This window comes from Streptomyces sp. 35G-GA-8, assembly GCF_023534745.1.
Taxonomy (GTDB): Bacteria; Actinomycetota; Actinomycetes; order Streptomycetales; family Streptomycetaceae; genus Streptomyces.
Genome location: NZ_JAMHJQ010000008.1, coordinates 1 through 229,720 on the forward strand (window position 1 = coordinate 1; position 229,720 = coordinate 229,720).

205 protein-coding genes, 7 tRNA genes, 1 rRNA gene and 1 riboswitch (1 of these 214 cut by a window edge) are annotated in these 229,720 nt (G+C 71.2%); of the genes, 64 read left to right on the top strand and 149 right to left on the bottom strand.

Features of this window, described 5'->3' with window-relative positions:
- Positions 1-60, bottom strand: a 16S ribosomal RNA gene (locus M1203_RS18975); the annotation flags it as partial.
- 716 nt (positions 61-776) lie between these two features.
- On the opposite strand from M1203_RS18975, the gene M1203_RS18980 reads away from it, so the two are divergent.
- Positions 777-1,226, top strand: coding sequence for a PTS glucose transporter subunit IIA (locus tag M1203_RS18980; protein WP_249950944.1), 450 nt, complete (start codon positions 777-779; stop codon positions 1,224-1,226).
- A gap of 90 nt (positions 1,227-1,316) precedes the next feature.
- On the top strand, positions 1,317-2,987 hold the full coding sequence (ptsP, locus tag M1203_RS18985; RefSeq protein ID WP_249950945.1) for a phosphoenolpyruvate--protein phosphotransferase: 1,671 nt from the start codon (positions 1,317-1,319) through the stop codon (positions 2,985-2,987).
- An 84-nt stretch (positions 2,988-3,071) separates the two neighbouring features.
- Here ptsP and M1203_RS18990 read toward each other — a convergent pair whose 3' ends face one another.
- Entirely contained in the window at positions 3,072-4,019 is a 948-nt protein-coding gene (locus M1203_RS18990; RefSeq protein ID WP_249950946.1) for a hypothetical protein, read from the bottom strand.
- Positions 4,020-4,082: 63 nt separating this feature from the next.
- Entirely contained in the window at positions 4,083-6,074 is a 1,992-nt protein-coding gene (locus tag M1203_RS18995; protein ID WP_249950947.1) for an acetoacetate--CoA ligase, read from the bottom strand.
- A gap of 264 nt (positions 6,075-6,338) precedes the next feature.
- On the opposite strand from M1203_RS18995, the gene M1203_RS19000 reads away from it, so the two are divergent.
- A complete protein-coding gene (locus tag M1203_RS19000; RefSeq protein WP_249950948.1) occupies positions 6,339-8,702 on the top strand; it encodes a glycoside hydrolase family 31 protein in 2,364 nt (787 codons plus the stop codon).
- A 151-nt stretch (positions 8,703-8,853) separates the two neighbouring features.
- Here the strand turns inward: M1203_RS19000 and M1203_RS19005 are convergent, their stop codons facing one another.
- Positions 8,854-9,414 carry an NUDIX domain-containing protein gene (locus tag M1203_RS19005; RefSeq protein ID WP_249950949.1) on the bottom strand — a complete coding sequence of 187 codons (561 nt, stop codon included), beginning with the start codon at positions 9,412-9,414 and terminating at the stop codon, positions 8,854-8,856.
- A gap of 81 nt (positions 9,415-9,495) precedes the next feature.
- On the opposite strand from M1203_RS19005, the gene M1203_RS19010 reads away from it, so the two are divergent.
- Both M1203_RS19010 and M1203_RS19015 read left to right on the top strand, forming a co-directional pair.
- On the top strand, positions 9,496-10,302 hold the full coding sequence (locus M1203_RS19010; RefSeq protein WP_249950950.1) for a M15 family metallopeptidase: 807 nt from the start codon (positions 9,496-9,498) through the stop codon (positions 10,300-10,302).
- Positions 10,303-10,427: 125 nt separating this feature from the next.
- A complete protein-coding gene (locus M1203_RS19015; RefSeq protein ID WP_249950951.1) occupies positions 10,428-10,838 on the top strand; it encodes a DUF962 domain-containing protein in 411 nt (136 codons plus the stop codon).
- A 10-nt stretch (positions 10,839-10,848) separates the two neighbouring features.
- Here M1203_RS19015 and M1203_RS19020 read toward each other — a convergent pair whose 3' ends face one another.
- The 4 genes from M1203_RS19020 to M1203_RS19035 are packed head-to-tail and all read right to left on the bottom strand — an operon-like array spanning position 10,849 to position 15,136.
- Positions 10,849-11,457: an ATP/GTP-binding protein gene (locus M1203_RS19020; protein WP_249950952.1), complete on the bottom strand. Its 609-nt coding sequence runs from the start codon at positions 11,455-11,457 to the stop codon at positions 10,849-10,851.
- A complete protein-coding gene (locus M1203_RS19025; RefSeq protein ID WP_249950953.1) occupies positions 11,438-11,833 on the bottom strand; it encodes a DUF742 domain-containing protein in 396 nt (131 codons plus the stop codon). The genes M1203_RS19020 and M1203_RS19025 overlap by 20 nt, the downstream gene beginning before the upstream one ends.
- Before the next feature lie 10 nt (positions 11,834-11,843).
- The gene (locus M1203_RS19030; protein ID WP_249950954.1) at positions 11,844-12,287 is read right to left on the bottom strand and encodes a roadblock/LC7 domain-containing protein; all 444 of its coding nucleotides are present in this window, start codon (positions 12,285-12,287) and stop codon (positions 11,844-11,846) included.
- The gene (locus M1203_RS19035; RefSeq protein ID WP_249950955.1) at positions 12,284-15,136 is read right to left on the bottom strand and encodes a nitrate- and nitrite sensing domain-containing protein; all 2,853 of its coding nucleotides are present in this window, start codon (positions 15,134-15,136) and stop codon (positions 12,284-12,286) included. The genes M1203_RS19030 and M1203_RS19035 overlap by 4 nt, the downstream gene beginning before the upstream one ends.
- Positions 15,137-15,552: 416 nt before the next feature.
- Here M1203_RS19035 and M1203_RS19040 point away from each other — a divergent pair, with 416 nt between their 5' ends.
- On the top strand, positions 15,553-16,203 hold the full coding sequence (locus M1203_RS19040) for a hypothetical protein (RefSeq protein WP_249950956.1): 651 nt from the start codon (positions 15,553-15,555) through the stop codon (positions 16,201-16,203).
- On the opposite strand, the gene M1203_RS19045 is transcribed toward M1203_RS19040, so the two are convergent.
- From M1203_RS19045 to M1203_RS19060, 4 genes are all read right to left on the bottom strand, one after another.
- Positions 16,172-20,869 (bottom strand): hypothetical protein, encoded by a 4,698-nt coding sequence (locus tag M1203_RS19045; protein WP_249950957.1) that lies wholly within the window; start codon positions 20,867-20,869, stop codon positions 16,172-16,174. The two genes, M1203_RS19040 and M1203_RS19045, sit on opposite strands and share 32 nt — an antisense overlap.
- Positions 20,870-20,905: 36 nt before the next feature.
- Positions 20,906-21,835: a hypothetical protein gene (locus M1203_RS19050; RefSeq protein WP_249950958.1), complete on the bottom strand. Its 930-nt coding sequence runs from the start codon at positions 21,833-21,835 to the stop codon at positions 20,906-20,908.
- Positions 21,836-22,319: 484 nt separating this feature from the next.
- A complete protein-coding gene (locus M1203_RS19055; RefSeq protein ID WP_249950959.1) occupies positions 22,320-23,864 on the bottom strand; it encodes a hypothetical protein in 1,545 nt (514 codons plus the stop codon).
- A gap of 60 nt (positions 23,865-23,924) precedes the next feature.
- Positions 23,925-24,635: a GntR family transcriptional regulator gene (locus M1203_RS19060; RefSeq protein ID WP_249950960.1), complete on the bottom strand. Its 711-nt coding sequence runs from the start codon at positions 24,633-24,635 to the stop codon at positions 23,925-23,927.
- A gap of 144 nt (positions 24,636-24,779) precedes the next feature.
- Here M1203_RS19060 and M1203_RS19065 point away from each other — a divergent pair, with 144 nt between their 5' ends.
- The 6 genes from M1203_RS19065 to M1203_RS19090 all read left to right on the top strand — a co-directional run bounded on the left by M1203_RS19065 (position 24,780) and on the right by M1203_RS19090 (position 32,080).
- Positions 24,780-26,078, top strand: a complete 1,299-nt coding sequence (locus tag M1203_RS19065) for an MFS transporter (RefSeq protein ID WP_249950961.1) — start codon at positions 24,780-24,782, stop codon at positions 26,076-26,078.
- Positions 26,079-26,082: 4 nt separating this feature from the next.
- Positions 26,083-26,847, top strand: coding sequence for a LamB/YcsF family protein (locus M1203_RS19070; RefSeq protein WP_249950962.1), 765 nt, complete (start codon positions 26,083-26,085; stop codon positions 26,845-26,847).
- Positions 26,844-27,539: an allophanate hydrolase subunit 1 gene (locus tag M1203_RS19075; RefSeq protein WP_249950963.1), complete on the top strand. Its 696-nt coding sequence runs from the start codon at positions 26,844-26,846 to the stop codon at positions 27,537-27,539. Before M1203_RS19070 ends, M1203_RS19075 begins: the two co-directional genes overlap by 4 nt.
- Positions 27,536-28,441: a biotin-dependent carboxyltransferase family protein gene (locus M1203_RS19080; protein WP_249951298.1), complete on the top strand. Its 906-nt coding sequence runs from the start codon at positions 27,536-27,538 to the stop codon at positions 28,439-28,441. Before M1203_RS19075 ends, M1203_RS19080 begins: the two co-directional genes overlap by 4 nt.
- Positions 28,442-28,596: 155 nt before the next feature.
- A complete protein-coding gene (locus tag M1203_RS19085) occupies positions 28,597-30,585 on the top strand; it encodes a hypothetical protein (RefSeq protein WP_249950964.1) in 1,989 nt (662 codons plus the stop codon).
- Positions 30,586-30,592: 7 nt separating this feature from the next.
- On the top strand, positions 30,593-32,080 hold the full coding sequence (locus tag M1203_RS19090; RefSeq protein ID WP_249950965.1) for an ABC transporter substrate-binding protein: 1,488 nt from the start codon (positions 30,593-30,595) through the stop codon (positions 32,078-32,080).
- A gap of 7 nt (positions 32,081-32,087) precedes the next feature.
- Here the strand turns inward: M1203_RS19090 and M1203_RS19095 are convergent, their stop codons facing one another.
- From M1203_RS19095 to M1203_RS19120, 6 genes are all read right to left on the bottom strand, one after another.
- Positions 32,088-35,690, bottom strand: coding sequence for a hydantoinase B/oxoprolinase family protein (locus tag M1203_RS19095; RefSeq protein ID WP_249950966.1), 3,603 nt, complete (start codon positions 35,688-35,690; stop codon positions 32,088-32,090).
- Positions 35,687-36,670, bottom strand: a complete 984-nt coding sequence (locus M1203_RS19100; RefSeq protein WP_249950967.1) for an SGNH/GDSL hydrolase family protein — start codon at positions 36,668-36,670, stop codon at positions 35,687-35,689. The genes M1203_RS19095 and M1203_RS19100 overlap by 4 nt, the downstream gene beginning before the upstream one ends.
- Positions 36,667-37,860, bottom strand: a complete 1,194-nt coding sequence (locus M1203_RS19105; RefSeq protein WP_249950968.1) for a glycosyltransferase — start codon at positions 37,858-37,860, stop codon at positions 36,667-36,669. Before M1203_RS19105 ends, M1203_RS19100 begins: the two co-directional genes overlap by 4 nt.
- Positions 37,857-38,975 (bottom strand): glycosyltransferase family 1 protein, encoded by a 1,119-nt coding sequence (locus tag M1203_RS19110; RefSeq protein WP_249950969.1) that lies wholly within the window; start codon positions 38,973-38,975, stop codon positions 37,857-37,859. Before M1203_RS19110 ends, M1203_RS19105 begins: the two co-directional genes overlap by 4 nt.
- Positions 38,976-39,161: 186 nt before the next feature.
- Positions 39,162-40,580, bottom strand: coding sequence for a HEAT repeat domain-containing protein (locus M1203_RS19115; RefSeq protein ID WP_249950970.1), 1,419 nt, complete (start codon positions 40,578-40,580; stop codon positions 39,162-39,164).
- 231 nt (positions 40,581-40,811) lie between these two features.
- Positions 40,812-41,204, bottom strand: a complete 393-nt coding sequence (locus tag M1203_RS19120; protein ID WP_249950971.1) for an ankyrin repeat domain-containing protein — start codon at positions 41,202-41,204, stop codon at positions 40,812-40,814.
- A gap of 252 nt (positions 41,205-41,456) precedes the next feature.
- Between M1203_RS19120 and M1203_RS19125 the strand changes: the two genes are divergently transcribed.
- Both M1203_RS19125 and M1203_RS19130 read left to right on the top strand, forming a co-directional pair.
- Positions 41,457-41,651, top strand: coding sequence for a hypothetical protein (locus M1203_RS19125; RefSeq protein WP_030355560.1), 195 nt, complete (start codon positions 41,457-41,459; stop codon positions 41,649-41,651).
- A gap of 38 nt (positions 41,652-41,689) precedes the next feature.
- Positions 41,690-43,417, top strand: coding sequence for a hypothetical protein (locus M1203_RS19130; protein ID WP_249950972.1), 1,728 nt, complete (start codon positions 41,690-41,692; stop codon positions 43,415-43,417).
- A gap of 61 nt (positions 43,418-43,478) precedes the next feature.
- On the opposite strand, the gene M1203_RS19135 is transcribed toward M1203_RS19130, so the two are convergent.
- Positions 43,479-44,975: a PLP-dependent aminotransferase family protein gene (locus M1203_RS19135; protein ID WP_249950973.1), complete on the bottom strand. Its 1,497-nt coding sequence runs from the start codon at positions 44,973-44,975 to the stop codon at positions 43,479-43,481.
- Positions 44,976-45,075: 100 nt separating this feature from the next.
- On the opposite strand from M1203_RS19135, the gene M1203_RS19140 reads away from it, so the two are divergent.
- From M1203_RS19140 to M1203_RS19155, 4 genes are all read left to right on the top strand, one after another.
- Positions 45,076-45,744 carry a YitT family protein gene (locus M1203_RS19140; RefSeq protein ID WP_249950974.1) on the top strand — a complete coding sequence of 223 codons (669 nt, stop codon included), beginning with the start codon at positions 45,076-45,078 and terminating at the stop codon, positions 45,742-45,744.
- Entirely contained in the window at positions 45,741-46,505 is a 765-nt protein-coding gene (locus M1203_RS19145) for a glycerophosphodiester phosphodiesterase (protein WP_249950975.1), read from the top strand. The genes M1203_RS19140 and M1203_RS19145 overlap by 4 nt, the downstream gene beginning before the upstream one ends.
- 72 nt (positions 46,506-46,577) lie before the next feature.
- On the top strand, positions 46,578-47,936 hold the full coding sequence (locus M1203_RS19150) for an MFS transporter (RefSeq protein ID WP_249950976.1): 1,359 nt from the start codon (positions 46,578-46,580) through the stop codon (positions 47,934-47,936).
- 265 nt (positions 47,937-48,201) lie between these two features.
- Positions 48,202-48,576, top strand: a complete 375-nt coding sequence (locus M1203_RS19155; protein ID WP_003959706.1) for an RNA polymerase-binding protein RbpA — start codon at positions 48,202-48,204, stop codon at positions 48,574-48,576.
- Between the two features lie 103 nt (positions 48,577-48,679).
- On the opposite strand, the gene fxsA is transcribed toward M1203_RS19155, so the two are convergent.
- From fxsA to M1203_RS19175, 4 genes are all read right to left on the bottom strand, one after another.
- Positions 48,680-49,279 carry an FxsA family membrane protein gene (gene fxsA / locus M1203_RS19160; RefSeq protein WP_249950977.1) on the bottom strand — a complete coding sequence of 200 codons (600 nt, stop codon included), beginning with the start codon at positions 49,277-49,279 and terminating at the stop codon, positions 48,680-48,682.
- Between the two features lie 56 nt (positions 49,280-49,335).
- Positions 49,336-50,166 (bottom strand): polyprenol monophosphomannose synthase, encoded by an 831-nt coding sequence (locus M1203_RS19165; protein ID WP_249950978.1) that lies wholly within the window; start codon positions 50,164-50,166, stop codon positions 49,336-49,338.
- A 616-nt stretch (positions 50,167-50,782) separates the two neighbouring features.
- A complete protein-coding gene (locus M1203_RS19170) occupies positions 50,783-52,438 on the bottom strand; it encodes an amidohydrolase (RefSeq protein ID WP_249950979.1) in 1,656 nt (551 codons plus the stop codon).
- Positions 52,439-52,516: 78 nt separating this feature from the next.
- A complete protein-coding gene (locus M1203_RS19175) occupies positions 52,517-52,957 on the bottom strand; it encodes an Lrp/AsnC family transcriptional regulator (protein ID WP_249950980.1) in 441 nt (146 codons plus the stop codon).
- A 203-nt stretch (positions 52,958-53,160) separates the two neighbouring features.
- Between M1203_RS19175 and M1203_RS19180 the strand changes: the two genes are divergently transcribed.
- Positions 53,161-53,559, top strand: a complete 399-nt coding sequence (locus tag M1203_RS19180) for a hypothetical protein (protein ID WP_249950981.1) — start codon at positions 53,161-53,163, stop codon at positions 53,557-53,559.
- Positions 53,560-53,606: 47 nt separating this feature from the next.
- Here M1203_RS19180 and M1203_RS19185 read toward each other — a convergent pair whose 3' ends face one another.
- Complete coding sequence (locus tag M1203_RS19185; RefSeq protein WP_249950982.1) at positions 53,607-54,779, bottom strand: acyl-CoA dehydrogenase family protein; 1,173 nt, start codon at positions 54,777-54,779, stop codon at positions 53,607-53,609.
- 354 nt (positions 54,780-55,133) lie between these two features.
- On the opposite strand from M1203_RS19185, the gene M1203_RS19190 reads away from it, so the two are divergent.
- Positions 55,134-56,366: a glycoside hydrolase family 18 protein gene (locus tag M1203_RS19190; RefSeq protein WP_249950983.1), complete on the top strand. Its 1,233-nt coding sequence runs from the start codon at positions 55,134-55,136 to the stop codon at positions 56,364-56,366.
- An 86-nt stretch (positions 56,367-56,452) separates the two neighbouring features.
- Here M1203_RS19190 and M1203_RS19195 read toward each other — a convergent pair whose 3' ends face one another.
- Both M1203_RS19195 and M1203_RS19200 read right to left on the bottom strand, forming a co-directional pair.
- A complete protein-coding gene (locus M1203_RS19195) occupies positions 56,453-57,163 on the bottom strand; it encodes a TetR/AcrR family transcriptional regulator (RefSeq protein WP_249950984.1) in 711 nt (236 codons plus the stop codon).
- Positions 57,164-57,267: 104 nt separating this feature from the next.
- Entirely contained in the window at positions 57,268-58,662 is a 1,395-nt protein-coding gene (locus M1203_RS19200) for a peptidase C39 family protein (protein WP_249950985.1), read from the bottom strand.
- 225 nt (positions 58,663-58,887) lie between these two features.
- On the opposite strand from M1203_RS19200, the gene M1203_RS19205 reads away from it, so the two are divergent.
- Entirely contained in the window at positions 58,888-59,517 is a 630-nt protein-coding gene (locus M1203_RS19205) for a hypothetical protein (protein WP_249950986.1), read from the top strand.
- Between the two features lie 371 nt (positions 59,518-59,888).
- Positions 59,889-61,802 carry an AAA family ATPase gene (locus M1203_RS19210; protein WP_249950987.1) on the top strand — a complete coding sequence of 638 codons (1,914 nt, stop codon included), beginning with the start codon at positions 59,889-59,891 and terminating at the stop codon, positions 61,800-61,802.
- Positions 61,803-61,852: 50 nt separating this feature from the next.
- On the opposite strand, the gene M1203_RS19215 is transcribed toward M1203_RS19210, so the two are convergent.
- The 11 genes from M1203_RS19215 to M1203_RS19265 form a co-directional block, all read right to left on the bottom strand.
- Positions 61,853-62,959 (bottom strand): hemolysin family protein, encoded by a 1,107-nt coding sequence (locus tag M1203_RS19215; protein WP_249950988.1) that lies wholly within the window; start codon positions 62,957-62,959, stop codon positions 61,853-61,855.
- Complete coding sequence (locus tag M1203_RS19220) at positions 62,956-64,332, bottom strand: hemolysin family protein (protein ID WP_249950989.1); 1,377 nt, start codon at positions 64,330-64,332, stop codon at positions 62,956-62,958. Before M1203_RS19220 ends, M1203_RS19215 begins: the two co-directional genes overlap by 4 nt.
- A 210-nt stretch (positions 64,333-64,542) precedes the next feature.
- Positions 64,543-65,025: a PH domain-containing protein gene (locus tag M1203_RS19225; protein WP_249950990.1), complete on the bottom strand. Its 483-nt coding sequence runs from the start codon at positions 65,023-65,025 to the stop codon at positions 64,543-64,545.
- Between the two features lie 51 nt (positions 65,026-65,076).
- A complete protein-coding gene (hisG, locus tag M1203_RS19230) occupies positions 65,077-65,925 on the bottom strand; it encodes an ATP phosphoribosyltransferase (protein ID WP_249950991.1) in 849 nt (282 codons plus the stop codon).
- 113 nt (positions 65,926-66,038) lie between these two features.
- On the bottom strand, positions 66,039-66,311 hold the full coding sequence (locus tag M1203_RS19235) for a phosphoribosyl-ATP diphosphatase (RefSeq protein WP_030355539.1): 273 nt from the start codon (positions 66,309-66,311) through the stop codon (positions 66,039-66,041).
- Positions 66,312-66,319: 8 nt separating this feature from the next.
- A complete protein-coding gene (ribH, locus tag M1203_RS19240) occupies positions 66,320-66,832 on the bottom strand; it encodes a 6,7-dimethyl-8-ribityllumazine synthase (RefSeq protein WP_249950992.1) in 513 nt (170 codons plus the stop codon).
- A gap of 46 nt (positions 66,833-66,878) precedes the next feature.
- Complete coding sequence (locus tag M1203_RS19245; RefSeq protein WP_374403542.1) at positions 66,879-68,171, bottom strand: bifunctional 3,4-dihydroxy-2-butanone-4-phosphate synthase/GTP cyclohydrolase II; 1,293 nt, start codon at positions 68,169-68,171, stop codon at positions 66,879-66,881.
- Between the two features lie 5 nt (positions 68,172-68,176).
- Positions 68,177-68,758: a nicotinamide mononucleotide transporter family protein gene (locus M1203_RS19250; RefSeq protein ID WP_283958813.1), complete on the bottom strand. Its 582-nt coding sequence runs from the start codon at positions 68,756-68,758 to the stop codon at positions 68,177-68,179.
- A 65-nt stretch (positions 68,759-68,823) separates the two neighbouring features.
- A complete protein-coding gene (locus M1203_RS19255; RefSeq protein WP_249950995.1) occupies positions 68,824-69,495 on the bottom strand; it encodes a riboflavin synthase in 672 nt (223 codons plus the stop codon).
- A complete protein-coding gene (gene ribD / locus M1203_RS19260; protein WP_249951299.1) occupies positions 69,496-70,674 on the bottom strand; it encodes a bifunctional diaminohydroxyphosphoribosylaminopyrimidine deaminase/5-amino-6-(5-phosphoribosylamino)uracil reductase RibD in 1,179 nt (392 codons plus the stop codon).
- A gap of 182 nt (positions 70,675-70,856) precedes the next feature.
- Positions 70,857-70,987, bottom strand: a riboswitch (FMN riboswitch).
- A 66-nt stretch (positions 70,988-71,053) separates the two neighbouring features.
- Positions 71,054-72,310, bottom strand: coding sequence for an ROK family transcriptional regulator (locus M1203_RS19265; RefSeq protein ID WP_249950996.1), 1,257 nt, complete (start codon positions 72,308-72,310; stop codon positions 71,054-71,056).
- Between the two features lie 158 nt (positions 72,311-72,468).
- Between M1203_RS19265 and M1203_RS19270 the strand changes: the two genes are divergently transcribed.
- On the top strand, positions 72,469-73,695 hold the full coding sequence (locus tag M1203_RS19270) for an MFS transporter (protein ID WP_249950997.1): 1,227 nt from the start codon (positions 72,469-72,471) through the stop codon (positions 73,693-73,695).
- A 15-nt stretch (positions 73,696-73,710) separates the two neighbouring features.
- Here M1203_RS19270 and M1203_RS19275 read toward each other — a convergent pair whose 3' ends face one another.
- Positions 73,711-75,033: an alginate lyase family protein gene (locus tag M1203_RS19275; RefSeq protein WP_374403402.1), complete on the bottom strand. Its 1,323-nt coding sequence runs from the start codon at positions 75,031-75,033 to the stop codon at positions 73,711-73,713.
- 270 nt (positions 75,034-75,303) lie between these two features.
- Here M1203_RS19275 and M1203_RS19280 point away from each other — a divergent pair, with 270 nt between their 5' ends.
- Entirely contained in the window at positions 75,304-76,233 is a 930-nt protein-coding gene (locus M1203_RS19280; protein WP_249950998.1) for a TIGR03619 family F420-dependent LLM class oxidoreductase, read from the top strand.
- Positions 76,234-76,335: 102 nt separating this feature from the next.
- Here the strand turns inward: M1203_RS19280 and M1203_RS19285 are convergent, their stop codons facing one another.
- From M1203_RS19285 to M1203_RS19295, 3 genes are all read right to left on the bottom strand, one after another.
- Positions 76,336-78,057 (bottom strand): NAD(P)/FAD-dependent oxidoreductase, encoded by a 1,722-nt coding sequence (locus M1203_RS19285; RefSeq protein ID WP_249950999.1) that lies wholly within the window; start codon positions 78,055-78,057, stop codon positions 76,336-76,338.
- Between the two features lie 115 nt (positions 78,058-78,172).
- Entirely contained in the window at positions 78,173-78,985 is an 813-nt protein-coding gene (locus tag M1203_RS19290; protein ID WP_249951000.1) for a carbon-nitrogen hydrolase family protein, read from the bottom strand.
- A gap of 161 nt (positions 78,986-79,146) precedes the next feature.
- Positions 79,147-79,671, bottom strand: coding sequence for an Lrp/AsnC family transcriptional regulator (locus M1203_RS19295; RefSeq protein WP_374403406.1), 525 nt, complete (start codon positions 79,669-79,671; stop codon positions 79,147-79,149).
- A gap of 177 nt (positions 79,672-79,848) precedes the next feature.
- Here M1203_RS19295 and M1203_RS19300 point away from each other — a divergent pair, with 177 nt between their 5' ends.
- The gene (locus M1203_RS19300) at positions 79,849-80,244 is read left to right on the top strand and encodes an ATP-binding protein (protein WP_249951001.1); all 396 of its coding nucleotides are present in this window, start codon (positions 79,849-79,851) and stop codon (positions 80,242-80,244) included.
- Between the two features lie 156 nt (positions 80,245-80,400).
- Here the strand turns inward: M1203_RS19300 and M1203_RS19305 are convergent, their stop codons facing one another.
- The 7 genes from M1203_RS19305 to fmt form a co-directional block, all read right to left on the bottom strand.
- A complete protein-coding gene (locus M1203_RS19305; protein ID WP_374403408.1) occupies positions 80,401-81,276 on the bottom strand; it encodes an RNA polymerase sigma factor SigF in 876 nt (291 codons plus the stop codon).
- Positions 81,277-81,436: 160 nt separating this feature from the next.
- On the bottom strand, positions 81,437-82,885 hold the full coding sequence (locus tag M1203_RS19310) for a GuaB1 family IMP dehydrogenase-related protein (protein ID WP_283958814.1): 1,449 nt from the start codon (positions 82,883-82,885) through the stop codon (positions 81,437-81,439).
- 204 nt (positions 82,886-83,089) lie between these two features.
- Positions 83,090-84,139, bottom strand: coding sequence for a sugar-binding domain-containing protein (locus M1203_RS19315; RefSeq protein WP_249951002.1), 1,050 nt, complete (start codon positions 84,137-84,139; stop codon positions 83,090-83,092).
- Between the two features lie 115 nt (positions 84,140-84,254).
- Positions 84,255-84,938, bottom strand: a complete 684-nt coding sequence (gene rpe, locus M1203_RS19320) for a ribulose-phosphate 3-epimerase (RefSeq protein WP_249951003.1) — start codon at positions 84,936-84,938, stop codon at positions 84,255-84,257.
- Between the two features lie 203 nt (positions 84,939-85,141).
- Positions 85,142-85,558 carry a VOC family protein gene (locus M1203_RS19325; RefSeq protein WP_249951004.1) on the bottom strand — a complete coding sequence of 139 codons (417 nt, stop codon included), beginning with the start codon at positions 85,556-85,558 and terminating at the stop codon, positions 85,142-85,144.
- Positions 85,559-85,621: 63 nt separating this feature from the next.
- Positions 85,622-87,055, bottom strand: a complete 1,434-nt coding sequence (locus tag M1203_RS19330) for an RsmB/NOP family class I SAM-dependent RNA methyltransferase (RefSeq protein ID WP_249951005.1) — start codon at positions 87,053-87,055, stop codon at positions 85,622-85,624.
- A gap of 66 nt (positions 87,056-87,121) precedes the next feature.
- Positions 87,122-88,051: a methionyl-tRNA formyltransferase gene (gene fmt / locus M1203_RS19335; RefSeq protein WP_249951006.1), complete on the bottom strand. Its 930-nt coding sequence runs from the start codon at positions 88,049-88,051 to the stop codon at positions 87,122-87,124.
- 228 nt (positions 88,052-88,279) lie between these two features.
- Between fmt and M1203_RS19340 the strand changes: the two genes are divergently transcribed.
- The gene (locus M1203_RS19340) at positions 88,280-88,804 is read left to right on the top strand and encodes a hypothetical protein (protein ID WP_249951007.1); all 525 of its coding nucleotides are present in this window, start codon (positions 88,280-88,282) and stop codon (positions 88,802-88,804) included.
- Positions 88,805-89,141: 337 nt separating this feature from the next.
- Here the strand turns inward: M1203_RS19340 and M1203_RS19345 are convergent, their stop codons facing one another.
- The 14 genes from M1203_RS19345 to pyrR all read right to left on the bottom strand — a co-directional run bounded on the left by M1203_RS19345 (position 89,142) and on the right by pyrR (position 106,202).
- Positions 89,142-91,286 carry a primosomal protein N' gene (locus M1203_RS19345; RefSeq protein WP_249951008.1) on the bottom strand — a complete coding sequence of 715 codons (2,145 nt, stop codon included), beginning with the start codon at positions 91,284-91,286 and terminating at the stop codon, positions 89,142-89,144.
- A gap of 161 nt (positions 91,287-91,447) precedes the next feature.
- The gene (metK, locus tag M1203_RS19350) at positions 91,448-92,656 is read right to left on the bottom strand and encodes a methionine adenosyltransferase (RefSeq protein ID WP_249951009.1); all 1,209 of its coding nucleotides are present in this window, start codon (positions 92,654-92,656) and stop codon (positions 91,448-91,450) included.
- A 387-nt stretch (positions 92,657-93,043) separates the two neighbouring features.
- Positions 93,044-94,261, bottom strand: a complete 1,218-nt coding sequence (gene coaBC, locus M1203_RS19355; protein WP_249951010.1) for a bifunctional phosphopantothenoylcysteine decarboxylase/phosphopantothenate--cysteine ligase CoaBC — start codon at positions 94,259-94,261, stop codon at positions 93,044-93,046.
- A gap of 174 nt (positions 94,262-94,435) precedes the next feature.
- The gene (rpoZ, locus tag M1203_RS19360) at positions 94,436-94,708 is read right to left on the bottom strand and encodes a DNA-directed RNA polymerase subunit omega (protein ID WP_030355514.1); all 273 of its coding nucleotides are present in this window, start codon (positions 94,706-94,708) and stop codon (positions 94,436-94,438) included.
- Between the two features lie 77 nt (positions 94,709-94,785).
- Complete coding sequence (gmk, locus tag M1203_RS19365; protein WP_249951011.1) at positions 94,786-95,349, bottom strand: guanylate kinase; 564 nt, start codon at positions 95,347-95,349, stop codon at positions 94,786-94,788.
- Positions 95,350-95,387: 38 nt separating this feature from the next.
- A complete protein-coding gene (locus M1203_RS19370; protein ID WP_030355512.1) occupies positions 95,388-95,711 on the bottom strand; it encodes an integration host factor in 324 nt (107 codons plus the stop codon).
- Positions 95,712-96,101: 390 nt separating this feature from the next.
- Positions 96,102-96,965, bottom strand: coding sequence for an orotidine-5'-phosphate decarboxylase (gene pyrF / locus M1203_RS19375; protein WP_249951012.1), 864 nt, complete (start codon positions 96,963-96,965; stop codon positions 96,102-96,104).
- Positions 96,962-98,071 (bottom strand): quinone-dependent dihydroorotate dehydrogenase, encoded by a 1,110-nt coding sequence (locus M1203_RS19380; RefSeq protein WP_249951013.1) that lies wholly within the window; start codon positions 98,069-98,071, stop codon positions 96,962-96,964. The genes pyrF and M1203_RS19380 overlap by 4 nt, the downstream gene beginning before the upstream one ends.
- Positions 98,072-98,144: 73 nt before the next feature.
- Positions 98,145-101,480, bottom strand: coding sequence for a carbamoyl-phosphate synthase large subunit (carB, locus tag M1203_RS19385; RefSeq protein ID WP_249951014.1), 3,336 nt, complete (start codon positions 101,478-101,480; stop codon positions 98,145-98,147).
- Positions 101,473-102,618, bottom strand: a complete 1,146-nt coding sequence (gene carA / locus M1203_RS19390) for a glutamine-hydrolyzing carbamoyl-phosphate synthase small subunit (RefSeq protein ID WP_249951015.1) — start codon at positions 102,616-102,618, stop codon at positions 101,473-101,475. The genes carB and carA overlap by 8 nt, the downstream gene beginning before the upstream one ends.
- Complete coding sequence (locus tag M1203_RS19395) at positions 102,615-103,193, bottom strand: hypothetical protein (protein WP_249951016.1); 579 nt, start codon at positions 103,191-103,193, stop codon at positions 102,615-102,617. The genes carA and M1203_RS19395 overlap by 4 nt, the downstream gene beginning before the upstream one ends.
- Positions 103,190-104,479: a dihydroorotase gene (locus tag M1203_RS19400; RefSeq protein WP_249951017.1), complete on the bottom strand. Its 1,290-nt coding sequence runs from the start codon at positions 104,477-104,479 to the stop codon at positions 103,190-103,192. Before M1203_RS19400 ends, M1203_RS19395 begins: the two co-directional genes overlap by 4 nt.
- Before the next feature lie 2 nt (positions 104,480-104,481).
- Positions 104,482-105,498, bottom strand: a complete 1,017-nt coding sequence (locus tag M1203_RS19405) for an aspartate carbamoyltransferase catalytic subunit (RefSeq protein ID WP_249951018.1) — start codon at positions 105,496-105,498, stop codon at positions 104,482-104,484.
- Positions 105,499-105,578: 80 nt separating this feature from the next.
- Positions 105,579-106,202 (bottom strand): bifunctional pyr operon transcriptional regulator/uracil phosphoribosyltransferase PyrR, encoded by a 624-nt coding sequence (gene pyrR, locus M1203_RS19410; protein ID WP_249951019.1) that lies wholly within the window; start codon positions 106,200-106,202, stop codon positions 105,579-105,581.
- Between the two features lie 222 nt (positions 106,203-106,424).
- On the opposite strand from pyrR, the gene bldD reads away from it, so the two are divergent.
- Positions 106,425-106,925: a transcriptional regulator BldD gene (gene bldD, locus M1203_RS19415; RefSeq protein WP_005319862.1), complete on the top strand. Its 501-nt coding sequence runs from the start codon at positions 106,425-106,427 to the stop codon at positions 106,923-106,925.
- Between the two features lie 285 nt (positions 106,926-107,210).
- On the opposite strand, the gene nusB is transcribed toward bldD, so the two are convergent.
- From nusB to M1203_RS19485, 14 genes are all read right to left on the bottom strand, one after another.
- Positions 107,211-107,639, bottom strand: a complete 429-nt coding sequence (nusB, locus tag M1203_RS19420) for a transcription antitermination factor NusB (protein ID WP_249951020.1) — start codon at positions 107,637-107,639, stop codon at positions 107,211-107,213.
- 2 nt (positions 107,640-107,641) lie between these two features.
- A complete protein-coding gene (gene efp / locus M1203_RS19425) occupies positions 107,642-108,208 on the bottom strand; it encodes an elongation factor P (protein WP_249951021.1) in 567 nt (188 codons plus the stop codon).
- A 49-nt stretch (positions 108,209-108,257) separates the two neighbouring features.
- A complete protein-coding gene (locus M1203_RS19430) occupies positions 108,258-109,373 on the bottom strand; it encodes an aminopeptidase P family protein (protein WP_249951022.1) in 1,116 nt (371 codons plus the stop codon).
- A gap of 103 nt (positions 109,374-109,476) precedes the next feature.
- The gene (locus M1203_RS19435) at positions 109,477-110,394 is read right to left on the bottom strand and encodes an AAA family ATPase (protein ID WP_249951023.1); all 918 of its coding nucleotides are present in this window, start codon (positions 110,392-110,394) and stop codon (positions 109,477-109,479) included.
- Between the two features lie 129 nt (positions 110,395-110,523).
- A complete protein-coding gene (gene aroQ, locus M1203_RS19440) occupies positions 110,524-110,964 on the bottom strand; it encodes a type II 3-dehydroquinate dehydratase (protein WP_249951024.1) in 441 nt (146 codons plus the stop codon).
- On the bottom strand, positions 110,961-112,055 hold the full coding sequence (gene aroB, locus M1203_RS19445; RefSeq protein ID WP_249951025.1) for a 3-dehydroquinate synthase: 1,095 nt from the start codon (positions 112,053-112,055) through the stop codon (positions 110,961-110,963). The genes aroQ and aroB overlap by 4 nt, the downstream gene beginning before the upstream one ends.
- Entirely contained in the window at positions 112,052-112,609 is a 558-nt protein-coding gene (locus M1203_RS19450) for a shikimate kinase (protein ID WP_249951026.1), read from the bottom strand. Before M1203_RS19450 ends, aroB begins: the two co-directional genes overlap by 4 nt.
- Positions 112,610-112,659: 50 nt before the next feature.
- Complete coding sequence (gene aroC, locus M1203_RS19455) at positions 112,660-113,844, bottom strand: chorismate synthase (protein ID WP_249951027.1); 1,185 nt, start codon at positions 113,842-113,844, stop codon at positions 112,660-112,662.
- Positions 113,845-114,021: 177 nt separating this feature from the next.
- Positions 114,022-114,900 (bottom strand): shikimate dehydrogenase, encoded by an 879-nt coding sequence (locus tag M1203_RS19460; protein ID WP_249951028.1) that lies wholly within the window; start codon positions 114,898-114,900, stop codon positions 114,022-114,024.
- Positions 114,897-116,762, bottom strand: coding sequence for an endolytic transglycosylase MltG (gene mltG / locus M1203_RS19465; protein WP_249951029.1), 1,866 nt, complete (start codon positions 116,760-116,762; stop codon positions 114,897-114,899). The genes M1203_RS19460 and mltG overlap by 4 nt, the downstream gene beginning before the upstream one ends.
- A 123-nt stretch (positions 116,763-116,885) precedes the next feature.
- Complete coding sequence (gene ruvX, locus M1203_RS19470) at positions 116,886-117,350, bottom strand: Holliday junction resolvase RuvX (RefSeq protein ID WP_249951030.1); 465 nt, start codon at positions 117,348-117,350, stop codon at positions 116,886-116,888.
- Between the two features lie 6 nt (positions 117,351-117,356).
- Positions 117,357-120,026, bottom strand: coding sequence for an alanine--tRNA ligase (gene alaS / locus M1203_RS19475; RefSeq protein ID WP_249951031.1), 2,670 nt, complete (start codon positions 120,024-120,026; stop codon positions 117,357-117,359).
- Positions 120,026-120,349, bottom strand: coding sequence for a DUF6167 family protein (locus M1203_RS19480; protein ID WP_249951032.1), 324 nt, complete (start codon positions 120,347-120,349; stop codon positions 120,026-120,028). The genes alaS and M1203_RS19480 overlap by 1 nt, the downstream gene beginning before the upstream one ends.
- A 7-nt stretch (positions 120,350-120,356) precedes the next feature.
- The gene (locus tag M1203_RS19485) at positions 120,357-120,800 is read right to left on the bottom strand and encodes a DUF948 domain-containing protein (protein WP_249951033.1); all 444 of its coding nucleotides are present in this window, start codon (positions 120,798-120,800) and stop codon (positions 120,357-120,359) included.
- A 169-nt stretch (positions 120,801-120,969) separates the two neighbouring features.
- On the opposite strand from M1203_RS19485, the gene M1203_RS19490 reads away from it, so the two are divergent.
- Entirely contained in the window at positions 120,970-123,168 is a 2,199-nt protein-coding gene (locus M1203_RS19490; protein ID WP_249951034.1) for an AAA family ATPase, read from the top strand.
- 18 nt (positions 123,169-123,186) lie between these two features.
- Here the strand turns inward: M1203_RS19490 and rpsD are convergent, their stop codons facing one another.
- Positions 123,187-123,801: a 30S ribosomal protein S4 gene (gene rpsD / locus M1203_RS19495; RefSeq protein WP_249951035.1), complete on the bottom strand. Its 615-nt coding sequence runs from the start codon at positions 123,799-123,801 to the stop codon at positions 123,187-123,189.
- A 176-nt stretch (positions 123,802-123,977) separates the two neighbouring features.
- Between rpsD and M1203_RS19500 the strand changes: the two genes are divergently transcribed.
- Positions 123,978-124,694 carry a DUF2470 domain-containing protein gene (locus tag M1203_RS19500; RefSeq protein WP_249951036.1) on the top strand — a complete coding sequence of 239 codons (717 nt, stop codon included), beginning with the start codon at positions 123,978-123,980 and terminating at the stop codon, positions 124,692-124,694.
- 5 nt (positions 124,695-124,699) lie between these two features.
- Here M1203_RS19500 and M1203_RS19505 read toward each other — a convergent pair whose 3' ends face one another.
- From M1203_RS19505 to M1203_RS19520, 4 genes are all read right to left on the bottom strand, one after another.
- Positions 124,700-126,055, bottom strand: a complete 1,356-nt coding sequence (locus tag M1203_RS19505; protein ID WP_249951037.1) for a replication-associated recombination protein A — start codon at positions 126,053-126,055, stop codon at positions 124,700-124,702.
- 70 nt (positions 126,056-126,125) lie between these two features.
- Positions 126,126-126,764: a vitamin K epoxide reductase family protein gene (locus tag M1203_RS19510; protein WP_249951038.1), complete on the bottom strand. Its 639-nt coding sequence runs from the start codon at positions 126,762-126,764 to the stop codon at positions 126,126-126,128.
- A 152-nt stretch (positions 126,765-126,916) separates the two neighbouring features.
- Positions 126,917-128,179, bottom strand: a complete 1,263-nt coding sequence (hisS, locus tag M1203_RS19515; RefSeq protein WP_249951039.1) for a histidine--tRNA ligase — start codon at positions 128,177-128,179, stop codon at positions 126,917-126,919.
- A 13-nt stretch (positions 128,180-128,192) separates the two neighbouring features.
- Positions 128,193-128,915 carry an MBL fold metallo-hydrolase gene (locus M1203_RS19520; protein WP_249951040.1) on the bottom strand — a complete coding sequence of 241 codons (723 nt, stop codon included), beginning with the start codon at positions 128,913-128,915 and terminating at the stop codon, positions 128,193-128,195.
- 178 nt (positions 128,916-129,093) lie between these two features.
- Here M1203_RS19520 and M1203_RS19525 point away from each other — a divergent pair, with 178 nt between their 5' ends.
- Complete coding sequence (locus M1203_RS19525) at positions 129,094-129,891, top strand: peptidylprolyl isomerase (RefSeq protein ID WP_249951041.1); 798 nt, start codon at positions 129,094-129,096, stop codon at positions 129,889-129,891.
- A 150-nt stretch (positions 129,892-130,041) separates the two neighbouring features.
- A complete protein-coding gene (locus M1203_RS19530) occupies positions 130,042-131,271 on the top strand; it encodes a DUF349 domain-containing protein (protein ID WP_249951042.1) in 1,230 nt (409 codons plus the stop codon).
- A gap of 134 nt (positions 131,272-131,405) precedes the next feature.
- On the opposite strand, the gene M1203_RS19535 is transcribed toward M1203_RS19530, so the two are convergent.
- The 15 genes from M1203_RS19535 to pgsA form a co-directional block, all read right to left on the bottom strand.
- A complete protein-coding gene (locus M1203_RS19535; RefSeq protein WP_249951043.1) occupies positions 131,406-133,961 on the bottom strand; it encodes a bifunctional (p)ppGpp synthetase/guanosine-3',5'-bis(diphosphate) 3'-pyrophosphohydrolase in 2,556 nt (851 codons plus the stop codon).
- Positions 133,962-134,120: 159 nt separating this feature from the next.
- A complete protein-coding gene (locus tag M1203_RS19540) occupies positions 134,121-134,666 on the bottom strand; it encodes an adenine phosphoribosyltransferase (RefSeq protein WP_249951044.1) in 546 nt (181 codons plus the stop codon).
- Entirely contained in the window at positions 134,663-135,811 is a 1,149-nt protein-coding gene (gene secF, locus M1203_RS19545) for a protein translocase subunit SecF (protein ID WP_249951045.1), read from the bottom strand. The genes M1203_RS19540 and secF overlap by 4 nt, the downstream gene beginning before the upstream one ends.
- A 1-nt stretch (position 135,812) precedes the next feature.
- On the bottom strand, positions 135,813-137,597 hold the full coding sequence (gene secD / locus M1203_RS19550; protein WP_249951046.1) for a protein translocase subunit SecD: 1,785 nt from the start codon (positions 137,595-137,597) through the stop codon (positions 135,813-135,815).
- Between the two features lie 144 nt (positions 137,598-137,741).
- A complete protein-coding gene (yajC, locus tag M1203_RS19555) occupies positions 137,742-138,188 on the bottom strand; it encodes a preprotein translocase subunit YajC (RefSeq protein WP_249951047.1) in 447 nt (148 codons plus the stop codon).
- Between the two features lie 165 nt (positions 138,189-138,353).
- A complete protein-coding gene (ruvB, locus tag M1203_RS19560; protein WP_249951048.1) occupies positions 138,354-139,436 on the bottom strand; it encodes a Holliday junction branch migration DNA helicase RuvB in 1,083 nt (360 codons plus the stop codon).
- A gap of 76 nt (positions 139,437-139,512) precedes the next feature.
- Positions 139,513-140,136: a Holliday junction branch migration protein RuvA gene (gene ruvA / locus M1203_RS19565; RefSeq protein WP_249951049.1), complete on the bottom strand. Its 624-nt coding sequence runs from the start codon at positions 140,134-140,136 to the stop codon at positions 139,513-139,515.
- Positions 140,133-140,690, bottom strand: coding sequence for a crossover junction endodeoxyribonuclease RuvC (ruvC, locus tag M1203_RS19570; RefSeq protein WP_249951050.1), 558 nt, complete (start codon positions 140,688-140,690; stop codon positions 140,133-140,135). Before ruvC ends, ruvA begins: the two co-directional genes overlap by 4 nt.
- Before the next feature lie 115 nt (positions 140,691-140,805).
- Positions 140,806-141,558, bottom strand: coding sequence for a YebC/PmpR family DNA-binding transcriptional regulator (locus tag M1203_RS19575; RefSeq protein WP_249951051.1), 753 nt, complete (start codon positions 141,556-141,558; stop codon positions 140,806-140,808).
- A gap of 62 nt (positions 141,559-141,620) precedes the next feature.
- Complete coding sequence (gene pdxT, locus M1203_RS19580) at positions 141,621-142,211, bottom strand: pyridoxal 5'-phosphate synthase glutaminase subunit PdxT (RefSeq protein WP_249951052.1); 591 nt, start codon at positions 142,209-142,211, stop codon at positions 141,621-141,623.
- Positions 142,212-142,217: 6 nt separating this feature from the next.
- Positions 142,218-143,132: a pyridoxal 5'-phosphate synthase lyase subunit PdxS gene (gene pdxS, locus M1203_RS19585; RefSeq protein ID WP_030355468.1), complete on the bottom strand. Its 915-nt coding sequence runs from the start codon at positions 143,130-143,132 to the stop codon at positions 142,218-142,220.
- Positions 143,133-143,240: 108 nt separating this feature from the next.
- A complete protein-coding gene (locus tag M1203_RS19590) occupies positions 143,241-143,783 on the bottom strand; it encodes a hypothetical protein (protein WP_249951053.1) in 543 nt (180 codons plus the stop codon).
- A gap of 454 nt (positions 143,784-144,237) precedes the next feature.
- Positions 144,238-145,437 (bottom strand): glycosyltransferase family 4 protein, encoded by a 1,200-nt coding sequence (locus M1203_RS19595; RefSeq protein ID WP_249951054.1) that lies wholly within the window; start codon positions 145,435-145,437, stop codon positions 144,238-144,240.
- A complete protein-coding gene (locus M1203_RS19600) occupies positions 145,434-146,339 on the bottom strand; it encodes a phosphatidylinositol mannoside acyltransferase (protein ID WP_249951055.1) in 906 nt (301 codons plus the stop codon). Before M1203_RS19600 ends, M1203_RS19595 begins: the two co-directional genes overlap by 4 nt.
- On the bottom strand, positions 146,336-146,995 hold the full coding sequence (pgsA, locus tag M1203_RS19605) for a phosphatidylinositol phosphate synthase (RefSeq protein ID WP_249951056.1): 660 nt from the start codon (positions 146,993-146,995) through the stop codon (positions 146,336-146,338). Before pgsA ends, M1203_RS19600 begins: the two co-directional genes overlap by 4 nt.
- A gap of 295 nt (positions 146,996-147,290) precedes the next feature.
- Here pgsA and M1203_RS19610 point away from each other — a divergent pair, with 295 nt between their 5' ends.
- Together M1203_RS19610 and M1203_RS19615 are read left to right on the top strand one after the other, a co-directional pair.
- Entirely contained in the window at positions 147,291-149,498 is a 2,208-nt protein-coding gene (locus M1203_RS19610) for an elongation factor G-like protein EF-G2 (protein ID WP_249951057.1), read from the top strand.
- Positions 149,499-149,689: 191 nt separating this feature from the next.
- A complete protein-coding gene (locus tag M1203_RS19615; protein WP_249951058.1) occupies positions 149,690-151,345 on the top strand; it encodes a hypothetical protein in 1,656 nt (551 codons plus the stop codon).
- Positions 151,346-151,370: 25 nt separating this feature from the next.
- Here M1203_RS19615 and M1203_RS19620 read toward each other — a convergent pair whose 3' ends face one another.
- Positions 151,371-151,934: an HIT domain-containing protein gene (locus tag M1203_RS19620; protein WP_249951059.1), complete on the bottom strand. Its 564-nt coding sequence runs from the start codon at positions 151,932-151,934 to the stop codon at positions 151,371-151,373.
- A 66-nt stretch (positions 151,935-152,000) separates the two neighbouring features.
- Between M1203_RS19620 and M1203_RS19625 the strand changes: the two genes are divergently transcribed.
- Positions 152,001-152,684 carry a potassium channel family protein gene (locus tag M1203_RS19625; protein WP_249951060.1) on the top strand — a complete coding sequence of 228 codons (684 nt, stop codon included), beginning with the start codon at positions 152,001-152,003 and terminating at the stop codon, positions 152,682-152,684.
- Positions 152,685-152,728: 44 nt separating this feature from the next.
- On the opposite strand, the gene thrS is transcribed toward M1203_RS19625, so the two are convergent.
- Complete coding sequence (gene thrS, locus M1203_RS19630) at positions 152,729-154,705, bottom strand: threonine--tRNA ligase (RefSeq protein WP_249951061.1); 1,977 nt, start codon at positions 154,703-154,705, stop codon at positions 152,729-152,731.
- A gap of 243 nt (positions 154,706-154,948) precedes the next feature.
- Here thrS and M1203_RS19635 point away from each other — a divergent pair, with 243 nt between their 5' ends.
- Entirely contained in the window at positions 154,949-155,680 is a 732-nt protein-coding gene (locus tag M1203_RS19635; protein WP_249951062.1) for an exonuclease domain-containing protein, read from the top strand.
- Positions 155,681-155,754: 74 nt separating this feature from the next.
- On the opposite strand, the gene M1203_RS19640 is transcribed toward M1203_RS19635, so the two are convergent.
- A tRNA-Val gene (locus M1203_RS19640) sits at positions 155,755-155,826 on the bottom strand.
- A 1,873-nt stretch (positions 155,827-157,699) separates the two neighbouring features.
- On the opposite strand from M1203_RS19640, the gene M1203_RS39230 reads away from it, so the two are divergent.
- Positions 157,700-158,443 (top strand): SCO7613 C-terminal domain-containing membrane protein, encoded by a 744-nt coding sequence (locus M1203_RS39230; protein WP_374403545.1) that lies wholly within the window; start codon positions 157,700-157,702, stop codon positions 158,441-158,443.
- Between the two features lie 59 nt (positions 158,444-158,502).
- On the opposite strand, the gene M1203_RS19650 is transcribed toward M1203_RS39230, so the two are convergent.
- Together M1203_RS19650 and M1203_RS19655 are read right to left on the bottom strand one after the other, a co-directional pair.
- A tRNA-Val gene (locus tag M1203_RS19650) sits at positions 158,503-158,574 on the bottom strand.
- Between the two features lie 54 nt (positions 158,575-158,628).
- A complete protein-coding gene (locus M1203_RS19655; RefSeq protein ID WP_374403547.1) occupies positions 158,629-159,030 on the bottom strand; it encodes a TIGR02611 family protein in 402 nt (133 codons plus the stop codon).
- 271 nt (positions 159,031-159,301) lie between these two features.
- On the opposite strand from M1203_RS19655, the gene M1203_RS19660 reads away from it, so the two are divergent.
- Positions 159,302-159,715: an SsgA family sporulation/cell division regulator gene (locus M1203_RS19660; RefSeq protein WP_003959770.1), complete on the top strand. Its 414-nt coding sequence runs from the start codon at positions 159,302-159,304 to the stop codon at positions 159,713-159,715.
- A gap of 228 nt (positions 159,716-159,943) precedes the next feature.
- The gene (locus M1203_RS19665; protein WP_249951065.1) at positions 159,944-160,522 is read left to right on the top strand and encodes a CGNR zinc finger domain-containing protein; all 579 of its coding nucleotides are present in this window, start codon (positions 159,944-159,946) and stop codon (positions 160,520-160,522) included.
- 6 nt (positions 160,523-160,528) lie between these two features.
- On the opposite strand, the gene M1203_RS19670 is transcribed toward M1203_RS19665, so the two are convergent.
- A complete protein-coding gene (locus tag M1203_RS19670; protein ID WP_249951066.1) occupies positions 160,529-160,681 on the bottom strand; it encodes a hypothetical protein in 153 nt (50 codons plus the stop codon).
- 205 nt (positions 160,682-160,886) lie between these two features.
- Positions 160,887-161,336 (bottom strand): hypothetical protein, encoded by a 450-nt coding sequence (locus M1203_RS19675; RefSeq protein ID WP_249951303.1) that lies wholly within the window; start codon positions 161,334-161,336, stop codon positions 160,887-160,889.
- Positions 161,337-161,521: 185 nt separating this feature from the next.
- Between M1203_RS19675 and M1203_RS19680 the strand changes: the two genes are divergently transcribed.
- The gene (locus M1203_RS19680) at positions 161,522-162,034 is read left to right on the top strand and encodes a DsbA family protein (RefSeq protein WP_249951067.1); all 513 of its coding nucleotides are present in this window, start codon (positions 161,522-161,524) and stop codon (positions 162,032-162,034) included.
- Between the two features lie 198 nt (positions 162,035-162,232).
- On the opposite strand, the gene M1203_RS19685 is transcribed toward M1203_RS19680, so the two are convergent.
- The 3 genes from M1203_RS19685 to M1203_RS19695 form a co-directional block, all read right to left on the bottom strand.
- Entirely contained in the window at positions 162,233-163,072 is an 840-nt protein-coding gene (locus M1203_RS19685) for a GNAT family N-acetyltransferase (protein ID WP_249951068.1), read from the bottom strand.
- A gap of 71 nt (positions 163,073-163,143) precedes the next feature.
- A complete protein-coding gene (locus tag M1203_RS19690; RefSeq protein ID WP_249951069.1) occupies positions 163,144-163,965 on the bottom strand; it encodes an aminotransferase class IV in 822 nt (273 codons plus the stop codon).
- A complete protein-coding gene (locus M1203_RS19695) occupies positions 163,966-165,003 on the bottom strand; it encodes a chorismate-binding protein (RefSeq protein ID WP_249951304.1) in 1,038 nt (345 codons plus the stop codon).
- Positions 165,004-165,177: 174 nt separating this feature from the next.
- On the opposite strand from M1203_RS19695, the gene M1203_RS19700 reads away from it, so the two are divergent.
- From M1203_RS19700 to M1203_RS19720, 5 genes are all read left to right on the top strand, one after another.
- A tRNA-Gly gene (locus tag M1203_RS19700) sits at positions 165,178-165,250 on the top strand.
- A gap of 37 nt (positions 165,251-165,287) precedes the next feature.
- Positions 165,288-165,361, top strand: a tRNA-Cys gene (locus M1203_RS19705).
- 1 nt (position 165,362) lies between these two features.
- Positions 165,363-165,434: transfer RNA gene (locus M1203_RS19710), tRNA-Val, on the top strand.
- A gap of 21 nt (positions 165,435-165,455) precedes the next feature.
- Positions 165,456-165,527: transfer RNA gene (locus M1203_RS19715), tRNA-Val, on the top strand.
- Positions 165,528-165,555: 28 nt separating this feature from the next.
- A tRNA-Val gene (locus M1203_RS19720) sits at positions 165,556-165,627 on the top strand.
- An 80-nt stretch (positions 165,628-165,707) separates the two neighbouring features.
- On the opposite strand, the gene M1203_RS19725 is transcribed toward M1203_RS19720, so the two are convergent.
- The 4 genes from M1203_RS19725 to M1203_RS19740 form a co-directional block, all read right to left on the bottom strand.
- On the bottom strand, positions 165,708-166,016 hold the full coding sequence (locus M1203_RS19725) for a zf-TFIIB domain-containing protein (protein ID WP_249951070.1): 309 nt from the start codon (positions 166,014-166,016) through the stop codon (positions 165,708-165,710).
- A gap of 79 nt (positions 166,017-166,095) precedes the next feature.
- Positions 166,096-167,181, bottom strand: a complete 1,086-nt coding sequence (locus M1203_RS19730) for a phosphotransferase family protein (RefSeq protein ID WP_374403439.1) — start codon at positions 167,179-167,181, stop codon at positions 166,096-166,098.
- Between the two features lie 188 nt (positions 167,182-167,369).
- On the bottom strand, positions 167,370-167,576 hold the full coding sequence (locus M1203_RS19735; RefSeq protein WP_249951071.1) for a hypothetical protein: 207 nt from the start codon (positions 167,574-167,576) through the stop codon (positions 167,370-167,372).
- 222 nt (positions 167,577-167,798) lie between these two features.
- Positions 167,799-168,035 (bottom strand): hypothetical protein, encoded by a 237-nt coding sequence (locus tag M1203_RS19740; RefSeq protein WP_249951306.1) that lies wholly within the window; start codon positions 168,033-168,035, stop codon positions 167,799-167,801.
- 205 nt (positions 168,036-168,240) lie between these two features.
- Between M1203_RS19740 and M1203_RS19745 the strand changes: the two genes are divergently transcribed.
- Complete coding sequence (locus M1203_RS19745) at positions 168,241-169,461, top strand: serine/threonine-protein kinase (protein ID WP_249951307.1); 1,221 nt, start codon at positions 168,241-168,243, stop codon at positions 169,459-169,461.
- Positions 169,462-169,474: 13 nt separating this feature from the next.
- On the opposite strand, the gene M1203_RS19750 is transcribed toward M1203_RS19745, so the two are convergent.
- The 8 genes from M1203_RS19750 to M1203_RS19785 all read right to left on the bottom strand — a co-directional run bounded on the left by M1203_RS19750 (position 169,475) and on the right by M1203_RS19785 (position 180,608).
- The gene (locus M1203_RS19750) at positions 169,475-170,293 is read right to left on the bottom strand and encodes an RNA methyltransferase (protein ID WP_249951072.1); all 819 of its coding nucleotides are present in this window, start codon (positions 170,291-170,293) and stop codon (positions 169,475-169,477) included.
- A gap of 45 nt (positions 170,294-170,338) precedes the next feature.
- On the bottom strand, positions 170,339-171,568 hold the full coding sequence (cobA, locus tag M1203_RS19755) for a uroporphyrinogen-III C-methyltransferase (RefSeq protein WP_249951073.1): 1,230 nt from the start codon (positions 171,566-171,568) through the stop codon (positions 170,339-170,341).
- 523 nt (positions 171,569-172,091) lie between these two features.
- On the bottom strand, positions 172,092-175,394 hold the full coding sequence (cobT, locus tag M1203_RS19760) for a nicotinate-nucleotide--dimethylbenzimidazole phosphoribosyltransferase (RefSeq protein WP_249951074.1): 3,303 nt from the start codon (positions 175,392-175,394) through the stop codon (positions 172,092-172,094).
- A 345-nt stretch (positions 175,395-175,739) separates the two neighbouring features.
- Positions 175,740-176,960, bottom strand: a complete 1,221-nt coding sequence (gene cbiE / locus M1203_RS19765) for a precorrin-6y C5,15-methyltransferase (decarboxylating) subunit CbiE (protein ID WP_249951075.1) — start codon at positions 176,958-176,960, stop codon at positions 175,740-175,742.
- A 168-nt stretch (positions 176,961-177,128) separates the two neighbouring features.
- Complete coding sequence (locus tag M1203_RS19770; RefSeq protein WP_249951076.1) at positions 177,129-177,767, bottom strand: GNAT family N-acetyltransferase; 639 nt, start codon at positions 177,765-177,767, stop codon at positions 177,129-177,131.
- Between the two features lie 147 nt (positions 177,768-177,914).
- Complete coding sequence (locus M1203_RS19775) at positions 177,915-178,775, bottom strand: MetQ/NlpA family ABC transporter substrate-binding protein (protein WP_249951077.1); 861 nt, start codon at positions 178,773-178,775, stop codon at positions 177,915-177,917.
- A 73-nt stretch (positions 178,776-178,848) separates the two neighbouring features.
- Complete coding sequence (locus M1203_RS19780; protein ID WP_249951078.1) at positions 178,849-179,520, bottom strand: methionine ABC transporter permease; 672 nt, start codon at positions 179,518-179,520, stop codon at positions 178,849-178,851.
- Positions 179,517-180,608, bottom strand: a complete 1,092-nt coding sequence (locus M1203_RS19785; protein ID WP_249951079.1) for a methionine ABC transporter ATP-binding protein — start codon at positions 180,606-180,608, stop codon at positions 179,517-179,519. Before M1203_RS19785 ends, M1203_RS19780 begins: the two co-directional genes overlap by 4 nt.
- A gap of 585 nt (positions 180,609-181,193) precedes the next feature.
- Here M1203_RS19785 and M1203_RS19790 point away from each other — a divergent pair.
- Together M1203_RS19790 and M1203_RS19795 are read left to right on the top strand one after the other, a co-directional pair.
- Positions 181,194-181,553 carry a hypothetical protein gene (locus M1203_RS19790; RefSeq protein WP_249951080.1) on the top strand — a complete coding sequence of 120 codons (360 nt, stop codon included), beginning with the start codon at positions 181,194-181,196 and terminating at the stop codon, positions 181,551-181,553.
- 4 nt (positions 181,554-181,557) lie between these two features.
- On the top strand, positions 181,558-181,971 hold the full coding sequence (locus tag M1203_RS19795) for a hypothetical protein (protein WP_249951081.1): 414 nt from the start codon (positions 181,558-181,560) through the stop codon (positions 181,969-181,971).
- 120 nt (positions 181,972-182,091) lie between these two features.
- Here the strand turns inward: M1203_RS19795 and M1203_RS19800 are convergent, their stop codons facing one another.
- The 3 genes from M1203_RS19800 to M1203_RS19810 form a co-directional block, all read right to left on the bottom strand.
- Complete coding sequence (locus M1203_RS19800; protein ID WP_249951082.1) at positions 182,092-182,610, bottom strand: GNAT family N-acetyltransferase; 519 nt, start codon at positions 182,608-182,610, stop codon at positions 182,092-182,094.
- A 37-nt stretch (positions 182,611-182,647) separates the two neighbouring features.
- A complete protein-coding gene (locus M1203_RS19805) occupies positions 182,648-183,262 on the bottom strand; it encodes a sigma-70 family RNA polymerase sigma factor (RefSeq protein ID WP_249951083.1) in 615 nt (204 codons plus the stop codon).
- A 74-nt stretch (positions 183,263-183,336) separates the two neighbouring features.
- Complete coding sequence (locus M1203_RS19810; protein WP_249951084.1) at positions 183,337-184,500, bottom strand: glycerophosphodiester phosphodiesterase; 1,164 nt, start codon at positions 184,498-184,500, stop codon at positions 183,337-183,339.
- A 294-nt stretch (positions 184,501-184,794) separates the two neighbouring features.
- Here M1203_RS19810 and M1203_RS19815 point away from each other — a divergent pair, with 294 nt between their 5' ends.
- Positions 184,795-185,424, top strand: a complete 630-nt coding sequence (locus tag M1203_RS19815; RefSeq protein ID WP_249951308.1) for a 1-acyl-sn-glycerol-3-phosphate acyltransferase — start codon at positions 184,795-184,797, stop codon at positions 185,422-185,424.
- A gap of 120 nt (positions 185,425-185,544) precedes the next feature.
- On the opposite strand, the gene M1203_RS19820 is transcribed toward M1203_RS19815, so the two are convergent.
- Together M1203_RS19820 and M1203_RS19825 are read right to left on the bottom strand one after the other, a co-directional pair.
- A complete protein-coding gene (locus tag M1203_RS19820) occupies positions 185,545-187,086 on the bottom strand; it encodes an MFS transporter (protein ID WP_249951085.1) in 1,542 nt (513 codons plus the stop codon).
- Positions 187,083-187,631, bottom strand: coding sequence for a TetR/AcrR family transcriptional regulator (locus M1203_RS19825; RefSeq protein WP_249951086.1), 549 nt, complete (start codon positions 187,629-187,631; stop codon positions 187,083-187,085). Before M1203_RS19825 ends, M1203_RS19820 begins: the two co-directional genes overlap by 4 nt.
- Positions 187,632-187,737: 106 nt before the next feature.
- On the opposite strand from M1203_RS19825, the gene M1203_RS19830 reads away from it, so the two are divergent.
- Positions 187,738-188,271: a hypothetical protein gene (locus M1203_RS19830; protein WP_249951087.1), complete on the top strand. Its 534-nt coding sequence runs from the start codon at positions 187,738-187,740 to the stop codon at positions 188,269-188,271.
- A gap of 65 nt (positions 188,272-188,336) precedes the next feature.
- Here the strand turns inward: M1203_RS19830 and argH are convergent, their stop codons facing one another.
- The 3 genes from argH to M1203_RS19845 all read right to left on the bottom strand — a co-directional run bounded on the left by argH (position 188,337) and on the right by M1203_RS19845 (position 191,502).
- Positions 188,337-189,764 (bottom strand): argininosuccinate lyase, encoded by a 1,428-nt coding sequence (gene argH / locus M1203_RS19835; protein WP_249951088.1) that lies wholly within the window; start codon positions 189,762-189,764, stop codon positions 188,337-188,339.
- 83 nt (positions 189,765-189,847) lie between these two features.
- A complete protein-coding gene (locus M1203_RS19840) occupies positions 189,848-191,041 on the bottom strand; it encodes an argininosuccinate synthase (protein WP_249951089.1) in 1,194 nt (397 codons plus the stop codon).
- Positions 191,042-191,103: 62 nt separating this feature from the next.
- The gene (locus tag M1203_RS19845) at positions 191,104-191,502 is read right to left on the bottom strand and encodes a DUF488 domain-containing protein (protein ID WP_249951090.1); all 399 of its coding nucleotides are present in this window, start codon (positions 191,500-191,502) and stop codon (positions 191,104-191,106) included.
- A gap of 83 nt (positions 191,503-191,585) precedes the next feature.
- Between M1203_RS19845 and M1203_RS19850 the strand changes: the two genes are divergently transcribed.
- Both M1203_RS19850 and M1203_RS19855 read left to right on the top strand, forming a co-directional pair.
- Positions 191,586-192,167, top strand: a complete 582-nt coding sequence (locus tag M1203_RS19850; RefSeq protein ID WP_249951091.1) for a pyridoxamine 5'-phosphate oxidase family protein — start codon at positions 191,586-191,588, stop codon at positions 192,165-192,167.
- 99 nt (positions 192,168-192,266) lie between these two features.
- The gene (locus tag M1203_RS19855) at positions 192,267-192,998 is read left to right on the top strand and encodes a L,D-transpeptidase (protein ID WP_249951092.1); all 732 of its coding nucleotides are present in this window, start codon (positions 192,267-192,269) and stop codon (positions 192,996-192,998) included.
- A 63-nt stretch (positions 192,999-193,061) separates the two neighbouring features.
- Here M1203_RS19855 and M1203_RS19860 read toward each other — a convergent pair whose 3' ends face one another.
- The 6 genes from M1203_RS19860 to rox form a co-directional block, all read right to left on the bottom strand.
- Entirely contained in the window at positions 193,062-193,598 is a 537-nt protein-coding gene (locus M1203_RS19860) for an arginine repressor (RefSeq protein WP_249951093.1), read from the bottom strand.
- A gap of 14 nt (positions 193,599-193,612) precedes the next feature.
- Entirely contained in the window at positions 193,613-194,764 is a 1,152-nt protein-coding gene (locus tag M1203_RS19865; protein ID WP_249951309.1) for an acetylornithine transaminase, read from the bottom strand.
- Positions 194,765-194,802: 38 nt separating this feature from the next.
- Entirely contained in the window at positions 194,803-195,708 is a 906-nt protein-coding gene (gene argB, locus M1203_RS19870; RefSeq protein ID WP_249951094.1) for an acetylglutamate kinase, read from the bottom strand.
- A complete protein-coding gene (argJ, locus tag M1203_RS19875; protein ID WP_249951095.1) occupies positions 195,705-196,919 on the bottom strand; it encodes a bifunctional glutamate N-acetyltransferase/amino-acid acetyltransferase ArgJ in 1,215 nt (404 codons plus the stop codon). Before argJ ends, argB begins: the two co-directional genes overlap by 4 nt.
- Complete coding sequence (gene argC, locus M1203_RS19880) at positions 196,916-197,953, bottom strand: N-acetyl-gamma-glutamyl-phosphate reductase (protein WP_249951096.1); 1,038 nt, start codon at positions 197,951-197,953, stop codon at positions 196,916-196,918. The genes argJ and argC overlap by 4 nt, the downstream gene beginning before the upstream one ends.
- A 154-nt stretch (positions 197,954-198,107) precedes the next feature.
- Positions 198,108-199,532, bottom strand: a complete 1,425-nt coding sequence (gene rox / locus M1203_RS19885; RefSeq protein ID WP_249951097.1) for a rifampin monooxygenase — start codon at positions 199,530-199,532, stop codon at positions 198,108-198,110.
- A 242-nt stretch (positions 199,533-199,774) separates the two neighbouring features.
- On the opposite strand from rox, the gene M1203_RS19890 reads away from it, so the two are divergent.
- The gene (locus tag M1203_RS19890; RefSeq protein ID WP_249951098.1) at positions 199,775-200,698 is read left to right on the top strand and encodes an LLM class F420-dependent oxidoreductase; all 924 of its coding nucleotides are present in this window, start codon (positions 199,775-199,777) and stop codon (positions 200,696-200,698) included.
- Between the two features lie 115 nt (positions 200,699-200,813).
- Positions 200,814-201,176, top strand: a complete 363-nt coding sequence (locus M1203_RS19895; protein WP_249951099.1) for a hypothetical protein — start codon at positions 200,814-200,816, stop codon at positions 201,174-201,176.
- 17 nt (positions 201,177-201,193) lie between these two features.
- Here M1203_RS19895 and M1203_RS19900 read toward each other — a convergent pair whose 3' ends face one another.
- Positions 201,194-202,042, bottom strand: a complete 849-nt coding sequence (locus M1203_RS19900) for an ABC transporter permease (protein ID WP_308404886.1) — start codon at positions 202,040-202,042, stop codon at positions 201,194-201,196.
- Between the two features lie 59 nt (positions 202,043-202,101).
- On the bottom strand, positions 202,102-203,016 hold the full coding sequence (locus M1203_RS19905) for an ABC transporter ATP-binding protein (RefSeq protein ID WP_249951101.1): 915 nt from the start codon (positions 203,014-203,016) through the stop codon (positions 202,102-202,104).
- A 262-nt stretch (positions 203,017-203,278) separates the two neighbouring features.
- Here M1203_RS19905 and M1203_RS19910 point away from each other — a divergent pair, with 262 nt between their 5' ends.
- From M1203_RS19910 to M1203_RS19925, 4 genes are all read left to right on the top strand, one after another.
- Complete coding sequence (locus M1203_RS19910; RefSeq protein ID WP_249951102.1) at positions 203,279-204,235, top strand: GbsR/MarR family transcriptional regulator; 957 nt, start codon at positions 203,279-203,281, stop codon at positions 204,233-204,235.
- Positions 204,236-204,376: 141 nt separating this feature from the next.
- The gene (locus tag M1203_RS19915) at positions 204,377-204,733 is read left to right on the top strand and encodes a YciI family protein (protein ID WP_249951103.1); all 357 of its coding nucleotides are present in this window, start codon (positions 204,377-204,379) and stop codon (positions 204,731-204,733) included.
- Between the two features lie 42 nt (positions 204,734-204,775).
- Positions 204,776-206,035 (top strand): RNA polymerase sigma factor, encoded by a 1,260-nt coding sequence (locus tag M1203_RS19920; RefSeq protein WP_374403453.1) that lies wholly within the window; start codon positions 204,776-204,778, stop codon positions 206,033-206,035.
- Between the two features lie 106 nt (positions 206,036-206,141).
- The gene (locus tag M1203_RS19925) at positions 206,142-206,333 is read left to right on the top strand and encodes a DUF1059 domain-containing protein (RefSeq protein WP_249951105.1); all 192 of its coding nucleotides are present in this window, start codon (positions 206,142-206,144) and stop codon (positions 206,331-206,333) included.
- Positions 206,334-206,411: 78 nt separating this feature from the next.
- On the opposite strand, the gene M1203_RS19930 is transcribed toward M1203_RS19925, so the two are convergent.
- Positions 206,412-207,188, bottom strand: coding sequence for a VOC family protein (locus M1203_RS19930; protein WP_249951106.1), 777 nt, complete (start codon positions 207,186-207,188; stop codon positions 206,412-206,414).
- A 224-nt stretch (positions 207,189-207,412) separates the two neighbouring features.
- Between M1203_RS19930 and recQ the strand changes: the two genes are divergently transcribed.
- On the top strand, positions 207,413-209,293 hold the full coding sequence (gene recQ, locus M1203_RS19935) for a DNA helicase RecQ (RefSeq protein ID WP_249951310.1): 1,881 nt from the start codon (positions 207,413-207,415) through the stop codon (positions 209,291-209,293).
- A 53-nt stretch (positions 209,294-209,346) separates the two neighbouring features.
- On the top strand, positions 209,347-210,156 hold the full coding sequence (locus tag M1203_RS19940; RefSeq protein ID WP_249951107.1) for a hypothetical protein: 810 nt from the start codon (positions 209,347-209,349) through the stop codon (positions 210,154-210,156).
- 241 nt (positions 210,157-210,397) lie between these two features.
- Here the strand turns inward: M1203_RS19940 and M1203_RS19945 are convergent, their stop codons facing one another.
- Together M1203_RS19945 and M1203_RS19950 are read right to left on the bottom strand one after the other, a co-directional pair.
- Positions 210,398-210,973: a histidine phosphatase family protein gene (locus M1203_RS19945; RefSeq protein ID WP_249951108.1), complete on the bottom strand. Its 576-nt coding sequence runs from the start codon at positions 210,971-210,973 to the stop codon at positions 210,398-210,400.
- A 94-nt stretch (positions 210,974-211,067) separates the two neighbouring features.
- Positions 211,068-212,546, bottom strand: coding sequence for a PLP-dependent aminotransferase family protein (locus tag M1203_RS19950; protein ID WP_249951109.1), 1,479 nt, complete (start codon positions 212,544-212,546; stop codon positions 211,068-211,070).
- Between M1203_RS19950 and M1203_RS19955 the strand changes: the two genes are divergently transcribed.
- Positions 212,545-213,495, top strand: coding sequence for a DMT family transporter (locus M1203_RS19955; protein WP_249951110.1), 951 nt, complete (start codon positions 212,545-212,547; stop codon positions 213,493-213,495). The genes M1203_RS19950 and M1203_RS19955 overlap by 2 nt on opposite strands.
- A gap of 93 nt (positions 213,496-213,588) precedes the next feature.
- On the opposite strand, the gene M1203_RS19960 is transcribed toward M1203_RS19955, so the two are convergent.
- Positions 213,589-214,830, bottom strand: a complete 1,242-nt coding sequence (locus tag M1203_RS19960) for a glycoside hydrolase family 10 protein (protein WP_249951111.1) — start codon at positions 214,828-214,830, stop codon at positions 213,589-213,591.
- A gap of 192 nt (positions 214,831-215,022) precedes the next feature.
- On the opposite strand from M1203_RS19960, the gene M1203_RS19965 reads away from it, so the two are divergent.
- Complete coding sequence (locus M1203_RS19965) at positions 215,023-215,883, top strand: 3-hydroxybutyryl-CoA dehydrogenase (protein ID WP_249951311.1); 861 nt, start codon at positions 215,023-215,025, stop codon at positions 215,881-215,883.
- A gap of 174 nt (positions 215,884-216,057) precedes the next feature.
- Positions 216,058-216,315: a hypothetical protein gene (locus tag M1203_RS19970; protein ID WP_249951112.1), complete on the top strand. Its 258-nt coding sequence runs from the start codon at positions 216,058-216,060 to the stop codon at positions 216,313-216,315.
- Positions 216,316-216,327: 12 nt separating this feature from the next.
- Here the strand turns inward: M1203_RS19970 and M1203_RS19975 are convergent, their stop codons facing one another.
- The 10 genes from M1203_RS19975 to infC form a co-directional block, all read right to left on the bottom strand.
- A complete protein-coding gene (locus M1203_RS19975) occupies positions 216,328-216,858 on the bottom strand; it encodes an NUDIX hydrolase (RefSeq protein ID WP_249951113.1) in 531 nt (176 codons plus the stop codon).
- 86 nt (positions 216,859-216,944) lie between these two features.
- Entirely contained in the window at positions 216,945-218,285 is a 1,341-nt protein-coding gene (locus M1203_RS19980; protein WP_249951114.1) for a transcriptional regulator, read from the bottom strand.
- Positions 218,286-218,654: 369 nt separating this feature from the next.
- The gene (locus M1203_RS19985; RefSeq protein ID WP_249951115.1) at positions 218,655-219,779 is read right to left on the bottom strand and encodes a PP2C family protein-serine/threonine phosphatase; all 1,125 of its coding nucleotides are present in this window, start codon (positions 219,777-219,779) and stop codon (positions 218,655-218,657) included.
- Positions 219,780-219,983: 204 nt separating this feature from the next.
- Positions 219,984-222,521 carry a phenylalanine--tRNA ligase subunit beta gene (gene pheT, locus M1203_RS19990; RefSeq protein WP_249951116.1) on the bottom strand — a complete coding sequence of 846 codons (2,538 nt, stop codon included), beginning with the start codon at positions 222,519-222,521 and terminating at the stop codon, positions 219,984-219,986.
- The gene (pheS, locus tag M1203_RS19995) at positions 222,521-223,648 is read right to left on the bottom strand and encodes a phenylalanine--tRNA ligase subunit alpha (protein WP_249951117.1); all 1,128 of its coding nucleotides are present in this window, start codon (positions 223,646-223,648) and stop codon (positions 222,521-222,523) included. The genes pheT and pheS overlap by 1 nt, the downstream gene beginning before the upstream one ends.
- A gap of 123 nt (positions 223,649-223,771) precedes the next feature.
- Positions 223,772-224,977 carry an ATP-binding protein gene (locus M1203_RS20000; protein ID WP_374403460.1) on the bottom strand — a complete coding sequence of 402 codons (1,206 nt, stop codon included), beginning with the start codon at positions 224,975-224,977 and terminating at the stop codon, positions 223,772-223,774.
- Positions 224,978-225,061: 84 nt separating this feature from the next.
- Positions 225,062-225,901 carry an RNA methyltransferase gene (locus M1203_RS20005; protein WP_249951118.1) on the bottom strand — a complete coding sequence of 280 codons (840 nt, stop codon included), beginning with the start codon at positions 225,899-225,901 and terminating at the stop codon, positions 225,062-225,064.
- Positions 225,902-226,037: 136 nt separating this feature from the next.
- Complete coding sequence (gene rplT / locus M1203_RS20010) at positions 226,038-226,424, bottom strand: 50S ribosomal protein L20 (protein ID WP_249951119.1); 387 nt, start codon at positions 226,422-226,424, stop codon at positions 226,038-226,040.
- 103 nt (positions 226,425-226,527) lie between these two features.
- A complete protein-coding gene (gene rpmI, locus M1203_RS20015) occupies positions 226,528-226,722 on the bottom strand; it encodes a 50S ribosomal protein L35 (RefSeq protein ID WP_030355333.1) in 195 nt (64 codons plus the stop codon).
- Between the two features lie 127 nt (positions 226,723-226,849).
- Positions 226,850-227,512, bottom strand: coding sequence for a translation initiation factor IF-3 (gene infC, locus M1203_RS20020; RefSeq protein WP_249951120.1), 663 nt, complete (start codon positions 227,510-227,512; stop codon positions 226,850-226,852).
- A gap of 366 nt (positions 227,513-227,878) precedes the next feature.
- On the opposite strand from infC, the gene M1203_RS20025 reads away from it, so the two are divergent.
- Positions 227,879-228,241, top strand: coding sequence for a DUF1844 domain-containing protein (locus M1203_RS20025; protein ID WP_249951121.1), 363 nt, complete (start codon positions 227,879-227,881; stop codon positions 228,239-228,241).
- A 71-nt stretch (positions 228,242-228,312) separates the two neighbouring features.
- On the opposite strand, the gene M1203_RS20030 is transcribed toward M1203_RS20025, so the two are convergent.
- Entirely contained in the window at positions 228,313-229,047 is a 735-nt protein-coding gene (locus M1203_RS20030) for an SseB family protein (protein WP_249951122.1), read from the bottom strand.
- 41 nt (positions 229,048-229,088) lie between these two features.
- On the opposite strand from M1203_RS20030, the gene M1203_RS20035 reads away from it, so the two are divergent.
- A protein-coding gene (locus tag M1203_RS20035) for a serine hydrolase (protein ID WP_249951123.1) crosses the window boundary here: on the top strand, positions 229,089-229,720 show its 5' portion. The gene runs 49 nt beyond the window's last position; only the first 632 of its 681 coding nucleotides appear in the window; it begins with the start codon at positions 229,089-229,091; the stop codon falls past the right edge of the window.

Sequence of the window (229,720 nt, forward strand, 5' to 3'; positions counted from 1 at the left end):
TTGCATGTGTTAAGCACGCCGCCAGCGTTCGTCCTGAGCCAGGATCAAACTCTCCGTGAATGTTTACCGGTAATCCGGCTGACACCACGAGAGCGGAACCACCGGCCGGAATAAGACCGATGGTTCACAGCGTCCTCGCTGTGTTTACTACAAAGGAACCTCAACCCACCGGTCATCCGGCAGGTCGGGGTATCAACATATCTGGCGTTGACTTTTGGCACGCTGTTGAGTTCTCAAGGAACGGACGCTTCCTTTGTACTCACCCTCTCGGGCTTTCCTCCGGGCTTTTCCCTTCGGTCTTGCGTTTCCGACTCTATCAGACTCTTTCGTGTCCGATTCCCCGTCGGAGCGGGGCCGCCTTCCAGTTCTTCGCTTTCGCGTTTCCCTTTCCGGCGATTCCGACTNTTCCTTCGGTCCCGTTTCCGGTCCCTCCGGGCTTTTCCCTTCGGCATTTCGTGTTTCAAACTCTATCAGGCCTTTTCGCTCTTCCCGACCACTCGTTCCGCGGGCATGCTAAAGCGGATTTCAGGTTGGGATCGAGGCTTGATAGATGCCGCCGACCCCCGACTCAAAGTCGCGTTGGGGTCAGGCAGGAGTACGACAGTACATGCGGTCGGCCGACGCAGGCAAATCGGTTTCGGTGGCCCCATGGCCGGTCAACCCACAGCACTCACGCGGAACCGTCACTTCCTATGACTTACCCTTCTGAACAGCACGTCGCCCCCTCACGGACGGTGACGACGGCCCGTACTCTTTCTCCGCCCCTGGAGGCTCCCATGACCACCGTGACGGCCCCGCTCGCCGGACGCGCCATCGGATTGCCCGCTGTACCCGACCCGGTGTTCGCCGGTGCGATGGTGGGGCCCGGGATGGCCATCGATCCCGTACGGGAACCGGGCGAGGCCGTCTCCCCGGTGGATGGTGTGGTGGTCTCCCTGCATCCGCACGCCTTCGTCGTGGTCGACGCCGACGGGCACGGAGTGCTGACGCACCTCGGTATCGACACCGTGCAGCTCAATGGCGAGGGCTTCGAGCTGCTCGTCGGCAAGGGCGACACGGTGACGCGCGGACAGGCCATGGTGCGCTGGAACCCCGCCGCCGTGGAAGAGGCCGGCAAGTCGCCCATCTGTCCCGTCGTGGCGCTGGAGGCCACCGCCGATTCCCTCTCCGGCCTCCGCGAGGACGGCGATGTGAAGACCGGCGACGCACTTTTCGGCTGGCAGTGACGCCGTCGACGTATGTCAGGGACGGGCGCGGTGCGCTCGTCGTACATCCAGCGCGGCGACCGGGTCGCCGCATAACCGGAGACGGGTGAAATGGAGACAACGCTGCGAGGCGTCGGGGTCAGCCACGGAGTGGCGATCGGCGAGGTCCGGCACATGGGGACCGCGATGCTGGAGCCCCCGGCCAAGTCGATCCCGGCGGAGGAGGCGGAGCGCGAACAGGGGCGTGCTCACCAGGCCGTCGAGGCGGTGTCGGCCGATCTGATCGCCCGCGGCAATCTGGCCGGTGGCGAGGCGCAGGCCGTTCTTGAGGCCCAGGCGCTGATGGCGCAGGACCCGGAGCTGATGGCCGATGTGGAGCGGCGGATCGCCGTCGGGAGCACGGCCGAGCGCGGGGTGTACGACGCGTTCGCCTCGTATCGTGCGCTGCTCGCCGGTGCCGGGGAGTATCTGGCCGGGCGGGTGGCGGACCTGGACGATGTGCGGAATCGTATCGTCGCCCGGCTGCTGGGCGTTCCGATGCCCGGTGTACCGGACAGTGACGAGCCCTATGTACTGATCGCGCGTGATCTCGCGCCCGCCGATACGGCGTTGCTCGACCCGACGTTGGTTCTCGGCTTTGTGACCGAGGAGGGCGGGCCGACGAGTCACAGCGCGATTCTGGCGCGTGCGCTCGGGGTGCCCGCCGTTGTCGCGCTGCCGGGCGCCGGTGAGCTGGCCGAGGGCACCGTGATCGCGGTGGACGGCAGCACGGGCGAGATCTTTGTCGAGCCCAGTGCCGAGAAGCGGGCCGAGCTTGAGACGGCTGCCGCCGCGCGGAAGGCCGCGCTGTCCGCCTCCACCGGGCCGGGTGCGACATCGGACGGTCACAAGGTGCCGCTGCTCGCGAATGTCGGCGGGCCCGCGGATGTGCCGGCGGCCGTCGAGGCGGGTGCGGAGGGCGTCGGGCTGTTCCGTACGGAGTTCCTGTTCCTGGACGACAGCGAGCGGGCCCCGTCGGAGGAGAAGCAGATCGCCGCGTATCGCGCGGTGCTTGAGGCGTTCCCCGAGGGCCGGGTGGTCGTGCGGGTGCTGGACGCCGGCGCGGACAAGCCGCTGGACTTCCTGACGCCCGCCGACGAGCCGAATCCGGCGCTCGGTGTGCGTGGTCTGCGGAGTCTGCTGGATCATCCGGATGTGCTGCGGACGCAGCTGACCGCGCTGTCGAAGGCGGCCGAGGGTCTGCCCGTGTATCTGGAGGTCATGGCGCCGATGGTGGCGGACCGCACGGACGCGAAGGCGTTCGCGGACGCCTGTCGTGAGGCCGGGCTGCACGCGAAGTTCGGGGCCATGGTGGAGATTCCGTCGGCGGCTCTGCGGGCGCGCTCGATTCTTCAGGAGGTCGAGTTCCTTTCGCTGGGGACCAATGACCTGGCGCAGTACACCTTCGCGGCCGACCGGCAGGTGGGTGCGGTGTCCCGGCTCCAGGATCCGTGGCAGCCGGCGCTGCTGGATCTGGTGGCGCTGTCGGCCGAGAGCGCCAAGGCCGAGGGCAAGAGCTGTGGGGTGTGCGGTGAGGCAGCCGCCGATCCGCTGCTCGCCTGTGTGCTGACCGGGCTGGGTGTGACGTCGCTGTCGATGGGCGCGGCATCGATGCCGTACGTACGGTCGACTCTGGCGAAGCACACGCTGGCGCAGTGTGAGCGGGCCGCCGCCGCCGCGCGTGCCGCGGACACCGCCGAGGGTGCACGGAAGGCCGCGCTGGCGGTGCTGTCCGGAGAGTGAGCCGGGACGGCCGGATTCCGGTCGGGGTTCTGGAGGGGCTTCCCGCCGCGCAGGGCGGGAAGCCCCTCTTGTCGTTGGCTCCGTTCAGTGATGGGTCCCCGTGTCGTCCGGGCCGAGGTCGAATCCCGGGCAGTACTCCACGCCGAATTCGGGGGAGACCGGCTCTCCGGTGTCCGCGTCGGTGCAGTAGGCGCTGAAGACCTCGCCTGCGGTGAGGGGGACGAGGCTGCCGCGCTGGAGGCGCCAGCCGTGGAGCCGATCGGGGTCGTCGGCTCGGGTCGTACGGAGCACCACTCCCCCGGCGCTCTCCAGGGCGATACCGACGGCCAGCACGGTCACGAATTCGGCGGCTTGGGACGAGTCGAGCCGGGCGGGCACGCCACCGGGGCCGTCGGGGCTGCTGTCGGGGCACTCGGTGCGCAGGACCGCGAGGAGTCGCTCGTCGACGGCGGGGACGCTGCAGACGAGATGGTGGGTGCCGGAGCCGGCTCCTTCGAGCAGCCGGAGCAGCAGATGGGAGGCGCGGTCGAAGGCCGCGCGCCCGATGTCCTGCCCGCAGTCGGCGCACTCGCCGAGATCGGCGAGGAGTGTCGTCGCGTACTCCCAGGTGGCCCTGCGGACCGCGGTGCTGATGAGCTGTGGGACGAGGCTGTCGATGGGCTGGCCGGTGTAGGCGATGGCGGCGCCGCTTCCGGGGATGCGGGCCGTGAAGCGGCCGCGGCTGTCGGCGGTGTCGGGGTCGAGGCCCGATTCCGCGCAGTACTCGGCGTACTCCTCCGGGTCGAAGAGGGCGACGGTGGTGTGGACGCCCTGGGACGCCAGGGATTTCAGCAGTCCGTCGATCCCCCGTAGATAGGCGGCGTGGTCGTCGAAGGTGAAGGTGCGGTAGCACCGCATCGCGGTGAAGTCCCGCTCGTCGGCCAGCAGGCCGACGGTGCTGGGGACTTCGCGGCGCAGTCCGCGTCGCGCGGTTCTGAGCGTCCCGTGTGGTGTCCGCCGCGGTGTCCGGTCGCTGTGGTCGGTGTGCGCCATGGCTCCCCCTGAGCACGGTTGATCATTGCTCACTCAGAGTAACCAGGGGGTCTGACAACGCGGTCAGTGGCGCTCGCGGGCGAGGTTCTCGTAGAAGCGGAGGAGTTCCAGGTTGTCCACCGATCCCGCGTTGACCGCCTTGTCGAGCGCGGCGCCCTGGAGGAGGCGTTTGACCGGGACTTCGATGCGCTTGCCGGTCAGGGTGTGCGGGATTCCGGGGACTTCGATGATCTCGTCCGGCACATGGCGTGGCGAGAGCTGTTCGCGGATCGTCGCCTTGACCCGGGCACGGAGTGTGTCGTCGAGGACGGCGCCCGGGGCGAGATGGACGAAGAGCGGCATCCAGTAGCCGCCGTCCGGCTCCTCCAGGCCGATGACGAGGGATTCACGGATCTCGGGGAGGCGTTCGACGGCTTCGTAGATGTCGGCGGAGCCCATGCGCACGCCCTGCCGGTTCAGGGTGGAGTCGGAGCGGCCGTGGATGATGACCGAGCCCCGGTCGGTGAGGGTGATCCAGTCGCCGTGGCGCCAGACGCCGGGATACATCTCGAAGTAGCTGTCGCGGTAGCGGCTGCCGTCGGGGTCGTTCCAGAAGCGGATCGGCATGGACGGCATGGGGTTGGTGACGACGAGTTCGCCGACCTCGCCGATGACGGCTCTGCCCTGCGGGTCCCATGCCTGGAGGTCCGTCCCCAGGCAGGCCGCCTGGAGTTCGCCGATATGGACAGGGAGGGTGGGTACGGCGCCCGCGAAGCAGCTGCATACGTCGGTGCCGCCGCTGACGGAGGCGATCCACAGGTCCTCGGCCACCTCGTCGTGGAGCCAGCGGAATCCGTCGGGCGGCAGGGGTGATCCGGTGGTGGCGACGCACTTCACCCGGGAGAGGTCGTGGTCGCTGCCCGGGTGCGCCTCCGCCTTGCGGCACGCCATGACGTAGGCGGCCGAGGTGCCGTAGAAGGTGGCGCCGGTCCGTTCCGCGACGGCCCACTGGGCGTCGACGGCGGGGAAGCCGGGGCTGCCGTCGTACAGCACGATCGTGGTGCCGGTGAGCAGGCCGGAGACGAGGAAGTTCCACATCATCCAGCCGGTGGAGGTGTACCAGAAGAACCGGTCGTCGGGGCCGAGGTCGCAGTGCAGGCCGATCTGTTTGAAGTGCTCCAGGAGGATTCCGCCCTGGGACTGGACGATCGCCTTGGGCAGACCGGTGGTGCCGGAGGAGTAGAGGACCCACAGGGGGTGGTCGAAGGGGACCGGTTCGAAGACGGACCCGGTGGCTTCGGTCGCGGCGGTGCCGGCGGTGAGGTCCGCCCATTCCAGGGCGCCTTCGGGGGCCGGAGTGCCGAGGAGCGGGACATGCACCACGGCGCGCAGGGTGGGCAGTTCGCGCCGGAGTTCGGCGACGGTCTCCGTGCGGTCGTGCTCCTTTCCGCCGTAGCGGTAGCCGTCGACGGCGAACAGGACGACGGGTTCGACCTGCTGGAAGCGGTCGAGCACACCGCGGGCGCCGAAGTCGGGGGCGCAGGAGGTCCAGACGCCGCCGACAGCCGCGGTGGCGAGCAGTGCGGTGACGGCCTGCGGGATATTGGGGAGGTAGCCGCTGACGCGGTCTCCGGGGCGTACGCCGAGGGCGCGCAGCTCGGCGGCGAGGGCCACCACCTGGCGGCGCAGCTCGGTCCAGCTGACCGGGGTCACCTCATGTGTCTCATCGACATGGAGGAGCGCCGGGTCATGGGCGCGCGCCGGGTCCTCAGCGGTACGGAGTGCGTGTTCCGCGTAGTTCAGGGTGGCGCCGGGGAACCACTGGGCGCCGGGCATGGTGCGGTCACCCAGGACTTGTGTGTACGGGGTGGTGAACCGTACGTCGAACCAGTCGGCGACGGCGGCCCAGAAGGTGTCGAGCTCATCGACGGACCAGCGGTGCAGCGCCGCGTAGCCGCCCTCCGCCGGGGCGCCGTACCGGTCGGCGGCCCAGGTCTGGAAGCGGGTGATCCGGGCGGCGGCGATGCGGTCGGGGCCCGGCTGCCAGAGAGGGGCGGGGCTTGCTGCTGCGGTCATGGTGCGGCTCCCGGGCTGACTCGGCGCTGAGATGATCGACGCTGGTGCACTCGACGCTGGGTGTACTCGACGCTGGTGTGCGTCGGCCGCGCGCATGTGCGGGGTGTGCGCGTGCATGCGACCGAGACGGACAATGCCATGTGATCGTCTTTCACACCAGGGTTGCTCCCCTATGGTCTGCCAGGCAGATATGTGCCCCCACCACAGGTGAACGGGAGTTGAACGGAGCATCCGAGGCTTCGGACGGATGGCAGGCTGAGCAGCATGGACGGTCGTGAACTGGTGCGTTCGATAAAATTGTTCGGTTCGGTGCGGGGCCTGCGCGCGGTGCGGTCCGCCTGGCGCCAACGGCGGACGGATGCCAGGGAGCTGGCGCCGCGCGGTCCCGAGCGGGCCCGGGTGCCTGGACCGGTCATGGGCGCCGAGCCGCTGCCCGGTGGGGGCACCGTACGGTTCGCGCGCGCGGAGCTGCATGTGTGCGTCATGGTGGGCGGCGCCGTCTTCTGGGGATGGGACGGCGCGGAGCCGCTGCCCTCGTACGCGCTCGCCGACGAGCCGCCGGAGCCGGATCCGCGGGCCGGACTCGAACCCGACACGGACGGCGGCTGGCGGGTCGTGTCGGAGCGGGTGACGGTCGCGGTTTCGCGCAACGGCGGGATCGAGGTCCGTACGCCCGGTGGTGTCGTGCTGCGCCGGGAGCTGCCGCCGCGCTGGTGGGAGCCGGTCGCGGGCGGGACCGCGCGCTGGGTGCAGCGGACCGAGGTGTCCGCCGACGCGCGCTTCTTCGGCCTGGGCGGGCGCGGTTCCGGGCCCCGGCTGCGGGACGGGGCGTACCGGCTGTGGAACACCGATCCGGGCAGCGCGTTCGGCCCCGGCGACGACCCGCTGTACGTGACGATGCCCGTACAGCTGGTGGTCGCCGACGCCGGGACGCATCTGGCGTTCCACGACAACTCCTGGGACGGCCGGGTCATCCTCCGGGAGGGCGAGGAGGGCGCGGGCTCCGGGCACGACCGGCCGGGCACGAGCGAGCTGCGGATGGACGGCGGGCCGCTGCGCTGCTGGGTGGTGACCGGTACACCCGCGCGGGTGCTGCACAGCTGGACGGCGCTGAGCGGAGCGCCCGTACCACCCCCTTCCTGGGCGCTGGGGCCGCAGCACGCGCGCTGGGGGTTCGGCAGCGCGCTGGAGGTGCGGCGGGTGGTCGCGGGGTACCGGGAGCGCGGGCTGCCGCTGTCCGCGCTCCATCTCGACATCGATCACTACGACGCGCATCAGGTCTTCACCGTGGACCGCGAACACTTCCCCGATCTGCCGGGGCTGGCCGAGGAGTTGCGCGCGGACGGGGTACGGCTGGTCTCGATCGTCGATCCGGCGGTGAAGGCGGAGCACGGGAACGAGGTGTACGAGAGCGGGCGCGCGGTGGGTCCGGCCGGCGCGTTCGTACGGGACGGGCGCGGGCACGAGGTGCGCGGGGTCGTCTGGCCCGGCGAGTGCGTGTATCCGGACTTCACGGATCCGGCGGTGCGCGACTGGTGGGGCGGGCTCTACGGGGAGCGGCTGGCGCAGGGGTTCGCCGGGGTGTGGCACGACATGAACGAGCCGGTGTCCTTCGCGCCGTTCGGCGACAAGACCCTGCCGCGCTCGGCCAGGCATCAGTTGGAGGGCAGGGGCGGCGACCACCGCGAGGCCCACAATGTGTATGGACTCACCATGGCGCGCGCCGGTTATGAAGGGCTGCGGCGACTGCGGCCTGACGAGCGGCCCTTTCTCTTCTCGCGCTCCGGCTGGGCCGGGATGCAGCGGTACGGCGGCACATGGTCCGGCGATGTGGCGACCGGCTGGCCGGGGCTGCGGGCGTCGCTCTCGCTGGTGCTGGGTCTCGGGCTGTGCGGCGTGCCGTACTCGGGCCCGGACGTGGGCGGTTTCGACGGGAGTCCGAGCCCCGAGCTGTATCTGCGCTGGTTCCAGCTGGGCGCGTATCTGCCGCTGTTCCGTACCCATGCGGCGATCGACGCGGGGCGCAGGGAGCCGTGGGAGTTCGGCCCCGAGGTGCTCGAACACGCGCGGGCGGCGCTCGACGAGCGGGAGCGGCTGCGGCCGTACTTCGTGACGCTGGCTCAGCTGGCCCGGCTCACCGGGGCGCCGTACGTCCGTCCTGTGTGGTGGGGTGCGCCGGAGGACCGGGCGCTGCGCGACTGCGAGGACGAGTTCCTGCTCGGCGACGCGCTGTTGGTGGCGCCCGTGCTGGAGCGCGGTACGGACCGGCGGGCGGTGCGCCTGCCGCGCGGCCGGTGGTACGACACGGTCACGGAGAAGGCGTACGAGGGCCCCGGCCAGGTGCTGCTGGACGCGCCCCGGTCGCGAATCCCCGTCCTGGCGCGGGCGGGCGCGGTGATTCCGGTACGGGGCGAGGACGGCCGGCCGGAACTGGAGGTGTGGGCGCCCGCCGCGGGGCGCTCGGGGGGCGGTCTGGTGGTCAGGGACCCGGGCGACGGGCCGGGGGAGGCGGAGGTGGAGGTGGAGCGCTACACCTCGCGGCTGGTGAACGGCGAGGTCCGGGTGGCGCGGGTGACGGACGGGGGCACTGTGGAGCCGGAGTGGGCGGTCCGGGTGCGCGGACGGTGAGCGGGGCCACTGGCGAGACCTGTGGGCGGGGCTTTTACGCGGGGCTTGAAGGCAGGGCTTGAAGGCAGGGCTTGAAGGCGGAGCTTGAAGGCGGAGCTTGTATGCGCGCTTGCGGGCGGGGACGGGAGCGGTCGGCCGTGACGTTCGGCGCTCAGGAACGTCTCTCCGTGCCCTCCGTGCCCTCCGTCCCGTAGCGGCCCGCGAACCACGCCCGCACGGCGTCCGTGTGCAGCGGGAACGCCAGCTCGGCCGGGCCGCGCAGCAGTTGCCAGCCCCCGGTCTCCTCGGTCGGGACCGAGGGCGGCAGCCGGTCGGCCGGGCGCTCGGGAAGCAGCCCGAAGAGCAGCAGATGGCCGTCCGGAGAGCTGAGCGCGTCGGCGAGCCTTACGTCGTGCGCCGAAGCCTCGATGCCGGTCTCCTCCCTCAGCTCCCGTACGACGGCGTGCCGCCAGTCCTCGGTGCGGTCGACGAAACCGCCGGGGAGGGCGAGACCGCCGTACGCGGGCTCGATGGTGCGGGTGATGACGACGAGCGCGGTGCCCTTCTCGTCGGTCACCGGCAGGAGCGCGACGGCGACGGGCAGCGGGTTGAGATAGGCGGTGGCACCGCAGGCCGTGCACGTACGGGGCCAGCCGGCTCCCGGCGGGTACGGCGTTCCGCAGCCGCCGCAGTGCGCATGCGGCCCCGCGGGCTTCTTCTGGGACTCGGACACGCGCGGACTGTACCGGACCCGCGCGGACCCTATCCGATCGCTCTTCCCCGCGGTCCCGGGAGCTGATAGACGAAGGTGCCCATGACACGTCTCATATCCGCACTCCGCGCCCTGGCCGCCTCCGCCGCCGCCCTGCTGACGGTCGCCGCCACCGCACCCGCCGCGCGGGCCACGCCCGAGCCGGTGGCACCGAAGGAGTTCGTGGCCCTGCGCACGGTCGCGCCGACGATCATCCAGGAAATGCGCTACCTCACGCCGCACAACTTCGTGGGTGAGCCCGTGGACGGCTACCGGCAGCCGGTCTGTCTCGTCACCCGCCCCACCGCCGAGGCGCTGCGCACCGCGCAGCGGAAGCTGCTGCGGCAGGGCTACTCGCTGAAGGTGTACGACTGCTACCGGCCGCAGCGGGCCGTCGATCACTTCGTACGGTGGGCCGAGAACCTCCAGGACGAGCGCATGAAGCCGGAGTTCTATCCGCGGGTCGACAAGTCGCGGCTGTTCGCGGACGGTTACATCGCGGAGAAGTCCGGGCACAGCCGGGGCAGCACCGTCGATCTGACGCTCGTCAAGCTGCCGGCCCTGCCGACGCGGCCGTATCTGCCGGGCGAGAAGCTCACGCCCTGCTACGGGCCGAAGGCCGAGCGGTTCCCCGACAACTCCGTCGACATGGGCACCGGCTTCGACTGCTTCGACACGCTCGCGCACACCGACGATCCACGCGTCACAGGCAAGCAGCGCGCGAACCGGCAGCTTCTGAAGTCGACGCTGGCCGGTGTGGGGTTCACCAATCTGCCCGAGGAGTGGTGGCACTTCACCCACAAGCCGGAGATCTTCCCGGACAGCTACTTCGACTTCCCGGTGGCGTGGCGTTCGGTGACCGGGAGCTGAGAGCGGCGGCGGTACGGAACCATGACGGCCGGCCGGGGCCACCCCCGTGGGCTCCGGCCGGCCATCTCCTGGTGGGACGCGCAGAACCCGTTTCCGGTTCGCGGGAAAGCCATTACGGTGCCCATATGGCGCAGCGAACATATGAGCATCGGACGAGCGAGCGGCAGACGAACGAGCGACAGCCGGTCGAGCCGCGGACGTTCGATTCGTACGAGGAGTTCTGGCCCTACTACGTCGCCATGCACTCCAAGGCGGCGACGCGCTGGCTCCATCTCACCGGCACGCTCACCGGCCTCGCGGTCAGTGCGTACGGGCTGGCGCGCGGACGAAAGCGGTACGTGGCGGCCCTGCCGCTGATCGGGTACGGGACGGCCTGGCCCGCCCACTTCCTCATCGAGAAGAACAATCCCGCCACCTTCGGCCATCCGGCCTGGTCGCTGCGCGGCGACGTGCAGATGATCCGGATGATGCTGGCGGGCCGCGACCGGGAGCTGGCGGAGACCGCCGCCAAGTGGCTGGCCGCGAACCGCCCCTGACGCGCCAGGATCAGGTCGTGGCCGCGTGCGCGCGCTGCCGCGCGGCCAGCGTCATGGCATGCTCGACGACCGCCACCAGCACTTCCTTGACGGACTCGCGTTCGCGCGCGTCGCACATCACCAGCGGGACCTCCGGGTCGAGGTCGAGTGCCGTCCGTACGGTCTCGCTCGGGAAGCGGTCCGCGCCCTCGAAGCAGTTGACGGCGACGGTGAAGGGGATGCCGCGCCGTTCGAAGTAGTCGACGGCGGCGAAGGAGTCCGCGAGGCGGCGGGTGTCGGCCAGCACGACGGCGCCCAGGGCGCCCTGGGCCAGCTCGTCCCAGAGGAACCAGAAGCGGTCCTGGCCGGGGGTGCCGAAGACATACAGCACCAGGTCCTCGCGGAGGGTGATCCGGCCGAAGTCCATGGCGACCGTGGTGGTCGTCTTGCCCACGACCCCTTCGACGTCGTCGACGGGCCGGCCGGCCTCGCTCAGCACCTCTTCGGTACGGAGCGGTCTGATCTCGCTGACCGCGCCCACGAGAGTGGTCTTGCCCACTCCGAAGCCCCCGGCGACCAGGATCTTCAGCGTCACCGGTTCGGCCGGACGCTGCCTGTGGCTAGAGCGCCCGAAGACCATTGATCACCTCGCGGAGAATGCTCACGTCCGGCAGTTCGGCCGGCGGAACGGGACGGGTTACATGCACGATTTCGTCCTCCACCAGATCGCCGACGAGGACCCTGACCACCCCGACGGGGAGGTCGAGGCCCGCGGCCAGCTCGGCGATCGACTGGGGGCTGGTGAAGCAGCGTTCGACGATCTCCACGTGCTCGGGGGAGAGCGTCTGGTCCCGGCCGGGGTCACCGGCCGCGGGTTCGCAGACGACAAGCGCGATCAGGTCGAGCCGGTGGCGCGTCGTGCTGCTGGTGCGGCCGCGCGTCATCGCGTACGGGCGTACTACCGGTCCGGCTTCGCCGTCGAACCAGTGCTGCTGATCCTGATCTCCGTCGCTCATCGGGGCCCGCTCACCCTCCGGCGGGCAGGCCGGTCCGTGGCGCCGTACCCAGGTGCACGCCGACCCGCTTGACCATGAGCGTCATCTCGTAGGCCACCTGCCCGACGTCGGAGTCCGCGTCGGACAGGACGGCCAGACAGCTGCCGTCGCCCGCCGCGGTGACGAAGAGGAACGCGTCGTCCAGCTCCACGACGGTCTGCCGGACCTTGCCCGCCTCGAAGTGCCGGCCCACGCCCTTGGCGAGGCTGTGGAAGCCGGAGGCGACGGCGGCGAGGTGTTCGCCGTCCTCGCGCGTGAGGTCCTTGGACGTTCCGGTGGCGAGTCCGTCACCGGAGAGCACCACCGCTTTGCGGATGCTGGCGACCCGGTCCACGAGTTCGTCGAGGAGCCAGTTGAGCTCTCCGGCGGCGTTGGGGTCAATGGAGTGGCGTGCTGCGGCGTTCGGTGCGGTCATCGACCGTCCCCCTCCGATGTCGTTCCTTGTATCTCGCCGGGGCCGGTGGAGTCCTCGGCATCGTTCTGCCGACGGCCACGCTGCCAGCCCCGCTGGAGCGAAGCCATGCGGCTGCGCACCTCGTCCGCGTCCCGCTCGGCGTCCTGGCCCGTGGCGGGCGAGAGGTCGGTGCCACGGTCCTGAGCGGTGTCCTTCAACTGCGGCGCCAGACTGGCCTGCCGGACCCGGCGGGGCAGTCCGTCGATCGTGGCCGGGGGCCCGTCGGGCGCCGGCCCGCCCTGTGCCGAGGAGCGCGTGGGCTGTGCCGGTACGCCGGACCAGGTGCGGCCCGCTCCGCCGGCGGCCGGATCCGGCGCCGCCGCGGGCATGGCGCGGCCCGGCTCGTCCACGCGCCGGCCGCGGTCCACGACCAGGGTCGGGGGCTTGCGGCGCGGCAGTCCGACGGGGCGCTCCGACTGGCCCGCGGTGGCGTCCGTCGGGCGCTGCGGCCGGCCGTGCCGGCCGCGCGGCTGGACGGGGCGGCCGTCGCGCCGGTCGCGGAAGTCCCTGGTGTCGTCCAACGGGCCGCGCGCGTCATCACGGCCCAGCAGTCCGTCACGGGCGTCGCCGGTGTCCCGGCCGCCGTACGCGTCGCGGGCATCGTCACCGGCGTACGGAACCTCAAGGCTGGAGTCGCGGAGATGTTCCCGCGCGCGGAACAGTCCGCCGCGCTCGCTCTCCGTGTCGTCGATATCGGTGATGCCGTCACCTCCGCCGAGCAGCGGCCCGCCCTCCCTTTCGAGAGCGCGTACCGGAGGTTCGAGTTCGACCGGACCGTCGAGCACGGACGGGTCGCCGCCCAGTCCCGCGGGGACCTGCGCGAGCGCGGTGCGGCGGCCTCCGCCGCCACCGCCGTCGGCGCGATGGCGGCCGCGGTCGGTGGTGGTCTTGCGGTCGAGCCGGAAGCCGACGCCCTCGGTCTCGGGCGCGTCGGTGAGCAGCGCGACCGGCAGGAACACGATCGCGGTGGTCCCGCCGTACGGGGAGGGCTGGAGCGAGACGCGCACGTTCTGCCGCTGGGCGAGCCGGCTGACCACGAACAGCCCGAGGCGGTCGGTGTCGGACAGCTCGAACTCGGGGGTCTCGGCGAGCCGCAGATTCGCGTCGAGCAGCACTTCGGGGGCCATCCCGAGACCGCGGTCGTGGATCTCCAGGGTGAATCCGTTGGCGACCCGCTCGCCGTGCACCTGCACCGCGGTGTGCGGGGGCGAGAACACCGTGGCGTTCTCCAGGAGTTCGGCGATGAGATGGGTGAGGTCGGCGACCGCCGGGCCGCCGACGCCGATGCGCGGCAGCCTGCGGACCTCGATGCGCTCGTAGTCCTCCACCTCGGCGACCGCCGCGCGCACCACGTCCATGAGCTGGACCGGCTTGCGCCACTGCCGGGAGGGTGCGGCTCCGGAGAGGATCACCAGGCCCTCGGCGTGCCGTCGCATACGCGTGGTGAGGTGGTCGAGCCGGAAGAGGTCGGCCAGTTCCTCGGTGTCCTCCGTACGGCGCTCCATGGTGTCCAGGAGCGTGAGCTGACGGTGGAGCAGGACCTGGTTGCGCCGGGCGAGGTTGACGAACACCTCGGAGACACCGCGCCGGAGGTCGGCCTGTTTCACGGCCGCTTCGACGGCGGCGCGCTGGAGCGTGTTGAGTGCCTGGCCGACCTGGCCGACCTCGTCCTTCTCGTAGTCGAGCCGCGGCGCCTCGGTCTCCACGTCGACCGGTTCGCCCGCGGCGAGCCGGCGCATGACGCTGGGCAGGCGTACGCCGGAGACCTCGTGGGCCTCCTTGCGGAGCGCGGAGAGGTCGCGGATCAGATCACGGCCGACGCGTACGGACACGATGATGGAGACGAGCAGGGCGATGAGTCCGAGCGCGGCGGCGAAGCCGACCCGTACGAAGATGTCGGTGCGTACGGGGTCGATGTGCGCCCGGTACAGCTCGGTGGCCTCGTCGCTCTCGCGGGTCAGGTCCTGCAGGACCGAGGCCGTCATCTGCTGCCAGCCACTCGCGTCGACCGCCGGACGCTCGGTGGCGCCCGCCGCGATGAGACGGTTCTCCGCCTCGCGCAGCGCGAGCGTGGCGGGCGTGCGCCAGTACTGTTCGAGCGTCGCGCGGTCCGAGAGCGGCAGGTCGGCGAGGTTGGTCTCGTAGAGCAGTGTGCGACTGGCGACCAGGTCGGAGGTGCCGCGGACGTCTTCGGGGGTCATTCTGCCCGCGATCAGCGCGGAGGCGACGAGCGCGTCCTCGCGGGAGAGCATTTCCCGTGCGCGGTCGAATCCGATCAGCGCCCGGCCCCAGTTGTCGCCGTCGACGTCCTCGCGTCCGTACAGGGAGGCAAGGAAGTTGTGGCCGGGGTCGACGAGTCCGTTGTAGAAGGCGAGCGCCTTCTCGCGGGTGACCGTGGACTCGTCCACGGAGCGGCGCATCAGCCCGAGGCCTTCGAGGGAGTCGACGAGCCGGGTGTACCGCTCGGTCGAGATGTCGTCCATGCGGTCGAGCGCCGCTGATTCGGCTTTGGCGACCGCGGCCAGGGCCCGGTCGGTGTCGCCGCGCCGGGCGCGGAGTTCGGTCAGTGAGTCCGCGGCCGTGGGGTCGGCCAGAAAGATGAGCGACTGCCGTCGTTCACTCTGGAGGACACCGACCATCTCCTCGACGGGGTTGCCGACGGTTTTGATGACATGTCTGACATCGATGAGCTGCTTGGCCTGGCTGCCTGCGAGTGTGGTGGCCAGTCCCCAGAGGACGGTCAGCGCGACGAGCGGCACGAGCAGCAGCGCCACGATCTTCCGGCGGATGGATTTCCCGCGAAAGCGCATGGCCTCCCCCAGCTCGATCTCCCGCCCGGTTGCGGGAGATTCTCCGTCAACAAACGGCGCGAGCCTACTACTGTCTCACCGGCAACTCGAAGACACATCCGGATGTTTTTCGGCCGCCCCTTGGCACCTTGATCATGAGTTGTCCTGGTATTCGGCGAGTTGGCTTCCTTGACATGGACGGCGAAGAGCAGACGGGACGGTAGATAACCGGCCGGAACAGATGGCTGAAACTTAATGTTCGCCGATCGTTCCGGGAATCTTCCGGCACTCCCATTCGTCCTTGTGTGCGGGGATCAGGGGTTGGTTGGGAGCACTGCGGGCGGTTTCGCGTATCACATTCGGTTCCATGGCCGGCGTGAAGCGGAGCGAGCCGGGCAGTCACCCTTGAGACGGACTTGGGTGGGGAGTGACGGTCCATGGGGACGGATGAGCGGCGTGGTGCGGCGTCGGCGGACGGGTTCGCGGAGGTGTCCCGCGGGCTCTGGGTCGAGGAGCCCGCGAAGCGGTATCGCATGCCGGACGCGGTCAGAACGGCCGCCGTGCGCGCGGTGATCATCGCCGCGGTCACACTGATTCAGGCCACGATCGCGTTTCTCAGTACGCTCGCCGGTTCCTGGCTGGCGTTTCCGATGGTGTTGAGCAGTGTGGCCTCCACGGTGGTGGCGACCTGGGGTGTGCTGGATGTATGGGTGACGCGCCAGATGTGGAAGCAGCGCAACGGCGTGGTGTCCGTACCGAGCAGCACCGCGCGCCAGTTGCGCCGGGAGCGGCGCAGGGCCAGGCGCGCGGCGCGGGAGGCCGCGCGGAGTGCGGACCGCGGAGGGGGCGGCATAGGACGCGGGGCCCGGACCGACGGCGCGGCCGGTGCCCCGGAGACGAGCGCGGTGGAGGCCGACTCCGCGGAGACCGGCGCCCAGGCGGCCAACGCACAGGCTGCCGACGCCCAGGCAGCCGACGCCCAAGCGGTCGGCGCCCCGGCGGCCGGTGCTCGGACAGTCGGTGCTCGGACAGTCGGCGTCCCCGCGACCGGTGGCGCTACTCCGCGACGGGCTCCGGCGTCCGTTTGAACATCCGTGTCGCGGTGATCTCGCCGTGCACGGTCTCGCCGTCCGGGTCCTGCTCCGGCAGGCCCGGGCGCAGATGCTCCTCCACACTGATGTATTTCAGTCCCGCACGCAGATCCGCGTCATTGCGCAACCGGATGACCAGCGGGAATTCGGCGAGCGCGGTCGTGTCGAAGAGGCCCGTGGTGTAGAGGAGCTGCACCCCCAGGGCGTCGGAGACCGCGCGCTGGAGTTCCAGCAGATAGGTGGCGTTGGCGCGGCCGATCGGATTGTCGAGGAAGAGCGTGCCCGCGTGACGGTGTTTGTCACGGCCCCGGTCATTGCTGCGCAGGGCCGCCATCGTGCAGTAGAGGGCGATCGCGGCGGTGAGCAGCTGACCGCCCGAGAAGACATCGCCCATCTGCCCGACCGGCACCCGCTCGGCGCGCAGTACGGCATCGGGCTTGAGGATCTCGACGGCGACCCCCTTGGGCTGGAGCGCTGCCTGAACCCCGCGCAGCAGCAGGGACATTCCGTCCCTGCGCAGATCGGAGTTCTTCTTCAGGGCCGCGCGGGTCGCCTCGTCGACGACCTCGCCGAGCCGCTCGGTGAGCGTCGTACGGTCCGGCTCCTCGAACCGGATCCGCAGGAACTCCTGGCCGGACCACTCCCCCAGCCCTTCGGGCAGCCGGGACAGGCGCTGCGCCGAACGGAGTGTCGTCAGCGCGGACTCCACCAGCCCGCGCAGCCGGTCCACGATGGAGTCGCGGTTGCGCTCCAACTGCGCCAGCTCGTCCGTCAGTACGCGCAGCCGGGGCGCGAACGCCTGGGCCCACGCGGCGGCGTGCTCGGGCAGCGCGGACGCGGGCAGTTCGCGGATCTGCTGCCGGGCGGGGGTGCGGACCTGTTCGTAGCGGGTGGCGTTGGCATGCCGTACGAGCACATCGCAGGCTTCCCGTACGCCGGTCTCCGCCGCGGAGAGGTCGGCCGCGCAGGCGCGCAGTGAACGGCGGGCCTCGGCCGCGGAGTGGCGCGCCTCCTCCAGCGTGCCGGGGTACGGCTCGGGTGTCCGCGCCTCCTCGTCGCCGCGCCTCGGGTCGTGCTCGTCGGCCGCCGCACCGCGCAGCAGATCGCGCAGCAGGGCGGCTGTCTCGTCGAAGCCGCCCGCCCCGTCCTCGGCGGCGCGGTGCGCGTACAGCAGCTCTCCGTGCGCGGCCCGCGCGGTCTCCAGCGCGTCGGTCTTCACGGCCAGTTCGGTGGTGGCCGTACGCAGCAGGGTCCCTGCCTGCTCGGCGTCGGCGGGAACCAGCTCCGCGGGCAGTTCTGTGTGCGCGTCGCCGTCCTCTGGGGCGAGCCGCTCGGCCTCGCCGCGGAACCGGCCCAGCTGCTCGCTCGCGGTGGACGCGCGGGACTCCAGCATCTGGACGAGCGACTCGGCGCGGGCGGCGGCGGCCTGCCGGGACGGGCCGTCGGCGCCTTCGGTGGATTCGAGGAGCTGGGCGGCGCGGGTACGGACCTTGTTGGTGAGCCGGTCCAGCTCGGCGAGCGCGGCGCTCTCGTCGCTCTCCGCGCGCGCCTGCTCGGCCCGCAGATCGGCGCCGACGCCCACCTTCTCGTACAGCTGGGAGGCGGCGCGGTAGGCCTCGCGCAGGGCGGGCAGCGCGGCGCGCGGGGCGTCCGCGTCCGATGCGGGGATGTTCTCCGGGGCGCCGGCGATCTCGGCGCGTTCCGCGCGCAGGGCACGGGCGGTACGGCGGGCGTCGTCGGCGGCCCGCTGCGCGGCCCTGCGGTCCTCGTCGGCGGCGCGCGCCCGCTCCAGGCATACGGCCGCGCGCGCCTCGGACTCGGCGGCGTCGTCGGCCAGTTCGCGCAGCTTCGCCTGCCATCCCGAGCGCTCCCGGAGCCGGAACGCGAGACCGGCCAGGGCGTCGGCTGCGCGGCGGGCGCGCTGGGCGGCCTCCTGCCGCTCGTCGCGCACCCGCGCGGTGTCCGCGGCGGCCTCGTCCGCCTCGGCGCGTGCCGTACGGGCCTCGGCGAGGGTCGCGGCGGCCGTCTCGGCCGTTTCCCGGGCCGCCCCGGCGGCGGCTGCCAGCTCCAGGAGCATGCCGGGCGGGCAGTCGGCGCGCCAGGAGCCGAGCCGGGCGGCGAGCGAGCGGTCGCCGGTGAGCCGGGCCGCGAGCACCCGGATCTCCTCGTCGCGGGCCGCCGCCCGGCTGCGGAGCGCCTGGCGTTCCTCGTCGGCGGCGTGTTCGTCGTGCATGGCCGGGTTCGGCGGTACGAGGAACACGCCGCTGTCGCCCGGGCCTTCGGGGCCGGGGCCCGGTACGGGGGCCAGCAGCGCGGCGGCGGTGCCCACGGCGACGGCCGAACGTGGCAGCAGGGCGGCGCCCGCGAGGGCGTCGCGGGCACGGGCGTGCGAGGCGGGGTCGGTGATCACGACGCCGTCGACCAGCTCCGGTCTCGCCGCCAGCACCGCGGCGTGGTCGCCCGGGTCGACGGCCTGGGCCAGATAGCGCCAGCCGGGCAGGGCGGGGATGCCGTGCTCCCCGAGGTATTCGACCGTGGCGAGGACATCGGGCCCCGGCGGCAACAGCCCGCCGTCACCGAGCGCGCCGAGGATACGGGAGTCGTCGGCGGCGGCGGTGCGCAGATCGAAGAGCTGCCGCTCGGCGGAGGCGATGCCCTGGTCGAGCAGTTCGCGCAGTTCGTCGGCGTACCGGTCGAGATCCTCGGGGCTCAGTGACCCCTCGGCCGGACGCCGGGAGGTGTGCCGGGCCGGGGCCGCCGGCTCCCGGTCGCCGGTGCCGTCGCGCGGTGCGGGGACCGCGGCCGGGGTCGCGGCCGTCGCGGACAGGCCGAGCAGTCCGGCCAGCCGCTCGTCCTGGGCGATCGACTCCGCCGCGCGGCGCTCCGCGTCGTACGCGTGCTCCGAGGCCCCTGCGGCGTCGGCGGCGCGGGCGGCGGCCAGTTCGGCGCGGGACTCCGCGGAGGCCGCCTCCCTGGCCCGGTCGGCGGCCGTGCGCGCGGCCTCGCGCGCGGTGTCCCAGCCCGCGACCGCGGACTTCTCCGCGTCGCTCGCGGCCAGCGCGGCGCGGGCCGGATCCGCGTCGGGCGCCGTGTCGTCGAGCCAGCCCGCCCGTACCGCCTCGGCCGTCTCCTGTCCCACCTCCGCGAGCCGCTGGCGCAGATGCCCGGCCTCGCTGCGGGCGCGCTGTGCGTCGGTGGCGGCGGAGGTCGCGTCGCGGTGGGCGGCTTCGCCCGACTCCTGGAGCGCGGCGGAACGCTCCTCCTCCTCGTTCGCCCATCGCTCGCCGTCCTCGGCGGCGGCGTGCAGCGCGCGTACGAGCTCGGCCGCCGCGGTGGCCCGCGCGGCCAGCGCGGGCGCGGCGTCACGCTCGGCTTCCCGGATGGCGACGGCCACCCGCGCGGAGCGGTCGGCGGCGGCGCGGTGGCGCAGTACGGCCTCGGCGGCCTGCCAGGCGGAGTGCAGCGTACGGGCGTCCGTCAGCTCGCGCCGCTGCGCGGCGGCGCGCTTCTCGGCCACCGTGAGGGCCAGCGAGGCGTGCCGGTAGGCCAGTTCGGCGGCGATCAGCGCACCGCGACCGCGCTCCTGCTCGGCGGAGGTCACCGTATGGGCGGCGGCGGTCACCTGCTGGGCGAGGTCGGCGGCCCGCTCGCGCTCCTCGGCGGCGCGGGCCGTGAGGCGCCGTACGAGCGTACGGGCGCGGCGCTCGGCGCCCGCGTGGATGTCACGGGCACGGGCGCGGGTGTCGGCCGCCTCGACGATGCGGCCGAGCAGATCGACCGAGCCGGCCGTGAAGTCGCGCTCCGCGGTGAGTTCGGCACGGCGGCCGAGCTTGTTGCCGAACCCCCCGACGAGATCCGCGAACCCGTCCGTGTCCCGGGTGTCCGTGACCGCCCGCAGCAGGAGATCGGTGAAGTCGGAGTCCTTCTTGACCGCGAAGAGACCCGCCGCCTCACCCTCGTCGGCGTTCATCTCGCGCTGATAGCGGAAGAGTTCGGGGTCGAGGCCCAGATCGCCGAGGTGCTCGTTCCAGCGGTCGTGGATCTCCTCCCAGTGGACATCCAGATGCGGATAGAACTTGCCCGCCTCGGTCAGGGCGTCCCGGAAGCCCTTCATCGTGCGCCGCCTCCCCCGGGCACCCGAGGCGCCCTCCACAGGCGGCCGGACAGCGGTGGACTCCGCCACGGGCAGCGAGTCGAGGCTGAGCCCGGGGCCCGGCCGGAAGGAGTACCAGCCCTCGGCGAACTTCCGCGGATCGTTGGACACCTGACGGCCGCGCCACTCACTGGCCTTGCCGACCACCACGAGTTCACCGGTGAGCGTGTGCTGCCATTCCAGCGCGACATGGCCGCAGTCGTCCGCGAGGAGGAACTTCCGCAGCACACCGGAGCTGGCGCCGCCGAGCGTATTGCGGTGTCCCGGCAGCATCACCGAGAAGATCAGCTTGAGCAGTACGGACTTGCCGCCGCCGTTCTCCAGGAAGAGCACACCCGCGGGGGCGGGGCGGCGCGGCGGGCCGACCGGCTCCTCCTCGAAGAACTCCGCCTGGGCAGGGGCGGGGTGGGGCACGGGCGCGCCCACCCCGCGCAGATCGAGCACGGTGTCGGCGTAGCGCGCACCGGCGGGGCCGATGGAGTAGAGGCGGACCCGGGACAGCTCGTACATGGCGGGACTCTCGTCGTGGTGGGGGGTCGGTCGGATTCAGGCGTGGAACGGCAGGCCGGCGTCGGCGGCCAGCTCCAGATCGTCGCCCTCGGGCGGCGGCAGCAGGGTGGCGGAGCCGTCGGTGACGGGGACGACGCCCAGCTCAAGCAGCTCGGCCATGGCCGCGTGGCCCGCCATGTCGCGGACCTGGAGCTGGTAGCGGGCGGTGGTGCGGTAGGCGCCGCCGGCGTCGTCGCCGGTGCGCTGGAGAAAACCGGACTCGGTGAGGAACGCGACGGCCTTGCCGACGATGCCGGTGGTGGAACCGGCCAGCCTGCGAGCGTCCTTGGTCGCGCCCGTGGCGCTGCGCCGGGCGTAGATCCGCCACGCCGCTTCCAGTCCTGGCTCGCCGGTGGACGGGTCGGTGTTCTCCCCCTCCTCCTCGGCACGCTCCTCCAGCCGACGGCAGGCCTGCCGTACGAACGCGTCGACGCCGTTGACCGTGATCCGGCCGATGTATCCGTCGTCGGCGAGATCGGCGGGGCGGGGGAACGCCATGGCCGCGACGGCGAGATGGGCGAGGCCGTGCAGGAAGCGGTCGGCGGAGTCGGTGGCGGCGCGGCGGGCGTAGTCGCCCATCCGGACCGCGAACACCGAGTCCTCGCCCGCGGTCACGGCCATGCCGGCGCGGGGGGAGACCTCCAGGACGACGAGGCCGAAGCCGGTGGCGATGGCGTCGGCGACGCGGGCGAAGGCGGGGTCTTCGCGGTAGCGGCGGAGCAGCTCGGCGTACTCGGCGTCGCGGGCGGGGAGCAGTTTGGGCTGGAGCCCGAAGGAGACGAGGCGGGCGGCGTCGGCGGCGTCGGCGGGCGTTACGGCCGCGGGTGTCGCGGGTGCGGGTGCGGGTGCCGTCGCGGTCTCGGCCGTCGCGTCGGCGTCGCCGGTCTCGGCCCACGCGGCGGGGTGCTCGGCGTGGTGGTCGGTCACGGTGTCTCCTCGTGCGGGTGCGGTGCGCTGTGCGGGTGCGCTGTGCGGGTTGCGGTTGTCGTGGCTGGTGCCGGGGGCCGGGGCCTCCGGAGGTACATGTCCGGACGGCATGATTTACGGCGCGACCCTGGCCAGACGATGGTTCGGGCGTCCGCGCGCCACAAATCACGCTTTAGTGTCCGGACACGCACCTCCCACGACCCCGACCCCCTCCCGCCCGTGGGCGCACTTGCCCTCGCGGTCGGCCGGGCCGCTTGTGCGGGCGGTGAAGGGGGGCGCGCAGGGGTCGTGTCCGGGACGTAGAGCGTGATTTGTGGCGCGCGAACGCCCGTCTCCTGACTGTGGCCCGTTGCGCGCCGTAAATCATGCAGTCCCGGGCGCGAGCCCGGAGCGACCACCGGCAACAACCCGCACACCACCACCGGCCCCCGCCGAAACGAACCCCGGCAACAACCCGCACACGAAAACCGGCCCGAGCCACAACTCACCCGCCCCCGCCCCGCACCGCGCCCAAGCGGCCCGCGCCCAAGCGCACCGTGCCCACGATCAGGTCCGCCCCGCCGAACTCCCAGTCGTCCAGCCGCGTGCCGTCGTCCACCGCGAACAGCAGGCTCTCCTCCCCCTGCCGGTACGCCGTCCCCACCGGCGGGCTCGCCGCGTGGATGGCCAGCAGGGCCACCAGATACGGCAGTTCGGGATCGCGGCGGCGTGCCTCCGCCAGCAGGCCCGAGAGGCGGCGCGGGGCGTCGTGCTCCAGGGTGAGCAGTTCTTTCGCGCTCGCCAGTTGCTCCTCGCTGAAGCGGCTGTCGTCCGGGGTCGCGATCAGGTCCGGTTCCGGCATCTCCGCGCCCAGGTGTTCCCGCTCGACCGGTGGCGTCAGCAGCAGGTCGATCAGGTCGCCGACGCGGACGGAGACGGGCGTGCGCAGGCCGGTGCCGTGGGCGAAGAACGCGTCTGTCACGGGGGTCGCGCGCTCGACGGGGAGCGGCAGCAGCGGGGCGAGCAGTTGTCCGTACAGGTCGAGGCCCGTGTGGGCGGTGGGCCTGGCGAAGGCCTGCCGGTCCTGCTCCGCGCGGAAGAGCGGGCCCGCCTCCAGCAGCCGGGACTGGAGCTGGGTGTGCCGGCGGATGCAGTCCTTGACGATGTCGACCAGCTCGGCCGCGCGCCGCTTGTGCTCGGCGGTCCTGGGGTCCGCGCCGGTCTCGGCCTCGTCGCGTGCCTTGCGGATATTGGTCAGGATCGCGTTCTCGTGGCGATACCGGTCGGCGACATGGTCGAGGGCTTCGTCGATCAGGTCCGGTACGGCGTTGAGCCAGTCGACCGCGCGTACATTGCGGCGGGTCGCCTCCAGTGTCCTGCGGAGCGTTTCCGCGTACTGGACGGTGCGGTATCTGGCCTGTTCGGCGGCGAGTTGGGCGTCGGCCAGCCTGCCGCGGTTGATCAGCACTTCGAGCTTGACCTCGGCGGCGATCTGCGCGCTGGTGACGTCCGTGTCGAGCGCGCCGACCAGGACGTTGACCGCTTCGTCGGTGGTCCGCAGGAAGACGCCGCCGCCGTGTCCGGGGACCTCTTCGATGAGCTTGAAGTCGTAGTCCCTGCGGGTGTAGACGCCGTCGGTGCCGAACGTGCCGTAGACCGCGCGGAATCCGCGGTCCACGCTGCCGACATTGATCAGATTCTCCAGCACCCAGCGGGCGACCCGCTCATGCTCCGCGACCGGGCGGCGGGGCGCCTGCGCGGCGACGCGCGGCAGCAGTCTGGACACGATCTGCTCGTGGTCGGCGCCGGTGTCGAAGTCCATGTTCAGCGTGACCAGGTCGATGGCCGAGAGGGCGATCTCGGCCATCGCGTATATGGAGTACTCACCCGCGAGATTGGCCTTGCGGGTGTCCAGGTCGTGCAGCGGCGCGGTGCAGGCGAGCGCGCGCAGCCGCCGCGCGAGCCCTTCGTCGGCGGCCGGGCCCTGTGCGGGTCGCGGCCCCGCGCTGAGCTGGGGCGGCACGAAGTCCGTCGAGGCAGGCGAAGTCACGCTGCACAGATTATGTCCTCGCACTGACAACGGGCCAAACGGTGCGGAAGCGGTCCCGCCTCACTCCGTCCCGTCCTCGGCGACGAGCCTCGCGTACACCTCCACAAGCTGCTCGCGCGAGTCGTCCAGATACGTGGCGAGCATCCGTTCGGTGCCTTCCCTGTCACCGGATCCCAGGGACTCCACGAGCTGCTGGTTCCGTACGAGGTACGGCTCGTGCAGCAGGCGCGGGTCGTCCACCACATGGAAGGCGAGCCGTAGTTCGGCCAGTACGGCGCTCATCAGTTCGTCGGTGCGTACGCTGCCCGCCAGCGCGACCAGTTCACGGTGGAAGTGGATGTTCGCCGTCGAGACGCCCTTCCAGCGCCCCTCCCTGGCCGCTCGTCGGCCGTTGGCGACCGCCTTCTCCACACCGTCGAGCGCGAACGGGGGTTCGCCGAGGCCGCGTACGACGGCGCATTCGATCAGCCGGCGCGTGCGGTAGATGTCCTCGACGTCCTCGACCGCGAGCACCCGCACGAAGACCCCGCGGTTGAGTTCATGGACGAGCAGCCGCTCGTGCGTGAGCAGCCGGAACGCCTCGCGCAGCGTGTTGCGGGAGACGACCAGCGCCTTGCCGATGGACTCCTCCGAGAGCCGTTCGCCGGGCTGGAAGAAGCCCTCCGCGATGCGCGTGCGCAGGATGTCCGCCACCCGCTCCGCCGTGCTGGTACGGCCCAGCAGGGGGCGGTCGTCCGCCAGCTCGCCGAGTTCGGTCCCGCTCGTCGCCACAGTGCCCTCTTCCGTCTCCGTTCGCGTACGGACTCATCGTAGAAGCAAGAACGAAACAACAAGAGTCTTGTCGGATCGTTGAACAATCCCCTACGGTCTTCTCAGCTCACGGTCCCAGCACACTCCCCTTTCTGCGAGGTGCAGATGAGCATCACCCAAGCACGTCTGAGCAAGGACGGACCTCCCGAGGACAACGGCGCGTTCGCCTGGCTGCGGGCCCTGGGGCCGCAGGGGCGCCGGGCATTCGCCGGCGCGTTCGGCGGCTACGGCCTGGACTCGTACGACTTCTTCACGCTGCCGCTGTCCATGGTGGCGATCGCCGCGTACTTCAGCCTCGACAGCGGCCAGACGGGGCTGCTCACCACCGTCACCCTCGTCGTCTCCGCCATCGGCGGGGCGATCGCCGGGGTGCTCGCCGACCGCATCGGCCGGGTCAAGGCCCTGATGATCACCGTCATCACCTACGCGGTCTTCACCGTGCTCTGCGGATTCGCGCCCAACTACGAGACGCTGCTGGTCTTCCGCGCCCTCCAGGGGCTCGGCTTCGGCGGCGAGTGGGCGGTCGGCGCGATCCTCGTCGCGGAGTACGCCTCCGGCAAGCACCGCGGCCGTACGCTCGGTGCCGTCCAGAGCGCCTGGGCGGCCGGCTGGGCGCTCGCGGTCATCGTCTACACGCTGGTCTTCCAGTTCCTCGACGCGGACACCGCGTGGCGCGTGATGTTCTGGACGGGCGCGCTGCCGGCCCTGCTGATCGTGTACGTACGACGGAATGTCCACGACGCTCCCGAGGCCGCCGCACAGCGCCGCGAGAGCGCGCGGAAGGGCTCGTTCACCGCGATCTTCCGCAGGGATCTGCTGCGTACGACGTTCTTCGCGACGCTGCTGTCCACCGGCGTGCAGGGCGGCTACTACACGCTCGCCACCTGGGTGCCGACCTATCTCAAGACGGAGCGCGGCCTCACGGTGGTCGGCACCGGCGGCTATCTGACGTTCCTGATCAGCGGGGCCTTCATCGGCTATCTGACCGGTGGCTATCTCACCGACCGGCTGGGCAGGAAGAAGAACATCGCGCTCTTCGCGGTCCTGTCCGCCGTCGCCATCCTGGCCTACATCAATATCCCGGCGGGGGCGGACGGACTGCTGCTCGTCCTCGGATTCCCGCTCGGCTTCTGCATGTCGGCCATCTTCAGTGGCTTCGGCTCGTTCCTCAGCGAGCTGTATCCGACGGCGGTACGCGGTACGGGCCAGGGCTTCACCTACAACACCGGGCGGGCCGTGGGCGCGCTCTTCCCCACTCTCGTCGGATTCCTGGCGACCAGTTGGGGAGTGGGGGGTGCCCTGGTCTTCGGAGCGGTCGGTTACGGTCTCGCCGTGGTCGCGTTGCTCGGGCTGCCCGAGACCCGTGGCCGCGAACTGCTCGTATCCGAGCCGATCGGAAGGTGACTCCATGACCTGGGCGTCCATCGACCTCAACGCCGACCTCGGCGAGGGCTTCGGCCACTGGCGGCTGACCGACGACGAGCAACTGCTCTCCGTCGTCACGAGCGCCAATGTGGCGTGCGGTTTCCATGCCGGGGACGCGGCCACCATGCGGCGGGTCTGCGACTGGGCCGCCGAGCGCGGGGTCCGGATCGGCGCCCAGGTCTCGTACCGCGATCTGGCCGGCTTCGGCCGCCGCTCGATGGAGGTGCCCGCGGACGAGCTGGCCGCCGAGACGGCGTACCAGATCGGCGCGCTTGAGGTGTTCGCGAAGGCGGCGGGCGCCCGGGTCTCCTATGTCAAACCGCACGGCGCCCTCTACAACAGAGTCGTCCATGACGCGGAGCAGGCCGAGGCCGTGGTGGAGGGCGTCCTGCTGACCGGTGAGCGGCTGCCGCTGCTCGGGCTGCCCGGCTCCCTGCTCCATGACGTGGCGGAGAAGGCCGGACTGCCCGTCGTCACCGAGGCGTTCGCCGACCGGGCCTATACCTCGGAGGGCACGCTCGTGCCGCGCGGGCAGGACGGCGCCGTGATCACGGATGCCTCGACGGTGGTGGAACGGTCGGTCTCCATGGCCCGGTTCGGCGTGGTGACCTCCCTCTACGGACGGCCCGTCGGCGTCCGTGCCCGCTCGCTCTGCCTGCACGGCGACACCCCCGGCGCGGTGGATCTCGCCCGCCGGGTGCGCCGTCGGCTGGAGGCCGCCGGTGTCCGGGTGGAGTCCTTCGTATGAGGGCGCTGCCGGTGGGCGACCGGGCGCTCCTCGTCGAACTGGCCGACGGCGAGGAGACGGCGGCGTTCCACGCCGAGTTGCTGCGCCGCCGCGCCGCGGGCGCCCTGCCGCCGGTGCGGGAGATCGTCCCCGCCGCGCGGACGGTACTGCTCGACGGCCTGGCGGATCCGGCGGGCTTCGCCGCGGGGCTGGCCGGCTGGCGGTCCGAGGCGCCGGACGTGCGGGTACCGGACACCGTGGAACTGCCGGTCAGCTACGACGGTCCGGATCTGGCCGAGGTCGCCGCGCTGTGGGGCGTGCCGCCCGAGGAGGTGGCGCGGATCCACTCGGCGGCCGAATTCCGGGTCGCCTTCTGCGGTTTCGCGCCGGGCTTCGGCTATCTCACCGGGCTGCCCGCGCGGTACGCCGTACCCCGCAGGCCCACTCCCCGTACCGCCGTCCCCCCGGGGTCGGTCGCTCTCGCGGGCCCGTACACCGGGGTGTACCCGCGCTCCTCACCCGGCGGCTGGCAGCTGATCGGGACGACGGACACCGTCCTGTGGGACCCGGAGCGGGTGCCGGCGGCGCTGCTGGCACCCGGGACGCGGGTGCGCTTCGTGGCGACACCCACAGCGGCACCCACAGCGACAAGCACGGCGACACCCACGCCGACGACCACAACGACGACCACGGCGACGGCGGCCGGCCGATGACGGACCGGGCGCTCTCCGTCGTACGGTCAGGGGCGCTGACCACCGTGCAGGACCTCGGCCGGTACGGGCATGCCCATCTGGGGGTGCCGCGCTCCGGTGCCCTCGATCCGCCCGCCCTGCGACTGGTCAACCGGCTGGTGGGCAATCCCGAGGGAGCCGCTGCGCTGGAGACGACGCTCGACGGCTGTGCGGTACGGCCGCGTTGCGCGGTGACCGCGGCGGTCACCGGGGCGCCGTGCCCGGTTCTGGTCGACGGGCGTCCCGCCCCCTGGGGCGCTCCCGTGCGGGTTCCGGCGGGCGCGCTGCTGGAGGTGGGGAGGGTCGTCTCCGGGGTCCGGAGTTATGTGGCGTTCGGCGGCGGGGTGGCGGTGGAGCCGGTGCTCGGCAGCCGGTCGACGGATCTGCTGTCCGGTCTCGGACCGGCGCCGCTGCGTAACGGTACGGTCCTGCCGCTGGGCCCGGTGACCGGGCGCGCGGCGCCGGTCGACGGGGTGCCCACGCCGGCCCCGCCCGCCGAACTGGTGCTGCGGATACGGCTCGGGCCGCGCGACGACTGGTTCACGAGCGCGGCCCTGCGCACGCTGGCCACGCGCGTCTACCGGGTGTCGGCGGCGAGCAACCGGATCGGGCTGCGCACGGAGGGCCCGCCCCTGGAGCGTGCCGTCGCCACCGAGCTGCCCAGCGAGGGCATGGTGACGGGCGCCGTGCAGGTGCCGCCCGACGGCCGACCGCTGGTCTTCCTCGCCGACCGCCCGACGACCGGCGGCTATCCGGTGATCGCGGTCGTGGCGGAGCGCGATCTCCCGGCGGCGGCGCAGGCCGCGCCGGGCACGCCCGTGCGGTTCGTCGTGGTACGGCACCGGTCCTCCGGGCGAAGCCCCGATGGCGGTCGGCCGGCCTGAAAGTGGCCGACGGGGTCACGTACGCGGCGGCCCGGTCCCGGCGCGTTCCCCCGTACTTCTCATCAACCCCCGTAAAACCAGCAGTAGTTGTAAGGCTCTCCGGTAGACTTGACGGTATCGCCCCACTTGTGCGGGCGGATGGCTCGGGGGGGCTGATGCGCGTGACGGAGTCCGGAGTCCGCATGGGCCTCAGGGGCCGTAACGGGATCATCTCCCTCGTCGACGAGTGTCTGCGACAGCCGCCCACCGCGGAGCGGCCGGTGACGATGCTGCTCGGCCCGCGCGGCAGCGGTGCCAGCGAGGCGCACAGCGCGCTGATGGAGCAGTTCGGCCCCGAGAGCCCGTTCGCCTATGTCAATCTCGCCGCCGAGCACGGGCTGTTGCCGCGCTACGGTCTGGGGCTGCTCGCCCGGCAGCTCGAACGGAAGCTGCCGCGGTACCGCCGCTCCCACTTCCCCCGGCTGACCCTCGGGCTGCTCGCCTCCGACCATGATCTGCGGATGACCAGCCTGGCCGAGGGGCGGCGCACCATCCGGCGGGAGCTGGACGCGTTCCAGGAGCGGGCCGAGGCCCGGTACGGCGACTATCTGGCCGCCTTCTTCGAGGTGGCCGGCGGCGCCGTGGGGGCCCCTGACGGCGCGTCGACCGCGGCGCTCGCGCTGCTGCGGGACGCCCTGCGGCGCGGCCGTCGCCGGCTGCCCGGCCGTAAGTTCACCGCGAGCGCCGCGTGGTACGGCGGCCATCCGCTGATCCGGAGTCAGGACCCGTGGGAGGCGCTGGTCGAGCTCAACCTCTGGCGGCACGACGGCGACGCGGAGGACGAGGAGCGACTCGACCGCGTGCTGTTCTCGGCGTTCCTGGCGGATCTCCGGGGCAACGCGGACCACTCGTTCATGCCCCGCTCGTATCTGCTGCTGCTCGACAACTCCCATTCGGAGTACGGCCGTCGCTTCCTCGATCTGCTGATCCGCGCCCGGCACGACGACACCGTGGTGGCGGGGCTCTCCTGCGATCCGCTGACCATCGTGGCCAGCGCCAACCGCTGGCTGCCCCGCTGGGGTCCGGCCACCGGCGATCAGTGGCCCTGGCAGCTGCGCGGCCCGGACCGGGCCTCGCTCACGGACTGGAGCGAGCACCGGCCGACCCGCGACAGCGACGACACCTGGTGGTATCCCCTGCGGCTGCGGGACCTCAACCTCGACGAGGTCCGTATCCGTATCGAGCTGGAGCTGCGCCGCCACCCGGATCTGGCGCCCTTCACCCGCCTCGCTCCCTTTGTGCACCGGCTGACCTGCGGGCTGCCGAGCGCGGTGCACCAGGTCCTTGAGGTGCTGCGGCACTCCGGCGTACCGGCCGAGGACGGCCCCGAGCAGGACCGCTGGCTGCGGGGACTGCCCGACCGGACGCTGCGCGAGGGCGAGGAGACGATCACGCTCGCCGACGCCGCGCTCGACCATCTGCTCCAGGGCATCGACGAGCCGCGGCGCGCCACGCTCGCCGAGTGCGCCGCCGCGCGTGATCTGTCGATCGGCACGCGGGTGCTCAGCCCCGGGGACTCGCTCTTCGGCGAGATGCGGGCCCGCTGGCTGCTGCTCGGTCCCGGCGGTGTGACACCGGCTCTCCACCCCTGGCCACGGCGGCTGCTGCTGTGGCGGCTGGCCCGGCGCCCCGACGACTGGGACACCGTGCACGAACTGCTCGCCGAGCACTTCCGCTCGCTGGGGCGCACGGTCCAGGAGATGTACCACCGGCTGGCCTGGGGCCGGATCGACGAGGTGACCGCGTATCTCGTCGGGCGCTTCCCCGGAGTACCGGCGGCGCAGTGGATCAGTGAGTTCAACGCGATCACGGCGGCGCCCAACCGGCTCGTCCCCTCGGGCGGTCCGCTGGATCTGCTCGCCGGGCTCGCGCCCGCCGAGCCCGGCGAGGCGGTCACCACCGCGGCGGTGATCCGGGAGCTGATCATCACCCGCTGGGTGTGGAGCGATCCGCTCGCCGATCCCGGGATGCGGCTGAACGATCTGATCGCCGACGGGTTCAACCAGCTGTCGCGGCTGCGCAGGAACGATGTCGTGGCGCTGTTCAACGAGGCGGAGCGCTACCGCCACTGGCGCCATCCGCTGACGTCCACGAGCGAGGGGTGAGAGTGGGATGCGCAGACTCGAATGGCCGCTGCACATCGTGCGCCGCGTGGTGATCGGCGTGGTCGTCGTCGCCGTACTCGCGGTGGCGGTCCCGCTGGGCGTCCGCTGGATCGGTGAGGTCAGGGCCCGGTGCGCCGACGGTGTCGTGGAGCGGGGCGAGGACAGGGAGTGCGTCGGTGTCACCGACGGCTCGTACCACTTCACGGAACGTCTCGCCGAGGTGATGAAGAAGATCGAGCACGAGAACGACGAGGTCAGCAAGGAGGCCGAGAAGGAGCCGTATGTCAGCGTCGCGTATCTGACCTCCTTCACGCTCACCAATGACGACAGCAACTCCGAGGACTCGGTACGCCATGAGCTGGAGGGCGCCTATCTCGCGCAATACCGGCACAACCGCGGCGATCTCGCCTCCTCCCCCAAGATCCGGCTGCTGATCGCCAACTCCGGCAGCAGCTCGGCACACTGGGAACACACCGTGGACGAGCTGATCGACCGGAAGGACTCCCCCGACAAGCTGGTGGCCGTCACCGGTCTCGGCCCCAGCACCGACCGGAATCTGGCGGCGCTGAAGGAGCTCTCCGCGAGCGGCCTCGCCACCGTCGCCAGCACCATGACCGCGACCAATATCCAGGACATCACCGACTTCGTGCGGGTCTCGCCCACCAATGTCGACGAGGCGTACGCCGCGGCGGCCTATCTGAAGCGGTCCACCGAGCTCCGTACGGCGGTGGTCGTCCAGGACGCCGCCGAGAGCAATCTGTACGCCGACACCCTGGGCACCGCCTTCACCGACGCGTTCCCCGACGAGAAGACCGGCCATCGGCTGGTGGCGGAGCGGATGACGTTCGACTCGTCGGTGCCCGGGGGCGCGTGGAAGAACGAGCTGCGCTTCTTCCCCGCGCAGCTGTGCGACACACGGCCGCAGGTCATCTACTTCGCGGGCCGCGGCCGGCATCTCACCAACTTCCTCGATGCGCTGGCCAATCGCAGCTGTACGGACCACACGTTCACGGTCCTCGCCGGTGATGACACCTCGAACCTGGACCGGGAGCAGATTGCCCACGCCGTCAAGACCGGTGTACAGGTCTTCTACACCGGCCTGGCCCACCGCGACATGTGGCGGGCCGATCCCGGGCGGGTGTCCGAACAGTCCGCGCGGTACTTCCAGGAGGGCGGTCTGCTGGACGAGTGGTTCCCGGGCGACGACCGCTACGACGGCCAGGACCTCATGGCCCATGACGCGGTCCTGACCGCGACCGAGGGGGTACGGATGGCGGCGAGCGGCCCCGGCGCGGTGACCGGACGCACGGTGGGCCGGATGTTCCAGCAGATGAACGGACCGCAGCGGGTGGCCGGGGCGAGCGGCTTCATCTCCTTCCAGAGCAATGGAAATCCGCGCGACAAGGCCGTCCCGATCCTCAGCCTCAACGCGCAGGGCCGCGCCGAGCTGGTCGAGGTCTCGTCCGCCGAAGGCAAGCCCTCCGAGGGGCAGTGACCCGGTGTCAGCGGGGCGCCGTCCCGTAGCCGCCCCCGCCCGGCGTCCGCATGACCAGGACGTCGTCGGGGCCCATCTCCGCCGAGTCGACGCCCCGCAGCCGCGTGACCGTGCCGTCCGCGCGCTCCACCGCGTTGTTCCCGAGCGCGCCGGGTCCGCCGCCCGCCATGCCGTACGGCGGGACCCGGCGGTGGCCGGTCAGCAGGGTGACCGTCATCGGTTCCAGGAAGCGCAGCCGCCGTTCGACGCCTTCGCCGCCGTGCCAGTGTCCGCCGCCGCCGCTGCCTTCCCGTACGGCGAAGGCGTCGACCCGTACCGGATAGCGCCACTCCAGGACTTCCGGGTCGGTGAGCCGGGAGTTGGTCATATGGGTCTGTACGGCGTCCGCGCCGTCGAAGCCGTCGCCCGCGCCGGAGCCGCCGGCCACGGTCTCGTAGTACTGCACCCGGTCATTGCCGAAGGTGAGGTTGTTCATGGTGCCCGAGCCCTCGGCCTGGACTCCGAGGGCGGCGTACAGCGCGCCGGTGACGGCCTGCGAGGTCTCGACATTGCCGGCGACGGTCGCCGCGGGAGGGGCGGGCGCGAGCATCGACCCTTCCGGTACCCGTACGTCCAGGGGTTCCAGACAGCCGCTGTTGAGCGGGATGTCGTCGGCGACGAGCGTGCGGAAGACATAGAGCACGGCCGCCATCACCACGGACTTGGGCGCGTTGAAGTTGCCGGGCAGCTGGGGTGAGGTGCCGGTGAAGTCGATGACGGCGGCGCGCGCTTCCCGGTCGACCCGGACCGCGACCTCGATCACCGCGCCCCCATCGGTCTCGTAGCGGTACGAGCCGTCGTGCAGCCCGGCGACGATCCGGCGTACGGACTCCTCCGCGTTGCGCCGTACGTGCCCCATGTACGCCTGGACGACATCGGTGCCGAACTCGTCGGTCATACGGCGCAGTTCGGCGATGCCCTTCTCGTTCGCCGCGATCTGGGCGCGCAGATCGGCGAGATTGGTGTCGGGGTCCCTGGAGGGGTGGCGGGCGGTGGTGAGCAGGTCCCGGGTCTCGGCCTCGCGCAGCCCACCGTCCCTGACGAGCAGCCAGTTGTCGAAAAGCACGCCCTCCTCGTCGATGGTGGTGCTGAAGGCGGGCATGGAGCCGGGGGTGATGCCGCCGATCTCGGCGTGGTGGCCGCGCGAGGCCACCAGGAACTCCAGCGTCTCGCCCTGTTCGTCGAAGACGGGCGTCACGACGGTCACATCGGGCAGATGGGTGCCGCCGTGGTACGGGTCGTTGATGGCGTACACGTCCCCGGGCCGCAGCCTGCCCTCGTTGCGCCGGAGCACTTCCTTGATGGATTCGCCCATCGATCCCAGATGGACGGGGATATGGGGCGCGTTGGCGATCAGATTGCCGTCGGAGTCGAAGAGCGCGCAGGAGAAGTCCAGCCGCTCCTTGATGTTGACGGAGTGAGCGGTGTTCTCCAGGCGCACGCCCATCTGTTCGGCGATGGCCATGAAGAGGTTGTTGAAGACCTCCAGCAGGACGGGGTCGACGTCCGTGCCGACCGCCACCCGCGTGGGGCGTGGCCGTACGCGGGTCAGCAGCAGATGGCCCCGTTCGCCCGGGGCCGCCCGCCAGCCCGGTTCGACGACCGTCGTGGCGTCGGCCTCCGCGATCACGGCGGGCCCGGTGACGGTGTCGCCCGCGCGCAGATCCTCGCGGCGGTACAGCGGGGTGTCCTGGACCCGGCCGCCGGTGAACATCCCGACGGTCGCGTACGGTCCGCCCGTGCCGGCCCCGGTGGACGGCGTCGGCGCGTACGGGGCGTGCGGGCCCGAGGTACCGACGGCCTCGACCGATACCGCCTCCACCACCAGTGGTTTGTCCATGGTGAAGGCGTAGCGCGCGAGATGTTCGGCCACGAAGGCCGCGGTCATGGCCGCGACTCCGTCCAGGGGGACGGGCAGGCTCGCGTCCGTCCCCGCGTAGCGCAGCAGCACGCGCGCGCGGGTGGTGATGGCCTCGTCGGGGACGGAGTCGGCGCGCAGCTCGGCGCGGGTGCGCTCGGCGAGCGCGTCGCACAGTTCACGGACCCGGCGCAGGGCCTGTTCGGTCAGCTCGGCCTCGACGGAGTGCTCCCGCATGGCGGTGGCGTCGGCGAGCCCAATGCCGTATGCGGAGAGCACTCCCGCGAGCGGCGGCACGATCACGGTGTCCACGCCCAGCGCGTCGGCGACCGCGCAGGCGTGCTGGCCGCCGGCGCCGCCGAAGCTGGTGAGGGCGTAGCGGGTGATGTCGTGGCCGCGCTGTACGGAGATCTTCTTGACGGCGTTGGCCATGTTCAGGACGGCGATCTCCAGATAGCCGGCCGCGACCTCCTCCGGGGTGCGGCTGACGCCGGTGGCCTCGCGTACCTCCTCTGCTCGGCGCGCGAAGCGCTCCCGTACGACCTCCACGTCGAGCGGCTGGTCGCCGTGGGGGCCGAACACGGCGGGGAAGTGGGCCGGCTGGACGCGGCCCAGCATCACCTGCGCGTCGGTGACGGTGAGCGGGCCGCCGCGCCGGTAGCAGGCGGGGCCCGGCACGGCGCCCGCCGAGTCGGGGCCGACGCGGTAGCGCTGTCCGTCGAAGTGCAGCACGGACCCGCCGCCCGCCGCGACGGTGTGGATGTTCATCATGGGGGCGCGCATCCGCACCCCGGCGACCTGGGTGCCGAGTTCGCGCTCGAACTCGCCCGCGTAGTGCGAGACATCGGTGGAGGTGCCGCCCATGTCGAAGCCGATGACCCGGCGGAAGCCCGCCTGTCCCGACGTACGGGCCATCCCGACGACCCCGCCGGCCGGACCCGACAGCACGGCGTCCTTGCCGCGGAAGTGCGCGGCCTCCCGCAGCCCGCCGTTGGACTGCATGAACATCAGCCGGATGCCCTGGAGTTCACGGGCGATCTCATCGACATAGCGGCGCAGGATCGGGGAGAGATAGGCGTCGACGACGGTGGTGTCGCCGCGTGGTACCAGCTTGATCAGCGGGCTGACCTCATGGGAGCAGCTGACCTGTGTGAAGCCCGCCGCGCGCGCGGCGTCGGCGACGGCGCTCTCGTGCGCGGGATGGCGGTAACCGTGCATCAGGACGACGGCGGCGCTGCGGAAGCCGTCCTCGTGGGCGGTGCGGAGGGCGTCGGCGACGGTGTCCGTGTCGAGCGGCCGTACGGTGGCGCCGTGCGCGTCGACGCGTTCCGGGACCTCGATGACGCGTTCGTAGACGGCTTGGGGCAGCACGATATGGCGGTCGAACAGCCGGGGCCGGTTCTGGTACGCGATCCGCAGGGCGTCCCGGAAGCCCTCGGAGATGAGGAGGACGGTCGGCTCACCGCGCCGCTCAAGGAGCGCGTTGGTGGCGACGGTCGTCCCCATCTTGACGACATCGATCCGGTCCGCGGGCATCGGATCGTCGGGACCGAGGCCGAGCAGCAGCCGGATGCCGGCCACCGCCGCGTCCTGGTATCTCTCCGGATGGTGCGAGAGCAGTTTCCGTGTGACCAGCTCTCCGTCGGGGCGCCTGCCCACCACATCGGTGAAGGTGCCGCCCCGGTCGATCCAGAATTCCCAGCGCCCGGTCATTCCCCCATTCTGGCAAGGGGAGCGCCAGGAGACAGCGCGGCGAGCGCCCGGGAGAGGGCGAGTTCGGCGTGCAGATCGAGCCGGGCTCCGGTGCCGCGGGCCCAGTGCGCCACCTCGTCGCCCGCCAGCCGCAGCAGTTCGGGCAGGAGATCCCGGCAGCGGCGGGCCACCCATCCGGTGCCCGAGGTGGCGAGCCAGAGCAGGGTGGCCGCGCGGCTGGGCGGCAGCTGGTCGGTCTCAAGCGAGGGCTCGGGCCCGAGGGCCAGTCCCCGTTCGGCGAGCAGCGCGTGGAAGCGCGCGGCGATCATCCGGTGCCCGCGCTCGGCGGGGTGCAGCCGGTCCGCGCTCCACAGGGACCGGTCGGCGACCCAGGACGCCTCCGCCATGTGCAGATGGACGGTGTCGTGGCGCGCCGCCAGGGCGTGGACGACGGCGTTGACGGCGCGCTGCCGCCGGGCGAGGGGCATGGCGAGCGGGGCGGGCAGCCCGAGCATGCTCCCCGGGTCGGGCAGGCAGGTGGTCAGCAGGACGGTGCCGCGTGCCGCGAGGGCGCCGCAGACGCGGTCGAGGCGCAGGGCGAGGTCCTGTATGTCGAAGGCGCGGCGCAGGGTGTCGTTGACGCCGACGACGACGGAGGCGATGTCGGGGGCGAAGGAGACGGCCGCGGGCGTCTGCTTCTCCTCCACATCCCGGGTGAGCGCGCCGCTGACGGCGAAGTTGTGGAATCGTACGCCCGTTCCCGGGTCGCCCACGCCGGCGCCGAGCAGCGCGGCCCAGCCGCGCCATCCGCCGTCGACGGGGTCGCCGATCCCCGCGGTGAGCGAGTCACCGAGAGCGGCGTACCGCAGCGTCCGCGGCGGCGCGGCGGTATCCGGAACGTGGTCCCGCTCCTGGTCCTGGTCCCGCCACTTGTCCTGCTCCTTGTCCTTGTCCTGGGCCGCGTCCGCGGGCAGTGCGCCTCTGTCCGCCTCCGTCGTCATCTCGCCTCTCCCTCCGGGTGGTGAACCTGCTGGGCCTGCGACGGGACCTTGTTCAGCATCGATACGTCGAGCGGGACGTCGTGGGCCGCCAGGAAGGCGGCAACGGCGTTCTCCCAGCTGAAGAGCTCCGCGCGGGCGCGGGCCGCGGCCCGGCGTGGCCCCTCGGGGCGGGCCATGAGCTCCTGGATCGCGTCGGCGAAGGCCGCCGCGTTGTCCCGGGCCGCGATACCGGCGTCCCCGATCACCTCGGGCAGCGCCGACGACGCGCTGGCGACGACCGGTGTGCCGCAGGCCAGCGCCTCCAGGGCCGACAGCCCGAAGGTCTCGGCAGGTCCCGGTGCCAGACAGACGTCCGCGGTGGCCTGGAGATCGGCCATCGCCGCGCGGTCCGCGACATGGCCGAGGAAGAGCGCGGGCAGCCGTTCGGCGCGGGCCCGGCGGACCAGCCCGGCCCGCAGGGGACCGTCACCGGCGACGACCAGCACCGCGGGCACGCCCCGCTTCCGCAGCTCTGCGAGCGCGTCGAGCGCGGTGCCCGGCCGCTTCTCCACCGACAGCCGGGAGCCGAGTACGAGCAGCACTTCCTCGGGGCGCGCATACCGGGAGCGCAGCTCCGCACTGCGCCGCTCCGGCGTGCACCGGCGCAGGTCCACGCCGAGCGGTGCGCGCACCACGTTGCGGGCCCCGATCCGCAGGAACTCCCGCTCCGCCCACTCGGTGGTGCAGACGATCCGCGAATACGCCCAGGCGGTGCGCAGATTGAGCCGGTCGGCGGCGCGGGCCGCGGCGACCCCGGGCACGCCCCAGGTGCGCAGCACTCCGTCCGCCGTCTCGTGGGACACCATCACGGACGGGATGCGGTGGCGGCGTGCCCACTCCCCCGTCCAGCGCAGGGTGGTGCGGTCGGAGACTTCGAGCCGGTCGGGCCCGATCCGTTCGAGTACTTCCCGCAGCCGCCGCCGCGCGCCCAGCACCCGGTATCCGCCCGTGCCGGGCAGTTCCGGGCCCGGCAGGGTGATCACCCGCCCCTGCGAGGTGTCCTCGTCGGACTCCCGCTCCCCCGGCACGATCAGCACCGGTTCGTGCCCGGCCGCGAGATAGCCGCTGCCCAGCTCATGGAGCGCGGTGCGCAGTCCGCCCGAGGCGGGCGTGACGAAGTTGGCCAGTCGTACGATCTTCAGCCCGGTCACGCGACCACCGCCGTACGGGCGCCGAGCACCTCGGTGTAGTGGTCGAGCAGCTGGTCCCCGACGACGGCCCAGGTCCTGCCCTCGACGGTGGTGCGCGCCGCCTGTCCGTAGGCCGCGCGGAGCGCGGGGGCGAGGGCGAGTTCCTCCACGGCCGCGGTGACGGCGTCGGTGTCGTGCGGGGTGACCAGCAGTCCGGTGCGTCCGTGGTCGACGAGGTCGAGCGGTCCGCCGGCGGCGGGCGCGATCACCGGCACCCCGCTGGCCATGGCCTCCTGCACGGTCTGGCAGAAGGTCTCGTAGGGGCCGGTGTGCGCGAACAGGTCGAACGAGGCGAAGGTCCTGGCCAGTTCGTCGCCCGTCGAGCGGCCGAGGAAGACCGCGCCGGGCAGCGCCCCGCGCAGCGACGTCTCGCTGGGGCCGTCCCCGACGATCACGACGCGGACGCCGGGCAGCCGGCAGACCCCGGCGAGGAGTTCCACATGCTTCTCGGGGGCCAGCCGGCCGACATAGCCGACGATCAATTCGCCATGGGGCGCGAGGCGTCGGCGCAGCTCCTCGTCGCGCAGTTCGGGCCGGAACCGCTCGGTGTCGACACCTCGCGGCCACAGCCGCACGCGGGGGATGCCGTGCTCGGCGAGATCGTTCGCGGCGGCGCTGGAGGGGGCGAGGGTGAGATCGGCGGCGGAGTGCACGGCGCGGATCCGTCGCCACGCGGCGGCCTCGCCCGCGCCCACATAGGTACGGGCATAGCCCGCGAGGTCGGTCTGGTAGACGGCGACGGCGGGGACGCCGAGCCGGGCGGCGGCCGTCATGCCGCGTACACCGAGCACGAAGGGCCCGGCCAGGTGAACGATCTCGGCGCGGTGCGCGGTGATGGCCGCGGCGATGCGCCGGCTGGGGAGCGCCACCCGCACCTGCGGATAACCGGGCAGCGGGAGTGAGGGCACGCGTACCACGGGGCACGGTGCGTCGATCTCGGCATCACCGGCGACCGCCGGGGCGATAACGAGTGGATCATGACCGCGGGCGACGAGATGCCGGGCGGTCTGGAGGGCGCAGTGGGCCACCCCGTTGACATCGGGCGGGAAGGATTCGGTGACAATGACGACACGCATATCCGTGTTGTCGTCCCACCGAACGTGTCCCTGCCAACGTGGATCTTTCCGCGTGGGGAACGTCCCGTGAGCATTGGACGCGGGACGTTCCCCGGACACGACGAAGGCGCACAGACGGTACGGACCGACTTACGGAGCGAAGGTTTCCGGCCGGATGCGACGGCGGGCGGCGATGGCCGCCGGGTCTCACCGCGCGGCGGCGTCCGGGCCCATCCTGCTGCGTACGGCGGTCTGCACCTCGGCTTCCTCGGCCGGATCGGCGGCCAGCCGCCGTAGCCTTTCCGCCACGCGCGCGTCAACGGTCTCGGCGTGCAGCGCGGCGACTTCCCGGGTGGTCTCCTCGCAGTCCCACAGGCATTCGACGGCGAATCCGGTGGCGTAGGAGGGATCGGTGGCGGCGAGCGCACGCGCCGCCCGGCCGCGCAGATGCGAGGAGGCCGTCTCGCGGTAGACATGGCGCAGCACGGGTGCGGCGCAGACGATGCCGAGGCGTCCCGCGCCGTCGACGAGGGTCCACAGCCGGGGGGTGTCCGGGCCCTCGGACCGTACGGCCTCCCGCAGCGCGCCGAGGACCAGCGCGGTGTCCTTCGTACCGCCTCGGCAGGCGAGCACCCCCGCGGCGGACGCGCCGAGCGCGTCGGGCCTGTGCACCCAGCCGCGGGCCCGGTCGACCGCCTCGTCGCCGCACATCCGCTCGAAGGCGGCGACGGCGGCGTCGGCGACGGTGCGGTCCGGGCCGCCCGCCGCCGCTTCGATCAGATCGAGGACGACCGGGTCACGGACCTCGGCGAGATAGTGCAGCGCCGCGCAGCGTGCGCCGTCGGGGCCGTTGCGCGCGGCCTCGACGATCAGCGGGCGGTCGTCGGGTCCGGCGACGGCGGTGAGGCAGCGGGCCGCGGGCCCGTGCATCTCCGTGCCACGTTCCAGGGCCTGCTGCGCCCAGTCGAAGACGGCCCGCACGCTCCAGCCGGGGCGCGGACCGCTCGGTCGCAGCTGCCGCTGCCAGCGGTCGAACGAACCCTGTTCCCGGGCGGCCCTGATCCGCGCGCCGACCGAGGGCCGTGGATCGTCGGCCCACAGCCGCCAGGGCCGGGGCTCGAAGGCGTCCCGTACGGTCGACGCCAGCTCGGCGTCGCCCTCGGGTCCCGCCGGGAATCTGGCGAGGATCGGCACGGCCAGGGAGCGCAGCCCCGGGTCGTCGTCGCGCAGCGCCAGCTCGTCCAGGGCCCAGGCCCAGTTGGCGCCGGTCGCCGCGTACCGCCTGAGCAGGTCGAGTGCGTCGTGCCTGCCGTACGCGGCGAGATGGCCGAGCACGGCGAGCGCGAGCCCGGTCCTGGACTCCTCGGTGTCGAAGTGGTCCTCGGTCCGGAAGAGATGGTGGTCGATGGCGTCGAGGCCACCGTGGAGATCCAGATACAGGCGTGCGTAATAGAGCGAACGGTTCTCGACCTGCCAGTCGTGGCGGGGGTCGTTCAGTACGCAGTGGTTGAGGGCGGCGAGCGCCTCGGCGCGGGGTGCCGCGAGCGCGTGCAGCGTGCCGTCGCCGCGGCCTCTCTGCAACAGCCCCAGCAGAGTGCCGCTCGGCGCTATGACTGGATCGAACATGGGGAAAGCCTCACATCAAGCTGTCGACGCAACCGGGGGTGCGACCGGGGGACGTGGCACCCTTCTGGCCCTAGACCGTGCGGCGACATGATCGGCCGACCGTCGTCTTCCGCTTAATGCAGACCATCTTCCCTGCCTCTCGTCGGTGACCCGTTGTTGCGGGCCCGACGTCATGATGACCCAGCCATTTCGCCACCGCGACCACATTTACGACGTCTCTCACCCGGGGCATCACTGGGCGCCGAACAACTCCAGAAGGTCCGTCTTCCCAAACATTCGCGCGGTATCCACGGCGGAGGGGTTTCCTCCGGATGGATCCGCGCCGCCGGCCAGCAGCGCGCGGATCACGGCGTCCTCGCCCTTGAAGACCGCCCCGGCGAGCGGGGTCTGGCCGCGGTCGTTGACCCGTCCGGCGTCGGCGCCGCGTGCGATCAACGCCTTCACGGCCTCGGCGTGGCCGTGGTACGCGGCGAGCATGACGAGGGAGTCGCCCCGGTCGTTGGTGAGGTTCGCGGGCACACCGGCGTCGACATAGGCCGCGAGCGTCTCGGTCTCACCGCGCCGGGCCAGATCGAAGACCTTGGTGGCCAGCTCGACCACTTCGGGATCCGGTGTCTCACTCATCGGTGGACCGCCTTTCAGGCCGGCTCACACGCCGGCTCGCACGCCGTTGACCTGGTCCGCACGGCCTGGGCGCCGTACGAGTAAACCGAAAGGGTACTGCGGACCGGGCCCCGCACGGGCGCCACCGCGCTCCCTGGGCCAGCACAGTGAAATACCTGGCATTTCACTCATTTGCACCTTTTATCGCATAGATACTTTCGGTGATCCTGGAAGAACTCATGGTGACTGTCCCCTCAAACCAGGAGAATTCTCATGATTCTGTCCATGTCAGGCGTGGTGCTGCTCGGAATCATCGTCTTCCTCTTCTTCCGCAAGGACGGACTCAAGGCTTCGCACGCCATGGTCTGCGCCCTCTTCGGTTTCTATCTCGCGGGCACGGCCATCGCGCCGAGCATCACGGCCGGCGGCGCGAGCCTCGCCGGGCTCATCGGCGGGATCAAGTTCTGACGCCCGCCCGCCCCCTTCCGCACCATCAGGAGACAGACGTGGCCCGGCGACCACTCCCCCGCATTCTGACCAGCGGCAGCGCCCAGATCGCCCGCAGTCGCGAGCTGGCCCGCACGGCCGCCGACAGCGCCACCGATGTCCTCCATCCGCTGATCACGGTCTCCCGCGGTCTGCGCATGCTGGCCGCCTCGGGGCGCCAGAAGTGGGCCGGCACCCCGAAGGACCGGCGCGGTCCCGCGCTGTTCCTGGTGGCGGCCTGCGTTCTGGTCGTCGCGCTCATCCCGTACGGGCCGCTGCTCGGGCTGATCGCGCTGATGGGCGTCGCCGGCTGGAAGGGACGCGACACCACTCCCGTACCGACCGGACCCGACGACACGGAGATCAAGCGGCTCCAGTCCCTCTACGAGGCGCTGGTGCCGTACTTCGCCGTACCGGAAGACCCGAATCCGCTCTACTCCCACGGCGGCGCCTGGGGTACGGCGTTCGACGACCACGCCTTCGACACCGGCGGACGGCTCACCCGGCTCCAGCTGAGATATCCCCCCTACTTCCCCGACAGCGATCCCGACGTGCGCGCCCGGATCGAGCAGCTGCTCCAGGCCAAGTGCGGGCGCGGACGCGAGTACCTCTTCGCCTGGGAGGAGGAGGCCAACGAGCTCACGGTCACCGTGCTTCCCGCGCTGTCCACCGCCATCGCGGCCCAGCCCTTCATCAGCGCCCCCGGTGAGACCGTGCTCGGCTTCACGGACGACAGCGTGGTACGGCGCACCGTCCCGGTCATGGTGAACGGCGAGAGCCGGGACGAGCCGCCGGTGCTCTGGCGGACGGGACCGCGCTCCACCGAGCCGCATCTGCTGGTCATGGGTCCCCCCGGCAGCGGCGCCACCAGCCTGCTGCGCTCCCTGGCGCTCCAGGCCGCCCAGCACGGTGAGGTGCTGATCGTGGAGGGCGGCGGGACCGGCGAGTTCGGCTGTCTGGCCGGGCGTACGGGCGTGCTGGCCGTGGAGTGCGGAGTGGCCGGGGCGCTGGCCGGTCTTGAATGGGCCGCCAGCGAGACGGAGCGCCGGCTGATCGCCGCCAACCGGGCCGGACAGTCGGGTCATCCCGCGCCCGAGGACACCAAGCGCCCCCTGTGGATCCTGCTGGACCGGCCGAGCGTCTTCGGTCATCTGGCCGCCGCCGAGGGACGGCCCGATCCGCGGGAACTGCTCCAAGTACCGCTGCGGCACGGCAGATCCGCCCATGTGACCGTGGTCGTGGCCGACCAGCTCGACGCTCTGGACACGCTCGGCGAGGCCGTACTGACCCACACCCGCGCGCGGGTGATCCTCGGGGCCGCCACGCCCGCGCAGATCGAGGCGGTGCTCGGCGCGCCGCCGCGCACCACACTCCCGGCGGAGGTCCCGCCCGGCCGGGGGTACGCGCGGCTCGGCACCGGGCCGATGCTCAGGCTCCAGGTGCCGGCGACGCCCGACCCGTACGACGACGGTACGAGCGAAGCGCACCGCCGCGCCGTCCTCGGGCTGCTGCCGGAGCGCCCCCCGGCGGTCGCGGCGCCCATCGAGGACCGGGCCGTCGAGGACCGGAACGTCGAGGACCGGAAAGCCCACGCCGGGTCCGGCGGCGACCGGACCGCCGAGGACCGGTCCGCCGTGGAACGCGGGGCCGCGCGGTCGGTCCCCGACCAGGAGCGCGACCCGGGCCACGGGCGCGCGGGGTTCCCCGCTCCTGGGCCGGTCGGCGCCGCCGTACCCGCCGAGGGCTGACGCGCGGCCCTGGACGAGTGAGCCCGAAGTCCCCTCGGGCGACAGCCCCGTCAGGCGCCCGTCAGGCGACGAAGGTGCGCGGTGCGTCCGTGCCGGTGCTCGCTCCGCTCTCCACGAGCCGCACCGCCGCCACCAGCCGGGTCGCCGCCTCGACGGCGACCGGGCCGCCCACGGTGAACGGCAGCCGCACGTATCCCTCGAACGCTCCGTCGACGCCGAAGCGGGGACCCGACGGCACCCGTACGCCGACCCGTTCGCCCACCTCCGCCAGGCGTGATCCGGACAGTCCGCCGGTACGTACCCACAGGGTCAGCCCGCCGCCCGGTACCTCGAACTCCCAGCCGGGCAGCTGTTCGCGTACCGCCGCCACCAGCGCGTCGCGGTTCTCCCGCGCCTGGGCCCTGCGCAGGGCGACGGCCTCCTCCCAGCCGCCGGTCCGCATCAGCCAGTTGACCGCAAGCTGCTCAAGCACCGGGGTGCCCATGTCGGCGTACGCGCGCGCGGAGACCAGCGACCGGATCACATCCGGCGCGGCGCGGACCCAGCCGATCCGCATCCCCGCCCAGAACGCCTTGCTGGCCGAACCGACCGTGATGACCGTGCTGCCCGCCGGGTCGAACGCGCAGACCCGCCTCGGCATGCGGAGATCCGCGTCCAGCCGCAGCTCGGACATGGTCTCGTCGACGACGAGGACCGTGCCAGCCGACCGCGCGGCGTCGACCAGCTGGCGCCGCTGGTCCTCGTCGGCCAGCGCGCCGGTCGGATTGTGGAAGTCGGCGACGACATACGCGAGCCGGGGGGCCGCCTCCCTGAGCACCTGGCGCCAGCGCCCCAGATCCCAGCCGGTCAGCCCCTCCGCCATGGCGACCGGCACCAGCCGCGCGCCCGCCTCCCGCATCAGCTGGAGGATATTGGCGTACGACGGCGACTCCACCGCGATCCGCTCGCCCCGGCCCGCGAAGAGATGGCAGATCGCGTCGATCGCCCCCATCGCGCCGGTGGTGACCATGATCTGCTCCGGCATGGTCGGGATGCCGCGCTCGGTATAGCGGTCGGCGAGCATCCGCCGCAGGGCGGGCAGCCCCGCCGGATAGTCGCCATGGGTGTGCGCGTACGGCGCCAGCTCCTCCAGCGCGCCCTGGACACCCCGGGTGAGCCATGGCTCGGGGGCGGGCAGCGCGGCGGTGCCGAGATCGATCATCGAACCCAGCGACTCGGGCGGCAGCGGTTCCAGTCCGCGCGCGGGCAGCGGGTTGCCCGCCGGGACGGCCGTCCAGCTGCCCGCGCCCCTGCGCGACTCCAGGAACCCTTCGGCGCGCAGCGCCTCGTACGCGGCGGCCACCGTCGTACGGCTCACGGTCAGGGCGAGCGCCAGCTCGCGCTCGGCGGGGAGCCGGGCCGCGACGGGGACACGGCCTTCGAGGACGAGCAGCCGGATGCCGTCGGCGAGGGCCCGGTAGGCGGGCGGTCTGCGGGCGCCGGGTCCGGCGGGCGCGCGCTGGGTCTTGAGCTGCCGGGCGAGCTGAGCCGCGCCCACGGCAGATGTCCACTGGGCCATGGAAATCAGTCCACCTTCCCCGAATTGGCCATGGTTGGCGTCCGCCACCCCGCCACAGAGTGGCACGTACCAGTCCACCATCGCATCAGGGGGCAGCAGCATGTCCATCACCTCCGGCCTCCGGGGTCCACATCTCGCCCGGCGGCTGCTCCAGCTGTACGCGGGACTCGCGCTGTACGGGGCCAGCGCGGCGCTGCTGGTGCGCGGCGGCCTCGGTCTGGAGCCATGGGGTGTGCTGCACCAGGGGCTGGCGGAGCTGACCGGGCTGACGATGGGCGTCGTCTCGATCATCGTCGGCGCCGTGGTGCTGCTGCTCTGGATACCGATCAGACAGCGCCCGGGGCTGGGCACGGTCTCCAATGTGTTCGTCGTGGGCATCGCCATGGACGCCGCGCTCGCCCTCGTCCCCGCAGGCCATGGCCTGGCCGTCCGCGTCCCGCTGCTGATCGCGGGCATCGTGCTCAACGGCGTGGCCACCGGTCTCTATATCGCGGCCCGCTTCGGCCCCGGCCCGCGGGACGGCCTGATGACCGGGCTGCACCGGCTGACCGGCCGCTCGGTCCGGCTCGTCCGTACGGGCATCGAGGTGGCGGTCGTCGTCACCGGATTCGTCCTCGGCGGGTCGGTGGGGATCGGAACGGTCGCCTACGCCCTGGCCATCGGACCGCTCGCCCAGCTGTTCCTGCGTGTCTTCGCCATCCCGGCGGTGGACAACGGCAGCACGGTGGTCGCCACCGGGTCACCGGAACAGGCCATACTGCGGCGGTGACTCGCGTACCCCACCCCTATCTCGACCGGCCGGCCCCGATCCCGTTCGCCCATCGCGGCGGCACGGCGGACGGCCTGGAGAACACCGCCGCCGCGTTCCGCCGCGCAGCCGAGCTCGGATACCGCTACTTCGAGACCGATGTGCACGCCACGGCGGACGGTCGGCTCGTCGCCTTCCACGACGCGACCCTGGACCGGGTGACCGACACCCGCGGCCGGATCGCCGAGCTGTCCTGGAAGGACGTGCGCCGGGCGAGGGTGGCCGGGAAGGAACCGCTGCCGCTCTTCGAGGACCTGCTCGAAGAATTCCCCGACGCGCACTGGAACGTGGACATCAAGGCCGCCCCCGCCCAGCTCCCCCTGGTCGAGCTGATCCGCAGGACCGACAGCTGGGACCGGGTGTGCGTGGGCTCCTTCTCCGAGGCCCGGGTGGCCGGCGCGGCCCGTCTCGCGGGCCCCCGGCTCGCCACCTCGTACGGCGTACGGGGCGTGCTGGGCCTGCGGCTGCGCTCGTACGGCATCCCGGCCCCCGTCCGGCGGGGCGCCGTCTGCGCCCAGGTCCCCGAGTCCCAGAACGGCATCCGGGTGGTCGACGAGCGCTTCGTGAGGACGGCGCACGCCCTCGGCCTCCAGGTGCATGTCTGGACGGTCAACGAGCCGGATCGGATGGAGGCGCTCCTCGATCTCGGTGTGGATGGCATCATGACTGATCAACTGGAGACGTTGCGCGCGGTGTTGACCGCGCGGGGAGCCTGGCATTGACCGGGCGGGGCGGCGTCCGCCGGGGACAGCCGGCACCGCCGGGCAGGCTACGGGGAGAGCGAGGAAGCGCCGGTGACCGCTGACACCGTGGACCGTGCCGACGGGTCGGCCGACGGGGCGTCGGAGCGCAGACGCGAGCAGCGCGGCTGGTACTTCTACGACTTCGCGTGCTCCGTCTATTCGACGAGCGTGCTCACGGTCTTCCTCGGCCCCTATCTGACGTCGGTGGCGAAGGCGGCGGCCGACGCGGACGGCTTTGTCCGGCCCCTGGGCATCCCCATCCGCGCGGGCTCGGTGTTCGCGTACACCGTTTCCCTCTCCATCGTGGTGGCGGTGGTGGTGATGCCGCTGGTCGGCGCCGCCGCCGACCGCACGGGACGCAAGAAGCCGCTGCTCGCGCTCTCGGCGTATCTCGGGGCCGGCGCCACGGCGGGCATGTTCTTCCTGGACGGTGACCGCTATCTGCTGGGCGCGCTGCTGCTGATCGTGGCGAACGCCTCACTGGCGGTCTCGATGGTGCTCTACAACGCGTATCTGCCGCAGATCGCCGGGCCCGAGGAGCGCGACGCCGTCTCCTCGCGCGGCTGGGCGTTCGGCTACACCTCGGGCGCGCTGGTGCTCGTCCTCAATCTCGTGCTCTACACCGGCCATGACTCCTTCGGTGTCTCGGAGTCGACGGCCGTACGGATCTGTCTGGCCTCGGCCGGTGTCTGGTGGGGCGCCTTCACGCTCGTCCCGCTGCGCCGGCTGCGCGACCGCCGGGTGGTGCGGGACGGCGCGGGTGCGGTCGGCACCGGCTGGCGGCAGCTGATCGCGACGCTGCGGGACATGCGCCGCCATCCGCTGACGCTGTCCTTCCTGCTCGCCTATCTCCTCTACAACGACGGCATACAGACGGTGATCTCGCAGGCCTCGGTCTATGGCTCCGAGGAGCTGGGCCTGGACCAGACGACCTTGATCACCGCCGTGCTGCTGGTGCAGATACTCGCGGTGGCGGGCGCACTGGGGATGGGCCGAATGGCCAGGTCCTATGGGGCCAAGCGGACGATTCTCGGCTCACTGGCCGTCTGGACGGTCATCCTCGGAGCCGGGTACTTCCTGCCGTCCGGGGCACCGGTCGCGTTCTACGCGCTGGCCGCGGCGATCGGGCTGGTCCTGGGCGGCAGCCAGGCGCTGTCCCGTTCGCTCTTCTCGCATCTGGTGCCGAGCGGCAAGGAGGCCGAGTACTTCTCCGCGTACGAGATGAGCGACCGGGGCCTGAGCTGGCTGGGCCCCCTGGTGTTCGGGCTCGCGTTCCAGCTCACCGGGAGCTACCGGGATGCGATCATCTCGCTGGTGATCTTCTTCGCGCTCGGGTTCGTCCTGCTGGCGAGGGTGCCCGTACGACGGGCGATCGCCGCCGCGGGCAATCCCGTACCGGAACGGATTTAGACGTTGAAGTCAAAGGGCGGTAGTGTACGCGTTTGGCCTGCCAGGCGGACCGTTACTGCGTAGTCGAGATAGGAAAACGCTGGGTGACATCTCCCGTTAGATGTGACAAACCGGGCGCCGGCGGGTACGCAATCCTGGAATGACCAGCGGCACAGACGGGCGACGCATGACCCGGACGGGAATCTTTACCGCCGACCGGGCGTTGACCGGATGACGACGACAGCGACACCTGTCCTGTGGGCGACAAGCCCGGGAGGCACGATTCATGAGTGAGCGAGCTCTCCGCGGCACGCGACTCGTGGTTACCAGCTACGAGACGGACCGCGGCATCGATCTGGCCCCGCGCCAGGCGGTGGAGTACGCATGCCAGAACGGCCATCGATTTGAGATGCCGTTCTCGGTAGAGGCGGAAATTCCGCCGGAGTGGGAGTGCAAGGCGTGTGGCGCCCAGGCACTCCTGGTGGACGGGGATGGCCCCGAAGAGAAGAAGGGCAAGCCTGCGCGCACGCACTGGGACATGCTCATGGAGCGGCGCACCCGCGAGGAGCTGGAGGAGGTGCTGGCCGAGAGGCTGGCCGTCCTGCGCTCCGGCGCCATGAACATCGCCGTGCATCCGCGGGACAGCCGGAAGTCCGCCTGACCGCGTAACCACCGCACACGACAAGCGAACAGCACCAAAGCCGCGGGCCGCGTCACATGCCCTATGTGACGCGGCCCGCGGCTTTGGTGCGCGTTGGTGTCTCTCAGGGGGTGAGCGGCGGGCGCGGGCCCGCGTCCCCGGGGTGGCCCGGGGACCTCGGCTCGTCGTCGTGCTTGATGACCTCGCCCTGGACCACCTTGCCATCGGGCCGGCGCATCCGGGCCTGCTGGAAGGCGTCGCCGAGACTGCCGGGTACGGCCGTCTCGCGCATCCGGCGCTCCAACGACCGCTCCGCGTACCGGCCGAGGGCCATCCGTACCGGCGGGATGAGCAGAAGGAGTCCCAGCACGTCGGTGATCAGCCCCGGCAGCATGATCAGCAGGCCGCCGAGCATCAGAAAGCCGTTGCCTGTGCTGCCGGTGGCGGCCTCGGTCTCGGGTGCGTCGCCCGGCTGCCGCTGCTGCTGCCGTTGCAGGGTCTCGGTGAGATTGCGGAAGGCGCGGCGGCCGGCGCTCTTGATGACCACCGCGCCGAGTACGACGGCGCCCACGAGCAGCAGCAGGACGGTCAGCCCGCCCGCGACGTCGGCCACCACGGTCAGCAGCCAGATCTCCAGCACGAGCCAGGCGGCGATGCCCAGCGGGACGAAGGTGCGGGCGCGAGAGCGCTTGGGAACGGTCCGGGGCGATTGCGCGGTCGTCATACTCCCAGTGTGCCTGGGGAAGCGTCCGGATGGCGTATGGGCGGCGAACGGAATGATCAAGCGGATCCGGCGGATCCGGTTCCGCTCGACTCGGCCTCGGGGGACCGGGTTCCGGTGGGTCCGGCGGGCTTCCGGCCGAGCAGCCGGTTCGTCCGGGACTCGACGCCCCAGGCCGTGACCCGCCACAGCGCCTCGACGAGGATGTCCTTGCTCATCTTGGAGTCGCCGAGCTCGCGTTCCACGAAGGTGATGGGCACCTCGACCACATGACAGCCCGCCTCGATGGCCCGCCGGGCCAGATCGACCTGGAAGCAGTAGCCCTGGGAGGAGACCGCGTCGAGACCGAGCCGCTCCAGGGTCTCCCGGCGGAACGCCCGGTAGCCGCCGGTGACATCGCGGATCGGAACGCCGAGCAGAACACGCGAGTAGGTGCTGCCGCCCCGGGAGATCAGCTCGCGGGTCCTGGGCCAGTTCACGACCCGGCCGCCCGGCACCCAGCGCGAACCGAGCACCAGATCGGCGCCCTTGAGCGCGGTCAGCAGCCGGGGAAGTTCCTCGGGCTGGTGGGAGCCGTCGGCGTCCATCTCGACGAGGACGCCGTAGTCGCGCGCGATCCCCCAGCGGAAGCCCGCCAGATAGGCGGCGCCGAGCCCTTCCTTGCCCCTGCGGTGCAGGACCTTGACATGGCTGTCCTCGGCGGCGAGTTCATCCGCGATCTTGCCGGTGCCGTCGGGGCTGTTGTCGTCGGCGATGAGGATGTCGGCCGCCGGCACCGCGGCGCGCACGCGGGTGACGATGGTCCTGATGTTCTCGGCCTCGTTGAAGGTCGGGATGATCACCAAGGCTGTACCGAGCGGGCCGTACCGCCTCTGGCCACCGTCGTTCACTGCTGCCCCTTAATCGCCGTACGCAGGTGCCCCAGCTTAGCGAGCACGCCATGGCCGACGACCACCATGGTGCCCCTGTGTCGGTGGGGATGGGCGGTGATGTCCTGAGATGGCGGACGGAACCGGAGATCTTGTTACGGAACCCGTCCCGCGTCGGGGAAACCCCGGGGAAACAGAGGGAAGGGAAACGGAGGGGAACGGGGGGCACGCGTACTGCGGATCGGGACCCGGCGTCCTTCGGGCCGACCTGGGACCCGCTGGCTGCGGGTCGACCGAAAGCCGTTGTCTACTGAACGCCGGGCCCCATCCGGGGTCGCACCCGCCGACCGGCTGAAACCTTCCCTCGCCCCCGAGACGCGACTGCTGGACCTGGCTCCCAGTGGTGGTGCGCCGGTGCGGCACACCACCCCATGACCCAGTGGCGTTGACGACTGCGTGGAGGTTGCCGGACGGACGTCCTGTGGTGGACCCGGCCGAACCTACCCGCCGGTGGCTGCTTACTGTCAATAGTCGTTTGACCTGCGGCGTTGACCCAAATCGCCAGGTCAGTGGGGAAGATCCGCAGGTCGCGGCAGAGGCCGGCGGAGATCGGGCCGCGACACGAAATGTCCGTACGTCACTCGTTCGGTCGCAGGAAGACCGTTTGTCCGCCGACGACGGTCCGCAGACATTCGGGCAGCGGGCGGCCGGGTGTCAGATCCGGCAGGCCCGGTGTCCCCGAACGCGGATCGGTGGACCAGCGGGCCACCCGGTCGTCGGGGGCCTGGACCACCAGCTCCTCCGTTCGCCATACGGCGTAGTCGGCGGGGGCGCCGGGCACGAGCGTACCCGCGTCGTCACGGCCCATGGCCCGCCGGCCGCCACGAGTGTGGGCGGTGAAGGCCGCCCGCACGGAGATCCGGTGTTCGGGGGTGCGGTGGAAGGCGGCGGCCCGGACGGTGCCCCAGGGATCCAGCGGGGTGACGGGGCTGTCGGAGCCGAAGGCCAGCGGGACGCCGGCGCGCAGCAGGGCGGCGTACGGGTTGAGGGTACGGGCCCGGTCGGCGCCGAGCCGCTGGGCGTACATACCGTCCGCACCGCCCCAGAGGGCGTCGAAGACGGGCTGCACGGAGGCGGTGAGCCCCAGCTCCGCGAAGGCCGCGACGGTCGCCGGGGTGAGCATCTCGGCGTGCTCCACACGGTGCCTGGCTCCCCTGATACGGGCGAGGCCCAGGCGCTCGGCGGCGGCGCGCACGCCATCGACGACGGTGCTGATCGCCGCGTCGCCGATGGCGTGGAATCCGGCCTGGAGCCCGGCCTCGGTACAGAGGGCGACATGGGCCGCGACGGCGGCCGCGTCGAGCTGGGCGGTGCCGGTGTGGGCGGCGTCCGCGTAGGGCTCGTGCAGGGCGGCGGTGTGGGAGCCGAGGGAGCCGTCGACGAAGAGATCACCCGCGGCCCCGGCCGCGCCCAGCTCCTGGACGCGGCGAACGCCCTTCTCGTCGGTGATCCGCTCGGCCCAGTAGCCATGGATCCGGGGCCCCGGCTCGTCCTCGGCCAGTCGCAGCAGTGCGGTGAAGTCCTCCTCGTCGGAGATCTCCGGTCCGCCGCACTCGTGGAGCGCGCCGATACCGAGCGACGCGGCACGGGAGCGGGCCGCCCGCTGCGCCTCGGTGCGCTGGCGCACGCTGATCGACCCGTGGGCGGCGGCGCGCACGGCGTGGTGGGCGGCGGCCGTCAGCGGCGCGTCCGGGTGATAGCCGGTCAGTGCGGTGACGCCGGGGACCAGATCGAGCAGCGCGGTGGTCACGACGGCGGAGTGCACGTCGATCCGCGTCAGATAGAGCGGCCGGCCGCCGGCCGCGTCGTCGAGCTCGGCGCGGGACGGGGGGCGCTGCTCGGGCCAGCGGGCGGAGTCCCAGCCGTGGCCGAGCAGGATCCGGTCGCCGGGGTGGGCGGTGCGGTGGTCCCGTACGAGGTTCAGCGCCTCCGTCAGGGTGCGGGCGCCGGACAGATCGAGACCGGTGAGGGCGAGGCCGGTGGCGGTGGCGTGCACATGGGCGTCGGTGAACGCGGGGGTGACGAGCGCGCCGTCGAGGTCGATGACCTCGTCGACACCGGAGGCGAAGGAGTCGGCGGCGCCTTCGGAGCCCACCCAGGCGATGTGGCCGCGTTCCACGACCATGGCGGTGGCGAAGGGGTCGGCGGGGCTGTGGACTTCGCCGCGGCGGAGGAGGGTGGTGCGGTGGTGGTGCGAGGCGGTGCGGGAGTCGGGGGCGGTGCGGTTGGTCATGCGGACAGTGTCGCGCGGGGCGGCGTGTGCCGGGTGCCAGGGGGTGCGGGTGCGGCTGCGTCGGTGCTCGGTCAACGGCTAGAACGTCGGCGGGCGGGACTCGTAAGGGGTGGAGAGCACCACCGTCGTGCGGGTGGAGACGCCGGCCAGGCTGCGGATGCGGGTGAGCAGGTGTTCCAGGGCCAGGGGGGTCGCCACCCGGACCTTGAGGATGTAGTTCTCGTCGCCCGCCACGCTGTGGCACGCCTCGATCTCCGGGATCTCGGCCAGTCGGTCCGCGATGTCGTCGGGGGCGCTGGGGTCGAACGGTTTGACCGAGATGAACGCGGTGAGCGGGAGGCCGACCTCCTCCGGGTCGACCACCGCGGCGTAACCGCGGATGACGCCCCGCTGCTCCAGCCGGCGTACGCGCTGATGCACCGCCGAGGTGGACAGGCCGGTGGCCTTGCCCAGGTCGGTGTAGCTCATCCGGCCGTCCTTGACAAGCAATTCCACGATCTGACGATCCAGCTCCTCCATACGGATCAACCTATTGCCCCGGGCCGCTTCCAGCACAGTCGGGAGTGAGCCGAAGGCGCCCACGAGGGGTCGTGTGACGAAGACCACAGGCTTCTGGGCGGGTCCGTCGAGACCTTACGGTTACCTGGCTCGCGCGACGGGAATTGCTTGCTGTGGTCGAGACCACGAGAGCCTGGTCGGCCCACCCGAGGGGGAATGTCTCCATGCAGAGCCTGAAGCGCGCCGGACGTACCGAACCGGAGCCCGTTGATCTCGTCGACGCCGACGACCTCGACTTCTACGACACCTTCGAGATGTACCGGGTCGTCTGCCCGGACTGTGCGCAGCCAATCGCGCTGCTGGCGGATGAGGATGTCCTGCCGGAGCACGCGCTGTGCCCCTCCCCGTGGAATCCGTTCGTGCTCTCGGTGTGTGCCGGTACGGGCCGTTCGGCGTCGGAGGCTCCGGCCGCTGACGCGTCGTCCGAGGCTCAGGAGCAGGACACCGCCCTGCTGCTGACGCTGCCTCAGGGGCTCGACTGGCGGACGCAGCCGTTCTCGCATGTCGGCGGTCCCGGCTCGCGTCCGTTCAAGGTGCCGACCCTCCAGCGGCACGCGGCGTAACTCCCCTCCGCGCGCAGGCCGTTCGGCGTGCGCGCGGAGGTGTTCGGTCAGCGGGTTTCCGGGCCCGTCAGATGGCGGGCGATCACCATGCGCTGGATCTGGTTGGTGCCTTCGACGATCTGGAGCACCTTCGCCTCGCGCATATAGCGCTCCACCGGGAAGTCCGCGGTGTAGCCGTAGCCACCGAGCACCTGTACGGCGTCGATGGTCACCTGCATCGCCGCGTCCGTGCAGAACAGCTTGGCCATGGCGGCCTGTTGGGAGAACGGGCGGCCGGTGTCGCGCAGCCGGGCGGCGGCGAGGTAGAGCGAGCGGCCGGCCTCGATCCTGGTGGCCATGTCGGCGAGCAGGAAGCGCAGCCCCTGGAAGTCCGCGATGGGCCTGCCGAACTGCCGTCGTCCTGTGGCGTATCCGACGGCCTCGTCGAGTGCCGCCTGGGCGACTCCGATGGCACAGGCGGCGATGCCGAGGCGGCCCGAATCGAGGGCGGAGAGCGCGATGGCGAAGCCCTGGCCCTCGTCGCCGATGCGGCGGTCGTCGGCCACCCGTACGCCGTCGAAGTGGAGTTGGGCGGTGGGTGAGCCCTTCATGCCCATCTTCTTCTCGGGCAGCGCCGCGTTCAGTCCGGGGGCGTCGCCGGGGACGAGGAAGGCGGTGATCCCCCGGGCGCCCTCCTGGCCGGTGCGGGCGAGCACGGTGTAGAAGTCCGCGATGCCGCCGTGGGTGATCCATGCCTTGGTGCCGGTGATGACCCAATCGCCGCCGTCCCGTACGGCCTTGGTGCGGAGCGAGGCCGCGTCGGAGCCGGAGGCGGGCTCGGAGAGACAGTAGGCCCCGAGGAGACCGCCGCCGAGCATGGCGGGAAGGTGCTCGGCCTGCTGGGCCTTCGTTCCGTAGCCGGCGAGGGCGTGGCAGGCGAGGGAGTGGACGCTGACGCCGAGGCCGACGGTGAGCCGGGCGGCGGCGAGTTCTTCGAGTACCTGGAGGTAGACCTCGTACGGCTGGTCCCCGCCGCCATGGGCGGAGTCGTAGGGGAGGCCGAGCAGTCCGGATGCCGAGAGGAGGGTGAAGAGTTCGCGCGGGAAGTGCCCGGCGTCCTCCTCCTCGGCCGCCTTGGGGGCGATCTCCCGCTGGATGATGTCGCGTACGAGGGCGACGAGGTCCTGGGACTCCTCGGTGGGCAGCTGGCGTTCCACCGGTTGCGGGGCGCGGTCGGGCATGGCGGCGCTCTCCTCCCTGTCGGGCGCTACGGCGGTCGCACGCGCAGGGTGTGGCGGCGCCGCCGGCTGGAGTCCGGGGGTGCCCCCGGACGGCAGTGGTGCCCAGCCGATGCTGCCCTTCCGGATCGCGGGAGCGGCTGACCAGCGGCTGTGGCGCGTTGAGTATGCCCGATCGGGCGCTTTTCGTCACCGGCGGGAGGGGGCCCCGGGCTTGGTGGGAACTTGGTCCGCACCATTGACCTCAGTGGTCTAGTCCTTCTAACGTCCACCTCAACGCATTTCGCGTTCATGCCAAGTCAACGCCATGGCTTCGCTGTCCCCCCACTCGCTCTTCCTCCCCCACGAGGAGATCCCGTGCTCAGACTCCACCGTCCCCGCGCCCGGTTCCGCGCGCTGATCGCCGCCGCGTGTACCGCCGTCCTCGGCGTGACACTGCTCTCCGGAGCGGGCAGCGCGTCCGCCGGTGAGGCCCCCACCACCGCCGCCGCGGGCAGCAAGGTGATCGGATACTTCACCAACTGGGGTGTCTACGACCGGAATTATCACGTCAAGAACATCGAGACCTCCGGCTCCGCCGCCAAACTCACGCATATCAACTACGCCTTCGGCAATGTCACCGGCGGAAAGTGCGTGATCGGCGACTCGTACGCCGACTACGAGAAGGCGTACACCGCCGACCAGTCCGTCGACGGCGTCGCCGACACCTGGGACCAGCCGCTGCGCGGCAACTTCAATCAGCTGCGCAAGCTCAAGGCGCTGCACCCCAACCTGAAGGTGATCTGGTCCTTCGGCGGCTGGTCCTGGTCCGGTGGCTTCACCGAGGCGGCGAAGAACCCGGCCGCGTTCGCGCAGTCCTGCCGCGCGCTGGTCGAGGACCCGCGCTGGGCCGATGTCTTCGACGGCATCGACATCGACTGGGAGTACCCCAACGCCTGCGGTCTGACCTGTGACAGCAGCGGTCGCGACGCGTTCAGGAACCTGGCGTCCGCGCTGCGTACCGAGTTCGGCTCCGACCTGGTGACGGCGGCCATCACCGCCGACGGCTCGGACGGCGGGAAGATCGACGCCGCCGACTACGCGGGCGCCGCGCAGTACCTCGACTGGTACAACCCGATGACCTACGACTTCTTCGGCGCGTTCGCGGCACAGGGCCCCACCGCCCCGCACTCGCCGCTCACGTCCTACCCGGGTATCCCGACCGAGGGCTTCAACTCCGACGCGGCCATCACCAAGCTCAAGGGGCTCGGTGTCCCGGCCGAGAAGCTGCTGCTGGGCATCGGCTTCTACGGGCGGGGCTGGACCGGCGTCGCCCAGAAGGAGCCGGGCGGCAGCGCGACCGGCGCGGCGCCGGGGAAGTACGAGGCAGGCATCGAGGACTACAAGATCCTCAAGACCTCCTGCCCGGCGAACGGCACGGTCGGCGGCACCGCGTACGCCTTCTGCGGCAACCAGTGGTGGAGCTACGACACCCCCGCCACCATCGCCGGGAAAATGGCGTACAAGAACCAGCAGGGGCTGGGCGGCACCTTCTTCTGGGAGCTGAGCGGGGACACCGCCGACGGTGAGCTGATCAAGTCGATCAACTAGAAGCTGCGCGAGGGATCGCGCGACCGGCCCGTCGGGGGCGGGGAGCCTCAGCGGCCCCCGCCCCCGGCGACTTAAGACGACAGGCCCTAAGCCCGCGGAGCCTCATGGCTCCCGTCCAGGCCGGTGACGGGGCGCCAGTCGGGATCCGGCGGCGGCGCGGGGCACTCCGGGGAGAATTCCTCGATCGTGTTCAGCGTGTGGCGCAGCATCCGTACCAGCAGATCGCGCGGGACCTCCCTCGGCAGATCGTGCTGGTACTCCAGCCATTCGAGCGTGAGCCACTCGACGCTGCTGAGCCAGCCGAGCAGCGCGAGCCGGGCGATCGGCGGGATGTCGGAGCGGCCGTACGCGCCCTTTGCGACCGTGGAGACCAGTCCCGTCCGTACGGCGTCGCGTATCGCCTGGACCTGGGTGTCGAAGCCGACGCCGCCCGTGATGATGGTGCGGTACGCCGCCTCGTTGTACTGGGCGAAGCGCAGATACGCCTCGACCGTGCGCTGCACCCGCTGGGTGCGCGGGAGTTCGGCGCCGCCCGAGGCGAGCGAGACGAGTTCGGTGACCGAGTCCTCGACGATGGCGAGGTAGTAGCCGCGCTTGTTCTTGAAGTAGTAGTAGATCAGCCCCTTGGCGACCCCGGCGTGCTGGGCGATGTCGTCCATGGACAGCGCGTCGTACGAGGTGTCGGCGAACAACTTCCGGCCGATCGCGATGAGTTCGGAGCGCCGGGCCTGGGAGCGTTCTGACGTGCCACGCTGTTCGCTGCGATTCACATTCGCGTCCTGGTCTCCGGCTGCCACGGGGTCTCTGTCGCACGATCGCCCGCAGTATCGCAGAGCGGCCCCGGGCCGCTCCGGGTGGCCGGAGGAGATCCCTCCCTCCGGCCACCCGCCGCAACGACGCGTCAGAGCAGGCCCACCGACCGCAGGGCCCCGCGCTGGGCCGCGTCCGGCTTGGCGGGCCAGTAGACGTAGCAGACACCGCCCGTGCCGGAGGCCACCTTGCCCGAGGCGTTGTACCGCTTGGTCCTGAGCCAGATCGTCTCCCACTCGGCGCGCCGGTAGACACGGCGTACGGCGGGGTTGTCCGGCGAGGCCGGGTCATTGGCGATCACATCGCCCTGGGCCGTGAAGCCGATCACGGTCATCAGATGGCCCGCGGTGCCGTAACCCGCCCCCGTCAGCTCCTCCTTGAGGAAGGACTGCGAGGTGATCACGGGGATGCCCGCGCGGATGAGATTCTCCACATCGGTGAGCGAGCCCAGCCGGGTCACGGCGGCGCTCATGTCCCGGTAGGTGGTGGCGTAGGCCGCGTTGAAGGGCCAGTTTCCGCAGCCCTTGTACTGGTAGTCGTAGGTGAACCTGGCAGCGTGGCAGACCTGGGGGTCGGCGAAGTCCGGATTCACCCAGGCGAGATCATCCGCGGTGGGCCGGCGTCCCCAGTACTCGATGATCATCTGCGAGGACGTGGGGCTGCACCAGGCCTCGCCGCCGTTGTCGTACTCGGGGTACTGCCCGGCATGGGTGTTCTGCGAGTAGCGCGGCACGATCAGCTCGCGGGCGAGCCCCGGCGTGGACGCCGGGACGGTGAACCGGTCCGGGATGTCGGAGGCCATCGCGCCCACCCGGTGCACGAGCGGCGTGAGCCCGCTGCCCGGCCTGCGGTAGAGGGTGAGTCGCAGCCGGTACGAGGAGAGGCGCAGCCCGCTCGCCGCGTCGTCCACCGAGAAGGTGTCGGTCCAGACGCTGCTGCGCCCGTCGCTCTGGCCGTCGACGGACGTGCGCCGGATGTCGCCCTCGCCGTCGCCCGCGGTCCAGCGGCCCATCACGTACCAGGGTGTCTCGGTGCCGTCCGCGTACCGGCCGCGCAGTTCGATCTGGAGCCAGGTACCGGCCGGGGTGCGTGCGTTCCAGGAGGCGATCACCTCGGTGGCGGGGACCTTCGAGCGGTGGGTCGGTGAGGTCCAGGTCGCGTACTCCCAGGTGGTGGTCGTGCCGGTGTGCGGGTCGGCGTAGTCGGTACGGCCCGCCGGGGCGCCGATCACCAGTGCGGGCCGGGGGCCGGAGACCGCGCGGGTGCCCTGCGCGGTACCGGCGCGCCAGTCGGCGTGGGAGGTCCAGAAGGCGTTGTCCACGAGAGGGTTCGCCCGGGTGTGAGCGGTTGAGGGGGATGAGGCGGGGGCCGGCTCCCGCGTCGGGGCCGAGGCGGCGGCGGCCGGGGCCGCGCCCGCCGCCCCGGTGCCCGCGACGGCCGCGAGCGCGGCGGCCAGCACGGTTCTGCGCGATGTGGGGCTGGTCATGGGGAACCTCCGGTCGAAGGCGGAGAGAACGGTCGGGGTACGGGAGAGCGCGATGAGATGACGGCTGCTGAACAGTCGTCCACTATCCCGGTTCGCGGTGCGCCTCTGCCAGCGATTCGGACCGCGTCGGCTCACCAATATTGGTCTTCACCAGTGGCGTGACCTGCGGCGACCGGACAGGGCCTGGTCGGAACGCGTGGGGCGCGGCCTCGTAGGGTGGGACGGGTGAACGACCTGACCGAACAGGCCGCGGCGCTGCGCGCGCTGCCGCCCTCCTGCGGTCCCGTCCGGCTGATCGCGGTCGACGGGCACGCGGGCTCCGGCAAGAGCACCTTCGCGACCCGGCTGTCGGCGGAGCTGGCCGGGGCGCCCGTACTGCGGCTCGACGACGTGGCGACCCACGAGCAGTTCTTCGGGTGGGAGGAACGGCTGAGGACGCAGGTCATCGAGCCGTTTTCGCGCGGGGCGAGCGCGCGGTACGCGCCGTACGACTGGACGCTGCGGCGGTTCACCGCGCCGCGTACGCTGCCGCCGGCCCCCGTGGTGATCATCGAGGGCGTGGGCGCCGGACGGCGGGCGCTGCGGCCGTATCTCGCCCGGCTGTTCTGGATGGACCGGGGCGCGGAGGGGTCCTGGGAGCGGGGACGGCGGCGCGACGGACCCACGCTGTCCGCCTTCTGGAACACATGGACGACGGCGGAGACACGCCATTTCGAAGGCGACCCCTCACGGCCCTTCGCCGATGCCCTGGTAACCGAGCGACAGATGGGGTACCTGATACGCACGGGGCCGCTGACGACCGCAAGAGCGGACCAGATCATCACGCAGGGTGATCAGCTCCGGCCGCCATACTGAGCAGTCGGAAATCGACCCCGGGAGAGTGTCCAACTCGGCTTGACCGAGGGGCCGGACAGGTCTTACGTTCTTAATGTGCGGCTTTTCGGAGCCGCCGCGGACGCGAAGCCCCCGGTTGTTCCCCCGTGATCGGGGGCTTCGTTCTGCCCTTCGCACCTGCTCGCCACCCCTTTTCCCCCGCCGTGAGCGTCCCGCGCTCACCCTGGGTCACTGCTCCGCGCACGCTGAGGTGGCCTTAGTCGCACACCCTCTGCGCAGGTACGATGCCTCTCGGTGCGGTCAATTCCCGTCCGCGACAAGGTGGTTCGGCACGCTGCCGGCGGGCGCCCGCCCGGCGGGACATTCCGGGGGCACGGTTTGTGGGGGACCTGATGGATATCGGCGCGCAGGGCACACAGGCCCCGGCCGACCTCGCCTGGGTGCGCGGTGTGGACGCCTACACGATGGGGGCCTACCCCCAGGCCGAGGAGGAGTTCAGGGCCGCCGTACGACTCGATCCCGGGATGGCCGACGGCTGGCTCGGTCTGCACGCGCTGCGCGTCGACACCACCACCGCCCTGCTGCGGATGTACCGCCACCGCGACCGCTTCGGCGAGCAGCGCTCCCGCCACCGCCGCACGCTCAACTCCTGGTACTGGCTCGGCTGGTGGGTGCAGCCGGTGCTGGAGAGCGGGCGCGATCTGCTGCTCGCCCATGCCTCGCACTGGCTGGACGGCCGCCATGTGCCGGAGCTCGACCGGGCCCTCGCGGGTCTGCCGCCGGTGGACGCCGATCCGCAGGTGCGCTTCCTGCATGCCTGCCGCGCCTATCTGGTCAAGGACTGGGACCAGCTGGTGCGCCACACCGAACCGCTCGTCCATGACCCGCTGCTGGGGATCGAGGCGGGACTCTTCGGCGGGATGGCGCGGGTGCGGCTGGAGATGTACGGACAGGCGGAGCCGCTGCTGGCCACCGCGCTGATGCGCTGCCGCAGCGAGCAGCCACAGCGCAAGGAGCTGCGGTACTGGCTGGCGCGCGCCCATGAGGGCACCGGACGCAGCGCCGCCGCGCTGCCGCTCTACCGGGCCGTGCACCGGCTCGATCCGGCGTTCATGGACACGGCGGCCCGGCTCGCGGCGATCACCGATTCCGACGGGTACGAAGGGCCGGACGATCCGGTGGGAATCGCCTCGGTCGCGCGGGCGGGTCTCGGCCAGGACGCGACGGACACGGCGGGCGCGACGGAATCCGGGGGCGAGTCGGAGGGCTCGCCCGGCACCGACGTACGGCTCGGCAACGAGGCGGCGCCCCAGCGGGGCGGTGTCGCCCCGCCCCGGGCGCCCGAAGGCGTACGGGAGAAGGTCCCGCCGCCCGCGCCACCCGCCCCGCCGCGCTTCCCGGACGGCCCGACCGATCCGGCGCTGCTCGCCGAGGCCCTGGCCGAGCTGGAGCGGATGGTCGGGCTGGAGCCGGTGAAACGGCAGGTCAAGGCGGCGACGGCGCAGCTGCACATGGCGCGGCTGCGGGCTGGCCAGGGGCTGCCGGTCCAGCCGCCGAAACGTCACTTTGTCTTCTCGGGCCCCTCCGGCACCGGCAAGACCACCGTCGCCCGGATCCTCGGGCGGATCTTCTACGCCCTGGGGCTGCTCGGCGGGGACCATCTGGTCGAGGCCCAGCGGGCCGATCTGGTGGGCGAGTTCCTGGGCCAGACCGCCGTGAAGGCGAATGAGCTGATCGACTCGGCGATCGGCGGAGTGCTCTTCGTGGACGAGGCGTACAGCCTCTCCAACTCGGGCTACAGCAAGGGCGACGCGTACGGCGACGAGGCCCTTCAGGTACTGCTGAAACGCGCCGAGGACAACCGGGACCATCTCGTGGTCATCCTGGCCGGCTATCCGGAGGGCATGGACCGGCTGCTCGCCACCAACCCCGGCCTCTCCTCGCGCTTCACCAGCCGGGTCGACTTCCCGAGCTACCGGCCGCTGGAGCTGACCGCCATCGGCGGCGTACTGGCCGCGGAGAACGGCGATGTCTGGGACGAGGAGGCCGCGGACGAGCTGCGCTCGATCAGCGGGCATGTGGTCGACCAGGGATGGATCGACGAGCTGGGCAACGGCCGCTTCGTGCGGACGCTGTACGAGAAGAGCTGCGCGTACCGCGATCTGCGGCTCTCCGGCTACAGCGGCACGCCGACCCGCGACGATCTGGCCACGCTGCGGCTGCCCGATCTGATGCAGGCGTACGGCGAGGTGCTGTCGGGCCGCGGCCCGGCGAACCGCGGCCCCCAGGACATGCCTCCCGTTTAGCGGCTCGGTTCGCCGGGCTCGGTTCGCCGGGCGCGGCCCAGGCTGTTCCGTCAGCGCGCCAGGACCTGGTCCGCCTGGTCCGTGCGCTGTTCACCCACCAGGGCCGCCTTGGGCGCCGTCGCCGTCGCGCGGTGGGACGGGTCGCGCACCTCGCCGACCAGCATTTCCAGTACGTCCTCCAGCGCCACCAGACCGAGCACCCGGCCGGACGCGTCCGCGACCTGGGCCAGATGCGTGGCCGCGCGGCGCATCACGGTGAGCGCGTCGTCCAGCGGGAGTTCCGCCCGCAGCGTCGCCATCGGCCGCCAGACATGCTGCGGCACGGCGCGTTCGCCGGCTTCCAGGTCGAGGACGTCCTTGACATGCAGATAGCCCATGAAGGCGCCGCCGCCCTCCGCGCAGACCGGGAAGCGGGAGTAGCCGGTGCGTACCGTCAGCTCCTCGATCTCGCGCGGGGTGACCGCGGGGGTCACCGTCACCAGGGAAGCGCGGGTCAGGAGCACGTCCGTGACCGGGCGGCTGCCCAGCTCCAGGGCGTCCTCCAGCCGTTCCTGCGCCTCCGGTTCGAGCAGCCCCGCCTGGCCCGAGTCCTCGACGAGGCGGTTCAGCTGCTCGCTGGTGAAGACCGCCTCCACCTCGTCCTTGGGCTCGACGTGGAAAGCCCGCAGCACCAGCCGGGCGCAGGCGCCCAGTCCGGCGGTCACCGGGCGGCACAGCCGGGCGAAGCCGACCAGACCGGGGCTGAACCAGAGCGCGGTCTTCTCCGGGGCCGCCATCGCGAGGTTCTTCGGGACCATCTCGCCGATGACCAGATGCAGGAAGACGACCAGCGCGAGGGCCATGACATAGCCCAGTGGATGGATCAGCCCCTCGGGCAAATGGGCGGCGTGGAAGACGGGCTCCAGCAGATGCGCCACCGTGGGCTCGGCGACCGCGCCGAGCGTCAGGGAGCAGATGGTGATGCCGAACTGCGCGGCGGCCATCATCTGGGGCAGATTCTCCAGACCGTGCAGCACCTGTCTGGCCCGCGCGGAGCCGCGCGCGGCGTGCGGTTCGATCTGGCTGCGGCGTACGGAGACGAGGGCGAACTCGGCGCCGACGAAGAATCCGTTGGCCAGGACGAGCAGCAGGGCGAAGACGAGTTGCAGGGCGCTCATCGGGCGCCCTCCGCCATCGCCGGGACGCAGGTGCGCTGATCGGCCGGCGCTTCCGCCGGAAGCACGGCCGTACGGACCAGCCGGACCCGTTCGGCACGGTAGCGGTCCACCTGGCGTACGGAGAGCCGCCAGCCCGGCAGCTCCGCCCGGTCGCCGGGGGCCGGGATGCGGCCCAGCAGATCGGCGACCAGGCCCGCGAGGGTTTCGTACGGCCCCTCGGGTACGTCGAGTCCGATCCGGCGCAGGGTGAGGACCCGGGCGCTGCCGTCGGCGTCCCAGGCCGGGCGGCCGTCCTCGGGCGCGACGGGAGCCAGTTCGGGCCGTCCGTCGCCCTCGGCGTCGTGCTCGTCGCGTACCTCGCCGACCAGCTCCTCGATGATGTCCTCCAGGGTGACGACGCCGGCCGTACCGCCGTACTCGTCGACCACGATGGCTATCGGCTGCTCGCTGCGCAGCCGCTCAAGGAGCTGCTGCACGGGCAGGGTCTCGGGGACCAGCAGGGCCGGCACGGCGATCCGTCCGACCGGGGTGCGCAGCCGCCGCTCCACCGGCACCGCGAGCGCGTCCTTGAGATGCACCACGCCGACGATCTCGTCGATGCGCTCCCGGTAGACGGGGAAGCGGGACAGACCGGTGGCGCGGGTGAGGTTGAGGACGTCCGCGGCGGTCGCGTCGGACTGGAGCGCGCTCACCTTCACCCGGGGGGTCATCACATGCTGCGCGGTGAGCCGGCCGAGCGAGAGGGTCCGTACGAACAGATCGGCGGTGTCCTGTTCGAGGGCGCCCGCACGGGCGGAGTGGCGGGCCAGGGAGACCAGTTCGCCGGGGGTGCGGGCCGAGGCGAGTTCCTCGGTCGGTTCCACGCCGAGCAGCCGGACGAGCCGGTTGGCGACGGTGTTGAGGAGGGTGATCACCGGCCGGAACACGGTGGCGAACAGATGCTGGGGGCCCGCCACGAACCGCGCGACCTGGAGCGGCCGGGAGACCGCCCAGTTCTTCGGTACGAGTTCGCCGATCACCATCTGCACGGCCGAGGCGAGCAGCATGCCGATCACCACCGCGATCCCGGAGACGGCCCCTTCGGGCAGTCCGGTCGCGGAGAGCGGGGCGTCCAGCAGCTGGGCCAGCGCGGGCTCGGCGAGCATGCCGACCACCAGCGAGGTGATGGTGATGCCCAGCTGGGTGCCCGAGAGCTGGAAGGACAGTTCCCGCAGGGACTTGACGACCGTACGGGCGCGGCGGTCACCCGCGGCGGCGGCGCGTTCGGCGTCGGGGCGGTCCACGGTGACGAGGCCGAACTCGGCGGCCACGAAGAATCCGTTGGCGAGGATCAGAAGGAATGCCGCGGTGAGCAGCAGAAGGGGGATGGTCATGCCGCCGCCTCTTCGAAGGGGGCGGCGCAGGTACTACCGGACGATCCGTCCATTGCTGGAGGGAGTCACTCCTCGGGTCGCAGGTGCCCCGCGGGCCGGACACGGCCGTCGAATGCGGAGCGGGGCGCACTCGGCGCCTCCGGCACCAGAGTAATCAAGACAGCGGCCGGGAGGGCAGTGCCGTACGCCCATGGATGGAGCGCCGTACGGTCAGTCCCGGCCCGCCGCGGTGGAGCGGGAGTCGGCGAGCGCGCGCAGGGCGCGGGCGTCACGGATGGCGTGTGCCCTGGCGATTCCCGGCTGGATGGCCAGAACTGGCAGGCTGCTGCCGTCGCTGAGATCGAGGAAGACCCAGGGGTCGCCGGGCCGCAGATTGACGCGCAGGATCTCGGCCCACTCCAGTCGGCGGCGGCGCGTGATATTGACGACAGTCACTCCTGTGTCGTCGGCCACGAGCTTGGGGCGGCTGAGCAGCGCCAGCACCCCGAGGAACAGCAGGGCCGTGAAGATGAAGCTCATCCGCTCCCCCGCGCTCAGCTGGTCGAGTGCCAGGCCGATGGCCGTGATGACGGCGAACATGGCCACGCCGACGGTCAGCAGGACGGCCCTGGTCCGGGTCGGCCGGAAGGTGACCGGAAGGACGGGCGGGCCGGACTCGCCGGACGGACCGGGCTGGGGCGCGGGGGCGGACATACGTTCTCGGACTTCCGGGAGTGGGTGCGGGGGCCGTACGACGGCGTGGAATCAGAGGCGGCAGGCGTGGATGGCCGTGGTGAGGATGGCGCGGGCGCCCAGCTCATAGAGATCGTCCATGATCCGCTGCGCCTCCCGGGACGGGACCATCGCGCGGACGGCGACCCAGCCCTCGTTGTGCAGCGGGGAGACGGTCGGCGACTCCAGCCCCGGGGTGAGCGCGACGGCGCGCTCCAGGTGTTCGGCGCGGCAGTCGTAGTCCATCATCACGTACGTACGGGCCACGAGGACGCCCTGGAGCCTGCGCAGGAACTGCTGGACCTTGGGCTCCTCGCTGTCGGCGCCGCTTCGGCGGATGACGACCGCCTCCGAGATCATGATCGGCTCGCCGACCACCTCAAGGCCCGCGTTGCGCAGCGAGGTGCCGGTCTCCACCACATCGGCGACGACCTGGGCGACGCCCAGCTCGATGGCGGTCTCGACCGCGCCGTCCAGGTGGACGACGGAGGCGTCGACGCCGCTGTCCGCGAGGTGTTTGGCGACGATTCCCTCGTACGAGGTGGCGACGGTCATCCCGCCGAAGTCCGCGATGCCGGCCGCGGTGCCGGGCTTGGTGGCATAGCGGAAGGTGGAGCGCGCGAAGCCGAGCGGAAGGATCTCTTCCGCGTTGGCCCCGGAGTCCAGCAGCAGATCACGGCCCGTGATGCCGATGTCGAGCCGGCCGGAGCTCACATAGATCGCGATGTCGCGCGGACGGAGATAGAAGAACTCCACCTCGTTGTCCGGGTCGACCAGGACGAGTTCCTTGGACTCCTTGCGCTGCTGGTAGCCGGCCTCATGGAGCATCGCCGACGCAGGTCCTGAGAGTGAACCCTTGTTGGGAATGGCGATGCGCAGCATGAGGTCGGATTCCTTTGTGCGAAGGGGCGGCTGTACGGAACAAGCTGTATGGAACAAGGTGCAACAGGCTGATACAGGACGAAACGGGACGCCTGTGCTCAGCGGCGGGCGTATCAGAGATGGGCGTACACGTCGTCGAGGGAGATTCCGCGCGCGACCATCATCACCTGGACGTGGTAGAGGAGCTGGGAGATCTCCTCGGCGGCGGCTTCCTTGCCCTCGTACTCGGCGGCCATCCATACTTCGGCCGCCTCTTCGACGACCTTCTTGCCGATGGCATGGACGCCCTTGCCCACCAGCTCGGCGGTGCGGGACGTGGCGGGGTCGCCCTCGGCGGCCTTCTGCTGGAGCTCGGTGAAAAGCTCCTCGAACGTCTTCTTGGACATGGTGAGGGTCACTTTACGCGGCCGGAGGTGACCCCCTGGCGCCAGGGTTCGGCGATCGTGCGCAGGGTGGTCGCGGTGGCGACGGCGGCGGTGACCGCCTCGTGCCCCTTGTCCTCGTGGGAGCCCTCAAGCCCGGCCCGGTCGAGCGCCTGCTCCTCGGTGTCGCAGGTGAGCACGCCGAAGCCGATCGGGACACCCGTGTCGACGGAGACCTGGGTGAGGCCCTGCGTCACGCCCTGGCACACATACTCGAAGTGCGGGGTGCCGCCCCTGATGACGACGCCGAGGGCGACGACCGCGTCATAGCCGCGGCCGGCCAGCACCTTGGCGACGACCGGAAGCTCGAAGCTGCCCGGCACCCGGAGCAGGGTCGGCTCGTCGATACCGAGGTCCCGCAGGGCCCTCAGGGCGCCGTCCACGAGGCCGTCCATGACCTGCTCGTGCCACTGCGCCGCGATCACGGCGACCCGGAGGTCCCCGCAGTTCTTCACACTCAGTTCGGGTGCGCCCTTGCCGCTCACGTCTCTCCTCGAAGTTGTTCGTCGCTGATCTTCTGGGGTGGTGTGGTCACTGGTTGTCGCATGCGGACGCGGCGGTGGCCGCGTCCAGCCAGGGCAGGTCGTGCCCCATCCGGTCGCGCTTGGTCCGCAGATAGCGGAGGTTGTGCTCCCCCGCCTGGACGGGCATCGGCTCACGGCCGGTGACCCGCAGCCCGTGCCGGACGAGCGCCGTCGTCTTGTCGGGGTTGTTGGTCATCAGCCGCAGCCCCCGGACCCCGAGGTCGTCGAGGATCCGCGCGCCGGCCGCGTAGTCGCGGGCGTCGGCGGGCAGGCCGAGTTCGAGATTGGCGTCCAGCGTGTCGTGGCCGCGTTCCTGGAGCTCGTACGCGCGCAGCTTGGACAGCAGCCCGATGCCCCGGCCCTCGTGGCCGCGCAGATAGACGACGACTCCCCGGCCCTCCTCGGTGATCCGCTCCATGGACGCCTGGAGCTGGGGGCCGCAGTCGCAGCGCAGCGAGCCGAAGATGTCGCCGGTGAGGCATTCGGAGTGGACCCGGACGAGCACGTCCTCGCCGTCACCGATGTCCCCGTGGACGAGGGCGACATGCTCGACGCCGTCGACCGTGGAGCGGTAGCCGTACGCGGTGAACTCACCGTGGGCGGTGGGGAGGCGCACCTCCGCCTCGCGGCGGACCGTGGGCTCCGAGGTGCGGCGGTAGGCGATCAGATCCTCGATGGAGATGATCGAGAAGCCGTGCTTGCGGGCGAACGGGATCAGCTCGGGCAGCCGCAGCATCACCCCGTCCTCGCCCGCGATCTCCACGATCGCGCCGGCCGGGCGCAGACCGGCGAGGCGCGCCAGATCGACGGCGGCCTCGGTGTGACCGTTGCGCACGAGCACACCGCCGGTCCTGGCGCGCAGCGGGAAGACATGGCCCGGCCTGACGAAGTCGCCGGCCTCCGCGTCACCCCCGGCGAGCAGGGTGAGGGTGGTGGCCCGGTCGGCGGCGGAGATGCCCGTGGTGACGCCGTGGGCGGCCGACGCGTCGACGGTGACGGTGAAGGCCGTACGCATCGATTCGGTGTTGTGGCCGACCATCTGCGGGATTTCGAGCCGGTCGAGCTCGGCGCCCTCCATGGGGGCGCAGATCATTCCGCGGCACTCGCGCATCATGAAGGCGACGATCTCGGGGGTGGCCTTCTCGGCCGCGATGACGAGATCGCCCTCGTTCTCGCGGTCCTCGTCGTCGACCACCACGACCGGGCGGCCGGCGGCGATATCGCGTACGGCCTGCTCCACGGAGTCGAGCGAGAGGTCCTCGGCATTGTCGGCGGAGTACCAGGTGGGCTGGGCCGGCAGGGTGGTCATGCCGTTGCTCCTTCCAGAGCCGGGGTGTTCGCGCGCGACCGGAGCCACCAGTCGCGCATCCCCCAGAGGACGAGGGCGAGGTAGATGACGTACACGAGGCCGGAGAAGGCGAGTCCGCTGCTGAAGGCGAGCGGTACGCCCACGATGTCCACGAGCAGCCAGGCGAACCAGAACTCGACCAGACCACGGGCCTGGGCGACCATCGCGGCGAGCGTGCCGACGAAGATGTACGCGTCGGGCCAGGGGTTCCAGGACAGGTCGGGGAGGGCGACGAAGAGACCGCCGACGGCCAGAGTGCCAAGCGCCGTACCGCCGAGCAGCATCCAGCGCTCGCGCCAGGTGGCGAACCGGATGGCGATCGAGCCGTCCTGCGCCTGCCGCCTGCCGTGCTGCCACTGGCGCCAGCCCCACAACGCCACGCCGATGACCAGCAGTTGCTTGCCGACACCGCCGCTGAGGTGGGCGGAGGCATACGCGCCGACGAGGATGACGCCGGACAGGACCTGGGCGGGCCAGGTCCAGATCGAGCGCCGCCAGCCGAGCGCGAGGGCGGCCAGACCGATGGTGTTGCCGATCATGTCGGACCACAGGATGTGCTGATCGAAGGCCGTGAAGGCCTCGCCGTTCAGCCAGGACAGGGTGTTCACCGATCCAACTCCTCGGGCTGCTCGGTCTGCTGGGTCGGCTCGGTCCGTTCGGCCGGCCGGGCCTTGTCGGTCGTCCCGCCTCCGGCGCCGAGCAGCCGCTCGACGTATTTCGCGAGGACGTCGACTTCGAGGTTGACCGGGTCGCCGGGGCCCTTGATGCCGAGCGTGGTCAGGGCGAGGGTGGTGGGGATGAGGCTGATGGTGAAGTAGTCGGGCCCCGCGTCGACGACCGTGAGGCTGACACCGTCGACGGTGATCGACCCCTTCTCGACGACATAGCGGGACAGGGCCGCGGGGAGCGAGATCCTCACCAGCTCCCAGTGCTCGGACGGGGTGCGTTCGACAACGGTGCCGGTGCCGTCCACATGGCCCTGGACGATATGTCCCCCGAGCCGGCCGCCGACGGCCACGGGCCGCTCCAGATTGACCCGGGAGCCGGTCGCCAGCGCGCCGAGGCTGGAGCGGTTCAGTGTCTCGGCCATCACATCGGCGGTGAACTCGCCGTCCTCGAAGTCCACGACCGTGAGACAGACACCGTTGACGGCGATCGAGTCTCCGTGCTTGGCGTTCTCGGTGACGGCGGGTCCGCGGAGGCGGAAGCGGGAGGAGTCACCGAGGTTCTCGATGGCGGTGACCTCACCCAGTTCTTCGACGATTCCGGTGAACACTCAACGCTCCTTCGTGGTGGGGACATTCGTGGGGACGTTCATGGCGGGCGCGGGTGCGGGTACGGGCGCGGGTGCCGGTCCGGGCTCGGGGATCGCGGTGATCCGCAGGTCGGGGCCGATCCGTACGGTCTCCGTCATCCGCAGTCGCAACGCCTCGCCGATGGTGCTGATTCCGGCGTCGACGAGAGCCGGGCGCCCGGCGCCGAGCAGGACGGGGGCGAGATAGCCGACGACCTTGTCGACGGCGCCCGCGGCGACGAAGGAACCGGCCAGGGCCGGGCCGCCTTCGAGGAGTACGGAGCGGACGCCACGCTCGTACAACGCGGCCAGCAGGGCGGGGATGTCCAGACCCCGGCCGGCCCGGGGCAGCCGTACGACCTCGGGCAGTTCCCCCGCGTCGGCGTCCTCGGCGATGGCGATCAGGGTGGGAGCCGCGCCGTCGAGCACCCGGGCGCCCGGCTGCACGGCGGTGGCCTCGGTGTCGACGACGACCCGCAGCGGCTGGACGGCGCCGTCGATGCCGCGTACGGCGAGATGCGGATCGTCGGCGCGCGCGGTGCCCGAGCCGACCACGACCGCGTCGGACTCGGCGCGCAGCCGGTGGACATCGGCGCGTGCCTCGGCGGAGGTGATCCAGCGGCTGGTGGAGTCGGCGGCGGCGATCCGGCCGTCGAGCGTGGCCGCGTACTTCCATACGACGTGTGGGCGGCCACGGCGTACGGCGGTGAGCCAGGCGGCGTTGCCCGCCTCGGCCTCCTCGCCGAGGAGCCCGCCGCTTACGGTGAGTCCGGCCGCGCGCAGGGTGTCGGCGCCGCCCGCCGCCCGGGGGTTCGGGTCGGCGACGGCGTAACTGACCCGGGCGACACCGGCGTCGATCAGCGCCTGGGCACAGGGGCCGGTACGGCCGGTGTGGGCGCAGGGTTCGAGAGTGACGTACGCGGTGCCGCCGCGGGCCCGTTCGCCGGCCGCGCGCAGCGCGTGGATCTCGGCGTGCGGGCCGCCCGCGCGCCGGTGGAAGCCCTCGCCGACGAGATGTCCCGACGCGTCGAGGATCACGCATCCGACGACCGGGTTGGGGCTGGTGGAACCGAGTCCACGAGCGGCGAGCGCGATGGCGCGGCGCATGGCGTCGGCGTCGCCCACGACGTCGGTCACGCCTATGACGTCGGCATCGCCCATGACGTCCGCGTCGCCCATGACGTCGGATTCCGTTGCCACCGGGTCCTCCTGCCTCTTCGGGCACGGACTCCGGGGCCTGTCGATGACGACAGTGAAGCGAGAACGCACAGGGGAACGCCGAGGCCGAAGATCCGGCTCGTCCGAGGACGAACCGCCGACGGCGGCGTACCTGTGAGGGCCCGCCGCGCACTGCCTCCCATCCGGACTTTCACCGTCGGTCCAGGAATCTCACCTGGTCAACCGGCCGCTGGCTGCGGACGGGTCGCGGACTATAACCGCCGGTTCGGAATTACACCGACCCCGGAGTGCGCTGCTTCTGGTACCCGACCAGTGTGCCACGGCCGCTCGTGGGGCAACCGGGCGAGGGTTGTGGGCTGACTCACAGGACCGGCGCCCGGGACTCGTCGTGCGGGGCGAACAGCTCGTCCTGCGCCGCCTCCCGCGCCGTCAGCAGGGCTCCGCGCAGGACGGCCGCGCCGCCGAGCGCCCCGGCCCTGACCTCCGTACGCAGCGGGGACATCGTGGCCAGCCGGTCCTCGACCCGGGCCGCAAGCACCTCGCCGCCCGCGTGGCCCGCCTCCCCGGCCAGCACGATCCGGCCGGGGTCGAGTACGGCGCTGACCGCCGCGGCGCCGAGAGCGAGCCGCTCGGCGAGGTCGTCGAGAAACGCCGCCGCGGACCCGCCCTCGTCCGCCGGGGCGTCCTCGCCCGCTCCCGCCTCAGCCGCCGGGGCGCCCCCGACGGCTCTCACCGCGGCGCGCACCAGCGCGGCGGAGGGCGGTTCCTGTGGCGCGGGGACGGCCGAGACGCCGTAGCGCCCGGCGAGTTCGACGACGCCCGCCGACCCCGCCAGGGTGTGGAAACCGCCGTCGGAGGAGACCGCCGAGGGAAGTCGCGACGTACCGGGCATGGGCAGGAAGCCGATCTCGCCCGCTCCCCCGGAGGCACCCCTGCGGAGCTTGCCGTCGAGCACGACGGCCGCGCCCACGCCGTGACCGAGCCAGAGCAGGACGAAGGTGTCCTGGTCACGGGCCGCGCCGAGGCGCTGTTCCGCGAGCGCGGCGAGATTCGTCTCGTTCTCGACCAGGACCCTGGCGGGCAGCCGTTCCTGGAGCACGGCGACGAGCCTGCGGTGCCAGGCGGGCAGCCCGCTGGAGTCGCGGAGTTCGCCGGTGACCGGGTCGACCAGCCCCGGGGCGCCGATGCCCACGCTGTGCAGGGGTACGGTGCCCGCCTTCCCCGCCGTACGCTCCAGCAGGACCACGGCCCGTTCGACGGCGGCTTCCGTGGCGGTGTCGCTGCCGATGGGCAGGACCGCCTCGGCGAGGGTCTTGCCGAGCAGATCCGCGACCACCACGGAGACGCTGTCGGTCCGTACGTCGAGGGCCGCGAGATGGGCGCGGTCCGCGACGATCCCGTACAGCCGCGCGTTCGGGCCGCGACGCCGGTCGCCCGTCTCGCCCACCACCTCGACCAGCCCGGAGTCCTGAAGCCGCTCGACCAGATCGGCGACGGTGGGCCGGGAGAGCCCGGTCAGCGTCTTCAACTGTCCCGCCGTCAACGGGCCTTCCCGCTGAAGCAGTCGCAGGGCGAGCCGGTCGTTGATCGCTCTGGCGGTGCTCGGGGACGCGGCCATGCCGGAATCCTTCCAGATCGCCGGGGCGGCCCATGCGCACCCGGCTCATCAAGGCCTATTTATCAGGCAGGGTTCCTGATAATTTACTCCGGCACCGACGAAGGTGCGTCACCGGGTGGTCGGGTACGGGCACCTCTCAGGGGAGGAACAGGACGCTGATGCCGGCTGAAGTGGTCCACGACAGGCAGAGGTTGCGGCGGGCCAGGTTCGCCGTCGCCGCTGTCTTCTGCGTACACGGAGCCGTCACCGGCAGCTTCGCCACCCGTATCCCCTGGATCCAGGATCACGCCGGGATCAGCGCGGGTCAGCTCGGGCTCGCGCTCGCCTTTCCCGCGATCGGCGCGTCCGTCGCCATGCCGCTGGCGAGCGGGATCAGCCACCGCTTCGGGTCACGCAACGCGCTGCGCGTCCTGCTCGCCCTGTGGACACTCGCGCTGACCCTGCCGTCGCTGGCCCCGAATCTCGCCACCCTGTGCGCGGCCCTGTTCGCGTACGGCGCCGCCTCGGGCCTCTCCGACGTGGTGATGAACGCCCTCGGGGTGGAGGTCGAGAACCGGCTCAACAAGTCGATCATGTCGAGTCTGCACGGCATGTGGAGCACGGGTGCGCTGATCGGCTCCGCCGCCGGCACCCTCGCGGCCCATCTGGGCAGTGACGCCCGGCTGCACCATCTGCTCGCCGCCACCGTGCTCACGGTGCTCGGCCTGGTGGCCTGCCAGGGCGTACTCGATCTGCGCAGCGCACCCGAGGAGGACCCGCCGCCGCGGTTCGCGCTGCCGCCGAAGTCCGCGCTGCTGATCGGCGCGATCGGGTTCTGCGCGGTCTTCGCGGAGGGCGCGAGCCTCGACTGGTCGGCGGTCTACCTCCGGGACGTGCTGGACACCTCCCCGGGTGTCGCGGCGGCGTCGACCACGGCCTTCGCGCTCACCATGGCGGTGGCGCGGCTCGCGGGCGACCGGGTGGTCGACCGGTTCGGCGCGGTACGGACCGTACGGACGGGCGGCGCGCTGGCCGTGGTGGGCGGCTTCCTGGTGGTCACCGCGCCGCAACCGGTGGTCGCCATGGGCGGGTTCGCGTTCCTCGGGCTCGGCGTGGCCGTGGTCGTCCCGCTCGCCTTCGCGGCGGCGGGCCGCGCGGGGCCCAATCCGAGCCAGGCCATCGCGGGTGTCGCCACCATCACGTACACCTCGGGGCTGATCGCCCCTTCGGCGATCGGCGCGGTCGCGGACGCGACCTCGCTGGTGGTCTCCTTCGGGCTGGTGACGCTGCTCGCCTGCGGGCTGATGGTGGGGGCGGGGGTGCTCCGCACGGGCGACCGCCGCACCGTGGCGACCGCCGCCGACCCCACCACCAAACCCGCGGCGGCCCCGACACCCGAGGCGTGAGTCCGGGGCCCCCGCTCAGCCCGCGATCGAGTCCAGCTGTTCCGCGGCGGGCCGCAGCGCCCAGAGGTCACCCCCCGGCGGCGTCTCCAGGCTGGGGAGCGCGGCGCGGGCGGCGCGGTCCCCCGCGTCGGCCGCCGCGTGGACGATGTCGCTGGCGGCGAAACGCTTGAACTCCAGCTCGGGATGCGGCCAGGGGGCCGCGCCGGTCGCGGCCGGCAGCAGATAGTCGACGGCCTTGAACAGGCTCTGCCCCTGGGGCCCCTCATAGGCCCAGAGGTTCACGCCGACCTGTTCACCGATGGCGGCCAGGCGCGTGTAGGCGACCAGGTCGAAGGTCGAGTAGTGCCAACTGCGGGTGCGCGTCAGCTCCTGGGGCTGGCTGCCGTCGGCCGCGATCTGGGGATCTATGCGCTTCGAACGGGCGTCGAGGACGATCTTCCGCGCGAGGCTCCGGTCGCCCGTGGCGAGCGCGAGCCCGGCCACCTGCATGTCCATGAACGTGCCGTGGTTGTTCTTGGCCGCCGACTCCTCCTTGCCGAAGGGCGAGTTGACCAGCCAGTCCAGGAACTCGTCGTTCCAGGCGCGCATCCCCGCGCGGTCGCCTCGGGTCCAGCCCGGGGCCCCGCTGTCGAGGATCGCGAGGGCGTCGAGGACGCTGGTGTACTGCTGTGAGAAGTCGATGATGCCAATGGCGCGGCCGTCGTACTTGCAGGGGATGAACTGCCCGTGGTTGAGGTTCGGGTTCATCCGGGTGGCGGGGTCGACGAACCAGGTGCGCAGAATCCGCGCCGCGTGCTCCGCGTACTGCTTCTTGCCGGTGTAGTACCAGGCCAGGCTGAGCGTGGTGGTGGAGTTGAAGACCTTGCCGATGTCGGGGCGGTCGGTGCCCGTGTCGACCTCGGGGTTCCGTTCGCCGTCGCGCTGGACGTACGGACAGCCCCAGGGGTTGGCCTCGGTCTTCGGCTGTGACGGCCACCAGTACGGGGCCTGGCTGAGGTAGTCGTGCGGGTCACCGCTGGGGGCGGGCCTCGGCTTGTCCGTGACGGTCCAGGGCCCCTTGTCGAGCCAGGAATCGGCTTGCGCGGTAAGGGACTTGACCGTCGCGCGGAGGGCGGGGTCGCCGCGGTCGAGGGCGATACGGGCCTGGCGCATCCGGTTGCCGTCGATCACCACGGTCCGCGGAGCCAGGGGACCCGCGCGATGGTGGCCGGAGGGCCGGTCCGCGACGGGGGACGCGACGGGGGACGCGGCGGAGGACGCGGCCGGGACGAGTACGGCGGCGACGGTGGCCATGACGGCGATCAGAACGGCCGGACGCCATCGGGTGGTTCCGCTCACTGGGCGCTCCTATCATGTACATGAACGTTATTCATGAACGAGGCCGTGCGAGCGTAGAGGCGGCCGGTATCGCTGACAATGGTGTGCGCACAATTCATGAATGAGAACAACGGCCACCAAGAAACCACCAGTTGCCCCGCGCTGCGCGGCGCGTCGCACGTCGACTCCATGACGGCCGGATCCGTACCGTACGGAACTCCAAAAGGCTGAGCGCTCGACAAGAGCGTGCCTACGGTGGTTCTCCCATCGTCCGTACGAAGGAGTGCGCATATGCCGGTCGCCCTGGGTCTCGGTCTTCCGCAGATGAAGCAGTACGACATCGGCCGCGATGTGGCCACCGTGGCGCGGGCCGCGGAGGAGGCCGGATACGAGAGTCTCTGGGTCTTCGAACGCGTGCTCTTCCCCGAGCCCGCCACCCAAGGGCTCTACGGCGTGCCGGGGCTGCCCTGGCCCGACTCCTATCGGGGCGTCGCCGACCCGCTGATCACCCTCGCGCTGGCCGCCGCCGCCACCGAGCGGGCCCAGCTCGGCACGAGCGTCCTGGTCGCGCCCCTGCACGTACCGTTCCAGCTGGCCCGTTCGCTCGCCTCGCTCGATGTCGCGAGCGGCGGGCGGGTGATCGCCGGCCTCGGCACGGGCTGGTCGCTCGACGAGTACGCCGCCGCCTCCGTCGCCCCCTTCGAGAAGCGCGGCGCGGTCCTGGACGAGGTCCTCGACGTCTGCGCGGCCGTCTGGGGTCCGGACCCGGTCGCGTACGAGGGCGAGCTGACCACCATCGCACCGTCCGCGGTCGGCCCCAAGCCGGTCCGCTCCATCCCGGTCTATCTGCCCGCGAGCAGCCCGCGCGCCACCCGGCGCCTGGTGGACCGCGCGGACGGCTGGGTGCCCGTGGCCATGGGCGCGGCGCAGCTGACCGAGCAGTGGCGGCAGGTGCGGGAGCTGGCCGACGAGCGCGGCCGTGAGCGTCCCCTCGACGCGTGGGCCCGCGCCAACGCGACCTACAGCGCCAAGCCGTTCGAGGGCGAGGGCCGGCGGCCCTTCCAGGGCAGTGTGGCGCAGATCGTCGAGGACCTGGCGGCGCACGCCGAGTCGGGGGTACCGGCGATCATGCTGGACCTCCAGACCACGACGCGTGACGCGACGGAGCTGGCCGACGTGGCGGCCGAGGTGTACGCGGAGGCACGCGCGGCGGGCATCTGACTCAGACCGCGACGGGGCCCGTTCCCCCGCCGGGAGCGGGTCCCGTCTCTCTCCGGAGCGGGCCGTGTCCCTCCCGGAACGGGTCCGGTCGCCCCGTCGCCGTCAGTCCTCGGGCAGTTCGACCGGCGCCAGCTCGTCGTACAGATCTCCGGGCCCCGGGTTCGTCGCGTCCGTGGTACCCCCGAAGTGGGTCATCACCCCCCACACCGCGTTGAGCGCGGTCTGTACAGCACCCTCCGCCCACCCCGCGGTCCACGAGATGTCGTCGCCCGCCAGGAAGATCCCCCGCTTGTCGGCGGGCAGCCGGTCCTGCATGAAGTGGGTGAACAGCCGGCGCTGATAGCGGTAGTGCCCCGGCAGATTCGCCTTGAACGCGCCCATGAAGTACGGCTCGTTCTCCCAGGAGACGGTCACGGGGCTGCCGATCAGATGCTTGCGGATGTCCACCTTGGGATAGATCTCGCGCAGCGAGTTCAGCATGACCTCCATCCGCTCCTCGGCGGAGAGCGGCAGCCACTTGAGACTGTCGTCGCACCACGTGTACGAGAGACAGATGACGGCGGGCCGGTCGGGGCCGTTGTCCAGCAGATACGTGCCCCGGGTCATCCGGTCGGTGAGCGTCATCGACATCGTGTCGCGCCCGGTCGGCACGCCCCGGTCGTCCACGGCCGGATCCAGCCAGAACGGCCGGTCGACCGGCACGAACAGCTTGGACGACTCCATGTAGTGGGTGCGCTCCATCGCCGTCCAGTGGTCGATCGGGAAGAGCGAGTCGTCGCAGGCGATCTTGGAGAGCAGCAGCCACGACTGCGCGGTGAAGATCGCGGCACGGTAGGTACGGATCCGGCCGGAGGCGTCCGTGACGGTGATCCGGTTGCCCGAGGTGCGGTGCAGCCGGGTCACGGCCGGCAGGGGCGTCCCCCCGTGCAGGGACGACAGCGAGGTACCGGCCGGCCAGTGTGTGATCTTCCGTGGCTCGTCCTCCCACAGCCGCAGCGGGAGCTGCTGGCTGCCGCCGACAATGGAGCGGTGGTGGTCGTCGGCCTCGGTGTAGACGACCCGCAGGATCTCCAGGATGGAGTTGGGGAAGTCGGTGTCCCAGCCGCCGGTGCCGAAGCCGACCTGGCCGAAGATCTCCCGGTGGCGGAAGGACTTGAAGGCCGGGGAGTCGCAGAGGAACCCGTAGAAGGTCTGGTTGTCGAGCTTCTCGACCAGCCGCGCCCAGATCTCCCGGATCCGCGGCACATCGCGCTCGCGCAGGGCCCGGTTCATGTCGGAGAAGTCGGCGCCCTCCTCCAGACAGGTGGTCCAGGCGTCCATCACCTCGCGGTAGACCGGCGGCAGATCGTCCACGGTCTTCGCGTAGTGGGACTCGCCCTTGAGATCGACGACGGTCGACGGGGTGCCGGGGGCCAGCGGGTTGGGGAACGCCCGGGTCTCCAGACCCACCAGATCGATGTAGTGCCGCAGCGCGGTGGAGGAGGGCGGGAAGCGCATCGCGCCCATCTCGGCGGTCAGTTCCGGCTCACAGCCCTCGAAGCCGACCGTACGCAGCCGCCCGCCGATCCGGTCGGCCTCGTACACGACGGGCTTCAGGCCCATCTTCATCAGCTCGTACGCGGCGACGATGCCGGAGAGCCCGCCACCGATGACGGCGACCTCGGCGCCGTGCTCGGTCGCGGGTATCTGGCCGAGCCCGGCGGGGTGCGCGAGATAGTCGTCGTACGCGTAGGGGAAGTCCGGTCCGAACATGGTGATCGGCGGCTGGGCGCCGACGGGCTGCGCGTCGGCGTGCTGGACGGCGGTGGGCACCGTGGACGTCATGGGGTACGGACTCCTTGCGGGTACGGCGTACGGCGGGGAGGGCGGGTACGGCGCTGACAGCAGAACGGGGACGGGCGCGACCGGCTCGGCGCGGGCCGGCTCAGGCGTGCCCGGCTCAGTGCGGATCGGCTCGGACGAGTGAGGTGTAGAGCCCGGGTGCGCGGTCCCGCAGATAGGGATTGGCCGCGCGGGAGGCGCCCAGCAGCTCGCCGTCGACCTCTCCGAGCACCAGCTCCTCGCTCCGCCCCGCGCGCGCCCTGGCAGCGCCGTCGGGGCCCGCGAGACAGCTCAGCCCGACGAACTCGAACTCGCCCTCATGGCCCGTCCTGTTCACATACGCCACATACATCTGGTTCTCGAAGGCCCGGACCGGCACGACGGACTCGGCGACGAACTGGAACGGATGCATCTGGGCGGTGGGCACCAGCAGCAGATCGGTACCGGCCAGGGCGTGCGACCGCACGTTCTCGGGGAACTCGACGTCGTAACAGATCATGATCCCGATCCGCAGCCCGGCCAGCTCGGCCTGGACCACGGGCAGCTCCCCCGGGGTGAACCACTCACGCTCGAAGCCGCCGAAGAGATGCGTCTTGCGGTAGTTGGCGAGCCGTGTGCCGTCGGGCCCGATCAGCTGCGCGGCGTTGAAGATCCGCTCGCCCTCGCGCTCGGGGTAGCCGTAGAGCACCGCGAGTCCATGGCGTACGGCGATCTCCGCCACCGCCGCGGCCCCCGGGCCGTCCACGGGCTCGGCCAGTTGGGGCACCCGGTCGCCGATGGCGTAGCCGGTCAGGAACATCTCGGGACAGACCAGCAGCCCGGCGCCCGCGTCGGCGGCACGGGCCGCGGCCTCGTCGAGCGCCATGAGATTCCCGGCGACCGAACCGGGTCGGCCGGAGCTCTGGAGCAGGGCGGTACGCAGCGGCGGCATGGCTGACCTCGGGCGGTGCGAAGGGGGGCGGGGGCGACGGCACCGACGCTACGGTCCGGCCACCGCGCCCGGCAAGACGCGACCGTTGCGCGCCGACCACCGATCCATTGCGTGCTCTGCGGCTCCCTCGGCGATTCGTTGCGTGGAGACGTCTTCGCTGGTCAGAAGGGGGGCGCGGAGCCGGTCGGGCTGTTCGTGGACGGCATCGCCGCGCGCTGGGCGGCGCCGTCGCCGGTCCCCTCCAGCCCCGAGTAGCGCCGCAGCAGCGGGGACAGCACGAGCACGGACTTCGTACGCTCCACATAGGGCTCGCCCGCGATGCGTTCGAGTACCTGCTCGAAGTGGCGCATATCGGCGGCGAAGACCTGGACGATCGCGTCCGCCTCGCCGGTGACGGTGGAGGCGGAGACCACCTCGGGCAGCCGTTCCAGGCCCCGCTGGATGGCTTCCGGCGAGGTCTTGCGCCGGCAGTAGATCTCGATGAACCCCTCGGTCTCCCAGCCGAGCGCCGCCGGGTCGACCCGTACGGTGAAGCCGGTGATCGCGCCCTCGGCGCGCAGCCGGTCGACGCGCCGCTTCACCGCGGGCGCGGACAGACCGACGAGTGAGCCGATATCGGCGTAGGAGCGGCGGGCGTCCGCGGCGAGGGCGTGGACGATGCGTTCGTCGAGATCGTTGAGTCGCACGGCTGGTGGTTCACTTCTCTGCGGTGGCCGGAGGTGCGGCGGGGGCCGGAGTGCGGCGGGCCCGTCACCGAAGTAGAACACGGGGGCGCGGGACCCGGTGACGTGTGTCGGTCGGGCCGGGCTCACAATGAGGCCGATGCCGGTGAAAGACCGACAACGGGGTAGATGAGGCCTGTGATGAGCAACGAGCCGCATGTGGTGGTCGTGGACTCGCCGTACCGGGACAGCGCGGCGGCCCGCGGCGCCGCCGCCGAATTCCTTCAGCAGCACTGTCCGTGGGCCGATCTGGACGCGGTGCTGCTGGTCGTCTCGGAGCTCGTCTCGAACGCCGTCCGGCACACCCCGGGGTGGTGGCGGCTCCATCTCACCGCGGAGGACGAGACGTTGACGGTGGAGATGGACGACTCCAGCCCTGAGCCGCCGGTCGCGCGCACGCCCGACTTCTCCGGGGGCGGCGGGTTCGGCTGGCACATGGTGCTGAGACTGGCGGGCCATGTCGAGGTCCGGCCGCTGCCGGACGGCAAGCGTGTCCAGGCGGTCTGGCGGCGTCCGGCGGTCAGCGCCCCCGCCTGACGGGCACGACCGCCTGACGGGCGACGGGCGACGGCGGCCCGCTCACGGCAGCCGGTCGACGACACGGGTGAGGGGGCGCTCCGCGGTCGCGGAGCGCCCCCTCACCCGTGCGCGTGTCACTCGTATGTCACCCGCGCCATGTCACCCGCGCGCGGCTCACTCCACCGCCAGCAGACCCGCCCGCAGCCGCCCGGTGATCCGCGACAGCAGCCGGGACACATGCATCTGTGAGACACCCAGTTCGGCGCCGATCTCCGACTGGGTCATCTCGTCGCCGAAGCGCATGCGCAGGATGCGCCGCTCCCGCTCGTCCAGGTCCTCGATGAGCGGCTTGAGCGCCTGGACGTTCTCCGCCGTCTCCATCCCCGCGTCGGGTGCGCCGATCCGGTCCGAGAGCGGGCCCGGGGAGCCCGACGCGTCATCCGTGGGCATGTCGATCGAACCGGCCGTATAGCCATTGCTCGCGACGACGCCCTCGATGACCTCGTCCTCGTCCAGCCCCAGATGCTCGGCCAGTTCGGGCGTGGTGGGCGCGCGGTCGAGCCGCTGGGAGAGCTCGTCGGTCGCCTTGGCCAGATCGATCCGCAGCTCCTGGAGCCGGCGCGGCACGTGTACGGCCCAGCTGGTGTCCCGGAAGAACCGCTTGATCTCGCCGACGATGTAGGGCACGGCGAAGGTCGCGAACTCCACCTCGCGGCTGAGCTCGAAGCGGTCGATCGCCTTGATCAGGCCGATGGTGCCGACCTGGACGATGTCCTCCATCTGGTCCGCGCGATTACGGAACCGAGTGGCCGCGTAGCGGACCAGCGCCAGATTCAGCTCGATCAGGGTGTTGCGTACGTACTGGAACTCGTGGGTGCCTTCTTCCAGTTCCGCCAGACGGGCGAAGAAGAGTTTCGAGATTTCCCGTGCGTCCTTGGGTGCCACTTCCGACGGGCACTCCACGTAGGGAAGTTCCAGCTCTGCCGCCTCCGCGCGCTGCTGGGATCCGTACTGCGTGCTTTCGGTCGGGACCGTGCTCGCCGTGGACACTTTGTCCTCCCCTGCTCCGTGGTCAGTGCACAGCGCGTGTACCCGCTCTTCTCGCACTCATGCCTGCCCCGGTCGCCCCGACTGTGACCGCTTCGGGCGACCGGGGGACGGAACCGGCCTGATTCGCGAAGACCGGCCTGACAGCGCGGCCTGACAGGAGCTAACTCCAACTGGCGTGCAGGGGCTTGCCCTCGGCGTATCCGGCGGCGCTCTGGACGCCGACGATCGCCTTGCGCGCGAACTCCTCCAGCGAGTCGGCGCCGGCGTAGGTGCACGAGGAGCGCACGCCCGCGATGATCGAGTCGATCAGGTCCTCCACCCCGGGGCGGGACGGGTCGAGGAACATCCGCGAGGTGGAGATGCCCTCCTCGAACAGCGCCTTGCGCGCCCGGTCGTACGCCGACTCCTCGCTCGTACGGTTGCGTACGGCGCGGGCGGAGGCCATGCCGAAGGACTCCTTGTAGAGCCGTCCGTCGGCGGCCTGCTGAAGGTCGCCCGGGGACTCGTACGTGCCGGCGAACCAGGACCCGATCATGACGTTCGAGGCGCCGGCGGCGAGCGCCATGGCGACATCGCGCGGGTGCCTGACCCCGCCGTCGGCCCAGACGTGCTTGCCGAACTTCTTCGCCGCCGCCGCGCACTCCATGACGGCGGAGAACTGAGGCCGGCCCACCCCGGTCATCATGCGGGTGGTGCACATGGCGCCCGGCCCGACTCCGACCTTGATGATGTCCGCGCCCGCCTCGATCAGATCCCGTACGCCCTCGGCGGCGACGATATTGCCCGCGACGACCGGCACCTTCGGGTCGAGCGCGCGCACGGCCCTGATCGCGGCGAGCATCGACTCCTGGTGGCCGTGCGCCGTATCGACGACGAGCGTGTCGACGCCCGCGTCGAGCAGCTGCGCGGCCTTGCCCGCGACATCGCCGTTGACCCCGACGGCGGCGGCGATCCGCAGCCTGCCCTGGGCGTCCGTCGCGGGCGTGTAGAGGGTCGCGCGCAGGGCGCCCTTGCGTGTGAGGACACCGGCCAGCCTGCCGTCGGCGTCGACGGCGGGGGCGATCTTGCGGTTGGCGTTGTCGAGGGTGTTGAACGCCTCGCGCGGGTCCATGTCCGCGGAGATCAGCAGCAGGTCCTTCGACATCACCTCGGACAGTTGGGCAAAGCGGTCGACACCGGTCAGGTCGTGCTCGGTGACGATCCCGACGGGCCGCCCCTCGCCGTCGACGACGACGCCCGCGCCGTGCGCCCGCTTGGGCAGCAGGGACAGGGCGTCGCCCACGGTCTGGAGGGGGGTGAGCACGATCGCGGTGTCGAGTACGAGATGGCGCGTCTTGACCCATGAGATGACATCGGTGACGACCTCGATGGGGATGTCCTGCGGGATGACGACGAGACCGCCACGCCGGGCGACGGTCTCGGCCATCCGGCGGCCCGCGATCGCGGTCATGTTCGCCACGACGAGGGGGATGGTGGTGCCGGTGCCGTCGGGAGCGGAGAGATCCACCGCCTGGCGGGAACCCACGGCCGAACGGCTCGGCACCATGAACACGTCGTCGTATGTCAGGTCATACGGCGGCTGCTGGTCATTGAGGAAACGCACGTGCAGAACATCCCAGTCGATCGGAGTTGGCCCCCGGTCGGTGGAGCCGGGGAAATCGCACGTACTTGATTCTCCCATGCCGGACCGGATACCCGGCCGGGGAGGAACGTCCAGCTCAGAAGGGCTGCCCTCATACGATGATCCAAACACCCGGGCCCGGGGCGACGTCCCGGCCCGCGGCCTCGCCGTCCCCGGGGACCGGTAGACCGGTCAGGTCTCGTCCGGGTCGACCCGCTCCAGCGCGGGCCGCGGCCCCGGGGTGAACTCGGTCAGCAGGAAGTCCGCCGCCGCGGTGTCGGTGACCAGGCTCGTGACCAGCCCGGAACGGAGTACGGCACCGATCGCCTCCGCCTTGCGCAGCCCGCCCGCGATCGCCACGACCTCCGGGATCCGGCGCAGCCGGTCGGCCTCGACCGTGATGCAGCGCTCGCCCAGATCGCGGCCGACCCGTCGGCCCTCCGCGTCGAAGAGATGCGCGGACATCTCCGCGGCGACGCCGAGCGAGGCGTAGTGGTTGCGTTCCTTCTCGGTGATCATGTCGTGCACCGTCGAGATCCCCGGCTCCCAGGAGCCGATGGAGACGGCGGCGACGGTCACCTTGTCGAAGTACTCGAAGGCGCGCGCGATCCCCGTCTGACTGCGCAGCGCGGCCGCGGTCGCCGGATCGGGAAGCAGCATCGGCGCGTAGATGGGGTGCGCCTCTCCCCCGGACACCTGGGCGGCCCGCCGTACGGCCTCGACCGAGCCGCGCTCGGCGGTGCCGGCGTCGTACACACCCGTGAGCTGGACCACCGTGCAGGGCGGCAGCCGGTCGAGCGCGGCGGCCATGTGGATGGTGGACCGGCCCCAGGCCAGCCCCAGCACATCGCCCTCGACGACCAGCTCACCGAGCAGATCGGCGGCGACCTCGCCGAGGTTCTCCGGGTCGGGCGACTCGTCCTCGGCCTCCGTGGGCGACTCGACCACCACCGCGTGCCGCAGTCCGTAGCGGGCGCGCAGCGCGTCGGAGCGCTCGGCGTCCAGCTCCGACGGGACGCGGATCTCGATCCTCACGAGGTCGCGCTCCAGCGCGGTCTCCAGGACCCGGGCCACCTTGAAGCGGCTGACGCCGAACTCCTCGGCGATCTGGATCTTGGACTTGCCCTCCAGATAGAAGCGGCGGGCCATGGCCGCCGCCTGCACCAGTTCCGCGGGTCCCATCCGCAGGGCTGGCCGACCCGCCGACATACCAGACACCGCGATCTCCTCACTGCTGTTCACACTCTGGACTCGCTGTTCATCCTGTCAGATCCAGCGATCCTTGATCAGCCCCGAAGGGCGCCGTTCATGTTCCCGTGGCGCACTGGTCCACCGGAGTCCCGTCCACTCGCACGGGTCAGTGGCCGCATGCCCAGGATGCCGCGGCGGTGGCGTCGGACGCCTGGTCGCGGAGCATCCGTACCGCCGCGGCCGGATCGTCCGTGCCGTACACCGCGGAGCCCGCGACGAAGACATCGGCGCCCGCCTCGGCGCAGCGTTCGATGGTGGTGGCCGAGACGCCGCCGTCCACCTGGAGCCACAGTTCAAGACCGTGCTTGGAGATCAGCTCCCGGGTACGGCGGATCTTGGGCAGCATGATGTCCAGGAACGCCTGGCCACCGAAGCCCGGCTCCACCGTCATGATCAGCAGCATGTCGAGCTCGGGGAGCAGGTCCTCGTACGGCTCGATGGCCGTCGCGGGCTTGAGCGCCATGGACGCCCTCGCGCCCTTGGCCCGGATCTCGCGCGCCAGCCGTACGGGGGCGGCGGCGGCCTCCACATGGAAGGTCACCGAACCGGCACCGGCCTCGACATACTGCGGGGCCCAGCGATCGGGCTCCTCGATCATCAGATGGCAGTCCAGCGGGATGTCCGTCGCCCGTCCGAGCGCTTCGACCACCGGCACGCCCAGGGTCAGATTGGGCACGAAGTGGTTGTCCATGACATCGACATGAAGCCAGTCGGCGCCGTCAACCGCCTTCGCCTCTTCGGCGAGTCGGGAGAAGTCGGCGGACAGGATGCTGGGGTTGATCTGGGCCATGTGCCAAGCCTGCCATGTTCCGGACCACTTCCGGACCGCACGGCGAACCTCGGTACGGACCAATGACTCGCAAAGGGGTGCGAGAACCGCACACTCCGCGCAATCCGTACGTCCTGCCCCGCCGACGGCGGCCCCGCCCGCCCGTTCGCCCCGTCGGCCACGAACTGGGACCTGGAGGCCGCACTCCCCTCCGTACGGGAGATCTACGGCGCGCTGCCCCGCACCCCGCGCGGTTCGTTCGCCCCCGAAGTGCCGGTTCTCGTCAGACAGAAGGGATGACCGGCCGGATCGATGAAAACCCGCCACCTGTCGCCGCCCGGCTGGAATCGCGGCTTGGCCGCGCCCAGTTCCAGGAGCAGAGCCTCGGCCTCGTCGAGGTCGTCGACCGCGAAGTCGAGGTGGCTCTGTTGGGGCGCGGCCCGGTCGGGCCAGCGCGGAGCCCGATGGTCGTCAACCCGCTGGAAGCCGATGAAGAGCCCGTCCCCGCAGGTCAGCGCGGCGAAGTCGGCATTCGATTCCTCGACGAGCGCGAGCCCGGTGGCCCGCTGGTAGAACGCGGCCAGTGCCTGGGGGTCGGGGCAGTCGAGCGTGATCGCCGTCAGTCTCATCTGCGGGGACATGGCGGCTCCAGCACGGCGATCACATTCTCGGATACGGGCAGCGCCCCACGATACCGATGACCGTCAGGCGGTACGCCGCAGCAGCGCCAGGTACATCGCGTCCGTCCCGTGCAGATGCGGCCACAGCTGGACGTCGGGTCCGTCCCCCAGCGCCGGTACGTCCGGCATGAGCGGCCTGGCGTCGACCCACTCGGCCTCGACCGCCGCGCCGCCGCGCCCCCTCAGGACGTCCTCGACGACCGCCTTGGTCTCGGCGGGGTGCGGGGAGCAGGTCGCGTATCCGACGACGCCGCCGACCCGTACGGCCTGGAACGCCTCGCGCAGCAGCCCGCGCTGGAGCGGCGCGAAGCCCTCCAGATCCTCCGGTCGGCGCCGCCAGCGCGCCTCCGGCCTGCGCCGCAGGGCGCCGAGGCCCGTGCACGGCACATCGACCAGGACCCGGTCGAAGGAACCGGGGACCCAGGGCGGCCGGGTGCCGTCGGCGGCGATCACCTGATACGGGCCGGGGTTCCCGGCGAGCGCGCGGGCGACCAGCCTGGCCCGGTGCGGCTGCTTCTCGGCGGCCAGCAGAGAGGCGCCGCGCCCGGCGGCCAGCGCGGCCAGCAGCGCCGCCTTGCCGCCGGGCCCGGCACACCCGTCGAGCCAGCGTGCGTCGGTCCCCTCCAGCGGCGCGTTGGCCAGGGCGATCGCGACCAGTTGGCTGCCCTCGTCCTGGACGCCGGCCCGCCCCTCCCGTACGGCGTCGAGCGCGCCCGGCTCACCGCCCTCGGTGAGCCGTACGGCATACGGCGACCAGCGGCCGGGCAGCCCGGAGTCCTCGCCGAGCACATCGAGCAGCTCGTCGGTGGTCGAGCGGCCCGGCCTGGCCACCAGCGTCACCTCGGGCCGTTCGTTGTCGGCCTCCAGAAGATCCTCAATACCGGCGCGGCCACCGCCCAGCGCGTCCCAGAGCGCGGAGACCACCCAGCGGGGATGCGAGTGGACGACGGCGAGATGGTCCTCGGCGTCCTCGTCGTACGGCGGAGCGACCCGTTGCAGCCAGGTGTCCAGATCGTCGCGCGAGATCTTGCGCAGCACGGCATTGACGAACTTGGCACGGCCGTCGCCGAGCACCACGCGGGCCAGCTCCACGCTCGCGGAGACGGCGGCGTGCGTCGGGATCCGCGTGCCGAGCAGCTGGTGCGCCCCGAGGGCGAGCACATCAAGTACGGGCGGATCGACCTCGCGCAGCGGCCGGTCGATGCACGCCGAGATGATCGCGTCGTACGTGCCCTGGCGCCGGAGCGTCCCGTACACCAGCTCGGTGGCCAGGGCCGCGTCCCGCGCCTCGAAGCCGCTGTTCTCGCGCGCCTTCTTGAGCAGCGGCGGCAGCACGAGATTCGCGTACGCCGCCCGCTCGTCGACGGCCCTCAGCGCCTCGAACGCGAGGAGCCGCACGGGGTCCTTCTTGGGACGGCGGTACGGCTTGGAGGGGCGGCGAGGGGCCTGCTCGTTCAAAGGTGCTCCGCGGTGAGAAGAATTGATCCCTTCCAGCCTAATGCTCCCGCCGGCCGCCCGAGCCGCCTACCCGAGGCTCTCGCCCGGTGCGATCCGCACTCCGCGCGCCCAGTCGGCGGCGCGCATGGGCTTCTTCCCCTGCGGCTGGACCCAGAGCAGCTCGACCTCGTGCGAACCGGTGCCCACGTACACATTGTTCTTGCCGACGGCGATCGCCCCGGGGGCCAGCTCCGTACGCTCGGGCAGCAGCCCCACGTGGACCAGCTTGAGCCGTTCCCCGCGAAAGACCGTCCACGCACCGGGCGCCGGGGTGCAGGCACGGACCACCCGGTCCACCCGCAGCGCGGGCGCGGACCACTCCACCCGCGCGTCCTCGACCGTGATCTTGGGCGCGAGCGTGATGCCCTCGGCGGGCTGAGGTACGGGCTTGAGCGAACCGTCCTCGATCCCGTCCATGGTCGCCACGAGCAGCCCGGAGCCCGCGAAGGCCAGCCGGGTCAGCAGATCACCACTGGTGTCGGTGGGCCGTACATGCTCCGTGATCACGCCGTACACCGGCCCGGAGTCCAGCCCCCGCTCGATCTGGAAGGTGGACGCGCCGGTCATCTCGTCGCCCGCCATGACGGCGTGCTGCACGGGCGCGGCACCGCGCCAGGCGGGCAACAGCGAGAAGTGCAGATTCACCCACCCGTGGACCGGCACATCGAGGGCGGGCTTCGGCAGCAGCGCGCCGTACGCGACGACCGGGCAGCAGTCGGGCCCGATCTCGCGCAGCCGGGCCAGGAAGTCCTCGTCGCGCGGCCTCGCCGGCTTGAGCACCTCGATGCCGGCCTCCTCGGCGCGCTGGGCGACAGGACTGGCGACAAGCCTGCGACCGCGCCCGGCCGGCGCGTCGGGCCGGGTGACGACGGCGACGACGTCATGCCGTTCGGAGGCGATGAGTGCGTCCAGGGCGGGTACGGCGACCTCGGGGGTGCCGGCGAAGACGAGCTTCATCGGTGGCTGACTGCCTCTCGGACTGAAAGTGCGGTGATCGAGCGACGCACCAGTCTATGGGCCCGGACATCAGGGGGCGTACGACGGCCCACGCGCCCCGCGCATATGCGCATACGCCCCCGCAGCGTGACCACAACGCCAGGTGGCGCGTTGTCAAGAGAGATTGACCACACGGGCCGCACCGGTGCGGCCCGGATCCTTTTCAACGCCGGTTCGAGAGGCTTGTTCATGGCCGACCACGCAACCCACGACGCTCAAGCCCGGGCAAGTCTGCACCTGTTGGTGCGGGACATCGAGCGGGTCCGGCGGCAGGTGGACGCATTGCGTACCCTCACCGCCCAGTTGGGCAATGTCTACCGCCCGCGACGATCGGGTCCTTCCACGGGCTTCGTCGTATACGGCAGGGCACCCGCGCCGACCGTACGGCTCGCGCAGGAGTTGAGGGACAGCGTAGAGACCCTGGTGACCGCCGCGGTGGACTTCGACCGCTCGCTGGGCTTCTCCTGGGACGCGGTGGGTTCGGCGCTCGGCGTCACCAAGCAGGCGGTGCACCGCCGTTACGGCACGCGCCGGGCGACCCAGCAGGCGAGCGCACCCGAGGCGGACCGCCCCCAGGACACCGCAACGCCGCGCCCCCCGGTGCCGACCGTCGTACCCGCGGCCCGCTCGATGCCGCCACAGCCGACGGCGAGCACCCAGTCCCTACGGGAGGACCCCCGCCCGAACGTCTTCCCGGGCCCAAGGGGCGGCTGACCGTCCGCCAGGGCGAGGGTGACCACGGGCGGGAGGGGGCCGGGGTCGGAGGAGGTGCGTGTCCGGACGTAAAGCGTCGCAGCTCGTGCGAAGCACGGTGAGGAAAGCAGTCCGGACACGCACCTCCGGAGGCCCCGGCACCCGGCACCACAACGCACGCACCCGCACCCCGCACCCCCGCCGGGAGCCGCACCGCACCCCCGCCGGAGGCGCACCGCCCCCGGCCCTCGGCCGACGATGGCGAGACCGCAACCCGCACCCGCACCCCCCGCCGGGAGCCGCACCGCACCGCAACCCCGCCCCCTCGCCGGACGGCGCCCCGCCCCGCCCCGCAACCTCACCCGATATCCGGCGGATCGATCCGCACCCGTACCGCATCCCCCCCGCCCCGAGCCAACCGCGCCGCCTGCGCCCGCTTCAGCGCCCCTGCGAGCGCCGCCCCACTCCCCGGCGGCACCCGCACCAACGCCCGCTCCCACCGCTCCCCCGCCGGCGCATCGCCCGCCCGACGCGCCCTGCCCGGATCCGTGACCGGCATCGGCACAGGTCCCAGCACCTCCGCGTCGTCGGGCAGCTCCGCTGCCGCCAGAAACGCGACCACCGTCTCCCCCCGCCCCAGCACCGTCGCCATCCGCGACACCGGCGGAAACCCCAGCTCGGCCCGCTCCGCCAGCTCGCGCTGGGCGTGCCCCACCGGATCCCAGCGCACCAGCGCCTGCACCGGCCGCAGCGTCGGCTCGGCAACCACGACCACCGTGCCGCCCTCGCTCTGTCCACGTACCAGCGACCCCGCGTGTATCCAGCGGCGCAGGGCCTCCTCGCCCGCGCGCAGGTCCGGGCGCCCGAGCATCGCCCAGCCGTCGAGGAGCAGCGCCGCCGCGTAACCGCCCTCCGCGACCGGCTCGGCGCCGGGGGTGCTGACCACGAGGGCGGGGCGGCCGGGGACGGAATCGAGTACGTGGTCGCGTCCCGACGTACGGACGGGGACGGCCGGGAAGGCCCGTCCCAGCTCCTCCGCCGTCCGCCGCGCTCCCACGATCCGCGCGCGCAGCCGGGTGTTCCCGCACTCCAGGCAGTGCCAGGCCGGTTCGTCCCGGGCGCACCAGGCGCAGTGCAACTCCCCTTCCCGCGGCGCCTCCAGCGGCCCCGCGCAGTGCCGGCAGCGCGCGGGCGTACGGCACCGTTCACAGGCGAGCCGGGGCACATAGCCGCGCCGGGGCACCTGCACCAGTACGGGGCCTGTCCTGAGCCCTTCCCTGACGGCCTGCCAGGCGAGGCTGGGCAGCCGTGCGGCCCGCGCGGCCTCGTCCCGCGCGAGCTCGCCGTCGCCGATGGTGCGTACGAGCGGCGCGGCCGTACGCACCTGCTCGCGACCGGCGACGAGGGGCCCCGCCCAGCCGGTACCGACCAGTTGGGCCGCTTCGACGGTGCAGGACGTACCGCCGAGCAGGAAGCCGCACTTGTCGTGCGCGGCCCGCAGCAGCAGTACCTCGCGGGCGTGCGGCTGGGGTGCGTGCTGCTCGCTGTGGCTGCCGTCGCCGTCGTCCCAGATGACGACCAGCCCCAGGTCCCGCACCGGCGCGAACATGGCGGCGCGGGTCCCGACGACCGCCCGTACCGCTCCGCGCCGTACGGCCAGCCACTCCCGGTAGCGCTTCTCGGGCCCCGCCTCGGCCGTGAGCAGCGCATGGCGCCCTTCGCCCAGCAGCGCCGTCAGCGCCGAGTCGACCCGCGCGGCGACCCGCCCGTCCGGTACGACGACGAGCGCGCCCCGCCCCGAGGCCAGCGTCGCCCCCACGGCGCGCGCCAGCTCGTCGGCCCAGTGCGGACCGGGCAGGGCGGTCCATACGGCCCGGGGCGCCTTACCTCCGGCGAGCGCGGCAAGGAACGCGGGCCCGTTGACGTACCGCTCCCAGGTACCCGGCTCCGGCGCGGCGGGCGGCGGCAACGGCTCAGGAGAGGGCTTCGACTCGGCTCGCGCGTTCCGCGGCGGGATCGCGAGCTGCAGCACATCCGCGAGGCTTCCCGCGTACCGGTCGGCGACGGCACGCGCCAGCCCCAGCAGCTCCGCACTGAGCACGGGCTCGGGCGACACCACATCGGCGAGCGCGGCGAGCGGCCCGGAGTAGTCCGACTCGGCCCGCCGCTCGACGACGAACCCGTCGATCAGCCGTCCGCCCTCGCGTCGGCCGCCCCGAACCTGATGCGCCCCGGCCCCGAACCGCACCCGCACCCGCACCCCCGGCTGCGCCGCCTCGTCCAGTTCCTCCGGCACGGCGTAGTCGAAGAACTGATCAAGATGCAGCACGCCCTTGTTGACCACCACCCGCGCGACGGGCAGCTCCCCGGCCAGCGCGGCCCCCCGCCACGTCCGCGGCTTCGCCCGCGGCACCTTGGCCTTCCGCACACTCTCCCGAATCAGCGCAAGCTGCTCAGGCCCACCCCCGGTGGGATCCTCTGCCCGCTTGTCGTCGCTGCTCACAGCTTCATACCTACCAGACACCACCGACATCCCCCGGCCCCACCGGGGCAGCCCGGCAGGCCCCGGACAGCGACCGCTCTCGGCATCGGCCACCGTGGCGCCCATGACCGAGGCCCCGGACACCAGCTGGTGTCCGGGGCCTCGGCGAGAAACCTGAAGGGTCAGATCCCCGCGGCCTCGCGCAGGGCTTCCACGCGGTCCGTGCGCTCCCAGGTGAACTCGGGCAGCTCGCGGCCGAAGTGGCCGTACGCCGCCGTCTGGGCGTAGATCGGGCGGAGCAGGTCGAGGTCGCGGATGATCGCCGCCGGGCGGAGGTCGAAGACCTGCGCGATGGCCTGCTCGATCTTGTCCGTGTCGACCGTGGCCGTGCCGAAGGTCTCGACGAAGAGGCCGACCGGCTCGGCCTTGCCGATCGCGTAGGCGACCTGGACCTCGCAGCGCGAGGCCAGGCCGGCCGCGACGACGTTCTTCGCGACCCAGCGCATCGCGTACGCCGCCGAGCGGTCGACCTTGGACGGGTCCTTGCCGGAGAAGGCGCCGCCGCCGTGGCGGGCCATGCCGCCGTACGTGTCGATGATGATCTTGCGGCCGGTCAGGCCCGCGTCACCCATCGGACCACCGATCTCGAACCGGCCCGTCGGGTTGACCAGCAGACGGTAGCCCTCGGTGTCCAGCTTGATGCCGTCGTCGACGAGCTCCTTGAGGACGTGCTCGACGACGAACTCGCGTACGTCGGGGGCGAGCAGCGAGTCCAGGTCGATGTCCGAGGCGTGCTGCGAGGAGACGACGACCGTGTCGAGACGGACGGCCTTGTCGCCGTCGTACTCGATGGTGACCTGCGTCTTGCCGTCCGGGCGCAGGTACGGGATGGTCCCGTTCTTGCGGACCTCGGAGAGCCGGCGCGAGAGCCGGTGCGCGAGGTGGATCGGGAGCGGCATCAGCTCGGGCGTCTCGTCGCAGGCGTAGCCGAACATCAGGCCCTGGTCGCCGGCGCCCTGCTTGTCCAGCTCGTCCTCGTCGCCCTCGACGCGCTTCTCGTACGCCGTGTCGACGCCCTGCGCGATATCGGGCGACTGCGCGCCGATGGACACCGAGACACCACAGGAGGCGCCGTCGAAGCCCTTCTTCGAGGAGTCGTAACCGATCTCCAGGATCTTGTTCCGCACCAGCTGGGCGATCGGCGCGTAGGCCTTGGTGGTCACCTCTCCGGCCACGTGCACCAGGCCGGTGGTGATCAAGGTCTCCACGGCGACCCGGGAGGACGGGTCCTCCTCCAGGAGCGCGTCAAGAATGGTGTCGCTGATCTGGTCAGCGATCTTGTCGGGGTGACCTTCGGTCACAGACTCCGAGGTGAACAGACGGCGGGACACATCGCTCCCTGTGGTTGCAGCGGCTGCTGGCTGATCATGGGCGGACCGGCGGAGGGCCCCAGCCCCGCGACGGTCCACGACCACTTTATCGGTCGAATCGGGTCACGGGGGCAAGTGTCTCGATCTGTGGGAGTCCCGACGCCCGCGGCTCTGCATTATGCGATACACCGATCGCTCCTGGCCAGGGGCGCTACGCCGCGATTCTCCGGTTTTGGGCCCGTCGCCGTGGCGATTGCCCGGAAACGGGACGGCGGCGGCGCAACAAAGAATTCACGCGCGCCACGGTTTCCGTTCGGCCGGAGCGCTCAGGGCCGCGACCGCGCGCCCCGGCCACGCGCCCTCGCTCCAGGCCCCCTGCTCCGGGTCCCCCACTCCAGGTCCCCGCCCTCAGGTCCCCAGCCTCGGCGCCACCAGGTCCCAGACGACATCCGCCAGCGCCTCCTTCGGCCCGTACGGCACCGCCGTCTCGCCACCGTCCGCCGCGAGCACGACCGCCTCGTTCTCCTCGGCGCCAAAGGTCTTGCGCTCCCCGACCTCATTGACCACCAGCAGGTCGCACCCCTTGCGCCGCAGCTTCTTCCTGCCGTTGGCCAGGACGTCGTCCGTCTCCGCCGCGAAGCCCACGATCACCTGTCCGGGGCGGGCCCGCTCGGCGGAGATCTCGGCGAGGATGTCCGGGTTACGGACGAGGGCCACCGGCGCGGGCTCCTCGCCGTCCTTCTTCTTGATCTTGCCCTCGGCGTAGACCGCGGGCCGGAAGTCGGCGACGGCCGCCGCCATGACCACGGCGTCGGCCTCAGCGGCGGCCTTCAGTACGGCCTCACGCAGCTGTACGGCGGTTCCGACATGGACCACCTCCACGCCCGCGGGGTCCGTGAACCCGGTATTGGCCTCGATCAGAGTGACCCGCGCGCCCCGCGCCGCCGCCGTACGGGCCAGGGCGTACCCCTGCTTCCCTGAGGAGCGGTTGCCCAGATAGCGCACCGGGTCCAGCGGCTCGCGCGTACCGCCGGCGCTGACCACGACATGGTGTCCCGCCAGGTCGGTCACGGAGTCGGGTACGGACACACCGCGCGCCAGTACGCGCCGGCAGACCTCGAAGATCTCTTCCGGGTCGGGCAGCCGGCCCTTGCCCGTGTCGACGCCGGTGAGGCGGCCGACGGCGGGCTCGATGACGAGGGCGCCGCGGCGGCGGAGCGTCGCGACATTCTCCTGGGTGGCGGGGTGCTCCCACATCTCCGTGTGCATGGCCGGCGCGAAGACGACCGGGCAGCGGGCGGTCAGGAGCGTATTGGTCAGCAGATCGTCGGCGAGTCCGTGCGCCGCCTTGGCCAGCAGATCGGCGGTGGCCGGGGCGACGACGACCAGATCGGCGGACTGCCCGATCCGCACATGCGGCACCTCGTGGACATCGGTCCAGACCTCGGTGGAGACCGGGTGGCCGGAGAGGGCCGACCAGGTGGCCGCGCCGACGAAGTGGAGCGCCGACGCGGTCGGTACGACCCGTACGTCATGGCCCGATTCGGTCAGCCGTCGCAGCAGCTCGCACGCCTTGTACGCGGCGATCCCGCCCGCGACCCCCAGAACGACCTTCGGCTTGTCCACCGTGTCTCCCCTCTCTCGTTCGTCTCGCGTCCGTCTCGCGTCCGTCTCGCGTCCGTCCTCGGCCCTACGGACATGACACACCACAGGCCCGGCGGTCGTACCGCCGGGCCTGTTGGTGAAGAGCTGTACTGACTGTGCCGAAGAGCCTGTGCCTGTGCTGAAGAGCGCGTACGCCTACTGGGCCGGGCCGTCGATGGCCTCGGAGGTCAGCAGACCCGCGTTGATCTCGCGCAGGGCGATCGAGAGCGGCTTCTCGTGGACGTGGGTGTCCACCAGCGGACCGACGTACTCAAGCAGGCCCTCACCGAGCTGCGAGTAGTACGCGTTGATCTGACGGGCCCGCTTGGCCGCGTAGATCACGAGGCTGTACTTCGAGTCCGTGGCCTCAAGCAGCTCATCGATCGGCGGGTTGATGATGCCCTCGGGCGTGGTGATGGAAGAGGACACTCTCTAGCCTTCCGAAGAAAATTCAGGGAGAAACCGGTAATTGCGGGATTCACGAGGAAAGGAAAGCCCACAAAAGATCATGCAACTGCCATCAAGGCTAGCAGCTCGCGCGCGACGTCCTCGACCGAGGTGTTGACCAGCGTCGTATCGAACTCCGACTCGGCCGCCAGCTCCACCGTCGCGGCCTCCAGACGGCGCTCGATCACCTCGGGCGACTCCGTGCCCCGGCCGGTGAGCCGGCGTACCAGCTCGTCCCAGCTCGGCGGCGCCAGGAAGACCAGCCGGGAGTCGGGCATGGACTGCTTGACCTGCCGCGCGCCCTGGAGATCGATCTCCAGCAGTACGGGGTCGCCCGCTCCCAGCCGGTCGAGGACCGCCTGGCGAGGCGTGCCGTAACGGTTGCCCGCGAACTCCGCCCATTCCAGCAACTCACCATTGGCGACCAGCTTGTCGAATTCATCGTCGGTGACGAAGAAATACTGGACGCCATGGCGTTCGCCGGGGCGCGGTTTTCTGGTGGTGGCCGACACCGAGAGCCATACCTCGGGGTGGACCTTGCGCATATGCGCGACGACCGTGCTCTTGCCGACCCCGGAGGGGCCGGAGAGCACGGTCAGCCGCGGTCGTACCTCTGCTGCCATGCGGCGATTATCCAGGTTCCCGGGGGTGCCCGAGAACGTCAGGCGGCCTTGCCGCCGAACTCGCGCTCCAGGGAGGCGATCTGATTGGAGCCAAGACCACGCACTCGGCGGCTCTCGGAGATGCCGAGCCGCTCCATGATCTGCTTGGCGCGGACCTTGCCCACGCCGGGCAGGGACTCAAGCAGCGCGGAGACCTTCATCTTCCCGATGACGTCGTTCTCCTGACCCTGCTTGATGACGTCATGGAGGGAGGCGCCGGAGTGCTTGAGTCGATTCTTGACCTCGGCCCGCTCCCGGCGAGCCGCGGCGGCCTTTTCGAGCGCGGCTGCGCGCTGTTCAGGGGTAAGGGGCGGAAGAGCCACGCCTACGTCACCTCGGATGTCGAACTGTCGGATACGGACCGGTGAGGAACCTAATCGCCCCACACCAGGCGAGCAACGGGCAACGCACTGCACGTTGGCTCTCGACGGAGACTAGCGGCCATGGCCGCCGGAGTCAGCGAGAACAGACGAAAAGTCCTGGTCAACGTCGATCGGGCCGGACATTTCAGGCATATTGCCCAGCTTTTCCGCCAAGAATCTCTTCATCGGCGTCTCAGCGGTGTTCCCCTGGTGTTCAGCGACACCTCTCGAAGCGTCCCGGCGCACCGCGGAAAACCGCCCGCCGCGCCACCGAAATCCTTCCGACACGCCCCCGGCGCACGCCCAGAGCGTGTCCGCCCGTATGCCCGGAGCGCGTCTGCCCGCATACCCCTACGCGCCCCCGACAGCCACCCTCACCTCATCGGCGAAACGCTCCGCCGCCTCCCTGAGCGCGCCGAGATCCGGACCGTGCCGCAGCACGCCCCGGCTGACGCTCGGGACCACATTGCCGACCGCCGTGCCGAACACGCCGGGCAGATCGGCCGGGGTCGCGCCCTGCGCGCCGATGCCGGGCGCGAGCAGCGGCCCGTTGATCGCGAGATCGACCCCCGGGTCGCCCAGGGTCGCGCCGACGACCGCGCCGACCGAGCCGAGCGGGGTCGCGCCCGCGTTCTCCGCGGCCATGTGGTCCAGCATCAGCCCCGCGACCGGCCGGCCGCCGACGGCGGTGGCGCGCTGCACCTCCGCGCCCTCGGGGTTGGACGTCAGGGCGAGTACGAAGACGCCCGAGCCGGAGCGCGCGGCCGCGTCCAGCGCCGGACGCAGCGAGCCGAAGCCGAGATACGGGGAGAGCGTGACGGCGTCGGAGAAGAGCGGTGAGTCCTGGTCCAGATAGGTGGCCGCGTACGCGCCCATGGTCGAGCCGATGTCCCCGCGCTTGGCGTCCATCAGGACCAGCGCCCCGGCCGCCCGCGCCTCCGCGACGGTCTTCTCCAGGACGGCGGTCCCGCGCGATCCGAAGCGCTCGAAGAACGCCGACTGCGGTTTGAGCACGGCCACCCGGTCCGCCAGCGCCTCCACCGTCGTACGGGCGAAGCGCTCCAGGCCCGCGATGTCGTCGCCCAGACCCCAGTCCTTGAGCAGCGAGCCGTGCGGGTCGATGCCGACGCAGAGCGGTCCGCGGGTGTCCATGGCCCGCCGCAGCCGGGCCCCGAAGGGCTCCCGCGGGTTCGGGGCGGAAGCGGCGGGGGTCATGCGGTCACCTTCCGGGTGTCGGCGCCGACGGCCTCGGCGAGCGTGGCGTACGGGCTGGCCGCCAGCCGGGCGGCGAGCCCCTTGTGGATCGCACGGCTCCAGAACGGGCCCACGTAGATGAAGGCGCTGTAGCCCTGGACGAGCGTGGCGCCCGCGAGGACGCGCTGCCAGGCGTCCTCGGCGGTCTCGATGCCGCCGACCCCGACGAGCGTGATCCGGTCGCCCACCCGCGCGTACAGCCGGCGCAGCACCTCCAGTGAGCGCGCCTTCAGCGGCGCCCCGGACAGTCCGCCCGTCTCCGCGACGAGGGCCGGGTCCGAGACCAGGCCGAGCCCGTCGCGCGCGATGGTGGTGTTGGTGGCGATGATGCCGTCCAGCCCCAGTTCCACGGCCAGGTCGGCGACGGCGTCGATGTCCTCGTCGGCGAGATCGGGCGCGATCTTGACCAGGAGCGGCACCCGGCGGTGGGTGACGGTACGGTCGGCCGCCTCGCGTACGGCGGTGAGCAGCGGCCTCAGCTGGTCGACGGCCTGGAGGCTGCGCAGTCCGGGGGTGTTGGGCGAGCTGACGTTGACCACGAGATAGTCGGCGTGTCCGGCCAGCCGCTCCGTCGAGAGCACGTAGTCGCCGATCGCCTCACTCTCGGGGACGACCTTGGTCTTACCGATGTTGACGCCGACGGTGGTCCTGAAGACCGGCCTGCGCGCCGCCAGCCGGGCCGCCACGGCGGCCGAGCCCTCGTTGTTGAAGCCCATCCGGTTGATCAGCGCGCGGTCGGCCATGAGCCGGAAGAGCCGTGTCCTCGGGTTGCCCGGCTGTGGCTCGCCGGTGACCGTACCGATCTCGATGTGGTCGAAGCCGAGCATCGACATGCCGTCGATGGCCACGGCGTTCTTGTCGAAGCCCGCGGCGAGCCCGAAGGGGCCGTGCATCCGCAGTCCGAACGCCTCCGTGCGCAGTGCGCGGTGGCGCGGCGCCAGGGCGGCGGCGACGAACGTACGCAGGACGGGGATGCGCGCGGCGAGCCGGATCCAGCGGAACGCCAGGTGGTGGGCGCGCTCCGGGTCCATCCGGCGGAAGACCAGCCTGAAGAAGAACGTGTACATGGAGTGGTGTGTCCTCGAAGAGACCTCATGAAGAGGGGGACACCGGCTTCGGTGTCCCCCGTCCTCGGGCCGGCTAGTTGTCGCGTGCCGCGGTCAGGTGCTCGGCGTGTTCCTGGAGGGAACGGACGCCGACCTCGCCGTGTTTGAGTGCGTCGATGCCCTGGACGGCGGCGGCCAGCGCCTGGACCGTCGTCAGACAGGGGACGCCGCGTGCCACGGCCGCCGTGCGGATGTCATAGCCGTCGAGCCGGCCGCCGGTGCCGTACGGGGTGTTGACGATCAGGTCGACACCTCCGTCGTGGATCAGCTGGACGATGGTCTTCTCGCCGTCCGGGCCCTCGCCCTCGCTCTGCTTGCGTACGACGGTGGCGTTGATGCCGTTGCGCTTGAGCACCTCAGCGGTGCCCGAGGTGGCGAGCAGCTCGAAGCCGTGGGCGACCAGCTCACGCGCCGGGAAGATCATCGAGCGCTTGTCGCGGTTGGCGACGGAGATGAAGGCGCGGCCCTTGGTGGGCAGCGGGCCGTACGCGCCGGCCTGCGACTTGGCGTACGCCGTGCCGAAGACAGAGTCGATGCCCATCACCTCACCGGTCGAACGCATCTCCGGGCCGAGGATGGTATCCACCCCGCGGCCGTGGATGTCGCGGAAGCGCGACCACGGCATCACGGCCTCCTTGACGGAGATCGGCGCGTCCAGCGGCAGCGTTCCGCCGTCGCCCTGAGCCGGCAGCAGTCCCTCCTCGCGCAGTTCGGCGATGGTGGCGCCGAGCGAGATACGGGCCGCCGCCTTGGCGAGCGGTACCGCCGTCGCCTTGGAGGTGAAGGGGACCGTACGGGAGGCGCGCGGGTTGGCCTCCAGGACGTACAGGATGTCGCCGGCCATCGCGAACTGGATATTGATCAGCCCGCGCACCCCGACGCCCTTGGCGATGGCCTCGGTCGAGGCGCGCAGCCGCTTGATGTCGAAGCCGCCCAGCGTGATGGGGGGCAGGGCGCACGCCGAGTCGCCGGAGTGGATCCCGGCCTCCTCGATGTGCTCCATGACTCCGCCGAGGTACAGCTCCGTACCGTCGTAGAGGGCGTCCACGTCGATCTCGATGGCGTCGTCGAGGAACCGGTCCACCAGGACGGGCCTGGTGGGACTGATCTCGGTGGACTCGGCGATGTACGAGGAGAGCCTGACCTCGTCGTACACGATCTCCATGCCGCGCCCGCCGAGGACATACGAGGGCCGGACCAGTACCGGGTAGCCGATCTCGTCGGCGATGGCCTTGGCCCCGGCGAAGGTGGTGGCGGTGCCGTGCTTGGGCGCGGGCAGCCCGGCCTCGGCGAGGACCCGGCCGAAGGCGCCGCGGTCCTCGGCTGCGTGGATCGCCTCGGGGGGCGTGCCGACGATCGGAACGCCGTTGTCCTTGAGCGCCTGGGCGAGGCCCAGCGGGGTCTGGCCGCCGAGCTGGACGATGACGCCCGCGATGGGTCCGGCCAGCGTCTCGGCGTGCACGATCTCCAGGACGTCCTCCAGCGTGAGCGGCTCGAAGTAGAGCCGGTCGGAGGTGTCGTAGTCGGTGGAGACGGTCTCGGGGTTGCAGTTGACCATCACGGTCTCGTAGCCCCCCGCCGGAGTCGGCGCCGCGCTGAGCGCGAAGGAGGCATGGACACAGGAGTAGTCGAACTCGATGCCCTGGCCGATCCGGTTGGGGCCGGAGCCGAGGATGATCACGGCGGGCCTCTCGCGCGGCGCGACCTCGCTCTCCTCGTCGTACGAGGAGTAGAAGTACGGGGTCTTCGCGGCGAACTCGGCGGCGCAGGTGTCGACCGTCTTGTAGACGGGGCGGATGCCGAGCGCGTGCCTGACCTCGCGGACCACGTCCTCGCGCAGCCCGCGGATACCGGCGATCTGGGCGTCGGAGAAGCCGTGCCGCTTCGCCTCGGCGAGCAGCCCGCTGTCCAGCTCGGGCGCCGCGGCCAGCTCGTCCGCGTACTCCTTGATCAGGAACAGCTGGTCGACGAACCACGGGTCGATCTTCGTCGCGTCGAAGACCTCCTCGGGGGTGGCACCGGCGCGGATGGCGCGCATGACCGTGTTGATCCGGCCGTCGGTGGGGACCTTGGCGGTCTCCAGCAGCGCGGCCTTCTCGGCGGGACCGCCCGCCTCGCCGGTGAAGTCGAACTGGCTGCCCGCCTTCTCCAGCGAGCGCAGCGCCTTCTGCAGCGCCTCGGTGAAGTTACGGCCGATGGCCATGGCCTCGCCGACCGACTTCATGGTGGTGGTGAGGCTGGCGTCGGCCGCCGGGAACTTCTCGAAGGCGAAGCGCGGCACCTTCACGACGACATAGTCGAGCGTGGGCTCGAAGGACGCCGGGGTCTTCTCGGTGATGTCGTTGGGGATCTCGTCCAGCGTGTAGCCGACGGCGAGCCGGGCGGCGATCTTCGCGATCGGGAAGCCGGTGGCCTTGGAGGCGAGCGCGGAGGAGCGGGAGACACGCGGGTTCATCTCGATGACGATGACCCGGCCGTCGTCGGGGTTGATCGCGAACTGGATATTGCAGCCGCCGGTGTCGACGCCGACCTCGCGGATCACGGCGATGCCGATGTCCCGCAGGATCTGGTATTCGCGGTCGGTGAGCGTCATCGCGGGCGCGACGGTGATCGAGTCACCGGTGTGCACACCCATCGGGTCGAAGTTCTCGATGGAGCAGACGACCACGACGTTGTCGTGCTTGTCGCGCATCAGCTCCAGCTCGTACTCCTTCCAGCCGAGGATGGACTCCTCAAGCAGGACCTCGGTGGTCGGGGAGAGCATCAGGCCCTGTCCGGCGATCCGGCGCAGATCCTCCTCGGTGTGGGCGAAGCCGGAGCCGGCGCCGCCCATGGTGAAGGAGGGACGTACGACGACGGGGTAGCCGCCGAGTTCGTCGACGCCCTTGAGCACGTCGTCCATGGAGTGGCAGATGACCGAGCGCGCGGACTCGCCGTGGCCGATCTTGGCTTTGACGGCGCTGACGACGTCCTTGAAGAGGTCGCGGTCCTCGCCCTTGTTGATCGCCTCGACGTTGGCGCCGATCAGCTCGACGCCGTACTTGTCGAGCGTGCCCGCGTCATGGAGCGAGATCGCGGTGTTGAGCGCGGTCTGCCCGCCGAGGGTGGGCAGCAGCGCGTCGGGACGCTCCTTGGCGATGATCTTCTCGACGAAGTCGGGGGTGATCGGCTCGACATAGGTGGCGTCGGCGATCTCCGGGTCCGTCATGATCGTGGCGGGGTTGGAGTTGACCAGGATGACCCGCAGGCCCTCGGACTTGAGGACGCGGCACGCCTGGGTACCGGAGTAGTCGAACTCAGCGGCCTGGCCGATGACGATCGGTCCTGAACCGATGACCAGGACGGACTGGATATCGGTGCGCTTAGGCACGCTGGCCCTCCATGAGCTCTGTGAAGCGGTCGAACAGGTAGGCGGCGTCGTGGGGGCCCGCGGCGGCCTCGGGGTGGTACTGGACGCTGAAGACCGGCCGGTCGAGCAGCCTGAGCCCCTCGACCACGTTGTCGTTGAGACAGACGTGGGAGACCTCGGCGCGGCCGTAGGGGGTGTCGGAGACCCGGTCGAGCGGCGCGTCGACGGCGAATCCGTGGTTGTGGGCGGTGACCTCGACCCGGCCGGTCGTACGGTCCTGCACCGGCTGGTTGATGCCGCGGTGGCCGTACTTCAGCTTGTACGTGCCGAACCCGAGCGCGCGGCCGAGCAGCTGGTTGCCGAAGCAGATGCCGAAGAGCGGGGTGCCGCGCTCCAGCACGCCCTTGACGACGGTGAGGTCGGCGGTGGCCGGGTCGCCGGGTCCGTTGGAGAGGAAGACCCCGTCGGGCTCGGTCGCGTACACCTCGTCGAGGGTGGCGTCGGCGGGCAGGACATGCACCTCTATGCCGCGCTCGGCCATCCGGTGCGGGGTCATGCCCTTGATGCCCAGGTCGAGCGCGGCGACGGTGAAGCGCTTCGTTCCCTGCGCGGGGACGACATACGTCCGCTCGGTGGCGACCTCGGCGGACAGGTCGGCACCCGCCATCTGGGGGGCCTCCAGGACGCGGGCGAGCAGCGTCGCCTCATCCGCCAGGGAGTCGCCGGAGAAGATACCGACGCGCATCGCGCCGCGCTCGCGCAGATGGCGGGTGAGCGCGCGGGTGTCGATCCCGCTGATGCCGACGACGCCCTGGGCGACCAGTTCGTCGTCGAGGGAGCGCCGGGAGCGCCAGTTGGAGGGGGTACGCGCGGGGTCGCGTACGACATAGCCGGAGACCCAGATCCGCCGCGATTCGGCGTCCTCGTCGTTGACGCCGGTGTTGCCGATGTGCGGCGCGGTCATCACGACGACCTGACGGTGGTACGACGGGTCGGTCAGGGTCTCCTGGTAGCCGGTCATCCCGGTGGAGAACACCGCCTCGCCGAAGGTCTCCCCCACGGCCCCGTAGGCACGGCCGCGGAAGCTGCGGCCGTCCTCCAGGACGAGTACGGCGGGAGTCGCCGTGTCGCGGGCGGTTCCCGGGGTGGAGGTGGTCATCGTGCGGGGCCTTCCGTCGTCGTGAACTGGTTCGTGAGGTTGATGGCCTCGACCCATGCGGTGTGCTCCGCGGAGCGGTCGGAGCGGAAACCGGAGTCGATCAGCTTGTCGCCGTGCTGCCAGGTGACGATCAGCAGCCCGCCCTCGGCCAGGACCTTGCCCGCGATGCCCTTGTCGAGCCGGGCCTCGCGCAGCCGGTCGGCCGGGATGAAGAAGTCGTTCGCGCCGGGGCGTACGACATCCAGCCCCGCGTCCGTGAGCGTCAGCTCGACGCGGCTGCGGGCGCCCAGGCCATGGGCCACGATCCGGTCGAGCCACTGCCCGGCGGTCGTGGAGCCGTGGTACCGGCCGCTCATGCTCAGCCTGGCCGCACCGGGCGTCTCGGGCGCGGCGGGCAGCTCCGGCAGATCGGACTGGAGACTGCCGCGCCACTTCCAGCCCTGGCGCATCAGCCAGTACACGAGGGCGATGAAGAGCAGCAGACCGAGGACCCAGCCGATACGGGCGGCCCAGTCGGTCACCTCCGCCGATTTCTGTTCGGCGGCCAGAGGAAGCAGAAGATTCGCAGTACTCACGCCAGATTCCCGTCGACGACCGTGGCACGGCCCCGCAGGAAGGTGTGGGTCACCCGCCCCGGCAGCTCGCGCCCCTCGTAGGGGGTGTTACGGCTGCGGGAGGCGAACCCCGCGGGGTCCACGGCACCACGGTATGCCGGATCCACCAGAGTCAGGTTGGCGGGCTCACCCGGCGAGACGGGACGGCCGTGGCCGTCGAGCCTGCCGATGCGGGCCGGCCGGAACGACATCCGGTCGGCGACCCCGGCCCAGTCGAGCAGACCGGTCTCGACCATCGTCTCCTGGACCACCGACAGCGCCGTCTCCAGCCCCACCATGCCCATGGCCGCGGCGGCCCACTCGCAGTCCTTGTCCTCGTGGGGATGCGGCGCGTGGTCGGTGGCGACACAGTCGATCGTGCCGTCCGCGAGGGCCTCGCGCAGGGCCGTCACATCGGCCTCGGTGCGCAGCGGCGGGTTCACCTTGTAGACCGGGTTGTACGACCGTACGAGTTCGTCGGTGAGCAGCAGATGGTGCGGGGTGACCTCGGCGGTGACGTTCCAGCCCTTCGACTTCGCCCAGCGCACCAGCTCCACCGAGCCTGCGGTGGAGAGATGGCAGATGTGTACGCGGGAGCCGACATGGGCGGCGAGGAGGACATCACGGGCGATGATCGACTCCTCGGCCACGGCGGGCCAGCCGCCCAGTCCCAGCTCGGCCGAGACGATGCCCTCGTTCATCTGGGCGCCCTCGGTCAGCCGAGGTTCCTGGGCGTGCTGGGCGATCACGCCGTCGAAGGCCTTCACGTACTCCAGCGCGCGGCGCATGATCACCGCGTCGTCCACGCACTTGCCGTCGTCGGAGAAGACCCGGACGCCTGCGGCCGAGTCGTGCATCGCGCCCAGCTCGGCCAGGTGCTTGCCCTCCAGGCCGACGGTGACGGCGCCGACGGGCTGGACGTCGCAGTAGCCGGACTCCCTGCCGAGCCGCCAGACCTGCTCCACCACACCGGCGGTGTCGGCCACCGGGAAGGTGTTCGCCATGGCGTGGACGGCGGTGAAACCGCCCACGGCCGCGGCCTTCGTACCGGTCAGCACGGTCTCGGAGTCCTCACGGCCGGGCTCGCGCAGATGGGTGTGCAGATCGACCAGACCGGGCAGCAGGATCCGGCCCTCGGCCTCGATGACGGTCGTCGTAGCGTCCACGGTCAGGCCGGTGCCCACCTGGGCGATGGTCTCGCCGTCGATCAGCACGTCCTGTGCCTCGCCGCCCAGTACCCGCGCGCCCCGGATCAGAATCTTGCTCATGGTTACTTGTTCTCCTCGGCGTTCAGGCGGGAATGGGTGACGGCGGGCTCGTTGCCGCCCAGCAGCAGATAGAGCACGGCCATCCGGATCGAGACACCGTTGGCGACCTGCTCGACGGCCGTGCAGCGGTCGGAGTCGGCGACCTCGGCGGTGATCTCCATGCCGCGGTTCATCGGCCCGGGGTGCATCACGATCGACTTCTCGGGCATGCGGCCCATGCGCTCGCCGTCCAGCCCGTAGCGGCGGGAGTACTCGCGCTCGGTCGGGAAGAAGGCGGCGCTCATCCGCTCGCGCTGCACCCGCAGCATCATCACGGCGTCGGATTGCGGCAGCACCCGGTCGAGGTCGTAGGAGACCTCGCACGGCCACCGTTCGACCCCGATCGGTACGAGCGTGGGCGGGGCGACCACGGTGACCTGGGCGCCGAGCGTGTGCAGCAGCAGGACATTGGAGCGGGCGACCCTGCTGTGCAGCACGTCGCCGACGATGGTGACGCGCCGCCCGTCGAGATCGCGCCCGATGCCCGCGTCGGCGCCGACCAGCCGGCGGCGCAGGGTGAAGGCGTCGAGCAGCGCCTGTGTGGGGTGTTCGTGCGTACCGTCGCCCGCGTTGACGACCACGCCGTCGATCCACCCGGAGGTGGCGAGGCGGTACGGGGCGCCGGAGGCGCCGTGCCGGATGACGACGGCGTCGGCGCCCATCGCCTCCAGGGTCAGCGCGGTGTCCTTGAGCGACTCGCCCTTGGAGACGGACGAGCCCTTGGCGGAGAAGTTGATGACATCGGCCGACAGGCGCTTCGCGGCGGCCTCGAAGGAGATCCGGGTGCGGGTCGAGTCCTCGAAGAAGAGATTCACCACGGTACGGCCGCGCAGCGTCGGCAGTTTCTTGATGGGCCGGTCGGCGACCCGTGCCATCTCCTCGGCGGTGTCGAGGATCAGTACGGCCTCGTCGCGGCTGAGGTCGGCGGCGGAGATGAGATGGCCGGGTGTGCGGGGGCCGGCCCCCGGGAGGCGCAGCATCGAGAGTGCTCCGTTGTGTGGGTATGCGGGCGTGCGGGCGCGCCGAGGCGTCCGTACGGGATGGGCGGCGTACGGAGGCGCTAGCGCTCGCCGGACGCGGCGGGCCGCTTGAGGCCGAGCAGGACGGTGTCCCGGCCGTCTTCCTCGGCGAGCTGGACCTTGACGGTCTCGCGCAGCGAGGTGGGCAGGTTCTTGCCCACGTAGTCGGCGCGGATCGGCAGCTCGCGATGGCCCCGGTCGACGAGTACGGCGAGCTGGACGGCGCGCGGGCGCCCTATGTCGCCGAGCGCGTCGAGGGCGGCCCGGATCGTACGGCCGGAGAAGAGCACGTCGTCGACGAGGACGACCAGCCGTCCGTCGACGCCGTCGCCGGGGATGTCGGTACGTGCCAGCGCGCGGGCGGGCCGCAGGCGCAGGTCGTCGCGGTACATCGTGATGTCGAGGGAGCCGACGGGGATCGAGCGGCCGGTGATCTCCGCGAGCTTTCCGGCCAGTCGGCGGGCCAGGAAGACTCCGCGGGTCGGAATGCCGAGCAGCACCACGTCGTCGGCGCCCTTGGCGCGTTCGACGATCTCGTGGGCGATACGGGTCAGGGCCCGTGCGATGTCGGGGGCCTCCAGGACGGGGCGTGCCGCCTCGCCCGCGCCTTCCGTCCGGCCGGTCCCGCCGATATGACCGGTCTCGCTGGTGTCGCTGGTGTCCATATGAAACGGACCTCCTTCTCCGCCTCACGGGACGGATCTTAAAGGACGTCGAAATTACGCCACCCAGGCTAGCAGGAGGCCGGCGGCGTACTTCGGCCGCACCCCTGTCGTGGCACGGCGGAAAGCCCGCTGATGGCCTCGGTGCGACTCCTTCGGCTTGACGCATCCAAGTAACGCTGCGTAACCTCACAGTGAGTTACCAGACTTCGTCCGGGGAGCTATATGTCCAGCGAATACGCAAAGCAGCTCGGGGCCAAACTCCGCGCCATCCGCACCCAGCAGGGCCTCTCGCTCCATGGCGTGGAGGAGAAGTCCCAGGGGCGCTGGAAGGCAGTGGTGGTCGGTTCGTACGAGCGTGGCGACCGTGCCGTCACGGTGCAGCGCCTCGCCGAGCTGGCGGATTTCTACGGGGTCCCCGTGCAGGAACTTCTTCCCGGCACGACCCCCGGTGGAGCCGCCGAGCCGCCGCCGAAGCTCGTCCTCGACCTGGAGCGGCTGGCCCATGTGCCGCAGGAGAAGGCGGGCCCCCTCCAGCGTTACGCGGCGACGATCCAGAGCCAGCGCGGCGACTACAACGGCAAGGTGCTGTCGATCCGACAGGACGACCTGCGCACGCTTGCCGTGATCTACGACCAGTCGCCCTCGGTCCTGACCGAGCAGTTGATCAGCTGGGGCGTTCTGGACGCCGACGCGCGCCGTGCCGTCGCCCACGAGGAGAGCTGACCCAACCCACCAGCGACCAGCAGAAACGTCACCTCCGGAGGGGCGGTCCCGTATGCGTACGGGGCCGCCCTCCGGTGCGTTGAGACCGGCCTCGCGCAGGCGCGCGACGCGGGCCCCGTGGACGCGCTCGCCGCACGCCCGGAGGAGCGTAGACCCGGGGAGCGTAGACCCGGGGGAGCCTACGCCCGGGGAGCGCCTGGAAGCGGCAAAGCGCCGGACAGGGCTGAGACAGCCCGTCCGGCGCTTTCGCGGTAGCGCCGGGCCTTTTCCGCGGTCCGGAGGCGCTCAGACGCGGCGCAGGCTCGGCTTGAGGTCCTTGAAGCGGCCCAGCAGACCGTTCACGAAGGACGGGGAATCATCGGTGGAGAACTCCTTGGCGAGCTGAACCGCCTCGTCGATCACCACCGCGTCCGGGGTCTCGTCCACCCACACCAGCTCGTACGCGCCGAGCCGCACGATGTTCCGGTCGACGACCGGCATCCGGTCGAGCGTCCAGCCCACCGCGTAGGTGGAGATCAGCTCGTCGATGCGGTCCGCGTACTCCGCGTACCCCTCGACCAGCTCCATCGTGTACTCGCCCACCGGCGGCTGACGGTCGTCGGTCCGGGCATGCCGTATCCAGTCCGCGAGGACCGTCTGCACGGACGCCCCGCGCTGGTCGGCCTCGAAGAGAATCTGGAAGGCGCGCTTACGGGCCTTGTTCCGGGCAGCCACGGTTAGCTGTTCACCCGGCCGAGGTACTCACCGGAGCGCGTGTCGACCTTGATCTTCTCACCGGTGGTGATGAAGAGCGGAACACCGATCTCGTAGCCGGTCTCCAGCGTGGCGGGCTTGGTGCCACCGGTGGAGCGGTCGCCCTGGACGCCGGGGTCGGTGTGCTGGATCGTCAGCTCGACGGCGGCGGGCAGCTCGACATAGAGCACCTCGCCCTCATGAGCGGCGACGGTGGCCGTGAAGCCCTCGATCAGATAGTTGGCGGCGTCACCGACGGCCTTGCGGTCGACCATCAGCTGGTCGTAGGTCTCCATGTCCATGAAGACGAAGTACTCGCCGTCCATGTACGAGAACTGCATGTCGCGGCGGTCAACGGTGGCCGTCTCGACCTTCACGCCGGCGTTGAAGGTCTTGTCGACGACCTTGCCGGAGAGCACGTTCTTCAGCTTGGTGCGCACGAAGGCCGGGCCCTTGCCGGGCTTGACGTGCTGGAACTCGACGACGGACCAGAGCTGGCCCCCGTCGAGCTTGAGCACCAGGCCGTTCTTGAGGTCGTTCGTGGAAGCCACGGTTGCGGAATCTCCTGGACTGAAGCTGGTGGACGACCGAGGGTGCGCGCTAGAGCGCGAGCAGTTCCTTGGTCGTGATGGTGAGTAGCTCGGGTCCGCCGTCCGCCTCGGGGCGGACGACGAGCGTGTCATCGATCCGGACACCGCCCCGGCCCGGGAGGTGGACCCCCGGTCCGACGGTGACCGGCACACGAGCGTCCAGTTTACCCATGGCCGTGGGGGCGAGCTGCGGGTCCTCGTCGATTTCCAGTCCGACCCCATGTCCCGTACGGGGTGCGAGCCCCTCGCCGTGCCCCGCGGCCTCCAGCGGGTACCGGGTGGCATGGTCCACCTCGCGGTAACCGGCGCTTGGCACAAGGGCCTCCCGACCTGCCCGTTGTGCCGCGAAGACCAGCTCGTACAGCTCGATCTGCCAGTCGGCCGGGGAGGTCCCGATGACAAAGGTGCGGCCGATCAGACAGCGGTAGCCGCGGTAGTCGGCGCCGAGGCCGACGGAGAGGAAATCCCCCTCCTCGACCCGGCGGTCCGAGGGATGGTGTCCGCACCGACCGGAGTTGGGGCCGGTGGCGACGGCGGTCGGGAAAGCGGGGCCGTCCGCGCCGTGATCGACGAGGCGCCGCTCCAGCTCCAGCGCGAGATGGCGTTCGGTACGGCCCACCAGGATCGACTCGAGCAGCTCGCCCAGCGCCTGGTCGGCGATCTCGGCCGCGATCCGCAGGCAGGCGATCTCCTCCTCGTCCTTGACGATCCGCTGCTGCTCGACGGCGCCGCCCAGATCGGTCAGCCGCAGCCGGGGCGCGACGGAGCCGATCGCGCGGTGCCGGGCGACGGTCAGATGGTGCTCCTCCACGGCGAGGGTCCCGGCGACCGACGAGCCGAGGGTTCCGGCGGCCGCGATCGCGGGGTCGCCCATGGCATGGGGCAGCACGGTGAGCCGGAGGTGTTCGTCGATCCGCCGCCCCCCGGCGTCGTCGTCGGCGGGGGGACGCGGGCAGAACAGCATGTCTCCGTCGGGACCGGGGCCGAGCAGCAGTACGGCGCCGGGGGGCGCCCCGCCCGCGAGGTAGCGGACATTGGCGGGGCGGGAGACCAGGGCCGCCACGTCGCCCGCCGCCGAGCACCGGTCACGCAGCCGCGCGCGGCGCGCCGCATACACGTCTGACATGACCCGAGCGTATGAGCGAGGGCGTCACCCGGCCGGTTCAGCGCGTCCGACCGGGGGGGCGTCGCCTGTCCCCGCCCGCGCGCCGCCGGCCGGTCCTCGGCCGTCACCAGCTGGGCGGGCTCGTGAGGGAACGGGCGAGGATGTCGTCCAGCACCCTGGCCGTGGTCTCCACGTCGTACTTGGTGTTGTCGATGATCGGCAGCCCCGAGCCGTGCCAGCCGGCCATCCGGCCGTGGATGCCGGCCACCTCCTCGTCGGAGAGCCGGCGGTTGCCGCTGCGCTCGGCGTTGCGCTCCAGCACGATCTCCAGACCAGGCAGCAGGACCACCGGCAGCAGACCGGGGCCGACATGGCGCTTCCAGCCGCCGAGACCGACGACCGGCCGGTCGGGGAAGACCGCGTCGTCCAGGATGCAGGAGATGCCGTTGGCGAGGAAGTTGCGCGCGGCGAAGCCGCAGGTACGGCGGGCCAGCCGGTACTGCGCCTCGGAGTGGTCGTTCCATCCGGACTGCGGATCGGCGAAGCCGGAGCAGACCCATTCGCGGACGTCGTCGAGGCTGATGTGCGCGGTGGGCACCTGCCGGCTCATCGCCCAGTGCCGGGCCACGGTCGTCTTGCCCGCGCCGGCGGGGCCGATCAGCAGGACGGCGAGAGTCGCCGCGCCGGTGCCGCCGTCGGGCGCGCGGGGCGGCGCGGGCATGGGGACCGGGCCGCCGGGCGGCAGCTGGATATGTCCGGTGGAGTCCGTTGCGGGCGGCCCGGCGGGCGGCGCCTGCGGCGGTACGGGCGCGCCGTGCGGCGCGTGCGCGGGAGGCGGCCCGGGCGGCTGGTGGGGACCTGAAGGCTGATGCGAGCCGGGTGGCTGGTGGGGCGCGGGCACACCGTGCGGCCCCGGGGGCTGATGTGGCGCGGGCGGCTGGTGCGGCAGGGGAGGTTGCCCCGGCCCCTGCTGCGCCCATCCGCCGGATCCGTACCCCGGTCCCTGGGGAGGCGGCAACGGAGCCCCCGCTGAGTGCTGCATCCGGTGCCACTCCGTCTCGTGCGACTGACGCTGGTCGGCGACTCCCTGCCCTGTCGGCCGCGCGCTACCGAACGGTACCGCCCCCGGCCGCCACACTGGCAACGGCCGGGGCGCGCCAACAGTGCCCCGTCAGCCGGACACTTCCTCCGCCAGGGCCCGAAGGGCGAGCCGGTACGAGCCGATGCCGAAGCCCGCGACCGTACCGCTGGCGACGGCCGCGACCACCGACGTGTGGCGGAATTCCTCCCGTGCGTACGGATTCGAGATATGCACCTCGATGAGCGGCGCGGTGCGCTGAGCTGCCGCGTCCCGCATTCCGTACGAGTAGTGGGTGAACGCGCCGGGGTTGAGAACGACCGGAATTGAACCGTCCGCGGCCTCGTGCAGCCAGCGGATCATCTCCCCCTCGTCGTTCGTCTCACGGACGTCGACCTCGAAGCCGAGCTCCTTGCCGAGCTCACGGCAGGCGTCCACCAGACCCGCGTACGAGGTCGCGCCGTAGACATCGGGCTCGCGCGAGCCCAGACGGCCGAGGTTGGGGCCGTTGAGTACCAGGACCCGTCGGCTCACGCCGACACCTCCCCGTACGCGGCGAGCAGCACCGCCGGGTCGGGGCCCTCCAGGACGGTCGGCTTGGCGAGCCCGTCCAGCACGATGAAGCGCAGCAGATCGCCCCGGGACTTCTTGTCGACCCTCATCGTCTCCAGCAGCTTGGGCCACTGGTCACCGCGGTAGGTCAGCGGCAGCCCGACCGACTCCAGTACGGAGCGGTGCCGGTCCGCGGTCGCGTCGTCCAGCCGGCCGGCGAGCCGGCCCAGCTCCGCGGCGAAGACCATGCCGACGGAGACGGCGGCGCCGTGCCGCCACTTGTAGCGTTCGTTCTTCTCGATCGCGTGGGCGAGGGTGTGGCCGTAGTTCAGGATCTCGCGCAGCCCGGATTCCTTGAGGTCGTTGGAGACGACCTCGGCCTTCACCCGGATCGAGCGCTCGATCAGCTCGGCGGTGTGCGGGCCGGAGGGCGTACGCGCGCCCTCGGGGTCGGACTCGACGAGATCGAGGATGGCCGGGTCCGCGATGAAACCCGCCTTGATGACCTCGGCCATGCCGCTGACGTAGTCGTGGACGCCCAGCGAGTCCAGCGCGGCGAGGTCGCAGAGCACCCCGGCGGGCGGGTGGAAGGCGCCGACGAGGTTCTTGCCCTCGGCGGTGTTGATACCGGTCTTGCCGCCCACCGCCGCGTCGACCATGGCGAGCACCGTCGTCGGTACGGCGATCCAGCGCACCCCGCGCAGCCAGGTCGCGGCGACGAACCCGGCCAGATCGGTGGTGGCCCCACCGCCGACACCGATGATCACATCGGTACGGGTGAAGCCGGTCTGTCCGAGCGCCTTCCAGCAGTACGCCGCGACCTCGACGGTCTTGGCCTCCTCGGCGTTGGGCACCTGGATCGCGACGGCCTCGTACCCCTGGTCCGCGAGATCCTGGCGCAGCGCCTCGCCCGTACCCTCCAGCGCCTCCGGGTGCACGACCGCGACCCGCTTGGCCTTCGGGCCGATGAGCGCGGGCAGCTCCCCCAGCAGCTGCCGGCCGACCAGCACCTCGTACGGGTCGTGTCCGGCGGTGCCGCCGACCTGGATACGGGTGACTGTCTGGTCCGTCATGCGGGGTTCTCCTTGCCGGGGGTCCGGGGTTCTTCTGCCGGGAGGTGCTTGAGCTCCAGCGCGTCGAGGACGGCCTCGGCGACCTCTTCGGGGGTGCGGTCGTCGGTCGGGACCACCACCCGGGCCACATCCGTGTAGTGATGGCGGCGGGCCTCCATCAGCGTCTTCCACTGCTGGCGGGGGTTGACGGCCAGCAGCGGGCGGGCGACGTTCAGCCCGACCCGCTTGACGGCCTCGCCGACCTCCATCGACAGATAGACGACGGGGAGCCCGGCGAGCAGTTCCCGCGTGGCGGCGTCGAGGACCGCGCCGCCGCCGAGGGCCAGTACGCCCCGGTGCTCGGCGATCGCCCGCCCCACCGCCTCGTGCTCCAGCTCACGGAAGCGCGGCTCGCCCTCGTCCACGAAGATGTCCGCGATCGACCGCCCCTGGCCCGCGACGATATCGGCGTCGCTGTCGCGGAAGCCGGTGCCTAGACGCTCGGCGAGCAGCTCACCGACGGTGGACTTGCCGACCCCCATCGGCCCGACCAGCACGATGACCGGTGCGCTCACCCGATCCGCCCCCTTCACCGAAGCCGCCTTCCTCACCGGATCCGGCCCGCTCATCGGATCCGGAGGTTGTCGAGGTACGAACGGACATTGCGCCGTGTCTCGGGCACGCTGTCGCCGCCGAACTTCTCGGCGACCGCGTCCGCGAGGGTCAGCGCGACCATGGCCTCGGCGACGATGCCGGCGGCCGGCACGGCACACACGTCGGAGCGCTGGTGGTGCGCCTTCGTGGCCTCACCGGTGACCACGTCGACGGTGGCCAGCGCGCGGGGCACGGTCGCGATGGGCTTCATCGCGGCCCGTACCCGCAGCAGTTCACCGGTCGTCAGCCCGCCCTCGGTGCCGCCGGAGCGGCCGGACGCGCGCCTGATGCCGTCGTCGGTCGCCACGATCTCGTCATGCGCCTGCGATCCCGGCACCCGTGCCAGTCCGAAGCCGTCGCCGATCTCGACGCCCTTGATCGCCTGAATGCCCATCAGGGCGGCGGCGAGGCGCGCGTCGAGCCTGCGGTCCCAGTGCACATGCGAGCCGAGGCCGACGGGCACTCCGTACGCCAGCACCTCGACCACCCCGCCGAGGGTGTCGCCGTCCTTGTGTGCCTGGTCGATCTCCGCGACCATCGCCTCGCTCGCGTCCGCGTCCAGACAGCGCACCGGATCCGCGTCCAGCTTCGCCACATCCGAGGGGACCGGGTACACCCCGTACGGAGCCTTGGCCGCGGCCAGCTCGACGACATGGGACACGATCTCGATCCCGGCCGTCTCCTTCAGATACGAACGCGCCACCGCGCCGAGCGCGACCCGCGCGGCGGTCTCCCGCGCGCTCGCCCGCTCCAGGACGGGACGGGCCTCGTCGAAACCGTACTTCTGCATCCCGGCGAGATCGGCGTGGCCGGGCCGGGGCCTGGTCAGCGGCTCGTTACGGGCCAGTCCGGCCAGCACCTCGGGGTCGACCGGATCGGCCGCCATGACCTGTTCCCACTTGGGCCACTCGGTGTTGCCCACCATGATCGCGACGGGTGATCCCATGGTCAGACCGTGCCGTACACCGCCGAGGAAGGTGACCTCGTCGCGCTCGAACTTCATCCGGGCACCGCGCCCATAGCCGAGGCGCCGCCGGGCCAGGTGGTCCGCCACCATCTCCGTGGTGATGGGCACACCGGCGGGAAGTCCCTCCAGCGTCGCCACGAGTGCGGGGCCGTGGGACTCCCCCGCGGTCAGCCAGCGCAACCTGCTCAACGGTGCTCCTCATACTCGCGCCCGGAACTGCAGCGGCACGACCGGGTGCGCGGCCCTGGCCCGCCTTGTCCGATCCTCCCACGGCAGGGAGGCCGACCGACGACGCGGTCCGATACGCGGACAAAGACGCGAACAAAGACGCGCGGAGAGGGGCCTGCCGGGCGGGGCGCCCGCTCCTCAGGAAGAGGACGGGGACGCGGACGGGGACGAGCCGGCGGCGTCCCCGTTCCCGCCGAGCGCGGCGTTTCCCGCCGCCCGCATGGCCCCGAGCGGCCCCGGCGAGCGGCCCGTCATCAGTTCCACCTGGAGCACCGCCTGGTGCACCAGCAGATCGAGCCCGCCGATGACCGCCCCGTCGTGCTTCTCCCAGGCGGCCGCGAGCGGTGTCGGCCAGGGCTCGTACAGCACGTCGAAGAGCGTTCCGGCCGCTGCGGGGACGGCGGCGGTCAGCTCGTCGGTGGCACCGGCCGGGGTGGTGGCGATCACGAGAGGCGCGCGCAGAGCCCGGTCGGCCTCCGCCCAGTCGGCGATCCGGACATCGACGTCGAGCCGCTCGGCCCAGCCGCGCATCTCGGCCGCGCGGGTCTCACTGCGTACGTACGCGGTGACCGGGCCCGTACAGATCAGGGAGAGCGCCGCGACGGCGGACGAGGCGGTCGCGCCCGCGCCGAGGATCGCCGCGGACTCCACCTTCTCGACGCCACGCTCACGCAGCGCGGCGATCATGCCGGGGATATCGGTGTTGTCGCCGGTACGCCGGCCGTCGTCGCCGAAGACGACGGTGTTGACCGCCTCCACCGACGCGGCGGTGTCGGTGATCTCGTCCAGCAGCGGGATGACGGCCCGCTTGAGCGGCATGGTCAGCGAGAGACCGGCCCAGGACGTATCGGCCCGCAGCGTCTCGAAGAAGCCGGGGAGCCCGACCTCTCCGACCTCGAACCGGTCGTACGACCAGGTGTCGAGGCCCAGCGCGTCGTACGCGGCGCGGTGCAGCACCGGCGACAGGGAGTGGGCGATGGGCGATCCGAGGACCGCCGCCCGCCGGCTTCTGGTCACGGTTTCTTGTTTTCCTTCTCGTACTGCTGGCGGTTCTCCTCGTGCTCCTCATTGGTGACGGCGAAGAGCGTCTTGTCCGAGGTCACCGAGACGAAGTAGTACCAGGGACCGTCCGCCGGCTCGATCGACGAATTCAGCGCGTCGGCGCCCGGATTTCCGATCGGACCCGGGGGCAGCCCCTTGATGTCGTACGTGTTGTACGGATCCTTGATCTTCCGGAGATCGTCGACCGCACCGAGATCCAGTCTGCTCTGGCTCTTGATGTAGTTGACCGTGGAGTCGAACTCAAGACGTCCGACGGTTTCCGTGTTCTCCGGCTGGAGGCGGTTGTAGACGACGCGCGCGACCTTGTCGAAGTCGTGCTTGTACTTGCCTTCCGCCTGGACGAGGCTCGCGACCGTGATCAGCTGGAGCGGCGATTTCAGTCCGAGCTTCTCGGCCTCGGCCGCGAGGTCCTGCTTGCCGTATTCGGCATTGGCGCGGGCGACCATCTTCTTGAGGACGGCCTCGGGCGTCATCCCCTTGGCGACCGGATAGCTCGCGGGGAAGAGGAAACCCTCCAGCGGGTCCTTGACCTCGTTGTTGTCGTTCGCCCACTTCGGCAGACCGAGGTTCTTCGCCTCCGCCTTGGCGACTGCGGCGGTCTCGCCCTTCTTGAGTTCGAGCCGCTTGTCGATCTCCTCGTAGACCCAGACATTGCGCTTGCCCTCGGGAATGACCAGCGCGTTGCGGCTGCTCGGGCTCAGCATGGTCTTCACCGCGTTCGCCGCGGACATTTTCTTGTTGAGCCGGTAGACGCCCGCCTGAATGGTATTTCCCTTGGGATTCGCCTGCTGCGCGGAGACAAAGGCGCGCTGGCTCTTCACCACGCCCTTCTTCACCAGCAGCGCGGCGATCTCATAACCGCCCGCACCCTGCGGGATCTCCACTTCCACCGAGCCGGATCCGGTGCCGACGAAATCCGGCGGGGGGCCGAATTTCGTCTGCCAGTACTGATAGCCGACATAGCCCGCGCCACCGACGCCGCCGACCAGCACCGCGGCCACGACAACGCACGCGACGCCGTTGCGGCCCTTCTTCTTCGTCTTGCCGCGACGGTCTCTGCCGCCGCCCCGGCGGCCATCGCCCGGTTCGGCGTCGCCGTCGTCCCCACCGCCATCACCGGTGAAGAAGGGGTGGGTCTCCTTCTGCTGCTCGTCCTCCCAGCCGTCACCCTGATCGGGCGCGGGCTCCGGTTCGGCCCGCCGCTGAGCGGGGGGCTGTGGAGGGGGATACGCGTCGGAGGTGGCGTAGTAATCCTGGTTGTCGCCGTAGCCGGCGGGCTGCTGGGAGTCGTAGGACGTACCGGGCTGTCCGCCGTACGGCATGGTGGCCTGCTGGCCGTTGTCCCAACTGCCGTTGTACTGAGGGTCGTTGTACTGAGGCTGCGGATGCTGCTGATGGGACTGGCGCGCCTGCTGGGCATGGTGCTGCGCCTGCTGAGCATGCTGTTGTTGCTGCTGGGCATGCTGCTGGTGATGGGGGTGCTGCTGCTGATCGCCGTACTGCTGGGCCTGGTGGGACTGCTGCGGCTCGCCGTACTGGGGGTTGTGGTACTGCTGCCCGTCGTACTGCGGCTGGTGCCCCTCGTAGTGCGGCTGCCCACCTCGCTGCGGGTGGTACTGCTGCTGGTACGGGTCCTGACCAGCCCCGTACGGTGCCTGCCCCTGCGGGTGCGGCTGCTGCGCGTACTGCTGCTGAGGCTGCCCGGCATAGGGAGCGCTGCCGTCGGTGGCCTGCTGTGCCGCCCACCCCTGGTCCCCGTACAACGGGTCCCCTGGGTGCCACGGTTCGGAGCCGGAGCCCCGGCCATAGTCAGTCATCGATCCCCTAGAGCCGCGAGACGATGATCGCGGTGCGCCGTGGCACCGCGTCCGTTTCGCCTCTTTGCTGTGCGCCGGCTGTTCGAACACTGGCGCATCGCGCGGAACGTTACCGTATCGCGATCAGATGACCACTTCGACGCCCTCGCCGGGAGGATTACCTGATACCCGTTCGGCCTCAAGCGCGCTCTGGAGAATGACGACCGCCGCCATTTGGTCGATCACGGACCGGCCCTTCTTCGCCTTCACGCCCGAGGCGCGCAAGCCCTGACTGGCCGTCACTGTGCTCATCCGCTCATCGACCAGTCGTACGGGCAGTGGCGCGATGGACCGCGCCACCTCCTCGGCGAACGTACGTACCTTTACCGCGGCCGGTCCCTCGCCCCCGCTGAGGGAGCGCGGGAGCCCGATCAGCACCTCGATCGGTTCGTACTCCTCGACGATCTGACGCAGCCGCCGGTGGGCGGCCGGGACATCGCGTCCCGGCACGGTCTCCACCGGTGTGGCGAGGATCCCGTCGGGGTCGCACGAGGCGACCCCGATCCGGGCGTCCCCGACATCGATCGCGAGCCGGCGTCCGCGTCGCATACGGCGTCAGGCCGTCTCGGCGACGAGGCGTTCCACGGCGGCGACGGCGTCCCCGATGGCGTCCGGGTTCTGGCCGCCGCCCTGGGCGACGTCCGGCTTGCCGCCACCGCCGCCGCCCAGGGTCTTGGCGGCGGTACGGACCAGGTCACCGGCCTTGAGACCGCGTCCCCGGGCGGCCTCATTGGTGGCGATGACCGTCAGCGGGCGCCCGTTGGCCGTGGTGAACAGCGCCACGACGACCGGCCGGTCGCCCTGGATACGGCCCCGGACATCGAGGACCAGCTTGCGCAGATCGTCGGCCGAGGTGCCGTCCGGGACCTGCCCGGTGACCAGCGCCGTGCCCCGGACATCCTTGGCGCTCTCGGCGAGTCCGGCGGCGGCGGCGAGCACCTTCTCCGCGCGGAACTTCTCGATCTCCTTCTCGGCGTCCTTCAGCTTGGCCAGCATGCCGGAGATCTTCTCGGGCAGTTCCTCGGAACGGCCCTTGACCAGCTCCTGGAGCTGGGCGACGACGGTGTGTTCCTTGGCGAGGAAGTTGTAGGCGTCCACACCGACCAGGGCCTCGATACGCCGTACCCCGGAGCCGATCGACGACTCGCCGAGCAGCTTCACCAGACCGAGCTGGGCGGTGTTGTGGACATGCGTACCGCCGCACAGCTCCTTGGAGAAGTCGCCGATGGTGACGACACGGACGCGCTCGCCGTACTTCTCGCCGAACTCGGCGATGGCGCCCTGCTTCTTGGCCTCGTCGATCGACATGACCTCGGCCTGCACATCCAGCTCGCGGGCCAGGACCTCATTGATCTTCTGCTCGACATCGAGCAGGACCGTGCCGGGTACGGCGGCGGGCGAGCCGAAGTCGAAGCGGAAGCGGCCCGGCGAGTTCTCCGAGCCGGCCTGGGCGGCCGTCGGGCCGAGGGCGTCACGCAGCGCCTGGTGCGTGAGGTGCGTGGCGCTGTGGGCGCGGGCGATGGCACGGCGGCGGTTGGTGTCGATGGCGGCGTAGGCGGAGGAGCCCACTGTCACCTCGCCGACCTGCACGGAACCCTTGTGCACGGAGACACCGGGGACCGGCTGCTGGACATCGCGGACCTGGACGACGGCGCCGGTGTCGAGCTTGATCCGGCCCTGGTCGGCGAGCTGGCCGCCGCCCTCGGCATAGAAGGGAGTGCGGTCGAGGACGATCTCGACCTCGTCGCCCTCGCTGGCGGCGGGCGACGGCACACCGTCGACGAGCAGGCCGACGATGGTCGACTCGCCCGCGGTGGAGGTGTAGCCGGTGAACTCGGTGGAGCCGCTGTTGTCGGCGACGGCACGGTAGGCGGAGAGATCGGCGTGGCCGGACTTCTTGGCCTTGGCGTCGGCCTTGGCCCGCTCCCGCTGCTCCTTCATGAGCCGCCGGAAGCCGTCCTCGTCCACGGAGAGGCCCTGTTCGGCGGCCATCTCCAGGGTGAGGTCGATCGGGAAGCCCCAGGTGTCGTGGAGCAGGAACGCCTTGTCGCCGGAGAGAACCCGGCCGCCGGCGGACTTGGTCTCGGTGACGGCGGTGTCGAGGATGTTCGTGCCGCCCTTGAGGGCCTTGAGGAAGGCGGCCTCCTCGGCGAGGGCCACGGTCTCGATGCGCTTGCGGTCGGTCTCCAGCTCCGGGTACTGCTCGCCCATGGTCTTGATGACCACGTCGATCAGATCGGCGACGACCGGTTCGGTGGCGCCGAGGAGGCGCATATTGCGGATGGCGCGGCGCATGATGCGGCGCAGCACATAGCCGCGGCCCTCGTTGCCGGGGGTGACACCGTCGCCGATGAGCATGGCGGACGTACGGATGTGGTCGGCCACCACACGCAGGGAGACGTCCGAGCCGTGGTCGGCGCCGTAGCGCACCCCGGTCAGCTCGGTGGCCTTGTCCATGACGACGCGCAGGGTGTCGGTCTCGTACATGTTCTGTACGCCCTGGAGGATCATGGCGAGACGTTCGAGGCCGAGACCGGTGTCGATGTTCTTGGACGGCAGCTCACCGAGGATCTCGAAGTCCTCCTTGCCGGTCCCCTCGCCGCGCTCGAACTCCATGAAGACCAGGTTCCAGATCTCCACGTAGCGCTCGTCGTTGACGGCGGGCCCGCCCTCGATCCCGAATTCGGGGCCGCGGTCGTAGTTGATCTCCGAGCAGGGGCCGCAGGGGCCCGGTACGCCCATGGACCAGTAGTTGTCCTTCTTGCCCAGCCGCTGGATGCGCTCGGCCGGTACGCCGATCTTCTCGCGCCAGATCTGCTCGGCCTCGTCGTCGTCGAGGTAGACGGTGATCCACAGGCGCTCCGGGTCGAGCCCGTAACCGCCGTCCGCCAGGGAGCTGGTGAGCAGCTCCCAGGCGTAGGTGATCGCGCCTTCCTTGAAGTAGTCGCCGAAGGAGAAGTTGCCGCACATCTGGAAGAACGTGCCGTGCCGGGTGGTCTTGCCGACCTCTTCGATGTCCGGCGTGCGCACACACTTCTGCACGCTGGTGGCGCGCGGGGCGGGCGGCTTGACCTCGCCGAGGAAGTACGGCTTGAAGGGCACCATGCCCGCCGGGACCAGCAGCAGAGTCGGGTCGTCCGCGATGAGCGACGCCGAAGGGACGACGGTGTGACCGCGCTCCTCGAAGAAGCTCAGCCAGCGGCGACGAATTTCAGCCGACTCCATCAGTGGTCCTCATTCCGGTTGTGCGAGTCGTAGTGACGCGGGTGGTGGTTCTGAATGGCGGCGAGCCGCCGGGGCGCGGGGAGTGCGGGGTCGAGGGGGGCTTCGAGGCCGAGCGCCTCGCCCAGCTCCGCCTCGCGGCGCACCATTCCCGCCCTGACGTCAACAGCGAATTCCCTGACTTTGTGCCCGGCGTCGATCGCCTTGTTCGCGGCCTGGGCGGCAAGGCTCTCCGGGGTCAGCTGCTTGAGCTTGCGGTGGACCTTGGTGGTGGCCCAGACGCCGGCTGCCGCGCCGGCGGTGAACCAGAACGTACGGCGGAACATCGCTGCGTCAGCCCTTCTTCTTCCTGCGCCGGGCGGACGGCAGCGTGCGCCCGGCGATGACCGTGCGCCGGACGGCCGGCTCGGGCGCCGTGCCGGTGCCCGGTGCCGCTCGGCGCCCGAGCGCCTGACGTACGCCGTAGCCGAATGCCGCGACCTTGACCAGCGGTCCGCCGAAGGTCGAGGCGACCGTCGTGGAGAGCGCCGACGCGTTGGAGGTGACTTCCTGGACGTCCGTCGCGATCGCGTCGACCCGGTCGAGCTGGGTCTGCGCGGAACGGACCGTCGCCGACGCGTCCGCCAGCAGCGGCACGGCCTGTTCGGTCACCTCCGCCACCAGCCTGGTGGTCGCCTTGAGCGTCTGGGCCAGCCTCACCAGCACCACGGCCAGGAAGGAGACCAGAATGGCCCAGAACACGGCCACCAGGATCCCGGCAACCTCTCCACCGGTCACGCCGCACCGCTCCCTGATCGTCGAAGGTCATCTGGAAGGCGACTGGAAAGTCGTCCTCCGACCCTATCGCGCCGGGGGTCGCGTCCCGTACCGCATTAGCGATGCCCCGGATGGCGTTCGGCGAGAAAGATTGTACGGAGTGCGGCCGGTTGAGTACTCTGCGTGTCCCATGCGACGCCCCTTTCGCTCCGGCCCTCCGTCGGCCGTGCCCGCACCGGCTCCGGGCAATCTGCCCGCCGAGCTGAACCGCTTCGTGGGGCGCGCCGACGAGCTGGCCGCCCTGACGCGGCATCTCGGGGAATCCCGGCTGGTCACGGTGGTGGGGGTCGGTGGAGTCGGCAAGACCCGGCTGGCGCTGAAAGCGGCGGACGCTCTGAAGAAACGCTACTGCGACGGCATTTGGCTCGTCGAGCTCTCCGCGCTCCGCGACCCCGAACTGCTCGAACACGCGCTGGTGGAGGCGCTCGGGCTGACGGACCACAGCAGCAGGCCCACGCGCCGGGTGCTCGCCGGTCATCTCGCCACCCGTCAACTGCTGCTGGTCATCGACGGGTTCGAGCAGCTGGTCGACGCCTGCGCCACACTCGTCCGGGAACTGCTGCTCAGGGCACCGCAGTTGCGGGTGCTCGCCGTCGGCAGACGACCGCTCAGGGTGGACGGTGAGCTCACGTTCTCGCTCGCCCCGATGAAGGAGACGGACGCGATCCGGCTCTTCACGGAACGGGCCGCCGCCTTGTCGCCGGGCCCGCGGCCGGCCGACGCCCGTCCCGCCGCCGTACACGAGCTGTGCCGGCGCCTCGACGGGATCCCGCTCGCGCTGGAACTGGCGGCCGGACGGCTCCATGTCCTCTCCGTCGAGCAGATCCTCGACCGCGTCGGGGACCGCTTCCGGGTGCTCACCGAAGGCAGACGGGGCGCACCGCCGCGCCATCAGACGCTCAGGACCGCGATCGGCTGGAGCCACGAGGTGTGCACCCCGGCCGAACGGCTGCTGTGGGCGCGGCTGTCGGTCTTCGCCGGACCGTTCGATCTGGAAGCCGCCGAGTATGTGTGCGGCGGACCGGAGCTGCCGGACGAAGAGGTGCTGGACGTGCTCGCCGAGCTGATCTCGCAGTCGCTCGTGGTCCGCGAGGAGACCCCGGCGGGTACGCGCTACCGGATGCTGGACACGGTCAGGGCGTACGGCGCCGAGTGGCTGGAGGCCCTGGAGGACACCGACCGGATGCGCCGCCGGCACCGCGACTGGTACATGGGGCTGGCGACCTGGTACGAGCTCGACTGGTTCAGCCCGCGCCAGTCCGATGTGGCGGCCGGTACGGAGAGCGCGCTGCCCAATCTGCGCGCGGCGCTCGAACTGTGTCTGGAGAGTCCCGAAGAAGCCCATCTGGGCCAGCATCTGGCGGGCACGCTCTGGTTCTACTGGGCGGGCTGCGGCCGGCTGACCGAGGGGCGGCACTGGCTGGTCCGGGCACTCGCGCTGGACACCCCGTACGACGAGTCACGGCTCAAGGCCCTGTGGGTGCTCGGCTATGTGGCGGTTCTCCAGGGCGACAGCACGGCCGCGGTGGGCGCCCTGCACGAGTGCCGGGAGGAGGCCGCGCGTACCGGCAACGCGCTGGCGCGCGCCTATGCCGTGCACCGGCTGGGCTGTCAGGCGCTGCTCACCGATGACATGCCGCGCGCCGAACGGCTGTTGCGCTCGGCGCTCGACACCTACCGGGAACTCGGCGAGCTGAACAGCAATGTGCTGATGGGCCAGGTGGAGCTGGCCATGTCACTGATCTTCCAGGACGATCTGGAGACGGCCGTCGCCCTGTGCGTGGAGGTCCGCGAGATCTGCGAGGACAGCGGCGAGCGCTGGGCCCGGGCGTACGCGCTGTATGTGCTGGCCTACGCGGCCTGGACGCGCGAGGCGCACGCGGAGGCGCGTGCGCTGATCACGGAGTCGATCACCATCCACCATGGCTTCAACGATCTGGTGGGTCTGGTGCTGGCCGTCGAGCTGTTGGCGCTGGTGACGGCGAGCGAGGGCGATCCGGCGGAGGCCGCCGTGCTCCAGGGGGCCGCGAGCCGGCTGTGGGAGTCGGTCGGCCCGAAGCTGTTCGGCTCCGGTTTCTTCGGTGCGCCGCGCGCGCTGTGCGAGCGGCGCGCGAGCGAGGCGCTGGGTACGGAGCGGTACGCGGCGTACCAGGGCGAAGGGCTCGGGCTGTCGATCGGCGCGGCCGTGGAGCGTGCACTCGCCGAGCGCCGGCCCCCCGCCGGGCTGCCGCATCAGCCGGAGGCCGCCTCCAGGCCGGCCCGGAGAACGCGGAAGCCCGCCGGCTCCCCCACCGCGCGGGGCGGGGAAGCGGCGGGCCGAGACGCCTGAAGCCGGGTGGTGTCCGGGTCAGCGGGCGTAGTACTCGACGACCAGCTGCTCGTCGCAGATGACCGGGATCTCCTTGCGCTGCGGGTCACGGTCCAGGCGGAACGCCAGGGCCTTCAGGTTGACCTGCAGGTAGCGCGGGGTCTCGCCGTCCGTGTCGTAGCCACCCTCGCGCGCGACCTGGAAGGGGACCTTGTCGCGGCTGCGCTCGCGGACCATCACGACGTCGTCGGGACGGACGCGGAACGACGGCTTGTCGACCTTGCCACCGTTGACCTCGATGTGGCCGTGCACGACCATCTGGCGGGCCTGGTAGATGGTGCGGGCGATGCCCGACCGCAGGACGAGCGCGTCGAGGCGGCGCTCCAGCTCGACGACCAGGGCCTCGCCGGTCTTGCCCTCGGCCTTGCGGGCGCGGTCGTAGGCGCGGGCCATCTGGCGCTCGCTGATGTCGTACTGGGCACGCAGGCGCTGCTTCTCCAGCAGACGGACCTTGTAGTCACTGTTCTGCTTGCGTCCACGGCCGTGCTCGCCCGGCGGGTAGGGACGGGCCTCGAAGTACTTGACGGCCTTCGGCGTCAGCGCGATACCGAGCGCGCGAGACTTCTTGACCTTGGGACGCGACTGGTTAGGCACGTTCTCCAGACCTCCGTTGTAGGTTAGGTTAGGCTCACCTTACTTAAGGAGATCGCATGTCTCGCCCTGGGAACACCACGCGCATCACAGACAGCCTCGGCGCACAGAGCGACGATTCGACGGAGGTCCGATCAGCTCATGGTCAGCCGCGTCCCAGCGGGCTTGAAATCGATCGGATGCCGTCAGCAGCCGAGCGCACACGAACTCTCGTACAGAGTACATGCTCGGCAGTACTGATCATTCCGGGCCTGGACGGGGCCAAGCCCTACCAGCTGATGCCCGACACCCGGAGCGTCGGACCGGACGGCGAGGTGTTCCTCGCGTTCCCCGCCGACTCCCCCGCCGTACGCGCCGCGGCGCACGCGCAGGACGACGAGCTGACCGCGGTGCTGGAGATCACGGACGTCGCGCCCGTGTCCGTACCCCACCGTATCCGGGGCCGGGCCTGGCTCTCCGGCTGGCTCACCCGCGCGCCCGGCGGGGCGGAGCCCGGGCTGATGACGCTGCGTCTGGAGGTCGGCGAGGCGTGTGTGGACGATCTCTGGGGCGCGGAGACGGTGGAGCCTGAGGACTTCGCGACGGCCGCGGCCGATCCGCTGGTGGAACACGAGGCGGAGCTGCTCCAGCATCTGCACTCCGCCCACAGCGCGGAGGTCCAGTCGCTGTGCGGGCTGCTCGGCGAGCGGGCCGGGGGCTCCCCGGCGGCCGGGACCGCCGCCGGAACCACCGCCGGGACCGTCGCCGTACCTGTCGCGCTCGACCGCTTCGGGCTACGAGTGCGCTTCACCGGAGTGCGGTGCTTCGACGCCCGCTTCGACTTCCCCGACCCGGTGCGGAACGTCAACGAGCTGCGGTACGCGATGCAGACGCTCTTCGAGGCGGCCGCCGGATAGCCGGCTCAGGCGCCGTCCCCGCGCAGCCGCTCGCGCACCCTGTCGACCACATCGGCGTAGCGCGCCTCCGCGCCGTACCGCGTGGGCTCGTAGTAGCGCCTGCCCCGCACCTCGTCCGGGAGATACTGCTGGGCCGCGATCCCGCCCGGCACATCGTGCGGATAGATATAGCCCTGGGCATGGCCCAGCTTGGCCGCGCCCTTGTAGTGGCCGTCGCGCAGATGCGCGGGGACCGGCCCCGCCAGCCCCTTCTTCACATCCTCCAGGGCGGCGGAGATGGCGGTCGTGGCCGCGTTCGACTTGGGGGCCAGCGCGAGCGCGATGGTGGCATGGCTCAGGGTGAGGGCGGCCTCCGGAAAACCGATCATGGCCACGGCCTGGGCGGCGGCGACCGCGATCGGCAGGGCGGTCGGATCGGCCAGACCGATGTCCTCGCTCGCCGAGATCATCAGCCGTCTGGCGATGAACCGGGGGTCCTCCCCCGCCTCGATCATCCGGGCCAGATAGTGCAGCGCCGCGTCCACGTCGGAGCCCCGGATGGACTTGATGAGCGCGCTCGCCACGTCGTAGTGCTGATCGCCCTCACGGTCGTAGGCCACCGCCGCCCGGTCGACGGTCTCTTCCACGGTCCGGAGGCTGATCTCCTTCTCGCTCTTGTCGATCGCGGCGCCGGCCGCCGCCTCCAGCGCCGTCAGCGCGCGCCGGGCGTCGCCGCCCGCGATCCGCAGCAGATGCGCCTCGGCGTCATCGGGGAGCGTGACCGCGCCGCCGAGGCCGCGCTCTTCCGCGAGCGCCCGCCGCAGCAGTCCGCGCAGATCGTCGTCGGTGAGCCGCTCCAGCGTGAGCAGCAGGGAGCGGGAGAGGAGCGGGGAGATCACCGAGAAGTACGGATTCTCTGTGGTGGCGGCGATGAGCGTGACCCAGCGGTTCTCGACAGCGGGCAGCAGGGAGTCCTGCTGGGCCTTGCTGAAGCGGTGGATCTCGTCGAGGAAGAGGACGGTCTCCTTGCCGAAGCCACCGGAGGCGCGGCGCGCCCCGTCGATGACGGCCCTGACCTCTTTGACGCCCGCGGTGATCGCGGACAGCTCCACGAAGCGCTTGTTCGTCGCCTTGGAGACGACATACGCGAGGGTCGTCTTGCCCGTGCCCGGCGGGCCCCAGAGGATCACGGACGAAGGACCGGCGGGGCCGCCGTTGCCCTCCCCCACCAGTCTGCGCAGCGGGGATCCCGGCTTCAGCAGATGACTCTGGCCGACGACCTCGTCGAGGACGCGCGGGCGCATCCGGACGGCCAGCGGGCTGCTGGACGGGTCCTTCTCCTGGCGGTCTTCCGCCGCTGCGGTAAAGAGGTCGGGCTCCACGCGTGAAGCCTATGCCAGACCACTGACAGCGCCGCCGCCGTCGGGGATCACGGCCCCGGCCATGGCGACCTCAGCCGGTCCAGAAGTCCCACCAGCGGGTCAGAATGAGCATCCCGATGATCCCGATGTGCAGCACGGGCAGCACCCAGGTGAACTCGCTCAGGAAACCGCGCAGCCAGGACGGCGCGGGCAGCACGCCGTGGCGGATGTTGTGGGACGTCACGTACCAGAACATCAGGATCGTGCCGACCCAGGCCAGACAGCACCACAGGCAGAGCGAGTTGATGGTGTACAGCGACTGGTACTGGAGCCAGGTGCAGAATCCGACCCCGAAGAGGGTGCCCGCGTTCAGTCCGAGCCAGAACCAGCGCCGGTAGCGCGCCCCGGCGAGCAGTCCGACCCCGATGGAGATCACCACGGCGTAGGTGACGAGTCCGAGCATCGGGTTCGGGAAGCCGAAGACCGACGCCTGCTCGCTCTTCATGATGTTGCCGCAGGAGACCACCGGGTTCAGGCTGCATCCGGGGGTGAAGTTCGGGTCTTCCAGCAGCTTGAACTTGTCGAGAGTGATCACCCAGGCGGCCAGCAGCCCCGCCGCGCCGGTGATGACCAGCAGGAGCGCGAACGCCCGGCTGCCGCCGACCGCGCCCGTGGCCGTCCCCTCCTCCCGCTCGGAGGAGACGCCGTCCACCACTGCTCTCGTCATCATCACCGTTCCCAACACTCGGGGAGTTCCCGCACCCAGGGGCCCTCGGGGCAGCCTCATTGTGCCGCACGGGCACCGGGGCCCACCGTTCGCCCGGCATAAAGAGAGCGGGGCCCGGACGGTCTCCGCCCAGGCCCCGCACCGCCTCCGGGCGGTCAGCCGAGCCGCTGTGTCAGCTCCGTCACCAGGTCGTCGAGAGCCACCGCCGACTGCTCGCCGCTCTCCATGTCCTTGAGCTGCGCGACCCCCTCCGCGAGATCGCGCTCGCCCGCGACGATCGTGTAGCGGGCACCGGACCTGTTGGCGTTCTTCATGGCGCCCTTGAGGCCCTTCGCGCCGTACGAGAAGTCCGCGGGGACCCCGGCCTTGCGCAGTTCGGTGACGACGGCGAACAGCCGCCGCCGCGCCTCCTCGCCGAGCGGTACCGCGAAGACGCTGGTGGCGTTGGGCAGGTCGAGCTCGATCCCCTCGGCCTCCAGCGCCAGCACCGTACGGTCCACGCCGAGCGCCCAGCCGACCGACGGGAGCGCCGGGCCGCCGATCATCTCGGAGAGCCCGTCGTAACGGCCGCCGCCGCCCACCGCGGACTGCGCGCCGAGACCGTCGTGGACGAACTCGAAGGTGGTCCTGGTGTAGTAGTCGAGGCCGCGTACGAGCTTCTCGTCGTCCTCGTACGCCACCCCGGCGGCCGTCAGCAGCTCGCGCACCTCCTCGTGGTACGCCTTGCACGCGTCGCACAGATAGTCGCGCAGCATCGGCGCCCCGACGAGCTGCTTCTGTACGTCGGCGCGCTTGTCGTCGAGCACCCGCAGCGGGTTGATCTCGATGCGCCGGCGGGTGTCCTCGTCCAGGTCGAGCCCGCGCAGGAAGCCCTGGAGCGCTTCGCGGTAGACGGGGCGGCACTCCTTGTCGCCCAGCGAGTTGAGCAGGATGCGGAAGTCGCGCAGCCCCAGGGAGCGGTACGCCTGATCGGCCAGGATGATCAGTTCGGTGTCGAGCGCGGGGTCCTCCGTGCCGATCGCCTCCGCCCCGACCTGCGAGAAGTGGCGGTAGCGGCCCTTCTGCGGGCGTTCGTAGCGGTAGTACGAGCCGGAGTACCAGAGCTTGACCGGCAGATTCCCGGCCTTGTGCAGATTGGCCTCCAGCGCGGCGCGCAGCACGGAAGCGGTGCCTTCGGGGCGCAGCGCCAGCTTGTCGCCGCCCTTGGTCTCGAAGGCGTACATCTCCTTGGAGACGATGTCGGTGGACTCGCCGACCCCGCGCGCGAACAGCTCGACGTTCTCGAAACCGGGCGTCTCGACATAGCCGTAGCCGGAGTTCCGCAGCGGCGCCGAGATGGCCTCGCGCACCGCGAGATAGACCGCCGAGGCGGGCGGGATCAGGTCGTAGGTGCCCTTGGGGGCCTGGAAGGTGCTCATGGAGATCGGTGCTTCACAATCCTCGTCGCGGTGCGGCGGTGGGGCCGCTTCCGTAGCCGGCGGCCAGCTCCCTGAGGTGGGGGTTGGTGGCGCGCTCGCGGCCGATGGTCGTCTGGGGGCCGTGTCCGGACAGCACCACGGTCGAATCGTCGAGCGGCAGGCACACCCGTGCCAGCGACTCCTTCATCTCGGCGTGGTCGCCACCGGGCATATCGGTGCGTCCGATGGAGCCGGCGAAGAGCAGGTCGCCCGTGAAGAGGACCGGCGGGATATCGGCACCACCGACCGCCTCGGGCGTTCCGTACGCCACCGACCCCTTGGTATGGCCCGGCGCGTGCGCGACGGTGAACTCCAGGCCCGCCAGCGCCAGTTGAGCGCCGTCGGTCAGCTCCTTGACGTCGTCGGGCTCCCCCACGGTCAGCTCGCCCATCAGCGGCATCCCGATCGAGCGGCCGATGCCCTTCTCGGGGTCGCTCATCATGTAGCGGTCCGCGGGGTGGATCCATGCCGGTACGTCATGTGCCCCGCACACGGGGACGACCGAGGCGACATGGTCGATGTGCCCATGGGTCAGGATGACGGCGACGGGCTTGAGCCGGTGCTTGCGCACCGCGTCCTCGACACCCTGAGCGGCCTGGTGGCCCGGGTCGATGATCACGCACTCCTCACCCGCGGCGGGGGCGACCAGATAGCAGTTGGTCCCCCAGGCCCCGGCGGGGAACCCGGCAATGAGCACGATCGTCCTTATATGTCGTCCGTCGGGAGAATGCAGCAGTTCAGAGACTACCGGCGGTCATCGAGCCAGTGCGAACCCATATCCACAGCGAACCCATATACCGTACGGGCTCGGGCCTGTCTGGCAGGCCCGGAATCAGGCCGGACAGGATCACACACAGATACGAGGAGTGGACCCGGTGGTCAACAGCGATCAGCGGCGGCGGCAGCTCGCCCGGGAGAAGTTCGAGCGGCAGCAGCAGCGCCGGACCGAGGCCCGGCAGAAAGCGAAGCGCCGCAACGTCATCATCGCGTCGGTGCTTGCCGTGGTGGTGCTCGCGGGAGCCGCGGCGTACGCCTCGGTCGGTCTGTCGGACGGCGACAGCAGCGACAAGGCTGCCAGTCCTGAATCGAGCGCCTCGGCCACCGCCTCGCCCTCGCCGAGCGAGAGCAGCGAGCCCGAGCCGAAGATGACCATCGACAAGAACGCCACGTACACGATGGCGCTCAAGACGAGCCAGGGCGATATCTCCATCGAGATGGACGCCAAGAAGACACCGCACACGGTGAACTCGTTCAAGGCGCTCGCGGACAAGAAGTACTTCGACAACACGAAGTGTCACCGGCTGACCACCGAGGGGATCTTCGTGCTCCAGTGCGGCGATCCGAAGGGCGACGGCACCGGCGGTCCCGGCTACACGATCGAGGACGAGAATCTGACGGCGCTGGGCAAGGCGGGCGCCGACGGCTCGGTCACGTACCCGGCGGGGACGGTCGCGATGGCCAATACCGGCCAGCCGCACACCGGCGGCAGCCAGTTCTTCCTCGTCTACAAGGACACCAAACTCCCGCCCAGCTACACGCCGTTCGGGACCATGGATGACGCCGGCCTGAAGACGGTGGAAGCGGTGGCGAAGGCCGGAGTGGACGGCGGCACGGGCGACGGCGCGCCCAAGAAGACCGTCACCGTGGAGAAGGGCACGGTCGACAAGGCGTGACCCTGTGAATTTCGGCCGTGCTGAGTGCGGACAGCCGGGCGGCCGGTCGCCTAGATTGGCGTTGTGCAGGGCGGGCGCAGCCCGTCCCAGGAAACTGTGGATGATGCCCGGGGGCCACACCCCTCACGGACATCAGGTGGAGGAGGCGCTGTGAGCAGCGACCCGTGGGGCCGTGTCGATGAGACGGGCACCGTGTACGTGCGTACGGCCGAGGGCGAGCAGGTCGTCGGATCGTGGCAGGCTGGCTCTCCGGAGGAGGCTCTGGCCTATTTCGAGCGCAAGTACGAGGGCCTGGTTGTCGAGATCGGCCTCCTCGAACGGCGGGTGAAGACCACCGATCTGTCCTCGAAGGATGCGACGACGGCGATCGAGCATCTGCGAGGCCAGGTCGACGAACACCACGCCGTCGGCGATCTCGAAGCGCTGCGCAAGCGGCTCGACGCGCTGGTGGCGACGGTCGATTCGCGCCGTGAGGAGCGCAAGGCGCAGCGGGCGAAGCAGACCGACGAGGCGCGGCACGCCAAGGAGGCGCTGGTCACCGAGGCGGAGGAGCTGGCGCAGAGCGACCAGTGGCGGTCGGCCGGTGAGCGGCTGCGGGCGCTGGTGGACACCTGGAAGGGCCTGCCGAGGCTGGACCGGAAGTCCGACGACGAGCTGTGGCACCGCTTCTCGCACGCCCGTTCCGCGTTCTCCAAGCGCCGCAAGGCCCACTTCGCGGCGCTCGACGCGCAGCGCGAGGACGCCCGTAAGGCCAAGGAGAAGCTGGTCGCGGAGGCCGAATCGCTGTCCGGCTCCACCGACTGGGGCGGTACGGCCGCCCGCTACCGCGAGCTGATGACCGAGTGGAAGGCGGCGGGCCGCGCCCAGCGCGAGGCCGAGGACGATCTGTGGAACCGCTTCCGCGGCGCCCAGGACGTCTTCTTCGCCGCGCGCGGGGAGGTCTTCGCCGAGCGGGACGCCGAGCAGACCGAGAACCTCAAGATCAAGGAGGATCTCGCGACCGAGGCGGAGCGGCTGGTGCCGGTCACCGACCTCAAGGCGGCCAGGGCCGCGTTCCGGGCGCTCAATGAGCGCTGGGAGGCCGTCGGCCATGTACCGCGTGACGCCAGGCCCAAGGTCGAGGGCCGGATGCACGCGGTGGAGCGGGCGCTTCAGGAGTCCGAGGAGAACGAGTGGCGCCGGACGAACCCGGAGGCGCGGGCACGCGCCGCGGGTCTGACGGGTCAGCTCCAGGGCGCGGTGGACAAGCTGCGTACGCAGATCGACGCGGCGCGCGCGGCGGGCAACAACGCCAAGGCGGACAAGCTCGTCAAGGAGCTGGAGGGCCGGCAGGCCCTGCTGGACCAGGCCCTGAAGGGTCTCCAGGAGTTCGGCGGCTGACCGGACCCGCCCGGCGCGTCCGCGTCCGGCAGACGCGCGTCCGACAGCCGAAGGGGCTCCCCGCATCCGCCGCGGGGAGCCCCTTCGTCCATGGCCCCTCCAGGGGCCTTGCGGGCCTTACGGCCTGGCGGGCCTTACGGCCTGCGCGCCGAGGTGACCCGGTAGACGTCGTAGACGCCCTCCACGCCCCGTACCGCCTTCAGTACGTGTCCCAGGTGCTTCGGATCGCCCATCTCGAAGGTGAACCGGGAGGTGGCGACCCGGTCGCGGGAGGTCTGGACGGCCGCGGACAGGATGTTCACATGCTGGTCGGACAGGACGCGGGTGACGTCCGACAGCAGCCGGGAACGGTCCAGCGCCTCGACCTGGATGGCGACCAGGAAGACCGACGACTGGGTCGGCGCCCACTCGACTTCGAGGATCCGCTCGGGCTGCTGGGAGAGCGAGTCGACATTGACGCAGTCGGCGCGGTGCACCGAGACTCCACTGCCGCGCGTGACGAAGCCGATGATCGGGTCGCCCGGGACCGGCGTACAGCAGCGGGCGAGCTTGACCCAGACGTCCTCGACGCCCTTGACGACCACACCTGGGTCGGCGTTGGCGCGGCGCTTGCCGCGGCCGTGCGAGGGCGGGGCGCTCTCGGCGATGTCCTCGTTGGCCGCCTCCTCGCCGCCGAGAGCCTGCACGAGCTTCTGTACGACGCCCTGCGCGGCCACATGGCCCTCGCCGATCGCCGCGTACAGGGACGAGATGTCGGGATAGCGCATCTCGTGTGCGAGCGTGACCAGCGAGTCGCCGGTGAGGATGCGCTGGATCGGCAGGTTCTGTTTGCGCATGGCCCGCGCGATGGCGTCCTTGCCCTGCTCGATCGCCTCGTCGCGGCGCTCCTTGGAGAACCAGGCGCGGATCTTGTTCCTGGCCCGCGGCGACTTGACGAAGCCGAGCCAGTCCCGCGAGGGGCCCGCCCCGGACGCCTTGGAGGTGAAGACCTCCACCAGATCGCCGTTGTCCAGCGTCGATTCGAGCGGTACGAGCCGCCCGTTGACCCGTGCTCCTATGGTGCGGTGGCCGACTTCGGTGTGTACGGCGTACGCGAAGTCGACGGGCGTGGCACCGGCGGGCAGCGCTATGACATCGCCCTTGGGCGTGAAGACGAAGACCTCGTTGCGGGACAGATCGAAGCGGAGCGACTCCAGGAACTCGCTGGGGTCCTCGGTCTCCTTCTGCCAGTCCAGCAGCTGGCGCAGCCACGCCATGTCGTTGACGGTGTCCTGGCCGGCGCCCTTGCCCGCGTTCCTGGGCACGTCCGTACGCACCTTGGAGGCGCCCGCGACGGCCTCCTGCTTGTACTTCCAGTGCGCGGCGATGCCGTACTCGGCGCGGCGGTGCATGTCGAACGTACGGATCTGGAGCTCGACGGGCTTGCCGTTGGGCCCGATCACCGTCGTGTGCAGCGACTGGTACATGTTGAACTTGGGCATCGCGATGTAGTCCTTGAACCGGCCGGGAACCGGATTCCACCGCGCGTGGACGGTGCCGAGCGCCGCGTAGCAGTCACGGACGGTGTCGACGAGGACGCGAATGCCCACCAGGTCGTAGATCTCCGCGAAGTCCCGGCCGCGGACGATCATCTTCTGGTAGACGCTGTAGTAGTGCTTCGGCCGGCCGGTGACGGTGGCCTTGATCCGGGCGGCGCGCAGATCCGACTGGACCTCGTCGGTCACTATGGCCAGATACTCGTCCCGCTTGGGGGCGCGCTCCGCGACGAGCCGGACGATCTCGTCGTACATCTTCGGGTAGAGGATCGCGAAGGCGAGGTCCTCCAGCTCCCACTTGATGGTGTTCATGCCCAGCCGATGAGCCAGGGGCGCGTAGATCTCCAGCGTCTCGCGGGCCTTCTTCTCCTGCTTCTCCCGCTTGAGATAGCGCATGGTGCGCATGTTGTGCAGCCGGTCGGCGAGCTTGATGACCAGGACCCGGGGGTCCTTGGCCATGGCGACGACCATCTTGCGTACGGTCTCCGCCTGTGCCGCCTCGCCGAACTTGACCTTGTCCAGCTTGGTGACGCCGTCGACGAGCAGCGCCACCTGGTCGCCGAAGTCGCGGCGCAGGGTGTCGAGCCCGTACTCGGTGTCCTCGACGGTGTCGTGCAGCAGACCCGCCATCAGAGTGGCCGGGTCCATGCCCAGCTCCGCGAGGATCGTCGTCACCGCGAGCGGATGGGTGATGTACGGGTCGCCGCTCTTGCGCTTCTGACCTCGGTGCCAGCGCTCGGCGACCTGGTAGGCGCGCTCGATCTGGCGGAGCGTGGCGGTCTCGATCTTCGGGTCGTTGCCCCGCACGGTCCGCAGGAGCGGTTCGAGCACCGGGTTGTACGGCGAGGAGCGCTGCACCCCGAGCCGGGCGAGCCGGGCCCGTACACGATTGGAGGACCCGCCGGAGCGCGGCGTGGCCGTGGAGCCCGGCTTGGGGGCGCTGACGGGCGTGCCGGGGCGCTCCGGGGGCGCGGTGGGCAGGGGCGCCGGGGACGCTCCCGCGGGGCGCGCGTCCGAGGTCTCCGCGGACGCGCGGGCGGCCTTCTCCTCCGCCGCGACCGCGGCCTTGTGCCGCGACACGGCTGATGCCGCCGCGGCCTGCTCGGCGGAGTGATCGGGCGTTGCGGCGGCCAGTGGCTGGACCTCTTCTGGCAAGGGCGCTCCTCGTGCGGATCCAGGTCCCCCGGTCAGGCCCGGAGGTTCCATCGTATCGACCTCGGGCGTACCTCTCGCCCCAGGATCCTGGAGCCCACAGAACGACGGACGGGCACCCGGTTGTTCCCGGGTGCCCGTCCGTACGGGTCGAAGGGCCGCTCAGAGCGTGATCAGAGCCTCCAGCGGGGCCCCGCGCAGGGCGGGCTCCAGCCTGGCCCGGCCGCCCAGGAAACCCAGCTCCATCAGGACCGCGACGCCCACCACCTCGGCGCCGGCCCGCCGGACCAGCTCCAGCGAGGCCTCGGCCGTACCGCCGGTGGCCAGCACGTCGTCGATGACGAGAACCCGGTCGTCCTGGTCCAGGTCCTCCGCGTGGACCTCGATCTCCGCGGAGCCGTACTCCAGCTCGTACGCCTGCGACAGCGTCGCGCCGGGGAGCTTGCCCGCCTTGCGTACGGGGATGAAGCCGACGCCCGCCCGGACCGCCACAGGGGCCGCCAGGATGAAGCCGCGGGCCTCCAGGCCCACGATCTTCGTCGCGCCATGCCGCGCGCACAGCTCCGCGAGCGCGTCGGTCAGCGCCGTGAAGGCCTTCGGGTCGGCCAGCAGCGGAGTGATGTCCTTGAAGACCACGCCCGGCTCGGGGTAGTCCGCGACATCACGGATGCGGCTGAGAAGCAGCTCCCGCGTACTGGGGTCGGTCACCGACGCCTCCCCGAACCCGACGGGCGGCCACGGCCGCCCCGGCCCCGCTGACCGGCGACAGCGGCAGCAGGTGCCGGTGCTCCCGGAACCACGTCCTCCGGGCCGCCCTCGGCGTCGTCGGCATCGGCAGCGTCAGCCGCGTCGTCGGAGGGGCCCTCGGCCGACTCACCCTTGGCGGCGGCGGAGGCCCGCTTGGCGAGCACCCGCTTCTTCAGCGCCTTGATCTGCGGGTCGCGTTCCTTCAGGTCGGCGACGAGCGGCGTGGCGATGAAGATCGAGGAGTACGCACCGGCGGCGAGGCCGACGAAGAGCGAGAGCGAGATGTCGTTCAGCATGCCGGCGCCGAGGAAACCGCCGCCGATGAAGAGCAGCCCGGCGACCGGCAGCAGCGCGACCACGGTGGTGTTGATGGAACGCACCAGCGTGCTGTTGATCGAGCGGTTGGCGATCTCGCTGTAGGTCCAGCGGGTCTGCTTGGTGATCCCGTTCGACCCCTCCTTGAGACTGTCGAAGACGACGACGGTGTCGTAGAGGGAGTAACCGAGGATGGTGAGCAGACCGATCACCGTACCCGGGGTGACCTCGAAGCCGACCAGTGCGTACACACCGACGGTGATGGTGAGGTCATGGATCAGTGCGATCAGTGCCGCGACCGCCATGCGCCATTCGAAGGCGATCGCCAGATAGATCACCACCAGGACCATGAAGATCCCCAGGCCCGTCCAGGCCTTGTTGGCGATGGTCGCGCCCCAGCTCGGACCGACGAGGTCGGCGTTGATGTCCGCCTCGTTGACGTTCAGGTCCTTGGCGAGCTGCGTCCGCACGCTGTCGGCCTGCTTGGTGTCCAGTTCGGTGACCTGGATCCGCATGCTGCCGTTGCCGAGCTTCTGGACGATCGCGTCATGGCCGGAGGCCTCTTGGGCGTCCGTCCTGGCCTGCGTCACGGAGACGCTCGTGCTCGGGATGGTGAAGACCGCACCCCCCTTGAACTCGATGCCCATGTTGAGGCCGCGCACCATCACGCCCGCGATGGCGGTGATGGTGATCAGGATCGAGAGCGCGTACCAGAACTTGCGCTTCCCGATGAAGTCGTAGCCGACTTCGCCGCGGTAGAGCCGGGCGCCGAGTGCGCCGAGTCGCGACATCTCACGCCTCCTTCGGGTCGGTGTGAGCGCTGACACGGCGGGAGCGGCGCAGCGGGGGCTTGGCGCCGAGCCGCTTGGGGTCCAGTCCGGACCAGGCATGGCCGCTGGCGAAGAACTTCGTGCGGGCCAGGATCGTCATCACCGGCTTGGTGAAGAAGAACACCACGACCACGTCGAGGAGTGTGGTCAGGCCGAGGGTGAACGCGAAGCCCTGGACCTTGCCGACCGTGACGAGGAACAGCACGGCGGCGGCGAGGAACGATACGAAGTCGGAGACCAGGATCGTACGCCGGGCGCGCGGCCAGGCGCGTTCGACGGCGGGCCTGAGCGTGCGGCCCTCGCGGATCTCGTCGCGGATGCGCTCGAAGTAGACGATGAACGAGTCCGCGGTGATACCGATGGCGACGATCGCGCCGCACACGGCGGGCAGGTTCAGCGCGAAGCCGATACCCGGGCCGAGCAGCGCCATGATCGTGTACGTCATGATGCCCGAGGCGCCGAGGCTGAGGATCGCGATACCGGCGAGGCCGCGGTAGTAGGTGACCAGGTAGATGACCACCAGAGCGAGGCCGATCGCACCGGCGATCAGACCCGCCTGGAGCTGCTCACCGCCGAGCGCGGCGGTGACCGTCGTGGCGCTCTGCTCCTGGAAGGTGAGCGGCAGCGCGCCGTAGGACAGGATGTTGGCCAGGTCCTGGGCGGACTGCTGGGTGAAGCTGCCCGAGATCTCGGCGCTGCCGCCGAGCGTCTGGCTCACCGAGGGCGCCGAGACGACATTGCCGTCGAGCACGATGGCGAACTGGTTCATCGGCGGCTGCTGCTGGGAGAGCTTGCCGGTGATGGACTGGAACTTCTTCGTACCGGCGCTGCTGAAGTCCATCGTGACGATCCACATGCCACGCTGCTGGTCGAGAACGCCCTTGGCGTCGTCGACGTCCGTGCCCTCCAGCTCGGCGGGGCCGAGGATGTACTTCTCCCACTCACCGCCGGAGTTGGTGCCGCAGGCCACGATCGTGTCCTTGGGCGTGGCTCCCTGGTTGGCCTTGGTGCGCGCGGCCTGGTCGGTGCAGTCCAGGTCCGTGAACTTCTTCTCCAGCGCGGCCGTCGCCGGGTCGGCGGAGGGCGTGGCGGAGGGGTCGGGGCTGTCCGAGGAGGCGGGCTTGTCCGACTCGGACGCGCCCGGGGAGGGCGTCTCGTCCTTCAGTGCGTCCGTGACGGCGCGGCCCTGAGAGGTGGAGCTCGCCGACGGGTCGGGGCTACCGGCCGACTCGTCGCTCGACGGGTCGCCCGCGGAGGGAGAGGGGGAGCCGCTCGGCGAACCGCTGGGAGAACCGCTCGGGGAGCCGCTGGTGGAGGGCTCCGGAGCGGCCGGACCGCCCGCGGCGACCGTCAGTACCGGCCGGAAGTACAGCTGGGCCGTGGTGCCGACCTGTTCACGGGCCTGCTTCTCGTTCGTCCCCTTGGGGATGTTGACGATGATGTTGCTGCTGCCCTGGGTCTGGACCTCGGCCTCCGAGACACCAAGACCGTTGACACGCCGCTCGATGATGCTGACGGCGGTGTCCATATTGGTCTTGTTGATCGCGTTCGGCTGGCCCGGCGTGTTCTTCGCCTGGAGCGTGATGCTCGTGCCGCCGGCGAGGTCGATCCCCAGGCGTGGGGTGACATGACCGGACCAGAACATCCCGCCCGTGAGGGCGACCATGGCAATCAGGAACAGCGCCAGGGTGCGCCCTGGCCTGCCTGGGGACCCCGCTTGCCTGCGGCCCTTATTAGGTGCTGCCACCTTCTCGTTTCTCCCTGTCCAACCGCCCCACGCCGGGTGTGCGCCGGAGCGGCCACGAAGTGTAGTGGGGACCTGCCCCCGCGGAATTCCAGCGCAACCGTACGCCGCGACGGGCCGCTGAGCGGCCCGTCGGCACGGTCGGGACTACTTGGCGCCGGCCTCGCCGTCGGCCTTGCCGTCCTTGGGCTCGGCGTCGTCGGCCTCGGGCTTCTTGCCCAGGTCGATCTTGGCGTCGTCCGGGGTGCCGTCGGTCTCGGTCAGCGAGGAGGCGTCGTCCGGGACGACCGGGGCGTCGAGCTTGAGGTCGTCGTCGCCGTGCACGATGCGGTTGTACTCGTCGTCGTCCAGGACGGCGCCGATGGCGTTCTTGGCGTAGACGGCGTGGACGCCCGGAGCGACCTCCAGAAGGACCGTGTCGTCGTGCACCTCCTTGACGGTGGCGTACATGCCCCCGATGGTGCGGATGCCGGTGCCGGGCTGCATTTCGTCGCGCATCTGTGCGGCGGCCTGCTGCTTCTTCTTGGCGGACCGGGTCATCAGGAACATGGCCCCGATGAGCACGATGAAGGGGAGGAGGGTCACGAGACTCACGGGCGGGAACTTCCTTCGCACGACCGCGCTGTCGAGCGGCCTGGTATACGGGGGTGGGCATGCCGACCCGGAAGGGCGGCATCGGCGGAGTCTAAGCGAGTCCGCTTCGTTGGAACAACGCCCAGCATCGCACCGGGGTTCCTGACCGCGCGAGTGTCGTCGCCCTCACGCCCCGAACAGACCCTGTTGTCCGCTCGCTCCCGGGGCCTGCTGAGGCGGGACGAGCCCCAGGTGTGCCCAGGCGGCGGGGGTGGCGACCCGGCCGCGCGGAGTGCGGGCGAGCAGTCCCTCCCGTACGAGAAAGGGCTCCGCGACCTCCTCGACCGTCTCGCGCTCCTCCCCCACGGCCACCGCCAGGGTCGACAGACCGACAGGGCCGCCGCCGAAGAGCTTGAGCAGGGCTTTCAGCACGGCGCGGTCGAGCCGGTCCAGGCCACGGGCGTCGACCTCGTACACCCCGAGGGCCACGGCCGCCACCTCGCGGTTGATGACGCCGTCCGCCTTGACCTGCGCGTAGTCGCGTACGCGCCGCAGCAGCCGGTTGGCGATACGGGGCGTGCCGCGGGAGCGCCCGGCGATCTCCGCCGCGCCCTCGGTATCGATCTCCAGGTCGAGGAGATGGGCGGAGCGGTGGATCACGCGCTCCAGCTCCGTGCTCTCGTAGAACTCCATATGGCCGGTGAAACCGAAGCGGTCGCGCAGCGGGGGCGGCAGCAGTCCGGCCCGGGTGGTGGCGCCCACCAGGGTGAACGGCGGCAGCTCCAGCGGGATGGCGGTGGCGCCCGGGCCCTTGCCGACGATCACGTCGACCCGGAAGTCCTCCATCGCCATGTAGAGCATTTCCTCGGCGGGCCGGGACATCCGGTGGATCTCGTCCAGGAAGAGGACCTCACCCTCCTGGAGGGAGGAGAGGATCGCCGCGAGATCGCCTGCGTGCTGGATGGCGGGCCCCGAGGTGATCCGGATCGGGGCGTTCATCTCGGCGGCGATGATCATGGAGAGGGTGGTCTTGCCGAGCCCGGGGGCGCCGGAGAGCAGTACGTGATCGGCGGTCGCGCCACGCGCCAGGGCGGCTTTCAGCACCAGGTCGAGCTGCTCGCGCACCCGCTCCTGGCCGACGAACTCACCCAGCGACTTGGGCCGCAGCGCCGCCTCGACGGCCTGGTCCTCGCCATCGGCGGACGAGCCGACGAGCCGATCGGCGAGATCGTCCGGCGGGGTCCCGCCGCTGCTGTCGTCCCAGTTCACTCTGTTTCACCTCGGGAAAGGGGCGCGTCGCTGGACGGCCCTTGACGTACGGCGCTGAGGGGCGGACAGGGCCGGCTCAACGCGTTCGGTTCAGACTCTGGAGCGCGGCCCGCAGCAGTCGCGGCACGGGCGGCTGCGCCCCCTCGGCGAGCGCCGCCTCGGCCTGCGGGGTGACCAGCGCGACCGCGTCGTCGGCCTCGCGGGTGGCGTAGCCGAGTCCGATCAGGGCGGCGTGCAGCTGGTCGCTCCAGGAGGCGGAAACGGCGGAACCGATGCCCTGCCCGCCGACCGCGCCGACCGGTTCGCCGAGCCGGTCCTTCAATTCGAGCAGCAGCTTCTGGGCGCCCTTCTTGCCGATGCCGGGGACCGCCGTCAGCGCCTTCTCGTCGCCCGTGGAGACCGCGATACGCAGCGCGTCCGGGCTGTGCACGGCGAGCATGGCCTGCGCCAGCCTGGGGCCCACCCCGCTCGCCGTCTGCAACAGCTCGAAGGTCTGGCGTTCGTCGTCGTCCGCGAAGCCGTACAGGGTCAGCGAGTCCTCCCGCACGACCAGGGACGTGGCGAGCCTCGCCTCCTGGCCGACGCGCAGCCCGGCGAGCGTGCCGGGCGTGCACTGGACGGCCATGCCGACGCCGCCGACCTCGACCACCGCCGTGGTCGGGGCGAGGGCGGCGACCGGGCCGCTGACGAAAGCGATCATCGCGTGACCTTCCGTACGGATGCGGTGGTGGGGATGCGGGAGGGGCGGGCCGCCTCCTGCGCCCGCTGGAGCCGGTTCAGCGCGGGGGCACGCCAGATATGGCAGATGGCGAGCGCCAGGGCGTCGGCGGCGTCGGCCGGCTTCGGCGGGGCGTCGAGGCGCAGCAGCCGGGTCACCATCGCGCCGACCTGGGCCTTGTCCGCACGGCCACTGCCGGTGATGGCCGCCTTGACCTCGCTGGGGGTGTGCAGGGCCACGGGGATGTCGCGGCGCGCGGCGCAGAGCATGGCGATCGCGCTGGCCTGCGCAGTGCCCATGACCGTACGCACATTGTGCTGGGCGAACACCCGCTCCACCGCGACGAGTTCGGGCCGGTGCTCGTCCAGCCAGGCCTCGATGCCCTGCTCGATGGCGACGAGCCGCCGGCCTGCCTCCGCGTCCGGGGGCGTACGGACCACGCCGACGCCGAGCATGGCCAGCGGACGGCCCGCGACGCCCTCGACGACGCCCACACCGCACCGGGTCAGCCCGGGGTCAACTCCCAGCACCCGCATGGCGCCCCCTCCCTCGGTCAAATGTTCCCGCTGATCAGCACAGTATCGGTCGTCACTGACAACGCGACGGGCCGACGGGAGTGCGTGTCCCGTCGGCCCGTCAGATGAAGCCGTGTCAGGCGTCGACCTTCTCCATCACATCATCGGAGACATCGAAGTTGGCGAAGACGTTCTGTACGTCGTCGCTGTCCTCAAGGGCGTCGATCAGCTTGAAGATCTTGCGCGCACCCTCCTCGTCCAGCTCGACCTGCATGGTCGGGACGAAGTTGGCGTCGGCGGAGTCGTAGTCGATACCCGCCTCCTGGAGGGCGGTGCGCACCGCGACCAGATCGGTCGCCTCGCTGAGCACCTCGAAGGACTCACCGAGGTCATTGACCTCCTCGGCGCCCGCGTCGAGCACCGCGCCCAGGACGTCGTCCTCGCCCAGCTCGCCCTTGGGGACGATCACGACGCCCTTGCGGTTGAAGAGATACGAGACGGAGCCCGGGTCGGCCATCGAGCCACCGTTACGGGTCATGGCGACGCGGACGTCGGAGGCGGCGCGGTTGCGGTTGTCGGTCAGACACTCGATGAGCACCGCGACACCGTTCGGGCCGTATCCCTCGTACATGATCGTCTCGTAGTCGGCGCCACCGGCCTCAAGACCGGCGCCGCGCTTGACGGCCGAGTCGATGTTCTTGTTCGGCACCGAGCTCTTCTTCGCCTTCTGGATGGCGTCGAAGAGGGTGGGGTTACCGTCGACATCGGCGCCCCCCGTACGGGCCGCGACCTCGATGTTCTTGATCAGCTTCGCGAAGAGCTTGCCGCGCTTGGCATCGATCACGGCCTTCTTGTGCTTCGTCGTAGCCCATTTAGAGTGGCCGGACATCTGCCTGTCTCCTTCGCGTAACCCATCCTGCTCCGTTCGGCAGCGATCCTACCGGGATCCCGTCACCCCGCGGAGCGCACCATGTCTGTGAAGAACCGGTGCAGCCTGTGGTCGCCCGTCAGCTCCGGATGGAACGAGGTGGCGAGGGCGTTGCCCTGCCGTACGGCGACGACATGGCCCCCGTACTCCGCGAGCACCCGCACCTCCGCGCCGACCGACTCGACCCAGGGGGCCCGGATGAAGACGCCCTCCACGGGACCGCCGTCCACACCGCTGACCTCGACAGCCGCCTCGAAGGACTCGTTCTGCCTGCCGAAGGCGTTCCGGCGGACGATCATGTCGATCCCGCCGACCGTCTCCTGGCCCGAGCGCGGGTCGAGGATCTTCTCGGCGAGCATGATCATCCCGGCGCAGGTGCCGTAGACCGGCATCCCGGCCCTTACGCGCTCCCGCAGCGGCTCCAGCATGCCGAAGAGCGCCGCCAGCTTGGACATCGTGGTGGACTCGCCGCCCGGGATCACCAGCCCCTCGACGCCGTCGAGCTCGGCCGGGCGCCTGACGGTCCTGGCCTCGGCTCCCGCCGCCGCCAGGGCCGCCAGATGTTCCCGGACGTCGCCCTGGAGTGCCAGGACGCCGATCACAGGGGTGCTCATCGCGGGTTACCAGCCACGGTTCGCGTAGCGCTCGGCCTCGGGAAGGGTGTCGCAGTTGATGCCGACCATGGCCTCGCCCAAGTTGCGGGACGCCTCCGCGATGACCTTCGGGTCGTCGTAGAAGGTGGTGGCCTTCACGATCGCCGCGGCGCGCTTGGCCGGGTCACCGGACTTGAAGATGCCGGAGCCGACGAAGACGCCCTCGGCGCCGAGCTGGCGCATCAGCGCGGCGTCGGCGGGGGTGGCGACACCACCCGCGGAGAACAGCACCACCGGCAGCTTGCCGAGCGCCGCGACCTCCTTGACGATCTCGTACGGCGCGCGCAGCTCCTTGGCGGCGGCGTACAGCTCGTTGTTGTCGAACCCGCGCAGCCTGGCGATCTCGTTCTTGATCTGCCGCAGATGCCTGACGGCCTCCACGACATTGCCGGTGCCCGCCTCGCCCTTGGAGCGGATCATCGCCGCGCCCTCACCGATCCGGCGCAGCGCCTCACCCAGGTTGGTGGCCCCACAGACGAAGGGCGTGGTGAACGCCCACTTGTCGGAGTGGTTGACCTCGTCGGCCGGGGTCAGCACCTCGGACTCGTCGATGTAGTCGACGCCGAGCGACTGAAGGACCTGGGCCTCCACGAAGTGGCCGATCCGGGACTTGGCCATCACCGGGATCGAGACCGCGTCGATGATGCCCTCGATCATGTCCGGGTCGGACATCCGAGCAACGCCGCCGTCCTTACGGATATCGGCGGGCACCCGCTCCAGCGCCATCACGGCGACCGCTCCGGCGTCCTCGGCGATCTTCGCCTGCTCCGGCGTGACGACGTCCATGATCACACCCCCCTTGAGCTGCTCGGCCATACCGCGCTTCACACGCGCGGTGCCGGTTTCGGGGGACTGGGGAACGGTGGGAAGCGTGGTGGACACGGAGCGACCTCACTGGCTGAAAGCGATGGGGAAATGCACCCCAAGAAAACGCCCCCCGACCAGTCCACAGCAAGGGCCAATAACCAGGCGGTGGCTCGTTTCGCGGGCTCAGGCCGGGCGGTCGGCCAGCGCGACCGGCGGCTCGTCGTCCATCTCGAACGCGAGCGGAAACGGCGCGTGGCCGGCGAGCCGGAACCAGCGGACCTTGCGGTGCCGCCGCAGGGCGCGGGCCGCGCGTACGGAGTCGTTGTGGAACCGTCGCGCCATGGGTACGCGCCGAACCGCGGCGGCGAGCTCCCCGGCGGCGTCCTCGCCCCCGGGGGCGGCCTGCACCGCCTCCACCTGCGCGGCCTCTCCGAAGACGGCCCGCAGCGCCTGACTCAACTCGCTCTCCGCGACCTCCCGCTGCTCCTCCTCGGCCTGCCGGGCGGCGTGCGCGGCCTGATACAGGACGATCGACGCGGCCGGATCGAGCACGCCGGAAGAGGCCAGTTCCTGAGTGACCGAGGCACGCCGCAGCAACTGGGCGTCGAGGGCGGCGCGGGCGGCGTCGATGCGGGCGTGGAGGCGGTCGAGGCGGCCGGCGGTCCAGCTGAGGTAGAGGCCGATCGCGACGACGGCGACGACGATCCAGATAAGGGTCTCGATCACAACGGGCAACGGTATCGCCTTCCGGCGGGGGGTCGTTGCGGGTGCGTGCGTTGTGGTGCCGGGGGCCGCGGTCTCCGGAGGTACATGTCCGGACGGCATGATTTACGGCGCGACCCTGGCCAGACGATGGTTCGGGCGTCCGCGCGCCACAAATCACGCTTTAGTGTCCGGACACGCACCTCCTACGACCCCGCCCCCCTCCCCCCGGTGGTCACACTCGGCCTCGCGCACGACCGGGTCGCTTGTGCGGGCGGTGAAGGGGGGCGCGCAGGGGTCGTGTCCGGGACGTAGAGCGTGATTTGTGGCGCGCGACCGCCCGAACCATCGTCTGGGCAGCTGCGCGCTGTAAATCATGCAGTCCCGGACACGACCCCGGAGCGCACCCCGGCAACAACCCGCACCCAACCACCGGCCCCAGCCGAAACGAACCCCGGACACCGACCCCGCCGGGAAGCTATCCGCCAGCGAACATCGCTTCGTTCGAGGACGAGCCGCCCTCCCCCCGCCGCCACAAGCGCCCCACCAGCCCCGTCCGTTCGTCCGCCGCCACCAGCGCCGCCCCGTCCGTCACCGTCTCGTACACCGCCAGAATGTCCGCCGCCACCGTCGACCAGTCGAAGCGCCGCACATGCGCGCTCCCCCGCTCCCGCAGCTCCGCGCGCCTCTCCGTGTCGCCCAGCAGCCGTACCGCCGCCCCCGCCAGCGCGTCCGCGTCCTCGTTCGTGAACAGTTCGCCCGCCGCGCCCTGGTCCAGGACCTGCGCGAACGCGTCCAGGTCGCTCGCCAGCACCGCCGCGCCCGCCGACAGCGCCTCGACGAGGATGATGCCGAAGCTCTCACCGCCCGTGTTGGGCGCGACGTACAGGTCGACGCTGCGCAGCAGCCGCGCCTTGTCCTCGTCGCTGACCATCCCGAGGAATTCGACGCGCTCCCGCATCTCCCTGGGAAGCGACTCCACCGCCTCCTTCTCGTCCCCGCGCCCGGCCACCAGCAGCCGTGTCTCCGGGTAGACGGCGAGGATCTTCGGGAGGGCGTTCATCAGCACCGGCAGGCCCTTGCGCGGCTCGTCGATCCGGCCGATGAAGCCGATGGTCCGCCCCTGCCAGGCCGGATTGACCTCGGCCTTGGCGAAGAAGTCGACATCGACGCCGTTCGGGATGACCACGGCGTCGCCGCCCAGATGCTCGACCAGCGTCCGGCGCGCGTACTCGCTCACCGCGATCCGCGCGCTGATCTTCTCCAGCGCGGGCTGAAGGATCGGGTACGCCGCGATCATCGCGCGCGACCGGGGGTTCGATGTGTGGAACGTCGCGACGATGGGGCCCTGCGCGGCCCAGCAGGTGAGCAGACCGAGCGACGGCGCGGTCGGCTCATGGATATGGATGACGTCGAAAGCGCCGTCGTGCAGCCAGCGCCGTACCCGTGCCGCCGAGAGGAAACCGAAGTTCAGCCGGGCGACCGAGCCGTTGTACGGGACGGGCACGGCGCGGCCGGCCGAGACGACATACGGCGGGAGCGGGGTCTCGTCGTCCGCGGGGGCCAGTACGGACACCTCGTGTCCGAGCCCGATCAGATGTTCCGCCAGGTCCCTGATGTGGAACTGGACGCCGCCCGGTACGTCCCAGGAGTACGGGCAGACGATGCCGATCCTCACTCGGGCCCCCGCTCCAGGTCTTTGAGCCACAGTCGCTGCAGCATGTGCCAGTCCTCCGGGTGCTCGGCGATTCCGTCGGCGAAGGCGTCGGCCATCGCCTGTGTCATCACAGACGTCTTCTCGGCGCGGGTACCTGTCCGAGGCACCTCGATCGCCGGATACACGCGTCCCCGCATGACCGTCGAATCGTCGAACCAGAGCGCCGCCGGCATCAGCAGGGCCCCGGTCTGCTGGGCGAGGAGCGCGGGACCCGCGGGCATCCGGGTGGCGTCCCCGAAGAAGTCGACCTCGATACCGGACGACGACAGATCGCGGTCGGCGACCAGACAGACCAGACCGCCGCTCCGCAGCCGTCGCGCGAGCCGGCCGAAGGCGGAGCCGCCGGTGTGCGGCAGCACCTCCATGCCCAGGCTTTCGCGGTAGGCGACGAACCGGTCGTACAGCGTCTCGGGCTTGAGCCGCTCGGCGACCGTCGTGAACGGCACGCCCTGCCCGCGGGTGAGCCATGCCCCCGCCAGGTCCCAGTTCGCCATGTGCGGCAGGGCGAGCACGACGCCGCGGCCGGAGGTGAGTCCGTCCATCAGCAGGTGGATGTCCTTGATCTCGACGCCCTCGCGTACCCGTTCCGTGCTCCAGGCGGGCAGCCGGAAGGACTCCATCCAGTAGCGCATGTACGAGCGCATCCCGGCCTTGGAGAGCGCGGCGAGCCGTTCGGGCCCGGCGTCGGGCACCACACGCGCGAGATTGGCTTCGAGGCGCAGCACGCTCGGCCCGCGCCGTTTCCACACGGTGTCGGCGATGGTCCGGCCGAGGGCCGTGGCCATGGGCTCCGGGAGCTTCTTGACCGTGCCCCAGCCGAGCCCGTACAGGGCGTCGGTCACACGGTCGCGCGCACCGCTCATGAGGTGGCCCCGCTGTTCCGTGTGGCGGCGTCGGCCTCGGCGGACTCGCGGCGTACGGTGACGACACGCTGGCCGAGTGTGACGACGCTGCCCACGGCGACGATCCACAGGGCGATCGGCAGCAGGATGTCGATGCCCGGGACCCCGAAGCCGTGCAGTCCTGCGAGCCCGGCCGCGACCAGCGAGATGACCAGCCGCTCGGCGCGCTCGACCAGTCCGTTGACGGCCACCGGCAGTCCGATGGACTCGCCCCTGGCCTTGGTGTACGAGACGACCTGGCCGCTGGCCAGGCAGAAGATCGCGACGGCGCACAACATGTTGTTGTCGCCGGTGCCCGCGTACCAGAGCGCGAAGCCCGCGAAGATCGCGCCGTCCGCGACCCGGTCGAGGGTCGAGTCGAGGAACGCGCCCCAGCGGCTGGAGATCCCTGCCTGCCTGGCCATGTTGCCGTCGATGAGATCGGAGAAGACGAAGACGGTGATGACGATGGTGCCCCAGAAGAACTCCCCGCGAGGGAAGAAGACCAGCGCTCCCGCCATCACTCCGGCCGTACCGATGAGCGTGACCGCGTCCGGACTTACTCCACGCCGGAGCAGAAACGCGGCGAACGGTGTGAGAACACGCGTGAAGAATGCACGCGCGTACTTGTTCAGCATGGCCTTCCCGAGGTTCGGTGGGCCGAGTGGCCCCGACGGCCACCGGCTGGGCCCTGCCCGGTGGGTCTCCGTGGGCCTTCGGACAGGACCTGGCCCATCGTAGCCAGGACCCAGGCGCCTCACTCCCGGGCACCCGCACCATGCGGCCGCGTACGACGTATGGACGCACCATGGCCGGAGTGCGAAGCTCGAAGGACCAGCGCGGGCCTCGCCGGAGCTGCCGCGCGGCTCACCCGGCCCGCTCCTCTCTCCACCGTCCCACCGCGGACGCGTGGACGATCGAGAGGCAGGAATCATGGGCGACAAGGCGCGTACACAACCCGGGGCCGCCGGAAGGGCGCCGACGGCCGACCGGCCCGCGTCCGTACGGAACGTGGTGCTGGTGGGCCACAGCGGTTCGGGAAAGACCACCCTGGTCGAGGCCCTCGCGCTCACCGCCGGAGCGGTGAACAGGGCGGGCCGGGTCGAGGACGGCGCGACGGTCTCCGACTACGACGAGATCGAGCACCGCCAGCAACGTTCCGTACAGCTCTCTCTCGTGCCTCTGGAATGGGGCGGGTACAAGATCAATCTACTGGACACCCCCGGCTACGCGGATTTCGTCGGGGAGCTGAGGGCCGGTCTGCGCGCCGCGGACGCGGCCCTTTTCGTTGTGTCGGCGGCCCAAGAGGCGGAGGCCGTGGCGGGTGCGACCCGTACGGTCTGGGACGAGTGCGCGGCGGTCGGAATGCCGCGCGCGATCGTCGTCACCCATCTGGACACGGCGCGCACCGGATTCGACGAGATGACCCGGATCTGCGCGCGGATCTTCGGCGGCGACGACCCGGACGCCGTACTGCCGCTGTACCTCCCGGTGTACGGCGCGCAGGGCCCCGACGGACACGCTCCCGCCACCGGGCTCGTGGGGCTGCTGTCGCGGAAGATCTTCGACTACGCCGCCGGGGAGCGCCGGGAGAATCAGCCGGGACCCGGCGAGCTGCCGCGGATCGAGGAGGCCCGCGACCGGCTGATCGAGGGGATCATCGCGGAGAGCGAGGATGAGACCCTCATGGACCGCTATCTCGGCGGCGGGGAGATCGACGTCAAGACGCTGATCGAGGATCTGGAGAAAGCCGTGGCGCGCGGTGTCTTCCATCCGGTGCTCGCGGCGGCCCCCGCTCCGCCCGGCGCCCGGCAGGGGCTGGGTACGGTCGAGATGCTCGACCTGATCGCCGGCGGCTTCCCGACCCCGCTGGAACGGCCGGCCCCCGCCGTGACCACTCCGGGAGGCACCCCGCGCCCGGAGATCCACTGCGATCCGCAGGGCCCGCTGGTCGCCGAGGTGGTCAAGACCGCCTCGGACCCGTACGTCGGCAGGATCTCTCTCGTACGGGTCTTCTCCGGCACCCTTCGGCCGGACGAGACGGTCCATGTCTCGGGCCATGGCCTCACCGACCGGGGGCACGAGGACCACGACGTCGACGAGCGGATCGGCGCGCTCTCCTCGCCCTTCGGCAAGCAGCAGCGCGTGCTGGCCCACTGCGTCGCCGGTGATCTGGCCTGTGTCGGGAAGCTGTCCCGCGCCGAGACCGGGGACACGCTGTCCGCCCAGGACGATCCGCTCCTGATGGAGCCCTGGACCATGCCCGACCCGCTGCTGCCGCTGGCCGTCGAGGCGCACAGCAAGGCCGACGAGGACAAGCTGTCGCAGGGCCTCGCGCGCTTGGTCGCGGAGGACCCGACGATGCGGCTCGAACACAATCAGGACACCCATCAGGTGGTGCTCTGGTGCCTGGGCGAGGCCCATCGGGAGGTCGCGCTCGACCGGCTGCGCAGCCGGTACGGCGTGCAGGTGGACGCCGTACCGTACCGGGTCGCGCTGCGGGAGACCTTCGGCGAGAGTGCGGCGGGGCGCGGCCGGCATGTGAAGCAGTCCGGTGGCCACGGACAGTTCGCGATCTGCGAGATCGAGGTGGATCCGCTGCCGCCCGGGTCCGGAATCGAGTTCGTCGACAAGGTCGTGGGCGGCGCCGTACCGCGGCAGTTCATCCCCTCCGTCGAGAAGGGCATACGCCTCCAGGCGGCGCGCGGGGTCGCGGCGGGTCATCCGCTCGTCGACATCCGGATCACGCTGCTGGACGGCAAGGCCCACTCGGTGGACTCCTCCGACGCCGCCTTCCAGACGGCGGGCGCGCTGGCGCTGCGCGAGGCGGCGGGTGTCGCGTCCATTCATCTGCTGGAGCCGGTCGCCGAGTTGGCGGTCCTCGTCCCGGACGAGTACGTGGGTCCGGTGATGAGCGATCTGTCCGGCAGGCGCGGCCGGGTGATCGGCACCGAACAGGCCGGGCCGGGACGGACCTTGGTCAAGGCCGAGGTCCCGGAGCTGGAGATCGGACGGTACGCGGTGGACCTGCGGTCGGTCTCGCACGGCACGGGCCGCTTCAGCCGGTCGTACGCGCGCCACGAGCCCATGCCGCCCGGGGTCGCGGACCGGCTGCGCGAGCGGGAGGGGGTTGCGGTCTAAGTCCGTTCCCGGGCCGGACAGTTGCCCCGTTCCAGGCTTCCGGGGTCCGCGTGTGGCGAAAGAGCGCCAGGTCTCCTGACGCGGAGGGCACGGCCCGGTTACGCTGTGGTGCCCAGCTCCAGCAGGTGTGCGGGGCACGCGCGCCGGGCAGTCCGGCCGCGGCAGCGGATCCTTGTGGCGAAGGGGCGTCAGTGGCGGACGACGTATTCGACTTCGGCCCGGGGGCACAGGTCCCGCTCCTGGGTTCGGACGGACAGACCGCGGCGACGCATGCCCTCGCCTCGGCCGCGTACCGGGACAGTCCGGTCGAGGAGATCCTCAAGGCCGACAACGAACGGCACAAGTCCACCGTCTCGAAGGGCAAGTTCTCGCTCTTCGAACCGAATCTGGGCGAGGCGTTCTCCCGTGCCGTACAGCTCCGGATGCTCGGCGGCGGCCGTGGCGCGCTGATCCAGTCCTTCGGCATGGAGCCGCAGACGGTGGTGGAGCACGCCCTGGCGGCGACGCATATCCGCAAGGAGCGTGATGCCAAACTCACCGCCGTGACCGTGGTGTTCGGAGTGCTGTTCCTGCCCGGACTGCTGCTCTGGCTGGGCGTGTTCCAGCTGCGCCGCACGCTGGCCGGGGCCAAGGACAAGCGGACCGGCATGGTGGGCGGCGCCCTGCTGCTCGCGGTGGCGGTGCTGGCCGTGATCGTCATGGTCGCGCTGCCGTTCAACGGCGTGCTCGGCTGGTATCTGCGCGGCATGATCGTCGCGCCCGTCGTCGGCTGGCTGGTCGCCAGGCGGATCTGCGAGACGACGGCGAAGGATCTGCGCGCCCGCTGGGACGGTCTCCTCTCGGGCGGCGGCGTGGGGGCCAAGATCCCCGGCGCCGTGCCGGGGGACCCTGGCGACGCGACCCGGGAGGCGCTGCGCCAGGGCCTGGAGAAGCTCACCGCCGAGCAGCGGTCCAACATGGTCTTCTACGCCGGTGCCAAGGGCATACTGGGCATGGGTACCCGCTGGGGCAGCTGGCAGCTGGCCGAGGAGCTCGTCCCCAAGGACGCGGGCAAGGAGATCCATCAGTTCCGCGCCTATGACGTGATACGGGCGATCCATGACCAGATGAAGCTGCTGGAGCGCGGGCCCCTCAACTCGGGCGGTTTCCCGACGCCTTCGGTGAAGCACTGGATCGTGTCACCGGTCGGCGAGGGCGCGGGCTCGGTGTCCCGGCGCGAGGGCCAGGACGTGGAGGCGTTCCAGGTCAAGCCGCACGAGATTCAGCGCATCTGCAACCACCAGCAGTTCAGCAGCGGCGACCGGCACTATCTGGGCGTGCAGTTCGTCCTCTGGGACGGCCAGCTGGTGATCACCATGATGATCACGGTCACCGTGCTCCACGAGACCCTGCGCGTCGAGGTCACCGGCCATGCCCTGGGCCCGGTGCACTCCCTGTTCACCACGAAGTCCTCGCCGAAGACGGTCACGGTCGCCAAGACGGTCCGGTTCTGGGAGACCACCTCGCGCACGCTGCCCCTGGTGGAGCCGCCCGAGGTGGTGCGGCTCGCGGTCCGCGCGCCCTTCACCTGGTATCCGCCGATCCTGGACTTCCTCGGCGGCAAGCTGTCGCTGCCCGAGCCCTTCGGCCTGCGGCACGCCTGGGCCGATCAGCCCTGGCGCCACCGCTTCATGGCCGATGACGCGATGCGCGCCGCCACCCCGGTGCTGCGGGTGGCTCACAACGCCGCGCTGCGGGTGCTGGAGGAGCACGGCGTGGACACCGAGCGCTTCCGGGGCCGCGCGTCCTCGCTGAGCGGCGCGGTGCAGGACCTGTCGCCGAAGAAGGCCGACGCCTACGACGCGTAGCCGCGCAGACGCGCTGCCGCACCGCCTACGGGCGGTGCGGCCAGGCGTCGGCCAGCATCGCCCGGGTGTCGGCGAGCAGCTGCGGAAGCACCTTCGTATGTCCGACGACGGGCATGAAGTTGGTGTCGCCGCCCCAGCGCGGCACCACATGCTGGTGCAGATGGGCGGCGATCCCGGCCCCGGCCACCGTGCCCTGGTTCATCCCGATGTTGAAGCCGTGCGCGCCGGACGCCGTACGGAGCGCGATCATCGCCCGCTTGGTGAACAGGCCCAGCTCGGCGGTCTCCGCCTCGTCCAGCTCCGTGTAGTCGGCGACATGACGGAACGGCACGACCATCAGATGCCCGCCGTTGTACGGGTAGAGGTTCAGCACCGCGTACACCCGCCGGCCGCGCGCGATCACGAGCCCGTCCTCGTCCGACTTGGACGGGATGGAGCAGAAGGGACAGCCGTCCTCGGCGCCCGGCCCGGTGGGCTTGTTCTCGCCCTGGATATAGGCCATCCGATGGGGCGTCCACAGGCGCTGGAACGCGTCCTGGGTCCCCACTCCGATCTGCTGCTCCGGCTCACTCGTCATGCTGTGCAGCATATGACTTGGGCCCCGTGGAGCGTGTCGCCGGGCCCGCGCCCGACGGGCCCCGGCGATGCTGGGTCGATGCATGTCCGAAATCGTGCCGCCCGGCAGCTCCGCTGGGAGCGGCGTACGGAGTTGCCGCTGCTCGCGGCCTCGGTGCTGTTCCTCCTCTGCTACGCGGTACGCGTCCTGAACCAGGGCCCCGATCCGTTCTGGCGCGACCTCGCGATGGCCGTGGCCCTGCTGATCTGGCTGCTCTTCGCGGTGGACTACGGGGTGCGGCTGGTGCTCAGCGACCAGGGGCTCCGGTTCGTCCGTACGCACTGGCTGGACACCGTCGTACTGGTACTGCCGCTGCTGCGGCCACTGCGGATGGTGAACACCTATGAGACGCTCAAGCGGCGCCGGGACCGCCCCCGGCTCAGTCTGTACGCGCGGGTGATGGCGTACGCCGGGATCACATCCGTCCTGCTGAGCTTCGCCGCCGCCCTCGCCGTCTATCAGCAGGAGCGTGGCGCGCCGGGGGCCACGATCGTCACGTTCGGCGACTCGGTCTGGTGGGCCTGCTCGGCGATCACCACCGTCGGCTACGGCGATGTGACGCCTGTGACGCCGCTCGGCCGGGTGTTCGCGGTGTTCCTGATGGCGTGCGGGCTGGCGCTGCTCGGCGCGGTGACGGGTTCGTTCTCGTCCTGGCTGATCCAGGTCTTCGCCAGGGAGGACAAGGAGGGACCCCCGGGAAGGGCGGGCTCCCCGGGGGTCTAGGACCTCGGTCCTCGGACCTCGGTCCTCGTTTCTCGAAGGTCCTGTCAGACCTGGGCGCGCTCGTCGACGATCTTGGCGATCTTCGCGATGGCCTCGTCGACGGGGATCCCGTTCTCCTGCGAACCGTCGCGGTAGCGGAAGGAGACGGCGCCATTGGCCATGTCCTCATCACCCGCGATGATCATGAACGGAACCTTCTGCTTCTGCGCGTTCCTGATCTTCTTCTGCATACGGTCGGACGACGAGTCCACCTCGACCCGCAGCCCCCTGGCCCGCGCGGCCTTGGCGAACTCCTGGAGATACGGGATGTGCGCGTCGCCGATCGGGATGCCCGTCGCCTGCACCGGGGCCAGCCACGCCGGGAACGCGCCCGCGTAGTGTTCGAGGAGCACCGCGAAGAAGCGCTCGATCGAGCCGAACAGCGCGCGGTGGATCATGACGGGCCGCTGCTTGGACCCGTCGGGCGAGGTGTACTCCAGGTTGAAGCGCTCGGGCAGATTGAAGTCCAGCTGCACGGTCGACATCTGCCACGTACGGCCGATGGCGTCCCGCGCCTGCACCGAGATCTTCGGACCGTAGAACGCGGCGCCGCCCGGGTCGGGGGTCAGCGGCAGGCCCTGCTTCTCGGCCACGGCGCGCAGGACCTCGGTGGCCTCCTCCCACGCCTCGTCCGTGCCGACGAACTTCTCCGGGTCCTTGGTGGACAGCTCCAGATAGAAGTCGGTCAGACCGTAGTCGCGCAGCAGGTTCAGCACGAAGGTGAGCGTCGAGTCCAGCTCGTCCGCCATCTGCTCCTTGGTGCAGTAGATGTGCGCGTCGTCCTGGGTGAAGCCGCGGGCCCGGGTCAGTCCGTGCACGACGCCCGACTTCTCGTACCGGTAGACCGTCCCGAACTCGAAGAGCCGCAGCGGCAGCTCACGGTAGGAGCGGCCCCGCGCGTCGAAGACCAGGTTGTGCATCGGGCAGTTCATGGGCTTGAGGTAGTAGTCCACGCCCTCGTCGAGCTGCATGGGCGGGTACATGCCGTCGGCGTACCAGTCCAGGTGCCCCGACTTCTCGAAGAGCTTCCCCTTGGTGGCGTGGGGCGTGTAGACGAACTCGTAGCCCTCCTCCTCGTGCCGGCGGCGCGAGTAGTCCTCCATCGCCCGGCGGATGACGCCGCCCTTGGGGTGGAAGACCGCGAGACCCGAACCGACCTCGTCGGGGAAGGAGAAGAGGTCCAGCTCGCTGCCGAGCTTGCGGTGGTCGCGCTTCTCGGCCTCGGCCAGGAACTCCAGATGCGCCTTCAGCTCCTCCTTCGACGGCCACGCGGTGCCGTAGATGCGCTGGAGCATCGGGTTCTTCTCGCTGCCGCGCCAGTACGCGGCGGCGTTCCGCATCAGCTTGAACGCCGGGATGTTGCGGGTGCTGGGCAGATGGGGACCGCGGCAGAGGTCCTTCCAGCACAGCTCGCCGGTCTTGGCGTCCAGGTTGTCGTAGATGGTCAGCTCGCCGCCGCCCACCTCGACATCCGCGCCGTCGTCGGTGGAGGCGGCGCCCTTGATGCCGATGAGCTCCAGCTTGTACGGCTCGTCGGCCAGCTCCTCGCGGGCGGCCTCGTCCGTGACGACGCGACGCGAGAAGCGCTGCCCGCGCTTCTGGATCTCCTGCATCTTCTTCTCGATGGCCTTGAGGTCATCGGGGGTGAAGGGGGTCGCCACATCGAAGTCGTAGTAGAAGCCGTCCTTGACCGGCGGGCCGATGCCCAGCTTGGCCTCGGGGTGCAGCTCCTGCACGGCCTGCGCCATGACATGCGCGGTGGAGTGGCGCAGGATGGCCAGACCGTCCTCGGAGGAGATCTCGACGGGCTCGACGACCTCGCCCTCACCGATCTCGTACGCGAGGTCCTTCAGCTCACCGCCCACGCGCGCGGCGATCACGGTGCGCTCACCGGGGAAGAGCTCGGCCGCCGTAGTGCCCGTCGTCACCACGCGCTCTTCCCGCTCGGAATCGCGTTGGATGATCACACGGACGTCTGACACCGGTCTCTCCTGACTCACGGGGCGCGACAGCGGACACTGCGCGTTCTGAATCGTACCGAGCCCGGCGGACGACACGCGAAATGGTTTGCCGGGAGAACGGCGGAGGGCCGCGGGCGGCGCCGCCCGCCGACTCCGTCACCGTACGGCGCCCACCGGACACGGCGCGTACCGGACGACCTGTCCGGGTATCCACTTTTCGGGCAGAGCCGGAACATCTGCCGCTCATGCGCGAGGAGTTCGGGAATGACGTGTTGGTACGAAGGGCCGCTGGCCGCATTCGACACCGAGACGACGGGGGTGGACGTCGAGGAGGACCGGATCGTTTCGGCCGCCCTGGTCGTCCAGGACATGGCGGGCGCCCGGCCGAGGGTGACGCGCTGGCTGATCGATCCGGGGGTGCCCGTGCCCCCGGCCGCCACCGAGGTGCATGGGCTCACGGATGATTTCCTGCACCGCAACGGCCGCTGGCCGGCCCCCGCGGTGGAGGAGATGGCGCGGGCGCTGGCCGCGCAGTGCGCGGCGGGCCGGCCGCTCGTGGTGATGGACGCGCCGTTCGATCTGACGGTCCTCGACCGTGAACTGCGCCGCCACCGCGCCTCGTCCCTCGCCGAGTGCTTACAGAACGTACCGCTGTGTGTGCTTGATCCCCTGGTCCTCGACAGCCATCTGGACCGCTATCGCAAGGGCGGCCGGGCGCTCGCCGACCTCTGCGCCCATTACGAGATCGAGTTGGACGGGGTAAGGGACGCGACCGGTGGCGAGCTGGCCGCGCAGGCGGCGCTCGACGTCGTGCGCGCGATCGGGCGGCGCTTCTCCGCACGGATGGAGCGGCTGAGCGCCACGGAGCTGCATACGCTCCAGGCCGTCTGGCACAGGGCGCAGTCCCGGGGGCAGCAGCCCTGGTTCTCGCGTGGCGAGGATTCGGCGGATCCGGCCTGGCCCCTGCGGCCCGAACTGCCCGCCGAGGCGGCCTGATCCGGAAGGCCGTCCCCTCCCGGGGCCGGAACGCGCGAAGGCCGGTCCGTCATCGACGGACCGGCCTTTCCCGGTGGGCGATACTGGGTTCGAACCAGTGACCTCTTCGGTGTGAACGAAGCGCTCTCCCACTGAGCTAATCGCCCGGGAACGGACTGAACCATACAGGTCCCCGCGGGCTTCCTTCAAACCGAATGGGACGTACTCACCCCCGTATCTGAGTACGCCTACCGATGGCGGACCGTGTGGCGCCGGACACACTCCCTGTCCATGGAGAACTTTCCGCCGCCCGCCCAGGAGCTGGCGATGATCGACCAGGAGCTGGTCCGACTCGACGCGCGCAGGGGCCAGTTGCTGGCACGCAGGGCCCAGTTGGTGAGTCTCCTCGCGCGGTCCGCGCCGCCGCCGTGGCCGTCCCCGCCCCTGGCGCCGCCCGGCCGGGGGCCGTCGTCCGCCCCGCGCTCCGCCACCGCGGAGATGCCCCCGCGCAGCGCGCAGAATGTGCTGCTCGCGCTGGGCGGGGTGCTGCTGACCGTCGCCGCCATCGCGTTCACTCTGGTCAGTTGGGGTCAGCTGAGCGTGGGCGGCCGGGCCGCGGTGCTGACGGTCGTCACGGTCGCGGCGCTGGCCGTTCCCGCGCTGCTGCTGCGCCGGGGGCTCGCCTCGACCGCGGAGGCGGTGGCCGCGTTCGGCCTGGCGCTGATGGTGCTGGACGCGTACGCGCTCCATGAGGTGGCGCTGCCCAGGACCGACGCCCTCCCCTATACGGCGGGCGCCGGCGCCGTGCTCGCCGCGCTCTGGGCCGGTTACGGAGCGGCGCTCGGCCGGCTCCGGCTTCCGCTGCCGGTAGCGGTGGTGACGGCCCAACTCCCGCTGTTTCTCGGCTCTCTGGCCGTCGAGGCGTCCGCGCTGACGACGGGCTGGGCGCTGCTGGTGACGGCCGCGCTGGACACCGCGCTCGCCCTGCGGCTGAAGCCGGGGACCGTACGGGCCGTCGCGGTCGTCGCCGCCTGTGTGACGTCGGGAGCGGCGCTGCTGACGGGTGGTTCGCTGTCGGTGGCGGCCGGGACACCGCTCGCCGCGGCCGGGCCCGGCGGGCTGCTGCTCGCGGCGGCGGCGCTCGGGCTGTTCGCGGCGTGGCGCGTGAACATGAACCGTATGGCGCCCGCGTGCGCGCTGGTGGCGGGTCTGGCGACGGTCGCGGCGGCGGGCGGCGAGGTCCGTACGGCCGTGCCGGACGGCTGGGCCGTGCTCGGGTATCTGCTGTGCGGCGTCGCGCTGTTGACGGTCGTACGGACCCGGCTGCCACGCGCGGTGGTCCGGGGTCTGGCCGGCGCGGCGGGGGCGGTGACGGCGGCGTCCGTCCTGTGGACGCTGCCCGCTCTCGCCGTGGTGCCGCTGGGCGCGCTGAGCCGGGTCACCACGATCTGGACGGGTGCTCCGGGCGGCGCCTGGGCGGCGGTCGGTATCGATCTTCCCTGGCCCCGGCAGCCGACGGCGCCGCTGGTGCTGCTGATCGCGGCGGCGGCGGCAGCGAGCGCGTACCGCCTGCCGCCGGGGGCAGGCGTCGGTCCTGGCCGGCGGTGGCGCGTCCCGGCGCTCCCCGGCGCCGTCGCGCTCGGCTGGGCCGCCGTTCTGGTGGCGCCGTCCGCGCTGGACCTGGGGTATCCGACGGCGGTGGCCGTGCCGCTGGTGCTGACGGCGGCCCTGCTGGCGGTCGTCGTGCGCCCGCGTGCTCGGGTGGGTACGGCGCTGACGGTGACCGCGCTGGTCTGCGCCCTGGCGGGCTCGGTCTCCGTGTCGCTGCTGTCCCTCGCCACCCGGACCGCGACGGTGACGGCGCTGGTGGCGCTGTGCGCGCTGTTCACGGGGGCGGCCATAGCCGGGCAGACCGTACGCGCGCCAGGCGCCGCAGCGGGCGCCCAGACGGCTTCACGGCCGTCACCGGCGGTGCGCGCGCTCCTCGCCTGCGTGGCTGTCGGGTACGCGACCGCGCTGGTGGCCGCGGCCTGCCCGGCCATGGGGCTGCCCGCCGAGCGCACCGCCCTCGCGCTCCTCGTCGTACCCGGCGCCGTGGCGCTGCTGGGCGCCCGGCTGCGCCGTCATCCGGTGGCGCCGGCGATCGAGCTGACCTCCGCCGGAGCCGCGGTGCTCGCCGTGGTCCTCGCCTCGGACCGGGGGCCCGTACTGGCGCTGGTGCTCGCGCTGTCCGGGGTGATCGCGGCGGGCACGGCGGTACGGACCGAGCGGCGGCGCGTGGCCGGGTACGCCGCGACCGCGCTCTTCGTCCTCGCCACCTGGGTGCGGCTGGCCTCGTCCGACGTATCGGCCCCCGAGGCGTACACGCTGCCGGTGACACTGCCCGCGCTCGCCGTCGGGCTGCTGCGGCGCCGGCGCGACCCGGAGGCCTCGTCGTGGACGGCGTACGGCCCCGGGCTGGCGGCGACTCTGCTGCCGAGCCTGCTGGCTGCCTGGGGCGATCCGGACTGGCCGAGGCCGCTGCTGCTCGGCCTGGCGGCGCTGGCGCTCACGCTCGCCGGGGCCCGGCTGAGGCTCCAGGCGCCGCTGGTGCTCGGCGGCGCGGTGCTCGCCCTGGACGCGCTGCACGAGCTGGCGCCGTACGTCGCGCAGATGGTGGGCCTCCTGCCGCGCTGGCTGCCACCGGCGCTGGCCGGGTCGCTGCTCCTCGCGGTGGGGGCGACCTACGAACAGCGTCTGCGGGATGCCCGCCGACTGCGCGGGACGCTGGGCCGGATGCGGTGAGCCGGGGAAACGACCGAGGCTCCGAAGACCTTGCCGGTCTTCGGAGCCTCGGTTCCGGGTGGGCGATACTGGGTTCGAACCAGTGACCTCTTCGGTGTGAACGAAGCGCTCTCCCACTGAGCTAATCGCCCGGCCGCACCGCACACATTACCCCATGTCAGGGGCGTCCCCGGACGCGTTCGGGGTCACTGGTCGATCTTCCACGGCATGACGATCCCGAACTTCCAGAGATAGATCCCGACCAGTACGGCGATGATCACCAGACCGATGGTGGTGAGGATGATGTTGCGCCGCCTGACCTTCGGGTCGAGTGCCTTCTGGGCCGCCTCGCTGACCTTGCGCCGGGTCCAGCGCAGCACCAACTGCGCCCAGACGAACTCGGTCGCCCAGATCGCCATTCCGGCGAAGATCACCAACCAGCCGGGCCCCGGCAGCACGAGCATGGAGATGCCCGCGATCACCACCGCGAGGCCGACCACGAACACGCCGACCTGCCAGCTCAGATGGAGTGTCCGCGACTTCTTGATGAATCGGGGCGCACGCGACCCGAGCTCACGCTCCGGGTCCGCCGTGCCACCCTCCGCCATGTCTCCCGCCACGTCCCCCGGTACGGGCCGCTCGGCCGTCGGCACCACGACATGCCCCCGCTCGTCACTCTCCGCATGCATGAGGCCCAACCTACCGGAATCACCCGCATCACCGGAATGGCCGTATAACCCGAAGTCACACACGGCCGTACGAGCTACCCGAAGAATCACAAAACAGACAGAGGGGTTTACAACGGCACCGTAGGTGGCATGTCGATTTCGCCGACGTGCGAATCCCCGAGCGCACACTGAGCGAAAGGCCCTGGCGCTTATGAACACCACGGTCAGCTGCGAGCTGCACCTGCGCCTCGTTGTATCGAGCGAGTCCTCACTGCCTGTACCCGCGGGCCTCCGGTATGACACGGCCGATCCCTATGCCGTGCACGCCACCTTCCACACCGGAGCCGAAGAGACGGTCGAGTGGGTCTTCGCCCGCGACCTTCTCGCCGAGGGGCTGCATCGGCCCACCGGCACCGGCGACGTCAGAGTCTGGCCGTCCCGCAGTCACGGTCAGGGCGTCGTCTGCATCGCACTGAGCTCCCCAGAGGGCGAAGCGCTGCTTGAGGCCCCGGCGCGGGCCCTGGAGTCGTTCCTCAAGCGGACCGACGCCGCGGTGCCACCCGGCACCGAGCATCGTCACTTCGATCTCGATACGGAGCTCTCACACATCCTGGCCGAGAGCTGAGCCAGGCAGAGAGCTGCACGGCGCCGTCCGACTCGGGGAGACGGCGCCGCGCGGACAACCGCATACGGAGGACACCGGCGCCGTCGCCGCGGAACCCACCGCGACGACGGCGCCGGTGCGTGCCCTCCGGCGCGTTCCCTGCGTAGCCGAGCCCCGTCCGACGCGGTCAGCGACTAAAGTCGGCGGGATTCGGCGGGCACCGGCCCGCGGCAGGCCAGGGAGCGGATCGTGCTGATTCCACACGACACCCGGATCGCCCTCGACACCGTTGTCGATCTGGTGAACACCGCACCGGAGGAGGATTCGGGCGGCGTCGGCAGTACGGACGGTCTCGGGGACGTCGAGGCGCTGTACGCATTCGTACGGACCCATGACATCAGCGGAGTGGGCAATGATCTCGGCAACCGCGATCTGCGGGCCGTACTGGACGTACGGGCCCGGTTCGCCGAGGTCTTCGAGGCGCCGGACGCGCGCTCCGCGGCCGATCTGATCAATCAGCTGGTGGCCGCCGCGGGGACGACGCCGCAGCTGACCGATCACGACGGCTACGACTGGCATGTGCACTACTTCGCGCCGGGCGCCTCCGTCGCCGATCATCTCGCCGCCGACTGCGGCATGGCACTGGCCTTCATGGTCGTGGCCGGGGAACAGGAACGGCTGCGCCGCTGCGAGGCCCCGGACTGCGGGCACGCGTTCGTCGACCTGTCGCGGAACCGCTCGCGCCGTTACTGCGACAGCCGCACCTGCGGCAACCGACTGCATGTGGCCGCGTACCGGGCGCGCCGCAAGGAAGCGGCGGCCGGCTGACGGCGCTCACAGCAGAAAGAGATCGTGCACCGCCGCCATCAGCAGCAGCGAGCCGATCACCGCCAGGAAGATCATCAACGGCGGCTGGGAGAGCGCGAACAGACAACCGCGCTGCTCATCGGTGGGTGCGGGGGGTTCACCCCGTGAGGTATCGAGCATCTCGGGGCGATCATGACGTACCCCGAACCGGGCTGTTGACCAACACGCGTCCTCGGGGCGGGAGTTCATCATATTCCGTGGAAAACATCCCCGAAATCCCGCCGAATCCCGCCTCACCTGCGATGCTGCCCCGCATTCCCGGAATCGGGGAGGGCGCTCCGGCCGGCTCGTGAGGCCTGGATGCGGACCTCATGCCGGAGGGGTACTAGATGCCGTGCTTCTTGAGGATGGCCTCGATGTCGCTGAAGTCGTCACCCGGCTTCGCCGCGGGCTGCTTGGCCTTGGGCTGAGCGGCCGGCCGGGTGCCGGGGCCCAGTGAGGGCGCGGACGCGGCGGGTTCGACCGCTGCTTCCTGGCGCGCGGCCTTCGCCGCGGCCCTGCGCTCCTTGCGCGTACCACCGCGCCGGCGCTCCACCGCCCGGGTCGTCATGAAGAGCAGCCACGCGACCGCGAGGACCGCGAAGCCCGCCCACGCCGTCGGGCTGAAGGCCGTGTTGGCGGCCCACTTCACGATGCCGGTCATCGCCAGTGCCACCGGCACCAGCGCATAGGCGGCGATGCGCGCCGCGGCGAGGAAGCGCTTCCGGTACGCCGTGACCGCGGCGATACCCAGGCCCGCTGCTGACACCGCTGCGCAAATGGTCTCGGCAATCATCAGGTCCTCCTGGCAGAGCGCTTCATCGGCGAACACTTCTCGCTCTCCATCCTGCACCTCGCGACCCGGTAGGGCCACGGTGCGGGGCGAGGCCGGGCGGATCTGGGGGAGATCTCCGGGACGGGCTCCTCCCCAGGTCCCAGCTCCCGGTCGGCCGGGGTACGCCGAGCTGGGAGACTGGTCCCATGAACGAATCCCCCGCCGGCCGCCCCGTCGTCCTCGACGTCTGGTGCGAGCTCCAGTGCCCCGACTGCCACCGAGCCCTGGACGATCTGCGCGCGCTGCGCGCCCGTTACGGGGACCGGCTGGAGGTGCGGCTGCGGCATTTCCCGCTGGACAAGCACAAGCACGCGTACGCCGCCGCGCAGGCCGCCGAGGAAGCCGCGGAGCAGGGGCGCGGCTGGCCGTACGTCGAAGCCGTACTGGCCAGGACGGCGGAGCTGGCGGACAGGGGGGAGCCCGTCCTGCTGGAGGTGGCGCGCGAGCTGGGGCTGGACGCCGAGGAGTTCGACACCGCGCTGATCGACGGCAGGCACCTCCTGGCCGTCGACGCCGATCAGGCCGAGGGCAAGGCGATCGGCGTCACCGGCACCCCGACGTATGTCATCGGTGACGAGCGGCTGGACGGCGGCAAGAGCCAGGAGGGGCTGCGCGGGCGCATCGAGGAGATCGCGGACCGGCTGCTGGCGAGCGCTTAGGGCCTGTCCGGCGGATCTTCGTGGATCAGCCCGCGGCGTCTGGTGCCGTGCATCGCAAGGCGGAGGATCGTCCTCGTAGCGGAGCTACTTGGGCGACTCCGACAACGCGGCGAGGCGCGGTGCCAGGCGTCGCGGGCCCGCGAAGATCCGCCGGACAGGCCCTAGGTCTGTCCGGCCCCCTGGTCTCCGGTGCGGCGCTCAGAGCAGTGGTTTGAAGAAGTTGAGGTTCGTGGTGGCGTAGTGGAGCGATTCGTACAGCCGGATCGCCGGGGTGTTGTTGGCGAACACGTGCAGCCCCAGCAGGCTGTCCCCGGTCTCCAGCGCCGTCCGCTCGGCGAGCAGCATCAGCGCGCGGCCGTACCCCTTGCCGCGCTGGTCCTCGGACACCGCCACGTCGTACACCCAGGAACCCCACTCGCCCGGCCGCACCTCGCGCGGCCCGACCCACACATGGCCGACGACGGTTCCCGCGTGGACGAGGACGCTGATCGAGACGCCGGGAGTGGCCAGGCGCTCGGGGAGGTTCTCGCGGTGACTCGCCTCCGCCTTGGCGCGGGCCTGCTCGGGCGGCACACCCCTGGCCATCCAGTTGCGCGCGTAGTCGTCGAGGGTCCCCGCCTCCCAGACCGCGTACTCCGCGTCGTTCATCGAACGGACCTCGACATCCGCCGGAAGGTCCGGAGCCCGGGACGGCACCGCCTTGTCCATGTTGCGGCTGCGCTCGATGTAGCCCAGGGACTCCAGCATGCGAAGGGCGGGGGCCGCGTCGGGCGGTACGGAGGCCAGCACCTGGCCGCAGCCCCAGCCGCGCAGCACCTCCTCGGCGGCGAGCGCGGCGACGGTCCCCCGGCCGCGTCTGCGATCGGGCTCGTCGATGCTCAGGGCCTGGATGGTCCCGGCCGTGTGACCGAAGCCGGCTTCCGTGCCGAGTTCGATCGTGCCGACGCGGCGGCTGTTCACGCAGACTTCGTAGGAGCGTGACTTCCCGCCGTCATCGGCCTGCTGAAGCGGCCCGGTCGGCCGCAGGGTGGTGGTCATCAGGGGAGTTGTACCCGTCGCACGGCGCGGAGTCATCCGCTTTTCGGACCGGCCGCGCCGCTCACCGGTCCTCAGGGATCCAGATCTGCGCCGGCCCGCTCCTCGAAGACGCGCATCGCCTTGGTGGTCACCGGCCCCGGCGTGGCGGGCAGTTGACGGTCGTCAACGCGGTGGACCGCCTGTACGTCGCGCAGCGTGGAGGTCAGGAAGATCTCGTCCGCGCGCTCCAGGGCGTCCAGCGGCAGATCCGTCTCATGGGCACCGCACCACTCGACCGTCAGGGCCCGGGTGATGCCGGCGAGGCAGCCGGACGCGAGCGGTGGGGTGTGCAGCTCGCCGTCGAGGACGACGAAGACGTTGGAGCCCGTCCCCTCGCAGAGCGCGCCGACGGTATTGGCGAACAGCGCCTCGCTCGCGCCGTGTTCCCGCGCCCTCGCGAGGGCGACGACATTCTCCGCGTACGAGGTGGTCTTGAGGCCGGTCACCGCGCCGCGTTCGTTACGCGTCCACGGGACGGTGATGGCCGCCGTGGTGTCGGGGCGGCGCTTCGTCCCGCCGACGGCGACGACCAGGGTCGGGCCCGCCTCGCCCCGGTCGGAGCCGAGCGGGGAGAGTCCGCCGGTGTAGGTGATCCGCAGCCGTCCCAGGTCCACCGGGTTGGCGTCGAGAACGGCGGCGCAGGCGCGGCGTACCTCGTCGAGATCCGGCTCCACCAGCCCGAGCCCGCGGGCGGAGCGGGCCAGCCTGTCCAGATGGCGGGTGAGGGCGAAGGGCCGGCCCTGGACGGTCTTGACCGTCTCGAAGATGCCGTCCCCCACGGTCAGTCCATGATCGAGCACGGACACCAGGGCGCCTTCGGCCGTGTGCAGTCCGCCGTTGACCCAGATCTTCATCTACCCGGTCCTTCCGCTCGCTTCGTACGCGCCCGACGCTATCGCGAGCAGCCGGGCGGCCTTCAGCTCGGTCTCCGCCCACTCCCCCTCGGGGTCGGATCCCCAGGTGATGCCCGCTCCGGCGCCGAAGCGCAGGACGGGTCCCGGGGCTGTGTCGCGGTCGATCCAGAAGGTACGGATCCCGACCGCGAGCGCTGCCGTGCCGCGGTCGGCGTCGACCCAGCCGATACCGCCGCAGTAGGGGCCGCGCGGGGCGGTCTCCAGCTCTTCGATGATCCGCAGGGCGCTGGACTTGGGGGCGCCGCTGACCGAGCCGGGCGGGAACGTGGCGGACAGCAGCTCCGGCCAGCCCGCCTTCCCGCCGAGCTCGCCCCGTACGGTCGAGACGAGATGGACCAGCCCGGGGTGCGGTTCGACCGCGCAGAGCGCGGGGACCGTCACGGATCCGGTGGCGCAGACGCGGCCCAGGTCATTGCGGACGAGGTCCACGATCATCACGTTCTCGGCGTAGTCCTTCTCCAGCAACTCACCGGCGGTACGGGCGGTGCCCTTGATCGGCCCGGACTCGACGGTCCGGCCGGCCGTGCTCAGATACAGCTCGGGCGAGGCGGTCGCGATCTCCACGCCGTGCTCGGGCAGCCGGATCGTTCCGGCGTACGGAGCGGGGTTGTCGCGCGCGAGCAGCGACGTCAGCGCGTCGACATCGGCCGTGTCGGGAGCGGGCAGCGGCGCGGAGAGCACCCGGCAGAGGTTGACCTGATAGACATCGCCCGCCGCGATGTACTCGCGGATCCGGCGCACGCCCTTGGTGTACTCGTCGCGGTCGAGCGACGACGTCCAGTCACCGGCGGCGGGCCCCCGCCACTTTCCCGGCACCGGCGCGGGCACCGGTTCCGTCCGCACCTCATCGAAGCGAGCGCAGGTGAGACGGCCCTCGAAGTCCGCGGCGACGGCCCAGAACCCGGCGGAGTCGAGCGCTTCCGGATCATGGGTGACATCCCGCAGACCGAAGGCGACGAGGCCGCCGAAGCGGGCCATAGGAGCGAGGTCGTGCACGCTTGCGAGTCTAGAACAGCCTCCGTTGGGCCGCTCCGTGCTGAACGTACGGCGAACGCACCCCAGCACGCTGCGGAAACGCGTTTTTGTGCTGGCCCCGGAATCCGCTAGAGTTCAACACGTCGCCGGGCCGTACGAACGGGCCGGAAACGATACGCGGACGTAGCTCAGTTGGTAGAGCGCAACCTTGCCAAGGTTGAGGTCGCCAGTTCGAACCTGGTCGTCCGCTCGAATATGGGGGATCCTTCCCGAACCCCCGTACTCCTGGTGGAGTGGCCGAGAGGCGAGGCAACGGCCTGCAAAGCCGTCTACACGGGTTCAAATCCCGTCTCCACCTCCAAGGACGATTAGCTCAGCGGGAGAGCGCTTCCCTGACACGGAAGAGGTCACTGGTTCAATCCCAGTATCGTCCACTGGATCCATCCGGATTCCCCGCGCGATTAGCTCAGCGGGAGAGCGCTTCCCTGACACGGAAGAGGTCACTGGTTCAATCCCAGTATCGCGCACGCAGTGCAGTACACGCGGGTCCCACCTGCGCGATTAGCTCAGCGGGAGAGCGCTTCCCTGACACGGAAGAGGTCACTGGTTCAATCCCAGTATCGCGCACCGATCGAAGCCCCCGGCCGTCTCCATGGCCGGGGGCTTCGTCATGTGCTTGTCGTGATCTCGTGTCTCACTCTCGTGTCTCAGGAGGAGAAGAGCATCCGTCCGAAGCTCTTCTGGCGGTGGTGCCCGCCATGGTGGCCTCCGTAATGGCCGCCGCCGTGCTGAGGCGCTCCCCAGGCGGGGGCGGGGGCGGCGGGGTACGCCTGCGGGGGCGGGGGCGGGGCCTGCTGTACGGGCGGCGTCGGCTGCGACCACTGCGACTCCAGGCGGGTCAGGGACTCCAGCTCGCCGTAGTCGAGGAAGATCCCCCGGCAGCCGCTGCACTGCTCGATCTGGACACCGTTGCGGTTGTATGTGTGCATCGCCGCGTGGCACTTGGGACACTGCATGGTCTGCTCGCTCCTCGCCATTCGTCAGGCGTCGCCGTAACGCGCTCCCGGCGGCCGTGTGTTCATCGTATGCCTCACCCTACGACGACGCCCCGGGCGCCAACTCGGTTGCGAGGTCCGCGATCCGCGTACAGGCCTCGATCATCAGCATGTCGGCCTCGTCCGGATCCCGGCCCTCCGCGCCGGACTTGGCGAGGGCCAGCGCGGCGGTCTGCACGGTGAGGGCGCGGGCCGGGACATCCAGCCGGGGCCAGGGATCCGCGTCGGGGGCGGCGGGCACGGCGGGGCCGCGCGCGGACCGGTAGGCGCCGAGGAAGCGCAGCCAGGTCTCGGCGGGCAGCAGTCCCGCGGCGTACCAGGCGGCGGGGCGGGCCAAGTCCCAGGCCGGGTCGCCGAGTCCGAGGTCGTCGACATCGATGAGCAGCCAGGGGCCGTCGGGGGCCGGGTGGCGTACGAGCTGGCCGAGGTGCAGATCGCCGTGGCAGAGCGCGTACGGTCCCGGCGCGCGCGCCTCACCACGGGCCCAGGCGGGCAGGCGCTGCCAGGCGCGCTCCACGGGTCCGGCGGCGGGGTGCGGTCCCGCGGCGCGCATCCGGGCGACGGCGCGGGCGGCCTTGGCGGGTCCCCGCATGGCCGGTAGCCGGTGGCCGGAGCCCGAGCCGGCCGGAGGTACCGCTGGTACCGCTCCTGCTCCCGCCGGGGCTTCGGCTCCCGCAGTGACTCCCGCCTCGGCCTCGGACTCGGCCACGGCTTCGGACAGTGCGGCGAGCGGCAGGGCGTGCAGCCTGGCGATGAGGGTGCCGGCCTGCTCCCAGGGGGCGGCGTCGGGGTCGGCGGGGTCGACCGGGGCGCCGTACGGCCATGCGGTCACCGGACGGCCGAGCAGTTCCTCGGCGGCGGCCTGCAGCGGCGGCAGCAGAACCCCGGCGAGCAGGGGATGCGCGGCGACGGCGAGCCTGACGCGGTGCCCGGCCGGGTCCGTACCGTCGGCGTGGACCTTGGCGACGACCTCGCCGTGCCGTACGACCGTCCCGTCCGGCCGGTCGGCGAGCACGGTGCTCCCCCGGCCGCAGCCCCGACAGCCCGCCGGGTCCGCGGCGCGCACCGCCGGGTGGGCGGTGTCGCGGGCCACGAGGCCCAGGGCGCGTACGACGGATGTGGTCACGAAGGCCCCCCGGATGCGTGGTGTTCCGTGCCGAGCGTACGGCGGCGGAACCGGGCCCGGACAGCGCGATGGCCGGTCAGCTCCCCAGCTGACCGGCCAAACGCTGCCGTCCGCCGCACCCCCGTCCCCACGGGGTTGTTGGCCGGATGTCCCCGACCCGGGCCGCTCTCCCGGATCCGAAGCGCCGCTCAGCGCCCCAGCATCACGCCCACGGACGACGCTTGTGTCACCACTGCCTCCCAGCCGCCGAAGGCGACCACCAGCAGGGCTGCCAGAGGAAGGACCATGGCGGTCGCCACCAGGGGGTGGCGGGTGCCGGACCGACGCCCGCCGAACGCGGCGAACGCCCTGCGTCCTTGCGTACGGATCATCGCCCGCGATGCCGTGTCCGCCATGGTCCCTCTCCTGTCCTGTTTCGAAAGCGGCGAGTGTCCGACCTCGGGGGACGAGTACCGCACCCGCCGCTTGACCTCAACATTAGGGATCCGGCGGGACCCGGTCGTCATGCCCGCGTACCGATTGCCGGGCCTCCCGGAGGATGAGCCGGACGCCGGTCATGTACTCCCCTGGGTGGAGAGGGGCGTCCGGACCCCCGGGTCATCCCCGAAGGGACGCTCCTAGGAGCGCTCCGAGGACTCCACCCGGGGCATCGGCTGCTCGACCAGCGCGAGCACCCGCGTGGCCATGAACCGCGCCGTTCTGACCACCCCTCCACTGCGGGTGACTTCGCTCACTTCCACCACTCCCCGGCGCACCGCGGTCTCCACCCTGCGGCCCGCCCGGCTCGCCACCACTTCGTAGGTCCGTGTCGTGTCCCCCGCGTCCACGACTATCTCCACCCGGTCACCCTTCACGATCCAATCCCCCTTCTGCGTCAGACCTTTGAGATCACGCACGGGTCGGAGGACCTGGGCTCCGCCGCTCCCCTGACCACCACTCAAGTTTCCCACCCAGCACTGACAATCGGTCGGTGCGCGAGGGCGCGGCCTATGAGCGCGCCGGGGCGCGGGTACGTAAGCTGTGCCACGTCACACGGACGACCGGGCAGCGGGGATGGACATGGCGATGATGCGGCTCCGGCGCGAGGACCCGCGTGTCGTCGGCTCGTTCAGGATCCACCGGCGGCTGGGCGCCGGCGGGATGGGGGTCGTGTATCTGGGCTCCGACCGGCGTGGTCAGCGCGTCGCGTTGAAGGTGATCCGGCCGGATCTGGCCGAGGATCAGGAGTTCCGGTCGCGGTTCGCCCGCGAGGTCTCCGCCGCGCGGCGGATCCGGGGCGGCTGTACGGCACGGCTGGTGGCCGCGGATCTGGACGCGGACCGCCCGTGGTTCGCCACCCAGTATGTGCCGGGCCCCTCGCTGCACGACAAGGTCAACGAGGAGGGTCCGCTCTGCGCGGCCGAGGTCGCCTCGGTGGGTGCCGCGCTCTCCGAGGGGCTGGTGGCCGTCCACGAGGCGGGCGTCGTACACCGTGATCTCAAGCCGTCGAACATCCTGCTCTCGCCCAAGGGCCCGCGCATCATCGACTTCGGCATCGCCTGGGCGACGGGCGCGAGCACGCTGACGCATGTCGGCACGGCGGTCGGATCACCCGGCTTCCTCGCACCGGAGCAGGTGCGCGGCGCGGCGGTCACCCCGGCCACGGACGTGTTCTCGCTGGGCGCCACGCTCGCGTATGCGGCGACCGCCGACTCCCCGTTCGGGCACGGCAGTTCCGAGGTCATGCTCTACCGGGTGGTCCACGAGGAGGCTCATCTCCAAGGGATGCCGGACGCGCTCGCCCCGCTGGTGCGGGCCTGTCTGGCCAAGGACCCGGAGGAGCGTCCCAGCACGCTCCAGCTGTCGATGCGGCTCAAGGAGATCGCGGCGCGGGAGGCCCAAGGGCTCTCGGAGAGCCGGCCGCCCGTACAGCGGACGCGGAACGGGCAGGAACTGACGACCGGGCGGCTCACCGAGCGTTATACGGAGCGGGCCGTCGGACCCGGCGCGCCGGGTCGGGCACCGGGAGCCTCCGGCGGCCCGGCATCGCGTCCCGGGCCCTCCCGGAGCACCGGCTCCTCCCCCCGTACCGGTGGTTCCTCCCCCCGCAACGGCTCACCGCGCCCTCCGCGGTCCGGCGGGGCCTCCCGTACGGGCAGCGGCCGACCGAAGCCGGGGCCGCGAACGAGCTCGGGCAGGCTACGGCCCGCCAACCCCCGCCTGCTGCGGCAGCGGCTGATCGTCTTCGTCGTCGTGACGCTGATCGTCGCGCTGGGCATCGCGGCGGCCCAGCAGCTCTGAGCGCCGTGACCCGTCAGCTCTCCGGGCGGCCCGTCGTGACCGCGTAGAAGGCGACCGCCGCCGCCGCGCCGACGTTCAGCGAGTCCACGCCGTGCGCCATGGGGATCCGGACCCAGGCATCGGCGGCGCCGAGCGCCGGCCCGGACAGCCCGGCGCCCTCCGCGCCCAGCATCAGCGCGACCCGCTCCAGCCGGTGCGGAGCGGCCTCGTCCATCGGTACCGCCCGCTCGTCGGGGGTGAGCGCCAGCAGCGGGAAGCCTGCCGCCCGTACCGTGTCCAGCGCCCGGGGCCAGCCGTCGAGCCGGGCGTACGGCACGGAGAACACCGCGCCCATCGAGACCTTCACCGAGCGGCGGTAGAGCGGATCCGCGCAGTCCGGGGAGAGCAGGACGGCGTCCATGCCGAGAGCCGCGGCGCTGCGGAAGATCGCGCCGATATTGGTGTGGTCGTTGACCGCCTCCATGACGGCGACGCGGCGAGCCGTACGGAGCACCTCGTCCACCGTGGGCAGCGGCTTACGGGCCATGGAGGCGAGGGCGCCGCGGTGCACGTGATAGCCGGTGACCCGCTCGGCCAGCTCCGGACCGACCGCGTACACCGGGGCCGCGACCTCGTCGATGATGTCCCGCATGGTGTCGACCCACTTGGCCGAGAGCAGCATCGACCGCATGGGGTAGCCGGCCTGGCCGGCCCGGCGGATGACCTTCTCGCCCTCGGCGATGAACAGCCCTTCGGCCGGCTCGCGCCTGCGGCGCAGCTCGACATCGGTCAGGCCGGTGTAGTCGCGCAGGCGCGGGTCGTCGGGGTCGTCGATGGTGATGAGTTCAGCCACGGGGTGACACTGCCTTGTCAGATGGGTGGTGTGCGGGACGGCCGGCTACTTGTTGTCCCCCAGGGCGACGACCTCGCCGATCACGATGACGGCCGGGGGCCGGACCTCCTCGGTCCGCACGACCTCGGCGACCGTCGCGAGCGTGGCGTCGACCCGTCGCTGCGAGGCCGTGGTGCCTTCCTGCACCAGGGCGACCGGGGTCTCCGGGGCCCTGCCGTGCGCCACGAGCGCCTGGGCGATCGCGCCGATCTTGTCCACGGCCATCAGGAGCACGAGCGTGCCACGGAGCCGGGCGAGCGCGGCCCAGTCGACCAGCGAGCGGTCGTCGTCGGGGGCGACATGCCCGCTGACGACGGTGAACTCATGCGCCACCCCACGGTGCGTGACGGGGATTCCGACCGCTCCCGGCACGCTGATGGAGCTGGAGATACCGGGCACGACGGTGCACGGGATACCGGCCGCGGCCAGCGCGTGCGCCTCCTCCATCCCCCGCCCGAACACGAACGGGTCGCCCCCCTTGAGCCGGACCACGGCCTTGCCCGCCTTGGCGTGCTCGATCAGCGCGTCGTTGATCGCCTCCTGGGCCATGGCACGGCCGTACGGGATCTTCGCCGCGTCGATCACCTCAACGTGCGGCGGTAGTTCGTCCAGCAGATCGCGCGGGCCGAGACGGTCGGCGATCACGACATCCGCCTCGGCGAGGAGCCTGCGGCCGCGCACGGTGATCAGGTCCGGGTCGCCGGGGCCGCCGCCGACGAGGGCGACGCCGGGGGTGCGGCTTCGACGGTGCGGGGCGGCGAGCGTGCCGTCCCGCAGCCCCTCGACGATGGCGTCCCGCACGGCGGCGGAGCGGCGCGGGTCACGCCCGGTGAGCACGGCGACGGTAAGGCCCTCGCTGCGGCCGGTGGCGGGCGTCCAGGCGGTGGCGGCGTCCGCGTCGTCGCTGCGTACGCACCAGACGCGAAGGCGCTCCGCTTCGGCGGACGCGGTGCGGTTGGCGTGCTCGTCGCTGGACGCGACCAGCACGTACCAGGCGTCGGCGAGGTCGCCCTCCTCGTAGCGGCGGCGCTCCCAGCGGATCTCGCCGGCCGCTGCCATGGCCTCGACGGAGGGGGTGGCGGACGGCGACACCAGCACGATGTCCGCGCCGGCCGCGATGAGCGCGGGCAGCCGGCGCTGCGCGACCTGCCCGCCGCCGACGACGACGACGCGCCGCCCGGCGAGGCGGAGTCCGACGGGGTAGGCGGGGTGCGAGTGCTCGGCGTGCTCGGGCATGTGGGTGGGGGCTCCTCGGGCGTGAAGGGGCTGGTGGGGTGCGGTGACCAGCTTACGGGCGGTGCGGTTCGCCTCCGGCGGTTCGCCGTCCGGCGGGGATGCGGGTGCGGTGCGTGGGTGGTGCCGGGGGCCGGGGCCTCCGGAGGTACATGTCCGGACGGCATGATTTACGGCGCGGTTCTGGCCTGTCGTTGGTTCGGGCGTCCGCGCGCCACAAATCACGCTTTAGTGTCCGGACACGCACCTCCTACGACCCCGACCCCCTCCCGCCCGTGGGCACACTCGGCCTCGCGGTCGGCCGGGCCAGTCGGTGACGGGTGGTGAAGGGGGGCGCGCAGGGGTCGTGTCCGGGACGTAGAGCGTGATTTGTGGCGCGCGAACGCCCGAACCAACGACAAGGCAGCTGCGCGCCGTAAATCATGCAGTCCCGGACGCGAGCCCGGAGCGACCACCGGCAACAACCCGCACCGCACCACCGGCCCCAGCCAAAACGGACCCGAGAACCCGGCCCCCCGCCGGACGGCTACTTCTCCGTGACCCCCGCCGAGTCGAACGTCGCCACCTCGTGCATCGCCCGCGCCGCGCTCTGGACCACCGGCAGCGCCAGCAGCGCGCCCGTGCCCTCGCCCAGGCGGAGGTCCAGGTCGACCAAGGGGCGCAGGCCGAGTTTGTTGAGCGCCGCGACATGGCCCGGCTCCGCGCTGCGGTGGCCCGCGATGCAGGCCGCCAGCGCCTCCGGGGCGATCGCCCGGGCGACCAGCGCCGCCGCGCCGGCGCTCACGCCGTCCAGGATGACCGGCGTACGCAACGACGCGCCGCCCAGCAGGAATCCGACCAGGGCCGCGTGCTCCAGGCCGCCGATCGAGGCGAGGACGCCGACCGGGTCGGACGGGTCGGGCTGGTGGAGGTCGAGACCTCGGCGGACGACGTCGACCTTGCGGGCGTGCATCTCGTCGTTGATGCCGGTTCCCCGTCCGGTGACCTCCGCCGGGTCCTGGCCGGTGTAGACGCAGATCAGCGCGGCCGAGACGGTCGTGTTGGCGATGCCCATCTCTCCGGTGAGCAGGGCCTTGTTGCCCGCGGCCACCAGATCGCGGGCCGTCTCGATGCCGACCTCGATCGCCGCGAGGACCTCCTCGCGGCTCAGCGCGGGCCCCGTCGTGAAGTCGGCCGTACCCGCGCGGACCTTGCGGGGCAGGAGGCCCGGTGTCGCCGTGAGTTCGCCCGCGACACCCACGTCGATGACGCAGACCTCCGCGCCCACCTGGTTCGCGAACGCGTTGCACACCGCGCCGCCGCCCAGGAAGTTGGCGACCATCTGGCCGGTGACCTCCTGCGGCCACGGGGTCACCCCCTGCGCGTGCACGCCGTGGTCGCCCGCGAAGATCGCGACGGCTGCCGGTTCCGGGATCGGCGGCGGGCAGAGCCGGGACAATCCGCTCAGCTGGGCGGAGATGATCTCCAGCATGCCGAGCGCGCCGGCGGGCTTCGTCATCCGCTTCTGCCGTTCCCACGCCTCGCCCAGCGCCTTGGCGTCCAGCGGGCGGATTCCGGCGATGGTCTCCTGGAGCAGATCGTGCGGCTCCTCGCCCGGGAGGGCTCGGCGGCCGTAGGTCTCCTCGTGGACGACCCAGGAGAGCGGCCGGCGCTTGGACCAGCCGGCCTGCATCAGCTCGGGCTCGACGGGGAACTCGTCGACGTATCCGACACAGAGATACGCCACGACTTCGAGATGCTCGGGCAGCCCCAGCGCGCGCACCATCTCGCGCTCGTCGAAGAAGCTGACCCAGCCGACGCCCAGGCCCTCCGCGCGGGCGGCGAGCCACAGGTTCTCCACGGCGAGTGCCGAGGAGTACGGGGCCATCTGCGGCTGGGTGTGCCTGCCGAGGGTGTGCCGGCCGCCGCGCGTGGGGTCCGCGGTGACGACGATGTTCACCGGGGTGTCGAGGATGGCCTCGATCTTCAGTTCCTTGAACTGCTTGGCCCGGCCCTTGGGCAGCGCCTTGGCGTACGCGTCACGCTGACGCTGTGCCAGTTCGTGCATGGACCGCCGGGTCTCGGCGGAGCGGATGACGACGAAGTCCCAGGGCTGGGAGTGGCCCACGCTGGGCGCGGTGTGGGCGGCTTCCAGGACGCGCAGCAGGACGTCGTGCGGGACGGGGTCGGAGCGGAAGCCGTTACGGATGTCCCGGCGTTCGCGCATCACACGGAGCACGGCGTCGCGTTCGGCGTCGTCGTAACCGGACGGGGCGGCCGTGCCTGCCTGCGCGACGGGTTCGGGCGCTGGCTCGGGCTCCGCCTGCGGCTCGGGCTCCGCTACGAGTACGGGTACGGGTACGGGTACGGCGGTGGGCTCCGGTGCGGCGGTGGACTCCGCGAGAGGTTCCGGCGTCGGTTCGGGCTCGGGGGCAGGGGCGGGCTCCGGCGCCGGTTCCGGGGCGGACTCCTGGACCGGTACGGGCGCGGGTTCCGGCTCCGGTGCGGGCTCCGGCTCCGGTGCGGATTCCGGCGCGGGCGCGGGTTGCGGTGCTTCGGCGGCGGTCTCCTGGACCGGCTCGGGTTCCGGCGCGGCTTCGGGCTCCGGGGCCGGTACGGGTGCGGGCTCCTCCGCCGGCTGCTCGACCTGCTCGGCGGCGGGAGCCGGTGCCTCGGGCGCTTCGGCCGGCTCGACCGCGGCGGCGGGGCTCTCAGGCTCGGGCTGCGGCTGCGGCTCCGGCTCCGGTTCGGGCTGCGGCGGTTGCTCCGCGGCGGGCGGTTCCGGGGCGGGCGGTTCGGGAAGCGGTTCCGGCTCGGCCGCGGCGGCCTCCGGCTCGGCCGGGACGGGTACCGGCACGGGCTCGGGCTGGGCCTGGGGCTCCGGGACGACCGTTTCCGCCGGCGCCACCGCCACGGCCACCGGCTCGACGGGCGGCGGCTCGGCCGACCACGGGGCGCCCGCCTGCGGCGGAATCTCGCTCAGCTGCGGCCCCGCCAGGACGGCGGACTCCTCACGCGGCACATCCAGATATTCCGGGCCCGTGGTGGCCGGTCCCTGGGCCTGGGCGCGTACCCGGACGGCCTGTGCCGGCGCCCCCGCGGGTCCTCGGTCGGCGAGCGAACGCACCACGCCGCCCGTCGGGTCGGGCACCGGCGGACCCATGTGCAGCGGGCGGCGCACCGGCGTCTGGACAGGGGCGGGCGCGGGCGCCGGGGCCCCGGCAGGCGCGGCGGCGGGCGCCGGGATGCGTACGCCGGTGAGATCGACCGAGCCGGTGTCCCGGCCACCGGCCTCGTGCGCACCCGGCTGGTGCGGGGTCTGGAGCGGCGCCGGCACGTCGGTCGGCTCTTCGGACACGGCCGGGGCCGCGGGCTCCACGGGGGCGGCCGGCTGCTCGAACCCGGCCTCCACGACCGGAGCCCGCTCCGGCTCGGCGGTGAATTCCGGCGGCTGGTACCCGTCCGGCGTCTCCGCCCGGACCTGTGCCACCGGCTCCTGGATCGGCGCCGGCTGTTCTATGGGCGGCATCTGCTGCTGGATCAGGGCCTGCTCGGGAACGGCGTATCCCTCGGGCGCGGCCGGGGCGTAGGTCTCCGGCGCGGCGGCGTAGCCGTCGGGCGCGGCATACCCCTCTGGCGTGGCATAGGCGACGGGTACCTCGGCGGGCACTACCTGGGGGTCGTTCCAGCCGCCCTGGGCGCTCGGCATGAGCAGAAGGTCTTCTTCCTCGGTGACGGGTGCGGAGGGGTCGAGGTAGGTGTACGCGCCGGGAGCGGGGATGCCCGGCTGCTCCACCATGCCTGCGTTCTCCGGCAGTCCCTCGACCGGGACCTGGCCGGTGTCAGTCATGTGCGTACCCCTCGCCCATTGGTTCTGCTCCTTCAGCCCTTCCGCCGGGGCGCCCGATCCGCGGCGCTTCCGGCGCCCGTCATGAACAACGAGCGTGGGCGCCGGGCGGCACGAAAGGCCCGCGTCGGCCCTGGTGTCCGGGCTCCCGCGGTCTTTCAGGGCCCTGGCGGTGGTATCCGCCACGGCCCGCTGTGGACTGCGCCACGTCGCGCGTCCCCCGGTTCTCGCCGTACCACATCAGGGCCCAAAACGGGCCCCTTTTCCGGACATTGACGAACGAAGTGACGAACGCCCGGCTGCTGTACAACGATCGGCCAGCCTACCTCGCGCGGCGCGGAAGCAGGGTCAGGGGCCGCTTTCCGGACGCTGTCCTGAGACGAGGAAGACGACGGAGCGTTCGCGCTCGGACCAGTCGCCGGTGTCGAGTCCGACGGACTGGAGCAGTGCGCACTCCACCTCATATCCGCCTGCCGCCAAGGCCGTTCCCACGGCTTCCGCCTCGTCCCGGGTCGCCGCGTGGGTGACGATGCGCTCGGGTCGGCGGTCGGCGCAGGCGGTGACCACATCGAGACCGCCGCCGCCGATCCGTACGACATCGGGCTCGGGCAGCCGCTCAAGTACGTGGGGCGCCCGCCCCTCGACGACCTGGAGCTGTACGCCGGCGCGGCGGGCGGCGGCGGCCGTGCTGGCGCAGGCTCCCGGCTCGGTGTCCACGGCGATGACGGCCGCGCCGAAGCGGGCCGCCTCGGCGGCGAGGGCTCCGCTGCCGCAGCCGATGTCCCAGACGAGGTCGCCGGTACGGGCACCGAGCCGGGCCAGCTGGGCGGCGCGCAGCCAGGTCGACTCGCCCTCGTCCAGCTCGACGCCGTACTCCTCGGTGGGCAGCGCCCAGCCGCGTTCGGCCGGCGGGTATCCGGGGTCGCGGCCGGCGATCCAGCCGCTGCCCGGGGAGGCGGTTGTGCCGACTCCGCCGATGACGATCACCACGTTCGGGTCGCGCCAGACATGGTCCGCGGCCTTGTCCGAGGTGAGGACGGTGACCTGTTCCCGCTCGGTGCCCAGTTCCTCGCAGATGACGAAGGTGCGGTGGATCCCGTCGAGGAGCAGCGCGAGTTCGGCGGGTCCGGCGCCCGGGGAGGTGAGGACGGCGACCTTGGTGTGCGCCCGGCAGACATTGACGGCGCGGCGCAGCGTGCGGCGGTGGGCGACGACGACCTGGGCGTCGTCCCAGGCCATTCCGGCCCGCGCGAAGGCGCCGGCCACGGCGGAGACCGCGGGGACGACCTCGACCTCCAGGCCGTGTTCCGGGGCGCGCAGGGTGCGTACGACGCCGAAGAAGCCGGGGTCGCCGTCGGCGAGGACCACGGCGCTGCCGCGGTGTCCGGCGATCCGGCGGGCCGCGAGGTCTATCGAGCCGAGGCGGATGCGCTCGGCGCCTGGCGGCACCTCGGGGAGCGCCAGATGGTGGGCGGCTCCGGCCACCAGAGTGGCCGCGGAGAGCGCGGACTTGGCCGCGGCGGTGAGGGGCGAGCCGTCCCAGCCGATCACCGTGACGCGGTCGGCCATCGTCGTCAGTCTCCGTAAGTCGTCTTGAGCGGGACAGAAGCGGGCAGGGTGGGGTCGCTGCCGGTGGTGGATCGCGGTCGTCGCACGGAGCACCGCCCGTACGGTCGTGAGCGCACGGTGAGAGTACCTGGCCGGGTCGGGAGGCGACCGGGCGGTGGGGGGTGAGCGTCAGTTCCAGTCGGTGAAGGACGCGTAGCCCGTCGCGTCCGCCATCTGTTCGGCGACGCCTTCGAGGTCCTCGGGCAGCAGGCTCCAGACGATCAGGTCGGTGCGGATGTCGGTCCAGCCCCCGTCCTCGGTCTGGGTGCGCGCTATCCAGGCGTTGCGCAGGACGCCCTCGCTGATACAGCCGATCTTCTGCGCGACCTGCTGGGAAGCGGTGTTGTCGGCGGGGGTGCGCACCTCGATGCGTTCGAACTTCTGGTCGCGGAAGAGCCACTGGGCGACCGCGAGCGCCGATTCGGTGGCGTATCCCTCACCGCGCGCCCAGGGTGCGGTCACATACGCGGCCTCGGTGGAGAGGGCGTGCCAGTTGGTTCTGCGCAGCCGCACGATGCCGACGAGCCGCTGGGTGAGGAACTCGGTGACGGCGAACGCGATCCCGCGCCCTTCCAGGCGTTCGGCGGGGGCGATTCTGCCGATCCACTCCTCGGCGTCTCTCCTCGTATACGGATGGGGGACGGAGGTCCAGGCCGTGACCAGCTCGTCATTCATCATCTCGATGTGCGCCGGGATGTCCGCCTGCTCGAAGGGGCGCAGCACCAACCGCTCCGTGCTGATGGAAACGTCCGGAAAGGTGGTAGTCATGCACAGCTCCATGCCTCAGTCCGTCGTAAATGCACAGCATGCAGCATCGGGTCTCGGATGCGCATGGCCGGGTCCGTACGGATGCGAGAGCCCCGTACACGACGGGCGTGTACGGGGCTCTCGCCGACAAGAACGTTACTGCGGTGACTACTTGGCCGCACCGAAAGCGGGCACGACCGAGCCCTCGTAGGTGTCCTCGATGTACTTCTTCACCTCGGGCGAGTTCAGGAGCTTCGCGAGCTTCTCCACCCGGGGGTCCTTCTCGGCGCCGCGCTTGACGGCGAGGAAGTTGGCGTACGGGTTGCCGTCGGCCTTCTCCAGGACCAGGGCGTCCTTGGCGGGCTTGAGGTCGGCCTCGATGGCGTAGTTGCCGTTGATGACGGCGGCGTCGACATCGTTCAGGGCACGGGGCAGCGTGGCGGCCTCCAGTTCCTTGAACTTCAGGCCCTTGGCGTCCTTGATGTCGGCGAGGTTGGCGTCGCTGCCCGCGTCGTCGTTGAGCGTGATCACGCCATTGTCCGCGAGCAGCTTGAGCGCGCGGCCCTCGTTGGTGGTGTCGTTGGGGATGGCGACGCTCTGGCCCGCCTTGAGCTCCTTGAGGTCCTTGACCTTCTTGGAGTAGAGGCCGAGCGGCTCCAGTTCGACATTGACGACGGGCACGATGTCGGTGCCCTTCTTCTTGTTGAAGTCGTCCAGATACGGCTTGTGCTGGAAGAAGTTGGCGTCGACCTCGCCGCTCTGGGTGGCGGTGTTCGGCAGGACGTAGTCCGTGAACTCCTTGACCTCCAGCTTGAGGCCTTCCTTGTCCGCCAGGTTCTCCCGGACGAAGTTCAGGATGTCGGCGTGCGGTGTCGGGGACGCGGCGACGACGAGCGGCTTGGAGGTGTCGGCGGAGGCTCCGTCGGCGGACGAGGAGCCCGGGTCGGAGGCGGTGCCGCAGGCGCTGAGGCCGAGGGTGAGGGCGGCGGTGGCGGCGGCTGCCGCGCTGAACTTGATGATGGTACGCACGAAAAGTGCCTCTTTCCGATGATGCAGGTGACGCGGCCCGGACAAGGAGTGCGGGCCGGAGGGTGAAATCCGGTCAGGTGGCGGTACGGCCTCGGCGGGCCAGCAGCCGTACGACCCCGTCGCCGAGCAGCTGGACCACGGTGACGATCGCGATCAGGACCACGACCGTGGCGATCATGAAGCCGTTCTCGAAGCGCTGGAATCCATAGGTGACGGCCTTGGATCCGAGCCCTTCGCCGCCGACCGCCCCGGCCATGGCCGAGTAGCCGACGAGCACGATGACCGTGGTGGTGACGGCGGACACCAGCGACGGCAGGGCCTGGGGCAGCAGCACCTTGCGGACGATGGTGGGGATCGAGCCGCCCATCGCCTGGACGGCCTCGACCAGTCCGTGGTCGACCTCGCGGATCGCCGTCTCGACGAGCCGCGCGAAGAACGGGATGGCGCCGACCGCCAGCGGCACGATCATCGCGGTGGGGCCGATGAAGGTGCCGACGATCAGCGTGGTGAACGGGATCAGCGCGATCAGCAGGATCATGAACGGCAGCGAGCGGCCGATGTTCACGATCACCCCGACGACCTTGTTGACCACGGTGTTCTGGAGCAGGCCGCCCTTGTCGGTGAGGACCAGCAGGACGCCGAGGGGCAGTCCGCCCGCGAGGGTGACGAGCGCGGACCACAGCACCATGTAGAGGGTGTCGATGGTCCCCTGGGACAGCAGTGGCTGCATCTGCGACCAGGTCACGTGGCATCTTCCTTCACAAGTGCGGCGCTCCGCGCGGGGACGGTGGCCACCGCGTCGGAGTCGGTGTCGGTGTCCGTGTCGTCCACGACCTCGGCCTGGAGCCCCTGCTCGCGCAGAAAGCCGATCGGTACGACGTTGTCCTCGTAGGCGCCGGGCAGTTCGATCCGCATCCGGCCGATCTGCCGGCCGCCGACGGTGTCCATCGCGGCACCCAGGATCGATATGTCGATGTTGTACGTCCGGGCGAGCTGGGAGATCACCGGCTGGGTCGCGGCGGCGCCGTGGAAGGTGACATCGAGGACCGTACGGCCGGGGCCGGAGGCCGTACCGCCCACCGGGAACAGCTCCTGCGCCAGCTGGGATCCGGGGGTGGCGAGCAGTTCGCCGACCGTGCCCGACTCGACGATCCGGCCCTCACGCATCAGCGCCGCCGAGTCACAGATCGTCTTCACGACCTCCATCTCGTGCGTGATGAGCAGCACCGTCAACCCGAGCCGCTGGTTGAGGTCGCGCAGCAGCTGGAGGATCGAGCGGGTGGTCTCCGGGTCCAGGGCGCTCGTCGCCTCGTCGGAGAGCAGGACCTTGGGGTTGCCCGTCAGCGCGCGGGCGATGCCCACGCGCTGCTTCTGGCCGCCGGAGAGCTGGGCCGGATACGCCTTGGCCTTGTCGGCGAGACCGACCAGCTCCAGCAGCTCCAGGGCGCGGCGCGTACGCTCCCGGCCCGCCACTCCCAGGATCTCCAGCGGCAGTTCGACATTGTCCCTGACCGTGCGGGAGGACAGCAGATTGAAGTGCTGGAAGACCATGCCGATCGAACTGCGCGCCCGGCGCAGCTCCTTGCCCGCCCGCCGGCCACGGCCCGCGAGCGCGGTGAGGTCCTGGCCGTCGACGATGACGGTGCCGGAGGTGGGGCGTTCGAGAAGGTTGACGCAGCGGATGAGCGAGGACTTCCCGGCGCCGCTCTGTCCCACGACCCCGAAGACCTCGCCCTCGCGGACATGCAGGTCGACGCCGTCGAGTGCGGTGACTTCGCGGCCGCGCGACTGGGCGGACCGGTAGATCTTCGTCAGGCCCGTAGTAGTGATCACAGGGGTTTCCGTCACTGTCGAGTGCGCGGCGAGGGGTCCGCCGGGCACGGGGCATTCGTCATTTCCGACATGGCACGCCGATGCGGTGGGTGACCGGGAGGCGGCACACGCGGGGCAGGCACGATGCGCCGGCCGGCCTTCGGGCCATGGCTCTCATGGCCTTCACGGATGCGGCGGGCACGGCTCGGCTGTCGGGTCTCGCTTCGGGGCGCGAGGCTCAGGCAGGGGCCCTCAGTTGGCGCACATTCGACACAGACAACGAGCACCGGGCGTGTGGTTCGCCTCGGTCGCGGGGACGCGGTAGCTCGTTGTGGTCATGCCGTAAGTAAAACAGACGTGAGTAAGGACGCCGATGAGTTGTCCGTATAGCGGACGGCGGGTAGGGGCCTTCCTCGGACCGTACGGGCACCCGCCATACCGGCCGTGACCTGCACAGATATCGCGAAGGGGGGAAGGGCGCCACCGGCCGGGGCCCGCTCGGGCGGTCGGGCGCTGTGGTCAAGGCCACGGTCCCGGAAGCTCGGCGGCGCCCGCCTCGCGGGGGTGCGCGCGGCGGGCTTTTCGCCCCGTAATACGCTCGGGGCCATGCTTGTCGCCCTGACGGTCGCGGTTTCCGTGGCCGCGCTCGCCCTCGCCGCCTGGTGCGGCTTCGCCGCCTACCGCGACCAGCCCACCAAGGACTGGCACTTCATCGGCATGGCCGTGGTGTCCGTGCTCGCGCTGGCGCAGCTGGTGGTGGGGATTGTGCGACTGGCGCGCGGCGAGCAGGCCGACGAGGGCTCGGTGATCTTCGTCTCGTATCTGCTGGGCGCGCTGTTCGCGGTGCCCGCCGCCGGGTTCCTGTCGCTGAGCGAGCGGACCCGCTGGGGTTCGGTCACGGTCGCCGCCGGAGCGGTCGTCCTGGCCGTGCTGGAAGTACGGCTCCATGACATCTGGGAAGGCTGACGACATGACCACCGAAGGCGCCGACGGGGCACCGGTCCGGCTGGTCCGGGGTCCCGGTCTGCTGCTGGTCTGGCTGTACGGTGTGATGTCCGTCGGCGCGGTCTCCCGGTCGGTCTACCAGATCGCCACGGAGTTCGACCGCGCGCCGCTGGCCTACGCGCTCTCCGCCGTCGCCGCCGTGGTCTACGCGTTCATCACCTACACGCTGGTGCGCGGCGGGGAGACGGCCCGGAAGGCCGCTCTGTTCTGCTGCGCCGCGGAGCTGGTGGGCGTACTGACCATCGGGACATGGACGCTGGCCGATCCGTCGGCCTTCCCGGACGCCACGGTCTGGTCGGACTACGGGATGGGCTATCTCTTCATTCCGGTGCTGCTGCCGGTCACCGGCATTCTCTGGCTGCGCACCGCGCGGCGGTAGGCGCCACCGCACGCCGTGCCCCGCACGGCCGCCCGTGCCGGGTGTTCGAGAAGCGGAACCCCCTCCGTACCCCTGAGGCCGTGCCCCTGGGGTCGTGCCGCCGGGGATTCCGCCCTCACGTCAGGCGCTGGCGACGTACGCTCCGACGGCCGCGGCCTCCTTCGAGGCTTCCTTCTCCAGGGTGATGAGTCTCAGTCGGGGGCCCGCCTGCTCCGTCGACACCGGGGCGTAGCCGCGGCTGCGGTAGAGCCGCAGATCGCCCTCGCCGCGATGGCCGGTGAAGAGCTGGAAGCGCTGGGCGGCCGGCTGTCCCGCGAAGTGCGTCTCGATGGCGTCGAGCAGCCGTCCGCCGAGGCCATGGCGCCGCATCCGGGGATGGACGATGAGCTTGGCTATCCGGGCGGTGCCCGTCGCGTCGATACTGCCGCGCACCGACGCCACCACTTCGTCGCCGAGCCTGGCCACCAGGCCATGGCCCTGGGCGAGTTCGGCCCTCAGGTCGTCGAGCGTCTGGGTCAGGGGCTCGATGGTGTAGTCGCCGTACAGCTCGGCCTCGTTCTGGTAGCACAGGTACTGAAGCTTCAGGATCTGTTCAGCGTCCTGCGCGCTCGCCGCTGAGATGGTCACGCTCATGCCCATGTGTGCATGCCTCCCGCTCACTTGGTCCGCCGGTGGTCTATCGCTCCTTTCCCCCGAGTTCAGGAGCCGGAACCTCGGCCGCCAGCATTCTGCGCAGGCATCCCAGGCATCTGGAACGTAACGGTCCCAAACTGCCCTGTGACATACCCAACTCCCCCGCGATCTCGCGGTAGGTGGGATCGTCCGGCGACAGCATCGCGGTCAGGACCAGCGGACAGCGGCCGGGGGTGCGGCCGACCGCCGCACGGAGCGTCCGCCTCCGGTCGGTGCGCAGCGCGGCGCGCTCGGGGTCTGACTCGGGCCCGGCGGCCGGTTCGTGGCCGTAGGGGAGTTCGCGGGCGGCGGTGCGCCGGGCGCGGCGGGCCTCGGCCCGTACGACATCCCGTACCCGGCGCGCGGTGTCACCCGGCCAGGGCTCGGCGGCCGGTTGTTCCAGCAGCCGTACCCAGGCGGCCTGTTCGAGATCTCCCGGCTCGGCCCCGGCCCCCGGCGCCTCCGCCGCCGCCTCCGCGCGCACCAGGGGAAGCAGGGCGTGGACGAGAGCCGACGACCGCGCGGACTCCGAGGGCCGGGCGGCCGCGGGCGGGCGGTGCGCCGCGGGCTGGGGTGGTCGGGAAGCGGGGAGGGGCCGGGTGGGCCGGACTGAGGTCATGCCCGCCGTGACGTCCGTGCGACGACGGGCGGTTGCTCCCCGGCCGGGCGGTCACCCGACCGGGGCACGCGTGATCAGCGGCTGACGAAGTCCGCCCGCGCCAGCAGACCGGTGTCCGGGTTGTCGGTGAAGATGCCGTCGATGCCCGTCGCGAAGTACGCCTGGAAGGCGCCGAAGGCGTCGCCGTACGCGTTCGGGTCCGTGCCCCGGCGGAAGTCGGCGGGGAGGAAGGAGTTCTCGTTGCGCATCGTGTACGGGTGGAGGATCAGCCCCTTCGCGTGCGCGTCCCGTACCAGCGTGGTGGGCTTGCCCAGCTTGCCCGTGGCGTCCTTCGGGATGATCAGGTCGAGCGTCGGGCCGATGCCCTGCGCGTAGGACGCGATCCACTTCAGGCCCTCGGGCTTGATGAGGTCGTCAACCTTGCGCGGGTCGCCCGCCACCTCGAAGTCCCACGGGCGGGTGCCGGCGCCGGAGAGCAGGACGACGCGCGGCGAGGAGACCAGCTTGGCCAGTCGCTGGATGCTGCTCGGCTCGAAGGACTGGAGGAAGATCGCGGAGTCCTTGCGGTCGCGTCCGTAGCGGCGCAGCAGCTTCGCCAGGGGCTCCTCCAGGCCGAGGCCAAGACCGCGGAAGTAGGTGGGGTGCTTGGTCTCGGTGTACAGCCAGATCTTGCGGCCGAGACGGCGGCCCTGCTCGTCCGCCCAGCGCAGGACCTCTTCGAAGGTGGGGATCTCCCAGCGGCCGTCGTAGAGGGTGTTGTGCTGCCGGACGCCCGGGATGCGCTCCTTGGCGCGCAGCGTCTTCAGCTCGGCGAGCGTGAAGTCCTCGGTGAACCAGCCGGTGAGGCTGACGCCGTCGACGCTCTTGGTGGTCTTGCGGCCCGCGAACTCCGGGTGGTCCGCGACATCGGTGGTGCCCGTGATGTCGTTCTCGTGACGGCACACCAGATGGCCGTCCTTGGTGGGCACCAGGTCCTGCTCGATCACATGCGCGCCGAGGTCGAGGGCGAGCTGGTATGAGCCGAGAGTGTGCTCGGGGCGGTAGCCGCTGCCGCCGCGGTGGCCGACGATCGTGGGTACGGGCAGCGCCGGCTTCGCCGGTCCGTGGCCGCCCCGCCCGGTCTCGACGGCGCGCTCGGCCGCCTGCGCCGAGGCGGGCAGCGCCACGGCCGCCGAGCCGAGCACCGCCGCTCCCAGTACGGTCCGCCGTCCGGGCGTATTACGCGCACCCTGTGTCATGAACACTCCTCGAATGTGATGTCCCGCACCTGTCAACGACTGCCAAACGAGGGCCGAGCGTAGGCCGCTTCGTCTTCCGTACGGGAGACCCTGGGCGAACGTGGCAGAAACTCACGTCAACAGCGCGTATCCGGTCGATGAACCCGATGTGCGCTCGTGTGGAGTTGCGAGTACCGTCCTCACCTGCAGAGTTTTAGAGGCACGGCCTCCAGGTCGGCCGTCCAACGACTTCGCACGAGACCGGAGGACCCGTTGTCCCGCTTCGCGCTCATCAAGGCAGCGCTCGGACCGATCATGCGCCTGATGTTCCGCACCCGTGTGGAAGGCGCCGAGAACATTCCGGGGAGCGGGCCGGTGATCCTCGCCGGCAACCATCTCACCTTCATCGACTCGATGATCCTGCCGCTGGTCTGTGACCGTCAGGTCTTCTTCATCGGCAAGGACGAGTACGTCACCGGCAAGGGCCTCAAGGGCAGGCTGATGGCCTGGTTCTTCACCGGCGTGGGCATGATCCCGGTGGACCGCGACGGCGGCCGGGGCGGGGTCGCGGCGCTGATGACGGGCCGTCGGATCCTTGAGCAGGGCAATATCTTCGGTATCTATCCGGAGGGCACCCGCTCCCCCGACGGGCGGCTGTACCGCGGCCGTACGGGCATCGCGCGGCTGACGCTGATGACGGGCGCCCCGGTGGTGCCGTTCGCGATGATCGGTACGGACAAGCTCCAGCCGAACGGCTCGGGCATGCCCCGGACCGGCAAGGTGACCGTGCGCTTCGGCAAGCCCATGGAGTTCTCGCGGTACGAGGGCATGGACCGCGACCGCTATGTGCTGCGGGCGGTGACGGACTCGGTGATGACCGAGGTCATGGAGCTGTCCGGGCAGGAGTACGTGGACATGTACGCCACGAAGGCGAAGGCGGCGTAACCCGTCGGGGTGGCGTGGCGGGGAGCTCTCCCGCCACGCCCGACACGCCGTCAGCGCCACCCCGCCGACAGCGCCACGCCGCCGTCGGTGCCCGACGCGCCGTAGATGCCCGACGCGCCCTCAGTGCTCCACGCCCTCCTCCAGCTTCTGGCCGCGCAGCAGGAACCAGGCCGCCACCGATGTGGCCAGCAGCACCACGGCGCCCACCCCGGCGGCGACGCGCAGACCGTCCACGAACGCCTCCTGCGCCGCCGCCACCAGAGCGGCCCCGGAGTGCCCGGTGAGCCCGGCGGCGGCCTCCACCGCGCCGCCCAGGGATTCGTGCGCGGCCGAGGCCGTGTCGGCCGGAACACCCGACGGGGTGGGGAAGCCCCGGTAGACGCCGGTGACGATCGAGCCGAGCAGCGCGATCCCGAGCGCCGCGCCCAGTTCGTACGCCGTCTCCGACACCGCGGAGGCGGAACCGGCGTGTTCCTTGGGGACGCTGGAGAGAATCACATCCGCGGTGACGGTGAAGGAGAAGCCCGCGCCGACGCCGACGATCAGCAGCACGGCGCCGAGGAGCGGATAGCCGGTGGACTGGTCGATCGTGACCAGCGCCGCGAGGGACAGACCGATCGCCGCGAGCCCTCCGGTCACCACCGACCGCACGGAGTAACGGCGTGCGACGGTCCCCGCGAGGAGTCCCGCCGCCACCGCGCCGACGGCGGCGGGCAGTTCGGCCAGCCCCGCTTCCAGCGGCCGGCGGCCCTGCACCAGCTGCAGATACTGCGACAGGAAGAAGACCAGCCCGGAGAGGCCGAGGATGGTCAGCAGGTCGGCCAGTACCGCGCCGGAGAAGCCCCGGTGGTGGAAGAGCCGTATGTCCAGCAGCGGAGCGGGCAGGGTGAGCTGGCGCCGTACGAACCAGTAGAGCGCGCCCACGCCCAGCAGGCCCACGACGACGGCGTTCCATCCGAGGCCGTGCGTGGCTCCTTCCTTGATCGCGTAGACGACGCCCACGATGCCGACCAGCGAGAGCAGCACGCTGATCAGGTCCCAGGGGCCCGGCGCGGGGTTCTTCGACTCGGGCAGTGTCCTGATGCCGACGATCACCAGGATGGCCATCACGGGCAGATTGATCAGGAAGACCGAGCCCCACCAGAAGTGCTCGAGCAGGAAGCCGCCGACGACCGGACCGACCGCCGCGCCCGCGGAGGCCATCGCGCCCCAGATGCCGATGGCGAGGCTGCGCTCCTTGGGGTCGTGGAAGAGATTGCGGATCAGGGCGAGGGTGGCGGGCATCAGCGTCGCGCCGGCGACACCCAGCAGCGCCCTGGCCACGATCATCATTTCCGGGGTGGTGGCGTAGGCGTTGAGCACGGAGAGCCCGCCGAAGGCGACCGCACCCGTCAGCAGCAGCTTCTTGCGGCCGATCCGGTCGCCGAGGCTGCCCATGGAGACCAGCAGACCGGCGATGACGAAGGAGTAGATGTCGCCGATCCAGAGGAGCTGGGTGCCGGTCGGCTTGAGATCTTCGCTGAGGAACGGTGTGGCGAGGCCCAGTACGGTGGCGTCGACGGCCACCAGCAGCACGGCCAGGACGAGTACGGCGAGTGCGATCCAGCGCCCGGGACGGGGCGTCCGTTCGCTCTCCGTCATGGTGAGATGGCTGCTGGTCATGGTGTCACGCTCCGTCGTGCTCCGCCGAGCAGCAGCTCGGCGATCATGTGCTGGAAGTCCTTGGGCGCGGCGCGACCGTCCTGGACGGTCCAGGCGCCGGCGCTGATCAGTCCGTAGAGGGCGTCCGTCAGCCAGGCGTGGCTGAGGTCGATCCGGAACACGCCCTCCTCCTGTCCGCGCCGGAAGAGCGCGGAGACCCTGGCATCGGTGCGGCTCCAGCCGTCGTAGACATCGCCTTCGAAGAGCTGGTTCTCGGTGAGGAGGAAGGCGAGCAGCCCGGCGGAGGGCTCGACGCACGCGATGAGCCGCCGCAGCGCCTCGTCCGCCGGGCCCTCGTCGAGCCGGGCCTCGTCGAGGGCCGTCCCCATCTCCTTGAGACCCAGCTTCTCCAGCGCCTTGATCAGCGCGTCCCGCCCGGCGAAATGCCGGTGCAGCGTCGCTCGCCCTATCCCCGCGGACCGGGCGACCTCGTCCATGGTGGCGGTTGCCCGGCGGGTGAGAAGGGCGGCGGCGGTGCGCAGCACCTGTTCACGATCGACCGTCATGAGACGACCATAACCCACATGAGACACGAATGTCTCATTCAATACAACGCTGAACCACTACCCAGAAGGAACGAACCCGCGTATGAAGTCGCATATGGACTCGCGTATGAGCTCGCGCACGGACTCGCGTACGAAGCCACTGCTGCTGATCGATGTCGACGGTCCGCTGAACCCGTATCTCGCCCTCGCGACCGAGGGGGCGCCGGAGGGATACGTCAGACACTGGATGCGGCCCTCCGGCTGGCCCGCGGATCAGCCGCTGCCCGTGCTGCTCAACCCGGAGCACGGGGTGGAGCTGCTGGCGCTCGCCGACCGGTACGAGCTGGTCTGGGCCACCACATGGGAGGACGACGCCAATGAGTGGATCGGGCCGGTCCTCGGGCTGCCGGAGCTGCCGTACATCGAGTGGTCCGGCAGGGAGCGGGCGGCGCCTCGCGGGACGTTCTGGAAGACGCCGTACGTACTGGAGTACGCGGCCGGACGGCCCTTCGCCTGGGTCGACGACGAGATCACCTCGTACGACCGCGAGTGGACCGAGCAACGCCACCTCGCCGCCGCCCTGTTGATGTGCGTCGATCCCGGGATCGGGCTGATCCGTCCGGACTTCGACGCGCTCGCACGGTGGGCGGCGGCGCTGTAGGAGCCACCCCCGGGGGCTCCGGGGGAACCGGTTGCTTCCCGGCGATGGTCACTTCTTGGCTTCGGTTATTTCTTGGCGTCGGCCCAGGCGTGCTGTATCACCAGATCGGCCTTGACCTCGGAGAGCTGGACGGCGACGGCCGACGGGGCCGTTCCGCCCCGGCCGTCGCGGGAGGCCAGCGAGCCCGGCACATTGAGCACGGTCCGCACCTCGGGGGTGAGATGCTCGGAGATCTTGGCGAACTGCTCGTCCGTCAGGTCGGCCAGCTCGATACCGAGCGTCTCGCACTCCTTGACGCACTCCCCCGCGACCTCGTGTGCCACCCGGAACGGCACGCCCTGCCTGACCAGCCACTCGGCGATGTCCGTGGCGAGCGAGAAGCCGGCCGGTGCCAGCTCCGCCATCCGCTCCCGGTTGACGGTGAGCGTCGCCATCATGCCCGTGAAGGCCGGCAGCAGGATCTCCAGCTGGTCGCAGGAGTCGAAGACCGGCTCCTTGTCCTCCTGGAGATCGCGGTTGTACGCGAGCGGCAGCGCCTTCAGCGTGGCCAGCAGCCCGGTCAGATTGCCGATCAGCCGGCCGGACTTGCCACGCGCCAGCTCGGCGATGTCCGGGTTCTTCTTCTGCGGCATGATCGAGGAGCCGGTGGAGAAGGCGTCATGGAGGGTGACGAAGGAGAACTCCTTCGTGTTCCAGAGAATGATCTCCTCCGCGATGCGCGACAGATTGACGCCGATCATCGCGGTGACGAACGCGAACTCGGCGACGAAGTCGCGGGAGGCCGTGCCGTCGATCGAGTTCCCGACCGAGCCGCGCTCGAAGCCGAGGTCGGCGGCGACCGCCTCCGGGTCGAGCCCGAGCGAGGACCCGGCCAGCGCGCCGGAGCCGTACGGGGAGACCGCCGTGCGCTTGTCCCACTGCCGCAGCCGCTCCGCGTCCCGGGACAGCGACTGCGCGTGCGCCAGCACATGGTGGGCGAAGAGGACGGGCTGGGCGTGCTGGAGGTGCGTACGGCCGGGCATCGCGACATCGGGGTGCGCCTCGGCGAGCCCGACCAGCGCGTCCTGGAGGTCCGCGATCAGTGCGCCGATGATCCGGGCGTGGTCACGGAGGTACATGCGGAAGAGCGTGGCGATCTGGTCGTTGCGGGACCGTCCGGCGCGCAGCTTGCCGCCGAGATCGGCGCCGAGCCGCTCCAGCAGGCCGCGCTCCAGCGCGGTGTGGACGTCCTCGTCGGCGACCGTGCCGGTGAACGAGCCGTCGGCGACATCGGCCTCCAGCCGGTCGAGCCCGGCCAGCATGCGGGTCAGCTCATCGGCGGTGAGCAGCCCGGCCTTGTGCAGCACACGGGCGTGGGCGCGGGAGCCGGCGATGTCGTACGGCGCGAGCCGCCAGTCGAAGTGGACGGACGCGGACAGGGCCGCCAGCGCCTCCGCCGGACCGTCGGCGAACCGGCCGCCCCAGAGCCGGACATCACCGTTGCTGCTGCTCACTGCTGCTCCTCAGAAGGGATCGGAAAGTGCGACCGCCTCCCCGCCGCGGAGGAACGGGGAGGCGGACTGTCAAACGGTTCGGATCAGGCGAGGTCACGCCGTGCGGCGATCTTCGACGAAAGACCGAAGATCTCGATGAAGCCCTGCGCCTTGGACTGGTCGAACGTGTCGCCCGAGTCGTACGTGGCGAGATTGAAGTCGTACAGCGACTCGTCCGACTTCCGGCCGGTGACGACGGCCCGGCCGCCGTGCAGGGTCATCCGGATGTCGCCGGTCACATGCTGGTTGGCCTCGTTGATGAAGCCGTCCAGGGCGCGCTTGAGCGGGGAGAACCACAGGCCGTCGTAGACGATCTCGCCCCAGCGCTGCTCGACCTGCCGCTTGTAGCGGGCCAGCTCGCGCTCGACGGTGACGTTCTCCAGCTCCTGGTGGGCGGTGATCAGCGCGATGGCGCCGGGGGCCTCGTAGATCTCCCGGGACTTGATGCCGACGAGCCGGTCCTCGACCATGTCGATCCGGCCGATGCCCTGGGCGCCGGCCCGCTCGTTGAGCTGCTGGATCGCCTGGAGGACGGTGACGGGCTTGCCGTCGATGGCGACGGGCACGCCCTCCTTGAAGGAGATGATGACCTCGTCGGCCTCGCGGGGCGTGGCCGGGTTGGAGGTGTACTCGTACACGTCCTCGATCGGACCGTTCCAGATGTCCTCCAGGAAGCCCGTCTCGACGGCCCGCCCGAAGACGTTCTGGTCGATGGAGTACGGGGACTTCTTGGTGGTCGCGATCGGGAGGTTCTTCTCCTCGCAGAAGGCGATCGCCTTGTCACGGGTCATCGCGTAGTCGCGGACCGGGGCGATGCACTTCAGGTCCGGGCCGAGTGCGGTGATACCGGCCTCGAATCGCACCTGGTCGTTGCCCTTGCCGGTGCAGCCGTGGGCGACGGTGCCGGCGTTGTGCTTCTTCGCGGCGGCGACGAGGTGCTTGACGATCGTCGGCCGGGAGAGTGCGGAGACCAGCGGGTAGCGGTCCATGTAGAGGGCGTTGGCCTTGATCGCCGGGAGGCAGTACTCCTCGGCGAACTCGTCCTTCGCGTCCGCGACCTCGGCTTCGACGGCACCGCAGGCGAGCGCGCGCTTGCGGATGACGTCCAGGTCCTCGCCACCCTGGCCGACGTCCACGGCGACGGCGATGACCTCGGCGCCCGTCTCCTCGGCGATCCAGCCGATGGCGACGGAGGTGTCCAGGCCGCCCGAGTAGGCGAGTACGACGCGCTCGGTCACGGGTTTCTCCTTACGGTGCATTCACTGACAGGTATAACTATGCGATGCACCGTATTGTTTTGTCAACGCGCTTCCCCGCGGACCGCCGCGGCGAGCAATGTGGCATGGCTGTACCGGATGTCCTTGGTGGCCGTGAGCAGGGTGAGCGTGTCCTCGGCGGCCAGTTCGCGCAGCCGGCCGAGCGCCTGCTCAGGGCCCGGTCCGGCGAGTTCGGCGGCATACAGGTCGGCGAATTCCGCGAACCGCGCCGGATCATGTCCGTACCACTTCCGCAGCTCCGCCGAGGGCGCGGCGTCCTTCAGCCACTCGTCCAGCGCGGCCTCGCCCTTGGCCAGACCACGCGGCCAGAGCCGGTCCACCAGGACCCGGGTCCCGTCGTCGGGCTCCGGCGCCTCGTACACCCGGCGCACCCGCACCTCGTGTCCCCCGGTGCCGTCCTTCGTCCTCCGTGCCTTCGTCATCGCTCCATCGTGCGGCCCGACGGGCCGTCCCACCCGTTGGAATCGGCCTTCCGTCCAGGCTCCCGGCGCCGATAATCCAGAACATGGGCAAGCGTTACGAACGGATCGACGGCCGGATAAGAACCTTCATCGAGGAACAGCCCGTCTTCTTCACCGCCACCGCGCCACTGGCGGACGACGGTCATGTCAATCTCTCGCCCAAGGGGCGGGCCGGGACCCTCGTCGTGATCGACGAGCTGACCCTCGCCTATCTGGACTTCGGCGGCAGTGGCGCCGAGACCATCGCGCATCTGCGGGAGAACGGCCGCATCACGCTGATGTGGTGCGCGTTCACCGGACCGCCCAAGGTGCTGCGGGTGCACGGACAGGGCGAACCGGTCTTCCGGGACGACCCGCGCTGGGGCGAGTACATCGGCCTCTTCGGAGACGCGGACGGGCCCGGCGCCCGCGCGATCATCGTGATCCACGCCGAGCGCGTCAGTGACGCCTGCGGTTTCGCCGTCCCCTTCATGGACTACCGGGAGGAGCGCACCCAGCACGCCGAGCACTTCGGCCGGAAGTCGGACGAGGAGTTCGCCGCGTACTGCGCGAAGAAGGACCATGTCGGGGTGAGCCTGGACGGGCTGCCGGCGCTGCCGCTGCCGCTCCCGGCGCGCGCGGACTGACGGAACGCACGGCGCGGACCGACGGAACGCGCATCAGGGCGCACCGCCGTTCGGAGCAGCGGAGAGGCCGCTGCTCTCCCGGCGGCATACGGTCCGGGCATGCGCATCGCTCTCGTGCTCGGCTCCGTCCTGCTCACCGTCGCCACGCTCACGGCCGCCTCCCCCGGCGCGCGGTCCGCCGAGGTGCCGCTGCCCCAGCGGATGGCGGACACCGGCGGCGGCAGCCAGCTGATCACCGCCGAGGCCCCGGAGGCCGGAGCCACCACCGGCAAGGTGACCTGGTGGGACCGGCGTGGCGCGCGGTGGGTGGCGGCCGGTTCCGCCAAGGCCCGCTTCGGGGCGGGCGGGCTGGTCGAGGGCCGGTCGCGTACGCAGGGCACCTCGACCACCCCGACCGGGATGTACGACCTGCCGTACGCGTTCGGCCTCGGGTCCGCGCCGGCCGGGACGCGTGTCGGCTACCGCCCGGTGACGGAGAACTCCTGGTGGTGCCAGGACACGCGGTCGGTGGCGTACAACCGCTGGGTGGAGAAACTGCCGTCGGACTGCCGGGCGGCGGAGTCCGAGCGTCTGGCCGACTATCCGTCCCAGTACGACCACGCTCTGGTCATCGGCTTCAACTACGACCAGCCGGTACGCGGCCGGGGCGCCGGGATCTTCCTGCACGTCAACGGCGCCGGCCCGACAGCCGGCTGTGTCTCCGTACCGGCCGACGCGATGAGCGCCGTGCTGGCGTGGGCCGACCCGGGCCGCCGTCCGCATATCGCGATCGGCACATCCTCGGGGCCGACGGCGATCACCTCGGTGAGGGCGGCGGAGAGCGCCTCCTGACCGGCCCCGGGCCGTGGCCCGAGCTCTCTGCCGAACCCTCCGTCGCCCGCCCCTGCCCCGCTCTCAACGGTCGTTCTGGGCCAGCTTCAGCAGATGGTCCGCGAGCGCCTGGCCACCGGCCGGGTCGCGGCTGATCAGCATCAGGGTGTCGTCCCCCGCGATCGTGCCCAGGATGTCGCTCAACTCCGCCTGGTCGATGGCCGAGGCGAGGAACTGCGCCGCGCCGGGCGGCGTGCGCAGGACGACGAGATTGGCCGACGCCTCGGCGGAGATGAGCAGTTCACCGGCGAGCCGGCGCATCCGCTCCTCCTTCGCCGACTCCCCGAGCGGGGCGTGCGGGGTTCGGAAGCCGCCCTCGCTCGGGACCGCGTAGATCAACTCGCCGCCGGTGTTGCGGATCTTGACCGCGCCCAGTTCGTCCAGGTCCCGGGAGAGCGTCGCCTGGGTGACGCTCAGCCCGTCGTCCGCGAGCACCTTCGCCAGCTGGCTCTGGGAGCGCACCGGCTGCCGGTTCAGGATGTCAACGATCCTGCGGTGGCGGGCGGTTCTGGTCTGCGGTACGGACTGCCCGCCGTGCTCGGTGTCCTGGGCGTCGGTCATCGTCGTCTCGTTTCTCAGGATGGTCCATCCTTGTCGGCCGCGTCGAGAATGCCGGGCAGCGCCTCCAGGAACGCGTCCACCTCGGTGTCGCCGATGATCAGCGGAGGCATCAGCCGTACGACATCCGGAGCGGGCGCGTTCACGAGGAACCCGGCACCCTGAGCCGCCTGTTGCGCCTGGGGCGCGAGTGGCTCGGTGAGCACGATACCCAGGAGCAGTCCCGAGCCGCGGACGTGGGAGACCAGCGGATGGCCAAGGGCCTCGACACCGTTGCGCAGTTTCTCGCCGAGCCGCTTCACCTGGTCCAGGAGTCCGCCCGCGGCGAGCGTGTCGAGTACGGCGAGTCCGGCGGCGCAGGCGACCGGGTTGCCGCCGAACGTCGTACCGTGCTGGCCGGGCCTCAGCAGCTCGGCCGCCTCCCCGAAAGCGACCGCCGCGCCGAGCGGCAGACCGCCGCCGAGCCCCTTGGCCAGGGTGACGACATCGGGCTCGACGCCTTGGTGCGCCTGGTACTCGAACCAGTGCCCCGTCCTGCCGATACCGGTCTGGACCTCGTCGAGCACCAGCAGGGTGCCTGTGGCGCGGGTGATCTCCCTGGCCGCCTCCAGATAGCCCCTGGGCGGGACGACCACGCCGTTCTCGCCCTGGATCGGCTCGATGATCACGAGGGCCGTCTCTTCGGTGACCGCGGCGCGCAGCGCCTCGGCGTCCCCGTACGGGACATGGGTGACATCACCGGGCAGCGGACGGAAGGGCTCCTGCTTCGCGGGCTGGCCGGTGAGGGCCAGCGCGCCCATCGTGCGGCCGTGGAAGCCGCCGTCGGTGGCGACCATGTGCCGACGGCCCGTCAGTCGGCCGACCTTGAAGGCCGCTTCGTTCGCCTCGGCGCCGGAGTTGCAGAAGAAGACCCGGCCGGGGCGGCCGAAGAGCTGGATCAGCCGCTCGGCGAGCGCGACCGGCGGCTCGGCGATGAAGAGGTTGGAGACATGGCCGAGAGACGCGATCTGGCGGGAGACGGCCTCGACGACGGCGGGGTGCGCGTGGCCGAGGGCGTTGACCGCGATGCCGCCGACGAAGTCGGTGTACTCGACGCCGTCCGCGTCCCTGACCCTGGCGCCCTCGCCGTGGGCGAGGGACAGCTTCGGCGTGCCGTAGTTGTCCGCCATGACGCCCCGCCAGCGCCGCGTGAGCTCCTCGTTGCCGGTCACTTCGTGGGTCCTTCCTGTCCGTCGGGCACGACCATCGTGCCGATGCCCATGTCGGTGAAGATCTCCAGCAGGATCGAGTGCGGGACCCGGCCGTCCAGTACGCGCGCGGTGGTGACGCCGTTGCGTACGGCGAACAGGCAGCCCTCCATCTTCGGCACCATGCCGCTGGACAGCTCGGGCAGCAGCTTCTCCAGCTCGGTGGCGGTGAGCCGGCTGATCACGTCGTCGCTGTTGGGCCAGTCCTCGTACAGCCCCTCGACATCGGTGAGGACCACCAGCGTCTCGGCGCCCAGCGCGGCGGCGAGCGCGGCGGCTGCAGTGTCGGCGTTGACGTTGTAGACATGGCCGTCGTCGACGCTGCGCGCGATGGAGGAGATGACCGGGATCCGGCCGTCCGCCAGCAGCGCTTCGATGGCGCCCGTGTCGATCGCGGTGATCTCGCCGACCCGGCCGATGTCGACCAGCTCTCCGTCGATCCTCGGCGTGAGCCTGGTCGCGGAGATGGTGTGGGCGTCCTCGCCGGTCATGCCGACGGCGAGCGGACCGTGCTGGTTGAGCAGTCCGACCAGCTCGCGCTGGACCTGCCCGGCCAGCACCATCCGTACGACGTCCATCGCCTCGGGTGTGGTGACGCGCAGCCCGGCCTTGAACTCGCTGACCAGACCGTGCCGGTCGAGCTGGGCGTTGATCTGCGGGCCGCCGCCGTGCACGACGACCGGCTTGATGCCCGCCTGCCGCAGGAAGACGACGTCCTGCGCGAAGGCGGCCTTCAGCTCCTCGTCGATCATGGCGTTGCCGCCGAATTTGATGACGACGGTCTTCCCGTTGTGCCGGGTGAGCCAGGGCAGCGCCTCGATGAGGATCTGCGCCTTGGGCAGCGCGGTGTGCTTACGGGCGGTCATGAGCTGTACGCGCTGTTCTCGTGGACGTACTCGGCGGTGAGGTCGTTGGCCCAGATGACGGCGGAGTCCGTGCCCGCGGCCAGGTCGGCGGTGATCCGTACCTCGCGGTACCGCATGTCGACGAGATCGCGGTCCTCTCCGACGGAGCCGTTCCTGCAGACCCAGACGTCGTTGATGGCGACATTGAGCCGGTCGGGCTCGAAGACCGCGCCGGTGGTGCCGATGGCGGAGAGCACCCGGCCCCAGTTGGGGTCCTCGCCATGGATGGCGCACTTGAGGAGGTTGTTACGGGCGATGGAGCGGCCCACCTCGACGGCGTCGTCCTCGCTCGCGGCGTTGATCACCTCGATACGGATGTCCTTGGAGGCGCCCTCGGCGTCGCCGATCAGCTGACGCGCCAGATCGTCGCAGACCGTACGTACCGCCTCGGCGAACTCCTCGTGGCCGGGCGTCACCCCGGACGCGCCGGAGGCCAGCAGCAGCACGGTGTCGTTGGTGGACATGCAGCCGTCGGAGTCCACGCGGTCGAAGGTGGTACGGGTGGCGGCGCGCAGCGCCGTGTCGAGGGCCGGCGCCTCGATGTCGGCGTCGGTGGTGAGGACGACGAGCATGGTGGCGAGGCCGGGGGCGAGCATGCCCGCGCCCTTGGCCATGCCGCCGACCGTCCAGCCGTCGCCCTGGACCACCGCGGTCTTGTGGACGGTGTCGGTGGTCTTGATGGCGATGGCGGCCTTCTCGCCGCCGTGCGCGGAGAGCTCGGTGGCGGCCTTCTCGATGCCCGGGAGCAGCTTGTCCATGGGGAGCCGCAAGCCGATCAGCCCGGTGGAGGCGACGGCGATCTCTCCCGCGCTGTGGCCGTCCGGGCCCTTGCCGCCCGAGCCCTCGCTGTCCGCGCCCTCGCCGCCCGCGCTGTACCCGCTCAGGACCTCGGCGGCCTTCTCGGCGGTGGCATGGGTGTCCTGGAAGCCCTTCGGCCCCGTACAGGCGTTGGCGCCCCCGGAGTTGAGGACGACCGCGGTCACCGCGCCGCCCTTGAGGACCTGCTCGGACCAGAGGACGGGGGCGGCCTTGACACGGTTGGAGGTGAAGACGCCCGCGGCGGCGCGGCGCGGACCGTTGTTGACCACGAGGGCCAGGTCCGGGCCGCCGTTCTCCTTGATTCCGGCGGCGATGCCCGCTGCCGTGAATCCCTTCGCTGCGGTGACGCTCAAGGTGCCACTCCGATCGTGGAAAGTCCGGTGTCCTCGGGGAGTCCGAGGGCGATGTTCATGCTCTGCACCGCGCCACCGGCGGTGCCCTTGGTCAGGTTGTCGATGGCGCTGATCGCGATGATGCGGCCCGCGGACTCGTCGTGGGCGACCTGGATCTGTACGGCGTTGGAACCGTAGACGGACGCCGTGGCGGGCCACTGCCCCTCGGGGAGCAGATGGACGAAGGGCTCGTCCGCGAAAGCCTTCTCGTACGCGGCCCTGACGTCCCGCGCCGTGATGCCGGGCCTCGCCCTGGCGGAGCAGGTGGCGAGGATGCCGCGAGGCATGGGGGCGAGGGTGGGCGTGAAGGAGACGGTGACCCGCTCCCCCGCGGCCTCGCTCAGGTTCTGGATCATCTCGGGGGTGTGCCGGTGTCCGCCGCCGACGCCGTAGGGGCTCATGGAGCCCATGACCTCGGAGCCGAGCAGATGCGGCTTGGCCGCCTTGCCCGCGCCCGAGGTGCCGGACGCGGCGGTGATCACGGCCTCGGGCTCGGCCAGCCCCGCCGCGTACGCCGGGAAGAGCGCGAGCGAGACGGCGGTGGGATAGCAGCCGGGCACCGCGACGCGCTTGGACCCCTCCAGCGCGGCACGGGCACCCGGCAGCTCGGGGAGGCCGTACGGCCAGGTCCCGGCGTGGGCGGAGCCGTAGAACCGTTCCCAGTCGGCGGCGTCCTTCAGCCGGAAGTCGGCGCCCATGTCGACCACCAGCACCTCGTCACCGAGCCGCTCGGCGACGGCCGCGGACTGGCCGTGCGGCAGCGCGAGGAAGACGACCTCATGCCCGGCGAGCACCTCGGGCGTGGTCGCCTCCAGCACCCGGTCGGCCAGCGGCAGCACATGCGGCTGAAGCCCACCGAGCCGTTGGCCCGCGTTGGAGTTGCCGGTGAGGGCTCCGATCTCGATCCCGGGGTGGCCGAGAAGCAGCCTGAGCAGTTCCCCGCCCGCGTACCCGCTGGCTCCCGCCACCGCGGCACGCACCGTACGTACAGCCATCGAAAACCCTCCTCAACGATGGCATGACTATACGTTTCATCGCAGCTTTATGCAATGACACGGGCTCGCGCGGAGCGGCCCTTCGCCGACATCCCCGGGGAGACAGGCCACGGGTCCTATCCTTCCAGCCTCGTCCTCGCGCTCGCCCTCGCGCTCAGGCGGCGGCACCGAACCATGTGGGCAGGTGATCGAGCAGTTCCCGCTGGTCCTCACCGGCCCACGCCACATGGCCGTCCGGCCGCAGGAGCACCGCGGGCACGTCCAGTCCCTCGCCGACGTCGACGACGTGGTCGACCCGGTCCGCCCAGCCCTCCACCGAGAGCCGGCCGGTCCGGTCGAGCAGCAGCCCGCGCCCGCCGCGCGTCAGCTCGTAGAGGCGGCCCTGCTTCAGACTCATGTCCCGCAGCCGGCGGCCGAGCAGCTCGTGACCCTCGCCGAAGTCGTAGCGGATCCCGATCGCGGAGATCTTCTCGATCAGATGCCGGTTCACCACCTCGAAGTCCATCAGTTCCGACACCAGCCGGCGCACCGCCCGGGCGCCCGGCTCGGAGGACAGCAGTTCCATCTGGGCGCGGGTGTTGTCCAGTACGGCGGCGGCCACCGGGTGCCGTTCGCCGTGGTAGGTGTCCAGCAGTCCGTCCGGAGCCCAGCCGCTCACCTCCGCGGCCAGTTTCCAGCCGAGGTTGAAGGCGTCCTGGACGCCGAGGTTGAGGCCCTGTCCGCCGGTCGGCGGGTGGATGTGCGCCGCGTCGCCGGCCAGCAGCACCCGGCCGGTCCGGTAGCGCTCGGCCAGCCGGGTCGCGTCACCGAACCGGGAGAGCCAGCGCGGCGAGTGCACCCCGAGGTCGGTGCCCGCGAACGCCCGTAGCCGCTGTTTGAACTCGTCGAGGGTCGGCGCGGTCGTGCGGTCCTCGGCCACCCCCTCGGCAGGCACGATGAGGCGGTACACCCCGTCCCCGAGGGGCATGGTGCCGAACCGCACGTGGGTCTTGCGCACTTCGGCCACCACGGCGGCCAGCGTCTCCGGTGGCACGGCCACCTCCACCTCGCCGAGCAGCGTCTCGACCCTGGCGGGTTCGCCGGGGAAACCGACGCCGAGCGCCTTGCGCACCGTGCTGCGGCCGCCGTCGCAGCCGACGAGGTAGCGCGAGCGCAGGTGGGTGCCGTCCGTCAGCTCGACGTTCACCCCGTCCTCGTCCTGGCTCAGCCCGGCCACTTCGCCGCCGCGCCGGATCTCGGCACCGAGTTCGAGGGCACGCTCGGTCAGCAGCCGCTCGGTGACCGCCTGCGGGATGGCGAGGACGTACGAATGCGCGGTGTCCAGCCGGTCGGGCCAGGGCTTGCCGATACCGGCGAAGAAACCGCCCACCGCGAACCGCTCGCCGAGCGCGAGAAACCGCTCCAGCAGCCCCCGCTGGTCCAGCATCTCGACACTGCGCACGTGCAGGCCGAGCGCGCGGGACTGGCCACTCGGCTCAGCCTCCTTCTCCAGCACGAGCACGCGCACGCCGTGCAGCCGCAACTCACCGGCCAGCATCAAGCCGGTCGGTCCGCCGCCGGCAACAATCACATCAATCACGACAATCCCCCACAGGTCCTGGCTTCGAGCGGAGATTCTGCGGCACGACCCGGGTCTTGCCGCAAGGCCCCCGGTGCGCTATACGTTGAGAGTGGCAAGGAGCGGGTGAGCTCCTTGCCTTTTCGCTTGCGCCGTCCGCGGTGGAGGCCCCCCACGCGTCGCCGGTCCACGGTTCACACAGCTGACAAGAAGCCGTCACACTCATCGGAATGCGACGGCGGCCGAGGCTGGTTGGCACTCACATGACTGTGGGAGTAGCACTCAACGCGACCGGTCCCGACAATCAGATCGACGTCACCGTGCGGCTGGCGCGGGAGGCCGCGGCGGCCGGGCTGCGGTCCGCGTGGTTCGGCCAGACCTTCGGCGCCGACTCGCCTCAGCTCGCGGCGATCGTCGGGCGTGAGGTCCCGGCCCTTCAGGTGGGTACGTCCGCGATCCCCGTCTTCGGACGCCACCCGCTGGTCGTCGCCGGCCAGGCCCTGACCGCGCAGGCGGCCACGCATGGCCGGTACCACCTCGGGCTCGCGCTCGGCACCAAGCTGCTGACCGAGGGAGGTTTCGGGGTCCCGTTCGAGCGGCCCGTGGCACGGCTGCGTGAATTCCTCATCGCTCTGCGGCAGTTGACCGAGACCGGCTCCGCCGACTTCAGCGGTGAGCTGATCACCGCGCACACGCCGATCCCCGCGCGGGTGCCGGGCGCCGAGGGCGGTGTGCCGCTGCTCGTCGCCGCGATGGGGCCGCAGGCGCTGCGTGCCAGCGGTGAGCTGGCGGACGGGATCCTGCCCTATCTCGCCGGGCCACGCGCCCTCGCCGAGCACATCGTCCCGGCCGTCACCGCGGCGGCGGAGGCAGCCGGCCGGCCCGCGCCCCGGATCGTGGCCCTCGTGCCCGGCGTGGTCACCGACGAGGTCGACGCGGTACGCGAGAAGGCCGTCGAACAGCTCGCGTTCTACGAGCAGATCCCGTCCTACGCGCGGGTCATCGAACTCTCCGGCGGCGAACGGGCCGCCGATGTGGCCGTGATCGGCGACGAGAAGAGGGTCGCCGCCGAGGTACGGCGCTACCGGGACGCCGGGGCGACGGAGGTGGTGTTCTCGGGGACGGAGATCGCCGGGGACGCCGCCCGACACCGCACCTGGGCGCTCCTGGGGGAGCTGGCGGGCTGAGTCCGCGACCGGCGGGGGCTCCGCGCCCGCTCGCCGATCGTGCGCGGTCAGTCGCACGGGTGAGGTTGTGCCGAACCACTGCGTCCGCCGTGCGGCTGTCGCTACGGTGACCGGCATGGACGCCAAGGACGCGCCCCGCCCTGAGGAGGAGTGGCCGCTGCCTCCTTCCTGGATGTGGAGCTGCCACGAGTGCAACAGGCTGTACAGAGCGATGAAGCGCGCGCCCGAAGTGGTGGAAGCGGCGCGCGCGGCGGGTGAGCCGGGGGTGGATTACGACCCCTTCGACTCGGTGGTGACGACACAGATCCGGCTCGCCCAGCACATCGCCACGGCACACACCTCGGAGGTGCCCGCGGTCGACCCGGCCTGCGAGCGGTGTGTGTCGGACACGTCGGGCCGGCGGATCCGCGACGAAATGGTTCTGGAGCACCGTGCCCGTCATCTGTTCGCACCACCGCGCATCGTCGGCTTCATGTGACGGCGACGGCCCGCTCCCTACCCGACTCGCCGCAGCGCCTTCTCGCGGCGCTCGGCCACGCTCGAACCCGACTCCCGCCGCGCCATCCGGCGCAGCACCACCGGCGCGACGGCCAGACCGATCACGGCCCAGGCTCCCAGCACCCCGACGGTCTCCAGGTGCCGCCAGGACTCACCGATCTCGACGCCGACCGCGCTGTCCGGGAGCAGGGCCGACCGCATGCCCAGGCCGAGCCAGTAGATCGGGAACACCTGCGCGACCCCTTGCAGCCACTCCGGCATCGCGGTGAGCGGATAGAAGATCCCGGAGATCGCGATCATGCCGAGCACCGGCAGCTGGATCAGTCCTTGGCCCCGCGCGCTGGTGAACACCGATCCCAGGATCGCTCCGAGGGGCAGGGTCGCCACCATGCCCAGCACCAGCACCCAGACCAGGGTCAGCCAGGAGCCCGCGCTGCCGACCGTCAGCCCGTCGATGATGATCATCCCGGGAATCAGCAGGATCGCGAGATCGGCGAGCAGACCGCCGGAGACCGTCACGACCTTGCCGAGGAGATAGCCCGGCATCCCGTTCGGTGTCGCCCTGGCACGGAGCAGGGTGCCGTCCTCGCGTTCGGCGGTGAGCACTTGGCTCATGGCGACCATGCCCATCGCGGCATTCATCCCCAGGATGCTCGGCAGGGCCAGGGTGCCGAGGAGCGGTCCGCCGGTCCCGAACTCCGTGTCCCGCAGGAAATACAGGGCAATGAGCATCAGCACCGGCCAGAGCAGGTGGGACAGCAGATCCCCGCCGTTGGTGAAGGACTGCCGCAGTTCGATCAGTCCGCGCCGCCATCCCGTCCGTATCGCGCCGGTCGCCCGCGCCACCCTCGCCTCCCGTGCCGCCCCGGTCGGACGGGCCGCCGTGGTCCCCCGCGCCGCCGAGGTCACAGGGCCGCCTCCTTCGACTCGCGCGCCTCGGCTTCCCCTTGGCGTACCAATGCCATATAGCTGTCCTCCAACGAGGCCCGGCGGACCTCCAGTTCGCCGATCGCCCCGCCGTACTGGCTGAACAGCCCCCGCACGAACTCCGTCGACTCGGTGGTCGAGACCACGAAGTGCCGGCCGTCCCGGGTCCAGCGCACCTCGTCGTCGCCGGCGGTCCGTCGCGCCAGTTCGTCCGTCGAGCCGTCCGCGATGATCCGGCCGCCGGCGAGGATCATGACGCGGTCGGCGAGCTTCCCCGCTTCGTCCAGATCGTGCGTGGTGAGCAGGATCGTGGTCGCGTGGTCCTCGGCGAGCCGGCGGACGAGGTCGTGGAACGCGTACCGGGCCTCCGGGTCGAAGCCCGCGGTCGGCTCGTCCAGAAACAGCAGTTCGGGGCGGCCCACGATGCCGATCGCCACATCCAGCCGGCGGCGCTGCCCACCGGACAGCGTCTTGATCTTCTTGCCCGCGTGCGCGGTGAGGCCCACCGCCTCGATGAGTTCGTCGGTGTCCCACGGCCGCCGGACCAGCTCGGTGGAGTAGGGCGCGTAGTACGTACCGAGGTGGGCGAGCAGTTCACGTACCCGCCATTTGCCGTGGTCGCGCCAGGATTGCAGGACGACGCCCAGCCGCGACCGCCATCGTTCTCCGCCGTACGCCGGATCCGTGCCCAGCACCTCCACCCGGCCCGCCGATCGTGTCCTGAACCCCTCCAGGATCTCGATGGTGGTGGTCTTGCCCGCCCCGTTCGGGCCCAGCAGGGCCAGTACCTCCCCGTGGTGCGCCCGGAAGGTCACCTCGCGCAGGACGTCCTGCGTGCCGTACCGCATACGCAGCCCGTCGACATCGAGCACCACTTCCTCGCTCGCCGTCATCAACTCACCTTCATACCCTCGCCCGATTCCTTCAGGTCACCGTGAAGGCTACGTTGCGTTTTATCAGCCCTCAATCGACTCGGGACCAGATGCCTGCTTTTCTTCAGGAATCTTCGACGATTATTGCAATGAGGTTGACACTGAATGCAATCGGCGGCCGATCGATCGTTGCAATGTACTGGTCGTGAACGCATACTGGGCCGACCGACCCCTCGAACCCGATCCCCAGCCACACCCCCCGCCGACGGAAGGACGAGAACCGATGCCGGGAGGCAGGCTCACCCACCAGGACCGCCGCGGCATCGCCTCAGGGCTGGCCGAGGGGCTCGGGTACGCCGAGATCGCGCGGCGGCTGAACCGGCCGACCTCGACCATCAGCCGGGAGGTGGCCCGTAACGGCGGCTCGCACGGCTATCTCGCGGACCACGCCCACCACTCCACCGAACGGCGGGCCCGCCGACGCAGGCCAGTCCCGCCCCCGGAGTCCCCCGGGCCGCCTTCCTCCGCCTCCGCCTCCGCCTCCAACGGGAACGACCCCGAGGCGGTCCGAGCCTTCGCCGAGGAGTTCGCCGCACTGATGGTCTCGACCGGGCTGCCACGGATGGCGGCGCGGGTGCTCGCCCGTCTGGTCACCACCGACTCCGGCGCCCTGACCTCCGCCGAACTGGTGCGACAGCTGCGGGTTAGCCCCGCGTCCGTGTCCAAAGCCATTGGCTATCTCGAAGGGCTGGAACTGGTGCGGCGCGAGCGCGATCCGCACCACCGCCGCGAGCTCTACCTCATCGATGACGACGTCTGGCTGCGCACCTGGCTGACCAGCGCCCGGACGAACGCGATGCTGGCGGACGTCTCCCGGCGGGGAGCGGAGATCCTCGATACCGCCACCCCCGCCGGAGCCAGGCTGGACCAGATGCGGCAGTTCTTCGTACAGCTCAGCGACGACATGGCCGGCGGGCCGACGGCCGCCGTCTTCAGCGACACACTCACCGTGCTCGCCGCGCTGGTGCACGCGGTCACACCACGCACGGTGGACCAGCTGGCGGTCGCGCTCGGCTGGCCCCCGGAGCGCGTCGCCGACGCCCTGGACAGCGCCGAGCGGCACCCCGACATCGCCGATCCGGTCGCCCTGCGCCGGTACGACGGGACCGGCGCCTGGGCCCTCATCGCCAGGGCCGACCGGCTCACCCCCGCGCAGCGCGAGGCCCTTGGCCAGCCGTAGAGCGCGGCGGGGAAGCCCCACCGGCGGGCGCCGGAAAAATCTTGGAAGATTTCCGGAAGAGCTGTCGATCCGGCCGTATCCCGTTCGACGCAAGGGTGTGAGAGGCGGGGAAAGCCCCCGCCCCCCGACTGAGGAGTCACCATGCCGCGTTTTCTGACGATGGTCCGCATCGACGAGCGGAACATCCCCGCCGAGGGCCCCGACCCCGAGTTCGACGCGCGTATGGGGGCGCTGTTCGAGGAGATCACCAAGGCCGGGGTGATGCTGGAGACCGCGGGACTCACCCCGACGTCCGAGGGCACCCGGATCACCTGGTCCGACGGCAAGCTCAGCTACACCGACGGGCCCTTCACCGAGAGCAAGGAAGTCATCGGCGGCTACTCCCTCACCCGCTGCGCGGACAAGGCGGAGGCCCTGGAATGGGCGAAGCGGTTCCTTGAGGTCCACCCCGAGAACTGGACCGTCAGCGTCGAGGTCCGCGAGATCGCCGAGGGCTGATCGGGCCGCGCTTGCCCCACCCCGGCACGGCTGCTCTGATGGGTGGTCGTGACATCAGCAAGCGCGACCGAAACGGTCGAAGCGGTCTTCAGGATCGAGTCCGCGCGGATCATCGCCGGTGTCGCCCGCATCGTGCGGGACGTGGGCATCGCCGAGGAACTGGCGCAGGACGCTCTGGTCGCCGCGCTGGAGCGGTGGCCGGAGTCGGGTGTCCCGGACAAGCCGGGCGCCTGGCTCATGGCCACCGCCAAGCACCGCGCCATCGATCTCGTACGCCGCAAGGAGACGTACGCGCGCAAGCTGGCGGAGGTCGGCCGGGCGCTGGAGGACGTGGCGCCACCGCCCGAGCCCGCCGGTCCGGACGACATCGACGACGATCTGCTGCGGCTGATCTTCACCGCGTGCCATCCCGTGCTGTCGACGGAGGCCAGGGTCGCGCTCACACTGCGGCTGCTGGGCGGGCTGACGACGGACGAGATCGCCCGCGCGTTCCTGGCCCCGGAGCCGACGGTCGCCCAGCGCATCGTCCGCGCGAAACGGGCCCTCGCCAAGGCCGGGGTCCCCTTCGAGGTCCCGGGCGCCGCCGACCGGGCCGGCCGCCTTTCGTCGGTCCTTGAGGTCATCTACCTCATCTTCAACGAGGGCTACTCGGCGACGGCCGGGGACGATCTGCTGCGCCCGGCTCTGTGCGAGGACGCGCTGCGGCTGGCGCGCGTCCTGGCCTGTCTGATGCCCGAGGAGCCCGAAGTCCATGGCCTGGCCGCGCTGCTGGAGCTCCAGGCCTCGCGCACCGCCGCCCGCACGGGCCCCGACGGCGAACCGGTGCTGCTCGCCGACCAGAACCGGCACAAGTGGAACCGCATGCTCATCCTCCGTGGCGTCGAGTCCCTGCGGCGCGCGGGCAACGGCCCGTACTCCGTCCAGGCCGCCATCGCCGCCTGCCACGCGCGGGCGGTGCGCTACGAGGACACGGACTGGACGGCGATCGCGACGCTGTACGGCCGGCTGATGGCGCTGACCCCGTCCCCGGTGGTGGAGCTGAACCGAGCGGTCGCCGTGTCGATGGCGGAGGGCCCCGGGGCCGGGCTGAAGCTGGTGGACGCACTGGCGGAAGGACCGGCCCTCAAGGACTATCACCTGCTGCCGAGCGTCCGGGGAGATCTGCTGGAGCGCCTGGGCCGGGGGGAGGAGGCGCGCGCGGAGTTCGAGCGGGCGGCGTCCCTGACCCGTAACGCGCGCGAGCGGGCGATGCTTCTGGAACGGGCCGCCCGAGCCGAACGGGCCGCCCGGGCCCCGGAGTGAATCGCCGCGAGCGCGCACCCCGCACCCTGTTCGAAACCCTGCTCGAAATGCCTCACCAGTCCTCAAAAGAGCGAAAAAGGGGGAAACTGGGACGAGGAGGTTCATCATGCGCAAGGTAGCCGACTGCCGGGATTTCCCGAGCGAGACGAATTGCACCCTCGCCATCTCCGGCGAGGAGGAAGAAGTGGTCCGCGCCGCCAGTGAGCACGCTGTGTCCATGCACGGCCACAAGAGCAGCCCGGAGCTGCGTGAGCAGATCCGCTCCGCGCTCAAGGACGAGATGCCCCAGCACGCCTGAGGCGGGCCCTGCCCCCGGCCCCGCCCGGCTCGCGTCGCGGGCCGGGCGGGACGCGTCCGGACAGGGCGGCGGAGGGGGCTACGGGGTGTTCACGAGCCGGGCGCCCACCTGGAAGGTGTTGCCGAAGGGGTCGGTGATCTTCGCCATCCGCGCGTAGATCGTGTCCGAGGGGGTCTCCGCCGTGCCGCCCGCCGCCACGGCCCGCTCCACGGCGACGTCCGTGTCCGCGACCTCGAACAGGGTCTGCCACCCGGCGGACGGCGCCTCCGGGTCACCCATGATGCCGCCGATCTCATGACCGTCTGGCCGGCGAAGGAAGGTGAAGTCGGCGCCGGGGAGATCGTCGTTGCCGTCCAGGGTGAAGTCGAAGACCGCCGGGTAGAACTCCCGCGCCGGTCCCGGGTCCGGGCTGGTCAGGTCGTTGCGGAGCAGGCTGCCCGGCTCGTTCACGGTCTCGCAGCCGACGAGCGCGCGCCCCTCCCAGAGGCCGAACCGGGAGCCGGACGGGTCGGTGGCGAGCGACAGCAGGCCCTGGTCGGCGATCTCCACCGGACGCCGGGTCAGAGTGCCGCCCGCGTCGGCGATCCGCTTCGCGGTGGCCTCGGAGTCGTCGGTCGCGAAGTACACGCACCACAGGCCGGGGAGGGCCGCGGCGGGGGAATCGGGCGCGGGGACGTGCCGGAACCCGGCCACCGCCCGGCCGCGCAGCCGGCACAGCGTGTAGACGTTCTCACCCGGCTCGAATTCCCAGCCGAACAGCGCGCCGTAGAACTCCTTCGCGCGCCCCACGTCGGGCACATCGAGGTCGGTCCAGGTGGGGGTGCCGGCCGGCTGGTTGCGGGTGACATGGCTCATCGTTCGCTCCTGTATCGCTTCGTGCCCGGAGGCTTCCTCCGTGCCGGGTCTCCGACGCTAGAGGCGATGCAGGTCAGAACATGTCCTACAGCGAGGCCCCGGCGAAGATCGCGATCGGCCGGATCGATGTCGGTGGACCCTCGTAGAATCGGCGGATGAGCTCCCCGGAATCCGGCACCCCTCCCGAAACGCGCCCTGAAGCAGGTCCTGAGACGGGGCCCGAGATGGGGCCCGAGACGATCCCCGAGACGAGCGAGGCGCTTGAGGTCCTGCGTCGGGTCTTCGGATACGACTCCTTCCGGGGGAGCCAGCAGGAGATCATCGAGCATGTGGTCGCCGGTGGCGACGCGCTCGTCCTCATGCCCACCGGTGGCGGCAAGTCGCTCTGCTACCAGATTCCTTCCCTGGTGCGCAAGGGCGTCGGGGTCGTCGTATCACCGCTCATCGCGCTCATGCAGGACCAGGTCGACGCTCTGCGGGCGCTCGGCGTACGGGCCGGATTCCTCAACTCCACCCAGGATCTCGACGAACGGCGCCTCGTCGAGGCCGAGTTCCTCGCCGGTGAGCTGGATCTGCTCTATCTGGCGCCGGAACGGCTGCGCGTCGAGTCGACCGTACGGCTGCTGGAGCGCGGCACGATCTCGCTGTTCGCCATCGACGAGGCGCACTGCGTCGCCCAGTGGGGACACGACTTCCGCCCCGACTATCTCGCTCTCTCCTCGCTGCACGAGCGCTGGCCCGATGTGCCGCGTATCGCGCTGACCGCGACCGCCACCAAAGCCACGCACGCGGAGATCGCGTCCCGGCTCGGTCTCCAGGACGCGCGGCACTTCGTGGCCAGCTTCGACCGGCCCAATATCCAGTACCGCATCGCGCCGAAGAACGACCCGAAGCGGCAGCTGCTCCAGCTGCTGCGCGCCGAGCACCCCGGCGACGCGGGCATCGTCTACTGCCTCTCCCGGGCGTCGGTGGAGAAGACCGCCGAGTTCCTGGTGAAGAACGGCGTCGACGCGCTGCCGTACCACGCGGGGCTCGACACCCGTACGCGCGCCGGGAACCAGGCGCGCTTCCTGCGGGAGGACGGGATGGTGATGGTCGCGACGATCGCGTTCGGCATGGGCATCGACAAGCCGGACGTACGGTTCGTGGCCCATCTCGATCTGCCGAAGTCCGTCGAGGGCTACTACCAGGAGACCGGCCGCGCCGGACGTGACGGGCTGCCGTCCACGGCCTGGCTCGCGTACGGGCTCCAGGACGTCGTACAGCAGCGCAAGATGATCGACACCTCCGAGGGCGACGATGCGCACCGGCGGCGGCTGAGCGCCCATGTCGACGCCATGCTCGCGCTGTGCGAGACCGTCGAATGCAGGCGCGTCCAACTGCTCGCGTACTTCGGGCAGTCCAGCACCGCGTGCGGCAACTGCGATACGTGTCTGACGCCCGCGGAGTCCTGGGACGGCACGGTCCCCGCGCAGAAGCTGCTGTCGACCGTGGTCAGGCTGAAGCGCGAGCGCAACCAGAAGTTCGGCGCGGGGCAGATCACCGACATCCTGCTGGGCCGGAAGACGGCCAAGGTCATCCAGTTCGACCATGACGCGCTGAGCGTCTTCGGTATCGGTACGGAGCTGCGCGAGGCCGAGTGGCGGAGCGTGGCGCGGCAGCTGCTGGCGCAGGGGCTGATCGCCGTCGAGGGCGACTACGGGACGCTGGTCCTCACCGACGAGAGCGGTGAGGTCCTGGGCGGGCGGCGTCCGGTCGTCCTGCGGCGGGAGCCCGAGAAGGCGGCGAGGTCGGCGCGCGCGGAGAAGTCGTCCAAGCAGCGTTCCGCACCGGTCGATCTGCCGGCGGAGGCCGTGCCGGTGTTCGAGACGCTGCGCGCCTGGCGGGCGGCGTCGGCGAAGGAGCAGGGCGTACCGGCGTATGTCATCTTCCATGACGCGACGCTGCGCGAGATCGCGACGCTGGCGCCGTCGACGCTGGCGGAGCTGGGCACGGTCACCGGGGTCGGCGAGAACAAGCTGGCGAAGTACGGGCAGCAGATCCTGGAGACGCTGGGTACGGCGCTCGACCCGGCTCTCGATTCAGCGGTCGGTATGGCGGAATGAGCCTGCCCGGGTCGGCTCACCCGCCAGGGCCACCACAGCCGCCCCTGCCGCGGGTGCTCTGGATCGGCGGGCCGCCCGCGGCGGGCAAGACGACCGTGGCGCGGCTGATCGCCCGGCGCCACGGACTGCGCTGGTACAACGCCGACGCCCACACCTGGGAGCACCGCGACCGAGCGATCGCCGCCGGGCACCCGGCGGCGATCAGGTTCGAGGCGCTGTCACGCGCGGAGCGCTGGTCCGTGCCGGAGGCGGAGCTGATGGCGATGTCCCTGCACCATGAGCGCGGGCGCATGATCGTGGACGATCTCCGCGCGCTGCCGCCGGCCCCGCTGATCATCGCCGAGGGCACCCCGATCACCCCCGCGGTCGTCGCGACGGTCCCCGGTGGTCCGGCCTCGTCCGTCTGGCTCCAGCCGTCGGCCGGGGTGCAGCGGGCCCGGCTGCGGGAACGCGGGCTCCCGGCCGGGCCGCTCACGCTCTACCGGTCGCTTGTCGGCGAGATCGAGGCCGAGGTGGCGGAGTACGGCGCCCGGAGGCTGGTGATCGACGGGGCCCGCGAGGTCGAGGAGACCGTGGAGGCGGTCGAGGAGATCTTCGCCGAGGCCCTGAGCGCGGGACCTGTGGCGGAGACCGCCGGTGAGCGCGCGCGACTGCTGCGGTATGCCAACCGGGCCGCGGTCGCGCAGTACGAGGCGTTCTTCGCGCGCCCGTGGTCCCCGGGGGACGCGCGGACGAGCGTCCATGCCTTCGCCTGCGAGTGCGGACGGGCGGACTGCCGGGACGACCTCGACCTCGCCATCGCCGACTTCCCGGCGCCGCCCGACGACGCCGCGTCGCCACCGGTCCTGGCCCCCGGGCACTAGGGCCTGTCCGGCGGATCTTCGTGGATCAGACCGCGGCGTCTGGTGCCGTGCATCGCAAGGCGGAGGATCGCTCTCGTACTGGACGTACTTGGGCGACTCCGACAACGCGGCGAGGCGCGGTGCCAGGCGTCGCGGGCCCGCGAAGATCCGCCGGACAGGCCCTAGGCGCCTCAGGCCCTCCGTGCGCCTCAGGTCCGGTCCGGCCCGACCGCTTCAGAGCCCGAAGATCCGGCCGGAACGCTCAGACACCGCCGTCCAGCCGCAGGCTCCATCGGCCCGGGATGCCCGTCAGGGTGACGGTCGACAGCGGCTGGACGTCCACGTACCAGTACGTCCGCGGCGGCGCCTTGAGCGCGTACACCAGCGCCGCCCGTACGACAGCCGGTTCGGCGACCGCCACGATCGCGGCGATGCCCTGGACGGGCCGGGTGTCCAGCCAGCCCCCTATCCGGGAGATGAAGGCCAGCAGCGTCTCGCCGCCGTGCGGTGCGGAGCGCGGGTCGGCGACCCAGGCGTCGACGGCGGCCGGTTCGCGGGCCATCACCTCGGCGAGGGTGAAGCCGCGCCACCGGCCCATGTCGCAGTCGCGCAGGGCGGGTTGCACGAGCGGCGCGTAGCCGAGGGCGTCGCCGGTGCTACGGCTGCGCGGTGTCGGCGAGCAGTAGCGGAGGTCGGCGGCGGACAGCGGGACGAGGGCATGGGCGACGCGCTGCATCGCGTACCAGCCGGCCCGGTCGAGGGGGCGCTCGTCGTCGAAGCGCTCGTCGAGCAGGTCCGAGCCGCGTGCGGCGGCGACCAAGGTGACCCGAACACTCATGGCCGTGATCGTGGATCCGAAAGCCGGACCGGTCAAGGGCCGGCCGATGGCGCGGAGGAAACGATTCCGGTAATCCGCCGGGTATGCCCACCGCTTATCCGCCGGGCATGCCCACCGGGGCCGTCCGGGGGCGGGGTCGGCCGACCGCTTCGTCCCAGGCCGTACGGAGCCGTCGTACCCCCTCGGTGATCTCCGCGGGCCCCGCCACCGCGGCGAAGCTCAGCCGCAGATGGGCGGCGGGCGGTTCGGCGCTGAAATACGAGCGGCCCGGGGCGACCGCGACGCCCGCGCGCAGGGCGGCCGGGACGACGGCCTGTTCGTCGGTTCCGTCAGGGAGCCGGAGCCAGAGGTGGTAGCCGCCGGACGGAATGTGCGGAAGAGCGAGCTCGGGCAGCTCGGTGCGCAGCGCGGTGGTCAGAGTGACCCTGCGGGTCTTCAGAGCGGCGGAGACGGAGCGCAGATGGCGGTTCCAGGCAGCGGAGCCGACCAGTTCCAGGGCGGCTTCCTGGAGCGGGCGCGGCACGAAGAAGGTGTCGACGACATGGATGGCGCGCAGCCGTTCCAGAACCGGGCCCCGGGCGGCCAGTACGCCGACGCGCAGGCTGGGGGAGGTCGCCTTGGTGAGGGAGCAGACATGGACGACGACTCCATCGGGGTCGTCGGCGGCGAGCGGTCCCGGCAGCGGGCCCGCGTCCTCGTGCACCAACCGCCGTACGAAGTCGTCCTCCACGACGAACGCCCCGGCCTCCCGGGCGATCCGCAGCACTTCGGGTCTGCGGGCCGGGGAGAGCACGGCTCCGGTGGGGTTCTGGAAGAGCGGCTGGCAGACGAAGACCCGGGCGCCGCTGGCCCGGAAGGCGGCGGCGAGCAGTTCGGGCCGGACGCCGTCGGGGTCCACCGGGACCGGTACGGGGCGCAGCCCTGCGGCGCGGGCGATCGCCAGCATCCCCGGGTAGGTGGGCGATTCGACCAGCACCGGCGCACCGGGCGGGGCGAGCGCGCGCAGCGCGGTGGTCAGCGCGCTCTGGCCACCTGCCGTGACCAGGACTTCGGCGGCCGTCCAGGTGTCCCCGATTCCCCGTGCGAACCAGTCGCGCAGCTCGGGCAGTCCGTCGATGGGCGGTCTGCCCCAGGCGCCGGGCCGGCTGCCCGCCCGCGCCAGCGCCGCGGCCATCGCCCGCTCCGGCTGGAGCGAGGCGTGCAGATAGCCGCCGTTGAACTCGATGACCCCGGGCGGTGGCGCGGCGAGCGTGACCAGCACTCCGGTGGCGTCGACCGAGCGCGGTACGAGTTCGGTGGCGGCGTCGGCGCTGAGAGAGACCTCCTGCCAGGAGGTGTCGCCCGGCGGTGGGGTGGCGGTCCTGGCGGGCGCGCGGAAGGCACCGGAGCCGGGGCGGGTGACAACCAGCCCTTCGGCGGCGAGCCTGGCGAGGGCGCGGGAGACGGTGACAGGAGAGACGCGGTAGCGGTCGACCAACGCTCTACTGGACGGCAGCTTTCCACCGGGTGAGTAGCGGTTCAGCTCCTGTCTCAGCGAGTTCGCCAGCTCCGCCACACTGCTACGCTCGTGCATGACAGCAAATAATAGCGCTACTCCACCCAGCTCGATAGCGGTCAGCGGCCCCGCCGACACTCGGGCCAACGGCCGCACCGCGAGCACGCAGAGCACGCGCGGCGGCACGTTCCTCGCCGCGCTGGGTGTCGTCGCCTTCTCGCTCACCTTCCCGTCCACCGTGTGGGGCCTGGAGAGTTTCGGCCCCTGGTCCCTCGTCGCCGTACGCAGCGCGCTCGCCGCGCTCATCGCGGGCGGCTTTCTGCTGGCCCTGCGGGTACCGGTGCCCGAGCGCCGGCACTGGGGCGGGCTCGCCGTCGTCGCCGGCGGGGTCGTGGTGGGTTTCCCGCTGCTGACGACCCTCGCGCTGGAGACCTCCACCACCTCGCACGCCGCCGTGGTGGTCGGGCTGCTCCCGCTCACCACCGCCGCGTTCGCCTCCGTCCGTACGGGCAGGCGCCCCTCCAGGGCCTTCTGGCTGGCCGCGCTCGCCGGTGCGGCCGTGGTGATCGCGTTCGCGGTGTGGCAGAGCGGCGGGGCACTCTCCGCCGGGGATCTCTATCTCTTCGGCGCCCTGCTGGTGTGCGCGGCGGGCTATACGGAGGGCGGCAGACTGGCCGGGGTGATGCCCGGCTGGCAGGTGGTGGGCTGGGCGCTGATCGGCTGTCTGCCGCTGGCTGTGGCGGGCGCGGCGGTGGCGCTGTCCTTCGAACCGGCCCGGCTGACGGCCCACGGTGTGATCGGCCTCGCCTGGGTCGCCGCGGGCTCGACGTTCTTCGGCCTCTACGTCTGGTACCGGGGCATGGCGTCGATCGGGATCGCCAGGGCGAGCCAGCTCCAGCTCGCCCAGCCGGTCCTCACCCTGGTCTGGTCCGTACTGCTGCTCGGCGAGCACCTCACACCCGCCGCGCCGGTCGCGGCCGTCGCGGTGCTCGTCTGTATCGCGGTCACCCAGCGGACCGGCACCTGACCGCGACAGCGCGGCGGCGGGAACACGGACAGGGACAACGACAGCACCAAGAAGGACGACAGCGACAAGAAGGACGAGACGCACCGCCGTCGCTCAGCTCATCGGTGCGCGCTTCCCGTAGTGGTCGGCCACCACCCTCGTCATCGCCCCGATCGGATCCGCGCCGACCTCCTTCGCGGAGAAGAAGCAGTGCCCCCGCGCCCCCGCGTACTCCTTGGCGAGGGTCAGATGCCGGGACAGCTCCGCCGGGTCCTGCCAGGCGGCGGGCTGGGCGGGATCGCCGGCTTTGTAGAGGGCCTCGCCGATGTACAGATGGACGCCCGTCCCCCGTACGACGCCGTCCCACCAGCTCAGCAGCTTCGCGTAGTCGGCGGCGGGGAAGCCGATGTTCCAGTACAGCTGCGGGACGATGTAGTCGATCCAGCCCTTCTTGACCCACGCGCGGGTGTCGGCGTGCAGATCGTCGTACGTCTGCACCCCGGCCCGGGTGTCGGAGCCGAGCGGATCCGTGGCCGCGTTGCGCCACACCCCGAACGGGCTGATCCCGAACCGCACATGCTTCTTGATCTTCTTGATCCGCTCGGCGGTCTCCCGCACCAGCCGGTCGGTGTTGTCCCGCCGCCAGGCCGCCTTGTCCGGAAAGCCCGCGCCGTAGCGCTCGAACGCGTCATCGTCCTCGAAGACCTGTCCGGCGACCGGATACGGATAGAAGTAGTCGTCCCAGTGCACCGCGTCGATGTCGTAGCGCCCGACCGCGTCCAGCATCGCGTCCTGGACGAACGTCCTGACCTCGGGCAGGCCGGGGTTGTAGTAGAGCTTCCCGCCGTACGGCAGCACCCAGTCGGGGTGGACCCGGGCCGGATGTGTCGCGATGAGCCGCGAGGGGTCGGTGTGGTTGGCGACGCGGTACGGGTTGAACCAGGCGTGCAGCTCAAGTCCGCGCGCGTGTGCCTCCCGTACCGCCGTACCCAGCGGGTCCCAGCCGGGGTCCTTGCCCTGGGTGCCGGTGAGGTACTGCGACCAGGGCTCGTACGGCGAGGGCCACAGCGCGTCCGCCGTGGGCCGTACCTGAAAGACGACGGCGTTCAGCCCGCGGGCGACCGCCGTGTCCAGATGCCGGATCAGCTCGGCCTTCTGCCGGTCGGCGGTGAGCCCCGGTGCGGAGGGCCAGTCGCGGTTGACGACGGTCGCGATCCACATCCCGCGCAGCTCCCGGCGCGGAGCGCCCCGGCGCGGCACGGACGCGGCGACGGCCGCCACGTCCCCGGCGGCGACCAGCGAGGTCACCACCCCTGTCGCCGCCACCACGAACCCTCTTCTGCCGATCTGCCCCATGCGCCGTCCCCTGTGTCAGGTCCGCGCGGCCGGGTCACCGAAACCCCGCCCGCCGTACGGGCTGAGCATGCCCGCCCCGACACCCCGTCCACACACCCTGGCGGAGTAACGTCCTGTCCCGGGGCGGGCGCCGGAATCACACGGGGGACCTGCCGGGACACGACCAGCGAAAGGCACGATGTGACCGACACCCTGACCGATATCGCCCGCGTCGGAGTGGTGGGCTGCGGCCAGATGGGCGCAGGCATCGCGGAGGTCGCCGCGCGCAGCGGCCTGGAGGTCAAGGTCGCCGAGACCACCGGCGAGGCTCTGGAGATCGGCCGTACCCGGCTGCACAACTCCCTCTCGAAGGCCGCCGAACGCGGCAAGATCACCGAGGCGGAGCGGGACGAGACGCTCGGCAGGCTCAGCTTCACCACGGACCTCGGGGAGTTCGCCGACCGTGATCTCGTCATCGAGGCCGTCGTCGAGAACGAGCAGGTCAAGACCGAGATCTTCCAGGTGCTCGATCAGGTCGTGACGCGTCCCGACGCGATCCTGGCCTCCAACACCTCCTCCATTCCGCTGGTCAAGCTGGCCGTCGCGACCTCACGTCCCGACCAGGTCATCGGGATCCACTTCTTCAACCCGGCGCCTGTGCAGAAGCTGGTGGAGCTGATCCCCGCGCTCACGACCTCCGACGAGACGGTCAAGCGCGCCGAGGCCGTGGTCCAGGGGGTGCTGGGCAAGCACGCGATCCGCGCCCAGGACCGCTCGGGATTCGTGGTGAACGCGCTGCTGATTCCGTATCTGCTCGCCGCGATCCGGATGTTCGAGTCGGGCATCGCGAGCCGCGAGGACATCGACAACGGGATGGAGCTGGGCTGCGCGCATCCGATGGGCCCGCTCAAGCTCTCGGATCTGATCGGTCTGGACACCGTGGCGTCGGTCGCCGATTCGATGTACGCGGAGTTCAAGGAGCCGCTGTACGCGGCGTCCCCGCTGCTCCAGCGCATGGTGGACGCGGGCAGGCTGGGCCGTAAGACGGGCGCGGGCTTCTACTCCTACCCGTAAGGGTGACGGAGAGTCGCGAAATTCGCACACCGTGTGCGAAGGGTGCTCGCATATGCCATTCACACACCCTGCTGCCCCGCGCACAAGGGGAGTTGACTCGGTTCCGCTTGGTCCCGGCATCACCGGGGCCGGGCGGAGAACCATTGGACGACTTTCCCGAACAGGAGCGGATTCGTGACCACCCCCTCTGACCACTCCGTGGCCGGCGAAGAGTGCGCCGAGTTACGGCGCAGCCTCGACGTCGGTCTCGCCAGGACCGACGGCAGGCTCGCGTTACTGGCCCAGCGCAACGACCAGACCGACAAGGATGTGACCGATCTGGCCGCGCGCGTCGCGGCCCTGGAGCACGCCAGGTGGCCGCTGCCCGCCGTGGCGGCGCTCTGCTCGCTCGGAGCGCTGGCGGTGGCGGTCTGGCAGTCCCTGGGCCGATAGCGGGCCCAGGCTCTAGCCCAGCCTCAAGTGATGGAGCATCAGCAGCCCGGCCGTCATATTGGCGGCCGGGATCTCGCCCCGGGCGATCATGTCGGGGACCAGCTTGAGCGGGATCCACTCCCGGCGCGAGGATTCGAAGTCGTCCTCGGGATGGCCGATGTAGGTGGCGTCCTCCGCCCAGTAGAGATGGTGCCTGGCGTCGGTCAGACCGTTGGACGGCTCGACCGTGAGCAGATGCCGGAGCGGTCCCGGGCGCCACCCGGTCTCCTCCTCCATCTCCCTGGCGGCCGCGGTCTCGATGTCCTCGCCGTCCTCGACGACGCCCGCGGCCAGCTCCCAGCCCCAGCTGTCGGTGATGAAGCGGTGCCGCCAGAGCATCAGCACCTCGTTGGCGGAGTTGACGGCGGTCGCCACGGCGACGGGGCGCAGCCGGATGAGGAAGTGGTCCAGATGCCGGCCGTCAGGGAGTTTGACGTCCGCGAGGTTGACCCGGAACCAGCGGTTCTCGTACACGGTCTGTTCGCTAAGTTTCGTCCACTGCACGTTTCTGCCACCTTCCGACAAGTTGATGGCAATATCGCAGCAGCAGTCTCGGCGAACGGGAACGTGCGGGGGGCTCATAAAGGGGCTCACAGAGGAACGCGCAGCGCGCCTTCGATGAGCTCCGCCGTCTCCTCGGCGTCCGTGGATCCGCTGGCCACCAGCTGTTCCCGTACGGCGCGCAACCGGTCTCGCAGGCGCTGGGACTCCATCCCCCGTGCGCGCTCGGCCATTTCGGCCGCTGTTCTGGCGGCGCGGTCGGCCTCGCCCTGCCGCAACTCGATATGGGTGAGCATCGCGAGCCGGTGAACCCGGCCACGATCGTGCGCCGGGGTGTCCACGGCCGCCGCCGCGTGCGCCCGCGCGGCGGCCAGATCGCCGAGGCTGAGCAGCGCCTCCGCCACCTGTACGTTCACCAGGCCCGGCTGTACGTAGCCCGTCTCGTCCGGCTCATGGCCCGGACGGATGCGTTCCGCCTCCGTCTCCGCACGCCGGATACAGCCGAGCGCTCCGGTGCCGTCGCCGAGATGCGCATACGACTTGGCCTGCATCGCGTACAGATCCGCGGCGAGCGCCGGGGTGATCTGGCGCCCGGCCGTCCGCAGCGCCGCCTCGGCAAAGGCGACGGCCTGGCGGTACTCCCCCATGTGCAGCGACTGGTTGACCAGCAGCGCGATCACATAGGCGCCGAGGCCCCGGTCCCCGCTCGCCTTGGCCAGCCGCAGCGCCTGGTGGAAGTAGCGCTGGGCGAGCCCATGGGCATCCGAGTCATAGGCGCAGATACCGGCCACCGCGACCAGCCCGCCGGTGGCACGGTGCAGTTGGCGGCCCAGCGCGTCGCTGTACCCGCCGCGCAGCAGCGGGGCGGTCTCGGCGTTGAGGAAGCGGACGATCCGGGCGCGGGTGGCGACCCCGCCCGCCCGCCGGTACATCAACTCGTAGTGCGCCCTGGCCGACCGGAGCAGTTTGATGTCGGCCGGGCCGACCTTGTTGCGGCCGGTGCGGGAGACATCGGAGTCCTCGGGAGGGTTCTCCCACTCCCAGACGGGCATCACGGCGGGCGTGCCGGTGACGGTGGGGGCGCCCACTATGTGCGGACGTTGCTGTTCGTCGGAGCGCCACAGCGCGGTGGCCCGCTCCACGAAACCGGAGAGCGGGGTGCCGTGCGGTACGAAAACCTCCCCCGACACACCGAGCCCGATGTCGTCCAGCGTGAGCGAACGGTGCAGCCGCTCGCTCAGCACCGCGCAGATCAGGTCGGGCACTTGGCCGCGCGGCCGCTGTCCCTTCAGCCACCGTGAGACGGCGGTGTGTTCATAGCGCAGGGCGAGACCTCTGGCCCGGCCCGCCTGGTTGACCCTGGCGGCGAGACCGGCATGGGAGATACCCGCCTCGTCGAGCAGGGAATCGAGCAGAGAATTGGGGTGCATGAGTGCCCCTCCGGTGGCTCGGCCGAACCAGCGTAGTGGAACGGGAAACGCACGGGGTGTGAACGTAATGCCCGAATCCGCGCCCCGTGCACCCTGCCGCCGGGAACTCGGGACCGGTTGACTGAATCGCCTCGCAAAAGAGGCGCCGGGCCACCGGCTCCCCCTCGTACAGTGCGGTGGCCCGCAACCGCGCCGTCCGCCCCGCCGACCTGCCCGACACTCCGCGGCGGAGCGGACGGCGCGTGTACGGGACCGGGGCGGCCGAGGGCAGCCGTCGGGTCTTCCCGGCCGGAGGGGAGCCGTCGGAGCCGTCGGAGCCGGCCGGCGGGCCTTCCGTCAGGGGTCGTTCGGCGGGGGTGGTTCGCCTGGTCATCCCGGGCCGGGCACGCGAGTGGTGGGTTCCCGCGCGGGAACCCGCGTACGGCACAGGCCCGGTCCGCCCGGCTGGGCCGGCACGCGCGAGGAATCGCCCACCGGTGGGCGGTCGTTGCGCAGCACGAGCAGCGCCATGTCGTCGGCGATCCGCCCGCCGGTGTGCCGCAGCAACGCCGCGTGGACCTGGCGCACCACGGCGGCGGGTGCCAGGGGCGGGCCCGCCGCGGCCTCCGCGAGCGCTTCCTCCAGGGCGAAGAACCGCCCCGCCGAGTCCCGGGCGTCCTCTGCCCCGTCGGTGTGCAGGAACAGCGCCTCGCCCGGCAGCAGCGGACCGCACTGGTACGGCAGCAGATCGGCGGGCAGCGGAAAGGCCCCCAGCGGCGGCAGCGGTTCGCCGGAGGCCAGCCGCGCGGCGCCCCGGCCGAGCCGATAGGGCCAGGGATGGCCGCAGTTGAGGGCCTGTACCTCCGCGTCGGCGCCGATCTCCAGCAGCAGTACGGTGACGAACTCCTCCGCCGACAGGGAGTCCGGCTCCTGGCCCGCGGCGGCGGGCGGCTCCTGGCGTGCCAGCTCCCGCAGATGGCGTTGGTGGGCCCGGTCGAGCCGGCGCAGGACACCGTCGAGTCCGGCCTCGTCGTGGGCGGCCTCCCGAAAGCTGCCGAGCACCGCGGCCACCGCCCCGATGGCGGGCAGTCCATGGCCGCGCACATCCCCGATGACGACCCGCACCCCGTAGGCCGTGGCCACCGCCTCGTACAGATCGCCGCCGACATCGGCACCGCGCGAGGCGGAGAGCTGGCGTGCGGAGAGCGCGAGCCCGTCCAGCCGGGGCGGCAGGGTCCGGATCAGCACCTCCTGGGCGGCCCGCGCCACGGCCTTGACCTCCCGCAGCTCCCGCGCCGCCCGCCGCCGTACGCGGATCAGCAGATACGCCACCACCAGCAGGAAGACAACGCAGGTCACGACGCGTGACAGCAGGTCGTCGCGGTCCGCCGCCGGGCGGGTCAGCTCCCAGGTGATCACCGCTGTGAGCAGACCGCCCGGGATCGCGCATTCGACAAGGCCCCAGGAGGCCGGCGCTTCCGCCTGCGCGTCCTCTGTTGCCTTGGTCCGGTTCATCCGTCGGCCTCCCTCGGCCGCCCGGCCGCTAAGCCGTGGGGCGTACGTCGACCGTCTCGGCCGGATCGATTGTGTCGATCACGGAAGCCCCATGACGTGACACGCCAGGACTTCTCACCCGAATGAGTGAGGGGCGCATCCGATGATCCGGATGCGCCCCTCAAGGGCCGAGAGCCAGTACAACGACGGCGCACGGCAGGGTGGTCACGCGCCGCGCAGGACCGCCCCGGTCCGTTCGGCGGCAAGCGAGACGGCCGCGTCACGGGCCGCCGTCGCCTCGTCGACCGTCAGTGTGCGGTCCGTGGCGCGGAACCGCAGTGCGTAGGCAAGGGACTTGTGTCCCTCGCCGATCTGCTCGCCGGTGAACACGTCGAACAGCCGCAGGGACTCGAGGAGTTCCCCCGCGCCCTCGCGCAGCGCCCGCTCCACCTCGGCGGCCGGGACCTCACTGGTGACGACCAGCGCGACATCCTGCGTGGCCACCGGATAGGTGGAAATCCGCGGCGCCCTGCTCACGCCGGTGCCCGCGCGCTCCAGCAGATCGAGATCGATCTCCATGGCGCAGGTGCGCTCCGGCAGCCCGAGCGCCTTCACGACGCGCGGATGCAGCTCTCCGGCGTGGCCGAGCAGTGTCTCCTCGCCGTCCACGGCGGCGAACAGCGCCGCGCAGCGGCCGGGGTGCCACGGCTCGTACTGCCCGGACCGTACGGTCAGTTCGGCACCGGCCTCCCGGGCGACGGTACGGGCCGCCTCGACGGCGTCCGCCCAATCGGCCGGGCGTCCCTTGCCCCACCAGCCGGCCTGCTCGCGCGCCCCGGCCAGCACGACGGCGGCGTGCCGCGGCTGGCGCGGCAGCGCGGCGTCGAGCGCGGCCACCTCCTCGTCGGTCGGCCGCCGGTCGACGGGCAGCCGGGCCGGCACGGTCTCGTGGCCGGTGTGCCGGAAGACGAGTCCGGTCTCGAAGAGCGCCAGATCGTGCGACCCCCGGCCGTCGTTGCGCCGCAGCGCCGTGAGCAGGCCCGGCAGCAGCGTGGTGCGCAGCGCGGGCTCCTCGTCGGAGAGCGGGTTGACGAGCGTGACCGTACGGCGGCGGTCGTCGTCGGCGGGCAGCCCGAGGGCGTCGAGCGCCGCGTCGCCGAGGAAGGGGTAGTTCAGCGCCTCGACAAAGCCGGCGCCCGCCAGGGCGCGGCCGACGCGGCGGTGCAGCCGCTGGCGCTCGGTGAGCCCGCGGCCGGACGGCGGGGTGGGCAGCGTCGAGGGAAGGTTCTCGTACCCCTCCAGCCGGATGACCTCCTCGGCGAGGTCGTTGGGCGCGCCGAGGTCGGGCCGCCAGGACGGCACGGTGACGACCAGCTCGTCCTGGCCGTGGACGTCGCAGCCGATCTGCTGGAGCCGCCGTACGACGATCTCCCGGCCGTACTCGACACCGGCGACCCGGTCGGGGTGGTCGGCGGGCATGGTGATGGTGCCCGGCGCGGAGGGCGCGACGATCTCGGTGACCCCGGCCCCGGCGGAGCCGCCGGCGAGCAGCACCAGCAGGTCGACGGTCCGCTGCGCGGCGGCGGCCGCCGCTGCCGGGTCGACCCCGCGCTCGAAGCGCTTGGACGCCTCGGAGGCCAGCTTGTGGCGGCGCGCGGTGCGGGCGATGGAGATCGGGTCGAAGTGCGCGGCCTCGATCACCACATCGGTGGTGCCCTGGAGCTCGCCCGTCTCCGGGTGGGCCGAGGTGTCGGCGATCTCGGTGTCGGCGCCGCCCATCACGCCCGCGAGACCGATGGGGCCGCGGTCGTCGGTGATGACCAGGTCCTGGGCGTCCAGCACCCGCTGGACCCCGTCGAGCGTGGTGATCTTCTCGCCCGCCCGGGCACGGCGGACGCCGATCGCGCCCTCCAGCCGGGAGCGGTCGTACGCGTGCAGCGGCTGGCCCAGCTCAAGCATCACGTAGTTGGTGATGTCGACCGCGAGCGAGATCGGCCGCATCCCGGCCTTCTGGAGCCGGCGGCGCAGCCAGATGGGGCTGTGTGCCTCCGGGTCGAGGCCGGTGACCGTACGGGCCGTGAAGCGGTCGCAGCCCCTCGGGTCGGCGATCCTCACCGCGTGGCCGTACGAGTTCGGCGCGGGCACATCGAGCAGCGCGGGGTCGCGCAGGGTCAGCCCGTACGCGATGGCGGTCTCGCGGGCGACTCCGCGCAGCGAGAGGCAGTAGCCGCGGTCGGGCGTGACGGCGATGTCCAGGACCTCGTCCACCAGCTCCAGGAGCGCGATGGCGTCGGTGCCGGCCTCGTGCTCGGGCGGGAGCACGATGATGCCGCCCTCGTCCCAGCCGGATCCGCTGCCCATGCCCAGCTCGTCGCCGGAGCAGATCATGCCGTGGGAGGTCTTGCCGTAGGTCTTGCGCGCGGCGATCGCGAAGTCGCCCGGCAGGACCGCGCCGGGCAGGACCACGACGACCTTGTCGCCGACGGAGAAGTTCCGCGCACCGCAGACGATCTCCTGCGGCTCGCCGGTGCCGTTGGCCGTGCCGACATCCACCGTGCAGAAGCGGATGGGCTTCTTGAAGCCCTCCAGCTCCTCGATCGTGAGCACCTTGCCGACGACGAGGGGGCCCTTGAGGCCGGCGCCGAGCTGCTCGACGGTCTCGACCTCCAGACCGGCGGCGACGAGCTTGGCCTGGACGTCACGGCCGGTCTCGGTCGCCGGCAGGTCGACGTACTCCCGCAGCCAGGAAAGCGGGACGCGCATCAGATCTCCATCCCGAACGGCCGGGTGAACCGGACGTCACCCTCGACCAGGTCTCGCATGTCTTCGACGTTGTGGCGGAACATCAGCATCCGCTCGATCCCGAACCCGAAGGCGAATCCGCTGTACTTCTCGGGGTCGACGCCGCAGGCGACGAGCACCTTGGGGTTGACCATGCCGCAGCCGCCCAGCTCGATCCAGCCCTCGCTGCCGCAGGTGCGGCAGGGCCGGTCGGGGTTGCCGACCGAGGCGCCCCGGCACACGTAACAGACCATGTCCATCTCGGCGGACGGCTCGGTGAAGGGGAAGAAGTTCGGACGGAGCCGGGTCTTCATGTCCGCGCCGAAGAGCGCCTGGACCATGTGGTCCAGGGTGCCCTTGAGGTCGGCCATGGTCAGGCCCTCGTCGACGGCGAGCAGCTCGATCTGGTGGAAGACCGGGGTGTGCGTGGCGTCCAGCTCGTCGGTGCGGTAGACCCGCCCCGGGCAGACGATATACACGGGCGGCTCACGGTCGAGCAGGGCGCGCGCCTGGACCGGCGAGGTGTGGGTACGGAGCACCACACCCGACTCGTCGCCCTCCGTGCCTTGGGGGCCCTGGACGAAGAAGGTGTCCTGCATCTGGCGCGCCGGGTGGTCGGGCACGAAGTTGAGGGCGTCGAAGTTGAACCACTCCGCCTCGGCCTCGGGGCCCTCGGCGACCTCGTAGCCCATGGCCACGAAGACATCCGCGACCCGCTCCATGAAGCCGGTCAGCGGATGGCGGGCGCCGGGCGGGGTGCGGTCGTACGGCAGCGTGACATCCACCGCCTCCTCGACCAGCACCCGGGCGTCCCGCTCCGCCTCCAGCTCGCTCTGGCGGGCGGCCAGGGCCTTGCTGACGACGCCGCGGGCCTGGCCCACGCGCTTGCCCGCCTCGGCCTTGGCCTGGGGGGGCAGGGCGCCGATCTCCCGGTTGGCGAGGGCGAGCGGCGAGGTGCCTCCGGTGTGCGCGGTCTTCGCGTGGGCGAGCGCGTCGAGATCACCGGCGGCGGCGAAGGCGGCGAGCGCCTCGTCCCGCATCCGTTCGATCTCTTCCGGTTTCAGTGCCTCGACCTCGACTGGGTCGTAGGACTTGTTGGGTGCCGACATCTCTTCCGTACTTCCGTTTGGCTGGCGAAACGACCCTGCTCGATCACTGGGGAGCGCGAAGGCGCGAAGGTGCCAAAAGTCGAGTCTAAAGGTCGTACGAAGGTGAAGAAGCCCGTGGGCCGCTCAGGACAGGTAAGCCGGAGCGCCGACGGGCAGGATAAATCGGAACTCGGCACCGCCGCCGGGTCCGCGGCCGACGGTGATCGTCCCGCCGTGCGCCTCGACGATGCCCTTGACGATATACAGGCCCAGGCCGGTCCCGCCGCGCTTGCTCCCCCGCCAGAAGCGGGTGAAGACACGGCCCATCGACTCCTCGGGGATGCCGGGACCCTCGTCGCACACGGTGACGGCCGTTCCCTTCTCTGTCTCCGTCTCGGTTTCCGGCCGCTCCGCGTGGCTGAGCGTCGCGGCGGCCACCTCAATCGTGACGGTTCCCTCCCCGTGGCGCACCGCGTTTTCGAGCAGATTGCCGAGCACCTGATCGATTTTGTCGGGATCCGCCCATAGCTCGGGCAGCGGCTGCTGTATCCGTACGAGGAACCGGTCGGGCGACTGGCCCGCGGCCGTGTGCGACTGGACATGGCGTCCGACGGCCGCGCCGATGTCCACCGGCTGTCTGCGCACCTCCAGCCGGCCCGAGTCGATCCGGGAGATGTCCAGCAGCTCCGCGATCAGCCGGGTGACCCGGTTGGCGTCGGCGTCGACGGTCTCCAGCATCAGCCGCTTCTGGTCGTCGGTGAACCGCTCCCACTTGGCGAGCAGCGTCGCCGTGAACCCCTTCACGGAGGTGAGCGGGGAGCGCAGTTCATGGGCGACGGTCGCGATCAGCTCCGCGTGGCTCAGCTCGGTACGGCGCCGCGCCTCCGTGCCCCGGATCGAGATGACCAGCCGGCGTACGGGTCCGGTCGGGTACGCGCGCACGTAGCGGGCGGAGACCAAGACCTCCCGGCCGCCCGGCAGCAGCAGATTGCGCTCGGGCTGGCCGACCCGGGTGGCGAGCCCGCCGTACGGATCGGTCAGCGTCCACCAGCGGCGGCCCTTCAGGTCCTCCAGCGGCAGCGCCCGGTCCAGCGGGCGGCCGAGTGCGTCCGCGCACGGGACGGCGGTGATCCGGGCGGCGGCGGCGTTGAAGCAGATCACCCGGCCGGTCTCATCGGCGACGACCAGCCCGTCGGGCAGCTCGTCGGGGTGGATCCCCCCGTCGCCCGTGCCGATCCGCTCATCCATACCGGTCCGCTCGTCCGCGCCGGGCGGCTGGGCCGCGCCGGTCCCGTACGGGGGCGGTAAGGCTCCCTGGACCGCGGCGGGTCCGCTCGCCCCGACACTCATCCCCGCATCCCACCTCTTCCGCGTAGCTCAGTGGGCCCCAGAAAGCGCAACAGTACTAGCTGAACGTGACGGAGCGGGACCCCCTCAGCACGTACCGCGCACGCGCTGGGCGCGCGCCGAGGCATAGAGACATACGGCCGCCGCCGTCGCGAGGTTCAGACTCTCCGCCTTTCCGTGGATCGGCACCCGTACCACCGCGTCCGCGAGGGCGCGGGTCTCGGCGGGCAGCCCCCATGCCTCGTTGCCGAAGATCCAGGCGGTGGCCCCGCCCATGGTGCCCGCGTCCAGTTCGTCGTCCAGGTCGTGGTCCCCCGCGCCGTCGGCGGCGAGGATCCGTACACCCATGTCCCGGAGCCCCTGGACGGCCTGTTCGACGGGGACGCCGACGGCGACCGGCAGATGGAAGAGCGAGCCGACGGACGCCCGGACCGATTTGGGGTTGTAGAGATCGACGGAGGCGTCGGTGAGGACGACGGCGTCGGCGCCCGCCGCGTCGGCGCAGCGCAGCACCGTACCGGCGTTCCCCGGGTCGCGGACATGCGCCAGTACGGCGACGAGCCGGGGCCTGGCGCGCAGGATCTCCTCGAAGGGCGAGTCGAGGAACCGGCACACCCCGAGCAGCCCCTGCGGAGTGACGGTCTGGGACACCTCGGCGAGCACGGCGTCGGGCGCGAAGTGCACCCGGGCCCCGGTGGCACGGGCGGCGCCGACGATGTCGGCATACCGCTCGGCGGCCTCGACGGTGGTGAACAGCTCGATGAGCGTGGGCTCCCCGCCGTCACCGCGATGGGCCACGGCTTCCCGTACGGCCTGGGGTCCCTCGGCGATGAACCGGCGTTCCTTGCCCCGGAAGGCGCGCTTGGCGAGTCTCCTGGCGGCCGTGACGCGCGGGGAACGCGGGGAGATCAGCTCGGGGGTGCCCATGGACGGCGGTTCTCACTTCTCGTATGAGGACGTACGGATGCGGGTCACGCGGGTTGACGGGGACACCCGCGGAACGCGCCGGACCCGCAGGCGCGATGCCTGCGGGTCCGGCGGGAAGTACGGCGGCCTGACGGGATCAGGCGGCGGCCTTCGGGGCGTTGACGTCGCTCGGGAGGGCCTTCTGGGCGACCTCGACGAGCGCGGCGAACGCGCCGGCGTCATTGACGGCCAGCTCGGCGAGGATCTTGCGGTCCACCTCGACGTTGGCGGCCTTCAGACCCTGGATGAAGCGGTTGTAGGTGATGCCGTTGGCGCGGGCAGCGGCGTTGATCCGCTGGATCCACAGCTGACGGAAGTCGCCCTTGCGCTTCTTGCGGTCGTTGTAGTTGTAAACGAGGGAGTGGGTGACCTGCTCCTTCGCCTTCCGGTACAGACGCGAGCGCTGGCCGCGGTAACCGCTGGCCGCCTCGAGGATTGCCCGGCGCTTCTTGTGGGCGTTGACTGCCCGCTTGACGCGTGCCACTTGTTAACTCCTTGTAGCTGGATCACGGGTGGTGACGTGACCCAAGAACGGCATGGTCCCTGTAGCTGTCCTGGTCCCGCGCCAAGGCGGCGGGACACGCGGACTACAGGCCGAGAAGCTTCTTCGCCTTGGCGGCGTCGCCCGGCGCGAGCTCGACGGTGCCGGCGAGGCGGCGCGTCAGCGTCGAGGGCTTGTGCTCCAGGTAGTGGCGACGGCCGGCGCGCTGCCGGAGCACCTTGCCCGAGCCGGTCACGCGGAAGCGCTTCTTTGCACCGCTGTGCGTCTTGTTCTTCGGCATGGCGCCGCTCTCTCCTCGTCAGTGGCGCTCCCAGCCGGCCGGTCGGCCGGCGCTCGGGAGCGTCATATCTCTGTGTGTGGTTCGGGTCCTGACGGATCCGAGGCGCCGCCTGTCGGCGCCCCCCGGATCACGCTTCGGAAGATGCCTCGGCCGGAGCCTCGGCCGCGGTGCCCGCGGATTCCTCGGTCGCGTACCCCTGGCGCTCCGCCTTGCGGGCGGCCTGCGCCTCACGGGCCTCGGCCATGGCCTCGGTCTTCTTCTTGTGCGGGCCAAGAACCATGATCATGTTCCGGCCGTCCTGCTTCGGGTTCGACTCGATGAAGCCGAGTTCCTCGACATCCGAGGCGAGACGCTGGAGCAGTCGGAAGCCCAGCTCGGGGCGGGACTGCTCACGACCACGGAACATGATCGTGATCTTGACCTTGTCACCCTGCTTGAGGAACCGGACGACATGACCCTTCTTGGTGTCATAGTCGTGCGGGTCGATCTTCGGCCGGAGCTTCATCTCCTTGATGACCGTGTGCGCCTGGTTCTTGCGCGCCTCACGGGCCTTCATGGCCGACTCGTACTTGAACTTCCCGTAGTCCATGAGCTTGCACACGGGCGGACGGGCGTTCGCCGCGACCTCGACCAGGTCCAGGTCGTACTCCTGCGCAAGCTCTAGGGCCTTGGCGAGCGGGACAATGCCCACCTGCTCGCCACTGGGACCGACAAGTCGCACTTCGGGAACGCGAATCCGGTCGTTGATGCGGGGCTCGGCGCTGATGGATCCTCCTCGGTAGCACCACACGACTGCCTGGCAGACAGCCGCGTAACGTCTGTGTCATCAGACCAACCGCGGCGGAACATCAAAAATGCCCCGGACGGCACACAGGCAGGAGCTCCTCGAATACCGGAGCACCGCCGCGCGTATGCCACGGGGCGCATCGGGCGGTTCCATCGTCCGTACGGAACGATGGGCACCACCTGACCGGTGACCCGCCGCCCCTGAGGAGCGGCCAGGTGGGAGATCGGAGCCTCCACTTGTGGGCCGGGCACGCACGTGTCCGACCGGTCGTTACACAAGGTTAGCAGCTCCCCCGGGGTGGTGCGAACCCCGCGTACCGCACCGCTCCCGCGGCCGGGGCCACTCGGGCGTACGCCTATCGTGTGAGGCATGAGCGACGCGACCTCCCCCCAGGAAACCCCCGGCTATGACGCCATGGCCCGTGACATCGCGGAAGTCCCCGCCGTCGAGGTGATCGTCACGGTCGCCGTGAATCTGATGAGCGCGGCCGCCGTCAAGCTCGGTCTGACCGAGGAGGGCGACGAGCACAAGGACCTGGACGAGGCCCGCAAGCTGGTCCACGCGCTGGCGGGGCTGATGGACGCGAGCGCGACGGAGATCAGCTCCTTCCACGCGGCTCCGCTGCGTGACGGGCTGAAGTCGCTCCAGCTGGCGTTCCGCGAGGCGTCGCTCGTACCGGACGAGCCGGGGAACGGTCCCGGCGAGAAGTACACGGGGCCGGTCTACGGCTGATCCCGCTCCGTCTGTCGCTTCAGGCGCGTAGGAGACTTCACGTACGTACGAGACTCGCGTGCGTACGCGTTTCAGGCACGTACGAAAAGGGGCTCGCCCGGTGGTGTGGCCTCGGCCGGCAGCAGAGCCAGGTCGAGTCCGCGTACCAGGCGGGCCCTCAGTACGTCATCGGCCGCGAGGGCCTCGGCGATCCTGCGGGCGGCCTCGGCCGGACGCGCGGCCGGGTCCAGCACGAGCGCGAGGGTGCCGTCCGCGCTGCCGGGGCCGAGATGCGCGCGGAGCACCGCCGGCTCCGCGGCGACGGCGGACCGTACCGCCGCGCCGACGGCGGGATCGTCGAGCGGATCGGTGCTGGTGCGGCCCTCGGCGAGAGCGAGCAGCGCGGGGCCGGTGAGCTGGTACGGGACCGGGCCCGCGAGATCGATCACGACCGTGTCCGCCCGCTCGTGCGCGGCTGCCCGGAGCGCCTGGTGCAGCGGTACGGCGACGGGCCGGGCCGCCGGATTCCAGCGCGCCAGCGCGGCGACGGAGGTGAAGGCGGGCAGCGCGCGGCGGTCGCCCGCCTGGAGCGTCGGTACGGCCATGTCGCTGGTCTTCTCGCGGCGCAGGCCGCTCTTCTCGTCCTCCTCCGTCTCACCGAGCACGGCGACCACGGGAACCAGCAGCCGGGCGTCCTTGAGCGCCGCCAGGACGCGTGGTTCGGCCGACCGGTCCTCGGCCCAGGCGGCGAGGGCCGCCGTCAGCTCGGGAGCGGCGGTGCCGTCGTCGTCGGAGAAACCGGAGTCGGGGATGTTCTTGAGGGCCACGGGACGAGCGTAGAGGGCGCGGCGCGACGTACGGTCGTCGGGTGAATCTCTCGGTCGCGGTGTACGACCTGGCCGGCGGGGGCGAGTGGGCGTCCGGCGGGGACCGGACGTATGTCACCGCCAGCGTGGTCAAGGTCGCGGTCCTGGCGGCGCTGCTGCTGCGGGCGCGGGACTCGGGGCGGTGGCTGACGGCCGGCGAGGAGGGTCTCGCGGCGGCCATGATCGAGCGCAGCGACAACGAGGCGGCGACCGCGCTGCGGACGGCGGCCGGGGGCGTGGCGGGACTGGACGCGGCTCATGCCCGGCTCGGGATGACCCGGACGTCGGCGGCGACCGCCTGGGGGCTGACCCGCACCACCGCCCACGATCAACTGACGCTGCTGAAGGCGGTGTTCGCCGACGCGGATTCGACGACACGCCCTGTGAGGGCCCCGGGGGCACCCGCCGGTCTCGACGAGAGGTCGCGCCGCTATCTGGCGGGGCTGATGGGGCGGGTGGTGCCCGGTCAGGACTGGGGGATCTCCGCGGCGGCGAGGGACCACGACTGGGCGCTGAAGAACGGCTGGCTGCCGAGGGGCGACAGCGGTCTGTGGGTCATCCACTCGGTGGGGCGGGTACGGAACTGCCTGGTCGCCGTGTTGTCCGACGGCCATCCGACCAAGGACGCGGGGAT

Bases quoted from the DNA above. Each gene is read 5' to 3' on its own strand.
- M1203_RS18980 (WP_249950944.1), top strand. From the start codon at position 777: ATGACCACCGTGACGGCCCCGCTCGCCGGACGCGCCATCGGATTGCCC.
- ptsP (WP_249950945.1), top strand. From the start codon at position 1,317: ATGGAGACAACGCTGCGAGGCGTCGGGGTCAGCCACGGAGTGGCGATC.
- M1203_RS18990 (WP_249950946.1), bottom strand. From the start codon at position 4,019: ATGGCGCACACCGACCACAGCGACCGGACACCGCGGCGGACACCACAC.
- M1203_RS18995 (WP_249950947.1), bottom strand. From the start codon at position 6,074: ATGACCGCAGCAGCAAGCCCCGCCCCTCTCTGGCAGCCGGGCCCCGAC.
- M1203_RS19000 (WP_249950948.1), top strand. From the start codon at position 6,339: ATGGACGGTCGTGAACTGGTGCGTTCGATAAAATTGTTCGGTTCGGTG.
- M1203_RS19010 (WP_249950950.1), top strand. From the start codon at position 9,496: ATGACACGTCTCATATCCGCACTCCGCGCCCTGGCCGCCTCCGCCGCC.
- M1203_RS19015 (WP_249950951.1), top strand. From the start codon at position 10,428: ATGGCGCAGCGAACATATGAGCATCGGACGAGCGAGCGGCAGACGAAC.
- M1203_RS19020 (WP_249950952.1), bottom strand. From the start codon at position 11,457: ATGGTCTTCGGGCGCTCTAGCCACAGGCAGCGTCCGGCCGAACCGGTG.
- M1203_RS19025 (WP_249950953.1), bottom strand. From the start codon at position 11,833: ATGAGCGACGGAGATCAGGATCAGCAGCACTGGTTCGACGGCGAAGCC.
- M1203_RS19030 (WP_249950954.1), bottom strand. From the start codon at position 12,287: ATGACCGCACCGAACGCCGCAGCACGCCACTCCATTGACCCCAACGCC.
- M1203_RS19035 (WP_249950955.1), bottom strand. From the start codon at position 15,136: ATGCGCTTTCGCGGGAAATCCATCCGCCGGAAGATCGTGGCGCTGCTG.
- M1203_RS19040 (WP_249950956.1), top strand. From the start codon at position 15,553: ATGGGGACGGATGAGCGGCGTGGTGCGGCGTCGGCGGACGGGTTCGCG.
- M1203_RS19045 (WP_249950957.1), bottom strand. From the start codon at position 20,869: ATGTACGAGCTGTCCCGGGTCCGCCTCTACTCCATCGGCCCCGCCGGT.
- M1203_RS19065 (WP_249950961.1), top strand. From the start codon at position 24,780: ATGAGCATCACCCAAGCACGTCTGAGCAAGGACGGACCTCCCGAGGAC.
- M1203_RS19070 (WP_249950962.1), top strand. From the start codon at position 26,083: ATGACCTGGGCGTCCATCGACCTCAACGCCGACCTCGGCGAGGGCTTC.
- M1203_RS19075 (WP_249950963.1), top strand. From the start codon at position 26,844: ATGAGGGCGCTGCCGGTGGGCGACCGGGCGCTCCTCGTCGAACTGGCC.
- M1203_RS19080 (WP_249951298.1), top strand. From the start codon at position 27,536: ATGACGGACCGGGCGCTCTCCGTCGTACGGTCAGGGGCGCTGACCACC.
- M1203_RS19085 (WP_249950964.1), top strand. From the start codon at position 28,597: ATGCGCGTGACGGAGTCCGGAGTCCGCATGGGCCTCAGGGGCCGTAAC.
- M1203_RS19090 (WP_249950965.1), top strand. From the start codon at position 30,593: ATGCGCAGACTCGAATGGCCGCTGCACATCGTGCGCCGCGTGGTGATC.
- M1203_RS19095 (WP_249950966.1), bottom strand. From the start codon at position 35,690: ATGACCGGGCGCTGGGAATTCTGGATCGACCGGGGCGGCACCTTCACC.
- M1203_RS19100 (WP_249950967.1), bottom strand. From the start codon at position 36,670: ATGACGACGGAGGCGGACAGAGGCGCACTGCCCGCGGACGCGGCCCAG.
- M1203_RS19110 (WP_249950969.1), bottom strand. From the start codon at position 38,975: ATGCGTGTCGTCATTGTCACCGAATCCTTCCCGCCCGATGTCAACGGG.
- M1203_RS19115 (WP_249950970.1), bottom strand. From the start codon at position 40,580: ATGTTCGATCCAGTCATAGCGCCGAGCGGCACTCTGCTGGGGCTGTTG.
- M1203_RS19120 (WP_249950971.1), bottom strand. From the start codon at position 41,204: ATGAGTGAGACACCGGATCCCGAAGTGGTCGAGCTGGCCACCAAGGTC.
- M1203_RS19125 (WP_030355560.1), top strand. From the start codon at position 41,457: ATGATTCTGTCCATGTCAGGCGTGGTGCTGCTCGGAATCATCGTCTTC.
- M1203_RS19135 (WP_249950973.1), bottom strand. From the start codon at position 44,975: ATGGCCCAGTGGACATCTGCCGTGGGCGCGGCTCAGCTCGCCCGGCAG.
- M1203_RS19140 (WP_249950974.1), top strand. From the start codon at position 45,076: ATGTCCATCACCTCCGGCCTCCGGGGTCCACATCTCGCCCGGCGGCTG.
- M1203_RS19155 (WP_003959706.1), top strand. From the start codon at position 48,202: ATGAGTGAGCGAGCTCTCCGCGGCACGCGACTCGTGGTTACCAGCTAC.
- fxsA (WP_249950977.1), bottom strand. From the start codon at position 49,279: ATGACGACCGCGCAATCGCCCCGGACCGTTCCCAAGCGCTCTCGCGCC.
- M1203_RS19170 (WP_249950979.1), bottom strand. From the start codon at position 52,438: ATGACCAACCGCACCGCCCCCGACTCCCGCACCGCCTCGCACCACCAC.
- M1203_RS19175 (WP_249950980.1), bottom strand. From the start codon at position 52,957: ATGGAGGAGCTGGATCGTCAGATCGTGGAATTGCTTGTCAAGGACGGC.
- M1203_RS19180 (WP_249950981.1), top strand. From the start codon at position 53,161: ATGCAGAGCCTGAAGCGCGCCGGACGTACCGAACCGGAGCCCGTTGAT.
- M1203_RS19185 (WP_249950982.1), bottom strand. From the start codon at position 54,779: ATGCCCGACCGCGCCCCGCAACCGGTGGAACGCCAGCTGCCCACCGAG.
- M1203_RS19200 (WP_249950985.1), bottom strand. From the start codon at position 58,662: ATGACCAGCCCCACATCGCGCAGAACCGTGCTGGCCGCCGCGCTCGCG.
- M1203_RS19210 (WP_249950987.1), top strand. From the start codon at position 59,889: ATGGATATCGGCGCGCAGGGCACACAGGCCCCGGCCGACCTCGCCTGG.
- M1203_RS19215 (WP_249950988.1), bottom strand. From the start codon at position 62,959: ATGAGCGCCCTGCAACTCGTCTTCGCCCTGCTGCTCGTCCTGGCCAAC.
- M1203_RS19220 (WP_249950989.1), bottom strand. From the start codon at position 64,332: ATGACCATCCCCCTTCTGCTGCTCACCGCGGCATTCCTTCTGATCCTC.
- M1203_RS19225 (WP_249950990.1), bottom strand. From the start codon at position 65,025: ATGTCCGCCCCCGCGCCCCAGCCCGGTCCGTCCGGCGAGTCCGGCCCG.
- hisG (WP_249950991.1), bottom strand. From the start codon at position 65,925: ATGCTGCGCATCGCCATTCCCAACAAGGGTTCACTCTCAGGACCTGCG.
- M1203_RS19235 (WP_030355539.1), bottom strand. From the start codon at position 66,311: ATGTCCAAGAAGACGTTCGAGGAGCTTTTCACCGAGCTCCAGCAGAAG.
- M1203_RS19250 (WP_283958813.1), bottom strand. From the start codon at position 68,758: ATGATCGGCAACACCATCGGTCTGGCCGCCCTCGCGCTCGGCTGGCGG.
- ribD (WP_249951299.1), bottom strand. From the start codon at position 70,674: ATGGGCGATGCCGACGTCATAGGCGTGACCGACGTCGTGGGCGACGCC.
- M1203_RS19265 (WP_249950996.1), bottom strand. From the start codon at position 72,310: ATGGCCGCGTCCCCGAGCACCGCCAGAGCGATCAACGACCGGCTCGCC.
- M1203_RS19270 (WP_249950997.1), top strand. From the start codon at position 72,469: ATGCCGGCTGAAGTGGTCCACGACAGGCAGAGGTTGCGGCGGGCCAGG.
- M1203_RS19280 (WP_249950998.1), top strand. From the start codon at position 75,304: ATGCCGGTCGCCCTGGGTCTCGGTCTTCCGCAGATGAAGCAGTACGAC.
- M1203_RS19285 (WP_249950999.1), bottom strand. From the start codon at position 78,057: ATGACGTCCACGGTGCCCACCGCCGTCCAGCACGCCGACGCGCAGCCC.
- M1203_RS19290 (WP_249951000.1), bottom strand. From the start codon at position 78,985: ATGCCGCCGCTGCGTACCGCCCTGCTCCAGAGCTCCGGCCGACCCGGT.
- M1203_RS19300 (WP_249951001.1), top strand. From the start codon at position 79,849: ATGAGCAACGAGCCGCATGTGGTGGTCGTGGACTCGCCGTACCGGGAC.
- rpe (WP_249951003.1), bottom strand. From the start codon at position 84,938: ATGGCCCAGATCAACCCCAGCATCCTGTCCGCCGACTTCTCCCGACTC.
- M1203_RS19325 (WP_249951004.1), bottom strand. From the start codon at position 85,558: ATGTCCCCGCAGATGAGACTGACGGCGATCACGCTCGACTGCCCCGAC.
- fmt (WP_249951006.1), bottom strand. From the start codon at position 88,051: ATGAAGCTCGTCTTCGCCGGCACCCCCGAGGTCGCCGTACCCGCCCTG.
- M1203_RS19340 (WP_249951007.1), top strand. From the start codon at position 88,280: ATGGCCGACCACGCAACCCACGACGCTCAAGCCCGGGCAAGTCTGCAC.
- gmk (WP_249951011.1), bottom strand. From the start codon at position 95,349: ATGGCAGCAGAGGTACGACCGCGGCTGACCGTGCTCTCCGGCCCCTCC.
- pyrF (WP_249951012.1), bottom strand. From the start codon at position 96,965: ATGACCCCCGCCGCTTCCGCCCCGAACCCGCGGGAGCCCTTCGGGGCC.
- M1203_RS19380 (WP_249951013.1), bottom strand. From the start codon at position 98,071: ATGTACACGTTCTTCTTCAGGCTGGTCTTCCGCCGGATGGACCCGGAG.
- carA (WP_249951015.1), bottom strand. From the start codon at position 102,618: ATGACCACCTCCACCCCGGGAACCGCCCGCGACACGGCGACTCCCGCC.
- M1203_RS19400 (WP_249951017.1), bottom strand. From the start codon at position 104,479: ATGAGCAAGATTCTGATCCGGGGCGCGCGGGTACTGGGCGGCGAGGCA.
- M1203_RS19405 (WP_249951018.1), bottom strand. From the start codon at position 105,498: ATGCTGCGCCTCCCGGGGGCCGGCCCCCGCACACCCGGCCATCTCATC.
- pyrR (WP_249951019.1), bottom strand. From the start codon at position 106,202: ATGGACACCAGCGACACCAGCGAGACCGGTCATATCGGCGGGACCGGC.
- bldD (WP_005319862.1), top strand. From the start codon at position 106,425: ATGTCCAGCGAATACGCAAAGCAGCTCGGGGCCAAACTCCGCGCCATC.
- M1203_RS19430 (WP_249951022.1), bottom strand. From the start codon at position 109,373: ATGTCAGACGTGTATGCGGCGCGCCGCGCGCGGCTGCGTGACCGGTGC.
- M1203_RS19435 (WP_249951023.1), bottom strand. From the start codon at position 110,394: ATGCAGCACTCAGCGGGGGCTCCGTTGCCGCCTCCCCAGGGACCGGGG.
- aroB (WP_249951025.1), bottom strand. From the start codon at position 112,055: ATGACGGACCAGACAGTCACCCGTATCCAGGTCGGCGGCACCGCCGGA.
- mltG (WP_249951029.1), bottom strand. From the start codon at position 116,762: ATGACTGACTATGGCCGGGGCTCCGGCTCCGAACCGTGGCACCCAGGG.
- ruvX (WP_249951030.1), bottom strand. From the start codon at position 117,350: ATGCGACGCGGACGCCGGCTCGCGATCGATGTCGGGGACGCCCGGATC.
- alaS (WP_249951031.1), bottom strand. From the start codon at position 120,026: ATGGAGTCGGCTGAAATTCGTCGCCGCTGGCTGAGCTTCTTCGAGGAG.
- M1203_RS19480 (WP_249951032.1), bottom strand. From the start codon at position 120,349: ATGTTCCGCCGTACGTTCTGGTTCACCGCCGGCGCGGCAGCCGGCGTC.
- M1203_RS19490 (WP_249951034.1), top strand. From the start codon at position 120,970: ATGCGACGCCCCTTTCGCTCCGGCCCTCCGTCGGCCGTGCCCGCACCG.
- M1203_RS19500 (WP_249951036.1), top strand. From the start codon at position 123,978: ATGCCGTCAGCAGCCGAGCGCACACGAACTCTCGTACAGAGTACATGC.
- M1203_RS19510 (WP_249951038.1), bottom strand. From the start codon at position 126,764: ATGATGACGAGAGCAGTGGTGGACGGCGTCTCCTCCGAGCGGGAGGAG.
- hisS (WP_249951039.1), bottom strand. From the start codon at position 128,179: ATGAGCACCTTCCAGGCCCCCAAGGGCACCTACGACCTGATCCCGCCC.
- secF (WP_249951045.1), bottom strand. From the start codon at position 135,811: ATGTCGCGACTCGGCGCACTCGGCGCCCGGCTCTACCGCGGCGAAGTC.
- ruvA (WP_249951049.1), bottom strand. From the start codon at position 140,136: ATGATCGCTTTCGTCAGCGGCCCGGTCGCCGCCCTCGCCCCGACCACG.
- ruvC (WP_249951050.1), bottom strand. From the start codon at position 140,690: ATGCGGGTGCTGGGAGTTGACCCCGGGCTGACCCGGTGCGGTGTGGGC.
- M1203_RS19575 (WP_249951051.1), bottom strand. From the start codon at position 141,558: ATGTCCGGCCACTCTAAATGGGCTACGACGAAGCACAAGAAGGCCGTG.
- pdxT (WP_249951052.1), bottom strand. From the start codon at position 142,211: ATGAGCACCCCTGTGATCGGCGTCCTGGCACTCCAGGGCGACGTCCGG.
- M1203_RS19600 (WP_249951055.1), bottom strand. From the start codon at position 146,339: ATGAGCGGTGCGCGCGACCGTGTGACCGACGCCCTGTACGGGCTCGGC.
- pgsA (WP_249951056.1), bottom strand. From the start codon at position 146,995: ATGCTGAACAAGTACGCGCGTGCATTCTTCACGCGTGTTCTCACACCG.
- M1203_RS19610 (WP_249951057.1), top strand. From the start codon at position 147,291: ATGGGCGACAAGGCGCGTACACAACCCGGGGCCGCCGGAAGGGCGCCG.
- M1203_RS19620 (WP_249951059.1), bottom strand. From the start codon at position 151,934: ATGCTGCACAGCATGACGAGTGAGCCGGAGCAGCAGATCGGAGTGGGG.
- M1203_RS19625 (WP_249951060.1), top strand. From the start codon at position 152,001: ATGCATGTCCGAAATCGTGCCGCCCGGCAGCTCCGCTGGGAGCGGCGT.
- M1203_RS19635 (WP_249951062.1), top strand. From the start codon at position 154,949: ATGACGTGTTGGTACGAAGGGCCGCTGGCCGCATTCGACACCGAGACG.
- M1203_RS39230 (WP_374403545.1), top strand. From the start codon at position 157,700: ATGGGGCTGCCCGCCGAGCGCACCGCCCTCGCGCTCCTCGTCGTACCC.
- M1203_RS19655 (WP_374403547.1), bottom strand. From the start codon at position 159,030: ATGGCGGAGGGTGGCACGGCGGACCCGGAGCGTGAGCTCGGGTCGCGT.
- M1203_RS19660 (WP_003959770.1), top strand. From the start codon at position 159,302: ATGAACACCACGGTCAGCTGCGAGCTGCACCTGCGCCTCGTTGTATCG.
- M1203_RS19670 (WP_249951066.1), bottom strand. From the start codon at position 160,681: ATGCTCGATACCTCACGGGGTGAACCCCCCGCACCCACCGATGAGCAG.
- M1203_RS19675 (WP_249951303.1), bottom strand. From the start codon at position 161,336: ATGATTGCCGAGACCATTTGCGCAGCGGTGTCAGCAGCGGGCCTGGGT.
- M1203_RS19680 (WP_249951067.1), top strand. From the start codon at position 161,522: ATGAACGAATCCCCCGCCGGCCGCCCCGTCGTCCTCGACGTCTGGTGC.
- M1203_RS19685 (WP_249951068.1), bottom strand. From the start codon at position 163,072: ATGACCACCACCCTGCGGCCGACCGGGCCGCTTCAGCAGGCCGATGAC.
- M1203_RS19690 (WP_249951069.1), bottom strand. From the start codon at position 163,965: ATGAAGATCTGGGTCAACGGCGGACTGCACACGGCCGAAGGCGCCCTG.
- M1203_RS19695 (WP_249951304.1), bottom strand. From the start codon at position 165,003: ATGGCCCGCTTCGGCGGCCTCGTCGCCTTCGGTCTGCGGGATGTCACC.
- M1203_RS19725 (WP_249951070.1), bottom strand. From the start codon at position 166,016: ATGCAGTGTCCCAAGTGCCACGCGGCGATGCACACATACAACCGCAAC.
- M1203_RS19735 (WP_249951071.1), bottom strand. From the start codon at position 167,576: ATGGCGGACACGGCATCGCGGGCGATGATCCGTACGCAAGGACGCAGG.
- M1203_RS19745 (WP_249951307.1), top strand. From the start codon at position 168,241: ATGGCGATGATGCGGCTCCGGCGCGAGGACCCGCGTGTCGTCGGCTCG.
- cobA (WP_249951073.1), bottom strand. From the start codon at position 171,568: ATGCCCGAGCACGCCGAGCACTCGCACCCCGCCTACCCCGTCGGACTC.
- cobT (WP_249951074.1), bottom strand. From the start codon at position 175,394: ATGACTGACACCGGCCAGGTCCCGGTCGAGGGACTGCCGGAGAACGCA.
- cbiE (WP_249951075.1), bottom strand. From the start codon at position 176,960: ATGGCCGACCGCGTCACGGTGATCGGCTGGGACGGCTCGCCCCTCACC.
- M1203_RS19770 (WP_249951076.1), bottom strand. From the start codon at position 177,767: ATGACTACCACCTTTCCGGACGTTTCCATCAGCACGGAGCGGTTGGTG.
- M1203_RS19790 (WP_249951080.1), top strand. From the start codon at position 181,194: ATGCTTGTCGCCCTGACGGTCGCGGTTTCCGTGGCCGCGCTCGCCCTC.
- M1203_RS19795 (WP_249951081.1), top strand. From the start codon at position 181,558: ATGACCACCGAAGGCGCCGACGGGGCACCGGTCCGGCTGGTCCGGGGT.
- M1203_RS19800 (WP_249951082.1), bottom strand. From the start codon at position 182,610: ATGGGCATGAGCGTGACCATCTCAGCGGCGAGCGCGCAGGACGCTGAA.
- M1203_RS19805 (WP_249951083.1), bottom strand. From the start codon at position 183,262: ATGACCTCAGTCCGGCCCACCCGGCCCCTCCCCGCTTCCCGACCACCC.
- M1203_RS19810 (WP_249951084.1), bottom strand. From the start codon at position 184,500: ATGACACAGGGTGCGCGTAATACGCCCGGACGGCGGACCGTACTGGGA.
- M1203_RS19815 (WP_249951308.1), top strand. From the start codon at position 184,795: ATGCGCCTGATGTTCCGCACCCGTGTGGAAGGCGCCGAGAACATTCCG.
- M1203_RS19820 (WP_249951085.1), bottom strand. From the start codon at position 187,086: ATGACCAGCAGCCATCTCACCATGACGGAGAGCGAACGGACGCCCCGT.
- M1203_RS19825 (WP_249951086.1), bottom strand. From the start codon at position 187,631: ATGACGGTCGATCGTGAACAGGTGCTGCGCACCGCCGCCGCCCTTCTC.
- M1203_RS19830 (WP_249951087.1), top strand. From the start codon at position 187,738: ATGAGCTCGCGCACGGACTCGCGTACGAAGCCACTGCTGCTGATCGAT.
- M1203_RS19845 (WP_249951090.1), bottom strand. From the start codon at position 191,502: ATGACGAAGGCACGGAGGACGAAGGACGGCACCGGGGGACACGAGGTG.
- M1203_RS19850 (WP_249951091.1), top strand. From the start codon at position 191,586: ATGGGCAAGCGTTACGAACGGATCGACGGCCGGATAAGAACCTTCATC.
- M1203_RS19855 (WP_249951092.1), top strand. From the start codon at position 192,267: ATGCGCATCGCTCTCGTGCTCGGCTCCGTCCTGCTCACCGTCGCCACG.
- M1203_RS19860 (WP_249951093.1), bottom strand. From the start codon at position 193,598: ATGACCGACGCCCAGGACACCGAGCACGGCGGGCAGTCCGTACCGCAG.
- M1203_RS19865 (WP_249951309.1), bottom strand. From the start codon at position 194,764: ATGGCGGACAACTACGGCACGCCGAAGCTGTCCCTCGCCCACGGCGAG.
- argB (WP_249951094.1), bottom strand. From the start codon at position 195,708: ATGACCGCCCGTAAGCACACCGCGCTGCCCAAGGCGCAGATCCTCATC.
- argC (WP_249951096.1), bottom strand. From the start codon at position 197,953: ATGGCTGTACGTACGGTGCGTGCCGCGGTGGCGGGAGCCAGCGGGTAC.
- M1203_RS19890 (WP_249951098.1), top strand. From the start codon at position 199,775: ATGACTGTGGGAGTAGCACTCAACGCGACCGGTCCCGACAATCAGATC.
- M1203_RS19895 (WP_249951099.1), top strand. From the start codon at position 200,814: ATGGACGCCAAGGACGCGCCCCGCCCTGAGGAGGAGTGGCCGCTGCCT.
- M1203_RS19905 (WP_249951101.1), bottom strand. From the start codon at position 203,016: ATGACGGCGAGCGAGGAAGTGGTGCTCGATGTCGACGGGCTGCGTATG.
- M1203_RS19910 (WP_249951102.1), top strand. From the start codon at position 203,279: ATGCCGGGAGGCAGGCTCACCCACCAGGACCGCCGCGGCATCGCCTCA.
- M1203_RS19915 (WP_249951103.1), top strand. From the start codon at position 204,377: ATGCCGCGTTTTCTGACGATGGTCCGCATCGACGAGCGGAACATCCCC.
- M1203_RS19925 (WP_249951105.1), top strand. From the start codon at position 206,142: ATGCGCAAGGTAGCCGACTGCCGGGATTTCCCGAGCGAGACGAATTGC.
- M1203_RS19930 (WP_249951106.1), bottom strand. From the start codon at position 207,188: ATGAGCCATGTCACCCGCAACCAGCCGGCCGGCACCCCCACCTGGACC.
- recQ (WP_249951310.1), top strand. From the start codon at position 207,413: ATGGGGCCCGAGACGATCCCCGAGACGAGCGAGGCGCTTGAGGTCCTG.
- M1203_RS19945 (WP_249951108.1), bottom strand. From the start codon at position 210,973: ATGAGTGTTCGGGTCACCTTGGTCGCCGCCGCACGCGGCTCGGACCTG.
- M1203_RS19955 (WP_249951110.1), top strand. From the start codon at position 212,545: ATGACAGCAAATAATAGCGCTACTCCACCCAGCTCGATAGCGGTCAGC.
- M1203_RS19950 (WP_249951109.1), bottom strand. From the start codon at position 212,546: ATGCACGAGCGTAGCAGTGTGGCGGAGCTGGCGAACTCGCTGAGACAG.
- M1203_RS19960 (WP_249951111.1), bottom strand. From the start codon at position 214,830: ATGGGGCAGATCGGCAGAAGAGGGTTCGTGGTGGCGGCGACAGGGGTG.
- M1203_RS19980 (WP_249951114.1), bottom strand. From the start codon at position 218,285: ATGCACCCCAATTCTCTGCTCGATTCCCTGCTCGACGAGGCGGGTATC.
- M1203_RS19985 (WP_249951115.1), bottom strand. From the start codon at position 219,779: ATGAACCGGACCAAGGCAACAGAGGACGCGCAGGCGGAAGCGCCGGCC.
- pheT (WP_249951116.1), bottom strand. From the start codon at position 222,521: ATGCGCGTCCCGCTTTCCTGGCTGCGGGAGTACGTCGACCTGCCGGCG.
- pheS (WP_249951117.1), bottom strand. From the start codon at position 223,648: ATGTCGGCACCCAACAAGTCCTACGACCCAGTCGAGGTCGAGGCACTG.
- M1203_RS20000 (WP_374403460.1), bottom strand. From the start codon at position 224,977: ATGAGTGTCGGGGCGAGCGGACCCGCCGCGGTCCAGGGAGCCTTACCG.
- M1203_RS20005 (WP_249951118.1), bottom strand. From the start codon at position 225,901: ATGGGCACCCCCGAGCTGATCTCCCCGCGTTCCCCGCGCGTCACGGCC.
- rpmI (WP_030355333.1), bottom strand. From the start codon at position 226,722: ATGCCGAAGAACAAGACGCACAGCGGTGCAAAGAAGCGCTTCCGCGTG.
- M1203_RS20025 (WP_249951121.1), top strand. From the start codon at position 227,879: ATGAGCGACGCGACCTCCCCCCAGGAAACCCCCGGCTATGACGCCATG.